We start from the raw sequence: 220,698 nt of genomic DNA, 5'->3' as shown, positions 1-220,698 counted from the left end.
GGAGCGGGAGGGCGACCTCAAGCGCATCAAGGCCGAAGTCGACCCGTACCTCGAGGTCGGGGAGATCGTCGACCGAGTGAACAAGGCGGGAGGTCCCGCCCTCCTCTTCGAGAACGTCAAGGGCTCGGCGATGCCGCTGGCCATGAACGTCTTCGGGACCGACCGGCGCCTCCTGAAGGCCCTCGGCCTCAAGTCGTACGGCGAGATCAGCGAGAAGATCGGCGGCCTGCTCAAGCCGGAGCTGCCGCAGGGCTTCATCGGGGTCCGCGAGGCGTTCGGCAAGCTCGGCTCGATGGTGCACGTGCCGCCGAAGAAGGTGAAGGGCGACGCCGCCCCCGTCCAGGAGGTCGTCCTCACCGGCGACGACGTCGACCTGGACCAGCTCCCGGCGCTCTTCACCTGGCCGAAGGACGGCGGGTCCTTCTTCAACCTCGGCCTGACCCACACCAAGCACCCCGAGACGGGCGTGCGCAACCTCGGCCTCTACCGCCTCCAGCGCCACGACAAGCGCACCATCGGCATGCACTGGCAGATCCACAAGGACAGCCGCAACCACTACGCGGTCGCCGCCAAGCGCGGCGAGCGGCTGCCGGTCGCGATCGCCTTCGGCTGCCCGCCGGCCGTGACGTACGCGTCGACCGCGCCGCTGCCCGGCGACATCGACGAGTACCTCTTCGCGGGGTTCGTCGCGGGCAAGCGGATCGAGATGGTCGACTGCAAGACCGTCCCGCTCCAGGTCCCGGCCAACGCCGAAGTCGTCATCGAGGGCTGGCTGGAGCCGGGGGAGATGCTGCCGGAGGGTCCCTTCGGCGACCACACCGGCTTCTACACCCCGCAGGAGCCGTTCCCGGCGCTGAAGATCGACTGCGTGACGATGCGCAAGCGCCCGTTGCTCCAGTCGATCGTGGTCGGCCGGCCGCCGACGGAGGACGGCCCGCTGGGCCGCGCCACGGAGCGCTTCTTCCTCCCGCTGCTGAAGATCATCGTGCCGGACATCGTGGACTACCACCTGCCCGAGTCGGGCGGCTTCCACAACTGCGCGATCGTCTCGATCGACAAGAAGTACCCGAAGCACGCCCAGAAGGTCATGCACGCCATCTGGGGCGCGCACATGATGTCGCTGACCAAGCTGATCATCGTGGTGGACGCCGACTGCGACGTCCACGACCTGCACGAGGTGTCCTGGCGGGCGCTCGGCAACACGGACTACTCCCGCGACCTCACGGTCGTGGAGGGCCCGGTCGACCACCTCGACCACGCCTCGTACCAGCAGTTCTGGGGCGGCAAGGCGGGCATCGACGCGACGAAGAAGCTCCCCGAGGAGGGCTACACCCGCGACGGCGGCTGGCCCGACATGGTGGAGTCCGACCCGGCGACGGCGGCACTGGTGGACCGCCGCTGGAAGGAGTACGGCCTGTGAGCCCGATCGTGGTCGGAGGTCCCGAGCTCTTCCTCGGCACCGGCAGCGTCTACGTGGCCCTGTTGCGCCCGAAGATCGACCCGGCGGACCCGGGCGTCCGGACGGCCGCCGAGCAGGCGGGCGTCTCACCCGAGGAGTTCGCCGGCCCCGGCGACGTCTGGGCGCTGATGTACGAGGACGGCCCGGGCTACGGCGAATTCGAGCTCCCCGGCGCACGGGACGTCGAGGCGGACGGCTTCGCTGAGCAGCTCGGGGCCGCCTTGGCGGCGGGCGAGCCGTTCACCGTCGAGGCCGGGGACTTCCTGCGCATCGACGCCCACCCGGCGGCCGGTGCCTGGCGGCTGACCGCGCACGTCACTCCGCCGGAGGACGACGGAGCCCCGCACACGCTGGAGCTCGATCCGCTCCCGGCCGCGGAACTGCTGGCCGGCCTCGAAGACTTCCGGAGAGCCCTCGCATGATGACCACCGCCGACGGAGTCATCGGCCCCGGTTCCGCGCCGCAGGCACCCGGCAAGGTGAAGGCGTTCCTCCGGCTCGTCATGATCGAGCACTCGGTCTTCGCGCTGCCGTTCGCGTACATCGCGGCGCTGACGGCCATGTTCCGGCTCGACCGGACCATGCACTGGGCCGAACTGCTGCTCGTCACCGTCTGCATGGTGGGGCTGCGGACCTTCGCGATGGCCGCGAACCGGATCATCGACCGGGAGATCGACGCGCGCAATCCGCGTACCGCCGGGCGCGAGCTCGTCACGGGTGCGGTGTCCGTACGGTCGGCCTGGACCGGGGCCGGGATCGCGCTGGCCGTGTTCCTCGGGTCGGCGGCGCTGCTGAACCCGCTGTGCCTGGCGCTGGCGCCGGTCGCGGTGATCCCGATGGTGGTGTACCCGTACGGCAAGCGGTTCACGAACTTCCCGCACGCCATCCTGGGCCTGGCCCAGGCGATGGGGCCGGTCGGGGCGTGGCTGGCGATCACCGGCGAGTGGTCCTGGGACGCGGTGATCCTGGGCCTGGCGGTGGGTGTGTGGATCGGCGGCTTCGACCTGATCTTCGCCTGCCAGGACGTGGCCGCGGACCGCGCGGACGGCGTCAGGTCCGTCCCGGCGCGGTTCGGTGTCCCGGCGGCCCTGTGGGGCGCGCGAGGCGCGCACGCGGTGACGACGGCCCTGCTGGCGTGGTACGCCGTGGCGACCGATGCCGGCCCGCTGTTCTGGTTCGGCCTGCTGATCGTGGTGGGGGCCTTCCTCTACGAGCACACGATCGTGAAGCCGCACGACCTGTCCCGCCTGAACCGCGCCTTCTTCACGGTGAACGGCTTCATCGGCATGGCGCTCTTCGTCTGCGCCCTGGCGGACCTGGTGGCCCGCGGCCTCACGCTGTAACGCCACTCGGCGCCGCAGGCGGAACCCCTCCGGGGCTAGCCCCGGAGGGGTTCCGCCTGCGGCGGAACAGGAACGCGCAGGCGACGCCCGTCAGGAGGCCGAAGAGGTGGCCCTGCCAGCTGACCGTGGTGTTCGTCGGCAGGATGCCGCTCAGGATCCCCGCCCCCCAGTACGCGGCGATCCCGACGCCGACCAGCACACCCAGCGGCCGCCGCTCCACGAACCCGCGGACCAGCAGGTAGCCGAAGAGTCCGAAGACCAGCCCCGACGCCCCGGCCGTGACGGTGTTCGACGCGGAAACCAGCCACACCCCGAGCCCGTCCACGAGCACGACCACCGCGCACAGCACGAGGAACCGCCGAATCCCGCTCGACGCGGCGACGAACCCGAGCACCAGCAGCGGGACGCTGTTGGACGCCACATGGCCGAAGCCGAAGTGGAGGAACGGGGAAAGGGGAATCCCGGTCAGTCCATCGGCGGTGCGCGGGATGATCCCGTACGCGTCCAGCGGGTGCCCGGTGGCCAGGTCCACCACCTCGATCAGCCACAACAGGGCCACCCAGCCCAGCACCAGCTTCCCGGCGGCCTTGGCCCGTTCGGCCTGGCTCCACTCTTCGAGGTGTACCCCGGCCATGTCCCGATCCCCCTGCCCGCCGACCACCCGTCGACGCTCAGGTCACCTTACTCAGCGTCGTTTTGCAGTGGCCGGATAGTCTCGGAGCTATGACTGACGGCAAGCGCACCCCGTGGGTGGTCGGGGTTTCCGGGGCGTCCGGGACGCCGTACGCGGCCGCGGTGATCCGCGGACTGCTGGCGGCGGGGGAGAGCGTGGATCTGGTGGTCAGCCGGGCCTCGCGGCTGACCCTGCTGGACGAGACCGGGATCGCCTTCCGCGACGCGCACTGGCGCGACGATCTCGCCGCCTGGCTCGAGCACGGGGCGGACGGCAAGCCCGCGACCTTCGCCCGGCCGGAACTGGACGACGTCCGCTACTGGGGCGCCGGCGACCTGGCCGCCGGACCGAGCTCGGGCTCGTACCCCGTGAAGGGGATGCTGATCGTGCCGGCGTCCACGGCCTGTGTGGCGGGGGTGGCGCTCGGACTGTCGAAGGACCTGCTCCAGCGCGTCGCGAGCGTGACGCTCAAGGAGCGGCGCCGGCTGGTGGTCGCGGTGCGGGAGACCCCGCTGAACGGGCAGACGCTGCGGCATCTGGTGGCGCTGGACGAGGCGGGCGCAGTGGTGCTGCCCGCCTCTCCGGCGTTCTATGCGGGTGCGACGCACATCCAGGACCTGGTGGATTTCGTCGCGGGGCGGGTGCTTGACGCGGCAGGGGTGCCGCACAAGCTGTACCGCCGGTGGGAGGGGGAGCTCGGTGGAGCGTCCCGCTCCCGGGAGGCAAGCGGTGGTGAGAAGTGACCGGCGCAGAAGCGACTAGCGCTTCTTCGCGGTGCTCGGCTTGCGGGTCCGGTCGACGCGGTGGGCGGCGGCGGGCTGGTCGGTGCGGGATCGGTTGGCCAGCTCCTGGAGCTGTCGCATGTGCGCATAGGCCATCTCGATCGTGTACACGGTGAACCACTCCTGATGTCGTCAGATCATCGAGATCATCGCTGATCTGTTGAAAGATTCACAGGGTGTTGACCCTGTGCGCCTTTGATTCTATACGTAAACTTGCGGGATCGCCGAATAATGGAAGGCTCCAGGTATATGGACGCGGTGGATAGGCAGCTCATCCAGGCACTCCGGGAGAACGGACGTGCCTCGTACGCGGAGCTGGGCCGGCTCGTGGGCCTCTCCGGCCCCAGCGTCACCGACCGGATCAACCGGCTCGAGTCGGCCGGCGTGATCACCGGCTACCGCGCGACCGTCGACGCGGCCTCGCTCGGCCTCGGCGTCACGGCGCTGATCGGCATCTCCCTCTCCGACGCCGCGGACCACGAGGACGTGGCCCGCCGGCTGCGCGACCTGGCGGAGATCGAGGACTGCTGGTTCATCGCCGGCGACGACTCGTACATGCTCAAGGTGCGCGCCGGCGACGTGGACGGGCTGGAGCGGATCATCCGCAAGCTCTCCAGCACCAAGGGCGTCTCCCGCACCCGTACCACCATCGTGCTCTCCACCAAGTGGGAGAACCGGGTCGGGGACCTGCCCGAGGAGCGCTAAGAGTACGGTGGGTGGCGGTTTGCAGGCAGGACGGGACGCGTAGAGGAGACGACCGGGATGACCGGAATGGACGCTGGGCTCAAGCGCGAGCTGGAGGAGAAGGTCCGCTCCGGCGAGCGGCTGACCCGTGAGGACGGCATCGCCCTCTACGAGTCCGACGACCTGGCCTGGCTGGGCGGCCTCGCCCACGAGGTGCGCATGCGCAAGAACGGCGACGTCGTCCACTTCAACGTGAACCGCCACCTCAACATGACGAACGTGTGCACCGCGTCGTGCGCCTACTGCTCGTTCCAGCGCAAGCCGGGCGAGAAGGACGCGTACACGATGCGCATCGAGGAGGCCGTGCGCCTGGCCAAGGCCATGGAGAACGAGAACCTCACCGAGCTGCACATCGTCAACGGCCTGCACCCGAGCCTGCCGTGGCGGTACTACCCGCGCTCGCTCTCCGCGCTGAAGGAGGCACTGCCGAACGTCTCGCTGAAGGCGTTCACGGCGACCGAGATCCACCACTTCGAGACGATCTCCGGGATGTCGGCCTCCGACATCCTGGACGAGCTGATCGAGGCCGGTCTGGAGTCGCTGACCGGCGGTGGCGCGGAGATCTTCGACTGGGAGGTCCGCCAGCACATCGTCGACCACCGCACCCACTGGGAGGACTGGTCGCGCATCCACCGGCTCGCCCACGAGAAGGGTCTCAAGACCCCGAGCACGATGCTGTACGGGCACATCGAGGAGCCGCGCCACCGCGTGGACCACGTGCTCCGGCTGCGCGAGCTCCAGGACGAGACCGGCGGCTTCCAGGTCTTCATCCCGCTGCGCTACCAGCACGACTTCGTGGACATGCAGGACGGCAAGGTCCGCAACAAGCTCCAGGCGCGGACGACGATGGCGACGGGCGCGGAGGCGCTGAAGACCTTCGCCGTCTCGCGGCTGCTGTTCGACAACGTGCCGCACGTCAAGGTGTTCTGGGTGATGCACGGCGTGCAGACCGCCCAGCTGGCCCTCCAGCACGGCGCGGACGACATGGACGGCTCGGTCGTCGAGTACAAGATCACGCACGACGCGGACAACTACGGCACGCCGAACAAGCTCGGCCGTGACGATCTGCTCGAGCTGATCCGCGAGGCGGGCTTCCGCCCGGTCGAGCGGAACACCCGCTACGAGATCATCCGCGAGTACCCCGGCCCGGACGCGGCCCTGCGCGAGACCCCGCAGGCGATGCGCGTCTGACGCGCTCCGTTGCTCGAAAGGCCCCGGTCCCACGAGGACCGGGGCCTTTCGCGCGTCGGCGTGCCTTTTTCGTTGCCGAGGCTGTCGGTAATAGATAATCTGCCTGCATGACCCTTACTTTCACGGTCGACCCAGTCGTCGACCCCGCACTGCGCGACGGCGTCATCGAACTCTGGACCGAGGTCTCCAACGCCGGCGGGGCGGTCGGGTTCGTGCCGCCCGTCACCGCCGAGGACATCCGGCCCGAGCTGGTGAAGCACCTCGTCGCGATGGCCGAGGGGCGCCACCGGCTGGTCGTCGGTCGTGATCCGGACGGGCGGGTGCTGGCTGCCGCGGTCCTCGCGTTCAACGCGCACCGGTTGCAGACGCACTGGGTCTGGGCGTACACGGTCATGGTCAGCCCGGGCCTCCAGGGGCGGGGCGCCGGCCGGGCGCTGATGGAGGCCGTCGCCGACGCCGCGCGCTCGTTCGACGGCGTCGAGGCGATCCGGCTCAGCTGCCGCGGCGGCATGGGCCTGGAGCACTTCTACGCGGCCTGCGGCTACAAGGAGGTCGGCCGCGTCCCGGACGCCATCCGGGTGGCCCCGGGCGACGACCGCGACGACGTCACGATGCTGCTGCCGCTGCACTGACCCCCGGAGGGTTTGCCCGCGGCTGCGGCGTGCTTCACTGGACGGGCACGTGCTGGACGGGCACGTGACGACGTACCCGACGTACCGACGAGAGAGAAGGGGTCACCGTGTCCCTCAAGCCGAGCGCGACGATCCGCTACACCGCGATGCGCCTGGGCATCTTCGTCGGATGCCTCGTCCTGGTCGCCGTCCTGGTCAACGTGGGCTGGGTGCCCGCCGGCCTCGGCGACGCCAACCCCGCCTGGGTCGTGCTGCTCGCCCTCGTGATCTCCGCGCCGCTGTCCTTCGTGCTCCTGCGCAAGCAGCGCGACGAGATGTCCGCGCAGATCTCCGGACGCGTCGCGGGTGCGAAGGAGCGGCTCGCCGCGAACCGCTCCCAGGAGGACGCGGCCGACGACGCCGCCCGCGCGTAGTTAGCTGCGTCACAGACCAAACCACACCGAACCGCCCCAGCACCGGGAACTTCCCCTGCGTGCCGGGGCGGTTCGGCGTTTCGGGGTACGCGTGTCTCAAAGTGCACCTTTGAGATCCTCAAAGGGAAAGTGTTAGCGTGTTAAACATGTTGACCACAGTTGCGCATGAAATGACCACGGGTGTCCTGCTCGTGGCGCGCCTGCACGTCGACCTCTGCCGCCGCGTGTCCGCGGCCTGTTGTGGCTGTCGCTGAGTCCACGCCGTTCTTCCTTCCCCACTTTCTTTGCGCATCACCCCCGGAGTGTGTCCGTGTCCGCGACCCCTCAGGCCCCCGCCAAGGCCTCTTTCAAGTTCCCGTTCTGGGCCCAGATCGTCACCGGTCTCGTGCTCGGTGTCCTGTTCGGCTGGCTCGCCCGAAGCCAGGACGTCAGCTGGCTGGCCAAGACCCTCGAGCAGATCGGCGACATCTTCGTCCAGCTGCTGAAGCTGGCCGTGGCCCCCCTCGTCTTCTTCGCGATCCTGGTGTCCATCACCAACCTGCGGAAGGTGAACAACGCCGCCCGCCTCGCCTCGCGCACGCTGCTCTGGTTCATGATCACCTCGCTGATCGCGGTCGGCATCGGCCTCGCGATCGGCCTGCTGACCAACCCGGGCGCCGGCACCGGCCTCACCCCGCAGGACGGCAAGCTCCCCAAGCGCACCGGCTCCTGGCTCGACTTCCTGACCGGCATCGTCCCGAAGGACGTCATCACGCCGTTCACCGAGCTGAACGTGCTTCAGATCGTCTTCCTGGCCGCCGTCGCCGGTATCGCCGCCCTCCAGCTGGGCAGCAAGGCGCAGCCCCTGCTGAACGTCGCCGAGTCGGTCCTGGAGCTGCTCCAGAAGGCCCTGTGGTGGGTCATCCGCCTCGCCCCGATCGGCACCGTCGGCCTGATCGGCACCGCGATCGCCTCCTACGGCTGGGAACTCATCGGCAAGTACGCGACCTTCACCGCGGACGTGTACGTCGGCTCGGCGCTCGTGATGTTCGGCGTCTACCCGCTGCTCCTCGCGACGGTCGCCAAGGTCAACCCGATCCAGTTCTTCAAGGGCGCCTGGCCCGCGATCCAGCTGGCCTTCGTCTCCCGCTCGTCGGTCGGCACCATGCCGGTCACCCAGAAGGTCACCGAGCGCCTCGGCGTCCCGAAGGAGTACGCCTCCTTCGCCGTCCCGTTCGGCGCCACCACGAAGATGGACGGCTGCGCCGCGATCTACCCGGCGCTCGCCGCGATCTTCATCGCGCAGATCTTCGACGTCCAGCTGACGATCACCGACTACCTGCTGATCGCCTTCGTCTCGGTCGTCGGCTCGGCCGCCACGGCCGGCCTGACGGGCGCCACGGTCATGCTGACGCTGACCCTCTCCACCCTGGGCCTGCCCCTGGAGGGCGTCGGCCTGCTGATGGCGATCGACCCGATCCTGGACATGATGCGCACCGCCACCAACGTCGCCGGCCAGGCCCTGGTCCCGGTCGTGGTCGCGGCCCGCGAGGGAATCCTGGACAAGAAGGCCTACGAGGCCGCCTCGTCCTCCCCGCTGGACGAGCCCACCGCGGTCCCCGTCCCCGCCTGACCGTCCCACCACCCCGCAGCCCCCGCCCCCGTCCGGGCGGGGGCTGCGTGCGTTCGGGGGTGGATGCATTAACTTGTCTCCAACTCGTCCGCTCTCACGGGAAGTTCACCCGTGAGGGCTCCGCTGAGCTGGAGGAACACGGTGCTGACGGAAACGCTGGAGTTACTGGCCGCCACGGGCGGTACGGCCTTGGTGAGCGCGGCCGCGACCGATGCGTGGCACACCACCCGCTCCGGCTTCACCCGGCTCTTGGGACGCGGGAACCCGCAGGCCGAACAGACCGCCGCCGGCCGCCTCGACCGCCTCGCCGCGGAGGTGGGCCGGGCCGCCTCCCCCCAGGAGCTGGAAGCCGTGCGCCGCGAACTCCAGGCCGAGTGGCGCGTCCGGCTGAAGGACCTCCTGGAGGAGCAGCCCGAGCTCGCGGCGGAGCTCGGCGAGCTGATCGCCCGCGTCCAGGGCGAGCTGCCGGCACCCCAGCAGACGTTCGTACAGAACAACACGGCGTACGGGGGCGGGATCCAGAACATCACCCAGGGCGGCGACATCATCGTCGGCGACCCCGCCCGGCGGCAGCGGTGACCGAGCCCGTCCGCCAGGACAACGCCGCCCATGACGGTGGGACCCAGAACATCACCCACGGCGGCAACGTCATCAACAACAACTTCAACGTGTACCCGTCGGCGCCTGCCGAGCCGGACGCGCCTGCGGCCGGGAGCCGCGCACGGGGGTGGTTGTCGGGCCGCCGTCTCGCCCTCGTGGCAGCCGGCACCGCCGCCGTGATCGCCGTACCGGTCACGATCCTGAACCTCCCGCACGACCCGCTGAAGACCGAGAACGCCGACAGCGCCCGGTCCGCCGCACCCGGTGGCCCGTCCTCGCCCAGCGCCTCGGCCGCAGCCTCGCCGTCCCCGTCGGCCACGCCCCCGCCGCCGGGTCCCGAGATCGCCGCAGCCCCGGCCGCGACACCGACGCCGTCGGCTTCGCCGAGCCGCCGGTCGGCCACGGTGGGCTCCTCCCCGTATCCGTCCAAGGACGTGGGCTGCCCGAGCAGATGGCTTCGGACCAGCGTCATCAACATCGACATGCAGCCCTGCACCCAGGCGGTGAGCGGAACGGGAGCGGCCCAGTTCGGTGTCGCGCTGAGGAACGCGGGCCCCACCCAGTTGGTCGTCACGGTCTCCGTCAAGCCCGTCGTGAGCGGGGCCTACGGAACGTGCCCACTGCATCCGGGGCCATGGCGGCAGGTCGTCATCGACCCGGGCAAGGTCTGGTACAGCTCGTTCTCGGACTGCTCGGTCAGCGGAACCGTCAAGGGGCAGCGGGTGCAGTCCTCGGCCCGGGTCGCCGGCGAATTCGCAAGCGATGCGGAAGTCGGGGACGCCATGCTCGGCCTCGGGTGGTCGTACGAAATCGACGCGAACGGCACGGTCACGAAGGCCCCCTGAGACGGCTCAGCCCAGGGATACCCCCTGGAAATAGGCGATCGCCCCGAGCACGAGCGGGACGGCGTACCACCAGCGGTTCATCGTCCGGCGGTAGACCGGGAGGAGGGACAGGAGCAGGCCGGCGAAGCTGATGCACAGGGCCACGGCGCCCATCGCGTAGGCGTCGTCGCGCGTGTGCTGGTCCGCGGGGGCGATCGGGTCCGCCATCAGCAGGAGGAAGCAGATGTAGACCGCAGGCAGGTAGATGAGGGCCAGCGGGACGCCCAGGACCCACTGGAGGCAGCCCCGGTCCTCGGGCAGGTCGATGCTCTCGCGCCCGCTCCCGTACGTCATTGCATGGCCTTCTTCACGTTGCCGAGGTTGTTCCGGAAATCATCGCCGTAGTCCTGGGCCTTCTTCGACTCCCAGTACGGGCCGCCGTTGTAGCGGGCGGCGATCTCCTGCATCTGGGCCTCGGTCAGCTGGTCCGCCGGGACGTTCGCGTAACCGGTCTCCTCCTTGATCTGCGCCAGGAAGCCCGCCGCTATGAAGGCGTTCTGCTTCGGGTCCTGGAGCGCGGACTTGACCACGTTGCGCTGCTGGTCCGTGAGGTTCTCCGGGTCGTAGCCGAGCACCTCCGCGCCGCGCCGCAGCTGGACCGCGATCGGGCCGAAGGAGGTCTCGTCAGGCTTGCCGCCCGCCCGGTCCGGCAGGTTCTCGGCCGTGACCGGGCTCAGCCCCCACGGGGCGTCCGCCGCCTGGCGGAAGAAGTCCACGCCGTCGTCGAAGATCCCCGGCTGTCCGCCGACCTCCTTCCAGGCGATGCCCGCGACCATCTCCTCCGGCAGCCCCGCCCGCTGCGCGGCCGCCCGCAGGATCTCCTTGTTGTTGCGGATCCACTCCGCCCGGCCCTCGTCCGACTGCGGCGGGTCCCAGTAGTTGTCGTCCGCCTCCGGCAGCCCCGCCACCCGCATCCGGATGTCGCGCAGCTCGGGGGAGACCGGCTCGTTCCCGACCGGGCCGGTCATCTCCTTCTTCGGACCGCTGCCCGGCAGGTGCGTCAGGGGGTTGGCGCGGGCTTCGGCCGCTTCTCGGCGGATGTCGGCCATGGCCGCGTAGACGTCGACCCCGGCGCCGCCGGCACCGCTCTTCACCTTGAACTCGGGCAGCAGCTCGTACGCCTGCTTCAGCGCGTGCACGCACACGCTGCGCGCCTCCTGCTCGGCCGTCTTGGCCTGGTGGAAGCTGCCGCCCGCGTCGTCGTGGAGCCGGTTGGCCTCGTCGCGGATGTCGTCCACGTCCATGGTCAGTTCGGCGAAGAAGTCCATGACGCCGGTCGTCGCCCGCATGTCCTCCCACTGGCACATCGGCTCCGCCTCCTGCGCCGTGCGCGTGATCGCCGTGCCCTTCGTGGCGATGAGCGCCGCGAGCTTGCGCTCGGTGCGCTTGCCGTTCGAGTAGTGCGACTTGGCGGTCGTCAGGGCCGCCGCGTACGCGTGCAGCGCGCTCGCCGCCTTGTCGTACCCCTCGGCCATGTGGAGCACGAGCTGCCGGGCCTCCGACAGGCGGTCGGTGTACGTGTGGCTGCCGTCGCTCTGCCATTGCGTACCGGTCTCGGCGCGCCGGGCGGGCTCCTCGGCCTGCACCAGCAGATCGCGCAGCCGCTTGAACTCGGCGGCGTTGCGCTCCACCAGCGCCGGGTTGCACTCCTCCAGGAACTGGACGTCCTTGCGGTGGCTCAGGCTCACTTCGACTCCGGCTTCACGTACTGGCCCCCGTCGAGGAGGTTGTCGAGGAAGTTGCGGGCGGTCCCGTCGTCCACCTGCGCGAAGCTGGTACCGGTGGTCTTGAGCTTGGTGGCCAGGGCGGCGAACAGGTTGATCGTGTCCTTGAACTGGTCGTCGGCGAAGCGCGCGAAGCGCAGGGCTTCCGCCGAGACGTCCGCGTGGGCCCGCGGGGCGCGGGCCATGGTGCTCGCGTCGCCGTCGGGCCGGCCCTCGTGGAGGAGCGCGGCGATCTCGATCAGCAGGTTGGCGTTGCCGTTGATGGACTGGGCCCCGGCGACGAGGCTCCCGGCCGGGCTGCCCGGGGCGCTCGCCTCGGCGGGCACGTGGTTGAGGCGCATGGCGGGCGACTGCTGCGCGAGTACGGCGGCCTTGTGCTGAGCCCATTCCGCGTCGAACGACATGTGTCCCCTGGGTAGTTGATAACCGGACATGACCAGAATTGATTGATCATGTTCATGAGGGACGCGGAAGGGGGAGGGCATGGTTCCAAGCAGTGGAAGTGACGCCCGTTGCCCCTGCCGTGACGCCCGTTGCCCCTGCCGTGACGGCCGGGGCAACGGCCGCCCCTGCTCAGGCGGGCTGCTCCGGCGCAGTGGCGGTGATCACCGCGAAGGTGCCGCCCTGGGGGTCGGCGAGGACCGCCATCCGCCCGGCCGCCATGTCGAACGCCGGAGCCATGACGTTGCCGCCGGCCCGGACCGCGGCCGCCTGGATGCTGTCGACGTCGTCGACGGCGAAGTACGGCAGCCAGTGCGGCGGAACCCCGTCCGGCAGCGCGGAGAGGTCCATCATCCCGCCGACCGCGCGACTGCCGACCTTGAACTCCGTGTACCCCTCGGCGCCCGGCATCTGCGACGCGATCGTGGTGAGCGGCAGTACGGCCGAGTAGAACGCGGCGGCGGCGCCGGTGTCCCCGGTGTTCAGCTCGTTCCAGATCAGCGCGCCGTGCTCGTTGACGATGCCCGCCCCGGGGAAGGTCCCGTACTGCCAGAGGCCGACTGCGGCACCGGTCGGGTCGGTGATGACGGCCATCCGCCCGAGGTCCATGACGTCCATCGGGCCCATCATCACGCTGCCGCCCGCGTCGGTGACCGTCTTGAGGGTGGCGTCGACGTCGTCGGTGGCCAGGTACGTGGTCCAGACGGTCGGCGGCATCGGGTCCGGCACCGTCCCGTCCGGGTTGGAAGCGCGCATGATCCCGGCCACCGGCTTGCCCTTGAGGGTGCAGACGGAGTACCCGCCGGTCTCCGCCGGGCCGATCTCCCCCTGCCAGCCGAAGAGGTCGCGGTAGAAGTCGAGAGCGGCCTGCTGGTCGGGGACCATCAGGTCGATCCAGCAGGGGGTGCCGGCCTGGTAGGGGCCGTTCATTTCGGGCACGGATGCCTCCGGGGCTACCGATGAGAGTTGGACGGCCCGTGAATACCCCGTCCGTAAGGTCCGAATCGGGCCGTCCGGCTGAATGTGCGAGCGCTCACCTATAGTCGGTCGCCGTTGATCAACCGACTTTGTACGGGGGCCTGATGACGGTACGAGAGATACGCGCTGCGGCACAGGTGATCGGGCGGCGCAACGCGCTGCGCTACCTGGCGATCGGGGTCGGCGCCTCGCTGGTCGCAGCGTGCGGCGGCAAGGGCAAGGCCCCGGCCTCCGGGGGCGCGGCGGCATCGTCCACGGCTCCGGCCGCGGGACAGGCCTCGGCCTCGGCCTCCGCCTCGGGGCCGGCGGGTGGCGGGGCCGCCTCCTCCGCAGCCCCGGCGCCGACGGCCTCCAGCGTGGTGACCAGGGCCTTCGACGCGTTCATCAAGGGCGACTGGCACCTCGAGTCGACCACGCCGAACGGCGAGACCGTGAAGGGGACCGCCACCGTGAACGCGGACGGCGGCGGGAACTCCGGCTGGACCATCACCTGGACCAGCGGCCCCGAGCCGGTCACCTGGCACGGAGGCTGGCTGCACCGCGGCGGCCACCTGGTCCTCGACGTGTACGAGGCCCCCAAGGGCGTGAGCCGGCTGACCGGCGGCCAAGCCCTGACCGTCCCCAAGGAGGTCGGCGACAACGTCTCGCTCACGTTCCCCTGGCAGCCCCCGGGCCACAAGGACACGAGCGACGGCCAGGTGCTGAAGGTGACGTACAAGAACAACGTGCTGCGGATCGTCCACAGCGAGGGCGGAAACAGCGAGTCGGTGCACGTCTGCACCCGCGCCTAGGGTCGTCGTCAGATGTCGGACGCGTGGGCCACGAACCCGGCCCACGCGTCGGGGCCGAAGGCCAGGTGGTCCCGCTGGATGTCCTTGGAGTCCCGTACGAGGACGGCGCCGGGGGTGGTGGCCACCTCGACGCAGTCGTTGATGTCGCCGCTGTCGCTGTAGCTGCTCTTGAACCAGGCGACCTCGACGCAGTCGTTGCCGTCGCTGCTGTCGCTGTAGCTGCTCTTGAACCACTCCAGCTCGGACTCGTGGATCATGTCTCTCCCAGCACTTGCTCGATGAATGCGACGGACTCCCGTGGCGTGAGAGCCTGGGACCGGATCATGGCATGGCATTGGTCAAGGATCCGGACCTGCCTCGGATCTGAGACGGGGCGGCCGTTGAACGCCCCTTCGGAGCGCCCTACCGCCGATCCGTCCGCGAATTTCAGCACTTGGATCAACCCACCCATTCCGGCGTGCTCTTCGAGATGGGTGGGCATGACTTGGATCGTCACGTGCCGCAGCTCGGCAACCTCCAGCAGGCGTTCGAGTTGCCCACGCATCACCATTGTCCCCCCGATGCGGCGCCGCAGGGTCACCTCTTCCTGGACGAAGCACAGAGCGGGCGCGGGGCTGCGTTCGAAGATTGACCGTCGTGCCATCCGAGCGGCCAAACCGCGTTCCACCTCTTCCGTCGTCTGCGGAGGCTGCCACATCTCGAACAGGGCCCGTGCGTAGTCGTCCGTCTGCAATAGGCCATGGATGTTGTGGTTGCCGTACGCCGACAGTTCGACCGCCCGGCCTTCCATCTTCACCAGGTCCCGGACCTTCTTCGGGTAGCGGACCTGCTCAAGGTCGGCCTTCATGGCGGAGATCTTGCCGCCGGCGTTCAGCACCTCATCGGCCCTGTCGAGGTACTCGGGGCGGGGGATCCGCTTGCCCGCCTCGACCTTGCGGACCTGGTCCTCCCCGTACTGGATGGCCGCCCCGAACTCGGCGGCCCGCATGCCGGCCGACTCGCGCCAGGCCTTGAGCTGGCGGCCCAGCGCGGCCACCACCGCCACGCCCTGTTCGTCCTCCGGGTCGACGTCCCAGCCGGGCTCTTCCGTACCGTCACTGCTGTCCACGCTCATGCGCGCCCACCTCCGACGAGCCGATGTCCTCAGCGCCCCGTACCCGTCGCGTCGGTCCGGACAGCCGCGACAGCGCTGGACAAGCGCCGGACAAACGCGGGACGTACAGGCGATGTTGGTTCCCACGGTACGCACGGACGGACACGCTGAGTGACGTGATTCCTCAACTCGTCGACTTTCACGTCCAGCTGTCCGCGACCCCCCGCGGGGCTCGACTCGGGCGCGTGCTCGCCATCGAACAACTCCGGGCCTGGGGGCTGTCCTTGGAGGCGCCGGCGCAGATCATCGCCGAGCTGTCCGCCAATGCGATCACCCATGGCCGGGTTCCCGGGCGGGACTTCAAACTCGCCCTCACCGTCACCCCCGAAACGCTGCTGATCGAGGTGACGGACACCCGGGGTGACCGCATCCCGGAGATTCGCGATTCGGGCCGGGGTCTGGTCCTGGTCGATGCGCTGGCAGACCGTTGGGGCGTAAGGGAAGGGCCGGTTCCGTCCAAGGTGGTGTGGGCGGAGATCTCACTCGATGCCGCGTCGCGATTCGTCGCGATCCGGCGCGCTTAGACGCATAAAGACCTAAAGAACCGGGGGAAAGAACCAACCGACCCAACCCCACCGGCCCCCGTCGCTCGGTCGGGTGAACTGTGCCAACTGAGCTGGATTCAGGGCCGGTTGGCGGGCATATGCTCGCCCCGACAACAGCAGACATGAGACGGCCCCCGGCGGGACTGGCATCCCGGTCGAGGGCCTGACCAATCAGGAAGCAGCAACCTTCCCCATGGCTCTTGAGCACCCTAGCGCGCCCTCGCGCGCCTCGTCCCGAGTTCGTGCCGGGACCCCCCGATCCGGTGTCATCCACGTCAACACGTGGCACGCCAGTCACTACACCGTGATCGGCAACCACCTGCTCCAGCACCGCGAGCTGTCGGCGACGGCGATCGGGGTCGCGTCGTACATCCAGTCGCTCCCCGACGGCGCCCCGGTCGGCATCAGGGCCCTCACCGACCGCTTCACGGAGGGCGAGAGGCGCATCAGCGCCGCCCTCCACGAGCTGGAGCGCCACGGCTACCTGGAACGCCGGACCGAGCGCCTGCCCACCGGCCGGGTGGCAACCCGCACGTACTCGTACAACAAGCCGCTGACCACCCCGGACGGCCCGCCCCCACCACCCCGCAAGCCCGCACCGGACCGGGACCCAGACCCGGACCGGGAGCCAGACCCGGACCGGGACCCAGACCCGGACCGGGAGCCGGAGCCGACACCGGAGGCGGACCCCTCACCGGGGCCGGGGCGGGAGCCGGAGCAGGGGCCTTCGCCCGCGCCGGAGCCGGATCCTGCACCCGAACCACGGCAGCTGCACGCCGGGGCGGCCGATCTGCTCGCCGGCCTCCGCCGCTACGACCCGCGCCTGCTCCTGGCCGAGCGCGACGTACAACGCCTCGCACCCGCCGTGTCGACCTGGCTGGACCGAGGTGCGGACCCGGAGGCGGTCGGGCTGGCCCTGACCGCGAACCTCCCCGAGCCGATGCGCAGCCCCGCCTCCGTACTCGCGTACCGGCTCGAGGCGCTGCTCCCGCCCCGCCTGCCACAAGCCCCGTCGGCGAGGCCGGTCAGACGGCCGGACCCGTTCCAGACCTGCGACGGCTGCGACCGCGCCTTCCGGTCCCCGCACCCCGGCCGCTGCCGCGACTGCCCGCCCGAGGCGTGCGAGGCCGCCTGAGCCGGGCCCTCTCCGGGGTTGTCGTGCTGCGCCGTCCGGCCGCTCCGGCGGGATGTCGCCACGGTTGCGGCCTCGGGGCGTGGTCGGCTGGTCGTCGTCCCCACTGACCGACATCGAAAGGTGGACCGGGCGACATCGTGATCAACCTGTCTGCGCCAAGGTGAATCCTGCTGGTCAGGCCGCCGCGAGAGCTGTTTCGCGGTGTGCGCAGTCCGGTTGCGGGGCATTCGGCGCAGAGTAGCCTGGACTTGATCGACACTGCCTGATATCGGAGGTAGGCGATGTTTGTCCGAAGGCTGCGGCGCCGTATGCCGCATCGGCTTGTTCTTCTCGGCAACGGCCGTTTGATCCGAGGCCTCAGCGGAGGGTTCTACGACGGCCACGGATACCAGTCCTGATACAGCCCACCGCGTCGAACTCGGCCTGCCGCAGAGTCCGTGCGGCAGACCGAGTTTGGAGTGTGCGCGGTGGCGGAAGAGACCGACACCCTGGTGGCCATTACGCGGGTCCTGTCACCGCATTGCCGTGTCACCAGGACGTCCAGCGGTGCCCTGATCGCCGACTGGAGGCGGCGAACCCGTTTTCTCGGCATGACGACGACGGACGTTCAGAAATTCGTAGAGGGAACCTCCGAGGAACGCGCCGAACTCGTCACCGATCTCATCCGCGCCGGTTGTGCGACGGATCACCGGAAGGCGTACTCGGACGTCGAGGTCGGGCTCTGGCTGCGCGGAGTGCACCTGTCCATCCGGACGATGGGATTCGGGCGCGTCCTGCGGCTCCTGTCCTTGGCAGCCCCGGTGTACGCACGCGCAGACCCCCCTTCGGCGGAGGAGGTTGCGCGGCTGAAACGAGCGGTGCGATCAAACAGTCGCAGAAGCTGGTTCGTGAACGACGACTGCAAGGCCGAGGCCGTGACGGCCTTCGTCCTCCTGCGGCGATGCGGTTTGAACGCCGTGCTTCACGTCGGGATGCGCGAGCACCCGTTCGGTTTGCATGCCTGGAGCTCTTCGGCGGGCGTGTGCATCCCTGACGCCGATCCGCGGGGCCACGCGTTCGCGCCGGTTCTCTCGATCAGTTGCGGCGGGCAGTGACGTGCAAGCACTCCGCCTTGATTGGGCCGCGGGTGCACCGAGGCTCCGGGCGGCCGAGGCCATGGCTCGGCAGGGGCTCGTGACGACGGTCTCCTCACAGGCCGGCACTGCCGTGGTCGTCGGCTGGGTCGGCTCGGTCCGTGACCGTGTGGCGGGCGCGCGCCGGCTCCTGGACGACGTCGGCCGGACGGGAGGCACACCACGTCTGCCAATCGGCGACTACGCGGCCGTCCTGGTGTGCCGCGACCGCATCGTGCTGATGCGCGACGACTACGCGCGCATCCCCTTGTTCTTCAGGGAGTCCGGCGGGCGCGTGAGCGCGGTGAGTACGTCGGCGCGCTGTCTGGGCGACTTCGAAGCGCTGGAGCGCAGCTACTTCTGCCGGTACCTGACCGGGAACATGGCGCAACCGCACTCGGAACTCACCCCGTTCTCCGGTGTGCACCGGATCCTCGGCGGCGAGGTCGTGGAACTTTCGCTCACCGGGCAGATGCGCGGGCGGGTGCGAAGACGCATCGGTGAGGCCGACGACCCGTGGGAATCGACGGCAGTCGGGCTCCGGCTGAGCGGGGCCGCGAAGAACCTGCGCCTCGCGCTGGAGCAGGCCGTCGGGCGCCGGGTCGGCCGGATGACGGCGTGCCACGTCTCCGGCGGCACCGACTCCACCAGCATCGCCCTGCTCGCAGCACGCCTGCTGGCCGAGGAACAGCGCCGCCCCGGGGGCCTCGTCCTGCTCGCCGGGCGCTTCGACAGGGGAGAGCTGGCCGGGGAGCGGCCGTACCTCGAAGAGGCGATGAAGGAGATCTGCCGCCATGCACCGGCAGCCCGCCCGGTGATCGCGGATGTCGGCGACGTGGCCGACTTCGACGACTTCGAACACCACGCGGGAGACGCGGACGAGCCCCATACGCACGCCTTTCGCGCCCCGTTCTGGAGCAGGCTCCACGGCCATGCGGCGGAACTCGGCTGCGACACCCTCATGACCGGTTGCGGGGCCGATCCGATTGTCGACGCCAACCCTCTTCACCTGCACCGGCTGGCCCGCACAGGGCAGCTCCGGCAAATGACGAAGCAGGCACGCGCCTGGGCCGCAGGCACCGAACGCGGCGTGCGCGACGTCGTCTACGACTACGTCGTGCGGCCGGCCCTTCCACTCGCAGCCGAACGGTTCGCCGCGCTCGACCGCCGCGGGACCGTGCTGGGTGGCCTCGGCCGCTTCGCCCGCCCCCGCTGGCTGCGATCCGGATTCGCGCGGGCCCACGGCTACCGTGAGGCGAGCACCGCGGAGAGCCGCTTCGTGTTCGGACGCAGGCCGGAAGAGTCGTTCTTCGAGGCGGCGAACTACCTCGCCGCTCCCGACCCGCTGTCCTGGCGCCGAGCCCGGCAGGACGGGTTCTTCCTCTCGCACCCCTTCCTCGACCGCGAGGTCATCGCCGCGATGCGCCGCCTTCCGGCCGAAGCCACGTTCCATCCGGGCCGTCCCAAGGCGGTTCTGCGCGAGGCGATGGCGGATCTGCTCCCCTCCCGGATCCACGGCCGGGCGGTCAAGGTCCCCTTCGACCAGCTCTACGCCCGGGGCCTGCGGGCACACGGCGACGCACTCATCGACCTCTGCCGCTCCGCGAGGCATCCGCTGGTCGCGGAGATGTTCGACATCGAGGTGCTGTGCCGGGCGGTGAGGGAGGCGCGGCTCGGCGTCGGGAACGCGGAATCCTGGGATCGCATGAACAGCTCCCTCGCCCTCGTGGCGTGGCTGGAGCGACTGGACCCGCGACCCCGCGCGCTCGGTGCGGCAACGGCGGTCATTGGCGGATCTTGCTCTTGATGTCCCACAGTGATCGCTGGATCGGGCCCGTCACGACAGTGACGAGGCCGTACCGGCTGTTCACTTCTCGGATTTGCCGGTCCCCCAGCTTGATATCTTCCTCGCCTTTTCGCGCGATGGATGCGGCCACGCTTGCACCGTGTTTGCCGAAATTCCAATAGATGGAGACGAAACGGGGATCCATCGTGAGCTCATTGATCGAATTGTTTTCGTGCACCCTGCCGTAGTAAATGACGGAGTCATAATCCTTCTGCGCCTTCACCCACCGAGGTACATCGCTGCTGCTCCAGGAATAGCCTTTAAAATCCACTTTATCCAGGCTGAGCCGGTCCTTGCGTGCGAGGCTCGCGGTGGTGTAAAAGGCCACTTGGTCGTACGGCGTGTCGATGGGCAGCTCCAAGACCGTTCGCATGGCGAACGAGTCGCTCGCCTCGATCCAGCCCCCAGGGAGCATCCACGGCTGTGCCGCCAGCAACTGGCCGGTCTCGTGTTTCTCCCGGCGGGAGAGCGGGCTTCTCTCCTGGGATTTCTCCCACCGCTCGGCGTCATCACGCCATTGCTGCTGGAGCCGGTCGTATTTGCTCACCGGCACCTTTTGCCCCATGGCGTGGAACTCGGCACCCATGATGTAGAAACCCACATCGCTGTGGTTTTCGAGCGTGATGTCGACCGGAACGGCGAATGATTTCCGGTCCATGCTCAATTCCGGCTCCCCCATCACCAGCTTGATGACGGGCCTGGCCCCGTGCTGGGATGGCTGATAGAGGTTCTGATAGCCGAAATTGGCGATCGCGAATACAGATGAGGCGATGACCGCCGTGGCCACCCGCTTCGGAGCGGGGATCGAGGTCAATGCCCGCCACACCGCGAAGGCGGCCCATGCGGAACCCACCGTGAGCAGGCTCGACAGCGCCATGTAGTACGGAGAGTCGCCGTCCAATACCTCAAGCAGGACCATCAGATTGCTCAACGATGCCGCAACCGTGCCGGCCAGCGCGACCATTCCGGAGTGGGGGAAGCTGCCCCGGAACCAGTAGTCCATGACCGCGGCGCCGCCAAACAGTGCGGCGGCCGAGGCCACGACGAGGCCGGCGCCGGTCATGCGGCCCGTGAAGCTCAGGGCCTCATTGAGGTCCTTGATGCCGAACCGGCCCAGGTAGCCCGCCGTCCCGAGGAGGATCAGCAGGATCAGTACCGGGGTCGTCCACCACCATCGGGTCGTCTTCGGTACCCGTCGTGCCCGCGGGCGCGAGCCGGATCCGGACGTGGGTGGAGTCCTCACGTGATCACCTCCTGGCGCTGCAGGTGATCCGGGGTGCTCCGGATGCGCGGATGACGACCGCGAACGGATACACACCCGGCATCGGCACGCGCGAATAGCAGGCACGGTGTCGCCTTCCCGTGTCGGACAGGGCGGTCCGGCGTTGCGCTGAGGGCTCAAGCGTCATCGTCCGTGCCGATCCGCGGGATCACCATCCGGATACCTCTGGACGGCCTAACCAAGAGGGTCCGGGGTGCCCGGCGCGGGCGACGGCGAGGGATTCGCCGTCACCCGCGCAGGCTTGTCGGGGCTGAGGCTCAGCCGAGCTTGGTCGTGAAGTCGGAGTAGAAGGTCTTGCCCGAGGTGTGGTCGATGACCTTGGCCCGGCAGGTGCCGCGGGCGCCGACGGCGAAGACGTAGCTGCGGGTCTCGCTCGGGTTGATCCAGAAGGCGCCGTTGTCCCCGTAGGTGTAGCCGTTCTGGCACTCGAGGTTGAAGTCGATGTAGTGGGCGCGGCCGTCGTCCCAGTGCTTGATGTACTGGACGTCGTAGCCGTTGCCGACGGTGCGGACGCAGGCGTTGCCCTCGTTGTAGAAGCGGCACTTCCACGAGCCCGCGGCCTCGGCCGACGAGGCGAAGGCGATCGTGCCGGTGACGACGGTGAGGGCGGCGGCAGCGAGTGTGCCGATGCGCTTGGCGATGTTCATGCATTCCCCCTGAATGACATCCGATGTGGCACGCCGGAACCAGGCGAGGGCGGTGCGAACCGGCCCCGTCCTGATCTCGGCGATGATTCGAACTTACCAGCGAGGACTGACAGTTCAGGGTTGGCGTCACGCCGGTGGTTCGTGCGCACGCTCGTCCGGTGCGTCGGCTACGACGACGAGGCCTCTTCGGGTGCGGGGCAGGCCGACACCTGAGGCGAGGGGACATGCCGCCGACACCACGTCGGTCCTGGCAGGCCACCCCCGAATCCTGATGCGCCTCGCCCTGCGCCGACGGACCCGCACCGGGCCCGGGCGGGGCGGCCGCCGTGCGTCGGCCAACGGCAGGCCGACGCACGGGGAGACGCTCCGGCGTTACGTCGTGTAGTAGCCGGCGATGTCGGCGATGAGGTCGACGGAGCCTGCGTTGTTGTAGAAGCTGACCTTTCCGTTCACGACGGGGACGATGACCAGGTTCGGGATCGTCTGACCGGCGGTGAAGTTCAGGTTGGAGGCGCTGGTGCGGGTCGTCCCGTTGGGGTAGACGGAGACGTAACTGCCGGTGGTGGGGTCGGTGGCCGTGACGTTCAGGACGACGGCCGTCACCCCTGCTGCCGGGATCCCCGCGGTGCCCGCGACTTGCAGGGTTGCGGTGCCGCCCTGGCCGACCTTCGCCTTGGGGACGCCGAGTCCGCTGCGGGTGTCCATGAGCCGCGTGGGCGTGATCGGCTTGTAGGTGGAGCCGGTGCCGTCGGTCGTGTAGTAGCCGGCGATGTCGGCGATGAGGTCGACGGAGCCTGCGTTGTTGTAGAAGCTGACCTTTCCGTTGACGACGGGGACGATGACCAGGTTCGGGATCGTCTGGCCCGCGGTGAAGTTGAGGTTGGAGGCGCTGGTGCGGGTCGTCCCGTCGGGGTAGACGGAGACGTAACTGCCGGTGGTGGGGTCGGTGGCCGTGACGTTCAGGACGACCGCCGTCACCCCTGCTGCCGGGATCCCCGCCGTGCCCGTGGCCTGCAGGGTCACTGTCCCGCCCTGGCCCACCTTCGCCTTCGGTACGCCGAGTCCCTCGCGGGTGTCCATGAGCCGCGTGGGCGTGATCGGCTTGTACGTGGAGCCGGTGCCGTCGGTCGTGTAGTAGCCGGCGATGTCGGCGATGAGGTCGACGGAGCCTGCGTTGTTGTAGAAGCTGACCTTTCCGTTGACGACGGGGACGATGACCAGGTTCGGGATGGTCTGGCCCGCGGTGACGTTCAGGTTGGAGGCGCTGGTGCGGGTCGTGCCGTCGGGGTAGACGGAGACGTAGCTGGCGTCGGTGGGGTCGGTCGCCGTGACGTTCAGGACGACGGCCGTCACCCCTGTGGCGGGGAGTCCGGCGGTGCCCGTGACCTGCAGGGTTGCGGTGCCGCCCTGGCCGACCTTGGCCTTGGGGACGCCGAGTCCGCTACGGGTGTCCATGAGCCGCGTGGGCGTGATCGGCTTGTAGGTACCCAGGCCGGAGACCGGGGGCGGCGTCACCGTCAGCGTGCCGCGCGCGTACTCGCTGCCGAGCGCGACGACGCTGATGTTCCAGTTGCCTGCGGGGGCCGTACGCAGGTCCACGCTTGCCTTCAGCGTCCGGCCGTCGTCGGAGACCGAGACGGTCGTCGCCGTCAGCGGCGCCGGGCCGCCGGTCAGCCGGACGGTGGTGCCCATGCCCAGCGCAGTGCCCTGCACGGTGAGGGTGGCGACCGTACCGCTCTGCGCAGTGCCCGGCGTCACCGTCCCGACCGACACGTCCTCGGAACCGCAAGGCGCGTTGGTGCAGACGAGATTCGCGCGGTAGGCCGAATGGTCGGCCCAGTTCTGCAGCGAGAGGACGAACAGGCCCTGGTCGGCGCCCTGGCAGTCGTACGTGGACGAGCTGGACGAGCTGCCCGTGCAGAGGTTGCGCCCCGTGTTGTCGTAGAGCGCGGGCTCCGGGCCGGGGGACCCGTCCGTGGCGGTGGAGGTGATGTCCGCCCTGAACCGGTCGCCCTGGACGCTCGGCAGGACGGCGCACGCGCCGGTGCGCTGCTCGGAGAGCGTGCCGGTCAGCGGGCCGTACCCGTACGCGACCGATCCGACCCGGGGGCATTCGGGGGCGGGCCCGGCGGCCGTGGCGATCCGCCAGGCGTCGAGGCGGTAGGAAGCGGGCAGGTGGAAGTTCTCCGGGACCTGGGTGACCACCTGGTAGCCGGTGGAGCCCGTGGGGGTGCACGCCGAGGTCCGCTGGTGGCAGGCGATGCCGCCGTTGTTGTCCATGACCAGCACGTTCGTGCCGTCGTGGGCATCCCGGGGGTTGATGTACAGCCGGTCCGTGGCGGCGGCCGTGGTGATCCGGTGGCAGCGCAACGTACCGACCTTGCCGGACGTTCCGGTCACGGCCGGGGCGCCGATCGCCGTCGCGGCGGAGACGGTGCAGCCCCGGGCCGTGGCCGTGACGTCCCGGCGGTCCAGGGTGTGGCTGCGCGGGGCGTCCTGGCCCCGCAGGAGCACGGTGTACGCCTTGCCGGTGGTGAAGGAGCAGCTGGTGAGGCCGTCCGTCCGGAGCTGCTGGCCCGGGGCGGGGTGGTCGTAGCACGAGGGCGGCCCGTTGCCGTCGGTGTCGACCACGCTGAGCTCGTAACGCGGGAACAGGTCCGTGTCGTCCGGGACGCCGTAGCGGATACGGAGGAGCTCGGAGGTGGAGTGCGCATCGGCCGGGATGGTCAGGCAGTGCGAGAAGACACCGCTGCCGGTCTCCAGCTGTACGGCCGCCGCGTCGTCGGCGAAGCTCCCGGAGGGCAGGACCTGACAGCCGTTCTGGGCCACGTCCGTACGTACGAAGTGGACGCCGTACGGCCCGGTCGCGGTGGTGTCCTCGGCGTGCACCAGTGCACGGAAAGGTGCCGTTCCGGTGAGGGCGCAGCCACCCCGGCCGAGAACGGCGGGGGTGCACTGTGCCGTGCCGTTCTTGTCGACCACCTCGACCCGGACGGTCACGCCCGCGCCGCCGAGCGAGGTGAGGGCGGCGATCCGGGCGCCCTGCGGGCTCGGCAGCTCCAGGCAGTGGGTCTGTCCGGCGGTGGTGAACTCACCTGCGTACCGCCCTTCGGCGACGCCGACGCAGTCCTGGGCGACCGGCGCGGCATGCGAGGAGCCCGCCGGCAGGAGGAGTGCGGCGAGGACGGCGAGCAGGCACGTCAGTACGGTGGAAACCGGACGTCTTATGGACGCCGATGGCGTTGGCATGAACCCCCCAGGGTGGTGTGCGACGAGTGATCGTCGCATGCCCCGGGCGGAGCCGAGGTGTTGGGGGACCGGCTTCGTGCAACGCCCTTCAGGCCACGCCTCCCAGGTGGCAGAACTCGCCATGGCTCGTCGCCTGGTTGGGCCACCACTGGGAACCGGTTGCCACACGGAAGATCAGCGGCGGGGCGAGCCTCCGCTCGGGCCCGCGTCGCGCAGTTCCGTCCAGGCCGCACGCAGGACGGCGAGCTCGCGGTCCACGTCGTGGTGCAGGTCGTTGAGGTTCATCAGCTGTAGGCGCCGGCGGCCGTCGGTCGGGTACGCGTACATGAGCATGCTCGGCGTCAGAGAGGGCCGGGCGCCGATGGCCGGGGCGCGCAGGGGCTCGGCCCTGATGTCCTCGATCTCCGACCACGCCAGCCGGCGCGTCCGGATCGGCCCCCGGACCGTGAGGCCGGTGCGGTCCGCCATGGTGGCGGTCCGTGGAACGGTGGCGAGCGTCCCCGCCATGGCCAGCGCCAGGACGCTCAACAGCCACCTCAACCAGGCGGGGACGTTCTCCTGGGTCCAGGCCGACACCAGCAACCCGAGCATCGTGACCCCGATGACGGCCGCAGCCGTGGCCAGCTTCCGCCCGTTCACCCGGTACTCGCGCGGCAGTTCCGCTGTTCCCCGTGCCCCCATGGCCTCCGCCCCTCTCGCAGTTCGTCCACCGTACGCGGGCGGTGTGGAGAAGTCGCGTGGGTTCGTCCAATGCGTGCGCAGGGGCTGGTCAGAGGGGTCACCCGTGCATAGATTACCGGCGGTAACCCCTGAGTCGAGCCGAGGAGGGCGCCGTGGAAGGCGAGCCCAAGCTGGTACCACCCGTGCTGACCGTCGTCGACGGGGCGGTGCGGCAGGTGGAGGTGCCCGCGCTGGCCGGGGTGCCGGGGAGCGGGTCGCTCGGGGACATCCCCTTCCAGAACGCCCGTGAGGCCCCCGGCGAGGTGGTGCTCGCCCGCAAGGAGCGGGACGGGAGCTGGCGGGACGTCACCGCCGCCGAGTTCGCGGCCCAGGTGACGGCTGTCGCCAAGGGGCTGATCGCCGAGGGGCTGCGCGAGGGCGACCGGCTCGCGATCATGGCCCGGACCACCTACGAGTGGACCCTGCTGGACTTCGCCGGATGGGCCGCGGGCCTGGTCACCGTGCCCATCTACCCGACCTCCTCCGCGCTCCAGGCCCGCTGGATCATCCAGGACTCCGGCGCCGTGGCCTGCGCCGTCGAGGACACCGCGCAGGCCCGCATCATCAGCGCCGAGCGGGCGCACCTGCCCTGGCTGGCGCACCTGTGGGAGTTCGACACCGGCGCGCTGGCACGGCTGGTCAAGGCCGGTGAGGACCTGCCCGACGCGGTGGTGCACGCGCGCCGGTCCGTCCGTACGCCGGACTCCGCGGCCACCCTCATCTACACGTCCGGCACGACCGGGCAGCCCAAGGGCTGCGTGATCACGCACGCCAACTTCTTCGCCGATGCGGACAACGCGGTCGAGCTGCTGCATCCCGTCTTCAAGTCGGTCAGTAAAGATGCGGCCTCTACGCTCCTCTTTCTGCCGCTCTCCCACGTGTTCGGGCGGATGGTGGCCGTCGGCTGCATGCGGGCGCGGGTGAAGCTCGGGCATGCGCCGAGCATCCGGACCGAGGACCTGCTCGCCGATCTCGCGGGCTTCCAGCCGACGTTCCTGCTGGCCATCCCGTACGTGCTGGAGAAGGTCTACAACACCGCGCGGGCCACGGCCGAACGGATGGGCCGGGCCTCGTCGTTCGACCGGGCGGCGCGGATCGCCCAGCGGTACGGGGAGATCGTCGAGGGCCGGACCCCGGGGGTGAGCCTGCGGGCGGCGCGGGCGCTGTACGACCCGCTCGTCTACCGGCGGATCCGGGCGGCGCTGGGCGGGCGCGTGCGGTACATCCTGAGCGGGGGCTCGCCGCTCGGGCGGCGGCTCGCGGCGTTCTACACCGGAGCCGGGATCGAGGTCTTCGAGGGGTACGGGCTCACGGAGACGACCGGGGCCAGCACCGTCACCCCGCCGCTGAAGCCGAGGCTCGGGACGGTGGGGTGGCCGCTGCCGGGCACGGCCGTGCGGATCGCGGACGACGGTGAGGTGCTGCTGCGCGGGCGGCACGTGTTCGCGGGGTACTGGAACACCGCCGCTCACGGGGGCGTGGGGGCCGGGGGCTGGCTCGCCACCGGGGACATCGGGGAGCTGGACGGGGAGGGGTACCTGACGATCACCGGGCGGAAGAAGGACCTGATCATCACGTCGGGCGGCAAGAACGTGGCCCCGGCCCCGCTCGAGGACTGGCTGCGGGCGCACCCGCTGGTCGGCCAGTGCATGGTGGTCGGTGACAACCGGCCGTACGTGGTGGCGCTGATCACGCTGGAGCCGGAGGGGCTGGCGCACTGGCGGCAGATGCGGAAGAAGACGACGATGCCGATGCGGGAGCTGGTGCAGGACGAGGAACTGCGGGCGGAACTCCAGCGGGCGGTGGACGAGGCGAACCAGCTGGTGTCGCGGGCGGAGTCGATACGCCGCTTCGCGGTGCTGCCGGGGGAGTTCACGGAGGCCCGTGGCCATCTGACGCCGTCGCTGAAGCTGAAGCGGGGCGTGATCGCCCGCGAGTTCGAGCGGGAGATCGAGGTCCTCTACCGCCGCGCATGACCGCAGGGCCGCAGGGCCGCAGGGCCGCAGGGCCGGGGGCTACGGGGCGTGCTGGGCGGGCTCCCCGATCGGCCAGGCGATCTCGAAGCGGTTGTCGGCGTGGTCCGGAGTCCCCGTCCAGCGGCGGTAGACCATCCGGACCGGGCCGGCGAAGGCGAAGCCGTGCGCGCTGATCCAGTCGGCGACGGCATCGTACGCGGTGAGGATCGCGGGGAACTCGGCCGCCGGGCCGGTCACCTCCGTGCAGGCGAAGGTGTTCTCCGGGAGGTCGAGGACGACCGTCCCCTCGGGCAGGCCGGTCGGCTGTGCGCCGTCCGCCCAGAAGGGGATGCAGGCCTCGACCAGCGTCTCGTTCTCCTCGTCACACACCCCGTGGTAGCGGACGAACGCCGGACCGGTGAAGGTCAGCGGGCCGCGGCCCGCGACGGCGTACATGTCCTGGAAGGCGGTTCGGAGGAACCCGTCGAGGCCGGAGTTCTTGAGGGTCGCGCCGCGCACGAGGACGCGTTCGGCGTCGCTCTCGCGGACGGTGACGCGGTGGTTCATCTCTGCTCCTTCGGACAGGCGGGTCAACAGGCTGTGGACGAGGGTGCGCTGGACGGCCAGGCGGCTCTCTGCGGCTTTCAGGTGCGCGGCCAGTGCCGGGGCCAGGTCGGCCCCCGCCTCGGCCCGCGCGAGCATGCCGCGCACCTGCTCGACCGGGATGCCGAGTTGCCGCAGGACCCGGATCAGCTGGGCCGTCCGGACCTGGTCGCGCCGGAAGTAGCGGTAGCCGCTCAACGGGTCGACGTGGGCGGGCGGCAGTACACCGCTGGCGTCGTAGTGCCGCAGGGCGGTGACCGTGAGGCCGCTGGCCTGCGCGAACTGCCCGATCGGCAGCAGGTTCGTCATGTCCACGGAGAAGACTGTGCCGTCTCGGGTAACCCGAGAGTCAACGCCCGGGCGCCATGGTGACGGTCCGGGCGGGCGTACGGGCCAGGTCCGCGGAGGGGGTGTCGTGACCGGCGCGGACGACGGGCCGCGGGCCGCGGGCCGCGAACAGCATCGTGGCCCGGCGGGCAGGGGCGGCTGCGAGCCTGCCCGCGGTGCATGCCGCCGAGCCGACCGGCACCGGGCAGGGCGCCCCTGCCGGGTGTCTTCCCCCGCCCCGCCCCGCCCCTTCTCCCTTTCCCGAGGGCCGGGTTCCGTTACGCCGGGATGCCCTTCAGCCCGGCCTCGGCGATCTTCACGTCGTCCGACCAGTGGCCGCCCGAGACGCCTATGCCGCCGACGAGCTGGCCGTCCACGACGATCGGCAGGCCGCCGCCGAAGGTGACCAGGCGGTCGATACCGGTCCGGGCGCCGACCGACAGCTGCGCGTCGTTCTCGACGAACTCGTGCCAGTCGGTGGTGCTCAGGCCGAAGGCGGCCGCGGTGTAGGCCTTGTCCTGGGCGATCTGGATGGTCATCAGGCCCGACCCGTCCATCCGGGCGAACGCGCTGAGGTGGCCGGACTCGTCGACCACCGCGACGGCGAACCGCAGCTCCGTCTCCCGGGCCGCGGCGAGGGCGGCGTCGACGATGGCGCGTGCGAGGTCGTTGCTGAGGGCGGGGCGGATGCGGACGGCAGTCATGTCGAGCTCCTTGCAGAGGTGGCTGTCAGTTATTCGTATGCATGCAGCTAACAGCATGCGAATAGCCGTACGCAAGCTGCCTGCCATCTCGGCGGGAACTGGTGACCGTCTCCTACACTCGGCGCATGCATTACTCCGAGCGACTGTTGGTCTTCATCAAGCAGGCCGAGCGCGTGACCCAGGCCGCGAAGGAGGCCGCCGTGCGCGAGGCGGGGATCACCGCTGCGCAGCAGGGCGCGCTCGCCGTGCTCAGCGACAACCCCGGGATCAACGCCGCCGAGCTCGCGCGCAAGCTCTCGGTGACTCCGCAGACGATGAACAGCCTGCTCGGCCGGCTGGAGACGCGCGGCCTGGTCGCCCGTACCCCGCACCCGATCCACGGAACGCTGATCGAGATCCGCATGACCGAGCGCGGCGCGGAGGTGTTCGCCCAGGCCGACGCGCTGGTGGCGAAGCTCGACGCCCGGCTCCACGAGGGGCTGTCCGAGGACGAGTCGGCCGCCGTACGGGACCTGCTCACCCGGATCATCCGGAACGCCGAGGCCCCAGGTCTCTGAGTCCTGGGGCCCGGGGTGGGTCGGTCAGCAGTTCGGGTGGGTCGGGCGGCCTGCGAAGCGGTCCGCCAGCCAGTCGCCCGCCGCCAGGGAGTGGGTGATCACGCCGCTGACGTGCTCGCCGACCCAGATCGTGTCCCACTCCACGTTCGCGCCTTTCGCGCACCACTCGGAGCGCAGCTGCCGCCCGACGGCGTACGGGATGAGCTCGTCGCCGAGCGCGTGGTACTGGTGCACCGGCGCGGCCGGAGCCGTCCGCCCGAGCCTGCTCTGGTTCAACCGGGCCTGCCAGTCGGGCTGTTCGAGGGGGTTGCGGGTGGTGAGGTCGGAGATCCGCTTGAAGGAGCCGGCGATGGCGTCGATCGCCACGCAGTTCTCCTTCATCCCGGCCACGAGGGCCTTGCCCGCCGGGTTGAGGTACGAGTCGAGCCGGAGCTCGGGGAAGGCCGCGTCCTGACCGGCCGCCGCCATGAAGATGAGGCCGGAGCCGTACGAGCCGTCGTTGAAGTCGGCCACCTTCATCAGGTCGGCCGGGACCCCGCCGGTCGCCGTGCCCTTCACCTTCAGCTCGGGTGCGTACGAACCCTGCAGCTCGGCGGCCCAGCTGCTGGCCTGGCCGCCCTGGGAGTAGCCCATGATGCCGACCGGGGTGTCGGCGGAGAGGCCCGCCTCCGGGAGGCGCTCGGCGGCGCGCGCCGCATCGAGCACGGCGCGGCCGGCCGAGGGGCCGACCGTGTAGGTGTGCACCCCCGGGGTGCCGAGGCCCTCGTAGTCGGTGACGACCACGGCCCAGCCGCGCAGGGTGAGCTGTTGGATCAGGTTGGCCTCCATGGCGGTGCCGTACGGGAGGTTGTTGCCCGGCGCGCAGGAGTCGCCCATGCCGACGGTGCCGACGGCGTACGTGACGAGCGGGCGCGGGCCGGTCCGGCCGTCCTGCGGGACGATCACGGTGCCGGAGACGGTGTTCGGGGCGCCGTCTGCGGTGGTGGAGCGGTAGTGGATCTTCCAGGCCTTGGTGTCGGTCGGCTGGCCGGGCAGCGGGTGGAAGGCGGAGGGCGCCACACCGACGAGGTCGCCGGGCCGGCCGGCTCCGGCTTCGGACGCGGTGGCCGTGGCGGGGATCCCGGCCGGGACGGCGGCCAGTGCGGCCATGGTGGTCACGGCGGCCACGGCGGTCCTGCGGGTGGGGGTTCGCAAACGCATGGGCGGCTCTCCCAACGGAACGTTTCGTGCGGGGGGTAGGTGAGGAGAAGGTAGTGACCGACCGGTCGGCACGTCGCTGACCGCGCAGCTCACCTTTCCTGGCCCGGGGTTCACACCCGCCCGCCGGCCTCAGCCGGCCTCAGCCGCCCGAGGCGATCCGGTACGCGCCCGGCGTCGTGCCCGTCCAGCGGCGGAACGCGCGGTGGAAGGCGGTGTCCTCCGAGAAGCCGAGGCGGGCCGCCAGGTCCGCTATCGGCTCGCCGCTCTCCGCCAGGCCCGCGATCGCCGCGTCCCGCCGGACGTGGTCCTTCAGCTGCTGGAACGACGTGCCCTCCTGCTGCAGCCGCCGCCGCAGCGTCGCCGGGGACACCGCGAGCCGCGCCGCCACCTCCCCCAGCGCCGGGAGCCGCGGAGAGCTGCGCAACTGCCGTGCGAGGGCCCGGCGGACCTGCTCCGCGACCGTCGTCCCGTACTCCGGCCGCGACAGCAGGTCGAAGGGGGCCCGGCGCAGCATCGCGTCCAGCGCAGCCTCGTCCCGTACGAGCGGTGCGGCCAGCCAGTGCGCGTCGAAGGCGGCGCCCGTCCGGTCCGCCCCGAAGCGGACCGGACAGTCGAAGAGGATCTCGTACTCGGCCTCGTGCGGCGGCGCAGGGTACGCGAACGCGGCGTACGCGAGCGGGATGCGCCGCCCGATCAGCCAGCTGCTCAGCCGGTGCCAGATGGCGAGCACGCACTCGGTCAGGAAGCGCTCCTCGTCCCGCGCGAAATCGTTGTGCACGGCGAACCGCGCCTCGGCGCCGGTCACTTCGAGCGCCAGCTCCGGGCCGCCCGGGAAGAGGCCGTAGAAGGTCGCCGCGCGCTCCACGGCCGCGCCGAGGTCGCGGCAGCCGAGCGAGGCGCAGCACATCATCGCGAACGTACCCGGGCGGCTCGGCACCGCGGACAGTCTCAGGAACTCGTCCTGCGTGGTCCGGTACAGCGCCCGGAACAGCCGGGCGAACTGCGCCGGCGTGACCCGCGCCCGGTCGTCGCCGAGCAGCAACGGAGGGATCTGCGCCTCCTGGAGCAGCGGCACGGTGTCGATGCCGCTGCGCGCCGCCCCCGCGAGCACGGCGCGCACATGGTGCACGGTGATCGTCCGCCTCCCCATGGGTCCGACGGTAGCCCCATTGAGCGCTGGGGTCAGCGGGGGTGACGCTTCCGGTCATGTCGCGGGGCATGCGGGCCTGCCTAGCGTCGTCCGTACGTACGTACCCCGGACGTACCCCCAGGGAGGCGAGGGCGATGGACGCTGTGCGACCGGAGACGCTGGCGGTGTTCACGGAGTGGACGGGGGACCGGTACGGCGGCGAGACCGCCCTGCGGTTCAGAGGGGACGGGGGCTGGACCACCGTCACGTACGCCGAACTGCGCGCCCGCGTACGGCAGACCGGGCGGGCGCTGCTCGGGCTGGGCGTCGCGCCGGGGGAGCGGGTGGCGGTCCTGGCCGAGACCCGGCCGGCGTGGACGTACACCCACTTCGGGATCCTGGCGGCGGGCGCCGTCCTCGTACCGGTGTACCCGACGGCGGGGGACGAGGAGCTGGCCTGGGTCCTGGCGGACTCGGAAGCGGTGGCCGTGGTCTGCGACGACGCGGCGCAGGCGGACCGGGTGGAGGTGCTGCGGGCGGAGCTGCCGGCACTGCGCGCGGTCGTACGGATGGACGCACTGGCGGAGCTGCCGGGGATCGAACCCGCCCCGGAGGCGGAACTCCTGGACCGGGCGCGGCGGGTGGCCCCCGGCGCCGACGCGTCGATCGTCTACACCTCGGGGACGACGGGCCTGCCGAAGGGCTGCCGCCTCACGCACGGCAACCTGGGCGCCATCCAGGACGCGACGCTCCGGCTGACCCCGGGCGGACCGGGCGACTCCACGTACCTGTACCTGCCGCTGGCGCACCTGCTGGCACAGCTGATCCAGTTCACGACCCTGCTGCAGGGCGGTGAGCTGTGCTACTTCGGCGGCCGGATCGAGGACGTGCTGTCCGAGCTCGCCGAGGCACGTCCCACCCATCTCCCGTCCGTGCCGCGCCTGTTCGAGAAGGTCCACTCGGTGGTGCTGTCCCTGGCGGAGTCCGGGGAGGGCGGCGCCGAGCGCTTCCGGGAGGCGGTGCGCCTCGGGGTGCTGGCGGCGGAGGGCAGGCTGCCGGAATCCTCGCGGGCGGCGTACGAGGAGGCGGAGAAGAACCTGTACTCGCTGGTCAGGGGCGCCTTCGGGGGCCGGCTGAACTGGGCGCTGACCGGGGGAGCGCCGATCGCCCCGGCGACCCTGGACTTCCTGCGGGCCTGCGGGATCGCGGTCTACGAGGGCTACGGAATGACCGAGTCCGGCGGGGTGATCAGCCTGAACCACCCGGCGGCCGTCCGCCACGGCACGGTGGGCCGGCCGATCGCGGGCTGCGAGGTCCGCATCGCGGCGGACGGCGAGGTCCTGGCCCGGGGGCCGATGGTCTTCCCCGGATACCACGCGAACCCGGCCGCGACGGCGCAGGCGCTGGACGCGCAGGGCTGGCTGCACACCGGAGACCTGGGGGAGCTGGACGCCGACGGGTTCCTGTCGATCACGGGCCGCAAGAAGGAGCTGATCATCACCTCGTCGGGGAAGAACATCACCCCGACGGAGGTCGAGTTCGCCGTCCAGCGCTCCCGGTACGTGTCGCGGGCGGTCCTGATCGGCGACCACCGGCCCCACCCGGTCGCCCTGATCACCCTGGACTCGGAGGAGATCACGGCGTGGGCGAAGCGGGAGGGCATCGAGGCCATCGAGGGCCGGGGTGGCCTCGGGCCGGACCTGCCCGCCGCGGCCGCCCACCCGGCGGTCCGCGCCCTGGTCGAGGAGGCGGTGACGGCGGCCAACGCCACGGTCTCCCGCCCGGCCCGCATCCGTGCCTTCCACGTCCTGCCCGAGGACTTCACCATCGAGGAGGGCACCCTGACCCCGACCCTGAAGCTCCGCCGCAAGGCGGTGGCGGAGCGGTACGCGACGGAGATCGACGCGCTGTACGGGGAGCCGGCTCGATGACGTGGTCCTCCACGGGCCGGCGCGGTGGGCTTCCCGGCCGTCCGCCGGCCCCGGGGGCGCGCAGCACCCGCAAAGGCGCCTCTTGTGCTCGTCGCGGGAGCGAGGCGACCATGCAGGAGTTGCGTCGCGCATGCGAGGAGCGAGTTCGCCTGCTGGGGGTGGAGCGCATGAAGATGACGATCAGGGTGGCGGTCCCGGAGCTGTCCGTGGAGGCCGAGACCCGCTCTCTGTACAACTGGCTGCAACAGGAGCGTGTGATACGGCGTCATGCGACGGTCTCCACGGCGTCTTCGCGACCGCCGGTGCCCGGGGCGCAGGGCAACCTCATCGACCTCGTGTCGCTCGTCGTGAGCAGCGGTCTGAGCGCCGGGTCGCTCGGCATGTCGATCGCCACATGGCGTCGGGCGCGGCCGCGGCAGCCTGTGGTCGTGGTCGAAGCCGGCGGCACGACCGTGACCATCGAAGGGGCATCACCGGAGGAGGCGCAGCGGTTGCTGGAGCCTCTGTTCCGGGCCGGCGAGGGTGAGGGGAGCGGCGGCGGGAACGGCGGGTGAGCACGCTTCCCGATCCTGCGAGTACCCGGGCCCTGCTCATCGGCGTCGGCACGTTCGCGCATCTGGAGGACCTGCCCACGGTGCGGGCGAACCTCACCGCCCTACGACGCCTGCTGACGGGTGACGTGTGGGGGCTCGAGCCCGCGCACTGCACCGTGCTGGAGGATCCGGCGTCGCCGCATGAAGTCGAGCGCGCGGTCGCGCGGACGCTGAACGAGGCGGAAACTGCGCTGCTGTACTACGTGGGCCACGGTGTGCTGGAGGGCGAGGACGGCAGTCTGTGCCTGGCCCTGCCGCAGAGCGAGGAGGGGTTCTACCAGTCCACCGCTGTGCCCTACCAGTGGATCCGGCGCCGCGTGGCGCAGGCTCACGCCTCCCGGATCATCGTCGTGCTCGACTGCTGCTTCAGCGCGAGGGCGATGCAGGGAGGGAGCTCGTCCTCGGCCGTTGCGGCGCTGGCCACGGCCGAGGGGACGTACCTGATGGCGGCGGCGTCGGAAAATGCAGTGGCTCTTTCTCCGCCCGGCGCCCGCCACACCGCGTTCACCGGAGCCTGGATCGACGTGCTGACGCGCGGGGTGCCGGACGGGCCGCAGCATCTGACCCTCGACATGACGTTCGATGCGGTGAAGACCTCGCTCGCCGAACAAGGCATGCCCGTGCCCGTGCCGCTCGACCGGAACCGGTTGGGCCGGTATCCCTGCTTTCCCAATCGGGCCCATCGGCCCGTCAAGCCCGACCTCCGGGTCCTGCGGGAGGAAGAACGGGAACGGGAGGCGCGACCGACACAGCGCGAGATCCGACGGCTGGTCCGGGAACTGGACCGCCTGCATCGGGCGCGGCGACGCGAGGAGTACGCGCAGCTCATCGGCGAGCTGGCCGGGAGCGGCGTCGGCGCCCTCAAGCAGGCGGTACTCGTCCGAGAACTGGAGGAGCAGCATCCCGACATCGCCCGCGACCTCGCCACGGCGATCGGGGAGCACACGTACTACAAAAGGCTGCCGGAGGTGGTTCTCGCCCTGGACCGGGCGGGTGCCGCCGACGGCTGGCGGGCCGCCCTGCACGCGGCCGGACGGCGCCTTCCCTTGGACCTGCTGCGGTGGGTGGCGGAGCACCTGCCGACCGAAACGTACGCCGGCGCCCGGAACCAACTGTTCACCGGAACGGCGCAGAGCGGGGATCAGGCCCGGTGGTCGTCGGTCGCCCTCTACCTGGCATGGCGTGACAACCGCTCCGGACTGTCGTCCTTCCTGTCCGCGAGCGCACGGCACCAGCCGGTCCCGGTACTGGTCCAGTCCCTCGCGACCCTACGGTCGGACATGCACGACCACACCGCGGCGGCTCACGAACTTCTCCGCGATGTCGCGGCGGACCGGCCGGCAGCCGACGTGGTGGCCCTCCTGCAGGCGGTGGAGGGTGCAGGAAGGCAAGGTGCCCGGGACGCGGATACCGTGCTGCGGCTGGCCGCCGAGGTGCGTCGGGCGTCCGAGGCCCCCGGAATCGTCGCGGCACTGCGCGGCGCGGGCAGGGAGAAGCAGGCGTCCCGGGTCCTGAGGCTCATGGCCGTGGACGAGTACGCCGAACCGCCGCGGGTGGCGGACCTGATCACGGCCTTCGAGGAGGCGGGGCAGCCTGCGGACGCCGAGTCCGTCATCCGGATCCTGGGGCGGAAGGGTCCGCCGTCGTTGTTCGTCGCCACGCTTCAGGACTTCGACCGGAAAGGCCGCCTGCGGGAACGGGACGCGTTGCGCACCGCGGCCGGCGGATGGCTCAGACGCATGCGCGTGGCACGGCCGATGCGCCGCGCGGGATACGACGAGTACCGGGTCGGTGCGGCGGTGGCAGCGGTCGCAGGCGCTCTGCGCCGGAGCGCGGTGCCCGTGCTGATCTCGGGCCTCGTCCTGTGCCTTGCGGCCATGGTGGGGAGCCTGGCGATGGACGACGCCACGCTCGTCGACGACTTCGTCTCCGGCACTGCGCCCACCCCCTGCCTGAACGTGGACTGCAGCATCGAGGCCGGTTTCGGCTACACGCTCTCCAGCGGGGAGACCGTCCGGTCGACGTACGCGTTGCCCGGGTCCCCCCGCCACTTCGCGGCGGACCTCAAGGTGACCGTTCCGGTGACGTGCCCCCCGGGTTCCTCGACCGTGGCGTTCACCTTCTCGGCCGGGCAGTCCCGTACGTCGGGTCGGGCCGGGCAGGGCCGCACGCACGTCGCGTTCTCCACGGGCGGAGCCCGTGAGTTCGTCCTCGACCTGCGGGCCCCGGGCGCCTCGCCGGGCTGTGAGCCGTCGGTGGGAGTCGCCGACCCGGCAGTCCACCGGTTCCCGTGGTCATGGCTGCAGGACTCCAGCGGGCTGCGGTGAGCACGCCTGAAGGGCGAGCGGTGGAGCCTGGTGCGGATGCAGACGGGCCACTGGCCGATGTTCTCGCAGCCGGCGGAACTGGCGGAGGTGCTGGTGGCGGCCGCGGCCCAGGGAGGCTGAGGCCGCCGGGGCGGTCGAGGCGGTAGAGGTGGCCGGGGCGGTCGAGGCCTCAGTCGCGGGCGTACGAACCGAGGCCGACCAGGCAGTACACGTACTGGTTGATGGTGACCCCGCCCCGGCTGTAGCGGTACGAGAACGCGTACTGGGTCTTCGGATTGCTGTTGCAGCGGTCCAGCTCCGACGTCAGCGGGATGCTCTCGATCACCTTGTAGTGCGCGTCGGACGCCGAGCAGGAGACCTCCTCCACGCCGGTGACCTTCTGCGGGGTCGTGGAGTCGGGGAGGGTCCCGTTGAGGCAGGTGCCCCGGTCGAACGGGCTGGGGGCCGGCTCCTCGGAGGGCGAGGCGAGCGGATCGCTCGAGCTGTTCACCGGGGGCGGAGCCGGGGCCGGCGACCAGGAGCTGTACGAGGGCGTGGGCCGCGGGGCGGCGGTGCCGTCCTCGTCGTCCTCCCCGCTGCTCAGCAGGATCGCGCCGATGACCACGGCGACGACGACCCCCAGCGCCACCAGGCATCCCCGCGAGCTCGACGCGGGTGCCGGTGCCGGTGCCGGTCCCGGGGCGACCCGGATGCGCAACAGCACCTCGTCCTCGCCCAGCCGGGCCCGCACGAGATCGCCGTCCCGGGCGGGCGGAATCCTGAGCCGGGCCGCGCCGGTCGCCAGCGTCACGGTCAGAATCACACCGTGGGCGGCCTGCTGCGGAGTGATGGTGATCGGGATCTCCTGAGACTCCACCGGCTGCTCCACGGGGTAGCGGGACGATTGCCTGACGGGCCTTCATGAAGTGTGCAGCACTGGGGTGTTGGGACGCAGTGGTTCCGCCGGGTGCAGTCCGCCCGCCGTCCCTGGTGTGACGATCAGGGGCGGCGGGCGGCAGGGCGGGCCCTACTCGCTCGTGATCAGCCGAACTGGCCCGGCTGGTAGTCGCCGGCCGGCTGCTGGACGATCACGTTCATCCGGTTGTAGGCGTTGATCAGGGCGATGAGGGAGACCAGGGCGGCCAGCTGGTCCTCGTCGTAGTACTTGGCGGCGTCCGCCCAGGCCTCGTCCGTGACGCCGCCGGCGGCGTCGGCGATGCGCGTGCCCTGCTCCGTGAGCTCCAGGGCCGCACGCTCGGCGTCGGTGAACACCGTCGCCTCACGCCAGGCTGCGACCAGGTTGAGCCGCACGGCGGTCTCCCCGGCGTGCACGGCGTCCTTGAAGTGCATGTCGGTGCAGAAACCGCAGCCGTTGATCTGGCTGGCCCGCAGCTTCACCAGCTCCTGCGTCGCGGCCGGCAGGGCCGAGTCCGAGATGACCTTGCCTGCCGAGTTGATGTACCGCGCGAACTTGGCGGCGACGGGGTTGCCGAAGAAGTTGAGTCGAGCTTCCATCGTGATCTCCTTGCCGTATCGACCGTTACACCGCTCTGACGGAACAGCCCGGGCGGATGTGACAGCTCGGCGACGCGGCCGGGTGTGACGCGCGTCTCACCCGGCCGGGGGCGGGGGCCGAGGTGGCGCGCCTACGACGCGGGGCCCGTGAGGGCCTCGTCCTGGCTCGCCAGGACCTCGTGCCAGGCCGACTCGTGGGCGTCGCGGGCGGCCTCGTCGTAGAACCCGGCGTGGGTGAGGTGCAGCCGTGTGCCGATCGGGTGGGGGCTGAGCTCGACGGTGACCACCGTCTCGGCGCCGGCCGTGCCGGCCCGGCCCGTCACCCAGGTCAGCTCCACCAGCCGGTCGGGCACCAGGCGCAGGAAGCGCCCGTAGTGCGGATGCCTGGCCCGCGGAGCCCCCGGCTCCGTGGCGGACTCCGTTTCGAAGAAGAACGGCGCGTCCACCTCGGCCGTCATCACCACCGAGCCCGGCGCGGCGAACCAGCGGTCGAACTCCTCGGTCCACGCCGCGTACAGGGTGTGCTCGGAGGCGATCATCGCGCGCTCGACGGTCAGCCGGTGGGGGCGCTCCGTCAGGTCGGGGACGCGGATCGGATCGGTGTCGGTCATGGCACCTCACCGTAGTGGCGGGTAGCCCGGCGCCGGGGTACGACGCTCAGTACGACTGGAGCTCCCACAGGTTGCCCTCGGGGTCGCGGACATGGGCGCTGCGCAGGGTCGGGCCCCACTCCGGGCGGTCGGCCGGCGGGCCGGCCGGGGCGGCGCCGCGGGCCAGGCAGGCGGCGTAGGCGGTGTCCACGTCCGGGACGCGGCTGACCAGCATGGTGCGGTCATCGGGGCCGGCAGGACCGGGGGATACGGCCGTGGCGGCCATCGCCGCGCGGTCGAGCAGCGCGAGCACGCCTTGGCCGTCCACGTCCCACGAGGCGTACGGACCCTCGGCGCCGCCACGTGTGCGCGTCGCGCCGAACAGGGCGGGGAGCAGGGCCTCGTAGAAACGGAAAGCGTCGCCGAAGCGGGTGACGAGCAGGCGGGTGTGCAGGGCGTCCATGGGGGCTCCGTTCGCGCGCAATCAGTAGGGTGATACCAATGATTGGTGTCACCCTACAATGTGCCCATGGTTGCCCCCTCGACGCCCCGACTGACCGCGCTCACCCCCTACTTGCTCTCGACGGTGGGCAAGGAGGCCCGTGCCCTCGTCGGCGACCAGGTGGCCGCGCGCGGCCTGCGGCTGTGGGACATGGCCGTGCTCGCCGCCCTCGCCGATCACGGGCCGCAGCCGCAGCGCGATCTCGCCGAGCGGCTCGAGGTGCACCCGAGCGACGTGGTCAAGGTGCTCGACGGACTCGCCCGGCTCGGATACGTCGACCGGGAGCGCGACACGGCCGACCGCCGCCGGGTCCTGGCGAGCATCAGCGAGCCGGGCCGGCGGCTCCTGGGCGAGCTGACCGCGGAGGTCGCCGCCGTCCGCGACGACTTGCTGGCCCCTCTCGACGGGGCCGAACAGGCCACCCTGCACGCGCTTCTGCTGCGCGTGCACACGCACGCGGCGAGCCGGTGACTCAGCGCTTGGGCAGGGCCCGGAGTACGGCCAGTTCCTCGGTGTGGCGGCGCATGGCCAGGCTGACGGTGCCCGAGGTGTACTGGAAGACGCCGACGGCCGCGAGCGGGAGGGAGACCATGAGCATGCCGAGCAGGTCGGCCGAGTCCCGTGCGGCCGCGCAGCGGTCCCCCTCGGCATCGGCGTAGCTGCGCTTCCCGGAGTCCCCCTCGTCGTAGAAGACGCGGGAGGCGCACGTCCTGCTGCTGCTCGAGCCGTAGCCGAGGCTGAAGGGGGCGAACAGTTGGTAGGCGAGCCAGAGCCAGATGCCGCCCGTCGCGATGAACAGGAGCACCCCCACGGTCCGCTTGCGCTCCGCCCGCTGGCGGAAGGTTATCTCGTACGCCTCAGCAGTCATGGGCGCCGAATCTAGCCGAATCCGGCAGCGTGTCCGGATCGTTTCCTTCCCGCGCGACGCGGCGCGCTCACGAGCCAAGAACGGTCAAACCATCGGGTATTGGGGTGTTTCCGGCGAGGACTTGGATCCTTTGTTCGTTCGGCCGTGAGGACCCGGTGAAGCCGAGACGAATGGTGTGTCACATCTGCCGCTGCGGCGGCGAGTCGTATCCGAATACCTGATAGACAGTGGATATCCACGGCTCGACCCGCCGTATACCTTGTCGGCCGCCTTGGGGGGATCGCCGCACCGTGAAGCCGCTTCACCGTCACCTCGTCAACACCTCGCGCAAGGTCCTGTGCACGGCCGCGCTCGCGGCCAGCCTGACGACCGCCGCCGTGGTGACCAACACGCCCACCGCCGACGCGGGCGAGTCCGAGCCCACCCCGGACAGCCCCCAGGCGACCGACCGCGGCGACGCCCGCCTCGATCTGCCCGACCCGCTCGCCGACCCGGCGGTGCCGCCCGCCGGCACTGCGGGCGAGGGGGCCAGCGGCATTCCCGCGACCGCCCTCGACGCGTACCGGCGCGCCGAGGTCTCCGTGGCCGCCGCACTCCCGGGCTGCAAGCTGCCCTGGCAACTGCTCGCCGGCATAGGCCGGGTCGAGTCCGTGCACGCCTCCGGCTACGGGCTCAAGGCCGACGGCTACACCGAGAAGCCGATCCGCGGCCCCCGCCTCGACGGCAACGGCTTCGCCGAGGTCAAGGACACCGACAAGGGCGAGTTCGACGGGGACGCGGTGTACGACCGCGCCGTCGGCCCGATGCAGTTCATCCCCTCCACCTGGGCCACCTGGGGCGCCGACGGCAACGGGGACTCCAAGCGCGACCCGAACAACATCTACGACGCGGCGCTGGGCGCGGGCCTCTACCTGTGCGCGGGTGACCGGAACCTCTCGGACCAGGCGCAGCTCGACCGGGCGATCCTCAGTTACAACAACTCCCGCGAGTACGTGAACACCGTGGTCGGGTACATGCACCAGTACCAGAACGGTGCCGCCGGCGTGCCGAACCCGCCCGTCGGGAACTACCCGACGCCGCCCACGACGACGCTGCCCACGCCGTCGCAGACGAAGCCGAGCTCTCCGAGTACGCAGACGCCGAAGCCCACGCCGACCCCGACGCCCACGCCGTCGAAGCCGGCCGAGCCCCAGAAGCCCACGCCTGCCCCGACCCTGGCCAAGCTGGAGCTGCTCGGCAGCCCTGAGCTCAAGGCCGAGGCCGGGTCCGCGTTCACCGCGGTCCCGCGCATCAAGGCGGTGCTCAGCGACGGCAAGCCGGCTACTGCGAAGCCCATCCTGTTCGAGCTCAAGGGCGACACCACGGGCAGCTTCATCGGCGCCGAGGGCAAGACCTTCCTCGTGGTCGAGACCGACGCCGAGGGCATCGCGGCCCTGCCCGGCCTGAAGGCCGGGGCCAAGGCGGGCGGGTTCACCCTGCGGGTGGCGGCCTACAACACCGAGGCCCAGCTCACGGTGAACTTCACCGGCACCGTCACGGCGAAGCCGGCCCCGGTCGCGGACAAGCTGACCCGTACCGACGCCGACGCGGCGAAGCCGCTGGAGGTCGTGGCGGGGAGCAGCTTCACGGGCGTTCAGGTCACGGCCACCGCCCAGGACAAGGCGGTGGAGGGTACGCAGGTCACCGCCGGGCTGGTCGAGAAGAGCCAGGACGGTGCGTGGGTGCCGGTGGACCCGGCGAAGGCCAAGGGCCCGTGGTTCAAGGACAAGGACGGCGCGAAGGTGACCAGCCTGCTGCTGGCCCCGACCGGCGCGGACGGCAAGATCGCGCTGCCGGAGCTGTTCACCACGGACGTCGCCCCGGGCACGTACCACCTCCGCCTGATCACGAAGGACAACGTGGTCCTGATCCTGGACCTGAAGATCACGGCAGCTCCGACGACGCCTCCGACGACGCCTCCGACGACGCCGGCCGCCAAGCAGTAGCGCCACGGGCTCCGGGGCCGCGTCCCGGAGGCCGGGCTCGCGGGCCCGCGCGCAAACGCCGACCGCCCCGGTCACCGTTCCACGGTGACCGGGGCGGTCGGCGTTTGCCCCGTCACCCCACCCGGGAGGGCTGCGGCGTTCGGAAAAAGGCAGGAGCCCCGCGACCTCCGTCGGAACGGAGGAGGCAGGGCTCCTTGGGTACTGCTATCCAACCGCGATTAGGTTGGCCCAGGCGACTAGGCCGGGGTGACGTTCTCCGCCTGCGGGCCCTTCGGACCCTGCGTGACGTCGAAGTTCACCATCTGGTTCTCCTCGAGGGAGCGGAAGCCAGAGGCGTTGATCGCGGAGTAGTGGACGAAGACATCCGGGCCGCCGCCGTCCTGGGCGATGAAGCCGAAGCCCTTTTCAGCGTTGAACCACTTCACGGTTCCGGTAGCCATGAGCCCTCCTATGGGCCAAAGGGTCGCCCTGCTCCAGAACCTGCTAAGAAGTCTGAAAACTACAAAAGCCTGCGGGTCACATTCTCCGCAGGCCTCGTACTGCAAGGGAAACCAAACTGCAACTTGCGTCGAGCCTAGCACGCACCCTGCGGCGGAGACCAGAGGGAAAGATCACGTCACCCGGACGTTTGAGGCCCGCCCGAAGGCTGACGGAGACCCGGGGGCTAGTCTCGCGATGTGGACGTCTATCGCAGCCGGCCCCGCGTCGGCCACATTCAGTTCCTGAACTGCCTTCCCCTCTACTGGGGACTGGCCAGAACCGGCACGCTGCTGGACCTGGAGCTGACCAAGGACACCCCCGAGAAGCTCAGCGAACGGCTCGTCCAGGGGGACCTGGACATGGGTCCGATCACCCTCGTGGAGTTCCTCCGCAACGCCGACCAGCTCGTCGCGTTCCCCGATCTCGCGGTCGGCTGCGACGGCCCGGTCATGTCCTGCGTGATCGTTTCGCAGGTGCCGCTGGAGCAGCTCGACGGGGCCCGGGTCGCCCTCGGCTCGACCTCCCGTACGTCCGTACGCCTCGCCCAGCTGCTGCTTTCCGAGCGGTACGGGGTCCAGCCGGACTACTACACCTGCCCGCCCGACCTGGGCCTGATGATGCAGGAGGCCGACGCGGCCGTGCTGATCGGCGACGCCGCGCTGCGCGCCTCGCTGCACGATGCGCCACGGCTCGGCCTCGACGTGCACGACCTGGGGCTGATGTGGAAGGAGTGGACCGGACTGCCGTTCGTCTTCGCCGTCTGGGCCGCCCGCAAGGACTACCTCGCCCGCGAGCCGGTCGTCGTGCGCAAGGTCCACGAGGCCTTCCTCGACTCCCGAGACCTCTCCCTCGAGGAGGTCGCCAAGGTCGCCGAGCAGGCGGCCCGCTGGGAGGCCTTCGACGCCGATCTGCTGCAGCGGTACTTCACGACGCTCGACTTCCGCTTCGGACCCGAACAGTTGGCCGGTGTAAGGGAATTCGCCCGTCGTACGGGACCGACCACGGGCTATCCCGCGGATGTCGCGGTGGAGCTGCTGAGCGGCGACGGCGCCCGCCTCTGATCACTTCCGGCCCGTTCTGCTGATCGAATTACCGGGCGGTAGCCCGGGTTCCGGTAGGGGGCTATGCCGTTTCCCGGGAATTCCCCCTCTTTTCGCTTTTCTGTCCGTTTCCCATCCGCTCCGCCGGAATGCGCGGACCCCGATGCGCGGACCCCGATGCGCGGACCCGATGCGCGGTGCCCGCGCACGTGCGGGGCCGCGCCGAGCGGGACACCATGGACAGAAGAGGAGGGGCACCACCTCCTCGGGCGGCCGCGTTCGTTCTCATGCAGGGGGCCATGGGAGTGCGCCATGACCAATCGCAAGGTCGCCCCGGACATCACGGTCCTCGCAGACAGCCTCGAAGTGCCGGGGATCGGCTTCCTCCCGGTCAACGCGTACGTTCTGCACGCCCGGGAGCCCGTCGTCGTCGACACCGGGCTCGGTCTGCCCGACCGGAACTTCCTCGAGGTGCTGGGCGCGGCCGTCGACCCCGCCGACGTCCGGTGGATCTGGCTGACCCACCCCGACCGGGACCACACCGGCGGGATCTTCGCCCTGCTGGAAGCCGCCCCGAAGGCGAAGCTCGTGACCACCTTCCTGGCCGCCGGGATCATGTCCTGCGAGCGGCCGCTGCCCATGGACCGGATCTTCCTGCTGAACCCCGGGCAGTCCCTGGACGTCGGGGACCGTTCGCTCGCCGCCTTCCGGCCGCCGCTGTTCGACAACCCGGCGACCGTCGGCTTCTACGACGACCGCTCGCGGGCCTGCTTCAGCTCCGACTGCTTCGGCGCGCCCATGCCGAGCGCGGAAGCCGCCGACAGCGGCGATGCCCGGGCCGTCGCAGCCGAGGACCTGCGGGCGGCGCAGCTCCTGTGGGCCTCGGTGGACAGCCCGTGGGTGCACGTCGTGGACCGCGACCGCTACCTCGCCTCGCTGGAGCCGCTGCGGGAGATGGACCCGGAGATCGTGGTCTCCACGCACCTGCCGCCCGCCGCCGGGATCACCGGGCGGATGGTCGAGACGGTGGGCCTCGCGGCGGGCATCGACCCGTTCGTGGGCCCCGACCAGCAGGCCCTCGAGCAGATGCTCGCCGGGTTCGAGCCCGCAGGATCGGCCCCGGCGGGCCGGTGACCGCTCTAAGGTGCTCTTGGTGATCGGCAACCGGCAGCCGGTGATAGGCAACCGGTGATCGGCAACCGGTGATCGGCGATCAGCCGTCTGGGACCGAACGGGGGAAGGGGGACGCGATGCAGCCGCTCGAAGCCGGCGAACCGCGGACCATCGGCGCGTACCGGCTGCTCGGCCGGCTCGGCTCGGGTGGCATGGGGCGGGTCTACCTGGGGCGCAGTACGGGCGGCCGGACGGTGGCCGTCAAGATCGTGCACCCGCACTTCGCCTCCGACGAGGAGTTCCGCGCCCGGTTCCGCCGCGAGGTCGAGGCCGCCCGGCGGGTCGGCGGCGAGTGGACCGCGCCCGTCCTGGACGCCGACCCGGAGGCGCCGGTCCCGTGGGTGGCCACCGGGTACGTGGCGGGACCTTCCCTGGGCGGCGCGGTGGCCTCGCACGGTCCCCTTCCGGAGACCTCCGTACGGGCCATCGGCGAAGGCCTGGCCCGCGCTCTGGTGGCCGTCCACGGGCTGGGGCTCGTCCACCGGGACGTGAAGCCGTCGAACGTGATGCTGACCCTGGACGGCCCCCGGCTGATCGACTTCGGGATCGCCCGCGCCACGGACGGCACGGCCTCGCTCACCTCCACCGGCGTCTCCATCGGCTCGCCCGGCTACATGTCCCCCGAACAGATCCTCGGCAAGGGGATCACCGGGGCGGCCGACGTGTTCTCGCTCGGCGCCGTGCTGGCCTTCGCGGCGACCGGGCAGCCGCCGTTCACCGGGGACAACTCGGCGACCCTCCTCTACAAGGTGGTCCACGAACCGCCGGACCTCGACGCCGTCCCGGCCGGCGGGCTGCGCGAACTGATCGCCGCCTGCCTGGCCAAGGCCGCCGCCGACCGGCCCGCGCCGGAGGCGATTGCGCAGGCGCTCGCCGGCGCCCTGCGCGCCCCCGGATGGCTTCCCGCGCCCCTGGTGGAGGAGGCCAGCCGCGCGGCGGTGGCCCTGCTGGACCTGGAGGCCGCACCGGCCGGCCCCGCAGCGGCGGACGCCCCGGCGCCCGTCCCCGAATCCGCTTCTGGGCCAGTGCCGTTCACGGCCTCCTCGTACGGGGGACCGGCGGTCGGCTTCGGCGCGCCGGACCCCTCGTACGGGAGCGCGGCCGTTTCCGGCGCAGGCTCGGCGGGCACCTCGTACGGCCCTTACGGTCCGCCCGCGGACGCGGTGCACGGCCCCTACGGGCCGCCGCCGGGCGCCGTCCACGCGAGTCCCACCGAGACCGCCGGCGGCGGTGTGCCGCAGCCGCGGACCGCACCCGACCAGGCGCGCCAGGTCACCTTCAGCGCGGCCGGGCGGCGGTTCAGCTGCTCGCTGGTCCTCGCGGCGACGGCCGTCCTGGCCGTGCTGTCCGGGGGCGGGCTGTACGGGCTGGGGCTGCTGCCGGGCACGGGCGGCGACTCCGACCAGCATGCGTCGGGCGACTCCGCCGCCACGCCCCCGCCGGCGACGGCGGCATCAGGCACCCCCACCCCGACGGGCTCGGCCACGCCGTCGGCCACGCCCTCGGCGGCGACGCCGACCGGCACCCGGGGCGACGTCCCCAAGGAGCTCACCGGCACCTGGAAGGGCACGGTCACCACCGCCCGCGCCGGGGTCTCCAGCGAGTTCGAGATCACGATCAAGGCCGGCAAGGTCGGCGAGGTCGTCGCCCGGGACAAGTCGATCCTCCCGATCTTCGGCACCGACTGCAGCGGTGACTGGAAGCTCGCCTCGGCCACCGACCGCTCCCTCGTCCTGGACACCGCGGGCGGCCCCAACCCGGCCCCCGGCATCTGCTCGAACGGGTCAGCCGACGAGCGCTTCACCCTCAACACCAACGGGACGCTCCATTACAAGTCGGGCGACGGTCCGGCCGGAAACCCCGAAGGCGACCTGACCCGTATCCCCTGAAGTCCGCGGACGGCCCCTGGCGTAGGCTGGATCGGTCCGCAGCTCTTGACACACCGCCTTGACACACCGCCGAAAGGTGACGCACCGGTGACCGACCAGGCCGCTCTCCAGTCTGTCCTCGACCGCGCCGCCGCAGGGGGCCGGATCACCAAGGAAGAGGCGCTCGACCTCTACCGGCACGCCCCGCTGCACGCGCTCGGCCAGGCGGCCGACGCGGTGCGCCGCCGCCGCTACGCCGGCACCGAGCACATCGCGACGTACATCATCGAGCGCAACATCAACTACACCAACGTGTGTGTCACGGCGTGCAAGTTCTGCGCCTTCTACGCGGCCCCGAAGGACACCAAGAAGGGCTGGTCCCGCGACCTCGACGACATCCTGCGCCGCTGCGCGGAGACCGTGGAGCTCGGCGGCACGCAGGTCATGTTCCAGGGCGGCCACCACCCGGACTACGGCGTGGAGTACTACGAGGAGCACTTCTCCGCCATCAAGAAGGCGTTCCCGCAGCTGGTCATCCACTCCCTCGGCGCGTCCGAGGTCGACCACATGGCCCGCATCTCCGGCGTCTCCGCGGAGGAGGCCATCCGCCGCATCCACGCGGCCGGACTGGACTCGTTCGCGGGCGCCGGCGCCGAACTCCTGCCGGAGCGGCCGCGCAAGGCGATCGCCCCGCTGAAGGAGTCCGGCGAGCGCTGGCTGGAGATCATGGAGATCGCCCACAAGCTGGGCGTGGAGTCCACCTCCACCATGCTGATGGGCACCGGCGAGACCAACGCCGAGCGCATCGAGCACATCGCGATGATCCGGGACACGCAGGACCGCACGGGCGGCTTCCGCGCGTTCATCCCGTACACGTACCAGCCCGAGAACAACCACCTCAAGGGCCGGACCCAGGCGACCGTCTTCGAGTACCTGCGCATGATCGCGATCGCGCGGCTCTTCCTCGACAACATCGCCCACATCCAGGGCTCCTGGCTCACCGTGGGCAAGGAGGCGGGCCAGCTCTCGCTGCACTACGGCGCGGACGACCTCGGCTCGATCATGCTCGAGGAGAACGTGGTCTCCTCGGCCGGAGCCAAGCACCGCTCCAACCGCCAGGAGATCATCGACCTGATCCGCAAGGCGGGTCGCGTCCCCGCGCAGCGCGCGACGACGTACGAGCACCTGCTCGTGCACGACGACCCGGCGAACGACCCGGTCGACGACCGCGTGGTCTCGCACATCTCGTCCACCGCGATCGAGGGCGGCACGGCGCACCCCGAGCTGAAGCTCATCTCGACGAACTGACGACGGACTGACGCGCCCGTGCTGACCCTCCACACCGCCGAACTCCTCGTCCCGGGGGCGGGTTCCGCCGCGCTGCCCGGCGGGGCGGTCCTCGTCGACGGCGACCTGATCGCCCGCGTGGGCCCGTACGCGGAGCTCGCCGCGGAGTTCCCGCACGCGCGGGTCCGGCGCTGGCCCGGGGTGCTGACCCCGGGGCTGCTCGTGCGCGGGGCGGACGTGCTGCTGGAGCGCACGTACTACCCGGACGACCCGTACGAGGTCACCGAGCTCGGCGCCGACCCGATCACCGGCGCCGAGGCGCTGGCCGATCTGAAGCTGACCGAGTCCCGCTGGGGCAACAGCGCCCGCCGGGCCACGCAGAAGCTGCTGGCCCGCGGGGTGGTGGCGGTGGCCGGGCGGCTCACGGTCCCGGCGGTGCGGACGGCGGTGGTCCGCTCGGGGCTGATGGTCCTCCCGCCGGCGGCCGAGGTGTCCCCGGACCCGCCGTCGCTGGACCCGTTCGCCGGCCGGGGCACGGCCGAACAGGCCTTCTTCGGCATCCTGGAGCCGGGCGCCCCGGCCCGTTTCGCGGTGTTCGCGGCCCCCGACGCCGAGGCGCTGCTGGAGCAGGGCGCCACCACCTGCGTGGCCACGGTCATCACCGGCCGCCTCCTCCACCGCCGCCGCTAGGCGACGCCAGTCGCGGCGCTACGTTCTGACGCCCTCGCGGGCCAGGGCGGCCAGGAGGCAGGCCTGGAGGCGGCTGATCCCGCCCAGCTTCGCCCGTATGTTGTGGACGTGGAACTTGACCGTGCTGACGGACAGTTGCAGCTCGCCGGCGAGTTCCGCATTGGAGGCGCCGGTCGCCAGGCACAGGAACACGGCCGACTCCTGCTCGGTGAGCTGGACTTCCCGCCGCACCTCCGCCCCGGTCCGGGGCGGAAACCAGGCCGGGACGCTGAAGCTGACGACGCGCACGGTTTCCACTCCTCGCCCCCCGCCGATGCCCCTGTGGTCAGCTCATCGGCTCTCCCTGTTCTCTAAGGGACGCTCGGGCCGGACAGGTAGGTTCCCTTCCGGTCGAACGGCCAGGCATTGGCGTGGCAGCCGAGCAGCCCCTTGATCTGCTGCATCATCGCCGGAGCGGGCTTGCCGGGGCCCGGGCAGGTCTCGTGGTCGCGGCCTATCTCGTGGCCCACCTCGTGGTTGACGATCAGCGCCCGGTACTCCTCCACAGGGCCCTTGAACTGCGGAGATCCCTCCTGCCAGCGCTTGAGGTTCACCACGACCGTGTGGCCGGCCCGGCAGTTGGTCTCGCCGACGAGCTCGGGGGTGACCACCTCGCACAGCCGGTCGGTGGTGGTGGGCGTCGCGATCTTCACCGTGAAGTCCACGGGCTGGCCGGCCCCGACGAGCTGGAAGCCGTACGCCGGGTCCTTGATCCAGCCGCGGGGGTCCCCGAGGATCGCCTCCACCGACTGGGCGGCGGCGTCGGGGTCGACCCCGCTGCCCTCCTCGACCTCGATCCGCCAGCGGCGGGCGGGCCCTTTGCCCTGCGGCTGCCCCGCGCGGGAGGAGGCCGCGAACACCCCGGGCCCGGACTGCGGGACCGGGGCGGTCGAGCTGCTGCCGCCCGGCTTCGACGCCGTGGCGGCCGGGTCGGGCGAGGCGGCGGAGGGCTGCCCGGGGGCGGGCGAGCCGGACGAGGCCGACGGGGACGGAGCGGCGGCGGCGGGATCCTGGTCTGGCGATGCGGCAGCCGGCGCGGCCACGCTGTCGGAGACGGAGGCGGCGTCGTCCAGCGGCACGATCGCGTACGCGGTCGCCGAGACGGCGACCACCGCGGCCGAGCCGAGGACCGTACGGCGCAGCCGCCTGCGCCGCTCGGCCCGGCGCTTGGCGCGGGGGCTGAGAGCGGAGCGTCGACCGGTGGAATGGCCTGCCGGCATCGTGAACCCTTTGTTCGGCAATATCTTCAGGATCTTCACGAACGTGTTCGTGAAAATGCTCGTGAATGTCCTACTTCAGTAGGCCTTGTCAGGCCGTTCCGGCCAGTCAACGCGGATGCGCGGGCTCCGCGTAACTGTCCATCGGGCCAGTTGTGCCCCCGACGGTGGGGCGTGGGGGCGCCTGCGAGAATGGCCCGGTATCCGCCCACCCGCACCGCATCGCACCTGAGGGGCCAACGCCAGTGACCCGCGCTTCCCTGGACAAGCAGCCGCACGAAGTCGCCTCCATGTTCGACGGTGTGGCGGCGAACTACGATCTCACCAACGACGTCCTCTCCCTCGGGCAGGCCCGCCTGTGGCGCAAGGAGGTCGCCAAGGCGGTCGGTGCGCGCCCCGGGCACAAGGTGCTGGACCTGGCCGCCGGAACCGCCACCTCCTCGCTGCCGTTCGCCGCGACCGGCGCGTACGTCGTCCCCTGCGACTTCTCCCTCGGCATGCTCCGCGAGGGCAAGAAGCGCCACGCCTGGCTGCCGCTGACCGCGGGCGACGCGACGAAGCTGCCGTTCGCGGACGACGTCTTCGACACCGTGACGATCTCCTTCGGGCTGCGCAACGTGCAGGACACCGACGCCGCGCTGCGCGAGCTGTACCGGGTGACCAAGCCCGGCGGCCAGGTCGTGATCTGCGAGTTCTCGCAGCCGACGTGGGCTCCGCTGCGCACGGTGTACGTGGAGTACCTGATGCGCGCCCTGCCGCCGGTGGCCCGCGCCGTGTCCTCCAACCCCGACGCGTACGTGTACCTCGCCGAGTCGATCCGCGAGTGGCCGGACCAGCCGGCGCTGGCCGCGCTGCTGCAGAAGGCCGGCTGGTCCAAGGTCGCCTGGCGCAACCTGAGCGGCGGGATCGTCGCGCTGCACCGCGGTTTCAAGGCGTAGGAAGCGTGGACTACCAGGCCCTCCTGGAGCAGATCGCGGCGGACGTCGCCCCGTTGGTGGGCAGCGGCACACCGGCCGAGTACATCCCGGCGCTCGCGTCCGTGGATCCCGGGCAGTTCGGGATGGCCGTCGCCGATCTCGACGGCAACGTCTTCGGGGTGGGGGACTGGGAAGTTCCGTTCTCCGCCCAGTCCATCACCAAGGTCTTCGCCCTGGCCCTGGCGCTGGCCGAGGGCGGCGACAGCCTGTGGGAGCGGGTCGGCCGGGAGCCCTCCGGCAACCCGTTCAACTCCCTCGTGCAGCTGGAGTACGAGAACGGCATCCCGCGCAATCCGTTCATCAACGCCGGAGCGCTCGTGGTCACCGACCGGCTGCAGACCCTGACGGGCGACGCGAGCAGCGAGCTCCTGAAGTTCCTCCAGGAGGAGAGCGGGAACCCGGGCCTCGGCTTCGACGCGGAGGTGGCGGCCTCGGAGCACGAGCACGGGGACCGCAATGCCGCGCTGGCTCATTTCATGGCCTCGTACGGGAACATCGACAACCCCGTGCCGACGCTGCTGGACCACTACTTCTGGCAGTGTTCGATCGAGATGTCCTGCGCGGACCTGGCGCGGGCGGGCCGCTTCCTGGCCCGCCACGGGCTGCGCGCGGACGGCTCCCGCCTCCTTACGCGCAGCGAGGCGAAGCAGGTCAACGCGGTGATGCTGACCTGCGGGACGTACGACGCGGCGGGGGAGTTCGCGTACCGCGTCGGCCTGCCTGGCAAGAGCGGCGTGGGCGGCGGGATCGTGGCGGTCGTACCGGGCCGCTGCACGCTGGCCGCGTGGAGCCCGGGCCTCGACCTCCACGGCAACTCCGTCGCAGCGGCAGCCGCCCTCGACCGCTTCACGACCCTGACGGGCCTTTCCGTCTTCTGACCCCCCTCCCGCGTCCCGGGGCCGGCGGGGGGTTACCCGGGGGTGAGGGACAGTTCGTAGCGGCGGCCGTAGCGGAGCCCGTTGGGGAGGAGGAAGCGTTCTGCCAGCTTCATGCCCAGCCGCTCCGCGACCGCGATCGAGCGCCGGTTCTCGTCGTTGATCATCGCCACCACCTGCGGAACGCCCGCCTCCCGGAGCCGGTCGAGGGTGGACAGCGCCGCGGCGTACGCGTAGCCCCGGCCCCAGGCGGAGCGGGCCAGGCGCCAGCCGATCTCGATCTCGCCCACCGGGCCCCACTCCTTCTCCGCCGGCCACGGCTGCGCGCCCGTGAAGCCGATCACCGCACCCTCCGCGTCCAGCAGCGTCCACAGGCAGTATCCGAGCAGTGCGTCGTGCATCCGCTGCCGCGCGGTGAACTCCTCGTACAAGGACAGCTCGGCGGGACCTCCGAGGAACTCCATGACATCGGGGTCGTCGAAGACCCCGTGCCAGGCCCGCGCGTCCTCATCGGTGGGCACGCGCAGCTGTACGACGGGGAGCGAGGCGGGCGAAGCAGGCGAGGTGGTCATCGGGGGGCAGCCCTTCGGGTTCGTGATCTCTCTCGCTGCATAGACTGCACATGTCCTGTGCCGTTGGGCACCCCTTATCGAGCCTTCGGGAGACCCCGCAGTGACCGAGCCCCTCTCCGAACACTCCGCGGATGTGATCGTCGTCGGAGCCGGGCCCGCCGGCTCGACCACCGCCTACTACCTCGCCAAGGCCGGACTGGACGTCCTGCTGCTGGAGAAGACGGCCTTCCCGCGCGAGAAGGTCTGCGGCGACGGCCTGACCCCGCGCGCCACCAAGCAGCTGGTGGCGATGGGCATCGACATCTCCGAAGAGGCCGGCTGGCTCCGCAACAAGGGCCTGCGGATCATCGGCGGCGGCCAGCGGCTCCAGCTGGACTGGCCGGAACTCGCCTCCTTCCCGGACTACGGACTCGTCCGCAAGCGCGACGACTTCGACGAGACCCTGGCCCGCCAGGCCCAGAAGGCCGGCGCGCGCCTCTACGAGCGCTGCACCGTCGGCGAGCCGGTACGTGACCCCCGTACCGGCCACATCACCGGCGTGCACGCGAAGCTGGGCGAGGAGAAGACCCCGGTCACCTTCAGCGCCCCGCTCGTCGTGGCCGCCGACGGCAACTCCTCCCGCCTCTCCCTGGCGATGGGCCTGCACCGGCGCGAGGACCGCCCGATGGGCGTCGCGGTCCGTACGTACTTCACCTCGCCCCGGCACGACGACGACTACCTCGAGTCCTGGCTGGAGCTGTGGGACCGGCGTGGCCCGCAGGACCGGCTGCTGCCCGGCTACGGCTGGATCTTCGGCATGGGCGACGGCACGTCCAACGTCGGCCTCGGCATCCTCAACTCCTCCTCCGCCTTCAAGGAGCTGGACTGGCGCGAGGTCCTCAAGGCCTGGTGCGCGTCCATGCCGGAGGACTGGGGCTACACCCCCGAGAACATGACGCAGCCGATCCGCGGTGCGGCCCTGCCGATGGCCTTCAACCGGCAGCCGCACTACACCAAGGGCCTGCTGCTGGTCGGTGACGCGGGCGGGCTCGTCAACCCGTTCAACGGCGAGGGCATCGCCTACGCGATGGAGTCGGGCCGGATCGCCGCCGACGTCGTCGTCCAGGCGCACTCCCGGGCCACCCCCGCGTTGCGCGAACTGACGCTGCACAGCTACCCGAAGGTGCTCAAGGAGACCTACGGCGGCTACTACACGCTCGGCCGCGCCTTCGTGAAGCTGATCGGCAACCCGAAGGTCATGAAGGTCGCCACCCAGCGCGGCCTGACCCACCCGGTGCTGATGAAGTTCACGCTGAAGATGCTCGCCAACCTGACCGACCCGGCGGGCGGCGACGCGATGGACCGCATCATCAACGGCCTCTCCAAGGTGGCCCCCAAGGCCTGAGTCGCGCTGCGCTAAGGAGCGGGTCGAGCCGGGGTTCCACTGGTTCGGCCCGCTTCGCCGCTTCCGTCCCCGTATGCCCGCTGCCGCGGGCCGTGGACCGTCCGTACGCAGCGGGCCACCAGCACGGTCCCCCACAGCAGCAGCGCGAACGCAACGGCCCAGCCGAGTCCCAGGATGACGGGATGTCCGGGTTTGTGCCACGGGCGGGTGGTGTTCAGCAGCCAGCCGCCGACGGCGAGCAGGAAGAGCCCGGCGGCGGCAGGTACGGCCGTAGGGTCGGCGGTCTCCCCGCCGGAGCCGTGTTCCTCGTACGCGTCGGTCATCGCGGTCCGACACCTCCTGGCCTGAATCGGGCGCTGCGCACTGCCATCCTCTCAGGGCGCCGGCGAACGCGGAAAGGGCCGGCACTCCGCCCCCGAGCGGGGGAGTGCCGGCCCTCGGGCCGTGCTGAGGCGTGCCGAGAGGCACCGGGACGTGCCTGAGAGGGGCTCAGGAGCCCTTGGGGAACCTCAGGGACGTACGGGAGCTCAGAGGACGCGGCGGGCGCCCGTCGGCGGGTCGTAGCTCAGGGAGCGCTCGACGACGCCCGTGCCGGAGTTCTGGGCGCCCACGAACTTGCCGCCGCCGACGTAGATGGCGACGTGGTAGGCGCTGCCGCTGGGGCCCCAGTACAGGATGTCGCCCGGCTGCAGGGCGCTCAGGGAGACCGAGGAGCCCCTCGTGGACTGGTCCTGCGACACGCGCGGCAGGGAGACGCCGGCCTGACGGTAGGCGGCCTGGACGAGACCGGAGCAGTCGAACGAGGACGGCCCGGTGCCGCCCGAGATGTAGGCCTTGCCGACCTGCGCGCGGGCGAAGTTCACGATGGCGGCGGCGGAGCCGGTCGCCGGGGCGCTGACGGTGCCCGAGCCCTGCTCGTCGGAGGCGGAGGCGGAGGTGCTCTGCAGCGAGCCGCGCGCGGAGCTGCGGGTGGCGCGCTCGGCCGCGGCCTTGCGGTCCGCCTCCTCCTTCGCCTTCTTCTCGGCGTCGGCCTTCTGGGCGTCTTCCTTGGCCTTCTTCGCCTCGGCGGCGGCGCCGGTACGCGCCTGCTCCTCCTGGGAGCGCAGCTCACCGGTGACGGCGGCGGCGGCCGTGTTCTCGGCGGCGGTGGTGACGGCGGAGGAGACGTCGGCGGCCAGGTCCAGGTTCAGGACCGGCATTTCGAGCGTCGTCTCGGTCACGGGCTCGGACGGGGACGCGCTCGCCGTGCCGGCCATCGCCAGGGTGCTGAGGACGCCACCGGCAACTCCGGCGCGGACCGCGAGCTTCGAGGCGCTGCGACGGGGCTTCCGGTGGCTGGGTATGTGAGCGGTGTGGGACATGAGGACAACCGCTATCAGGGCGTCCGGGTTCCCTTCAAGAAACGTGGTCTGCGCCACAGTTGCGCGCGAAGCGGGCTAACCGGGCGCGTCGCACGTCTTATTGACGCCGTAACGGACGTATCGGACACACCTTCACAAGGCTGTGATCAAGGGGTTTCAGTAATAAGTCCGAATTGATCTGCGGCCTACCATCCCTGCGTACAGATGGCCAAGCCCTCTTTCGGAACCAAGAATTCGGCGTGGCGCAGGTCACAGGAACGTCTCACTGTGAGGGCGCTGTGGTCCGTCCGTGACCCAGTCGTGAAGTTGCCGTGCGGCGGGATCCCGGCGTTCGTGAATGTGTGCACGCGTCCACTCCCGTCCCCGGGGGCTCCCCCGACCGGGCGACGCGGTTTCCTTTACCCTGCAAGGCTTGATGGCGCAAATTTGCCTGCACCGGACATCGTTTGATAGTGCCGCCCGCCCTCTACCTGCGGTAACGGGGTCGGATGTCACCTTTGGTGATCATGTGGATGCTTCGCGTATGAAGATCACGGCTCATCGGGCTTCATGATCGTTCGTCGGGTGGTGGAGATCACAAACTCGTTGTTGTTACCCGTGTCGCAGATCACAGACCGGCGGGCATAAGATGCGCAGCAGTCCGGCTTGTGAACTGCCTCACATGCAAGTGCTCGATCACAGCGTGATCTTCGCGAGGCGGCTCGCTCGGCGCCGGCACAGCGGTCCAACGGTCAAGGACGACTGGAAGGAGCGAGGAGCGTGAATGCGTACGCGCCCATCCTCGTGCTCGGCGCCCTCGGCGCAGGGTTTGCGATCTTCTCCGTGGTCATGGCCACGCTGATCGGCCCAAAACGGTACAACCGGGCGAAGCTCGAGGCGTACGAGTGCGGCATCGAGCCGACGCCCACGCCGGCCGGCGGCGGTCGCTTCCCCATCAAGTACTACCTGACGGCGATGCTCTTCATCGTCTTCGACATCGAAGTTGTCTTCCTCTACCCCTGGGCCGTCACCTTCGACTCCCTGGGGATCTTCGGGCTCGTCGAGATGCTGCTCTTCGTGCTCACCGTCTTCGTCGCCTACGCCTACGTGTGGCGCCGCGGCGGCCTGGAATGGGACTGAGGGGCTGAATTTCCCATGGGACTGGAAGAGAAGCTGCCGAGCGGCTTTCTGCTGACCACCGTCGAACAGGCCGCGGGCTGGGTGCGCAAGTCATCCGTCTTCCCCGCGACCTTCGGCCTGGCCTGTTGCGCCATCGAGATGATGACCACCGGAGCGGGCCGCTACGACCTGGCCCGCTTCGGCATGGAGGTCTTCCGCGGCTCCCCGCGCCAGGCCGATCTGATGATCGTGGCCGGCCGGGTCAGCCAGAAGATGGCGCCGGTGCTGCGGCAGGTGTACGACCAGATGCCCGCTCCCAAATGGGTCATCTCCATGGGGGTTTGTGCATCTTCAGGCGGAATGTTCAATAACTACGCGATTGTCCAGGGCGTCGACCACATCGTCCCGGTGGACATCTATCTACCAGGCTGTCCGCCCCGCCCCGAGATGCTGCTGGACGCGATCCTCAAGCTCCACCAGAAGATCCAGGGCGGAAAGCTCGGCGTGAACCGGGAAGAGGCGGCCCGCGAGGCGGAGGCGGCGGCCCTCAAGGCCCTTCCCACGATCGAGATGAAGGGGCTGCTCCGGTGAGCGACACGAGCGACACCACCCCGGGCGCCGACGACAACGGCAACGGGAACAACGTTCCTGCCCCGAGGGGCTCCGCCGGCGGTCCTGAGGTGATCGGCGTCCGCAAGGGCATGTTCGGAGCACGGAACGGCGGCGACACCAGCGGCTACGGCGGCCTCGTCCGCACCGTGGCCATGCCCGGCGCGAGCCACCGCCCGTACGGCTCCTACTTCGACGAGGTCGTCGACGAGCTCGAGGGGGCGCTGGAGGAGCAGGACCTGCTCCCGGAGAACGCGATCGAGAAGGTCGTCGTCGACCGGGGCGAGCTGACGCTCCACATCGCCCGCGAGCACCTCGTCCGCGTCGCGAAGACCCTGCGCGACGACCCGGCCCTGCGCTTCGAACTCTGCACCGGTGTCTGCGGGGTGCACTTCCCCGACGACAAGAGCCGCGAGCTGCACGCCGTCTACCACCTGCGCTCGATCACCCACGGCCGGGTGGTGCGCCTGGAGGTGAGCGCCCCGGACGCCGACCCGCACATCCCGTCGCTCGTCTCCGTCTACCCGACCAACGACTGGCACGAGCGCGAGACGTACGACTTCTTCGGCCTGGTCTTCGACGGGCACCCGGCCCTCACCCGGATCATGATGCCGGACGACTGGCAGGGCTTCCCGCAGCGCAAGGACTACCCGCTCGGCGGCATCCCCATCGAGTACAAGGGCGCCCAGATCCCGGCTCCCGACCAGCGGAGGTCGTACAGCTGATGTCCCCCACCTCGAACCACGCAGAAGACCACGCCTCCTCGAACCACGCGGCCTCCCGGGAGACCACCGAGGGCACCGTCTACACCGTCACCGGCGGCGACTGGGACGAGATCGTCCGGTCGGCGGCGAAGGCCGACGACGAGCGGATCGTCGTCAACATGGGTCCGCAGCACCCGTCCACCCACGGAGTGCTCCGGCTGATCCTGGAGATCGACGGCGAAACGGTCACCGAGGCCCGCTGCGGCATCGGCTACCTGCACACCGGCATCGAGAAGAACCTCGAATTCCGGAACTGGACGCAGGGCACCACCTTCGTGACGCGCATGGACTACCTGACGCCGTTCTTCAACGAGACGGCGTACTGCCTCGGCGTCGAGAAGCTGCTCGGCATCACCGACCAGATCCCGGACCGCGCCACCGTCATCCGCGTCCTGCTGATGGAGCTCAACCGGCTCTCCTCCCACCTGGTGTGCATCGCCACCGGCGGCATGGAGCTGGGCGCGACCACGATCATGATCTACGGCTTCCGCGACCGCGAGCTGATCCTCGACATCTTCGAGCTGATCACCGGCCTGCGCATGAACCACGCGTTCGTCCGCCCCGGCGGCCTCGCGCAGGACCTGCCCCCGGGCGCCGTCGACCAGCTGCGCGACTTCCTCAAGACCATGAAGAAGAACCTGCCGGAGTACGACAAGCTCGCCACCGGCAACCCCATCTTCAAGGCCCGCATGCAGGACGTCGGCTACCTCGACCTCACCGGCTGCATGGCGCTCGGCGCCACCGGCCCGATCCTGCGCTCCGCCGGCCTGCCGCACGACCTGCGCAAGGCGGACCCGTACTGCGGATACGAGACGTACGAGTTCGACGTCCCGACCACCGAGACCTGTGACTCGTACGGGCGGTTCCTGGTCCGCCTGGAGGAGATGCGCCAGTCCCTGCGGATCGTCGAGCAGTGCCTGGAGCGGCTCGAGCCGGGACCGGTCATGGTCGCCGACAAGAAGATCGCCTGGCCGGCGCAGCTCGCGATGGGCCCGGACGGCCTCGGCAACTCGCTCGACCACATCAAGAACATCATGGGCACCTCCATGGAGGCCCTCATCCACCACTTCAAGCTGGTGACCGAGGGCTTCCGGGTGCCGGCCGGGCAGGCGTACGCGGCGGTCGAGTCCCCCAAGGGCGAACTCGGCGTCCACGTCGTCTCCGACGGAGGCACCCGCCCCTACCGGGTCCACTTCCGCGACCCGTCCTTCACCAACCTGCAGGCCATGGCCGCGATGTGCGAGGGCGGCCAGGTCGCCGACGTCATCGTCGCCGTCGCCTCCATCGACCCCGTGATGGGAGGCGTCGACCGATGACCGCCAATGCGCCCGGTCAAGGGGTGGGTCTGGGCATGCCCCAGCTGCCGGCCCCCGATTTCCCGGCGGACGTACGCGCCCGGCTCGAAGCGGACGCGAAGGAGATCATCGCCCGCTACCCCGACAGCCGGTCCGCGCTGCTGCCGCTGCTGCACCTGACCCAGGCGGAGGAGGGCTTCGTCTCGCGCACCGGCATCCGGTTCTGCGCCGAGCTGCTGGGCCTGACCACCGCCGAGGTCACCGCCGTGGCCACCTTCTACACGATGTACCGGCGCAAGGCCTCGGGCGACTACCAGGTCGGCGTCTGTACGAACACCCTGTGCGCGGTCATGGGCGGCGACGCGATCTTCGACGAGCTCAAGCAGCACCTCGGGGTCGGCAACAACGAGACCACCCCCGACGGCAAGGTGACCCTCGAGCACATCGAGTGCAACGCGGCCTGCGACTACGCCCCCGTGGTGATGGTCAACTGGGAGTTCTTCGACAACCAGACCCCCGAGTCCGCCAAGGCCATGGTCGATGACCTGATCGCCGGCCGTCCCGTCGCGCCGACCCGGGGCGCGCCGCTGTGCACGTACAAGGAGACCGCCCGGATCCTGGCCGGCTTCCCGGACGAGCGCGAGGGCGCGGTCGAGGCGAGCGGCGGGGCCGGCCCCGCCTCCCTGATCGGCCTGCGCATCGCGCGCGGCGAGAGCACGCAGCTCGGCAAGGTCGTGCACCCGCGTGGTGAGGCTCCGGCTGCCACCGAGGAGGGGGAGTGATGACGGTGACTGCCGAAATGCATGAGAACGGCGCCCCGGAGAAGCTGCTGGCGCCCGTGCTGTCGGCGTTCTGGGACGAGCCGCAGTCGTGGACGCTGGACACCTACCGGCGGCACGAGGGGTACGAGGGCCTGCGCAAGGCGCTCGCGATGACCCCGGACGACCTCATCGCATACGTGAAGGACTCCGGTCTGCGCGGCCGCGGCGGCGCGGGCTTCCCCACCGGAATGAAGTGGCAGTTCATCCCGCAGGGCGACGGAAAGCCGCACTACCTCGTCGTGAACGCGGACGAGTCGGAGCCGGGAACCTGCAAGGACATCCCCCTTCTCTTCGCCAACCCGCACTCCCTCATCGAGGGAATGATCATTGCCTGCTACGCGATCCGGTCGGAGCACGCCTTCATCTACCTGCGCGGCGAGGTCGTGCCGGTGCTGCGGCGCCTGCACGAGGCGGTGCGCGAGGCGTACGAGGCCGGCTACCTCGGCAAGGACATCCTGGGGAGCGGGCTCGACCTCGACATCACGGTGCACGCGGGGGCGGGCGCGTACATCTGCGGTGAGGAGACGGCACTCCTCGACTCCCTCGAAGGCCGGCGCGGTCAGCCCCGGCTGCGTCCCCCCTTCCCTGCCGTCGAGGGGCTCTACGCGTGCCCCACTGTCGTCAACAACGTGGAGTCGATCGCGTCGGTTCCCGCGATCCTGAACAAGGGCAAGGACTGGTTCAAGTCGATGGGGACCGAGAAGTCCCCCGGCTTCACCCTGTACTCGCTCTCCGGGCACGTCGCCGGACCCGGCCAGTACGAGGCCCCGCTCGGCATCACCCTGCGCCAGCTGCTCGACATGAGCGGCGGGATGCGCCCCGGGCACCGGCTGAAGTTCTGGACCCCGGGCGGCTCGTCCACCCCGATGTTCACGGACGAGCACCTGGACGTCCCGCTGGACTACGAGGGCGTCGGCGCGGCCGGCTCCATGCTCGGCACCAAGGCGCTCCAGTGCTTCGACGAGACGACCTGCGTGGTGCGGGCCGTCACCCGCTGGACCGAGTTCTACGCCCATGAGTCCTGCGGCAAGTGCACCCCCTGCCGCGAAGGCACCTACTGGCTCGTCCAGTTGCTGCGCGACATCGAGGCCGGCAAGGGCGTCATGTCCGACCTCGACAAGCTGAACGACATCGCCGACAACATCAACGGCAAGTCGTTCTGCGCGCTCGGCGACGGCGCCGCCAGCCCGATCTTCTCCTCGCTCAAGTACTTCCGCGAGGAGTACGAGCAGCACATCACGGGCAAGGGCTGCCCCTTCGACCCCAAGAAGTCGACCCTCTGGGCTGACACGGAGGTGAACGCATGACCGTCACCACGAATGCTCCGACCGGTGGCGGAGAGGCCGCCGTGCCGCCCGAAGACCTGATCTCCCTGACCATCGACGGCGTCGAACTGTCGGTGCCCAAGGGGACCCTGGTCATCCGGGCCGCCGAGCAGATCGGCATCGAGATCCCCCGGTTCTGCGACCACCCGCTCCTCGACCCGGTCGGCGCCTGCCGCCAGTGCATCGTCGAGGTCGAGGGCCAGCGCAAGCCGATGGCCTCCTGCACCATCACCTGCACCGACGGCATGGTCGTCAAGACGCAGCTGACCTCCCCGGTCGCCGAGAAGTCGCAGCGCGGGGTGATGGAGCTGCTGCTCATCAACCACCCGCTGGACTGCCCGGTCTGCGACAAGGGCGGCGAGTGCCCGCTGCAGAACCAGGCGATGTCCCACGGGCAGAGCGACTCGCGTTTCGAGGGCAAGAAGCGCACGTACGAGAAGCCGGTCCCGATCTCCACCCAGGTGCTGCTGGACCGCGAGCGGTGCGTCCTGTGCGCGCGCTGCACCCGGTTCTCCAACCAGGTCGCGGGCGACCCGATGATCGAGCTCCTGGAGCGCGGCGCGCTGCAGCAGGTCGGCATCGGCGAGGGCGACCCCTTCGAGTCGTACTTCTCCGGCAACACCATCCAGATCTGTCCCGTCGGCGCCCTCACCTCGGCCGCCTACCGGTTCCGCTCCCGCCCGTTCGACCTCGTCTCCTCCCCGAGCGTGTGCGAGCACTGCGCGGGCGGCTGCGCGACCCGGACCGACCACCGCCGCGGCAAGGTGCTGCGCCGGATGGCCGCCGAGGACCCCGAGGTCAACGAGGAGTGGATCTGCGACAAGGGCCGCTTCGGGTTCCGCTACGCGCAGCGCCCGGACCGCCTCACCACACCGCTGGTACGCGGCACGGACGGGATCCTCGCCCCGGCCAGCTGGCCCGAGGCCCTGGAGGCCGCGGCCGCCGGGCTCGCCGCCGCGCGCGGCCGGGCCGGGGTGCTGACCGGCGGGCGGCTCACCGTCGAGGACGCGTACGCGTACGCCAAGTTCGCCCGCGTCGTCCTCGACACCAACGACATCGACTTCCGGGCCCGGATCCACAGCGCGGAGGAGGCCGAGTTCCTGGCCGCCACCGTGGCCGGCACCGGCAAGGACCTCGACGGCCGCGGTGTGACGTACGCGAAGCTGGAGGCGGCGCCCGCCGTCCTGCTCGCCGGCATCGAGTCCGAGGAGGAGGCCCCCGGCGTCTTCCTGCGGCTGCGCAAGGCCCACCGCAAGCACAAGCAGCGGACCTTCGCCCTCGCCCCGTTCGCCACCCGCGGCCTGGAGAAGGCGGGCGGCACCCTGCTGGCCGCCGCCCCCGGCACCGAGCCCGAGTGGCTGGACGCACTGGCCACCCGGACCGGCCTGGAGGCCGGCGGGGCCGGGGCCGCCGACGCGCTGCGCCGGCCCGGCGCGGTCATCGTCGTCGGGGAGCGCCTCGCCGGGGTGCCCGGCGCGCTGACCGCCGCCGTACGGGCCGCCGCCGCGACCGGCGCGCAGCTCGTATGGATCCCGCGCCGGGCCGGGGAGCGGGCCGCCGTCGAGGCGGGCGCGCTGCCGTCCCTGCTGCCGGGGGGCCGTCCGGCCACCGATCCGCGGGCCCGCGACGAGGTCGCCACCGCCTGGGGGCTGGACGAACTCCCGCACCGCTACGGCCGCGACACCGGCCAGATCGTCGAGGCCGCCGCCGGGCGCGAGCTCTCCGCCCTGCTGGTCGCCGGAGTCGAGATCGCCGACCTGCCGGACCCGGCCCGGGCGCTGGTCGCCCTCCAGGAGGCCTTCGTGGTCTCGCTGGAACTGCGGCCCGGGCAGGTCACCGACCACGCGGACGTGGTCTTCCCGGTCGCCGCCGTCGCCGAGAAGGCCGGCGCGTTCATCAACTGGGAGGGCAGGGTCCGGCCGTTCGAGGCCGCGCTCAAGCCCGACCAGATGGCCCGCCCGCTCGCCCCCGCCGACGCCCGCGTGCTGCACATGCTGGCCGACGCGGCCGACCGGCCGATCGCGCTGCCCGACGTACACGCCGTACGCCGCGAGCTCGACGCGCTCGGCCCGTGGGCCGGGGAGCGGGCCGCCGGGCAGTCCGCGGACACCGTGCCACTGCCCCGCCCCGGGGCGGGCGAGGCGGTCCTCGCGGGCCACCGGCTCCTGCTCGACCTGGGCCGGCTCCAGGAGGGCGAAGACGCCCTGGCCGGCACCCGGCACGAGGCGAGCGCCCGGCTCTCGGCCGGCACGGCCGCCGAGACCGGCGTCAAGGACGGCGACGTCCTCGCCGTGACCGGCCCGGCCGGCTCCGTGGAACTCCCGCTGCGGATCACCGAGATGCCCGACCGGGTGGTCTGGCTCCCGCTGAACTCCACCGGGCACGGCGTCCTCGCCGACACCGGGGCCCACCCGGGCACCCTCGTACGGATCGGCCCGGCGACGCCGGCCGACAGCAGCGGCACCGATGCGGAGGTGGGCGCGTGAACGCGGTACAGCTCGCTGCCGAGGACCTCTCCCTGTTCGGCAGGGACGTCTGGTGGCTGGTCGTCGTCAAGGCGGTGTTCTGCTTCGCCTTCCTGATGGTGACCGTGCTCTTCTCCATCGTCTGGGAGCGCAAGGTCGTCGCCTGGATGCAGCTGCGCATCGGCCCCAACCGGCACGGCCCCTGGGGCATGCTCCAGTCGCTCGCCGACGGCGTGAAGCTGATGCTCAAGGAAGACATCATCGTCAAGCGGGCCGACAAGGTGGTGTACGTCCTGGCCCCGATCATCGCGGCGATCCCGGCCTTCATGGCCATTGCGGTGATCCCGTTCGGCCCGGCCGACGACGAGGTCTCGATCTTCGGCCAGCGCACCACGATGCAGCTGACCGACCTGCCGATCGCGATGCTCTACATCCTCGCGGTCGCCTCGGTCGGCATCTACGGCATCGTCCTGGCCGGCTGGTCCTCGGGGTCGACGTACCCGCTGCTCGGCGGACTGCGCTCCTGCGCGCAGATGATCTCGTACGAGATCGCGATGGGCGCGGCCTTCGCCTCGGTCTTCCTCTACTCCGGGTCGATGTCGACCTCGGCGATCGTGGAGGCGCAGGCGGACCGCTGGTACATCATCCTGCTGCCGGTCTCGTTCATCATCTACGTCATCACGATGGTCGGCGAGACGAACCGCGCCCCCTTCGACATGCCGGAGTCCGAGGGCGACCTCGTCGGCGGCTTCAACACCGAGTACTCCTCCATCAAGTTCGCGCTGTTCATGCTGGCCGAGTACGTCAACATGGTCACCGTCTCGGCGGTCTCGGTCACCCTCTTCCTCGGCGGCTGGCGGGCCCCGTACCCGATCAGCCACTTCTGGGAGGGCGCGAACCACGGCTGGTGGCCGATGCTCTGGTTCGTCATCAAGGTCCAGCTGCTGCTGTTCTTCTTCATCTGGCTGCGCGGCACGCTGCCCCGCGTGCGCTACGACCAGCTGATGAAGCTCGGCTGGAAGGTCCTGATCCCGGTCTCCGTGGTCTGGCTGATGCTGGTGGCGACCGTCCGGGCGCTGCGCAACGAGAGTTACGACTTCTCGGAGATCGTCCTGTACGTCGGCGGCGCCGTCGTCGCGATCCTGCTGCTGTCCTTCGTCGCGGACCTCTTCCGCGACCGGAAGGAGAAGGCGGCCGCCGAGCAGGCCGACGAGGCCTCCGCGGCCGAGCCGTTCGACCCGCTGGCGGGCGGGTTCCCCGTACCGCCCAAGCCCGGCCAGCGACTGGCACCCGTACCTCGCAGGCGGCCCCGCAGTGAGCGGGAGCTGATTGTCAGTGGCGGGACGAATACTGACAGTGACCGAGAGGAGGGTGCTGAGAATGCCTGACGCGGACCGGAACGAGAAGAACGACAAGTGGCAGAACCCGGTGGCCGGCTTCGGCGTGACCTTCAAGGCCATGTTCAAGAAGCGCCTCACCGAGCAGTACCCGGAACAGCAGAAGACGACCGCTCCGCGCTTCCACGGACGGCACCAGCTGAACCGGCACCCGGACGGTCTGGAGAAGTGCATCGGGTGCGAGCTCTGCGCCTGGGCCTGTCCCGCCGACGCCATCTACGTGGAGGGCGCGGACAACACCGAGGAGGAGCGGTACTCCCCGGGTGAGCGGTACGGCCGGGTCTACCAGATCAACTACGCCCGATGCATCCTGTGCGGGCTGTGCATCGAGGCCTGCCCGACGCGGGCGCTGACGATGACGAACGAGTTCGAACTGGCCGACGACAGCCGCGAATCGCTCATCTACACCAAGGAGCAGCTGCTCGCCGGCCTGACCGAGGGCATGGTGGAGTCGCCGCACTCGATCTTCCCGGGCATGGACGAGCAGGACTACTACCGCGGACTGGTGACCGGGGCGGCTCCCGGTACGCAGCGGCAGGTGGCGGTCTCCAAGGGCGAGCAGGCGGCGCCCTCCGAGGGGGTGGGGGCGTGAGCACCATCGCCGCGGCCACCCTGACCTCCACGGGCGAGGCGGTCCAGTTCTGGGTCCTCGCCGCCGTCGCCGTCATCGGCGCGCTGTCCACGGTCCTGATGAAGAAGGCCGTGCACAGCGCACTGAGCCTGGCCGGCACGATGATCATCCTGGCGGTCTTCTACCTCGCCAACGGGGCGTACTTCCTGGGCGTCGTCCAGGTCATCGTCTACACCGGCGCGATCATGATGCTCTTCCTCTTCGTGGTCATGCTCGTCGGCGTCACCGCCGCCGACTCGCTGAAGGAGACGCTCAAGGGGCAGCGCTGGCTGGCCGCCCTGTGCGGGCTCGGCTTCGGCGTCCTGCTGATCGCCGGCATCGCCAACGCCGGGCTCAGCCACTTCAACGGGCTCGGCCGGGTCAACTCCGCCGGGCACGTGGAGGGGCTGGCCACGCTGATCTTCACCAAGTACGTGTTCGCCTTCGAGATCACCGGCGCGCTGCTGATCACTGCCGCCGTCGGAGCGATGGTCCTCACCCACCGCGAGCGCACCGAGCGGGCCGCCACGCAGCGCGAGCTCGCCGAGCGCCGCGTCCGCGAAGGCGTGCAGCTCCCGCCGCTGCCCGCGCCCGGTGTCTACGCCCGGCACAACGCGGTGGACGTCGCCGGTCTGCTGCCGGACGGCACCCCGTCCGAGCTGACCGTCAACAAGACGCTGCGCGCCCGCGGTCAGATCCGGGACGTCTCCAGCGAGGCGCTGAACGACCTGAAGGCGCTGGAGCAGGCGTCGGCCGAGCGGCTCGGCCGTGAGGAGGCCTCGAAGTGAACCCGGTCAACTACCTGTACCTGTCGGCGCTGCTGTTCACCATCGGCGCCGCCGGAGTGCTGATCCGGAAGAACGCGATCGTGCTGTTCATGTGCATCGAGCTGATGCTCAACGCCTGCAACCTCGCCTTCGTCGTCTTCTCCCGGATGCACGGCAACCTCGACGGCCAGATCATCGCCTTCTTCACGATGGTCGTCGCCGCCGCGGAGGTCGTGGTGGGCCTCGCGATCATCGTGTCGCTGTTCCGTACCCGCCACTCGGCCTCGGTCGACGACGCCAGCCTGATGAAGCTGTAAGGGGCGCTCACAGTGGAGAATCTGATTGGGCTGCTGATCGCGGCGCCCCTGCTCGGAGCGGCGGTGCTGCTCTGCGGCGGCCGCCGCCTCGACAAGGCCGGCCACTGGCTCGGCACCCTGCTCGCCGCCGTCTCCTTCGGCGTCGGCGTGGCCCTGTTCGCCGACCTGCTCGGGCGCAGCGCCGACGACCGGACCCTGTACCAGAAGCTGTACACCTGGATCCCGGTCGAGAGCTTCCAGGCGGACGTCGCCTTCCAGCTCGACCAGCTGTCGATGACCTTCGTCCTGCTGATCACCGGGGTGGGCACGCTCATCCACGTGTACTCGATCGGGTACATGGAGCACGACGAGCGCCGCCGCCGCTTCTTCGGCTACCTCAACCTGTTCCTCGCGGCGATGCTGCTGCTGGTCCTCGCCGACAACTACCTGCTGCTGTACGTCGGGTGGGAGGGCGTCGGCCTCGCCTCGTACCTGCTCATCGGCTTCTGGCAGCACAAGCCCAGCGCGGCGACCGCCGCGAAGAAGGCCTTCCTGGTCAACCGGGTCGGCGACATGGGCCTGTCGATCGCGATCATGCTGCTGTTCACCACCTTCGGGACCTTCGCCTTCGGGCCGGTGTTCGCCTCCGTGGGCAACGCCACCGAGGGCAAGCTGACGGCGATCGCCCTGATGCTGCTGCTCGCCGCGTGCGGCAAGTCGGCCCAGGTCCCGCTGCAGTCCTGGCTCGGCGACGCGATGGAGGGCCCGACCCCGGTCTCGGCCCTGATCCACGCGGCGACGATGGTGACGGCGGGCGTGTACCTCATCACCCGATCCGGGGCGATCTTCAACGCCGCGCCGGACGCGCAGACCGCGGTCGTCGTGGTCGGCGGGGTCACGCTCCTCTTCGGTGCGATCGTCGGTTGCGCGAAGGACGACATCAAGAAGGCCCTCGCCGGCTCGACGATGTCGCAGATCGGATACATGATCCTGGCCGCGGGCCTCGGCCCCATCGGCTACGCCTTCGCGATCATGCACTTGGTGACGCACGGCTTCTTCAAGGCCGGCCTCTTCCTCGGCGCGGGTTCCGTGATGCACGGGATGAACGACGAGGTGGACATGCGGCGCTACGGCGGCCTGCGCAAGTTCATGCCGATCACCTTCGTCACCTTCGGCCTCGGCTACCTCGCCATCATCGGCTTCCCGGGCCTGTCGGGCTTCTGGTCCAAGGACAAGATCATCGAGGCGGCCTTCGCGAAGGGCGGCACCGAGGGCTGGATCCTCGGCGCGGTCACCCTGCTGGGCGCGGCCGTCACCGCGTTCTACATGACCCGGGTGATGCTGCTGACCTTCTTCGGCGAGAAGCGCTGGCAGCCGGACGCCGACGGCCACGAGCCGCACCCGCACGAGTCCCCGAAGTCCATGACCCTCCCGATGGTCGTCCTGGCCTTCGGATCGGTCTTCGCCGGCGCCCTCTTCAGCTTCAACGAGTCCTTCGTGAAGTGGCTGGAGCCCGTCACCTCCTTCGAGCACGGGAACCCGCCGATCGGAGCCGCCGCCATCACCGCCTCGACGGTCGTGGTCCTGCTCATCGGCGTGGGCCTCGCCTACGTCCAGTACGGCAGGAAGCCCGTCCCGGTCGTCGCCCCGCGCGGCAGCTGGGTCACCCGCGCGGCCCGCAAGGACCTGTACCAGGACGACTTCAACCACGTCGTGCTGGTGCGCGGCGGGGAGCACCTGACCCGCTCGCTCGTGTACGTCGACCACAGCCTGGTCGACGGGGTGGTCAACGGGACGGCCGCCTCGGTCGGCGGACTGTCGGGCCGGCTGCGCAAGCTGCAGAACGGCTACGCCCGCAGCTACGCGGTCTCGATGTTCGGGGGCACGGCGATCCTCATCGCCGCGACCCTGCTGATGAGGGCGGTGTGAGATGAGTTTCCCGCTTCTGACGGTGACGGCCGCGGTCCCCGCGGTCGGCGCCGTCCTGACGGCGGCCGTCCCGGCCGCCCGCAGGACCGCCGCCAAGTGGCTCGCGCTGCTGTTCTCGCTGGCGACGCTGGCCCTGGCCGTGCTCGTCGCGGTCCGCTTCGAGCCCGGTGGCGCCCGCTACCAGCTCACCGAATCACATGCCTGGATCCCCGACTTCGGCGTCCGCTACGAACTGGGCGTCGACGGCATCGGGGTGGTGCTGATCGCGCTCACCGCGCTGCTGATCCCCTTCGTCATCGCCGCCGGCTGGCACGACGCCGACCCGCTGGAGACCTCGTCCTCCCGCTGGCGGCCGACGCAGGGCTTCTTCGCCCTGATCCTGCTGGTCGAGGCGATGGTGGTCATCTCCTTCGAGGCCACCGACGTCTTCCTCTTCTACATCTTCTTCGAAGCCATGCTCATCCCGATGTACTTCCTCATCGGCGGCTTCGGGGACCGGGCGCACGCGGGCACCGACGAGAACGCGGCAGCGCAGCGCTCGTACGCGGCGGTCAAGTTCCTCCTCTACAACCTGGCCGGCGGCCTGATCATGCTGGCCGCGGTCATCGGGCTGTACGTGGTCGCCGGGAACTTCTCGCTCCAGGAGATCGCCGCCGCCCGCGCCGCGGGCACGCTCGACATGTCGACCAACACCGAGCGGCTGCTGTTCCTCGGGTTCTTCTTCGCCTTCGCGGTGAAGGCCCCGCTGTGGCCGCTGCACACCTGGCTGCCGAACGCGATGGGCGAGTCCACCGCCCCCGTCGCCGTACTGATCACCGCGGTCGTCGACAAGGTCGGCACCTTCGCGATGCTCCGCTTCTGCCTCGGGCTGTTCCCCGACGCCAGCAAGTGGGCCACGCCGGTGATCCTCGTCCTGGCCCTGATCAGCATCGTCTACGGCGCGCTGGTCGCGGTCGGGCAGCGGGACATCAAGCGGCTGGTCGCGTACGCCTCCATCTCGCACTTCGGGTTCATCATCATGGGCATCTTCGCCATGACCTCCCAGGGGCAGTCGGGCGCGACGCTGTACATGGTCAACCACGGGCTCTCGACGGCCGCGCTGATGCTGGTGGCCGGATTCCTGATCTCGCGGCGCGGCTCCCGGCTCATCGCCGACTACGGCGGTGTGCAGAAGGTGGCCCCGGTACTGGCCGGCACCTTCCTGATCGGCGGCCTCGCCACGCTGTCGCTGCCGGGCCTCGCGCCCTTCGTCAGTGAATTCCTGGTCCTGGTCGGCACGTTCGCCCGGTACCCCGTCATCGGCATCATCGCCACCATCGGCATCGTGCTGGCCGCGCTCTACACCCTGGTGCTCTACCAGCGCACGATGACCGGCCCCGTGAAGGAGGAGGTCCGCACCATGCCGGACCTGCGCCTGCGGGAGGTGCTGGTGGTCGCCCCGCTGATCGCGCTGCTGATCGCGCTGGGCGTGTACCCGAAGCCGCTCACCGAGATCGTCAACCCGGCGGTGGAGCACACCATGTCCGACGTACACCAGAAGGACCCGAAGCCAGAAGTGGCTGTCGAGGCCAAGAACGGGGAGGCGGCGAAGTGAGCACCATGGCTGCTGCCCAAGGGCTGCTGACGCTGGCGGCCGCGGGACCGGTCGACCGGATCCCGGCCCCGCACATCGAGTACGCGCAGCTCGCGCCCACGCTGATCGTGGTGGGCGCGGCGGTCATCGGAGTCCTCGTCGAGGCCTTCGTACCGCGCAAGTCCCGCTACTACGTCCAGGTGTTCCTCGCCGTCGCCGCGCTGGCCTCGGCCTTCGCGGCGGTCGTCGGCCTCGCCGCCGGCGGGTACGGGAGCGACAAGGCGCACATCGCGGCGATGGGCGCCGTGGCCGTGGACGGCCCGGCGCTGTTCCTGCAGGGCACCATCCTGCTGGCCTCGATCGTCGCGGTCTTCACCTTCGCCGAGCGGCGCCTGGACCCGGCCGCACACGGCAACCGGGTGGACTCGTTCGCCGCGCAGGCGGCGTCCGTACCGGGCAGCGACAGCGAGAAGGCCGCCGTCAAGGCGGGCTTCACCACCACCGAGGTCTTCCCGCTGGTCCTGTTCGCGATCTCCGGCATGCTGATCTTCCCGGCGGCCAACGACCTGCTGACGCTGTTCGTGGCCCTGGAGGTCTTCTCCCTCCCGCTGTACCTGCTCTGCGCCGTCGCCCGCCGCCAGCGGCTGATGTCGCAGGAGGCGGCGGTCAAGTACTTCCTGCTCGGGGCCTTCTCCTCGGCCTTCCTCCTCTTCGGCATCGCGCTGGTCTACGGGTACGCGGGCTCGGTCTCGTACGCGGCCATCGCCGACGTGGTCGACGGCACCGTCACGAAGATCGACCCGGCGCTCGCCGACACCATGGGCAACGACGCGCTGCTGCTGATCGGCGGGGCGCTGATCGTGACGGGCCTGCTCTTCAAGGTCGGCGCGGTCCCGTTCCACATGTGGACGCCGGACGTCTACCAGGGCGCCCCGACCCCGGTCACGGGCTTCATGGCGGCGGCGACGAAGGTGGCCGCCTTCGGCGCGCTGCTGCGCCTGCTGTACGTGGTCCTCCCGGGCCTGCGGTGGGACTGGCGGCCGGTCATGTGGGGCGTGGCCATCGTGACGATGCTGGCCGGCGCGGTGATCGCGGTGACCCAGACCGACGTCAAGCGCCTGCTGGCCTACTCCTCGATCGCACACGCGGGCTTCATCCTGGCCGGTGTGATCGCGACCTCGGCGGAGGGCGTCCAGTCCGTCCTCTTCTACCTGCTCGCGTACTCCTTCGTGACGATCGGCGCCTTCGCGGTGGTCACGCTGGTGCGCGATGCGGGCGGCGAGGCGACGCACCTGTCCAAGTGGGCGGGCCTGGGCCGCCGTTCCCCGATGACGGCGGCGGTCTTCGCGGTGTTCCTGCTGGCCTTCGCCGGCATCCCGCTGACGTCCGGCTTCGCCGGCAAGTTCGCCGTGTTCAAGGCGGCGGCGGAGGGCGGCGCGGGCGTGCTGGTCGTGGTCGGTGTCATCTCGTCCGCGATCGCCGCGTTCTTCTACATCCGGGTGATCGTCCTGATGTTCTTCAGCGAGCCGAAGCCGGACGGCCCGACGGTGGCCGTCCCGTCGCCGCTGACGATGACGACGATCGCGGTGGGCGTGGCGGTGACCCTGGTCCTGGGCCTGGCGCCGCAGTACTTCCTGGACCTGGCGGGGCAGGCGAGCACGTTCGTGCGGTAGCCGTACGGCGTACGTGTCGGGGCCCGGCTCCCATCGGGGAGCCGGGCCCTTTGCCGTGTGCCGGCTACTCCGGCCCCCGCCGTTTCGGCCAGATCTCGGTGAGGTCCAGGTCGATGAGGAAGGGGACAGAGACCTTCAGCCGGTCATGGAAGATCCCGGTGCTCGTGTAGGAGCCGGTGGCTGGTTCGCGCTCGAAGACGTAGACCACTGCCCGGCCATCCTGGTTCTCGACCCGCCAGAAGTGGGGGATCTTGGCGCGGGCGTACTTCACGGGTTTGGTCTCACGGTCGCGGCTGACCGATTCCGGGGACACCACTTCGATCGCGAGCCGGACGGACTCGGCCGGAAGCCGGGTCTGGTTGGGATCCTCGTCGTCTTCCGCGGGTACCACGATGACATCCGGCTCAGGACGGTTCCGACGGTCGATGTCGATGGTGAACTCCCGAAGCACATCCAGCTCGTCCGGTGCCAAGGCGCTCAGCTGCCGTTCGAAGAAACTCACCGCACGCACGTGGAAACGGGTCTGCGGACTCACGAAAATCAGGCTCCCGTCGATCAGCTCCGTGTGAGGAGGCAGATTCGGAAGCGTGTCCAGGTCGTCCGCGGTCCAGCCGCCCTCAGGTGGCTCCGGCCAGCTGTATTCCGGGTTCATCAGTGCTCCCATGAACTGGAGTCTCGCGAGTCGGTCCAGCGTATCGCCGGGGATCGTGCAGGACCGTCCCCACGTGTGAACGGTGTCGCGGTGTTGACGGAGTCAGTGGCGACTGGCATATGCGCGGACATCCGCGTCGGGGTCGGAGGCGGCGCCAGCCAGGGCCGTGCGGGCCTCCGGGACGGTGCGGTGGGCGCGGAGGGAGAGGACCGCGGCCTTGCGGACGTCCGCGTTGTCGTCCTTCAGGGCCGAGGCCAGGGGGGCGACGGCGGTGGCGGGGTCGGCCGCCGCGAGGGCGGTGGCGGCGCCGGTGCGGACCTGCCACGCCGGGTCGGTGAGGGCTGCGGCGGCTGTGGCGGCGTACGGGGCCGGGCAGCCCGTGGCGGCCAGCGCCGCCAGGGCCGCGGCGCGGACCAGCGGGTCCGGGTCCGCGAGGAGGGGGGCCAGCGGGGCGGGGGCCGGGGCGTGGACCGCCGCGAGCCCCTTGGCCACCGCGACCCGGACCTCCCGGGCCGGGTCCGCCGCGGCGCGCGCCAAGGCCTCGACGGCATCCACCGAGACCAGCGCCCGTACGGCGTGGATACGGACCTCCGGGTCGGGATCCGCCAGGGACTCGGCGTACAGGGCGGCCCCGCCGAGCCGCAGCGCGCGCAGGGCCTCCAGGGCCGCGGCGCGCACCACCGGGTCCGGTACGGCGAGTGCCGCGCGCAGCGCGGCCCCGAGCTCCGGGTCCCCGGGCAGCACCTCCAGCAGCTCCCGCAGCGAGCCTGCGGCGGCCGCCCGTACCGCAGGGGCCGGGTCGGCCAGGGCGGCGGCCAGCGCCGGGCCGGCGCCGGCCGGGACGGTCTCGGTGACGACGCCGACGGCAGCGGTGCGCACGCCCGGGTCGGGGTCGCTCAGGTAGGGCCGCAGCCCGTCGAGGGCGGGCGCCTCCTCGGCGAGCGCGAGCAGGGCCAGCAGCCGCGGGGAGGCGGCGGCCGGGCCGGTACCGGGCGCGGTCCCCGCACCGGCGGCGGCCGCGGCACCGGAGGGGCTGGCCTCGGCGGGCGCCCCGGGCTGCGGGTCCGCCCCGGGTCGGGCGCCGGAGCCGGGGGCCGCGCCGGCCGCGAGCCCCGCTCCGGCCGAAGGCTCGGCCACGCCCGCTCCGGCCGCTGCGCCCGCTCCGGCTGAAGGCTCGGCTCCGGCCGCTGCGCCCGCTCCGGCTGCTCCGCCCGCTCCGGCCGAAGGCTCGGCTGCGCCCGCTCCGGCCGCTGCGCCCGCTCCGCCTGCTGCGCCTGCTGCGTCCGCTCCGGCTGAAGGCTCGGCTGCGCCCGCTCCGGCCGCTGCGCCCGCTCCGGCCGAAGGCTCGGCTGTGCCCGCAGCGCCCGCTCCGGCGGAAGGCTCGGCTGTGCCCGCTGCGGCGGAGGGCTCGGCTCCGGCCGGCCGGGGCGCGGCCCCGTGCGGGCCCGCCGTCGCCACGCCGACCAGTTCGACCTCGCCCAGGTGGCGGGAGGGGCCGCCCATCGGGAGGAATTCGGGGACGGGGACCACGTACGGCTCCACCGGCCGGGCCGTGAACTCCATCGCCCCCGAAGCCGACTTGCGCAGGTCCAGGTGGTGCAGCCAGCCCGCGTCGTCGCGCCCCGGATGGTCGAGCCGCTCGTGGTACAGGCCCCAGCGGGACTCCGTCCGCGCCAGCGACGCCCGGGCCGCCATCTCGGCGCAGTCCCGGATGAAGGACACCTCCGCGCACCGCATCAGCTCGTGCGGGGTCTGCGCCCCCATCTCCTCGATCTCGCCGCTCATCCGGGTGAAGGCCTCCACGGCGAGGGAGAGCTTCGCGCCCGTCTTCGGCGGGGCCACGTAGTCGTTGACGAAGCGCCGCAGCTTGTACTCCACCTGTGGCTGCGGCGGCCCGTCCGGCCGGCGCAGCGGACGGTAGACCAGCTCGTGCGCCGCCGCCACCTGGTCCGCCGGGAGCGGCCCCTCGTACGCCGTGTACTGCGCCGCGTCACCGCCCGCCAGGTCGCCGAAGACGAACGCCCCGATCATGTAGTTGTGCGGTACGGAGGCCAGGTCCCCGGCCGCGTACAGCCGCGGAACGGTGGTGCGTGCGTGGTCGTCGACGCGCACGCCCGACGCCGAGTGGCCCCCGCACAGTCCGATCTCCGAGATGTGCATCTCGATGTCGTGCGTGCGGTAGTCGTGGCCGCGGCCCGCGTGGAAGGTGCCGCGGGTCGGCCGCTCCGTGGTGTGCAGGATCGATTCGAGGGAGGAGACGGTCTCCTCCGGGAGGTGGCTGAGCTTCAGGTACACCGGCCCCCGGTCGGAGGCGAGTTCGGCCGCGAACTCGGACATCATCTGCCCCGACCAGTAGTCGGAGTCGACGAACCGCTCCCCGTGCCGGTTGACCTGGTAGCCGCCGAACGGGTTGGCGACGTACGCGCACGCCGGCCCGTTGTAGTCCTTGATCAGCGGGTTGATCTGGAAGCACTCGATCCCGGTGAGGGCCGCGCCCGCGTGGTAGGCCATGGCGTAGCCGTCGCCCGCGTTGGTCGGGTTCTCGTACGTCCCGTAGAGGTATCCGGAGGCGGGGAGTCCGAGCCGGCCGCAAGGGCCGGTCGCGAGGATGACAGCGCCCGCGCGGACCGTCACGAAGGCGCCGGTACGGGTGTTGAAAGCGGCCGCGCCGATGGCCCGGCCGTCCTCGGGCGAGGTGAGGACCCGGACCGGCATCACCCGGTTCTCGATCCGGATCCGCTCGCGCATCTCGCGGCGGCGCAGCTGCCGGTAGAGGACCTTCTTGACGTCCTTGCCCTCGGGCATGGGCAGTACGTACGAGCCGGAGCGGTGGACGCGGCGGACCGCGTACTCGCCGTGCTCGTCCTTCTCGAACTTCACGCCGTACGACTCCAGGCGCTGCACCATCGCGAAGCCGCGGGTGGCGGTCTGGTGGACGGTGGACTGGTCGACGACGCCGTCGTTGGCGCGGGTGATCTCGGCGACGTAGTCGTCGGGCTCGGCGCGGCCGGGGACGACCGCGTTGTTGACCCCGTCCATGCCCATGGCGAGGGCGCCGGAGTGGCGTACGTGCGCCTTCTCCAGCAGCAGGACCCGCGCGCCGCGGCCGGCGGCGGTCAGGGCCGCCATGGTGCCGGCGGTGCCGCCGCCGATGACGAGGACGTCGCAGGAGAGTTCCTCGGCGTCGGCGATCGCGGGGATGTCCATGGTGGGGGCTGCCCTTCGGGGGTCGGGGGGTCAGGGGCCGAGGCCCGGGGGCCGGCGGTCAGAGGGAGGAGAGGATCCGGCGGCGGAGGGCCGAATGATCGGCGGTCCGGTCGCGCGGAAGCGGTACGTCGACCACGGTGTCGGCGTGGAGCAGCGCGATGCGGTCGCCCACGAAGAGGGCCTCGTCCACGTCGTGGGTGACGAAGACGACCGTCGCCCCGGTGCCGGCGAGGACGTCGACCAGGAGGTCCTGCATCCCGGCGCGGGTCTGGGCGTCGAGCGCTCCGAAGGGCTCGTCCATGAGGACGGCACGGGGGCGCGCGGCGAGGGCGCGGGCCAGCTGGACGCGCTGGCGCTGGCCGCCGGAGAGCTGGTGCGGGAGCTTGTGCGCGTGCTCCGCGAGGCCGACGCGGGCCAGCCAGTCCTCGGCGGTCCGCCGCCGCTCGGAGCGGGGCACGCGCCGGATGGCGAGGGGCAGTTCGACGTTGCCCCGTACGGTGCGCCAGGGCAGCAGGGCGTCGTCCTGGAAGATGAGCGCCCGGTCGGCGGCGGGCCGGTCGACCGGGGTTCCGTCCTGCGTGACGGTGCCGGCGAGCGGAGGCAGCAGCCCGGCCAGGGTGCGCAGCAGCGTGGACTTGCCGCATCCGGAGGGCCCTACGACGGCCAGCACCTCCCCGGCCCGGATGTCGAGGTCGAGCCCGTCGAGGACGGCCTGGCCGCCGCTCCGGCCGAGCCGCACCCGGTCCAGCCGGAGGGCGGAGCCGGGCGACGCTGCGGCCGCGGTGGCGGGGACGCGGCTGGTGGGTGGGGCCGCATGTGCGGACATCGGGGGACCTCCTGTGAGTAGTCGAATGCCGGTCGGCGGCGCGGGTCCCGCTGCGCGGGGCCTTCTCCCCGCCCCGCCCCTTTCTCCTCCCCCGGCTACCGCTGGGAGGTGCCACCGGGGCACAGCCCCGGACCCCGCACGGGTACGGCGCCGTTGCGGGGGCCGGCCCGCGCGCCCCCGCGCCTCAAACGCCGGCGGGGCCGAAATGGCGCTGCGCGCCAACCGGCCGCCGGGCACGTCCAGCGGCGGGTGGCCCTGCGGAGGGGCGCTCGACGCGGGTCGGGAGCCAGTGCGTGAGGCGGCGGCCCAGGCGTTCCACCGCCGTCGAGGTCAACCAGCCCAGTGCGCCGATCGTGGCCATGCCGACGAAGACCCCCGGGTAGTCCACCACCGTGTAGTCCTGCCACGTGCGGTAGCCCACCCCGTACTCGCCCGAGATCATCTCCGCCGAGATCACGCAGATCCACCCGACCCCGATCCCGACCGACAGGCCCCCGAAGATCCCGGGGAGCGCCCCGGGCAGGACCACCGACAGCAGGATCCGCCCCCGGCCCCCGCCCATCGTCAGGACCGCCTCCTCCCAGACCGGGGACAACGCCGCCACCGCGTGGCGCGTCGACACCAGGACCGGGAAGAACGCCGCCGTGCACGTGATGAACACGATCCCCTGCTCGTTCGAGGGGAAGAGGAGGATCGCGACCGGGACGAGCGCGATCGCCGGGATCGGGCGCAGCACCTCCAGCACCGGGCCCAGCACGTCCGCCGCCACCCGCGAGCGGGCGATCGCCGTGCCCACCGCCACGCCCAGCACCGCCGCCAGCGCGAAGCCCGACACGATCCGGCTCAGGCTGGAGACGAGGTCCTGCCAGTACGGACCGGTCGACGCCCGCTCGGCGAGCTTCGCCGCGACCTCCCCCACCGTCGGGAACTGCCCGAACCGGAGCCAGAGTTCCACGTCCAGCGAAGTCAGCAGCTGCCACACCACCAGGGCCGCCCCCAGCGAAGCCACGCGCAGCAGCCGGCGCCCCGGGGTCATGAGGCGATGCCTCCGGCTTCGGCGAAGCTCACGATCCGCGCCCCGGATCCCCTGTGCTGGCCGACGTACGACGTGGCGCCCGCCGGCGTGACGAACGCCCGCAGTTCGGAGCCTTCCGCCACCCACACCGCCTTGTCGGCGAACCAGAGGGTCCCGGTCACCGCGTCCGGCACGTACGCCGCCCGGACGTCCGCGCCCTTCAGGGCCTTCAGGAGGGCCGCCGGGGTGTCGAAGGTCCGGGTGGCGGGCTCGTTCTTCAGCCACAGCTCGGGGCGGGCGGGGGCCGCCGCCGGGTAGTCCGCGTCCGGCACGGCGCGCTTCAGCGGTGCCGGGTCCACGAACGCGTCCACGTCCACGTCGCCGACCAGCTTCGCGTCCTTGAGGACCGGCACGTCCTCCTTGAGCGCCGCCAGCAGCTCCGGCCGCAGCGCCGGGTCGAAGGTCGCGATCCCGTTCGCGCCGTTGTACAGGTACACGACCTCCGCCGGTAGCCCGGTCTCCTTCGCCACCGACTCGGCCGCCGCGACCGGCTGCGTCCGCAGGTACTCGGTCGCCTTGCGCTGCGCCCGCAGGAAGTCGTCCAGGACGCCGGCCCGTTCGGCCGCGAACTTCTGCCGCACCGTGACCCCGTGGAAGGTCGGCAGGTTCAGCTCGGCACCGTCGTAGAGCGCCTTGGCCTTCCCCTCGTACGCGAGCTGCCCCGGCCAGGCCACGAACTGCGACAGGGCGTCCGCGCTGCCCGCCTGGAGGGCCGAAGCGCCCACGCTGGGCTGCTGGTTGAGCTTCTGGATGCCGCTCGACGGATCGATCCCGGCGCGCTGCAGGGCCCGTACGAGGGTCCCGTCCGCGGCGGAGCCGACCGAGGTCGACACCTTCTTGCCGCGCAGGTCGGCCAGCGACCCGAACTTCGCGTTCGGCGCGGTGACGACCGTGTTGAGGCCGCCGCGCAGGTTGTAGCCGGTCACGGACACGAGGCGGGTCGGCTGCTTCAGCTCCTTGCCGCGGGCCGCGTTGATCAGGAGCGGGAAGTCGCCCATCGAGCCGATGTCGATCTTCCCGGCGGTCATCTGGGCGGTGATGGGCGCGCCCGTGGCGTAGTCCTGCCAGTCGACCTCGTACGTGACGCCGTCCCTCTTGCCGCGCGCCGTGAGCTCCTGCTCGAAGTAGCCGAGGGAGCGCAGCAGGGTGCCGGCGGTGACGGTGTTGATGGTCTTGGACTGGTAGCCGACGGTCACGGTCACGGTCTTGGGGCCGTCCGCCCCGGAGGCGTCCCCGCCGCACGCGGTGGCCAGCGGAGCGAGGAGCAGGAGGGCGAGGGCGGTGGGTGCGAGAGCTCTCGTACGGAACATCGGATGGGGGCCTTTCACCGGAGTTGCCAGGGTCGCCGGAGTCACCGGAGTCACCGGAGCAGGTACGGCATGTTGACGGTCACCGCGCCCGTGGGGCAGCGGGCGGCGCACGGGCCGCAGTACCAGCACTCGTCGACGTGCATGTACGCCTTGCCGCTGTCCTGGTGGATCGCGAGGGAGTCGAGCGGGCACATGTCGACGCAGAGGGTGCAGCCGTCGATGCACAGGGACTCGTCGATGGTCACGGGCACGTCGCCGCGCTGGGGGACCAGGGGCATGGCTGTCTCCAGGAAGGAAGGTGGGGGAAGGCGGGGCTCAGGGAAGGCGGGGCTCAGGGAGGCGGGGCTCAGAGGGAGCGGCGGAGCAGGCCGCTCATGGTGATCCGGTCGCCGCGGAAGCGGATGAACTCCAGGTCCACGGGCCGGCCGTCACCCAGATGGGTGAGGCGCTCCAGCATCAGCACCGCGGCCCCGCGCGGGGCCTGCAGGACGGCGGCGGAGTGCGCGTCGGCGTTGACGGCCTCGAGGGTGATCTCGGCGTGGCCGAGGGGCTGTCCCGTCAGGGACTCCAGCAGCCGGAAGACGTCGGTGTTCTCCAGGTCGCAGCCGAGCAGTCCGGCGCCGATCTCCAGGGGGACGTACGTGAGGTCGAGGGAGAGCGGGAGCCCGTTCAGGCGCCGCAGCCGCTCGATGTAGAGCACGTCGGCGTGCTCGGGAAGCCGCAGCCGGCCGGCGACCGGGGCGGGGGCGCGCACCGGGCCGACGGTGCGGACCTCGTTCGTCACCCGGCCGTGCTCGTGCAGGGTCTCGGCCAGGCCCTGGAGGCGGTCGAGGCCGTGGGGGTACTTCTCGCAGACGACGACGGTCCCGACCCCGGGCCGGCGTTCGACGAGCCGCTCGCCGCGCAGCAGGTCGAGGGCCTGGCGGACGGTGTTGCGGCCGGCTCCGTAGTCGGCGGCCAGGACGTCCTCCAGGGGGAGGACCCCGCCGGGGTAGCCGCCGGCCAGGATCTGGTGGCGCAGCAGGTCGGCGAGCTGCCGCGCCCGGTCCGCGCGCAGTCGCCGCCGGCGCGCGGCGGCGACCGGGACGGTGTGCTCACGGGTGCGTTCGGCTGGCATGGCACGGAACATACCGACGGCCCCCGGCCGGTGGTGTTGCCGCAGTGTTGCGCCACTGCGAGGCCTCAGGCGCAGGGCTGTGACCTGCCATGACGCCGGGGTGGCGGAAAGATCCGCCACCCCGGTGGGGCCGTTCGTCCCGAGGGGCGGACTAGCGGGATCCCACAATGCGGCCGGTGACCTCGCCGAGGCCCACACGGGTGCCCTCGGGGCCCGGGGCCCATGCGGTCATGGTGACGGTGTCGCCGTCCTCGAGGAAGGTGCGCTTGCCGTCGGCGAGCTCGATGGCGTCGCGCCCGTTCCACGTCAGCTCCAGCAGCGAGCCGCGCTGTCCGACCTCGGGGCCGCTGACCGTGCCCGAGCCGAAGACGTCTCCGGTGCGCAGGGAGGCGCCGTTGACGGTCATGTGCGCGAGCTGCTGGGCGGCGGTCCAGTACATCGTCGCGAACGGCGGCTGCGCGACCTCCTGTCCGTTGATGGACACGGTGATGTGCAGGTCGAAGCCGCCGGGCCGGTCGGCGTCGGCGTCGTCGAGGTAGGGCAGGAGGGGGAACTCGCGGGCCGGCGGGGCGACCCGGGCCGCCTCCAGGGCCTCCAGCGGGGTCACCCAGGCGGAGACGGAGGTGGCGAAGGACTTGCCGAGGAAGGGGCCCAGCGGCACGTACTCCCAGGCCTGGATGTCGCGCGCCGACCAGTCGTTGAGCAGGAACAGCCCGAAGACGTGGTCCTCGAAGGCGCCCAGCGGCACCGGGCTGCCCAGCTCGGACGGAGTGCCGACGACGAAGCCGACCTCGGCCTCGATGTCGAGTTTGACGGACGGGCCGAAGACGGGCGCCGGGTCGGCCGGGGCCTTGCGCTGCCCGGAGGGGCGGACGACATCGGTGCCGGAGACGACGATCGTGCCGGAGCGGCCGTGGTAACCGATCGGCAGGTGCTTCCAGTTGGGGGTGAGCGCGTCCCCGTCCGGGCGGAACATCCTGCCGACGTTGGTGGCGTGGTGCTCGCTCGCGTAGAAGTCGACGTAGTCGGCGACCTCGTACGGCAGGTGCAGGGTGACGGCGTCCAGCGGGACGAGGTGCGGCTCGACCGTCACGCGGTGGCCGGGGTCGGTCACCCAGGCGGTCAGCGCGCGGCGCACATCGCGCCAGGCGGTGCGGCCGGCGGCCAGCAGCGGGTTGAGCGAGGACTGCCCGAGCAGCGCGGCGTACGGGGAACCGAGCGCGACCGCGGCCGCCCCCGCGTCGAGCACGTGTCCGCCGATGCGCACGCCGATGCGACGGCGGCCGGGCTCCGCGGAGGTGGAGAAGACGCCGTACGGGAGGTTGTGCGGCCCGAACGGGTCGCCCTCGGGCACATCGAGGGGGCTCTGCTGGGGCATGGGGTACTGCCTCGCTTTCGACGCGGTCCGGGGGTGTCCCGGTGGGCTGGTTGATACGTTACGTGGCCAGTGGGGCCTGCGGGAGGCCGGATTCGGGCTCTATTTGTAGGACTTGTCCACAGGGGTCCGTATCCTTGCGCCGTGACTTCCGCCCCGCTTTCGGCCCTCCCCTATGCCTTGATCGCCACTGACCTGGACGGGACCCTGCTGCGCGCCGGAGACACCGTCTCCGCGCGGTCGTACGCGGCGCTCGCGACGGCGCGCGCCGCCGGCGCCCAACACATCATCGTCACCGGGCGGCCCGTCCCGCAGGTCCGCCACGTCCTGGACGACCTCGGCTACACAGGGCTCGCGGTGTGCGGGCAGGGCGCGCAGGTGTACGACACGGCGCGCGCGCGCCTGTTGCACTCCATTCCGTTGGACCGGGACCTGGCGGAGGTGGCGCTCGGGAAGATCGAGGCGGAGATCGGCGAGGTGTACGCGGCGGTCAACCAGGAGGCGGTGGACGCCGAAATGCTGATAGGGCCGGGCTACCGGATGTGGCACCCGCACCTCCCGACGGTCCGGGTGCACAGGCGCGGAGACCTGTGGGCCGCGCCGATCAACAAGGTGCTGCTCCAGCACCCGGAGCTGGACGACGACGAGCTGACGCGGGTCGCCCGTTCGGTGGTCGGGGACCTGGTGAACGTGACGATGGCGGGGGAGCACACGGTGGAGCTCCAGCCGCCGGGCGTCAGCAAGGGGAGCGGGCTGGCCCTGGCGGCGGAGGTGCTGGGAGTCGGCCCGTCGTCGACCATCGCCTTCGGCGACATGCCGAACGACATCCCGATGTTCGCGTGGGCGGCGCACGGCGTGGCGATGGCCAACGCCCACCGCGAACTGATGGCCGTGGCCGACGAACTGACCCTCTCGAACGAACAGGACGGCATCGCGGTGGTCCTGGAACGCCTCTTCGCCGGCGAATCCGGCCCCATCAGGCCGATTCCGGCGCAGCCGGGCCGATCCAGCCCCGCCGGCGTTTGAGGCGCGGGGGCCCGGGGGCGGAGCACCGGATCCTTCCCGGGTCTGGGGCGGAGCCCCCGGGGGCACCTCCCGGCGGCAGCCGGGGGAGGAATGGTGGAAAGGCGGATAGCGGATAGGGGACGGGCCCCGCAGGGCCGTCAGCCCGCCGCCCGCGGCAGCCGACGCTCCCACGTCCGGTGGAAGACGATCTCCTCCCCCTCCCGGCACACCAGCTCGTTCGAGGTCAGGAAGCCGCCCTCGTCGCACGAGACCTCCGACCGGGTCTCCACCCCTACGTCCCAGCCCAGTTCCGGCCGGTGCAACCGGATCCGCCAGTCCGAGCGGGTCCGGGCCGACAACGGGTCCGCCGAGTCGATCTCGTACACCTCCAGCGCGTCCTCCCCGTACTCCAGCCCGTCCGGATACACCCGCGTGCCCCCGTACCGCGGGTCCACCTCCAGCCGCCACCGCCCGCGCGCGACGTCCCGGACGACCAGCCGCTGCGGCCGCGGCTCGTCCAGCGTGGCCGGGACGACCACCCCCAGCGGCTCCGCCTGCTCCGGCGGCTCGAAGCCGACCTCCGGCTCCGGCCCCGCGGACCGGACCGGCAGGACCAGCGCACTCCCGGCCGGGTCCAGCGTCCACCCCGCCTCCGACCCGGCCCGCGGCCAGATCCACGGCCAGTACGCCGAGGACAGCGCGAGCCGGATCCGGTGGCCCGCCGCGAAGCGGTGCCCGATGCCGTTCAGCTCGAACACCACGTCCTCGTACGCGCCCACCGGCCACGGCACCGCCTTGTCCCGGCCCAGCCGGGCCGAGAGGTTCAGCGCGCCCCGGGTGACCAGCGTCGAGGAGCCGTCGGGCGCCACGTCGCACAGCCGGGCCACCACCTGCCCGTACGGGACGTCCATCCGCAGCCGGGCCGTCACCTGGGCCCGGCCCAGGATCTCCGCCGGCTCGCGCCCCACCGGGAACTCGAAGCAGGCCGACTTCGCGTCCTCCTCGCGCTGGTCCGGCGGCAGGTCCGCGTCGTTGCCGGACGGGAAGAACCGCCCCGCGTCCAGCCCCGTGTGCTGCGGGGACGCCACGGCCACCGGCGCGCCCTGGAGCGCGTACGTGACGGGGGTGACGGCGGGGGAGGGCCACTCGGCGTCCCCGACCCAGCGGCCCGGCAGCACCTCGTACGTGGTCGCCGGCGGATGGGACTCCGAGATCCAGGAGCGCAGCAGGGGCTCGTCCATCACCCCGTTGTCAGCGCCCTTCAGCCAGTGGTCCCACCACCGCAGGGTCTCCTGGAGGAACCCGATCGCCGGCCCGGGCGGCAGCCCCCGGTCCGGGTACTGGTGCGACCACGGGCCGATCAGCCCCCGTACCCGGTCGGCGGGCAGATGGGAGACCAGCCGCAGCACCGCGTCCCGGTACGGGTCGTGCCAGCCGCCCACCGCGAGGACGGCCGCGCCGATCGCCGGGTAGTCCTCGCAGACGCTGCCGTGGCGCCAGTAGTCGTCCCGCGTCTGGTGGGCCAGCCAGGTGTGGATCAGGGGTTCGACGGATTCCAGCCGCGCCAGCCACTGCTCGCGCCAGCCGTCGCCGGCGAACAGCGGGTCCGGCGGCCGCGCCGCGAAGGCCAGCATGGTCGCCGCCCACGCGTGCATGTCCACGGCCAGCACCGAGCCGCCCATGTAGTGGACGTCGTTGTCGTACCGGTCGTCCGTCGAGCAGACGGTGACGACCGCCTTGAGAGCCTCCGGCGCCAGCGCCGCGATCTGGAGGGAGTTGAACCCGCCCCACGAGATCCCGAACATCCCGACCGACCCCGTGCACCAAGGCTGCGCCGCCAGCCACTCCACCACCGCGACCCCGTCGGCCAGTTCCCGCGCGTCGTACTCGTCGCCCGGGTTCCCGCCGCTGCAGCCGTGGCCGCGTACGTCCACCCGTACGGAGGCGTAGCCGTGGCCGGCGTACCAGGGGTGGCGCTGCCGGTCCCGCGGGGCGGTCCAGTCCGTCAGCCGGTACGGCAGGTACTCCAGCAGGGCCGGAACCGGCTCGTCCGTCACCGGGCGCCAGATCCGGGCGTACAGCTCCACCCCGTCGGCCATCGGGATACGGACGTCCTCGTGCGTGGCCTCGTACGGGAACTCGGTACGGATGATCATGCGGGAACCACCTCGTTCGCCTCAGTGGACGGGGTGCATCGTGCGCCGAAGCGGCCCGTGGTCAGCCGGCCGGCGGCGGCCAGAAGGGTGGCGGGCGCGCCCGCGGCGAGGAGTCCGGCGACGATGCGGCGCACGGCGCGGCGCATCGCGTCGGGAGCGAGGGCGTACTCGGCCGAGTGCTTTCGTCCGGCCAGATGGCGGCGGCCGAGTACGTACTGGACCAGGCCCGCGGTCATGCCGACGGCGGCGGCGGAGAAGCCCCGGTGCCGGCCCTGGTGCTCGCCGGGCCGGCCGGTGATCAGGGGGCCGGCCCAGAGCACGGCCCGGTACGAACCGGGGATCCGGTCGGCGAGCCATCCGCCCGCGACGGAGAGGAGGTAGACCATGGTCCCGTAGGCAGCCGAGACGGAGGCCGCGGTGCCCGGGTCCATCCCCGGGCCGCCGTTCGCCACCGTGTCCGCGAAGTAGAGGACGAGGATGGCCTGCATGCCGAGGAACGAGAAGCGCGCCTCCGGGTGGACCGGTTCCGCCGGTTCCCCTATTTCGGTTGCAGTTCTGGACAAAACGCATTCTCCGGTTGTTTCGGCTCCTGACGAACATACCGGTGCGCATAGGGCGCTGCGCGGGTGGCGACATGGCGGGCGCTCTCGGTGATCGAAAACAGACCGGATACGCTGGCTTGAGTGATGGCAGCGACACATCGACAATCCAGGTGATCGTCAGCGTGATCGTCAGCAGACAGGAGTACCCCTCGTGACCGTCGTCGGGCCGTTCGGACTGAGCGTGCGGGACCAGGCTCTTGAGACCGATGTCCAGGCGGGACTGGCCGCCGTCGAGGCGGGTCTGCTGGAGGCCACCAAGAGCGAAGTCCCCTTCATCACCGAGGCCGCACAGCATCTGGTCCGGGCCGGAGGCAAGCGGTTCCGGCCGCTGCTGGTGATGCTCGCCTCGCGCTTCGGCGATCCCTACGCGCCCGGCATCGTGCCCTCCGCGGTGGTCGTCGAACTCACCCATCTGGCGACGCTCTACCACGACGACGTCATGGACGAGGCGGACGTGCGCCGCGGTGTGGCCAGCGCCAACGCCCGCTGGGGCAACTCGGTGGCCGTCCTGACGGGTGACTTCCTGTTCGCCCGCGCCTCGCACATACTGGCCGACCTCGGGCCGGAGGCCGTACGCATCCAGGCCGAGGCCTTCGAGCGGCTGGTGACGGGCCAGATCCTGGAGACGGCCGGCCCGCGCGACGGCCGCGACCCGGTCGCCCACTACCTCGACGTCATCGCCGGCAAGACCGGCTCGCTGATCGCGGTCTCCGGCCGGTTCGGCGCGCTGATGTCCGGCGCCGACGAGTCGGTCGTCGACATCCTGACCCAGTACGGCGAGCGCCTCGGTACCGCCTTCCAGCTCGCCGACGACGTTCTGGACATCGCCTCCGACTCGCACGAGTCCGGCAAGACCCCGGGGACGGACCTGCGCGAGGGCATCCCGACCCTGCCCGTGCTGCGGCTGCGCGAGATGGCGGCCCAGGGCGGCGACCCCGGCGACCTGGAGCTCGTAGGCCTCCTGGACGGCGATCTGGCCGACGACGCGCTGCACGCCGAGGTCCTCGCCCGGCTGCGGGTGCACCCCGCGCTGGAGCAGGCCCGCCGCGACACCATCCGGTACGCGCAGGACGCGCGGGCCACGCTCGCCCCGCTGCAGGAGTGCTTCGCGAAGTCGGCGCTCGAGGAGCTGTGCGACGCGGTGGTGCACCGCGCCGGCTAGGAGCTGTTCGGCAGAGGTGAGGGCCCGGCATCCCCTACGGGTGGGGGATGCCGGGCCCTCGCCGTGTCATCCCTGGGGCGTACGCGGAGTTGGCCCCGGGGAGTGACGCCCCGACCCCCACCCCTTTGGTCAGATGGAGACACACCAGAACGGGTGACAAAGAGGTAGGGCAGACATGGCAACGAACGCAAAGACCCGCAAGGCCGCCCGGTACGCCGTACCGGTCGCGGTGGCGGGTGTGGCCGCCGCGACCGTGGCGATGGTCCCGGCCTTCGCGAACTCCGGCAGCCCGGACCTGCCGAAGGTGACGGCACAGCAGCTCATCGAGAAGGTCGCCGCCTCGGACGTGCAGCAGCTGTCCGGCAGCGCGAAGATCAGCACCGACCTGGGCCTGCCGACCCTGGCGAGCGGCCTGCTCGGCGGCGGGGGCGTCACGGGCGGCTCGGCCAACCCCGAGGACAAGATCGCGCAGCTGGCGAGCGGCACGCACACCGTGCGCGTCGCGGCAGACGGCCCGGACCGCCAGAAGCTCACGTTCGTGGACGGCAAGGACGAGTACAGCCTCATCCACAACGGCGCCGACGTCTGGGGGTACGACAGCAAGGCCAACGAGGTCTGGCACGAGAAGGACACCGAGGGCGCGGCGCACGGCAAGGACCAGCAGGGCAAGGACCACAAGAAGACGGCCGACCGGATGGGCGGCGCCTCGCCCCAGCAGCTGGCCCAGGACATCCTGACGGCCGCCGGCCCGACCACGGACGTCAGCGTGGGCGACACCGCGCAGGTGGCCGGCCGGGACGCGTACCAGCTGGTGCTGAAGCCCAAGCACGGCGGGTCCACGGTCGGCTCGGTCAAGATCGCGGTGGATGCCAAGAACGGCGTGCCGCTGCGGGTGCAGCTGCTGGCGGCCGAGGGCGGCAAGCCGATCGTCGACGCCGGGTTCACCAAGGTGGACTTCGCCAAGCCGTCCGCCGACACCTTCGCGTTCACCGCCCCCAAGGGCGCCAAGGTGACCGAGGGCGCGGCCGGGGCGGGCAAGGACGGCGCCGGCCACGGCAAGGAGTTCAAGGGCCTGGAGTCCTTCCCCGGCCTCGACGCCCTGACCGGCGGCGCGGGCCTCGCGGGCGGCAAGGGCGGCGAGACGAAGGTGCTCGGCGAGGGCTGGTCGACCATCGCCCGGATCGACACCGGCGCCGGCAAGGGCCTCCAGGACCTCGAGAAGTCGGCGAACGACAAGAACGCGCCCAAGGAGGCCAAGCAGTTCCTCGACTCCCTCGGGGGCAAGGTCACCGGCAAGTTCGGCGAGGGCCGGGTCTTCAAGACCCGCCTGGTCAACGCCCTGATCACCGACGACGGCAAGGTCTACGTCGGCGCGGTCACCAAGGACGCGCTGGTGAAGGCGGCCGACGCCAACAAGTAGCCGCAGCAGGGCGGGTGCACGCGTAGGACTGTCCGAAGGGTGGGCGGGGACTGTGTCCCTGCCCACCCTTCGGCCGTTCCGGCCCTGTGTACAGCAGGCCCGCTGTACCGTGAAAAGCATGTCGAGACACGTCACCATCCGCCTGAACGAAGAGTTCCACGAGCGCCTCAAGGCGCGCGCGGCGGCGCTGGGGACGACGGTCACCGCGCTGATCACCGAGGTGACGGAACGCGAACTCGACGAGGACCGGAAGAACTTCCTGTCCGGCATCGAGGAGTTCGCCGACCACTGGGGCTACTTCCAGGAGCGGTTCGGCAATTGAAGATCACCATGGAGTGGGCCTGGACCGCTCTGGCCCACCATCTCCCGTCGGATCCCGCCGTGTGGGACCCCTCCGGGGTGGCCGCCGCGGTCGCCCGGCACCAGAACGACCTCGTCCTGGTGCCCGAACAGCCCGCCCCGGACACCGCGTGGCGGGCCGCCGCGTTTCTGCACACCCTCGCGGTGTGCCCCGCGCTGGAATCGCCGATGAACGAGTTCTACGCGGCCGCCGCCACCCGCTCGTACCTGCGGGTGGCGGGAGCCAAGCAGCTGCCCTCGCCGGAGGAACTCGGCGATCTGGTGGAGGCGGCGAAGCTGGGCCGCGCGGACATCGGCGCGGTGGCCGAGGAGCTCCGCGCGCTGATACAGGAGCCGTTGACGGTCCCGCCGCAGGCCCGCACGGAGGACGCGCCCTGAGTCGGCGCGCCCCCGGGGCGAGCGCTAGAAGGTGATCTTCCAGCTGTTGATGTAGCCGACGTCCTGCGCCGCCCCGTCCTTGGCCTGGAGCTTCCAGACGCCGTTGGCCACCTCGCTCGACGCATTGACCGTGTACGTCTGGACGAGGTTGTCGGCGCTGCCTCCGCTGCGGTTGTGGAGGTTGTAGACGGTGCCGTCGGGGGCGATCAGGTCGACCACCAGGTCACCGCGGTAGGTGTGGACGATGTTCACGTCGACCTTGGTGGTGGCCGGGGCGTTGCCCGTGACGCCGGAGACCGTGATCGGCGAGGTCACCGCGGCGCCGGGGGAGTCCGGGATGTTCACGTCCGCCGTGTTCTCGAAGGACGGGCCCGGCGGGACCGGGGTGGCCGCCCCGAGGTTCCAGATCGCGTACGCGATGGCGTCGGAGTTGCGGTCCAGGGCGGTGTCGTTGATGTTCGCCGACGTGTCGCAGGAGGAGTGGTAGCAGCGGTCGAAGGCCTGCCCGGAGGTGCCGCCCCACTTCTGCGCCTGGGCCGCCGTCTTCGTGTAGTCGGCGCCGGAGAACAGGCCGCCGACCGGGATGCCCGCGCTCTTGAACGGGGCGTGGTCGGAGCGGCCGTCGCCCTCGGTCTCGATCTCCGTCGGGATGCCGATCCCCGCGTAGTAGTTCTTGAAGGTCTGCTCGATGGTCGGGTCGTCGTCGTAGACGAAGTAGCCCGGGTTCGGCGAGCCGATCATGTCGAAGTTCAGGTAGCCGGAGATCTTCGCCTTCTCGGCGCTCGGCAGGTTGTTCACGTAGTACTTCGACCCGACCATGCCGAGCTCCTCCGCGCCCCACCAGCCGAACCGCAGGTGCTTGGTGGGCTGGAGCTGTGCGCGCGAGACGGCCAGGGCCGTCTCCAGGATGGCGGCCGAGCCGGATCCGTTGTCGTTGATGCCGGGACCGGCGGTCACCGAGTCCAGGTGCGAGCCGGACATCAGCACCGAGTTCGGGTCGCCGCCCGGCCAGTCGGCGATCAGGTTGTAGCCGGTCGCGCCGCTGCTGGTGAAGGTCTGCAGGGTGGTCGTGAAGCCGGCCGCGTCCAGCTTGGCCTTCACGTAGTCGATCGAGGCCTTGTAGCCCGCCCTGCCGTGGGCGCGGTTGCCGCCGTTGGCGGTGGCTATGGACTGGAGCTGCGCCAGGTGTGCCTTGACGTTGGCCACCGGGATGTCGGGCGGTGTCGGCGCCGCGGCCGCCGCCGTGGGGGCGGCGAGTGCGGCGGGGGCGGTGGGGGCGAACAGGCCGGCGACCGCGATCGCGGTCACGGCGGCGAGACGCCGGGAGACGGACAGGCTCATGTGGGGGACTCCGGGATTCCGTTGGGGATTGAACGGAACGTGCGGGGTGGCGCAAGTGAGCGATAGTGCGTCAGTGCGAGCCTGATGTTCAGTGGAAGCGTGACTGTCCGTCAAGACCGAGATTCGGTCAGGGTGGTTCGGAAAACGGACGATCCCCGCTACGAGAGTTCCGTAGCGGGGATCGTGGGGGTATGGGGCCGGCGCCCGGTGCTGCGCGGTGCTGCCCGGTACTACGCGGGCTCGGGCTCCGGGGCCGTCGCCGGCCGGGCGGCCCGGGCCGCTTCGAGCCGGGCCCGGGTCTTGCCCGCCGTACGCAGTGCATCCCAGGTCAGCAGCGCGAGCGCGGCCCAGACCAGGGAGAACCCGGCCCAGCGCTCGGGCGGCATCGCCTCGTGGAAGTACACGACGCCGAGCCCGAACTGGAACACCGGGGCCAGGTACTGGAGCAGCCCGAGCGTGGACAGCGGGACCCGGATCGCGGCCGCCCCGAAGCAGACCAGCGGGATCGCGGTGACCAGCCCGGTCGCGGCCAGCAGCGCCCCGTGCCCGAGGCCCTCTGTGGCGAAGCTCGACCGGCCCTGCGCGCCCAGCCACAGCAGATAACCGAGGGCGGGCAGGAACAGCAGTGCGGTCTCGGCGGCGAGCGACTCGACCCCGCCCATGTTGAGCTTCTTCTTGATCAGCCCGTAGGCCGCGAACGAGAAGGCCAGCACCAGCGAGATCCACGGCGGCCGCCCGTACCCGACGGCGAGCACCACCACCGCGGCGACGCCGATGCCGACCGCCGCCCACTGCGCCCGGCGCAGCCGCTCACCGAGGACCAGCACGCCGATTGCGATGGTGACGAGCGGGTTGATGAAGTAGCCCAGGCTGGCCTCGACGACCGCGCCGTTGTTCACGGCCCAGATGTACAGGCCCCAGTTCACGGAGATCACCGAGGCGGCGAGCGCGGTCAGGGCGAGCTTGCGGGGCTGGCGGAGCAGCTCCCGTATCCAGCCCCAGCGGCGCATGGCCAGCAGCAGGATCCCCACCACGCCCAGCGACCACACCATGCGGTGGGCGAGGATCTCGACGGCCCCTGAGGGCTTGAGCAGCGGCCAGAAGAGGGGTACCAGCCCCCACATTCCGTATGCGCCGAATCCGTAGAGCAAACCCGTGCGCTGCTCGTTTTCCGCCTTCACGGGGCCTCCAGTCACAATCCAGCCAACTTCACGAAGGTAGCGTCGGACGAGCCGGATGTCATGCCCGTAGGCGGGAGATACTCATGACACCTCCGAGACCTTGTGCGGCCGGGGCGGCGCGGGCTCGGGCCGCGGGCGGTGCGGCTCGGGCGTGGCCGGTGCGGCTCGGGCGTGGCCGGTCCGGCTCAGGCCAGGGCGGAGGCGATCGCGTCGGCCACCGGGGTCGTCGGGCGGCCGATGAGCCGGGACAGGTCCCCGCCGGTGTGGGCCAGCCGGCCGCGGGAGATCGCCGCGTCCACGTCGACGAGGATCGCCGCGAAGCCCTCGGGGACCCCGGCGCCGGTCAGGATCGACAGGTGCGCGTCGGCCGGGACCTCGGTGTACGCGACCTCCTTGCCGGACTGCACCGCGATCTCGGCCGCGTACTCCGCCAGGCTCCACGCGGTGTCGCCGGAGAGCTCGTACACCTGGTTCAGGTGGCCCTCGCCGGTCAGTACGGCGGCCGCCGCGGCCGCGTAGTCCGCCCGTGCGGCGGAGGCGATCCGGCCCCCGCCCGCGCTGCCCACGACCGCACCGTGCTCCAGGACGGTGGCGAGGTGGTGCGTGTAGTTCTCGTGGTACCAGCCGTTGCGCAGGAAGGTGTGGGGGAGGCCGGAGTCGAGGATGGCCTGCTCGGTGACCTTGTGCTCGGCGGCCAGGTCGAAGTCGGCCTCGGGGCCGCCGAGGATCCCGGTGTACGCGAGCTGGGCGACGCCGGCGGCCTGCGCGGCCTCGATCACCGCGGTGTGCTGCGGCACCCGGCGGCCGACCTCGTTGCCGGAGATCAGCAGGACGCGGTCGCCGGACCGGAAGGCGGCGGCCAGGGTCTCGGGGGCGTCGTAGTCCGCGATGCGGACCTCGACGCCGCGCTCGGCCAGGTCGGCGGCCTTCTCCTTGCTGCGGACGACGACGGCGACGCGCTCGGCGGGGACCCGGTTCAGCAGCTCCTCGACGACGAGGCGGCCGAGGGCTCCGGTGGCTCCGGTGACGACGATGCTCATGGGGTGCGCTCCTTGCGTTGAGGGCCGTGCCTTGCTTCGCGGCACGGCTCCGCGGTAAGCACCACACTAAAAGGGAGCGCTAACCTTTCGTAAGTACCCACTTCAGAGTAAGGTACTGGCATGAAGGTAAGTGTGAAGGCCCCGATGTGCCCGTCCCGCGGAGTGCTGGAGCACGTCACCAGCCGCTGGGGCGTACTGGTCCTGGCCGCCCTCGTCGAGCGCTCGTACCGGTTCAGCGAACTGCGCCGGGAGGTGGGCGGCGTGAGCGAGAAGATGCTGGCCCAGACCCTGCAGACGCTGGAGCGCGACGGATTCCTGCTGCGCGACGCCAAGCCCGTGATCCCGCCGCGCGTGGACTACTCGCTCACCGAGCTGGGGCGCGAGGCCGCCGAGCAGGTGTGGGCCCTCGCCCGCTGGACCGAGCGGCGCACCGCCGACGTCCAGGCGGCCCGCACCGCGTACGACGAAGCCCGGAGCTCCTGAGTCTGGAACTCCGGGCCTGGCCTGGCCGGGCCGTCGCCGGTACGGGCGTACGGCGCACCTGCGTACCGCGGGGTACGGGTCGTCGCAGGGGTCAGCCGACGACCGTCCACGTGTCGTTGCCGGCGAGCAGGGTGCTGAGGTCGCCCTTGCCCTTGTTGTCGATGGCCGTGTCGAGCTGCTCGGCCATCAGCGTGTCGTAGACCGGCCGCTCCACGCTGCGGAACACCCCGATGGGCGTCTGGTGCAGGGTGTCGGGGTCGGCCAGCCGGGACAGCGCGAACGCGGTGGTCGGGCCGGCGGTGTGCGCGTCGTGGACCAGGATCCGGGACTCGTTCTCCGGGGTCACCGCGACGACCTCCAGCTCCCCGGTCGCCTGGTTGCGTACGACGCCCTTGTGCCCGTCGACGCCGAAGCGGATCGGCTGCCCGTGCTCCAGCCGGATCACCGCCTCCTGCGCCTGCGTGCTGTCCTTCAGGACCTCGAAGGCGCCGTCGTTGAAGATGTTGCAGTTCTGGTAGATCTCCACCAGCGCCGTGCCCTGGTGGTCCGCGGCGGCCCGGAGCACCTCGGTGAGGTGCTTGCGGTCGGAGTCGACGGTCCGGGCCACGAAGGAGGCCTCGGCGCCGAGCGCCAGGGACACCGGGTTGAAGGGGGCGTCCAGCGAGCCCATCGGCGTGGACTTGGTGATCTTGCCGACCTCGGAGGTCGGCGAGTACTGGCCCTTGGTCAGCCCGTAGATCCGGTTGTTGAAGAGCAGGATCTTGAGGTTGACGTTGCGGCGCAGCGCATGGATCAGGTGGTTTCCGCCGATGGAGAGCGCGTCGCCGTCACCGGTGACCACCCACACCGACAGGTCGCGGCGCGAGGTGGCCAGGCCGGTGGCGATCGCCGGGGCGCGGCCGTGGATGGAGTGCATTCCGTACGTGTTCATGTAGTACGGGAAGCGGGAGGAGCAGCCGATGCCGGAGACGAAGACGATGTTCTCCTTCGCCAGTCCGAGCTCGGGCATGAAGCCCTGGACGGCCGCGAGCACCGCGTAGTCGCCGCAGCCGGGGCACCAGCGGACCTCCTGGTCCGACTTGAAGTCCTTCATGGACTGCTTGGCGTCGGCCTTGGGGACGAGCGAGAGCAGGTGGGGGGCGTCGGTCACCTCAGTCATTGATGGCCTCCTCGAGAACCTTCGCGAGCTGCTCAGCCTTGAACGGCATTCCGTTGACCTGGGTGTACGACTGGGCGTCGACCAGGTACTTCGCCCGGATCAGGGTGGCGAGCTGCCCGAGGTTCATCTCCGGCACCACTACCTTGTCGTAACGCTTCAGGACCTCCCCGAGATTCCTCGGGAAGGGGTTGACGTGGCGCAGATGCGCCTGTGCGACCGGGATCCCGGCGTTCCGCAGCCGGCGGACGGCGGCGGTGATCGGGCCGTACGTGGAGCCCCAGCCGATGACGAGGGTGCGGGCCTGGTCGGGGTCGTCGACCTCCAGCTCGGGGACCTCGATGCCGTCGATCTTGGCCTGGCGGGTGCGGACCATGAAGTCGTGGTTGGCCGGGTCGTACGAGATGTTGCCCGTGCCGTCCTGCTTCTCGATGCCGCCGATCCGGTGCTCCAGCCCGGGTGTCCCGGGGACCGCCCACGGGCGGGCCAGCGTCTGCGGGTCGCGCTTGTACGGCCAGAAGACCTCGGTGCCGTCCGCGAGCTCCTGGTTGGGGCTCGTCGCGAAGGGCGTCTTCAGGTCCGGAAGATCCGCGATGTCCGGGATCCGCCAGGGCTCGGAGCCGTTCGCGAGGTATCCGTCGGAGAGCAGGAACACCGGTGTCCGGTACGTCAGCGCGATCCGCGCCGCGTCCAGGGCCGCGTCGAAGCAGTCCGCCGGAGTCTTCGGGGCCACGATCGGCACCGGGGCCTCGCCGTTGCGCCCGTACATCGCCTGGAGCAGGTCCGCCTGCTCGGTCTTGGTCGGCAGGCCCGTGGAGGGGCCGCCGCGCTGGATGTCCACGATCAGCAGCGGCAGCTCGAGCGAGACCGCGAGCCCGATCGTCTCGGACTTGAGCGCGACTCCGGGGCCGGAGGTGGTGGTCACGCCGAGCGCGCCGCCGAAGGCCGCGCCGAGCGCCGCGCCGATGCCGGCGATCTCGTCCTCGGCCTGGAACGTGCGCACGCCGAAGTTCTTGTGCTTGCTCAGCTCGTGCAGGATGTCCGAGGCCGGGGTGATCGGGTACGAGCCCAGGTAGAGCGGCAGGTCGGCCTGCCGGCCCGCTGCGATCAGCCCGTAGGCGAGGGCCAGGTTCCCGGAGATGTTGCGGTACGTGCCGGTCGGGAAGGCACGGGTCGCCGGGGCCACCTCGTAGGAGACCGCGAAGTCCTCCGTCGTCTCGCCGAAGTTCCAGCCCGCCCGGAAGGCGGCCACGTTCGCCTCGGCGATGTCGGGCTTCTTCGCGAACTTCTGCCGCAGGAAGTTCTCCGTGCCCTCGGTGGGTCGGTGGTACATCCAGGACAGCAGGCCCAGCGCGAACATGTTCTTGCTGCGCTCGGCCTCCTTGCGGGAGAGCCCGAAGTCCTTCAGCGCCTCGACCGTGAGGGTCGTCAGGGGCACCGGGTGGATGTTGTAGGCGCCCAGCGAGCCGTCTTCCAGCGGTGAGGTCTCGTAGCCCACCTTGGCCATCGGGCGCTTCGTGAATTCATCGGTATTGATGATGATCTCGGCACCGCGCGGGACGTCCCCGATGTTCGCCTTCAGCGCCGCCGGATTCATCGCCACCAGCACGTTCGGGGCGTCGCCCGGCGTCAGGATGTCGTGATCGGCGAAATGCAGCTGGAACGAGGAGACGCCCGGCAGGGTGCCGGCAGGGGCGCGGATCTCGGCCGGGAAGTTCGGCAGCGTGGAGAGGTCGTTCCCGAAGGAAGCCGTCTCCGAGGTGAACCGGTCACCGGTGAGCTGCATACCGTCACCCGAGTCACCTGCGAACCGGATGATCACCCGGTCGAGGCGGCGTACTTCCTTGCCGCTCGGGCCCGGGGGCGTCCGTTGTTCGCCGACTACAGCCCCCTCGGCCCCGTCGGCCTGTTCTGCTGGGCTACTGACCTGGCTGGTCACTGAACTGGACCTCCTTCGAGGCTTGGCGTTCCCGCTCCCAAGGTCAACCCTACGTCGGTAGGAGTGGCCTCCTCGGGGGACGCTCGTATTCTGGACCGTCGTCTGCGGCGGTCTGTCGAGAGAAATCCGCGGGATTCCGCGGAATTCCGAGAGATTCCGAGATTGCGTGCCGTGCAGAAATAGTTCGAGCTCCCTGCGGCCAGGTGCGGTATCGCCGTACCTGACAGAGTGTCAGTTGATCAAGGTTTTGATCAATGCCCCCGTGTTTCGGTCAGGGGATGTGCCGATCAGGACCGCAGGTAGGTGAGGACGGCCAGGACTCGCCTGTGGTCCCCGTCGCTCGGGGACAGCCCGAGCTTCATGAAGATGTTGCTGACGTGCTTCTCCACCGCTCCGTCGCTGACCACGAGCTGCTTGGCCACCGCCGAATTGGTCCGGCCCTCGGCCATCAGGCCCAGCACCTCGCGCTCGCGCGGGGTCAGCCCCGCCAGCACGTCCTGCTTCCGGCTGCGCCCGAGCAGCTGGGCGACCACCTCGGGGTCCAGGGCGGTCCCGCCCCGGGCCACGCGCACGACGGCGTCCAGGAATTCCCGTACGTCGGCCACGCGGTCCTTGAGCAGGTACCCCACTCCGGTACTGGAACCGGCCAGCAGTTCTGTGGCGTACTGCTCCTCCACGTACTGGGACAGCACGAGCACGCCTATCCCGGGATGCTCCCTGCGCAGCCGTACGGCGGCCCGTACGCCTTCGTCGGTGTGCGTCGGCGGCATCCGTACGTCGGCCACCACCACATCCGGCAACGCGTCCTCGGCCGCCAGCTCCGCCACCGTCTTGATCAGGGCTTCCGCGTCCCCGACGCCCGCTACGACGTCATGCCCCCGGTCGGTCAGCAGCCGGGTCAGGCCCTCACGCAGCAGCACTGAATCCTCGGCGATGACCACCCGCACCCTGTCTTCCACGATCCAGCAGCTCCCGCGTTCACACGTTCCCCGATGTCCCTGACTCAGCCAAGCATCCCAGCCTCGAGGACGGATGTAGGCGAGACCGGATCAACGCGTGGCCGCGGGAGCCGGAGCGGATCGTCCGGGATCTACCTGGTACGCCAGGGGAGCTCGGCGGTGACGGTGGTGCCGCTGCCGGCCGGCGAGTCCACGACCAGCACCCCGTCCACGGCGCCCAGGCGCTCGGCGAGTCCCGGCAGCCCGGTGCCCGCGCCGTCGGTGCTCGCACCGCCGCGCCCGTCGTCCGCGACCCGGATCAGCAGCCGGTCCCCGGACTTCCACACGTCCACACCCGCGGTACGGGCCCCGGAGTGCTTGCTGATGTTCTGCAGCAGCTCCGAGACGGTGAAGTACGCGATCCCCTCGACGGCGGAGGCCGGCCGGTCCGGAAGGTCCACGGACACCCGCACCGGCACCGCGCACCGGGAGGCCACGGAGGACAGCGCCGCGTCCAGACCGCGGTCCGTCAGCACGGCCGGGTGGATCCCGCGGGCCAGGTCCCGCAGCTCCTGGAGCGCGATCTTCACCTCCCCGTGTGCCTCGTCCACCATCCGGGCGGCGGCGCGGGGGTCCTCGGCGAGCTTCTCCCTCGCCAGTCCCAGGTCCATGGCCAGTGCCACGAGGCGGGCCTGCGCGCCGTCGTGCAGGTCCCGCTCGATGCGCCGCAGGTCGGCGGCGGCGGTGTCGACCACGACCCCGCGGTCGGACTCCAGCTCCGTGACGCGGTGGTCGAGGCGCGACGGACCGAGCAGCCCGCCGACCAGGACGCGGTCGACGGTGGTGAGGGCCCGCACCACCCAGGGCGTGACCAGGGTGAGCCCGAGCCCGACCAGGCAGGTGAGGGCGATGTCGAGCGGCGTATCCAGGTACATGGTGTAGTCGTCGTTCTGGAACAGCTGCAGCCCCGGCCAGTCGGTGTAGGCCGGGAAGACCCAGAACCACACCGGGTACAGCAGGAAGGCCCATCCGTAGGCCCAGAACACCAGTGCCACGGTGAAGGCGAAGACCGCCCACGGGAGGTGGATCACCGAGTACAGCGCGTGCCGCCAGGCGCTGCCGCTCTTGAGCATCGCGCCCATGGCGGCGAGCGGACCCCGCTTCTCGGCCCGGACGGGCGCGGGCTCGGCGATCTCGACCCCGAGCAGGCCGCGCACCCGGGCCCGCTCGACCCGCCCGAACCCGCGGCACATGGCGAGCACCCCGGCCAGGACCGGGACCCCGAGGAAGGTGACCAGCAGCCCGGCGCCGAGGCTGACGCCGGTGATCGCGAGCGAGAAGTACAGCACGCTCAGCGGCAGCCCGAGCATCAGGTACCCGAACTCCCGCCAGGTCCGCCCCTCGAGGGGAGCCCGCAACGCACGCCCGAAACCCATGTCCAACCCGCCCTCTCGACACTTTGCGCAACCACCCCAACCCTCCCGCCCGGGAGCCCCCCGAACCATCGGGCGGGTAGGCGTCCCCATGGTGGGGATAACCCCACCACCGCGCAGCGAGGGGGAGGGTCCGGGGGCGGAGCCCCCGGGGGCCGGGGCGAAGCGCCGGGGCTTCCGGGTCCGGGGCGGAGCCCCCGGGGAACGGGGGAAGGGCGGGTAGGGGGCCGGCCCCGCAGGGCCCACCCCCGACGGCGGGGGCAACGTGAACGATCGGGACCCCCGCCCACACCCTGGACGGGGGTCCCGATCAAAAGGCCGCGGCCGGCGCAATCAGCCGCGCCCGCGCCACGGCAACTCGGCCGTCACCACCGTCCCCTCCCCCTCGGGGGAGTCGACGACGAACACCCCGTCCACGGCCCGCAGCCGCTCCGCCAGCCCCGCCAGCCCCGAGCCCCCCACCGCATCGGCCCCGCCCCGACCGTCATCCGACACCCGGATCAAAAGCCGCGCCCCGACCCCGACCCCGACCGCGACCCCGACCCCGACCCCGACCCCGGATCCGGCCCCCGCCCCGGGTCGGCCGTCCGCGGCCGTCGTCCGCCACACCTCCACGCTCGCGCCCCGCGCCCCCGCGTGCTTGCTCACGTTCTGCAGCAGCTCCGACACCGTGAAGTAGGCGATCCCCTCAATGGCGGCCGCAGGCCGCTCCGGCAGATCCACCGCCACCTTCACCGGCACCACGCACCGCGACGCCACCGACGACAGCGCCGCATCCAGCCCCCGGTCCGTCAGCACCGCCGGGTGGATCCCCCGCGCCAGGTCCCGCAGCTCCTGCAGCGCCAGCTTCACTTCCCCGTGCGCCTCGTCCACCATCGCCGCCGCCCCCTCGGGATCCTCCAGCAGCTTCTCCTTGGCCAGGCCCAGCCCCATCGCCAGCGCCACCAGCCGCGCCTGCGCTCCGTCGTGCAGGTCCCGCTCGATGCGCCGCAGGTCGGCCGCCGCCGTGTCGACGACCACCCCCCGGTCGGACTCCAGCTCCGCGATCCGCCGCTCCAGCTCGTCCGAGGGGGACAGCAGCCCTCGTACCATCAGCCGGTCGACGTTCGACAGCCAGCGCACCACGTACGGCAGCACCGGCCACAGCACCAGCAGCCCGACCAGCGCCACCGCGAAGGTCAGCACCCCCCACGGCAGCCGCACCAGCTCGTACAGCACGGTCCGCCAGGCCACCGGGTCCTTCACGCCCGCCCACAGCCAGGGGAAGAACCCGCCGGCCCGCCGCGGTCCCGGCAGCGGAGTCGGCTCCTCCACCCGTACGCCGAGCAGTGCGCGCGCCCTCGCCCGCTCCAGCCGTCCCAGCTGGCGGGACGCGAGCAGACCGGCTGCGAGCAGCGGAAGACCGATCGCGGTCACGGACAGGCCGCCCGCGGTCGCCACCATGGTCACGGTGTAGACGAACCCGACGAGTGCGAGCGGAAGATTGCTCAACAGATGGACGGTCTCTTTCCACGCCACGGACCCCAGGGCCGGGCGTACGGGGGGAGGCCGGTCGTTGTCGGGACCCTGGTGGGAGACTTGAATGCGCGCGGTCATGCGCCCCAGCCTGCCAATATCGCCCCGCGGGTGCCATGGGGTAGCCGGGCCGCTGTAAACGGGGGATAACCCCACCCTGTGTGAGCCAGGCCCTAGACTCCCGTCCGTACCAGATCGTCGACAGTGGCCAAGGAGCGAGGAACGGACGTGCCCGACCCAACGGTATCGACCGTAACCGTGCTCGCAGCAGACTATTTCCGGAGTTATTCGGTCGTCGGCCTGCTGGCCGTCCTCGGTGTGCTCTTCGTGGCCGTCGCGTTCGGCGCGGGCCGCCTGCTGAGACCGGTCGTCCCGACCCCTGAGAAGCTGCTGACGTACGAGTGCGGTGTGGACCCCGTCGGCGAGGGCTGGGCGCACACCCAGGTCCGCTACTACGTCTACGCGTTCCTCTACGTCATCTTCGCCGTCGACTCGATCTTCCTCTTCCCGTGGGCGACGGTGTTCGCCGCCGCCGGTTACGGCGCCACGACGCTCGTGGAGATGTTCATCTTCCTGGGCTTCCTGGCCGTCGGCCTGCTCTACGCGTACAAGAAGGGCGTCCTCGAATGGACGTGACACCGGCCGTGACGTCGGCCGAGCCCCAGCTGCTCCCGGAGCCCAAGAGACTGGGAGTCCTCTCCCGCCTCGCCCCGGAGCCCATGAAGGTGGTCCTGAACTGGGGCCGCCGCTACAGCCTGTGGGTCTTCAACTTCGGCCTCGCCTGCTGCGCGATCGAGTTCATCGCCGCGTCGATGGCCCGGCACGACTTCATCCGGCTCGGCGTCATCCCGTTCGCGCCCGGCCCGCGCCAGGCGGACCTGATGATCGTCTCGGGCACGGTGACGGACAAGATGGCCCCGGCCGTGAAGCGGCTCTACGAGCAGATGCCGGAGCCGAAGTACGTCATCTCCTTCGGCGCCTGCTCCAACTGCGGCGGGCCTTACTGGGACTCGTACTCGGTGACGAAGGGCGTCGACCAGATCATCCCCGTCGACGTCTACGTCCCCGGCTGCCCGCCGCGCCCGGAGGCGCTGCTGCAGGGCATCCTCAAGCTCCAGGAGAAGATCGCTCGGGAATCGCTGGCGGACCGCTATGCGGCGGGGCCGTCGGTCGCGCAGCTCACCAGCGGCCTGATCACGCCGCCGCCCGCACCGGGGGCCGGCGCATGAACCTCTACGACTCCCTCCCCGACGCCGCCGCGACCGTCTTCGGCGCGGAGGCGGTGGCCGAGTACGCGTACGACGTCCTGACGGTCGACGTGCCGGTCGGCAGCTGGATCCCGTCGCTCGAGATCGCCCGGGACAAGCTGGGCTGCACGTACTTCGACTGGCTGAGCGCGGTGGACGAGCCGGGCACCGGCTTCCGGATCTGCGCCCACGTCGTGTCCCTCGAGAACCACCGCGTACGCCGCCTGCTCCTGCGTACGACGGTCCCGCACGCGGCGCCCTCCCTCCCCTCCGCGGTCGCGATCTACGCGGGTGCGGAATGGCACGAACGCGAGACGTACGAGATGTTCGGGGTGGTCTTCACCGACCACCCGCACCTCGTCCCCCTCCTCCTCCCGGAGAACTTCGAGGGCCACCCGCTGCGCAAGGACTTCGTCCTGGCTGCGCGCGTCGCGAAGGCCTGGCCGGGCGCCAAGGAACCGGGCGAGGCGCACGACCCCGACGCCCCGAAGCGTCGCCAGATGCTCCCGCCGGGCGTCCCGGACCCCAACGACTGGGGCCCCCTCAAGGGCCAGCTCCCGCCGGCCCCCGCCCGCCCGGCCCGCACCGCCCGCGCCCCCCGCGAGGGCGCCCCGACCCGCCGCCCCCGCCCGGCGACGGACGCCCCGGCCGGCCAGGCGACCCCGCCGGCGCAGCCGGAGGCCGAGACCCCGCGCCCGGCGCGCCGTACCCGCACGGCATCGGACGGCTCGGCCAGCCAGGCCGTCCCGCCCGCGGAGGCAGCGGTGACGCCGGCCGTCGAGGAGGCCGCCGCCCCGGCCGAGTCCCAGCCCGAGCGCCCGCGCCCCGCGCGCCGTACCCGCACGGCATCGGACGGCTCGGCCAGCCAGGCCGTCCCGCCCGCGGAGGCAGCAGCGACGCCGGCCGCCCCGGAAGCCGCCGCCCCGGCCGAGGACGCGCCGCAGGCCGACGTCCCTCCGCGTCCGGCGCGTCGTGCCCGTTCGACAGCCGACGGCTCGGCGAGCCAGGCAGCCACGGGGCGCACGGTGGCGCCGGGCAGGCGCCCGGCTCCCCGCAGCGCGGATGCCCCCTGGCACAATCCCCAGCCCGCCTTCGCGGACCAGGACTCGGAGCCGGAACCGGAGCCGGAGCCGGAGCCCAAGCCCGGCTCCGCACCCGCGGCCGGCCCGCGCCCGAAGGCGGACCCCCGCCCGAAGGCCGAGCCGAAGGCACCCGCCCCCGGCGCGGCCGACCCCGGCCCGGAGCCCGAGGCCGGGACCGGCCACACCCCTGAATCCGAATCCGACAACGGAGGCGACGCGTGAACGACGTCCTCGACGTCGCCCTGCGACTCATCGTCGTCTTCGCCGTCTTCCTCGTGCTCCCGCTCGTCGTCGGGCAGACCGAGCACAAGGTGATGGCGCACATGCAGGGCCGCCTCGGCCCCATGTACGCCGGCGGTTTCCACGGCTGGGCCCAGCTCGTCGCCGACGGCGTGAAGTTCGCGCAGAAGGAAGACGTCGTCCCGGCCAACGCCGACCGCCGCATCTTCCAGCTCGCCCCCGCCGTCGCCCTGCTCCCGTACCTCCTCGTCCTCATCGCCATCCCCATCGGCCCGGGCGAAGGCGCGGTCGGCCAGGCCATCGACGCCGGGCTGTTCTTCGTGCTCGCCGTCATGGGCGTCGGCGTCCTCGGCAGCCTGATGGCCGGCTGGGCCTCCGCCAACAAGTTCTCCCTGCTCGGAGGCCTGCGCACCGCCGCACAGCTCCTCGCGTACGAGCTCCCCATGCTGCTCGCCGCCGCCTCCGTCGCGATGGCCGCCGGGACCGTGTCCCTGCCCGGCATCGTCGACGCCTTCCAGTGGTGGTGGCTGCCCTGGCAGATCACCGGCGCGCTCGTCTTCTTCACCGCCGGCCTCGCCGAACTCCAGCGTCCCCCCTTCGACATGCCCGTCGCCGACTCCGAGATCATCTTCGGCGCGTACACCGAGTACACCGGCCTGCGCTTCGCGCTGTTCCTGCTCGCCGAGTACGCCGGCATCGTCGTCCTCTGCGCCCTCACCACCGTCCTGTTCCTCGGCGGCTGGCACGGCCCGATCGCCGACGGCTGGGTCTGGACCCTCCTCAAGACCGCGGTCCTCGCCTTCGTCGTGATCTGGCTCCGCGTCACCTACCCGCGGCTGCGCGAGGACCAGCTCCAGAAACTCGCCTGGACCACACTCATCCCGCTCGCGCTCGCCCAGATCGCGCTCACCGGCATCGTGAAGGTGGCGATCCAGTAATGCCCATCCCCGGATCCGGCCTCGCCAAGGGTCTCGCCGTCACCCTGCGCACGATGACGAAGCGCGCGCACACCGCCCAGTACCCCGAGGTACAGCCCGAGCTCCCGCCCCGCACCCGCGGGGTCATCGGCCTGTTCGAGGAGAACTGCACGGTCTGCATGCTGTGCGCCCGCGAGTGCCCCGACTGGTGCATCTACATCGACTCCCACAAGGAGACGGTCCCGGCCGCCGCCCCCGGCGGCCGCGAGCGCAGCCGCAACGTCCTCGACCGCTTCGCCATCGACTTCTCCCTCTGCATGTACTGCGGTATCTGCATCGAGGTGTGCCCCTTCGACGCCCTCTTCTGGTCGCCGGAGTTCGAGTACGCGGAGACGGACATCCTCGAACTCACCCACGAGCGCGACAAGCTGCGCGAATGGATGTGGACCGTCCCGGCCCCGCCTGCCCTGGACCCGGCCGCCGAGGAGCCCAAGGAGATCGCCGCCGCCCGCAAGGCGGTGGAGAAGGCCGAGGCCGCCGCCGCGGCAGCCGCGGCAGCCGCCGAGCCTGCCGAGCCCGCCGCGCCTGCCGCGCCCGAGACCGATGCCCCGAACACCCCGGAGGGAGACGCGTGACCCCCGCAGCCACCGCCCTGGCCGCCGCGGCAACGGGCAACGGGTTCCTCTCCCCGACCGGCGTCGAGATCGCCTTCGTCCTCGTCGGCCTCGCCACCCTCGGCGCGGCCGCGATCACGGTCACCACCAAGCAGCTCGTGCACGCCGCCCTCTGGCTGGTCGTCGCGCTCGGCGGGATCGCCGTCGAGTACCTGCTGCTGACCGCCGAGTTCATCGCCTGGGTCCAGGTCCTGATCTATCTCGGTTCCGTGGTCGTCCTCCTCCTCTTCGGGCTGATGCTCACGAAGGCCCCCATCGGCCGCTCCCCGGACGCCGACTCGAACAACCGCTGGGTCGCCCTCGGCGTCGCCCTCGTCGCGGCCGCCGCGCTCGTCTGGGTCGTCGTCGACGCGTTCCGCACCACCTGGATCGATCTCGACGGCCCCGCCCAGGGCTCCACCCAGGTGACCGGCGAGATCCTCTTCCAGCACTGGGTGCTGCCCTTCGAAGCTCTCTCCGTCCTCCTCCTCGCGGCCCTGATCGGTGCCATCGTGCTCTCCCGCAGGGACGCCGCCGCCGGTGAGCCCGACGACCAGAAGGGGCAGCAGCGCTGATGCACCTCGCCTATCCCGCCGTGCTCGCGGCGCTCCTCTTCTGCACGGGCCTGTACGGAGTGCTCGCCCGCCGCAACGCCATCCTGGTCCTGATGTCCGTCGAGCTGATGCTCAACGCCGTCAACCTCAACCTGGTGGCCTTCGACGTCTGGCTGCGCGACACCCTTCACGCCGGCCAGGCCCTCACCCTGTTCACGATCGCCATCGCCGCCGCCGAGATCGGCATCGGCCTCGCGATCGTGCTGATGGTCTACCGCAACCGCGGCACCTCGGACGTCGACCGGCTGCGCGACACCGCCGAGGGCCACGAGCCCGCCCCGAACAACCAGAGCGAGGTCACCGCGTGAGCACCACGACCCTCGCGGTCCTCGTCCCGCTCCTGCCCTTCCTGGGCGCGGTGGCGGGACTGCTGCTCGGCCGCAGCGCACCCGGGTTCGTCCGGCCCCTCGCGGTACTGCCGGCGCTGGCCGCGGCCGTGCTGGCCGTGCTCGTCGCCGTCCGCCAGGGCGGCGGCAAGCCGATCGTCGCCTCGACGGAGCTGACCCCGACCGGCTCGGTGCCGATCGACCTCTCGCTCTACCTGGACGGCTTCGCCGTCCTGGTCGCCGTGCTGGTCGGCGTCGTCGCCACCTGCGTACAGCTCTACTCGACGGCGTACCTCCGTGAGGACCCGCGCTACCCGTCGTACGCCGCTCTGGTGTCACTGTTCACCTCCGCCATGCTGGTCGTCGTCTACTCCGGCGACCTGATGGTGCTGCTGGTCGGCTGGGAGATCATGGGCATCTGCTCGTACTTCCTCGTCGGCCACTACTGGGAGACCGAGGCGGCCCGCTCCGCCTCCCTCAAGGCCTTCCTCGTCACCAAGCTCGGCGACGTCCCCTTCCTGATCGGCCTGTTCGCGCTCGCCGCCGACGCCGGCTCGTTCGAGATCCCCAAGATCCTGGGCACCGTCGCCGCGGGCGGGCTCGACCACCCGACGCTGATCGCGCTCCTCCTGCTCGCCGGCGTCGCCGGCAAGTCCGCGCAGTTCCCGCTGCACACCTGGCTTCCGGACGCCATGGCGGGCCCCACCCCGGTCTCCGCGCTGATCCACGCCGCGACGATGGTCGCCGCCGGTATCTACTTCGTCGCCCGCCTCCTCCCGGTCTTCGCGGACTCCCGGGCCGCACTGGTGGTCATGGCCGTCATGGCGGCCGTCACGATGCTCGGTTCCGGCCTCGCCGCCCTGGCCCAGGACGACATCAAGCGGGTGCTCGCCTACTCCACGATCGGCCAGCTCGGCTACATGCTCGGGGCCCTGGCCGTCGGTGACCGCGGCGCCGCCATCTTCCACCTCCTCTCCCACGGCGCCTTCAAGGCGCTCCTGTTCCTCGGTGCGGGCGTGATCATCCACGCCGCCGGGACGAACTCCCTGGCCGCCATGTCCCGGATGGACGGCCTGGCCAAGCGCATTCCCGACGCCTTCTGGACCATGACGATCGCGCTGCTCGCGCTCGCCGCGATCCCGCCCTTCGCCGGCTTCTTCTCCAAGGAAGCCGTCCTCGTCGCCGCCGAGCACGCCGCCGGCGGGCACTCGGAGTCCGCCCCCAGCGCCGCCGGCTGGGTCGTGCTCGTCGCCGGCGTGCTGACCGCCCTGCTCACCGCCGCCTACGCCACCCGGCTGTGGCTGATGGCCTTCCGCGGCCGGGGCGCCGCCGCCCCCGACCACGGCAAGGAGCCCGTCGCCATGACCGGCGTGCTGTGGGTACTCGCGATCCCGACGGTCGGCTTCGGCCTCGCCGCCGGCCCGATCGCCGACTGGTTCGACGGCAACGAACTCACCCCGTCCCTGACCACCTCGGTCCTCGGCACGGGAGCCGCTGCCGTCGGCGCGGTGCTGACCTACGCCCTGTGGCAGCGGGCCACGGCCAAGGCCGCCGCCGTTGGCTACGGAGCCGGCGCGTCCGCGTCCGCCGCCGCCGCGGAGTCCGCCGCCGAGACCCCCGAGGTCGCCGAGGTCACCCACGACCACCCCGCCGTCCCGGCCGGAGCAGCCCCCGACCCCGGCCGGGCGCTGCTCGGCCCGCTGCACCGCCACGCGGCCGACGGCTTCCACCTCGACGCCGTCTACGACCGGCTGTTCGTCCGCCCCGTCCGCGCCGCCGCGAGCCTCGTCCGCTTCCTCGACCGCGAGGTCGTGGACACGTACGTCCGCGGCGCGGGCGCCGGCCCCCGGCTGCTCGGCGGTCTCGTACGCCGGGCCCAGACCGGCAACGTGCAGAGCTACCTGAGCGCCCTGCTCGCCGGCGCCGTGGTCCTGGCGATCGCCACCGCCGTCCTCGCCAACGTCAACGCCGGATCGTGAGCCGTGAGTCAGCCGTGATTGATATCAGCCCGTCCGTGATGCAGTTCCTTCTGGCGTTCGTCGTGGCCGCACCGCTCCTCGGCGCCGCCGCGGCCCTCCTGCCGGCCCCGCCCGGCCTCAAGGGCAAGAGCCCCGAACAGGCCGTGCTGCGCCACGGCGTGACCGTGACCGGCGTGATCCTCGCCGCGGCGATCGCCCTCGCTCTGGGCTTCGACCACGACGCCCCGGCCCGCTTCCAGGCGACCACCGACATCAGCTGGATCCCGGCGCTGGACGTCCGGATCCACCTCGGCATCGACGGCATCTCGCTCCCCCTCCTCCTGATGACCGCGCTGCTGTTCTTCCTCTGCGCGCTCTACAGCTACTTCAAGTTCCCCGACGGCCCGTCCCCGAAGGCCTTCGTCGCACTGCTCCTCGTCCTCGAGTCCGGCACCCTCGCGACCTTCGCCGTCCTCGACCTGCTGCTGTTCTTCCTCGCCTTCGAGATGGTCCTCATCCCGATGTACTTCCTCATCGCCCGCTGGGGCGGTGCTCAGCGGCAGGCCGCCGCCTGGAAGTTCATCCTCTACACCCTCCTCGGCTCCGTGGTCATGCTGCTCGGACTGCTGCTGATCGGGCTGAACAGCGGCACTTTCGACATGGTGGCCCTCGCCTCCGAAAACGGCCGCGAACTGAGCCACACCACCCAGCTCCTGGCCGTCCTCGCCATCGGCATCGGCCTCGCCGTGAAGACCCCGATGTGGCCGTTGCACAGCTGGCTGCCCGACGCCCACACCGCCGCGCCCACCGTGGGCTCCGTCCTGCTGGCCGGCGTGCTGCTCAAGATGGGCACGTACGGGTTCGTGCGCATCCTGCTCCCCATCACGCCCGACGGCATGGCCACCTTCGCCCCCTACCTGGGCGCCTTCGCCGCCATCGGCATCATCTACGGGTCCCTCGCCTGTCTCTCGCTCGCCCGCAAGGGCAACAAGGGCGACCTCAAGCGCCTCATCGCGTACTCCTCCGTCGGCCACATGGGCTTCGTCCTCCTCGGCATCGCCTCGATGACTCCCACCGGCGTGAACGGCGCGCTGTTCGCCAACATCGCGCACGGTCTGATCACCGGCCTTCTCTTCTTTCTTGTCGGTGCGCTCAAGGACCGTTACAAGACCGCCGATCTGGACACCCTCGCCGGAGCCACCGGGGCCGCCCTCTACGGCCGCGCCCCCCGGCTCGGCGCCCTCCTCGCCTTCGCCGCCGTCGCCTCCCTCGGCCTGCCCGGCCTCGCCGGCTTCTGGGGCGAGATGCTGGCCCTGTTCGGCGCGTTCGACCCGGCCGAGGGCCTGTCCCGGCCCGCGTTCCTCACCTACATGGCCTTCGGCGCGTTCGGCACCCTGCTCACCGCCGCCTACCTGCTGATCGTCGTACGGCGCATCTGCATGGGCGACCCCGCGGCCCGGCCCGAGTCCGAGCCCGCGCTCGAACTCGCGGACATCCAGCGCTACGAGTTCGCCGCCTGGACCCCGCTCGCGGCCCTCACCGTCCTCGCCGGCCTGTGGCCCGCTGTCCTCCTCGGCCTCACCGACCCGGCCGTCCAGAAGCTCCTCGCAGGAGGCAACGCATGACGGCCCTGTCCGCCCTGTCCGCGGCCGCGGCCCCGGCCGCCGAGACCGCGAGCCTCGTCCAGAGCGTCGACTGGCTCGCGATCACCCCCGTGGTGCTCCCCGCCGCCGTCGCCCTGGTCGTCCTCGTCGCCGACCTCTTCGTACCCGAACGGCTCAAGCCGCTGCTCGGCTGGCTCTCCGTCGCCGGCCTCGCCGCCGCGACCGTCACCCTGCTGCCGCTGCGCGCCGGCGACCGCGCCACCTTCTGCCTCACCACCGACCCCGGTGCGTGCAGCTACACCGCCGACCACTTCACGCTCGTCATCCAGTTCCTGGTGCTGGCCGGCGCCCTGGTCACCGCCCTGCTGTCGGTCACCACCGTCCGCGACGCGCGCATGCCGGCCGGCGAATACTGGTTCCTGCTGCTGTCCTCCGCCGCCGGCGCCGCCCTGCTGCCCGCCTCCCGCGACCTCGCCACCCTGATCGTCGCCCTCGAAGTCGCCTCGCTGCCCGCCTTCGCCCTCGTCGGCATGCGCCGCGGCGACCGGCTCTCCTCCGAAGCCGCCCTCAAGTTCTTCCTCTCCTCCGTCACCGCCACCGCCGTGTCGCTGATGGGCATCAGCTTCGTCTACGCCGCCACCGGCTCCCTGTACCTCACCCAGGTCGCCGACCGCCTCGAGGACGTCCCCGGGCAGCTCGACACCCTCGCCATGGCCGGCGTCGCGCTCACCCTCGTCGGCTTCGCCTTCAAGACCGCCGCCGTCCCCTTCCACTTCTGGGTTCCGGACACCTACATCGGTGCCCCGCTGCCCATCGCGGGCTACCTCTCCGTGATCGGCAAGGCCGTCGGCTTCACCGGCCTCATCCTCGTCACGGTGATCGCCTTCCCGGCGTACTCCGACATCTGGGGCCCGGCCCTCGCCGTCCTCGCCGCGCTCACCATGACGCTCGGCAACGCCGCCGCCCTGCGCCAGCGCGCGGACCGGCCGGGCAGCGCCGTCCGGCTGCTCGCCTGGTCCTCGGTCGGCCAGGCCGGCTACCTGCTGGTCCCGATCGCGGCCGCCGCGTACTCCGATCGCGATCAGATCGGCTCCACCGTCGCGTACGCCCTCATGTACGCCGCCGTGAACCTCGGCGCCTTCTCGGTGGCCGCCCTCGTCGCCCGTACGAAGCCGCAGAACCGGATCAGCGACTACCGCGGCCTCTACGCGGAGCGCCCCGCCGCCGCCCTCGCGCTGGCCTTCTTCCTGCTCTGCCTGGCCGGCCTGCCGCCGGGCCTCATCGGCCTCTTCGCCAAGGTCACCGTCTTCCGTTCCGCGGTCGACGCGGGCCTGGGCTGGCTCGCCGTGGTCATGGCGGTCAACGTCGTCATCGCCCTGTACTACTACCTGCGCTGGACGGCGCTGCTCTTCCGCGCCCCGGAGGGCCCCGCCGAGGCCGCCCGTACGAAGGCCCCGTGGCCGGTCACCGTCGCGATCGCGATCACGGCCGTCACCGCCGTGGTGCTCTCAGGGGCCCCGCAGCTGGTCCTGCGCTTCGCCGCCGGCAGCCTGTTCCCGCAGTAGCCCGCTCCGGCAGACCCGTACGCCGGTCCGGACGTACGCCGGTCCGGACGTACGCCGCGCCCCGTACGGAGCAACGCCCGCCGCCGCACCGCCGCCCCGGACACCGGGGCGGCGGCCCGGCACGCCCTGGGAACCAGATGCCCTCACCTCGCGTTGACCGAGAAGGGAGGGTCCACTGGACCGTAGGCCCTCAGATCCGCAGATCCTGGACGGGGGTCCCCTGCCGCACCATTTGGAGGGCGTACCGTGCACCGCCGGCACAACGGGCTGAAGACCGCCGTACTCCTCGGCGGGCTGTCCGCACTCATCATCCTCATCGGAAGCTTCTTCGGGCGGGGCGGCCTGATCATCGCCGTCCTCGTCGCCCTCGGGACGAACGCGTACGCGTACTGGAACAGCGACAAGCTGGCTCTACGCGCGATGCGCGCCCGCCCCGTCAGCGAGTTCGAGGCCCCCCAGCTCTACCGCATGGTGCGCGAGCTCTCCACCTCCGCGCGCCAGCCCATGCCACGGCTCTACATCTCGCCGACCGACGCGCCGAACGCCTTCGCCACCGGCCGCAATCCGCGCAACGCCGCGGTCTGCTGCACCGAGGGCATCCTGCGCATACTCGACGAGCGCGAGCTGCGCGGGGTGATCGGCCACGAGCTGAGCCACGTCTACAACCGCGACATCCTGATCTCCTCCGTCGCCGGAGCCCTCGCCTCCGTCATCATGTTCCTGGTGAACTTCGCGTGGCTGATCCCGATCGGCCGGTCGGACGACGACGAGGGGCCCGGCATCCTCGGCATGCTGCTGATCATGATCCTGGGCCCGCTGGCCGCGTCGGTGATCCAGCTGGCCATCAGCCGTTCGCGCGAGTACGAGGCCGACGCGTCCGGCGCCCAGCTCACCGGCGACCCGCTCGCCCTGGCCAGCGCCCTGCGCAAGCTGGACGCCGGCGTCAAGCAGCTCCCGCTGCCCCCCGAGCCCAGGCTGGAGACCGCGAGCCACATGATGATCGCCAATCCGTTCCGCCCGGGCCAGGGCCTTTCTAAGATGTTCTCCACGCACCCACCGATGGCCGAGCGCATCGCCCGGCTCGAACAGATGGCAGGCCGTAGTCAGTGAAGACCATCCTCAACATCATTTGGCTCGTCCTCAGCGGCATCTGGCTGTTCCTGGGCTACTGCCTGGCGGGCGTGCTCCTGTGCATCACCATCATCGGAATCCCGTTCGGCATCGCGGCCTTCCGTATCGCCGTGTACGCCCTCTGGCCCTTCGGCTACACCACGGTCGAGCGCCGGGACGCGGGCGCGGCATCCTGCATCGGCAACGTCCTGTGGCTGGTCCTGGCGGGCTGGTGGCTGGCCCTCAGCCACATCGTCACCGGCATCGCCCTGTGCGTCACGATCATCGGCATCCCGTTCGGCATCGCCAACTTCAAGATGGTCCCGCTCGCCCTGCTCCCGCTGGGCCGCGAGATCGTCCCGACCGACGCGCCGTTCGCCTCCCGGTAGACGGCAGGGCGGCGAGCGAACTCACGGGCAGGGAGAACCAGTGTCGGCTGCGAGCACGGCCACGACCCTGTCGGTCATCGTGCCGATGTACAACGAGGAGGAGGCCCTCCCCGCCCTGGTGAGCCGCCTGCGGCCGGTGCTCGACGACACCGGGGTCCCGTACGAGGTCCTCGCGGTCGACGACGGCAGCACCGACCGGACCGCCGAACTCCTCGAGAAGTTCCGTACGGACTGGCCCGAGCTCCGCATCGTCCGGCTGCGCGGCAACTCCGGCCACCAGGCCGCCCTGCGCGCCGGGCTGCACAGCTCGGTCGGGGCGTACGTGGCCAGCATCGACGCAGACCTCCAGGATCCGCCGGAGAAAGTACCGGAGATGCTGGACCTGGCCCGGTCCGAGAACCTCGACATCGTCTACGGCGTCCGCTCCGACCGCAGCACCGACACCGGCTTCAAGCGCCGCACCGCCGCCGCCTACTACTGGCTGATGCGCCGCATGGTCGGCAAGCAGGTGCCCGCGCAGGCCGGGGACTTCCGGCTGCTCAGCCGCGAGGCCGTGGAGGCCCTCAAGACCCTGCCCGACCAGCAGCAGGTCTACCGGCTGCTGGTGCCCTGGCTCGGTTTCCCGAGCGGGCAGGTCACGTACCGCCGGGGCGAGCGGGTGGCGGGCGAGACCAAGTACCCGCTGAGCAAGATGATCCGCCTCGCCGTGGACGGCATCACCAACTTCTCGGCCGCCCCGCTGAGGCTCGCGACCTGGCTCGGCGTCATCAGCTTCGTCACCTGCCTCTTCATGATTGCCTGGACGCTGGTGGTGTTTCTGCTCGGCAAGACCGTGCCCGGCTGGACCTCGCTGTTCGTCGGCATGCTGTTCCTCGGCGGTGTGCAGCTGATCTGCGTCGGGCTGCTCGGCGAGTACATCGGCCGGATCTACACCGCCGTACAGCGCCGGCCCACGTACTTCATCGGGTACGACTCGGCGCGCGACGACTCCGGCAAGGGGCCGGGGGAGACGCGGAACTGACGGCCGGTCCGAGGCCCTGCGCGCGATCTTCCGGGGGCGCCGGTGCAGGTCAGGGCGATTGTCAGTGGCATGGGTCACTATGAACGCATGAACGAGACCGAACAGTTGCTGGAGCAAGTCGCCCGACACGTCCGGAGCTTCGGGCCCGAGGGCGGCACCTTGGTGCCGGGGCGCCTGCCCGATCCGGTGGACCCGCGGGCGCTGCATCGGGCCGAGGGCATACTCGGCTTCGCCCTGCCCCCGCTCCTGGCCGGTCTCTACACCCGGATCGCGGACGGCGGGTTCGGCCCGGAGTACGGACTGCTCCCGCTGGAGGCCGCCGTCACGCAGTACACCGCGATGCGCGCCGCGGACTGGGGCTGGCCCGAGGGCGTCCTGCCGATAACCGACTACGGCTGCGCCATGCTGGGGTGCGTGGACTGCCGCTCCGAGACCTCCCAAGTCCTGCTGTTCGAGCCGAATCCGGGCGATCCCGACCTCGCCTGGTACGCGGACTCGCCCGCCCTCGCCGACTGGCTGCGCGGCTGGCTCGACGGCACCGCCTGGTTCTGCGACGACTCGGAGCAGGCGGGTCTGGAGATGACCCTCTGGGCGGAGTTCAGATCCCGGGTCTGAGCCGGCCGCGCACCACGTAGGCGGCGACGCCCACGGCCAGCACCGCAGCCCCCGAGACCGCCGCCACGGGGGGCAGCGCGCAGGCCAGTACGACACAGCCGGACAGCCCGACCGCTGCCACGGCCCGGCCCTTGACACCTGAATCCAGAGTCCACGCAGAAGCGTTCGCGATCGCGTAGTAGGCCAGCACTCCGAACGAGGAGAAACCGATTGCACCCCGCAGATCGGTGGTCGCCGCGAGCACGGCGACCACCGCACCCACGGCGAGCTCCGCATGGTGCGGCACCTGATGCCGGGGATGTACGGCGGCCAGCGCGCGGGGGAGATGGCCGTCCCGGGCCATCGCAAGGGTGGTCCGCGACACCCCGAGCACCAGGGCCAGCAGCGAGCCCAGCGCCGCCAGGGCCGCACCGGCCCGGACCACGGGGGTCAGTCCGGGCCGTCCGGCCGCCCGTACCGCGTCGGCCAGCGGAGCCGTCGAAGCCGCCAAGGCGTCGGCGCCCAGCACCGCCAGCGCCGCCACCGCCACCGCGGCGTACACGAGCAGGGCGATCCCCAGGGCGAGGGGCACCGCCCGCGGGATCGTGCGCTCCGGATCACGCACCTCCTCGCCCAGGGTCGTGATCCGGGCGTACCCCGCGAAGGCGAAGAACAGCAGGCCGGCCGCCTGGAGCAGGCCGCCGGCGCCGCCCCCGGCGAGGCCGCCGAGCCGTCCCGCGTCGGCCGCGCCCGAGGTCAGGCACACCACCACGACCCCGGCCAGCACGGCCAGTACCGCCGCCACGATCACCCGCGCGATCCGGGCGGACTTCTGCAGGCCTCCGTAGCTCGCAGCGGTCAGCGCCACCACCGCCGCGACGGCCACGGCATGCTGCTGCCCCGGCCACACGTACGCCCCCACGGTGAGCGCCATCGCGGCACACGATGCGGTCTTGCCGATGACGAAGCCCCAGCCGGCCAGGTATCCCCAGAACGGGCCGAGCCGTTCCCGCCCGTACACGTAGGTCCCGCCGGAGGCCGGATACCGGGCGGCCAGCCGCGCCGAGGAGTGCGCGTTGCAGTAGGCGATCAGGGCCGCCACCGCGAGGGCGGTGAGCAGCGCGCCGCCCGCGGGACCCGCCGCGCCTGCCGCCGGGGCGAGGGCGGCGAAGATACCGGCCCCGACCATGGCCCCGAGCCCGACGACCACGGCGTCGAAGACTCCCAGAGTGCGCTTCAACTCGTTGTCCACGGGCGGAGGGTAGCGCCCCTAAACGACGCCCTCGCGGCCGGTCAGCGGCGTCCGGTTCTGCTCCCACCCGTGGAGGGCGGTCAGACAGGCGTGGTCCAGGTGGCGGAGCCCGCTGAGGTCGAGGCGTACGGGCTGTCCGGCCGGCAGTGCGTCCAGCGCGTCGAGCAGCTTCGGCAGCCGCAGGAAGCTGGCGCTCCCCATGACCTGGACGCGGAGCTCCCCGCCCTCCCACACCCCCTCGATGTGCACGTGGGAGGTCTCCCAGGCCGCCTTGACCACGGCCAGCCCCAGCCCGACCAGCACCCCCTCGAAGAGGTTGGTGGCCACGATCGCGCCGGCCGTCGCAACCAACACCACCGCCTCGCCCCGGTGCGTCTGCCACAGGCCGGCGACGGCCCGGGCCGGCAGCAGCTTCCATCCGGCGTGCAGCAGCACCCCGGCCAGTGCGGCGAGCGGCACCACTTCGAGCAGTTGCGGGAGCGCGACGGCGAACAGGAGCAGCCAGCCGCCGTGCAGGACCCGGGACGCCCGGGTGCGGGCCCCTGCCTCCACATTGGCGGCGCTGCGCACGATAACGGCGGTCATCGGCAGCGCCCCGAGCAGTCCGCAGACGGTGTTGCCGACGCCCTGGGCCATGAGCTCGCGGTCGTAGTGGGTCCGGGTCCCGTCGTGCATCCGGTCCACGGCGGCCGCGCTGAACAGGGTCTCGGCGGAGGCGATCAGCGCCAGGGCGATCACGGTTCCGAGGGCCCCGGCGGAGGCCAGCAGCCCGAAGTCCCCCCAGCCGGGCGGGGCCACGGCGTCCAGGACACCGGTCACGGTCACCTTCTCGACGGGGAGCTGCAGCAGCATCGACACGGTGGTGGCGGCCGCCACGCCGACGAGCGCGCCCGGTACGAGCCGCAGCCGGGCAGGCATCCGGCGCCAGGCCACCAGGAGGGCGATGGTCCCGGCCCCGAGCGCCACGGCGGACCAGTCGGCCTGCCCGGCGAGCCCCGGCACCGCGGCCAGTTTCTCCAGGGTCGCGCCCGGGGCCTGCACGCCGGCCAGGGCGTACAGCTGCCCGACGATCAGCACGAGCCCGATCCCGGCCAGCATCCCGTGCACGACGGCGACCGAGATCGCCCGGAACCACCGCCCGAGCCGCAGCGCCCCCATGCCCAGCTGTAGCAACCCGGCGGCCAGCACCAGGACCCCGAGCGCGCGGGCACCGTGCGTGTGCACCGCCTCGTAGACGAGCACGGTGAGCCCGGCGGCCGGCCCGCTCACCTGGAGCGAACTCCCCGGGAACCACCCGGTGACCAGCCCGCCCACCACTCCGGTGACGATCCCCAGCTCGGCCGGCACACCGGAGGCGACGGCCACGCCCACACAGAGAGGCAGCGCGACGAGTGCCACGACGACGGACGCCCCGAAGTCTTCGCGAATCGTGTCGACCCCAGGCATCCGAGAACCTCCCCTGTACCGCGGTGATGATTGCCACCAGAGTGGTGGGCGCGCGCAGGGCTCCCCAAGTGCTCATCGGGGGCCATTGAGGCGCACGCGCCGCGCGCGCCGGGCTCATGATCCGTACGCCCCCGGAAACAGCCGCGGCCCGGCGGTCCTGGAAGGACCGCCGGGCCGCCGGACGGCAGGTGGGGAACCGCGATCAGCGGTAGTTCACGAACTGGATCGCGAAGTCCAGGTCCTTGCCCTTGAGCAGCGCCTGGATGGCCTGCAGGTCGTCACGGCTCTTGGAGCTGACACGCAGCTCCTCGCCCTGCACCTGGGCCTTGACGCCCTTGGGACCCTCGTCCCGGATGATCTTCGCGACCTTCTTGGCGTTCTCCTGGGAGATGCCCTCCTCGATGGAGGCGAAGATCTTGTACTCCTTGCCGGACAGCTGCGGCTCGCCGGCGTCGAGCGCCTTCAGCGAGATCCCACGCTTGACCAGCTTGGTCTCGAACACGTCGAGGACGGCCTTGACGCGCTCCTCGGAGTTCGCCTCCATCAGGATCTTCTCGCCGGACCAGGCGATGGTGGCGCCGGTGCCCTTGAAGTCGTAGCGCTGCGAGAGTTCCTTGGCGGCCTGGTTGAGGGCGTTGTCGACCTCCTGCCGCTCGACCTTCGAGACGATGTCGAAACTGGAGTCGGCCATGTGCTGTGGCTCCTTGAAGTCGGCTGTCATTGCCCCGGAGGGCGCGGCCGGACATCCCCGGCCCGCTCCGCAAAGCCTAGCCACCGCGCCCACCCGCAGCGCTGATCAATCCGGTGGCGAAGCACCCTCGCACATCGGGTATTGTTTACGTCGTTGCCACGGAGCGCCGCCGAAAGGCGGAAAGACGGCAACGACTCTTGGCGGTGTGCCCGAGTGGCCAAAGGGAGCAGACTGTAAATCTGCCGGCTCAGCCTACCCAGGTTCGAACCCTGGCGCCGCCACGCGAGTGAGACCCCCGTTACTGCGGAAACGCAGTGACGGGGGTCTTCTCGTATGCCCGGTGATCCGAACGCGGGGCTTCCGCGTCCGGATCCGGTCAGGGCCTGGGGGAAACACGCCAGGACCAGGTGGTGCGGCGGGGGCGGGCCGGGAGGGCCAGGCGGCCGGCCGACCAGAGGAGGACCTCCGGGGCCGGGCCGGACGGGGAGTCCGGGAAGAGGCGGGCCAGGACCGGGGCCGAGAGGCCGGCCGGCGGGAGCCAGGGGAGGGCGAGGCCCTGGGTGATGTCGTACGTGTGGAGCAGGATCTCCGCCACGCCCATCGCCGCGAAGCCGCCCGGATCGCAGGGGCCCCAGTGCCAGGCCCGCGCGGACTCCGGCGTCGCGTCCACGGCCGTGCCCAGCAGGCGGGCCGCCGCCGAGATCACCTGGAGGACCGCCTCGGGTGGGGTGGCCTCCCGCACGCGCAGGTCCAGCGGCAGATAGGAGTCCGAGGGCAGTGCGGCCACCTGGGCGGCGTACGCCAGCAGGTCGTGGGCGACGTGCGCCGCCGTCGTCCAGCAGGTCCAGTCGAGCGAACCGGCCTTCACCTGCCAGTCCCGTCCGGTGTGCGGGGCCAGGGCCGACGCCATTTCGGCTGCTGCCCGTTCGACGTCGGAGCCGGTCATCGGCCGCATCGTCCTGATCTCCTGTTCGTTCTCCGGTCGTGAACTTCATTTCTGACACGCGCGGGAAGGTCGGCGGCGGCGTGCTCCTCGCCCTCCTCGGGGCCGGGATCCCGGCCCTGGTCGGGGCGGCCCTGCACACCCATGTGGGCGAGTCCTACCAGGAAACCAGGCTCTACTTCGGGACCGAACGCCCCGGCGGCCGGGACCCGGTCGCGGAAGAGGAGTTCATGCGCTTCCTGGACCGCGAGATCACCCCCGCCTTCCCCGAGGGCCTCACCCTCCAGGACGGGCACGGCCAGTGGCAGCGGGACGGCAAGGTCATCCGCGAGACCTCGTACGAGGTGGTGCTGCTGTACCCGGAGAAGGAGGCCGACGAGCGCAGCGCGCGCATCGAACGGATCCGGCAGGCCTACGAGGACCAGTACCAGCAGGACTCCGTCGGGCGCTCCGACGACAAGGTGACCGCCGAGTTCTGAGGGTGCCTCAGGCGCTCCGGCTCTCCGGCGCTGAGGCGTTCAGGGCGCTCCGGGCGGTGAGTACCCCTCAGTTGCCCGCGACGTCCTTGACGGCCACCGCCACCGGAGTCGAACCCTGGACCAGCTCCAGGGTCAGGCCGGCCGTCGCCGGGGTCTCGATCAGCTCCGCCAGCACGGCCGCCACGTCGTCGCGCGTCACCGACCCGCCGCCCGTCCGCACCTCGAGCCGCACCTGCCCCGCCCCCGGGTCGTCGGTCAGCGACCCGGGCCGCAGGACCGTCCACTCCAGGCCCAGCCGCGTCCGCACGTGGTCGTCCGCCTCCCCCTTCGCCCGCAGGTAGACGTCGAAGACGTCGTCACCTTCGCGGTACGCGTCCGCACCCATCGAAGAGACCATCAGGAAGCGCCGTACCCCCGCCCGTTCGGCCGCATCCGAGAACAGCACCGCCGCGCCCCGGTCGACGGTGTCCTTGCGCCCGACACCGCTGCCGGGCCCCGCGCCGGCCGCGAACACCGCCACGTCCGCGCCCTGCAGGATGCCCGCCACATGCTCGACCGAAGCCGACTCCAGGTCGCAGAGCACCGGTTCGGCGCCCGCCTCCCGCAGGTCGTCGCCCTGAGCCCGGTCGCGGATGATGCCCGCGACCTCGTACCCGCGCGCGGCGAGCAGTCGCTCCAGCCGCAGCGCGATCTGACCGTGTCCACCCGCGATGACGATGCGCATGCCCCGACCGTACGACGAGCCGGGCGCCCCCGCCCGCGAACGCGTCCACCGGCGGGCCGGCGAACGTTCAGGGACCGGGCTCCACACGGCCCTGCCGGGGCAGGTCCAGGGCCACCGCGACCGCCGAGTCGCAGTACTCCCGGACGGCACTCGTCCGGGCTACCACCCGGCCGCGGTGGATTACGATCCGGCTGTAGGCCAGGGACAGTACGCCCGAGATCCGGTCCCCCCGTACGGCGAGCAGCTCCGCCGGGAACCCGGCCTCCACCCGGACCTCCGGCAGCCCCATGGCCTCCCGGGCGGCGCCGCTGACCGACGCGTAGGCCTCCGCTGCCCGCAGCCCGCCCTGGGAGGCCAGCAGGAACGCGGCCTCCAGCGGGTCGCCGCGGCCGACCGGGTTCCCGGCGTCCCGCAGCGCCCCGCTGCCGGCCGCGACCCGGACTCCGGCGGCGCGCAGCAGCCGTACGGGCGCGGTGCGCAGGCCGCGCCGTTCCAGGGCCGCGCAGTCGCCCTGGGGCAGGCAGGTCACCCGTACGCCGGCCGCGGCCAGCTGGTCGGCGGCCCGGTGCGCCACGTCCAGCGGGAGCCGCGACAGCCCGCCGCAGGGGCCGATCGTCACCCCCGGGCGCAGCCCGCCGGCCATCGCCGCGAGCCGGGCCAGTCGGCCGGGGTCGTCACCGTCCGTGTGCAGGTCCACGGGGCAGCCGTGCTCGGCGGCGAGTTCCAGGACGGCTTCGAGGAAGCCCGTCGGGTCGGGGTCCAGGTCCGGGCAGCCGCCGATGACGGAGGCGCCCATCTTCACGGCGTCCCGCAGCATGGCGAACCCGTCGGCGCCGGCGACCCCGGTGAGGAGGCGGGGCACGGCGACGGTGGTCAGGTCGGTGAGCCCGCGCAGCGAGCGGCGGGCCTGGAGCACGGCCTCCATGGGGCCGAGGCCGTGCACGTCGCCGATCCGGACGTGGGAGCGCACGGCCGTGGCGCCGTGCCCGAGCTGGAGCAGGGCGGCCTCGGTGGCCCGGCGCTGCACCTCGTCGGGGGTGTACGAGACGGGCCCCTCGCCGTCGGCGGTCAGGGCGGTGTCCCCGTGGGCGTGCGGCTCGGCGGGGGCGGGGAGCAGCAGATAGCCGCCGAGGTCCACCCGGGAGAGGGCGGGAGCGGGGAGGCTGCCCGCGGTGCCGACGGCCTGGATCCGGCCGCCGCCGAGCCGGACGTCGACCGTACGGCCGTCCGTGAGGCGGGCCCCGGTGAGCAGGAGGGTGGTGGACTCGGCGGCGGCCGCGTTCCCATGGCCCGCCGGGCGCTGCGACCCGTGGCCGTCGTCCTCGCCGCGGCCCTTGCGCGGGGAGGAGGACGGCTGCTGCGGCTGGCTGTCGGACATCGCGCTCCTGCGGTGGCTCGGGCGGTTCCTGGGCCGGGTGGCCGCGGCCTGCGGCCCAAGATCACGCAGCGTGCTCAGAGCCTAGGGCGCAGGGCTCTCCGCTTCACGGAGGAGCGCAATAGTCGTACCGGTGTGGTGCCCACGCGCCGTGGCGCCCGCCTGCGCGTCCCGGCGGCCGCGGGCGGCCCGTCGGGCTTCGTGTGCTTCAGGTGCCCCGGGTGGTGGGTGACTTCTGCCCCACGCGCCCCGGGTGCGTGGCCGCGTGGGGGCTGCTTCGGGCGTGACTCTCCGGGCGTGACTCCCCGAGCGTGCCGAGCCGAGCGGGGCTCCCCGGGCGTGACTCCCCGGGCGTGCCGAGCCGAGCGGGCCTCCCCGCGCGGGCCTCCCCGGGCGTGCCGAGCCGGAGCGCGCCTCCCCGCGCGGGCCTCCCCGGGCGTGCCGAGCCGGAGCGCGCCTCCCCGAGCGGGCCGAGCCGAGCGCGCCTCCCCGAACTGGCCGCGTCCAACGGGCCGCTTCGTGTGCGCTCGACGTGCCGCCGAGGGCGACGGGTTTGTGAGCCCGGACACAATCTGCCCCGAAAAGGGCTCCGGGACTGCCTGGGGGCTGATCGGGAAAGCCTGGCCCGCCGCCTCGGAGGCCAGTCCCCGCAAAGGATTTGGGCGATGGGCAGGCAACCGTGTAATGTCTTCATCGCTCGCCCCAATAGCTCAGTCGGTAGAGCGTCTCCATGGTAAGGAGAAGGTCTGCGGTTCGATTCCGCATTGGGGCTCTGGTGAGAGAGGTTCCCCACCCTCGGGTGGGGAGCTGATCACATCAAAGCGGCGTAGCTCAGTCGGTAGAGCAAGCGGCTCATAATCGCTGTGTCACCGGTTCAAGTCCGGTCGCCGCTACCCACAGTAGCCGATTGCGGGGTCGGTCTCCCGATCGGCTACTCTTTTATGCGTTCATCCGTCCCATAGTCCGTCAAGGAGCACTCACGTGGCTGCCACCGACGTCCGCCCGAAGATCACGCTGGCCTGCGTGGAGTGCAAGGAGCGGAACTACATCACCAAGAAGAACCGGCGTAACAACCCGGACCGTCTTGAGATGAAGAAGCACTGCCCGCGCTGCAACTCGCACACCGCGCACCGCGAGACCCGCTGACCCTAGCGAAGTCTCGAATAACAGGCACCGTCATGAGGTCGTCCCCTTCATCGGGGGGCGGCCTCGTGTCGTTTCCGTGATCATTTCCGTGACCGTCTTTTTCAACAGGAGGTAGGGAGCCATGGCGCTCGACCAGTCCTTCGTGGGGCGTAGCTACCCGCCCACCGATCCGTACGAGGTCGGCCGGGAGAAGATCCGCGAATTCGCGGTTGCGGTGGGTGACGCGAATCCCGTCTACACCGACCCCGAAGCGGCCAAGGCGTTCGGCCACCAGGACGTGATCGCTCCGCCGACTTTTGTGTTTGCGATCACGTTCGCGGCGGCCGGCCAGGTCGTGGAGGACCCGCAGCTGGGTCTGGACTACAGCCGCGTCGTGCACGGCGACCAGAAGTTCGCGTACGCGCGCCCCGTGCGTGCGGGTGACCGGCTCACGGTGACCTCCACGATCGAGGCGGTGAAGTCGATGGCGGGCAACGACATCATCGACATCCGCGGCGAGGTCCACGACGAGACCGGCGAGCACGTGGTGACGGCGTGGACGAAGCTCGTCTCCCGCGCCCCCGAGGAGGCCTGAGATGACTGCGCAGATCAAGTACGCCGACGTCGAGGTCGGCACCGAGCTGCCGGCGGCGTCCTTCCCCGTGACGCGGGCCACGCTCGTGAAGTACGCGGGTGCCTCGGGCGACTTCAACCCGATCCACTGGAACGAGAAGTTCGCCAAGGAGGTCGGACTGCCGGACGTGATCGCGCACGGCATGTTCACGATGGCCGAGGCGATCCGCGTGGTCACCGACTGGGTCGGCGACCCGGGGGCGGTCGTCGAGTACGGCGTGCGGTTCACGAAGCCGGTGGTGGTCCCGAACGATGACGCGGGTGCCGTGATCGAGGTCACGGCCAAGGTTGCGGCGAAGCTGGACGACAACCGCGTACGGGTCGACCTGACGGCGATGAGCGCGGGCCAGAAGGTCCTGGGCATGTCCCGAGCCCTGGTCACCCTGGCCTGACCCCCGAGCCCTGGTCACCCTGGCCTGACCCCCGGCCCGGCCCCGCCCGGACCCGGTGCCGCCGCCTGCGCCTTTGCGGCTGCGGCACCGTTGCCGGGGGCTCTGCCCCCGGTCCCTCCCCCTCGCTGCGCTGGGGGGCCCCAGCACAGCGAACGCCGCCGGGGCCGGATCCGGCGGCCGTCTCGGGGTTGACTAAGTTAGTGATTGAGTACTAACTTCGAATCATGGCAAGGATGAGTGCGGACGAGCGGCGCGAGAGCGTCATCCGGGCGGCGATGCACGAGTTCGCCCGGGGCGGCTACTACGGAACCTCCACCGAGGCGATCGCCAAGCGCGTCGGCGTCTCGCAGCCGTACCTCTTCCGGCTCTTCCCCAACAAGCCGGCCATTTTCCTCGCCGCCGCCGAGCGGTGCCTGCGGGACACCCGTGAGGTGTTCGCGGCCGCCGCCGAGGGGCTCGAGGGTGAAGAGGCCACGCAGGCCATGGCCGGCGCGTACGTCCGGCTCATCGCCGAGGATCCGGACAAGCTCCAGATGCAGCTCCAGATGTACGTCACCGTCGCCGCCGCAGAGGCGGCCGGCGACCACCAGCTCGGTGAGCTCGTCCGTAAGGGCTGGATGGACCTCTGGGACACCGTCCACGTGCCGCTCGGCGGCGACGTGAACGAGACCACGACCTTCATGGCCTACGGGATGCTGATCAACACCCTGGCCGCGATGGGCTTCCCGCCCGGGCACCGGGTCTGGGAGGCGCTGTATCCCTCCGCCCGCGTGAAGGGCCCGGACCAGCCGGGGGAGTGAGCCCCGGTCCGGCCCGCCCACCCCGCGCGTCAACACGGCACGTACTCATGCGCGTGAAAGTTAGTCAGCAATAACTAACGGTTCGGTCCTCACCCTCAGGGGGAAATCGTGAACGGCACGCAAGGCACCCACGACACGGCCCTCCGCGGCCCCGCCGTCTGGGCCCTCGTCCTCACCTCCGTGGCCGGCTTCATGGCCGCCCTCGACAACCTCGTCGTCACCACCGCCCTCCCCGCCATCCGCAAGGACCTCGGCGGTGCGCTGGAAGACCTGGAGTGGACGGTGAACGCGTACACGCTCACCTTCGCCGTCCTCCTCATGTTCGGCGCGGCCCTCGGTGACCGCTTCGGCCGGCGCCGGCTCTTCATGTCCGGCCTCGCGATATTCACCGGCGCCTCGGCCGTCGCCGCCCTCTCGCCCGGCATCGACGAGCTCATCGCCGCCCGCGCCGTCCAGGGCGTCGGCGCCGCGATCATGATGCCGCTCACCCTCACCCTGCTCACCGCCGCCGTTCCGCCCGCCCGCCGCGGCATGGCCCTCGGCATCTTCGGCGCCGTCGGCGGCCTCGCCGTCGCCAGCGGCCCGCTCATCGGCGGCACCCTCACCGAGCACATCTCCTGGCAGTGGATCTTCTGGCTGAACGTCCCGATCGGACTGGCCCTCATCCCGCTCGCCCGCCTCAAGCTGGCCGAGTCCACCGCCCCGAACGCCCGTCTCGACGTCCCGGGCACGCTCCTCATCAGCGGTGGCCTCTTCGGCATCGTCTACGGCCTCGTCAACGCCAACGCCCACGGCTGGACCAGCGCCCCCGTGCTCACCGGCCTGATCGCCGGCACCGCGCTCGTCGGCGGATTCGTCGTCCACGGCTTCCGCCACGCGAACCCGATGCTGCCCATGCGCCTCTTCCTGGGCCGCGGCTTCCTCGGGATCAACGCGGCCAGCCTGCTGATGTACCTGGGCATGTTCGGCTCGATCTTCCTGCTCAGCCAGTTCCTGCAGGGCGTCGCCGGCTACTCGCCCACCCAGGCCGGAGTGCGCATGCTCCCGTGGACCGCCATGCCGATGATCGCCGCCCCGATCGCGGGCATCCTCTCCGACCGGATCGGCGGCCGCCCCGTCGTCGCCACCGGGCTCGCCCTGCAGGCCCTCGGCCTCGGCTGGTTCGCGACGATCCTGAGCACCGACGTCTCGTACGCCGCCCAGCTCCCGGCGCTGATCCTCAGCGGCATCGGCATGGGCCTGTTCTTCGCCCCCGCCTCCAACATCCTGATGTCCACGGTGGCCCCCGCCGACCAGGGCAAGGCCTCCGGTGCCAACAACGCCCTGCGCGAGGTCGGTGGCGCCCTCGGTGTCGCGGTCCTGGCCTCGGTCTTCTCCGCCCAGGGCGGCTACGAGTCCCCGCAGGCCTTCACCGACGGGACGGTGCCCGCGCTGTGGATCGGCGCCGTCGCGGTGGCCGTGGCAGCCGCCTTCGCCCTCCTGGTCCCGGGCAAGCGCGCCGCCCAGAGCTCCACGCCCGCCCCCGCAGCCCCCGCCCCCGTCCTCGCCGACAAGGTCCCCGCCACGCGCTGACCGGCACCGGACGGCAACGGAAGGAGTGCACGTCATGCCCGACATCCCCTGGTCCACGCCCACCCCACCCGCTCCCGACACCGAGGTCTACGTCATGGCCTCCCGCTTCGAGACCGAGACCCTCGCCGGCGCCTTCCGGTTCTTCCTCAAGTCGCCGGGCATCATCCGCCAGATCCGTTCCGCCCCCGGCGCCCACGGCGTCGCCCTCCGGGCCCGGGTCTTCAGCCGGACCTTCCTGACCCTCTCCGCCTGGGAGGACCGCGACGCGCTCTACCGCTTCGCCCGCAGCGAGCCGCACCGGTCCAGCTCCCGCGCCGCCGCCGCGTTCATGCGGGAGTCGGCCTTCACCTTCTGGACCGCACCGTCCTCCGCGCTCCCGGTCACCTGGGCCGAGGCCGAGCACCGGCTGGCCGAAGGCGGACAGGAGGCCCGCTCGTGACGTACGGTCCGTGGCCCCGCAGGGATGCGAGGGGTACGGACCGTACTCTTGTCCACGTGCAGGAACTCCACGACGCCCCCCTCGCCCCCCTGACCACCTTCCGCCTCGGTGGCCCCGCCACCCGTCTGGTCACCGCGACCACCGACGCCGAGGTGGTCGACGCCGTCCGCGCCGCGGACGAGAGCGGCACCCCGCTCCTCGTCATCGGCGGTGGCAGCAACCTGGTCATCGGCGACCGCGGTTTCGAGGGCACCGCCCTGCGCATCGCGACCACCGGCTTCCATCTGGGGTCCACGACGCCGGAGGCCGCGGGAGAGACCACCACCCTGGAGCTCGCCGCCGGCGAGAACTGGAGCGACGCCGTCGCCCGTACCGTCGAGGCGGGCCTGGCCGGCATCGAGTGCCTCGCCGGAATCCCCGGCTCCGCCGGCGCCACCCCGATCCAGAACGTCGGGGCGTACGGCCAGGAGGTCTGCGACACCATCACCGAGGTCGTCGCCTACGACCGCAACCGGCGCGAGACGGTCACGCTGACCGCCGCCGAGTGCGCCTTCTCGTACCGCGACAGCCTCTTCAAGCACCAGCCCGACCGGTACGTCGTCCTCCGCGTCCGCTTCGCCCTGGAGGACGCGGGCGGCCTGTCCGCGCCGATCAAGTACCCCGAGACCGCCCGCGCCCTCGGCGTCCAGGCCGGCGACCGGGTCCCGGCCACGCAGGCCCGCGAGACCGTGCTGCGCCTGCGCGCCGGCAAGGGCATGGTCCTCGATCCCGCCGACCACGACACGTGGTCCGCCGGCTCCTTCTTCCACAACCCGATCCTGAGCGACGAGGCGTACGCCGCCTTCCTCGCCCGAGTCCAGGACCGGCTCGGCGCCGAGACCACCCCGCCCGCGTACCCCGCCGGCGACGGCCGTACGAAGACCAGCGCGGCCTGGCTGATCGACAAGGCCGGTTTCACCAAGGGCTACGGCACCGGCCCCGCCCGGATCTCCACCAAGCACACCCTGGCGCTGACCAACCGCGGCGAGGCCACCACCGAGGACCTCCTCGCCCTGGCCCGCGAGGTCGTCGCGGGTGTCCACGCGGCCTTCGGCGTCACCCTGGTCAACGAGCCGGTGACGGTCGGCGTCAGCATCTGAGGAGTCCCGGCCGCCATGCTCTGTCCACTGCACGGGGCCGGTACGGACCCCACCCGCCTGGTGGGACGCACGATCAGCAGGATCGTCGCGTCCTGGCACGTCTACGAGGGCGAACGCTCCGAGGCGCCGCTCGACGTCTGGCTGATCGACAGCGAGGGCGAGTCCACCAGGATCAGCACCGGGTCCGACCGCTGCCTCATCGTCGAGTCCGCGACGCCCCACGAGCCGTACGACATGGGGGAATGGGGCCGGATCGAGGTCGGCGAGGACCTCGGCGACCACCCCTTCCTGCGGCACCTCGGGGACACGGTGGCGACCGTGGCCGAGTTCGCGGCGCCGGAGACCGGGCGCACGCAGCTGGAGATCGGCTTCCCCGACGGCGACCGGGTACGGGCCGACTGCTGGGAGGGCGACCTGCGGCTCACGCGGTGAGCTTCAGGTGGCCAGCCAGTGGTCGATCCCGGCCAGCAGCTTGTCCTGTACGTCCTCCGGCGCCGCCGAACCGCGCACCGACTGCCGGGCCAGCTCGGCGAGCTCCGCGTCCGTGAAGGCGTGGTGGCGGCGGGCGATCTCGTACTGCGCCGCCAGCCGGGATCCGAACAGCAGCGGGTCGTCCGCGCCCAGCGCCATCGGTACCCCGGCCTCGAAGAGGGTGCGCAGCGGGACGTCCTCGGGCCGCTCGTAGACCCCGAGGGCGACGTTCGACGCCGGGCAGACCTCGCAGGTGATCTGCCGGTCCGCGAGCCGCTTCAGCAGGCGCGGGTCCTCGGCCGCCCGTACGCCGTGGCCGATGCGGGAGGCGTGCAGATCGTCCAGGCAGTCCCGGACGGAGGCGGGTCCGGTGAGCTCGCCGCCGTGCGGGGCCGCGAGCAGGCCGCCCTCGCGGGCGATGGCGAAGGCCCGGTCGAAGTCGCGGGCCATGCCGCGGCGCTCGTCGTTGGAGAGCCCGAAGCCGACGATGCCGCGGTCGGCGTAGCGGACGGCGAGGCGGGCGAGGGTACGGGCGTCGAGGGGGTGCTTCATCCGGTTGGCCGCGATGAGGACCCGCATGCCGAGCCCGGTCTCGCGGGACGCCGTGTCGACGGCGTCCAGGATGATCTCGACGGCCGGGATCATGCCGCCGAGCAGGGGGGCGTAGGAGGTGGGATCCACCTGGATCTCCAGCCAGCCGCTGCCGTCCCGTACGTCCTCCTCGGCGGCCTCGCGGACGAGGCGCCGGATGTCCTCGGGCTCGCGCAGGCAGGAGCGGGCGGCGTCGTAGAGGCGCTGGAAGCGGAACCAGCCGCGCTCGTCGGTGGCGCGGAGCTTTGGCGGCTCGCCGCCGGTGAGGGCGTCGGGGAGGCGGACGCCGTACTTGTCGGCGAGCTCCAGGAGGGTCGACGGGCGCATCGACCCCGTGAAGTGCAGGTGGAGGTGGGCTTTCGGCAGAAGCGTGAGATCGCGTACGTGCTCCATCCGGTGATCCTGCCGTACCGCTGCGCTCGGCGGGAGGGGGATTTACCGATCGGGGGCTTGCTCGAACATCTGCACGAGGCTGGAGCCGCGAGACGAGAGGCGGTGGCGGGGCCGCTGCGCGGGGCCTGCCCGGGCGCCGCCCCGACCCGCGCCTCAAACGCCGGCGGGGCTGGAAGGCCGGGCTCGGTCCGCACCGGTGCCGCGAACGGCGGTGCGGCTCCACGGCTCGGCCCCGATGTGCCTGAGCGGCGGCTCCCCGTGGGGGAACCGCCGCTCGGACCGGGCCGCGTACCGCCGGAGGCCTAGGCCTAGGCCTTGGCCTCGGCGAGGAGCTTCTGGATGCGGGACACGCCCTCGACCAGGTCCGCGTCGCCCAGGGCGTACGACAGGCGCAGGTAGCCCGGGGTGCCGAAGGCTTCGCCCGGGACGACCGCGACCTCGGCCTCGTCCAGGATCAGGGCCGCCAGCTCGACGGAGGTCTGCGGGCGCTTGCCGCGGATCTCCTTGCCGAGGAGCGCCTTGACCGACGGGTACGCGTAGAACGCGCCCTCGGGGGTCGGGCAGAGGACGCCGTCGATCTCGTTCAGCATCTTGACCATCGTCTGGCGGCGGCGGTCGAAGGCCTTGCGCATCTCGGCGACCGCTTCCAGGTCACCCGAGACGGCGGCCAGCGCGGCGACCTGGGCCACGTTGGAGACGTTGGACGTGGCGTGCGACTGCAGGTTGGTCGCGGCCTTGATGACGTCCTGCGGGGCGATGACCCAGCCCACGCGCCAGCCGGTCATCGCGTACGTCTTGGCGACGCCGTTGACGACGATGCACTTGTCGCGCAGGGCCGGGACCAGCACGGGCAGCGAGGTGAACTTCGCGTCGCCGTAGACGAGGTGCTCGTAGATCTCGTCCGTGAGGACCCACAGGCCGTGCTCGGCGGCCCACTCGCCGATAGCGCGGGCGTCGGCCTCGCTGTAGACCGCGCCGGTCGGGTTCGACGGGGAGACGAACAGGACGACCTTGGTGCGCTCGGTGCGGGCGGCCTCGAGCTGCTCGACGGACACGCGGTAGCCGGTGGTCTCGTCGGCGACGACCTCGACCGGGACACCGCCGGCGAGGCGGATCGACTCGGGGTAGGTGGTCCAGTACGGAGCCGGGACGATGACCTCGTCACCCGGGTCCAGGACGGCGGCGAACGCCTCGTAGATCGCCTGCTTGCCGCCGTTGGTCACCAGGACCTGCGACGCGTCGACCTCGTAGCCGGAGTCGCGCAGCGTCTTCGCGGCGATCGCGGTCTTCAGCTCGGGCAGGCCCCCGGCCGGCGTGTAGCGGTGGTACTTCGGGTTGCGGCAGGCCTCGACCGCCGCCTCGACGATGTAGTCCGGGGTCGGGAAGTCGGGCTCGCCCGCACCGAAGCCGATGACCGGGCGCCCGGCGGCCTTGAGGGCCTTGGCCTTGGCGTCCACGGCGAGGGTGGCGGACTCGGAAATGGCGCCGATACGGGCGGACACCCGGCGCTCGGAGGAAGGCGTTGCAGAGGTCATGCGGCCAATCGTCCCAGACGCCCCAGAGGCGCCGCACACCGTTTCAGTCATCGGACGGAGCAGCCGGAAATGTGCTCTGTTCGACGTCAGGGCCCGGACCACGTACACTCACCTGTCGTTGGACCCCGCCGATCACTCCAGAGCGCGAGCACTCCGTGCACTCGTCTGGATGCGGTAGGTTGGGGGACGCAAAGGGTCGTAGCTCAATTGGTAGAGCACTGGTCTCCAAAACCAGCGGTTGGGGGTTCGAGTCCCTCCGGCCCTGCTCCACACTCCTTCTCGGATGTGTGCGCAGGTACGTACTTCGATGCAACGCCGTGCGGCGCAACCGGGCGCGGCTACGGCCACGACCCGGATTCAGGTGAGAGACGTGACGGACGCCCTGGGCTCCATCGACATGCCTGACGCCGAGGACGACACCCGCGAGAAGAAGGCCCGAAAGGGCGGCAAGCGCGGGAAGAAGGGTCCTCTGGGCCGGCTTGCACTGTTCTACCGCCAGATCGTCGCGGAGCTCCGCAAGGTCGTCTGGCCGACGCGCAATCAGCTCACGACGTACACCACCGTGGTGATTGTCTTCGTCGTCATCATGATCGGTCTGGTGACCGTGATTGACTATGGGTTCCAGGAAGCCATCAAGTTCGTCTTCGGCTGATCCCCGCGGAGGGCGGCGCCTTGATGGGTGCCGCCCGTTTTCGCATGTTCGACCACCTTTTGTATCCAGGAAGAAGCAGCCACCGTGTCTGACCCGAACCTGAACGCGAGCCCCGACTCCGTCGAGTCCGTCGAGGACGCGCTCGACATCGTCGAGGCGGCAGACGCTGTGGACCCCGACGAGGTAGAGCTCGCCGACGCCGAGGCCGGTGTCGCCGCCGAAGAGGCCGCGCTGCACATCGAGGACGAGGTCGACGCCGAGTCCGAGGACGACGCCGAGGTCGAAGAGGCTGCCGACGAGGGCGAAGAGGCTGCCGAGGAGACCGAGGCGGTCGACGAGACCGAGGCAGTCGACGAGGTCGAGGCCGCAGACGAGGCCGAGGCCGAGCCCGCCGAGCCCGTCGACCCCATCCAGGCCCTGCGCGAGGAGCTGCGCCTCCTGCCCGGCGAGTGGTACGTGATCCACACCTACGCCGGCTACGAGAAGCGCGTGAAGGCCAACCTGGAGCAGCGTGCCGTCTCGCTGAACGTCGAGGAGTTCATCTACCAGGCCGAGGTGCCCGAGGAAGAGATCGTCCAGATCAAGAACGGCGAGCGCAAGAACGTCCGGCAGAACAAGCTGCCCGGCTACGTTCTCGTCCGCATGGATCTGACGAACGAGTCCTGGGGCGTCGTCCGCAACACCCCCGGTGTCACCGGCTTCGTCGGCAATGCGTACGACCCGTACCCGCTGACGCTGGACGAGATCGTCAAGATGCTCGCCCCGGAGGCGCAGGAGAAGGCCGCCAAGGCCGCTGCGGAAGAGGCCGGCCTGCCCGCGCCCGCCGTCAAGCGCACCATCGAGGTCCTGGACTTCGAGGTCGGCGACTCGGTCACCGTCACCGACGGCCCGTTCGCGACGCTGCAGGCGACCATCAACGAGATCAACCCCGACTCGAAGAAGGTCAAGGGCCTCGTCGAGATCTTCGGTCGCGAGACTCCGGTCGAGCTCAGCTTCGACCAGATCCAGAAGAACTGAACTGATCTTCTGAAGCAAGCTTCCGGACAGGTCAGATCGCCCCGCAAAGGGCGGTCTGACCTGCTCGGTTTTTAGCCCCGCTCCGATACCCGTTATCGTGGTGCGGTATGCCTCCATCCGGATGACCGGATCGGCGGCGAAAAACTCTCACTAGGACCCGGAGAGAGCAATGCCTCCCAAGAAGAAGAAGGTCACGGGGCTTATCAAGCTCCAGATCAAGGCCGGTGCGGCCAACCCGGCTCCGCCGGTCGGCCCCGCGCTCGGTCAGCACGGCGTCAACATCATGGAGTTCTGCAAGGCCTACAACGCCGCGACCGAGTCGCAGCGTGGCATGGTCGTGCCGGTGGAGATCACGGTCTACGAGGACCGCACCTTCACCTTCATCACCAAGACTCCGCCGGCCGCGCGCCTGATCCTGAAGGCCGCGGGCATCGAGAAGGGCTCCGGCGAGCCGCACAAGACCAAGGTCGCCAAGCTCACCGGCGCCCAGGTCCGCGAGATCGCCGAGCTGAAGATGCCCGACCTGAACGCCAACGACGTCGATGCCGCGATGAAGATCATCGCCGGCACCGCGCGCTCGATGGGCGTCACGGTCGAAGGCTGATCCAGCCACCCCAGCACCACCAGTGGTAGGACCAAGCGCTGGTCCGCACCACGACTCCATGCCTGAAGCCGAAATACAGGAGCAGAAGTGAAGCGCAGCAAGACTCTCCGCGCTGCGGACGCCAAGGTCGACCGGGAGAAGCTGTACGCCCCGCTCGAGGCCGTCCGTCTCGCCAAGGAGACCTCCACGACCAAGTTCGACGCCACCGTCGAGGTCGCCTTCCGCCTGGGTGTCGACCCGCGCAAGGCCGACCAGATGGTCCGTGGCACCGTGAACCTCCCGCACGGCACCGGTAAGACCGCCCGGGTCCTGGTCTTCGCGACCGGTGACCGTGCTGCGGCCGCGGAAGCCGCCGGCGCCGACATCGTCGGCGACGACGAGCTGATCAACGAGATCGCCAAGGGCAACCGCCTGAACGAGTTCGACGCGGTTGTCGCCACCCCGGACCTCATGGGCAAGGTCGGCCGCCTCGGCCGCGTGCTCGGTCCGCGTGGCCTGATGCCGAACCCGAAGACCGGCACCGTCACCATGGACGTTGCCAAGGCTGTCACCGAGATCAAGGGTGGCAAGATCGAGTTCCGTGTCGACAAGCACTCGAACCTGCACTTCATCATCGGCAAGGTCTCCTTCACCGATGAGCAGCTGGTCGAGAACTACGGCGCGGCCCTGGACGAGATCCTTCGTCTGAAGCCGTCCGCCGCCAAGGGCCGCTACGTCAAGAAGGCCGCCCTGAGCACCACGATGGGCCCCGGCATCCAGCTGGACTCGAACCGCACCCGGAACCTCCTCGTCGAGGAAGACCCGGCCGCTGTCTGAGCCCCACGCTGAGCCTCCGGCTCACCTGAGTGGCTGAAACGGGCCCCTCGCCCCCTCACAGGGCGGCGAGGGGCCCGTTTTCTTGCTTCCGGACGCCCCTCGGCGGCCTCGGGCGGCGCGGGACCGCTTGTGGCCCCCGGAACGGCCCGTCGAGGGCCTGGCGGTGCTGCCGGGCCGGGACCGCAGGCCTCGGGCGCTGACCGATTTGCCTGACCGGCGCAGGGTCACGTACTCTTCACGAGAAGCCAAAGACCGCTGGTCGTTGCCGTGCCCGCAAGGGTTCGGTGGCCGAAGGATCCGCTGACTGCGGACGACCCGCGTAGGTGACTGTGGAAGGTTCCCGGAATTCGTTCCGGTTGAGCCACGCCCTGGCGCCTGCGCCGGGGCGTTTCTTATTTCAGCCCCTTCTGAGCGGTCCTCATCACCCGGAAGGAGGCGAACGCACCATGCCGACGCCCAACAAGGCTGCATCGGTAGCCGAGCTCAAGGACGCGTTCCAGAGCTCGAACGCCGCCGTGCTGACCGAGTACCGGGGTCTCACCGTCGCGCAGCTCAAGACGCTGCGTCGCTCCCTTGGTGAGAACGCCCAGTACGCCGTGGTGAAGAACACGCTGACCAAGATTGCGGCCAACCAGGCCGGGATCACCGCGCTGGACGAGCACTTCGCTGGTCCGACCGCGGTCGCCTTCATCACCGGTGACCCGGTGGAGTCGGCGAAGAGCCTGCGTGACTTCGCCAAGGACAACCCGAACCTCATCATCAAGGCGGGTGTCCTTGATGGTAAGGCGCTCACCGCCGATGAGATCAAGAAGCTTGCGGACCTCGAGTCCCGCGAGGTTCTGCTCAGCAAGCTGGCCGGCGCGTTCAAGGGCAAGCAGTCTCAGGCTGCCTCGCTCTTCCAGGCGCTGCCGTCGAAGTTCGTCCGCACTGCGGAAGCGCTTCGCGTCAAGCTCGCCGAGCAGGGCGGTGCCGAGTAATTCGGCTCGCGCACTGATCCACGCCGCCTAGTGCGTGGGTCGTAGCGGGCCGTTACGCCCGCCTCTATATACATCCGGCACCTGCCGATTTAGTGGAAGGATCGCCCATCATGGCGAAGCTCTCTCAGGACGACCTCCTCGCCCAGTTCGAGGAGATGACCCTCATCGAGCTCTCCGAGTTCGTGAAGGCCTTCGAGGAGAAGTTCGACGTCACCGCCGCCGCGGCCGTCGCCGTTGCCGGCCCCGCCGGTGTCGGCCCCGCCGCCGAGGCCGAGGAGGAGAAGGACGAGTTCGACGTCATCCTCACCGGTGCGGGCGACAAGAAGATCCAGGTCATCAAGGTCGTGCGTGAGCTGACCTCCCTGGGCCTGAAGGAGGCCAAGGACCTCGTCGACGGCACCCCGAAGCCGGTCCTCGAGAAGGTCAACAAGGAGGCCGCCGAGAAGGCTGCCGAGTCCCTCAAGGCTGCCGGTGCGGCCGTCGAGGTCAAGTAACACCTCTGGGGCCTCCTGAGGCCCCAGCCAAGGGCGATCACCCGTAAGGGTGGTCGCCCTTCGGCGTATCCGCAGTGCCTGACTTGCCCTGGTCTCGTTGGGGAGTAGGGTGATCATCGTTGCCCCGCGGTCGGGTCCCGAGATGATCCGCACGGAGCAGGGGGCCTTGACGAACGGCACGCGGCGCGCAATTCTCAGACCCGTTGCGGGATCGGTCCACCCGATCCGGGATCCGGGACACGGATCCGAGATCCGAGGCATGGATCGGCTACGAAGAGGGCAGTACTGATACGCGCTCTGTAGTACGAGCCGCAATGTTGGACGCAGGGTTGCAGGGTTGCAGGGTTGGTTTAGACGACATGGGGAAGGCCTGTTGCCGGTTTCCGGAAACCTGGTCTGGACATCAGTGAGCCAAGTGGCTACACTGACCCTTTGCGCTGCCTGTTAGCTGCCCCCTGCCCGTCGCCAGGGGCATGCCCACGCTCGAGCACACTTGATTGATACGCCCTGACCAGGCCTTATCGGCCAGATCAGGCGGGCCGTCTTCTGTGTCAGCTGGGACCGGTACGCGCGTAGTGAGTCCGAGCCCTCGGAAGGACCCCCTCTTGGCCGCCTCGCGCAACGCCTCGACCAATACGAACACCGGTGCCAGCACCGCCCCGCTGCGCATCTCCTTTGCAAAGATCAAGGAGCCCCTCGAGGTTCCGAACCTCCTGGCGCTGCAAACCGAGAGCTTTGACTGGCTGCTCGGCAATGCAGCCTGGAAGTCTCGCGTCGAGTCGGCGCTCGAGAGTGGACAGGACGTCCCCACCAAGTCCGGTCTGGAAGAGATCTTCGAGGAGATCTCGCCGATCGAGGACTTCTCCGGTTCGATGTCGCTGACGTTCCGCGACCACCGGTTCGAGCCGGCGAAGAACTCCGTCGACGAGTGCAAGGAGCGCGACTTCACGTACGCGGCGCCGCTCTTCGTCACGGCCGAGTTCACGAACAACGAGACCGGTGAGATCAAGTCTCAGACGGTCTTCATGGGCGATTTCCCGCTCATGACCAACAAGGGCACCTTCGTCATCAACGGCACCGAGCGTGTCGTGGTGTCGCAGCTCGTCCGTTCCCCCGGTGTCTACTTCGACTCCTCCATCGACAAGACGTCCGACAAGGACATCTTCTCCGCCAAGATCATTCCGTCCCGGGGTGCCTGGCTGGAGATGGAGGTCGACAAGCGCGACATGGTCGGTGTCCGCATCGACCGCAAGCGCAAGCAGTCCGTCACCGTCCTCCTGAAGGCTCTCGGCTGGACCACCGAGCAGATCCTCGAGGAGTTCGGCGAGTACGAGTCCATGCGCGCCACCCTGGAGAAGGACCACACCCAGGGCCAGGACGACGCGCTGCTCGACATCTACCGCAAGCTGCGCCCGGGCGAGCCGCCGACCCGCGAGGCCGCTCAGACGCTGCTCGAGAACCTCTACTTCAACCCGAAGCGCTACGACCTCGCGAAGGTCGGCCGCTACAAGGTGAACAAGAAGCTCGGCGCCGACGAGCCGCTCGACGCCGGTGTGCTGACCACCGACGACGTCATCGCGACGATCAAGTACCTGGTCAAGCTGCACGCGGGCGAGACCGAGACGGTCGGCGAGTCGGGCCGGGAGATCGTCGTCGAGACCGACGACATCGACCACTTCGGCAACCGTCGTATCCGCAACGTCGGCGAGCTCATCCAGAACCAGGTCCGCACGGGTCTGGCTCGTATGGAGCGCGTCGTCCGCGAGCGCATGACGACTCAGGACGTCGAGGCGATCACGCCGCAGACCCTGATCAACATTCGGCCGGTCGTCGCCTCCATCAAGGAGTTCTTCGGCACCAGCCAGCTGTCGCAGTTCATGGACCAGAACAACCCGCTGTCGGGTCTGACGCACAAGCGTCGTCTCAACGCGCTCGGCCCGGGTGGTCTGTCCCGCGAGCGGGCCGGCTTCGAGGTCCGTGACGTGCACCCGTCGCACTACGGCCGCATGTGCCCGATCGAGACGCCTGAAGGCCCGAACATCGGTCTGATCGGCTCGCTGGCCTCCTACGGCCGGATCAACCCGTTCGGTTTCATCGAGACCCCGTACCGCAAGGTCGTCGACGGTGTCGTCACCGACGAGGTCGACTACCTCACGGCCGACGAGGAAGACCGCTTCGTCATCGCCCAGGCGAACGCCGCCCTGAACGATGAGATGCGCTTCACCGAGAACCGCGTCCTGGTCCGCCGTCGTGGTGGCGAGATCGACTACATCGCCGGCGGCGACGTCGACTACATGGACGTCTCGCCGCGCCAGATGGTGTCCGTCGCGACCGCGATGATCCCCTTCCTCGAGCACGACGACGCCAACCGTGCCCTCATGGGCGCGAACATGATGCGCCAGGCCGTTCCGCTCATCAAGGCGGAGGCGCCGCTCGTCGGCACCGGCATGGAGTACCGCTGTGCGGTCGACGCCGGTGACTCGATCAAGGCGGAGAAGGACGGTGTCGTCCAGGAGGTCTCGGCCGACTACATCACCGTCGCCAACGACGACGGCACGTACACCACGTACCGCGTCGCCAAGTTCTCCCGCTCGAACCAGGGCACCTCGGTCAACCAGAAGGTCATCGTCAACGAGGGCGACCGGATCGTCGAGGCCCAGGTCCTCGCCGACGGCCCGGCCACCGAAGAGGGCGAAATGGCCCTCGGCAAGAACCTGCTCGTCGCGTTCATGCCGTGGGAAGGCCACAACTACGAGGACGCGATCATCCTGTCGCAGCGCCTCGTGCAGGACGACGTCCTCTCCTCGATCCACATCGAGGAGCACGAGGTCGACGCCCGTGACACCAAGCTGGGCCCCGAGGAGATCACCCGGGACATCCCGAACGTCTCCGAGGAGGTCCTCGCCGACCTCGACGAGCGCGGCATCATCCGCATCGGTGCGGACGTCGTCGCCGGCGACATCCTGGTCGGCAAGGTCACGCCCAAGGGTGAGACCGAGCTGACCCCGGAGGAGCGACTGCTCCGCGCGATCTTCGGTGAGAAGGCCCGCGAGGTGCGCGACACCTCGCTCAAGGTGCCTCACGGTGAGATCGGCAAGGTCATCGGTGTCCGCGTCTTCGACCGCGAGGAGGGCGACGAGCTTCCTCCGGGCGTGAACCAGCTGGTCCGCGTCTACGTCGCCCAGAAGCGCAAGATCACCGACGGTGACAAGCTCGCCGGCCGCCACGGCAACAAGGGTGTCATCTCCAAGATCCTTCCGATCGAGGACATGCCCTTCCTCGAGGACGGCACCCCGGTCGACATCATCCTGAACCCGCTGGGTGTCCCGTCCCGAATGAACCCGGGACAGGTCCTGGAGATCCACCTCGGCTGGCTCGCCAGCCGCGGCTGGGACGTCTCCGGCCTCGCGGAGGACTGGGCCGAGCGTCTGAAGGTCATCGGCGCCGACCGTGTCGAGCCCGGTACCAACGTCGCCACCCCGGTGTTCGACGGTGCCCGCGAGGACGAGCTCGCCGGCCTGTTCGAGCACACCATCCCGAACCGCGACGGTGACCGCCTGGTCCTCCCGTCCGGCAAGGCGCGCCTGTTCGACGGCCGCTCCGGCGAGCCGTTCCCGGACCCGATCTCCATCGGGTACATGTACATCCTCAAGCTCCACCACCTGGTCGACGACAAGCTCCACGCCCGGTCGACCGGTCCGTACTCGATGATCACGCAGCAGCCGCTGGGTGGTAAGGCGCAGTTCGGTGGCCAGCGCTTCGGTGAGATGGAGGTGTGGGCGCTCGAGGCTTATGGCGCCGCTTACGCCCTCCAGGAGCTGCTGACCATCAAGTCCGACGACGTCACCGGCCGCGTGAAGGTCTACGAGGCCATCGTCAAGGGCGAGAACATCCCCGAGCCGGGCATTCCCGAGTCCTTCAAGGTGCTCATCAAGGAAATGCAGTCGCTCTGCCTCAACGTGGAGGTGCTGTCCTCGGACGGCATGTCCATCGAGATGCGCGACACCGACGAGGACGTCTTCCGCGCGGCGGAGGAGCTCGGTATCGACCTGTCCCGGCGCGAGCCGAGCAGCGTCGAAGAGGTCTGACGGGCCTGACGGGGGGCTCGCTCAAGAGCCCCCCGTCATCCCCGGGACCGTTCAGACCATGATTGAGACTCGACCCCGAAAGAGGGATTGACGCACAGTGCTCGACGTCAACTTCTTCGACGAGCTGCGGATCGGCCTTGCCACCGCGGACGACATCCGAACCTGGTCGCACGGCGAGGTCAAGAAGCCGGAGACCATCAACTACCGCACCCTCAAGCCCGAGAAGGACGGACTCTTCTGCGAGAAGATCTTCGGTCCTACCCGGGACTGGGAGTGCTACTGCGGCAAGTACAAGCGTGTCCGCTTCAAGGGCATCATCTGTGAGCGCTGTGGCGTCGAGGTCACGCGCGCCAAGGTGCGTCGTGAGCGGATGGGCCACATCGAGCTTGCCGCTCCCGTCACCCACATCTGGTACTTCAAGGGCGTCCCGTCGCGCCTTGGCTACCTGCTGGACCTCGCGCCGAAGGACCTCGAGAAGGTCATCTACTTCGCCGCGTACATGATCACGTTCGTCGACGACGAGCGCCGTCAGCGCGACCTGCCGTCGCTGGAGGCCCACGTCTCCGTCGAGCGCCAGCAGATCGAGAACCGCCGTGACGCGGACCTCGAAGGCCGTGCCAAGAAGCTCGAGACCGACCTGGCCGAGCTCGAGGCCGAGGGCGCCAAGGCCGACGTGCGCCGCAAGGTGCGCGAAGGCGCCGAGCGCGAGATGAAGCAGCTCCGTGACCGCGCCCAGCGCGAGATCGACCGCCTCGACGAGGTGTGGAACCGCTTCAAGAACCTCAAGGTCCAGGACCTCGAGGGCGACGAGCTGCTCTACCGCGAGCTGCGCGACCGCTTCGGTACGTACTTCGACGGTTCGATGGGTGCCGCGGCGCTGCAGAAGCGCCTGGAGTCCTTCGACCTCGAGGAGGAGGCCGAGCGCCTCCGCGAGATCATCCGTACCGGCAAGGGCCAGAAGAAGACCCGTGCGCTCAAGCGCCTCAAGGTCGTCTCCGCGTTCCTGCAGACCAGCAACAGCCCCAAGGGCATGGTGCTCGACTGCGTGCCGGTCATCCCGCCGGACCTGCGTCCGATGGTGCAGCTGGACGGTGGCCGCTTCGCGACCTCCGACCTGAACGACCTGTACCGCCGCGTGATCAACCGCAACAACCGTCTGAAGCGTCTCCTCGACCTCGGTGCCCCCGAGATCATCGTGAACAACGAGAAGCGCATGCTTCAGGAGGCCGTGGACGCCCTCTTCGACAACGGTCGTCGTGGTCGTCCGGTGACCGGTCCCGGTAACCGTCCGCTGAAGTCCCTGAGCGACATGCTCAAGGGCAAGCAGGGTCGATTCCGTCAGAACCTCCTCGGCAAGCGCGTGGACTACTCCGCGCGTTCCGTGATCGTCGTCGGTCCGCAGCTGAAGCTGCACCAGTGTGGTCTGCCCAAGGCCATGGCGCTGGAGCTCTTCAAGCCGTTCGTGATGAAGCGCCTGGTCGACCTGAACCACGCGCAGAACATCAAGTCGGCGAAGCGCATGGTCGAGCGCGGCCGCACGGTCGTGTACGACGTGCTCGAAGAGGTCATCGCCGAGCACCCGGTGCTGCTGAACCGTGCACCCACGCTGCACCGCCTCGGCATCCAGGCCTTCGAGCCGCAGCTGGTCGAAGGCAAGGCCATCCAGATCCACCCGCTCGTCTGCACCGCGTTCAACGCGGACTTCGACGGTGACCAGATGGCCGTGCACCTGCCGCTCTCCGCGGAGGCGCAGGCCGAGGCCCGCATCCTGATGCTGTCCTCGAACAACATCCTGAAGCCGGCCGACGGCCGTCCGGTCACGATGCCGACCCAGGACATGGTCCTCGGTCTGTTCTTCCTGACCACCGACGGTGAGCTCCGTGACACCAAGGGCGAGGGCCGCGCGTTCGGCTCCACGGCCGAGGCGATCATGGCGTTCGACGCCGGCGAGCTCGCGCTGCAGTCGTCCGTCGACATCCGCTTCCCGGTGGGCACCATCCCGCCGCGTGGCTGGGTGCCGCCGGTCGCCGAAGAGGGCGAGCAGGAGTTCCAGCCGGGCGACAGCTTCCGTCTGCGCACCTCCCTGGGCCGCGCGCTCTTCAACGAGCTGCTGCCCGAGGACTACCCGTTCGTCGACTACTCGGTGGGCAAGAAGCAGCTCTCCGAGATCGTCAACGACCTGGCGGAGCGCTACCCCAAGGTCATCGTGGCGGCGACGCTCGACAACCTGAAGGCGGCCGGCTTCCACTGGGCGACCCGTTCGGGCGTCACCGTGGCCATCTCCGACGTCGTCGTGCCCGAGGCCAAGAAGGCCATCGTCGCGGGCTACGAGGCGATGGACGAGAAGGTCCAGAAGCAGTACGAGCGCGGTCTGATCACCAAGGACGAGCGCACGCAGGAGCTCATCGCGATCTGGACCAAGGCGACCAACGAGGTTGCCGAGGCGATGAACGCGAACTTCCCCAAGACGAACCCCATCTTCATGATGGTTGACTCGGGTGCCCGAGGAAACATGATGCAGATGCGACAGATCGCCGGTATGCGTGGTCTGGTGTCGAACGCGAAGAACGAGACCATCCCGCGTCCGATCAAGGCGTCCTTCCGTGAGGGCCTCACCGTTCTGGAGTACTTCATCTCCACGCACGGTGCCCGTAAGGGTCTGGCGGACACCGCCCTGCGTACCGCCGACTCGGGTTACCTGACCCGTCGTCTGGTGGACGTCTCGCAGGACGTGATCATCCGCGAGGAGGACTGCGGCACCGAGCGCGGCCTGAAGCTGAAGATCGCCGTTCGCGGCGAGGACGGCGTGCTGCGCAAGGCCGACGACGTCGAGACCTCGATCTACGCCCGCATGCTGGCCGAGGACGTCGTCATCGACGGCAAGGTCATCGCGCCGGCCAACGTCGACCTCGGTGACGTCCTGATCGACGCCCTGGTCGCCAACGGCGTCGAGGAGGTCAAGACCCGCTCGGTCCTGACCTGTGAGTCCGCGGTCGGCACCTGTGCCTTCTGCTACGGACGCTCGCTCGCCACCGGCAAGCTGGTCGACATCGGTGAGGCGGTCGGCATCATCGCCGCCCAGTCCATCGGTGAGCCCGGTACCCAGCTGACGATGCGTACCTTCCACACCGGTGGTGTGGCCGGTGACGACATCACGCAGGGTCTGCCGCGTGTCGTCGAGCTCTTCGAGGCCCGTACCCCGAAGGGTGTCGCCCCGATCTCCGAGGCCGCCGGCCGCGTGCGGATCGAGGAGACCGAGAAGACGAAGAAGATCGTCATCACGCCGGACGACGGCAGCGACGAGACGGCCTTCCCGATCTCGAAGCGCGCCAAGGTCATCGTGCACGAGGGTGACCACGTCGAGGTGGGCCAGAAGCTCACCGCGGGTGCCACCAACCCGCACGACGTGCTGCGCATCCTCGGCCAGCGTGCGGTCCAGGTCCACCTGGTCGGCGAAGTCCAGAAGGTCTACAACTCGCAGGGCGTGTCGATCCACGACAAGCACATCGAGATCATCATCCGGCAGATGCTCCGCCGCGTGACGATCATCGAGTCCGGCGATGCGGAGCTCCTGCCGGGCGAGCTCGTCGAGCGCTCGCGCTTCGAGACCGAGAACCGTCGTGTGGTCACCGAGGGCGGTCACCCCGCCTCCGGCCGTCCGCAGCTGATGGGTATCACCAAGGCCTCGCTGGCGACGGAATCCTGGCTGTCGGCCGCCTCCTTCCAGGAGACGACCCGAGTCCTGACGGATGCGGCGATCAACGCCAAGTCCGACAGCCTCATCGGCCTCAAGGAGAACGTCATCATCGGTAAGCTCATCCCGGCCGGTACGGGCCTCGCCCGCTACCGCAACATCCGGGTCGAGCCCACCGAGGAGGCGAAGGCCGCGATGTACTCGGCCGTCGGCTACGACGACATCGACTACTCGCCCTTCGGCACCGGCTCCGGCCAGGCTGTCCCGCTGGAGGACTACGACTACGGCCCGTACAACGGCTAAGAGCTCGTAAGAAGAAGCCCCCCGCTGCTCCGAGAGGAGCGGCGGGGGGCTTCTTCTTGTCCGGGGAGCCCCCGGGGGCAGGGCCTCCGGGAGCCCGGGGGTTCCCCGGGCCCCGGGACGCCGTCAGGCGCGGCGGCGGCGGAGGCCGGTGACCGTGACCGACGTGAGGGCCAGGAGGGCCAGGGCGGCGGCTGCCAGGCCCGGGGTGAGGCCCTTCGGGGTGAAGGTGCAGGAGACCTTGTCCGTGCCCGGGGGCAGGGGAAGGGAGACCAGGCCGTGGAAGGGGGTCGGGGCGGTCGTGCGCGAGCCGGCCGTGCACTGCCAGCCGGGGACGTCGGTCATCGCGAAGACCGCCGTGCCCGTGGCGCCCTTCGGGAGGGTGGCCTCGATGGTGTGGCCGCCCGCCGTGACCTTCGTGGCGCCGGTGGACGTGAGGGAGCCGATCGCCGCGTCCAGGCCGGCGCGGTTCAGGCAGCCGACGGGGTGCTCGCCCGCCGTCGCGTCCTTCGTGCGGGTGTTCACCGCCACCACGACCCTGCCGTCCGCGGGGACCTTGCCCAGCTCGACCACCCCGGTCATCCGGTCCTCCAGGGGGCGGGACGTGCCGGCGAAGGCGAGGGTGCCGTAGAGCTCCGGGGAGAACCAGTACGCCTCGGAGCCGGGGGTGCACTGGGCGGCGTACGTCTGCTCCGTGGCACTGCCGCCCCGGGTGACCTGCGGGACCTGGTAGACGGTGGCGCCCAGGACGTTCTCCTGACGGGCGTAGACGCTGTCGGCCGGGTTCGGGGAGGCGTAGGCGTCGCTGCGGACCGTCACCAGCGGAGGGGCGGGGAAGCGGGTGGCCGCCCAGGTGTCCTTCGCCGGGCCGGGGTGGACCCGGGCGCCGATCGCGAAGATGGCGTCGAGCACCGGGTTGTCGGCGCCGAAGAAGGTGCGGCCGTCGTTCTTGAAGCCGTATCCGAGGGGCTCCAGGGCCTGGTACGTGGCCTCCGGGAGGTAGCTGCTGTAGTACTGCGGGCCCTCGGCCCGCAGGGCGAGGGCGTCGTTGTACGAGGTCTGCGGCGCGCCCGAATCCGTCCGGTATGCGGGCCAGCCGTCCACCTGCCGGACGGCGTCGAAGTGGGCGCTGATCGAGCGGTTCGAAGTGGCGACCGGCTTCGCCCAGCGCTCGCGGGCCCGGCGGGCGTCCGCGCCCGCGGCCGCCACCGTGGACTCCGCGAAGACCACGCCGACCATGAGGACCGCGGCCACGGGGATCAGCACCCGGTGCTTCGCGCCCAGTGCCAGCAGGGTCAGGGCGAGCAGCGAGACGCCCCCGCCGACCAGCACCGCGTGCCAGGTCCAGCCGCCGAAGTCGTCGGTGCGGCGCAGTACGAAGGTGGCCGCGACCAGCAGGGCGGCCGCCAGGGCCAGGTGGAGCGGGCGCGGGCGGTGGGCCAGCGCCAGCCAGGCCAGGATCACGACCATGCCGCTGAAGACGAAGGCCTCGCGGTACGGATTGCCGTTCGGCACCGCCAGCCCGTGCCACAGGTACTGCGTCGGAGGGAACTGGAACGAGGCGACGACGAGCAGCGTCGCCGCGGCCCACACCAGGCGGGTCTTCTTCGCGATGGCGGCGTTGAAGAGGAACGATCCGGCGAGGATCAGGCCCAGCGAGGCCACGTACAGCCGCGGCCGGCCGCCCCACAGGTGGGTGGCCGGGAGCATCCCGGCGAGGAAGACCTCGATCCGCACCGGCTCGAAGGCCCCGGCCTGGGTGGGCTGCGCGGAGCCGCTGGACAGGAACGACGGCAGCAGCAGCGGGAGGGTGAGCAGGATGCCGGTCGCGGCGGCGCTCGAGGCCCGCCACAGGGCGCGGAGCCGCTGCCGGCCGGTCATGTCCCGGGTGACCAGGCGGATGCCGAGCAGGACGCAGGCGGCCATCGTCGCCATCATCGCGGTGTAGAAGTTGCCGAACCAGGCGAGCGCGACGAACAGTGCCGCCCCCGGCCAGCGGCGCTCCTCCAGGCACCACTCGACGGCGATGCCGAGGAGGGGGAGGGCGACCAGGCCCCACAGCCACATGGGGATGTACGAGGCGTCGCTGAGCGCCCAGCCGCACAGGCCGTAGCAGGCGCCGAGGACCCCGCGCTGCCACCACGGGCCGGGGTGCAGTTTGCCGAGGTAGACCGTCATGACGGCGGCGGCGGCGCCCATCGTGACCGGGGTGACCGCGAAGACGGCGAGGTCGACGTGGGCGCGCGGGACGAGGACGGCCAGCCAGGAGAACGGGTTGCCGAGGTACGTGTAGTAGTCGGACAGGAACTGCTGGCCGAAGCCGCCGCGCCAGGTGAAGAGCACGTCACCGGCGGCCTGCCCGTGGACCAGGTCCCACAGCGCCCGGTGGAAGGGCACGTACTGGTTGGCCTGGTCGTTGAGGGCCCGGCCGGTGTTGCCGAAGGGGAAGGTGCCGCGGGCCGCCCAGGCCGCGCAGAACGCGGCCGAGGTGACGAGGAACGCCAGCAGGGGCCCGTACAGGGGGGCGGGTCGCGGGGACCGGCGGCGGGGCGACGGGTGGACCGGGCTGTCGGCGGCCGTCGGCTCCGTGGTGACCGTCCGCAATGTCCCGCTCCCTGGTGGTTGGTCGTGCCGTTTGGGGTGAATCGCTGAATTCGCTGCATCGCTGAATGCCGAGGCAGTTTAGTTCGCGGGGGAGGTTGCTCGGTCCGGCACCGCTTAGCACGCCTTTACCACAGGCGCGAGTCGGAGCGGCCACACGAGGGCCTCGCCCAAGTGGCACATGACCGGCGGCGATGTCCGGGTCGTCCCGCGCGGGCCTTTGTTTTGACCGGATGGGATGCGGTAGGTACGCTCAGACCTTGTGCCTGGGGTGTGCCTGGGCTCCTGTGCGTGTCCATCAACCGCATGAGAGCCGGATCAGCCACCGCGATCCATGCGTTTCCGTGCTTGCGCGGAGCTCCGCCGGATCCGACACACCCGACCGCGTGGGTCGGCAAAGTTCCAGGTTAGCTTCACTACACGGCACACAGAAACCGGAGAAGTAGTGCCTACGATCCAGCAGCTGGTCCGTAAGGGCCGGCAGGACAAGGTCGAGAAGACGAAGACGCCCGCGCTTGAGGCTTCGCCCCAGCGCCGCGGCGTCTGCACGCGTGTGTTCACGACCACCCCGAAGAAGCCGAACTCGGCGCTCCGTAAGGTCGCGCGTGTGCGTCTGACCTCCGGCATCGAGGTCACCGCTTACATTCCGGGTGAGGGACACAACCTGCAGGAGCACTCGATCGTGCTCGTGCGTGGTGGCCGTGTGAAGGACCTGCCGGGTGTTCGTTACAAGATCATCCGCGGTGCGCTTGACACCCAGGCTGTCAAGAACCGCAAGCAGGCCCGCAGCCGCTACGGCGCCAAGAAGGAGAAGTAAGAATGCCTCGTAAGGGCCCCGCCCCGAAGCGCCCGGTCATCATCGACCCGGTCTACGCATCTCCTCTGGTGACGTCGCTCATCAACAAGATCCTCCTGAACGGCAAGCGCTCCACCGCCGAGCGCATCGTTTACGGCGCCATGGAAGGCCTCCGCGAGAAGACCGGCAACGACCCGGTCATCACGCTGAAGCGCGCGCTGGAGAACGTCAAGCCGTCCCTCGAGGTCAAGTCCCGCCGTGTCGGTGGCGCGACCTACCAGGTCCCCGTCGAGGTCAAGCCGGGTCGCCAGTCGACCCTGGCCCTCCGCTGGCTCGTGGGCTACTCCCGCGCCCGTCGTGAGAAGACCATGACCGAGCGCCTCATGAACGAGCTGCTCGACGCCTCCAACGGTCTTGGCGCTGCCGTCAAGAAGCGCGAGGACACGCACAAGATGGCCGAGTCCAACAAGGCCTTCGCGCACTACCGCTGGTAGTCCCAACCCACATCGAGACCGAGAGAAGACTGAGCCGATATGGCTACCACTTCGCTTGACCTGGCCAAGGTGCGCAACATCGGCATCATGGCTCACATCGACGCGGGCAAGACGACCACCACCGAGCGCATCCTGTTCTACACCGGTGTGTCTTACAAGATCGGTGAAGTCCACGACGGCGCTGCCACGATGGACTGGATGGAGCAGGAGCAGGAGCGCGGCATCACGATCACGTCCGCCGCGACGACCTGCCACTGGCCGCTCGAGGACGTCGACCACACCATCAACATCATCGACACCCCGGGTCACGTTGACTTCACCGTCGAGGTGGAGCGTTCGCTCCGCGTCCTCGACGGCGCCGTCACCGTGTTCGACGGTGTCGCCGGTGTGGAGCCGCAGTCCGAGACCGTTTGGCGTCAGGCGGACCGCTACGGCGTGCCGCGCATCTGCTTCGTCAACAAGCTCGACCGTACCGGCGCCGAGTTCCACCGCTGCGTCGACATGATCAAGGACCGCCTCGGTGCGGTTCCGATCGTCATGCAGCTCCCCATCGGTGCCGAGGCCGACTTCCAGGGTGTCGTCGACCTCGTCACGATGAAGGCGTTCGTCTGGTCCGCCGAGGCGACCAAGGGCGAGATGTACGACATCGTCGACATCCCGGCCACGCACACCGAGGCTGCTGAAGAGTGGCGCGGCAAGCTGGTCGAGACCGTCGCCGAGAACGACGACGAGATCATGGAGCTCTTCCTGAACGGCGACGAGCCGTCCGTGGAGCAGCTGCACGCCGCCGTCCGTCGCATCATCCTCGGCTCCGGCAAGGGCAAGGGCGAGCCCACGATCACTGCGGTGTTCTGTGGCACGGCGTTCAAGAACAAGGGCGTTCAGCCCCTGCTCGACGCTGTCGTCCGCTACCTGCCTTCGCCCCTGGACATCGAGGCCATCGAGGGCCACGACGTCAAGGACGCCGAGGTCGTCGTGAAGCGCAAGCCGTCCGACGAGGAGCCCCTCGCGGCGTTGGCGTTCAAGATCATGAGCGACCCGCACCTCGGTAAGCTCACCTTCGTCCGGGTTTACTCGGGCCGCCTGGAGGCCGGCACCTCGGTGCTGAACTCCGTCAAGGGCAAGAAGGAGCGCATCGGCAAGATCTACCGCATGCACGCGAACAAGCGTGAGGAGATCGACGCGGTGGGCGCCGGCGACATCGTCGCCGTCATGGGCCTGAAGCAGACCACCACCGGTGAGACGCTGTGTGACGACAAGCAGCCCGTGATCCTGGAGTCCATGGACTTCCCGGCTCCGGTCATCCAGGTCGCCATCGAGCCCAAGTCCAAGGGTGACCAGGAGAAGCTGGGTGTCGCCATCCAGCGTCTCGCGGAGGAGGACCCCTCCTTCCACGTTCACTCGGACGAGGAGACCGGCCAGACCATCCTCGGCGGTATGGGCGAGCTGCACCTCGAGGTGCTGGTCGACCGTATGAAGCGCGAGTTCAAGGTCGAGGCCAACGTCGGCAAGCCGCAGGTCGCGTACCGCGAGACGATCCGTGGGACCGTCGAGCGTCACGACTACACCCACAAGAAGCAGACCGGTGGTACCGGTCAGTTCGCCAAGGTGCAGATCGCGATCGAGCCGATCACCGAGGCCGACGGCCCGGCGTACGAGTTCGTGAACAAGGTCACCGGTGGCCGCGTGCCGAAGGAGTACATCCCTTCGGTCGACGCCGGTGCGCAGGAGGCCATGCAGTTCGGCATCCTGGCCGGCTACGAGATGACGGGCGTTCGCGTCACGCTTCTCGACGGTGGCTACCACGAGGTCGACTCCTCCGAGCTCGCGTTCAAGATCGCCGGTTCGCAGGCCTTCAAGGAGGCCGCGCGCAAGGCGTCCCCCGTGCTCATGGAGCCGATGATGGCCGTAGAGGTCACCACGCCCGAGGACTACATGGGTGACGTCATCGGCGACATCAACTCCCGCCGTGGCCAGATCCAGGCCATGGAGGAGCGTCACGGCGCTCGCGTCGTGAAGGGCCTCGTGCCGCTTTCGGAGATGTTCGGCTACGTCGGCGACCTCCGCAGCAAGACCTCGGGTCGCGCCAGCTACTCGATGCAGTTCGACTCCTACGCCGAGGTTCCCCGGAACGTCGCTGAGGAGATCATCGCGAAGGCCAAGGGCGAGTAACTCTTCCGAGTACACGCTTTAGGCTTGTCACCGGCAGCCTCTGGGGCAACAGGAGCCACTCCCGTTGCCCCGGGGACCGGCCGGCTTTCCAGCAAAGATCACCTGGCGCCGATCTGTAAGGCGTACAGAACCACTCTCCAGGAGGACCCCCGTGGCGAAGGCGAAGTTCGAGCGGACTAAGCCGCACGTCAACATCGGCACCATCGGTCACATTGACCACGGTAAGACGACCCTCACGGCCGCCATTACCAAGGTGCTGCACGACGCGTACCCGGACCTGAACGAGGCCTCGGCCTTCGACCAGATCGACAAGGCTCCTGAGGAGCGCCAGCGCGGTATCACCATCTCCATCGCGCACGTCGAGTACCAGACCGAGGCGCGTCACTACGCCCACGTCGACTGCCCGGGTCACGCGGACTACATCAAGAACATGATCACCGGTGCCGCGCAGATGGACGGCGCGATCCTCGTGGTCGCCGCCACCGACGGCCCGATGCCGCAGACCAAGGAGCACGTGCTCCTGGCCCGCCAGGTCGGCGTCCCCTACATCGTCGTCGCCCTGAACAAGGCCGACATGGTGGACGACGAGGAGATCCTGGAGCTCGTCGAGCTCGAGGTCCGTGAGCTGCTCTCCGAGTACGAGTTCCCGGGCGACGACCTGCCGGTCGTCCGCGTCTCCGCGCTGAAGGCCCTCGAGGGCGACAAGGAGTGGGGCGAGAAGCTTCTCGGCCTCATGTCCGCCGTCGACGAGGCCATCCCGACCCCGCCGCGTGACACCGAGAAGCCGTTCCTCATGCCCGTCGAGGACGTCTTCACGATCACCGGTCGCGGTACCGTCGTCACCGGCCGTATCGAGCGTGGTGTCCTGAAGGTCAACGAGACCGTCGACATCATCGGTATCAAGGAGACCAAGACCACCACCACGGTCACCGGTATCGAGATGTTCCGCAAGCTCCTCGACGAGGGCCAGGCCGGTGAGAACGTCGGTCTGCTCCTCCGTGGCATCAAGCGCGAGGACGTCGAGCGCGGCCAGGTCATCATCAAGCCCGGTTCGGTCACGCCGCACACCGAGTTCGAGGCCCAGGCCTACATCCTGTCGAAGGACGAGGGTGGCCGTCACACCCCGTTCTTCAACAACTACCGCCCGCAGTTCTACTTCCGTACCACGGACGTCACGGGTGTCGTCACCCTGCCGGCCGGCACGGAGATGGTCATGCCGGGCGACAACACCGAGATGACGGTCGCGCTGATCCAGCCGGTCGCCATGGAGGAGGGCCTGAAGTTCGCCATCCGTGAGGGTGGTCGTACGGTCGGCGCCGGCCAGGTCACCAAGATCACGAAGTAATTCGTGCTCTGACCTGGTAGCTCGCGCGAGCGGGCACCATGTTTGACAGAAGGGCCCCTTCCCTTCCGCCTCGGCGGCGGGGGAGGGGCCCTTCGTCGTACGGGCGTGCCGGATTACGGCATACGAGAGAGGGCCGCACCCCTGATCGCGGGGTGCGGCCCTCTTCCGTGTGCTGCGGGGGTGCGGTCAGCCGGTCACGCGCAGGGACTCGGTGAACTCGTTGCAGACGGCGTAGTCGGGCAGCAGGCCCGACTCGATGGCCTCGGCCAGCGACGGCGCGGCCTCGTCACGGGCGGACAGCAGCGGGACGTCCGCCGGCCAGTCGATGCCCAGATCCGCATCGAGCGGGTGGACCGAGTGCTCGCCGGTCGGGTTGTACGTCTCCGAGCAGAGGTACGAAAGCGTGGCGTCGTCGCTCAGCGCGCAGAACCCGTGGCCCAGACCCTCCGGGATGTAGACCGCGCGGCGGTCCACGTCGTCCAGCCGGACACCCTCCCAGCGGCCGAAGGTCGGGGAGCCGACCCGCAGGTCCACGATGACGTCGAGCACGGCACCCCGCACGCAGGTCACGTACTTGGCCTGGCCTCGCGGTACGTCGGCGAAGTGGATGCCGCGGACCACGCCGCGCGAGGACACCGAGAGGTTCGCCTGCGCCAGGTTCAGCGGGTGGCCGACGACCTCGGACAGCTTGTCGAAGCGGTACCACTCGGTGAACATGCCGCGCGGGTCGCCGTGCAGCTGCGGGGTGATCTCGTAGGCGCCCTCTATCGAGAGCTGACGGAACTTCACCGGGAGGACTCCTCGTCGAGCAGGCTGATCAGGTAGTCGCCGTAACCGCTCTTGAGCAGCGGCTGGGCCAGCTCGCGCAGCTGCGCGGAGTCGATCAGGCCGGCCCGCCAGGCCGCCTCCTCGATGCAGCCGATCTTGAAGCCCTGGCGCTCCTCGATCACGCGGACGAACTCCGAGGCCTGGACCATGGAGACGAAGGTGCCCGTGTCCAGCCAGGCGGTGCCGCGGTCGAGGATGGTGACATTCAGCTCACCGGCCTGGAGGTACGCGTCGTTGACCGCGGTGATCTCCAGTTCGCCGCGCGCGCTGGGCTTGAGGTTGCGGGCGATCTCGACGACGCGGTTGTCGTAGAAGTACAGACCGGGCACCGCGTAGCGGGACTTGGGCTTGACCGGCTTCTCCTCGATGGAGATGGCCTGGCCGTTCTCGTCGAACTCGACCACGCCGTACGCCGTCGGGTCCGCCACCGGGTACGCGAAGACCCGGCCGCCCTTGGAATCGGTGTGCTCCGCCAGGCGGGTGCCGAGACCGCTGCCGTGGAAGATGTTGTCGCCGAGGATCAGGGCGACGGAGTCGTCGCCGATGAAGTCGGCGCCGAGCACGAAGGCCTGGGCGATGCCCTCGGGGCGCTCCTGGACCGCGTACTCCAGCCGGATGCCGAACTGGGAGCCGTCGCCGAGCAGTCGCTCGAACTGGGCACGGTCCTCCGGCGTGGTGATGACGAGAATCTCGCTGATTCCGGCCATGACCAGGGTGGAGAGCGGGTAGTAGATCATCGGCTTGTCGAAGACGGGGAGCAGCTGCTTCGAGACTGCCCGGGTCAGCGGCCAGAGTCGGGATCCGGTGCCACCGGCCAAGAGAATTCCACGCATGGGCACAACCCTATGCGAGAGCGCGGGGGCGGCGCGGTCCGGGCCCGAGCGGTGGTGTACGAGCGGCTAGACTCTTCGTATTATGCGCATCCTCGTGACCGGCGGCGCCGGCTTCATCGGTTCAGAATTCGTTCGCCAGCAGCTCGGTGCAGACGCATCGGCTCAGATCACGGTCTTCGACAAGCTGACCTACTCCGGTGTCGAAGCCAATCTCGCCCCGGTCGCGGACCACCCCGGTTACACCTTCGTCAAGGGCGACATCTGCGACGCCGAGGCCGTCGACCAGGTCATGCCCGGACACGACGTCGTGGTGCACTTCGCGGCGGAGTCCCACGTGGACCGCTCGATCGCCGGTGCCGGCCCGTTCGTGATGACCAACGTCGTGGGCACGCAGGTCCTGCTGGACGCCGCCCGCAAGCACGGCGTCGGCCGCTTCGTCCACATCTCCACCGACGAGGTGTACGGCTCGATCACCGAGGGCTCCTGGACCGAGGAGTGGCCGCTGGTCCCGAACTCCCCGTACTCCGCCTCCAAGGCCTCGTCCGACCTGCTGGCCCTCGCCTACGCCCGCACGCACGGCATGGACGTCGTCGTCACGCGCTGCTCCAACAACTACGGGCACTACCAGTTCCCGGAGAAGGTCATCCCGCTGTTCGTCTCGAACCTGATGGACGGCAAGAAGGTCCCGCTGTACGGCAACGGCGGCAACGTCCGCGACTGGCTGCACGTCTCCGACCACTGCCGGGGCATCGACCTGGCGATGCGCAAGGGCCGCGCCGGCGAGGTCTACAACATCGGCGGCGGCACCGAGCTCACCAACAAGGAGCTCACCGGCGTCCTGCTCGAGGCGGCCGGCCTCGGCTGGGACATGGTCGAGCAGGTCGAGGACCGCAAGGGCCACGACCTCCGCTACTCCATCGACATCAGCAAGATCGGTGCCGAGCTGGGCTACGCCCCGCAGGTCACCTTCGAGGACGGCATCGCCGCCACGATCGAGTGGTACCGCGAGAACCGCGCCTGGTGGGAGCCGCTGAAGACGAAGGCGGCCCTGCAGAAGTGAGGACCAACCCGCGAGCCGGGCGCTGGCTCGTCACCGGCGCCGCCGGGATGCTCGGCCAGGACGTCCTGGCCGTCCTCAAGGACGCCGGGATCGAGGCCGTGGGCCTGCGCCGCGCCGACCTCGACATCACCGACCCGGCCGCCGTCCGCGCGGCGGTCGAGGGCGTCACCGTGGTCGTGAACTGCGCGGCCTGGACCGACGTGGACGGCGCCGAGACCGCCGAGGACGCCGCCACCGCCGTCAACGGCACCGGCGTGCGCGTCCTCGCCGAGGCCTGCGCCGCCGCCCATGTGCGCCTGCTGCACGTCTCCACCGACTACGTGCTCCCCGGCGACGCCACGGAGCCGTACCGCGAGGACGCCGAGACCGGCCCGCTCAACGCGTACGGGCGCTCCAAGCTGATCGGCGAGCAGGCCGTCGCCGAACTGCTGCCGCAGGACGGCTACATCGTCCGGACCGCCTGGCTGTACGGCGAGCACGGGCCGAACTTCGTCGCCACCATGCTCAAGCTGGCCGCCCAGCGCGACACCCTCGACGTCGTCGACGACCAGCACGGCCAGCCCACCTGGTCCTACGCGCTGGCCCGCCACCTGGTCGAGCTCGGCCTGGCCGCGCTGAAGGGCTGGGCCATGGGCGGGATCTACCACGGCACCGCGAGCGGCCGCACCACCTGGATGGGGCTGGCCCGCGAGACGTACCGGCTGAGCGGGCTCGACCCGGAGCGGATCCGGCCGACCACCTCCGCCGCGTTCGTCCGCCCGGCCGCCCGCCCGGCGTTCAGCGTGCTCGCGCACGAGCGCTGGGCCGACGCGGGCCTGGCCCCGCTCGCCGACTGGCGCGAGCAGCTCGCCGAGGCGCTCGCCGCCCCCGCGTTCACCGTCCTGGCCGAGTCGGCCAGGAACGGCAGTACGGGATGAAGTCCCTGCTGAGCAGGCTCACCGCGGCGCTGCCGCCGGGCACCGTCGCGGTGGCCGGCGGCACCGTCGTGCTCGGTGCGGCCTCGTACGTCCACCTGGGCGTGGCCGGCTACAGCCTGTCCACGGACGCCGTGGCGAACGTCTCGGTGCTGTGGACGATCGTCATGGCGCTCGGGCTCGGCATCTTCTTCCCGATCGAGCAGGAGCTCACCCGGATCGTCGCCGCACGCGTGGTGCTCGGCCAGGGCGCGGCCCCCGTGCTGCGCCGGGCCACCCTGCTGACCTCGGGGATCCTCGGCACGACCCTGCTCCTCCTCGCGGTGGGCGCGGGCCCGATCGCGGACCTGCTGTTCCACGGCGACCGCGGCCTGGTGGCGGCCCTCGGCGGTGCCTTCACCGGCATGGCCGTCTGCTACCTGACCCGCGGTGTCCTGGCCGGTCTCGGCCGGTTCGGCGCGTACGGCACCCAGTTGGCCGTCGACGGCGGGCTGCGCATCGCCCTCGCCTTCGGCTGCGCGGTGTCCGGGCTGCACTCGGCGCTCGCCTTCAGCCTGGTCCTGGCCGTGGCGCCCGTCGCCGCGACGCTGATCACCCTGCCTGCGCTGCTGCGCGCGGTGGAGCCCGGCGAGGAGATCGCCTGGCGGGAGCTGACCGGCGGGCTGGGCCTGCTGATCTGCTCGACCCTGCTGTCCCAGGTCGTCGTCAACGCGGCGGTGATGAGCACCAAGCTGCTCGCCCCCACCGACAGCGTGCTGATCGCGGCACTGCTGAACGCACTGGTCCTGGCCCGGGTGCCGCTGTTCGTCTTCGGCTCGCTCCAGGCCTCTCTGCTGGGCGGGCTCACTGCCGCCTACACGGCCGGCGACCGGGCGGCGTTCTCCGCGATGCTGCGCCGGATCGCCGTGGTGGTCGGGCTGTTGGGGCTGCTCGGCGGCGTGCCCGCGACCGCCCTCGGCCCCTGGCTGATCGAGGTCCTCTTCCACGCCAAACCGGCGCTGGGATGCCTCGACTTCTTCCTTTTGTCCGCAGGCACCGTGGCGTACATGTTCGCGATGGTGCTCGGACAGGCGCTGATGGTATTCAAGCGGCACAACCTGCAACTGCTCTGCTGGGCCATCGGCACGGTCGTCCTGATCGGCATCACTTTCGCTCCGGGCGACGTTGCCGTGCGCGTCACCCTGGCCTACGCTCTCGGATCCCTCGCCACCGTGCTCGGTATGCTGGCCGTGCTGAGGCTGAGGTTCCCCGGAGCTGCTCCGGGCGTGACCGAAGGACCCGGGCACAAGGTCGCCGCAAGCCCACTGGGCGCCGGAGCGGTCGGGGAGTGACCATGCCGGCTTCCGACGTCCCACCGATCACCGAGCACGCGCACGTGCCACATTCCGCTGGAGCTACCGTGTCCCAATACGACGATGTCTGGCTGGTCATCCCGGCCTATAACGAGGGCCAGGTGATCGCCGATGTGGTCGAGGGGGCTCGTGCGACCTTCCCGAACATAGTCGTCGTCGACGACGGCAGCTCCGACAACTCGGCCGAGCACATCGCGACGACCGGTGCCCACCTGGTGCGGCACCCGGTCAACCTCGGTCAGGGCGCTGCCCTGCAGACGGGCCTCAAGTACGCCCTCGCCCAGCCCGGCGCCCGCTACTTCGCGACCTTCGACGCGGACGGCCAGCACCAGACGCACGACGTCGAGAAGATGGTCCGGGTGCTGCGCGACGACGAGGCCGACGTGGTCCTCGGCTCGCGCTTCATCGAGCAGAACGGCCAGGTGCCGTGGATCAAGCGCGTCGTGCTGCGTACGGCTGCATCGGTCAGCCCGACCGCCCGCAAGCTGAAGCTCACCGACTCGCACAACGGCCTGCGCGTGCTCAGCCGCAAGGCCGCCGAGCAGCTGAACATCACCATGAACGGCATGGCGCACGCGTCGGAGATCGTCGGTTTCCTGGCCGGGTCCGGTCTGCGCGTCACCGAGGTCCCCGTGGACATCCTCTACACCGAGTACTCGCGCGCCAAGGGCCAGTCCCTGATCAACGGCGTCAACATCATCTTTGACATCACGATGCGGGAGCGAAGCCGCTGATGAAGTACTTCTGGATCCAGCTGCTGCTCATCGCGGGCTCGGTGTCGATGGCACTGATGTTCATACGTACGTGGGGCCAGGCGAAGAACCGCGCCTGGAAGCGCATCGCGTTCTCGCTGTTCGTCATCGTCAACGTGTACGCCGTGCTCCGCCCCACGGACGTCACGTGGGTGGCCCACCAGCTCGGCGTCGGCCGCGGCACCGACCTCGTGCTGTACGTGATGGTGCTGGCGATGGGCTTCCTGACCCTCAACACCTTCCTGCGCTTCCGCTCGTTGGAGAAGAAGCTCACCGACCTGGCCCGGACGGTGGCCCTGAGCGAGGGTGCACGGCACAACGACGCGCGCCTCGGCTCGACCGCCACCGCTGCGGCCGACCCGGAGCCGGTGCCGGCCGCCGTCGCGTCCGGCGCCGGTCCGAACGCCGACTCGCCCGCCGACTCCGACACCGTGAAGGCCTGACTTCCCGTGGTGACCTTCGACTTCATGCTCCCCTACTACGGGGACGTGCAGCTGATGCAGGACGCTGTGCGCAGCGTCCTGGCCCAGACGGACCCGGACTTCCGCCTCGTCGTCGTCGACGACGGCAAGGAGCCGGACGTCCCGGGCTGGTTCGAGGCACTCGGCGACGAGCGGGTGCACTACACCCGCAACGAGCAGAACCTCGGCATCACCAAGAACTTCCAGAAGTGCGTACGGCTCTCCGAGGCCGACTACGTCGTCATCATGGGCTGCGACGACCTGCTGCACCCGCACTACCTGGAGACCGTCCGCGGCCTCATAGCGGCCAACCCGGGCATCGGCATGGTCCAGCCCGGCGTCGAGGTGATCGACGGTGACGGGCAGCTGACGTCCGGGCTCGCCGACCAGACCAAGCGGCGGCTGTACGCCCCGCAGGTCAAGGGCCGGCGCCTGATGGGCGGCGAAGAACTGGCCACCAGCGTGCTGCGCGGGAACTGGCTGTACTTCCCGTCGATCAGCTGGCGCGGCGAAGCCCTGCGCGGGGTCAACTTCCGCGACGAGTACTCGGTGATCCAGGACCTGGCCCTGGTGGTCGACCTCCTCGAGCTCGGCGAGCAGATGCTGATCGACGAGACCACCACGGTCTTCCAGTACCGCCGCCACGCGGTCAGCGAGTCTTCGGTGCAGGCGTTCTCCGGCACCCGGTTCACCGAGGCCGAGCGGTACTTCTCCGCGGTGGCCGCCCGGATGGACGCCCGGGGCTGGCCCAAGGCCGCCCGCGCGGCCCGCTTCCACAGCGCCTCCCGGTTCCACGCCATCACCATGCTCCCCGGCGCCCTGCTCCGCGGACACCGCGAGGGCGTCCGCACGCTGGCGAAGCACGCCTTCACCGCCGGTCAGCGCGCCGACTGAACCCGGAGCACAAGAAGCAGCGGCCGTCGGGCCCCACCCCGCGGTGACACCCGCGACGGAATTGGACTGAGATGACACACCTGGCCCCCGAGGTCGTCGGAGCATCCGGCACGGCGCCCAGCCGGACCGGTACCGGGACCGCGGACCCCGGGCCGGCCCCGTCCAGATCGGCGGCCCGCCGCCCGTGGACCTCGCGGCGCTGGGTGCTCGGCCTCGCCGAGGCCGTCGTCAGCCTGACGGCGGCCCTCGGCTACATGCTGCTGAGCCGGAACATCAGCGTGAACCCGATCGTCCGCCTCGGCCAGGTCAGCGGCCTCGCCACGCTCCAGCAGTACGCCGCGGTCATCGGCCTGCCGCTGCTCGCGCTGCTCCTGTACACCGCCCACCGGGGCGCCGCCCGGCGCCACCAGCTCGTCAAGCGCCTGGTCTGCGCCGCCCTCGCGGGCCTGGCCACCGGCGTGATCGCCGGCGGTGTCGTCGTCGCCCTGCGCGGTACGCCGCACCCGCTCGGCGGCCAGGAGGCCGACCCGGGCGTCCTCATCGACATGGCCAACTCGTTCCTGCACCACGAGGGGATGTCGGGCATCTACCCGCCCGCCTTCCCGGCCCTCATGGCCCTCTGGGCGAAGATCCGCTACAACGGCCGCGGCGAGACCGGCTTCGCCCTGCACGACCTGCAGATCTTCTTCACCGCCGTGGCCGGCCCGATGGCCTACCTAGCCTGGCGGATACTGCTGAGGCCCTTCTGGGCGCTGCTGATCGCGGTTCCGGCCGCCGTGCTCTTCCTCGACCCGATCCGCCCGTACAGCCACATCGTCATGATCGTGCTGCTGCCGCTGCTCGGCTACTGGCTGCGCGAGATGGGCCGGGCCGGGCGGTGCACCACGCGGCACCTGCTGTTGCGCGCCGCCGTCCTCGGCCTGATCTTCGGCGCGCTGTTCCTCTGGTACTCCGGCTGGTACATCTGGGCCGCGCCCGGCGCGGTCGTCGCCGCGCTGTTCTTCTTCCCGTGGCGCCAGGGCGCCAGGACGGCCAAGAAGGCGGGCCTGTACCTCGCGGTCACGCTGCTGTCGGCAGGCGTCGTCGGCGCCCCGCTGCTCTACCAGATGGTCCGGCTGGGCGCGGACAACCCCGACCGTTACGCCTTCCTCGCCGTCTACGCAGACCCCGCATACGTCCTCGGCTGGGTCTCGGACCGGTCCTCGACCTTGACGTACCAGACCTGGCCCGTGGCCGGCGAGATGGCCGGCCAGAGCGGGTTCGCCCTGTTGCTGCTGTTCGGGGTGGGCCTCGGCATCGGCCTCGGCCTGCGCAACGTCATGGTCCGCACCGCGGCGGCGATCCTGGCGGGCGCCTGGCTCGCCCGCTTCTGGTTCGCCGGGCACATGGCCCACGACAAGGCAATCCAGCTCTACCCGCGCACCACGTGGATCATCATGTACTGCCTGATGATCCTGGCCGTGCTCGGCATGATGGCGGTGGTCAACCGGGGCTCCGGGTGGATCGAGCGCACGCTGCGCCCGACCGGGGCGGGGGCCGGTTCCGGGGCCGGGCCGGCCCGGGTCGTTCCGCCGCGGGTGATCCGCCAGCTCGCCGCCGGCATGGTGTGCGTGGTCGCCCTGTTCGCGGCCATGGGCGCGTCCTGGTCGGTCAACCGCTACATGCCCTCCTCCGACGTCGACTCGATGGGCATCGACGCGTACCGCGCACACGTCATCAAGACGCGGGACGGCAGCTGCCCGCGCTTCTCGCCCCGCAAGGACTGCTGGGACATCGAGAAGGACGACTGGAAGCCGGGCCCGATCCAGGACTACATCTGGTGCGCCGGCATCGTGGCCGACGACTGGCCCAGCGTCTGTGGGATGAAGGCGCCCAAGCGCGTGCGGTCGAGGGCGGACATCGAGCGGGACGCCGAGGCCGAAAAGCAGGCCCGGAAGGACGCAGGCGACTCCGTGAAGGACGCAGGGAAGAAGTAGAGCCCGCGCGGTCCGGCCACCCGGGGCGCTCCCCGGGCGACCCCCTGCCCCACCCGTGAAACCGGCCAGTAACATCCGCCCAGTGGTGTCGTACGGCGCCATCGCCGAAGGGGTGCGGGAACCGACTTGAGAGGGACACGCGTGCGCGGTAGCGCGCTGGCGGCGGCGCTCGGTGCCGCAGCGGTCCTGGGCCTTCAGGGACTGGCCGGGGGAGCCGAACCGGACTCGTCGGGCGGCAGGGGAGCGGCGGGCGCGCACGGCGCCGGCGCCGAGGAGACCGGTCCGGTCGAGGCCGCGCTGCACCGGCTCGCGATCACGCCCGGGGGCAGCGGCCAAGCCGTGCTCTCGCAGCAGGACACCGGGCCCTTCGGCCTGCTGGGCGTCTCCTGGACGGACCCCGCCGCAGAGGTGAAGGGGACCGTCGAGGCCCGCGCCCGTGACGCGAAGACCGGCAAGTGGTCGCACTGGATCGCCCTCGAGCCGGTCAAGCCCGGTCTCGACGGCGTACGCTCCGGCGCGCACGGCTCCACGGAGCCCGTCTGGGTCGGCGCGTCGGACGGTGCCGAGGTACGGATCAGCGGCGGCGGTGCACTGCCCGCCGGCCTGGAACTGAACCTGGTCGACCCGGGCGGCTCCGGCAGCTCGGCGAAGAAGGACGGCGCCCGGAAGAGCGGCTCCCCGAACGCCGGCCTGGCCGCGTTCGCCGCGCCGGCGGCTGACCCCGTCCCGACGGACCCGCCCACCACTGCGCCGTCCGTCCCCGGACCCGTCTCCACGGCCCCGCAGCCGGACGTGGTCTCGCGCCTCGCCTGGGGCGCCGACGAGACGCTGAACGACGAGGGCCCGGTCTACCTGCCCGGCGGGAAGGTCAAGGCGGTCTTCGTCCACCACACCGCCGACACCCAGCCGTACGACTGCTCGCAGTCCGCAGCGATCGTCCGCGGCATCCACGTCTACCACGTGAAGACCAACGGGTGGCGGGACCTCGGCTACAACTTCCTCGTCGACAAGTGCGGCACGATCTTCGAGGGCCGGCGGGGCGGTACCGACCAGCCCGTCCTCGGTGCGCACACGTACGGCTGGAACAACGAGTCGGCGGGCATCGCCGTCCTCGGCGACTACAACACCGGGGGCGCCCCGGCCGCCGCCCGGGACGCCGTCTCCAGGATCGCGGCCTACAAGCTCGGCCAGTACGACGGAGACCTGAACGGCACGACGACGCTGACCGCAAGTGCCACGGGGAGCAACTTCTTCGGGACGGCGTTCGAGGCCGGCAAGCCGTACACGTTCAGGTCGCTCTCGGGACACCGGGACGGCTTCAACACCGAGTGCCCGGGCGACCGGCTCTACCGGCAGCTCGGCGCGCTCCGCACCTCCGGCCCCGCGGCGCAGGGGCTACTTCGGCAAGTGAACTGAGCGGTGACGGCGGGGCCCCCAGGACCTCGTCCCGGGGGCCCCGGACATTTCAGGGGTGGGACATGGGAACGAACAGCGAAAACGACAGACCGGCGGTCTCCGACGAGGAGTGGGCCCGCTTCATGGAGCAGGCCCAGGCGGGTGCGGGCCAGGCCCCCCGGGAGCCGTCCGCCCGGGCGCGCATGGTCACCGCGCGGCTGCAGGGCGAGTCCGCCGAGCCGCCCGGCTGGCGCACCGGTCCGGCCTGGCAGGAGCGGGAAGGGCGGGGGAGGGGCAAGCGACGGCTCAAGGCCGCCGGGGCGATCGTCTTCATCGCCGCCCTCGCGCTGATAGCCATCCGCCCGGAGCTGGTCATCGACCGGGTCACCGGCAAGGCCGCACAGAACGGCAAGGCCGCCGAGCCGCTGCCCGCCGAGACCGCCCGGCCCAGCGCCCCGCCCTCCGCCCTGTACCCGGACCGGCCCACCCTCAAGGAGCCCTTCAAGGGGTCCCCGGCCGTGCAGTGGGCCGACGGGGCGGCCGGGATCGAGGTCCCGGTGGCCGAGGCCGTCGGCGGGATGAGCAAGGAACAGGTCGCCGACGCGCTGGAGAAGGCCAAGCAGTTCCTGGTCACGGCCAACCTGGACCCGGCGACCCTGCGCGGGGAGCGGCCCGCGGCGGCGCTGGCTCTGCTCGACCCGAAGCTCGAGAAGGAACTGAGCCGGGTGGAGGAGTCGCTGACGGCTCCGACGAAGGAGAACGACCCGCTGCACCTGTTCAGCCGGGTCAAGCCGGCCGAGCTGAAGCCCGCGGGCGACGTGGTCAAGGTCCGCGGCCGGATGTGGGTGGAGCCCGGCAAGGAGGCGGGCCAGGCCAACGTGCTGGCCGACTACACCTTCGTCTACCCGTTCGTGAAGGCGAAGCCGGGCTCCGAGCAGGTGGAGCGCACCGTCGTGCGGCGCGAGATCACCTTCTCGATCGCCGACCCGCGCAAGTGGCAGGCCACCGCCGGCAAGATCTGGCTCGAGAAGGCCGACGTCGACACGGCCAACAGCGCCTGCAACGTCTACGACGGATTCCTGCACCCCGTCTTCGACGAGGACACACCGACCGGGCCCACGCCCTCCGGGACGCCCGTGGACCCGTACGACCGCAGCAAGAGCATGGAGACCGGCGGACAGGAGGGCTGCGGCACCGTCTCGCGTACCTGAGCGCAGGCCCCGGCGGGGCGGCGCGGCAGGGCAGCGGAAAGACGCTCCGAGGCCGGTGGGCGGGCCCGGGCGGACCCCAAGGGGCGCCCGGGCAACCCCACTGCGTGGCGCGGTTTGACCGATCACCGTGGAGGGGTATTCTCTTCGGCCCGATTGGCGCAGTACGTGTCTTGTATGGCAGACTACTCAAGTTGCTCGGCTGAGTGCCGATGCTGCGCGCCTCCCGCCGGGAGGACCGGAAGCGAGTCCCACAGTACTCGTCGCCTTTATCTGCCTCTCGGGGCAGCAATGGGGCGGACGTACGGGAATCTTCTGGGAAGCGTCAGCACGGTGCCGGCCAGGCGCTCGGTGGGTGTTTCTCCCCCGAACCGCGGTCCTGGGACCGCACCCCCTTGGACGAGGGAATTTCCGTATGGGAATTTTCTGTGGAGGGAGTGCGACACGCCCGACCGCGTGGGTCGGAGAGAAGCGGTGGAGAGATCCACAGCCGACCGAGAGCCAGAGCGTTTCCACAACAGACAGGACTACGGAGTAGCCATGGCGGGACAGAAGATCCGCATCCGGCTCAAGGCCTACGACCACGAGGTCATCGACTCCTCGGCGAAGAAGATCGTCGAGACGGTGACCCGCACTGGTGCGTCGGTCGCAGGCCCGGTGCCGCTGCCCACTGAGAAGAACGTGTACTGCGTCATCAAGTCGCCGCACAAGTACAAGGACTCGCGCGAGCACTTCGAGATGCGCACGCACAAGCGCCTGATCGACATCCTCGACCCGACGCCCAAGACCGTTGACTCGCTGATGCGCCTGGACCTTCCGGCCGGCGTTGACATCGAGATCAAGCTCTGAGAGGCGTCGAGAAGATGGCAAAGCAGATCAAGGGCGTCCTGGGCGAGAAGCTCGGCATGACCCAGGTCTGGGACGAGAACAACCGTGTCGTCCCGGTGACCGTCGTCAAGGCCGGGCCCTGCGTCGTTACCCAGGTCCGTACGAACGACATCGACGGCTACGAGTCGGTCCAGATCGCCTTCGGCGAGATCGACCCGCGCAAGGTGAACAAGCCCCTCAAGGGCCACTTCGCCAAGGCCGACGTGACCCCCCGCCGCCACCTGGTGGAGCTCCGCACCTCCGACGCCAGCGAGTACACGCTCGGCCAGGAGATCACTGCTGAGGTGTTCGAGTCCGGCGTCAAGGTTGACGTCACGGGCAACAGCAAGGGCAAGGGCTTCGCCGGTGTCATGAAGCGGCACAACTTCCGGGGCCTCGGCGCCGGTCACGGTGTGCAGCGCAAGCACCGCTCCCCCGGTTCGATCGGTGGCTGCGCCACCCCTGGGCGTGTCTTCAAGGGCATGCGCATGGCTGGTCGTATGGGCAACGAGCGCGTCACCACCCAGAACCTGACCATCCACGCGGTAGACGCGGAGAAGGGTCTGCTCCTCATCAAGGGTGCAGTCCCCGGTCCGAACGGCGGCCTCGTCCTGGTCCGTACCGCGGCCAAGGGGGCTTGAGGTTAATGAGCACCATTGACATCCTTTCGCCGGCAGGCGACAAGGCCGGTACCGTCGAGCTCCCCGCGGAGATCTTCGACGCGAAGACCAGCGTTCCGCTGATCCACCAGGTCGTCGTCGCACAGCTGGCTGCTGCCCGTCAGGGCACGCACAAGACGAAGACCCGTGGCGAAGTCCGTGGTGGTGGCCGCAAGCCGTACCGCCAGAAGGGCACCGGCCGCGCCCGTCAGGGTTCGACCCGCGCTCCGCAGTTCGCCGGCGGTGGCGTCGTCCACGGCCCGCAGCCGCGTGACTACTCGCAGCGGACCCCCAAGAAGATGAAGGTCGCCGCCCTCCGCGGTGCCCTCTCGGACCGTGCGCGTCACTCCCGCATCCACGTCGTCACCGGCGTGGTCGAGGGTGCCGTCTCCACGAAGGCCGCCAAGACGCTGTTCGGCAAGATCTCGGAGCGCAAGAACCTGCTCCTGGTCGTCGAGCGTGCCGACGAGGCCGCGTGGCTGTCCGCCCGCAACCTGCCCCAGGTTCACATCCTGGAGCCGGGCCAGCTGAACACGTACGACGTGATCGTCTCTGACGACGTGGTCTTCACCCAGGCCGCGCTCGAGTCCTTCGTGTCTGGCCCCAAGGCCGATGAGACCGAAGGGAGCGACGCCTGATGTCCGAGGCGACCGTTACCAGCAAGACCTTCACTGACCCGCGCGACCTGCTGATCAAGCCGGTTGTCTCGGAGAAGAGCTACGCGCTGCTGGACGAGAACAAGTACACGTTCATCGTCGCGCCCGGCTCCAACAAGACCCAGATCAAGCAGGCCGTCGAGGCGGTCTTCGGGGTCAAGGTCACCGGGGTCAACACGATCAACCGTCAGGGTAAGCGCAAGCGCACCAAGACCGGTTTCGGCAAGCGCGCTGACACCAAGCGCGCCATCGTGACCCTCGCTGAGGGCGACCGAATCGACATCTTCGGCGGCCAGGCCTCCTAACGGAGGTCTAGTCGTCCGGAATCGGACGAGGACTGAGAAATGGGTATCCGCAAGTACAAGCCGACGACCCCGGGCCGTCGTGGCTCCAGCGTCGCCGACTTTGTCGAGATCACGCGGTCCACGCCGGAGAAGTCGCTGGTTCGCCCGCTGCACAGCAAGGGCGGCCGTAACAACACCGGTCGGATCACCGTTCGCCACCAGGGTGGTGGACACAAGCGCGCCTACCGCGTGATCGACTTCCGTCGTCACGACAAGGACGGCGTGCCGGCCAAGGTCGCGCACATCGAGTACGACCCCAACCGCACTGCGCGCATCGCGCTCCTGCACTACGCGGACGGCGAGAAGCGCTACATCATCGCTCCCCGCGGTCTGAACCAGGGCGACCGGATTGAGAACGGCCCCACGGCCGACATCAAGCCGGGCAACAACCTGGCCCTCCGCAACATCCCGGTCGGTACCACGATCCACGCGATCGAGCTCCGTCCCGGTGGTGGCGCCAAGTTCGCCCGTTCCGCGGGTGCCTCCGTGCAGCTGCTGGCGAAGGAGGGCACGATGGCCCACCTTCGTATGCCGTCCGGTGAGATCCGTCTGGTCGACGCGCGCTGCCGCGCGACGGTCGGCGAGGTCGGCAACGCCGAGCAGTCGAACATCAACTGGGGCAAGGCCGGCCGCATGCGCTGGAAGGGCGTTCGCCCCTCCGTCCGCGGTGTCGCGATGAACCCGGTTGACCACCCGCACGGTGGTGGTGAGGGCAAGACCAGCGGTGGTCGTCACCCGGTCTCCCCGTGGGGTCAGAAGGAGGGTCGTACTCGCTCGCCGAAGAAGGCTTCGAGCAAGTACATCGTCCGCCGCCGCAAGACGAACAAGAAGCGCTAGGAGCGGGTTTAGATGCCGCGCAGTCTCAAGAAGGGACCCTTCGTCGACGGACACCTCGTGAAGAAGGTGGACGCTCAGAACGAAGCTGGTACCAAGAACGTCATCAAGACCTGGTCCCGTCGCTCGATGATCATCCCGGCCATGCTGGGTCACACCATCGCGGTGCACAACGGCAAGACCCACGTCCCGGTGTTCGTCACCGAGTCGATGGTCGGCCACAAGCTCGGCGAGTTCTCGCCGACTCGCACCTTCCGCGGCCACGTCAAGGACGACCGGAAGTCGAAGCGCCGCTAAAGGCGGGGTGGTAACGACTATGACTTACACCGAAGGGACAACCATGGAAGCCAGGGCCCAGGCGCGGTACATCCGCGTCACGCCCATGAAGGCCCGCCGCGTGGTGGACCTTATCCGTGGCATGGATGCCACGGAGGCTCAGGCGGTCCTGCGTTTCGCCCCGCAGGCCGCGAGCGTGCCGGTCGGCAAGGTGCTGGACAGCGCCATTGCCAACGCCGCACACAACTACAACCACCCGGACGCCTCCACGCTGGTCATCAGCGAGGCGTACGTGGACGAGGGCCCGACCCTGAAGCGGTTCCGTCCGCGTGCCCAGGGCCGTGCCTACCGGATCCGCAAGCGGACCAGCCACATCACCGTGGTCGTCAGCAGCAAGGAAGGTTCCCGGTAATGGGCCAGAAGGTAAACCCGCACGGGTTCCGGCTCGGCATCACCACCGACTTCAAGTCGCGTTGGTACGCCGACAAGCTGTACAAGGACTACGTCAAGGAAGACGTCGCCATCCGTCGGATGATGACGTCCGGCATGGAGCGCGCCGGCATCTCGAAGGTTGAGATCGAGCGCACCCGTGACCGCGTGCGTGTGGACATCCACACCGCTCGTCCGGGCATCGTCATCGGCCGCCGTGGCGCCGAGGCCGACCGCATCCGCGGTGACCTCGAGAAGCTCACGGGCAAGCAGGTCCAGCTGAACATCCTCGAGGTCAAGAACCCCGAGCTCGATGCCCAGCTGGTTGCCCAGGCCGTTGCCGAGCAGCTCTCCTCCCGCGTCTCCTTCCGTCGCGCCATGCGTAAGAGCATGCAGGGCACGATGAAGGCCGGCGCCAAGGGCATCAAGATCCAGTGTGGCGGCCGTCTCGGCGGCGCCGAGATGTCCCGCTCCGAGTTCTACCGCGAGGGTCGTGTGCCGCTGCACACGCTGCGCGCGAACGTGGACTACGGCTTCTTCGAGGCCAAGACCACCTTCGGCCGTATCGGTGTGAAGGTCTGGATCTACAAGGGCGACGTCAAGAACATCGCCGAGGTTCGCGCCGAGAACGCTGCGGCCCGTGCGGGTAACCGCCCGGCCCGTGGCGCCGGCGCTGGCGACCGTCCCGCCGGCCGTGGTGGCCGTGGTGGCGAGCGCGGCGGCCGTGGTGGCCGCAAGCCGCAGCAGGCTGCTGGTGCCGAGGCCCCCAAGGCCGACGCTCCCGCCGCCGCTCCGGCCGAGAGCACCGGAACGGAGGCCTGACCGACATGCTGATCCCTCGTAGGGTCAAGCACCGCAAGCAGCACCACCCGAAGCGCCGCGGTATGGCCAAGGGCGGTACTGAGGTCTCGTTCGGCGAGTACGGCATCCAGGCGCTGACCCCGGCGTACGTGACGAACCGCCAGATCGAGGCGGCTCGTATCGCGATGACCCGCCACATCAAGCGTGGCGGCAAGGTCTGGATCAACATCTACCCGGACCGTCCGCTGACGAAGAAGCCGGCCGAGACCCGCATGGGTTCCGGTAAGGGTTCTCCCGAGTGGTGGATCGCGAACGTGCACCCGGGCCGGGTCATGTTCGAGCTGTCCTACCCGAACGAGAAGATTGCTCGTGAGGCGCTCACCCGCGCTGCTCACAAGCTTCCGATGAAGTGCCGGATTGTTCGGCGCGAGGCAGGTGAGTCGTGATGGCGACGGGAACCAAGGCGTCCGAGCTGCGTGAGCTCGGCAACGAGGAGCTCGTTGGCAAGCTGCGCGAGGCCAAGGAGGAGCTGTTCAAGCTCCGCTTCCAGGCGGCCACGGGTCAGCTGGAGAACAACGGCCGGCTCAAGTCCGTCCGTAAGGACATCGCTCGCATCTACACCCTGATGCACGAGCGTGAGCTCGGTATCGAGACGGTGGAGAGCGCCTGATGAGCGAGAAGAACGTGACTGAGACGAACGAGCGCGGCTTCCGCAAGACCCGTGAGGGTCTCGTCGTCAGCGACAAGATGGACAAGACCGTCGTCGTCGCCGTCGAGGACCGCGTCAAGCACGCGCTGTACGGCAAGGTCATCCGCCGTACGAACAAGCTCAAGGCTCACGACGAGCAGAACGCTGCCGGCGTCGGCGACCGCGTCCTCATCATGGAGACGCGTCCGCTGTCGGCGAGCAAGCGCTGGCGCATCGTCGAGATCCTCGAGAAGGCCAAGTAATCACCTGAGGGGTTTCCCTCAGGTCAGTTCCGCCAGGCTCGGCGAGGGGTTCCGGTAACGGACCCCTCGCCGGGAACCGGCAGACAAATCAGGAGATAGACGTGATCCAGCAGGAGTCGCGACTGCGTGTCGCCGACAACACTGGTGCCAAGGAGATCCTTTGCATCCGTGTTCTCGGTGGTTCGGGTCGCCGCTACGCGGGCATCGGTGACGTCATCGTCGCCACCGTCAAGGACGCGATCCCCGGTGGCAACGTGAAGAAGGGTGACGTCGTCAAGGCGGTCATCGTTCGCACCGTCAAGGAGCGCCGCCGCCAGGACGGCTCGTACATCCGCTTCGACGAGAACGCCGCTGTCATTCTCAAGAACGACGGCGACCCTCGTGGCACCCGTATCTTCGGCCCCGTGGGCCGTGAGCTGCGCGAGAAGAAGTTCATGAAGATCATCTCGCTCGCGCCGGAGGTGCTGTAAGCATGAAGATCAAGAAGGGCGACCTGGTCCAGGTCATCACCGGTAAGGACAAGGGCAAGCAGGGCAAGGTCATCGCGGCCATGCCCAGCGAGAACCGCGTCCTCGTCGAGGGTGTCAACCGGGTCAAGAAGCACACCAAGGCCGGTCAGACCGCTGGTGGTTCGCAGGCCGGTGGCATCGTGATCACCGAGGCCCCGATCCACGTCAGCAACGTTCAGCTGGTTGTGGAGAAGGACGGCCAGAAGGTCGTTACCCGCGTCGGTTTCCGCTTCGACGACGAGGGCAACAAGATCCGCGTTGCCAAGCGGACGGGTGAGGACATCTGATGGCTACCACTCCGCGTCTCAAGACGAAGTACCGCGAGGACATCGCGGGCAAGCTGCGTGAGGAGTTCTCGTACGAGAACGTCATGCAGATCCCCGGCCTCGTGAAGATCGTGGTCAACATGGGTGTGGGCGACGCCGCCCGCGACTCCAAGCTGATCGACGGCGCCATCCGCGACCTGACGACGATCACCGGTCAGAAGCCGGCCGTCACGAAGGCCCGCAAGTCCATCGCGCAGTTCAAGCTGCGTGAGGGTCAGCCGATCGGCTGCCACGTCACCCTCCGTGGTGACCGCATGTGGGAGTTCCTGGACCGTACGCTGTCGCTCGCGCTGCCGCGTATCCGTGACTTCCGTGGTCTGTCGCCGAAGCAGTTCGACGGCCGTGGTAACTACACCTTCGGTCTCACGGAGCAGGTCATGTTCCACGAGATCGACCAGGACAAGATCGACCGTACCCGGGGTATGGACATCACCGTGGTCACCACGGCGACCAACGACGCTGAGGGCCGCGCGCTCCTTCGTCACCTCGGCTTCCCCTTCAAGGAGGCGTAAGCGAGATGGCGAAGAAGGCTCTCATCGCGAAGGCTGCCCGCAAGCCCAAGTTCGGTGTGCGTGCGTACACCCGCTGCCAGCGCTGCGGTCGTCCCCACTCCGTGTACCGCAAGTTCGGCCTGTGCCGCGTCTGCCTTCGTGAGATGGCTCACCGTGGCGAGCTGCCGGGCGTGACCAAGAGCTCCTGGTAATTCCCTCCCGTCCGCAAGGACTTGGGAAGTTCCAGAGACTCTCGGTAAGCATCTGGTCGGTGGGTGCCCTGCTCCGCATGCCGTAGGCTTGTGGGGTTGGGCGTCCGCCGTCCATAACGACTTACTACGCCGTAGGTCCCCGCACCGCACCCGTCCCGCCACTGAGTGGGGAGAGGGATGGCGCATACAGGAAACCCCGGCGAGAGAGGCCGAAGGCCACTTCATGACCATGACTGACCCGATCGCAGACATGCTCACGCGTCTGCGTAACGCTAACTCGGCGTACCACGACACCGTCGTGATGCCGCACAGCAAGATCAAGTCGCACATCGCAGAGATCCTCAAGCAGGAGGGTTTCATCACCGGCTGGAAGGTCGAGGACGCCGAGGTCGGCAAGAACCTCGTCCTCGAGCTGAAGTTCGGGCCGAACCGTGAGCGCTCCATCGCGGGCATCAAGCGGATCTCGAAGCCCGGTCTGCGCGTGTACGCGAAGTCCACCAACCTGCCGAAGGTGCTCGGCGGCCTGGGCGTGGCGATCATCTCCACGTCCCACGGTCTCCTCACCGGCCAGCAGGCAGGCAAGAAGGGCGTAGGTGGGGAAGTCCTCGCCTACGTCTGGTAGTCGGGAACGGAGGAAAAGCAATGTCGCGAATCGGCAAGCTCCCCATCCAGGTTCCCGCCGGTGTGGACGTCACCATCGATGGCCGCACGGTCGCGGTGAAGGGCCCCAAGGGTCTCCTCTCGCACACCGTCGCCGCGCCGATCGAGATCGTCAAGGGTGAGGACGGCGTTCTGAACGTCACCCGCCCCAACGACGAGCGTCAGAACAAGGCCCTGCACGGCCTGTCCCGCACGCTGGTGGCGAACATGATCACCGGCGTGACCACGGGATACGTCAAGGCTCTCGAGATCAGCGGTGTCGGTTACCGCGTCGCCGCGAAGGGCTCCGCTCTGGAGTTCCAGCTTGGTTACAGCCACCCGATCCTGATCGAGGCGCCCGAGGGCATCTCCTTCAAGGTCGAGTCGCCCACCAAGTTCACGGTCGAGGGCATCGACAAGCAGAAGGTCGGCGAGGTCGCCGCCAACATCCGCAAGCTGCGGAAGCCCGACCCGTACAAGGCCAAGGGTGTCAAGTACGCCGGCGAAGTCATCCGCCGCAAGGTCGGAAAGGCTGGTAAGTAGCCATGGCATACGGTGTGAAGATCGCCAAGGGCGACGCGTACAAGCGCGCTGCCAAGGCTCGCCGCCACATCCGCATCCGCAAGAACGTCTCGGGTACGGCGGAGCGTCCGCGCCTCGTCGTGACGCGTTCCAACCGCAACATCGTTGCTCAGGTCATCGACGACCTCCAGGGTCACACCCTGGCGTCGGCGTCGACCCTGGACGCTTCGATCCGCGGTGGCGAAGGCGACAAGAGCTCGCAGGCCCAGGCTGTCGGCGCGCTCGTCGCCGAGCGTGCCAAGGCTGCGGGTGTCGAGACCGTCGTGTTCGACCGCGGTGGCAACCGATACGCCGGGCGCATTGCCGCTCTGGCTGACGCCGCCCGCGAAGCCGGGCTGAAGTTCTAAGCCCCGGTTCCGGGACTCACGGACGTAACAGAGAGAGGTAATCCAATGGCTGGACCCCAGCGCCGCGGAAGCGGTGCCGGTGGCGGCGAGCGGCGGGACCGGAAGGGTCGCGACGGTGGCCCTGCCGCCGAGAAGACCGCTTACGTTGAGCGCGTTGTCGCGATCAACCGCGTCGCCAAGGTTGTCAAGGGTGGTCGCCGCTTCAGCTTCACCGCGCTGGTCGTGGTGGGCGACGGTGACGGCACTGTAGGTGTCGGTTACGGCAAGGCCAAGGAAGTTCCCGCGGCCATCGCCAAGGGTGTCGAGGAAGCCAAGAAGAACTTCTTCAAGGTTCCCCGTATCCAGGGCACCATCCCGCACCCGATCCAGGGCGAGAAGGCGGCCGGCGTTGTCCTGCTGAAGCCTGCTTCCCCCGGTACCGGTGTTATCGCCGGTGGCCCGGTGCGCGCCGTTCTGGAGTGCGCCGGCGTTCACGACATCCTGTCGAAGTCGCTCGGCTCCGACAACGCGATCAACATCGTGCACGCGACCGTGGCGGCCCTCAAGGGCCTGCAGCGTCCCGAGGAGATCGCGGCTCGCCGTGGTCTGCCCCTCGAGGACGTCGCCCCCGCGGCCCTGCTCCGTGCGCGTGCTGGGGCGGGTGCGTAATGGCTCGCCTCAAGATCACGCAGACGAAGTCGTACATCGGCAGCAAGCAGAACCACCGCGACACGCTGCGTTCGCTCGGGCTCAAGCGCCTGAACGACGTCGTCGTCAAGGAGGACCGCCCCGAGTTCCGCGGAATGGTTCACACCGTCCGCCACCTCGTGACGGTTGAGGAGGTTGACTAATCATGGCTGAGAACAGCCCGCTGAAGGCCCACAACCTCCGTCCCGCCCCCGGCGCCAAGACCGCGAAGACCCGTGTCGGTCGTGGTGAGGCGTCGAAGGGTAAGACGGCCGGTCGTGGTACGAAGGGCCAGAAGGCCCGTTACCAGATCCCGCAGCGCTTCGAGGGTGGGCAGATGCCCCTCCACATGCGCCTGCCGAAGCTCAAGGGCTTCAAGAACCCGTTCCGCACCGAGTTCCAGGTCGTGAACCTGGACAAGCTCGGCGCTCTCTACCCCGAGGGTGGAGAGGTCACGGTGGCCGACCTGGTCGCCAAGGGCGCGGTTCGCAAGAACAGCCTCGTCAAGGTCCTGGGCCAGGGCGAGATCTCCGTGGCGCTGACGGTTTCGGTTGACGCCGTTTCCGCCTCCGCCAAGGAGAAGATTGCCGCTGCCGGCGGCACCGTCACCGAGCTCGTCTAAGACGAACTCTTGTGACAAATAGCTAGAAACCCGACCGGGGATGCCTCACATATGGGGCATCCCCGGTTGGTCGTTCCACGGGGGGCGCAGTCGCCGGTAAGGTGGCCTGCACCTTTGCTTGTACGTATTCACCGATCCCTCAGACCGTCACCTCTGACGCAGTAGCGCGGGGGTCGCAGGAGGCACCGTGCTCACCGCGTTCGCCCGGGCGTTCAAGACGCCCGACCTGCGCAAGAAGCTGCTCTTCACGCTCGGCATCATCGTGCTGTTCCGGCTCGGGTCCCATATCCCGGTACCCGGCGTGAGCTACAAGAACGTTCAGATCTGTGTCGACCAGGCCGGAAGCAGCAACAGCCTCTTCGGTCTCGTCAACATGTTCAGCGGCGGTGCGCTGCTGCAGATCACGATCTTCGCGCTCGGCATCATGCCGTACATCACGGCGAGCATCATCCTGCAGCTGCTGACCGTGGTCATCCCGAAGCTGGAGAACCTCAAAAAAGAGGGTCAGTCCGGCACCGCGAAGATCACTCAGTACACGCGCTATCTGACGGTCGCACTCGCGATCCTGCAGGGCACCGGCCTCGTCGCCACTGCCCGCACTGGCGCCCTGTTCCAGGGCTGCCAGGTCGCCAGCCAGATCGTCCCGAACCGGTCGATCTTCACCACCATCGTCATGGTCGTCACCATGACCGCGGGTACCTGCGTCGTCATGTGGCTCGGTGAGCTCGTGACCGACCGCGGCATCGGCAACGGCATGTCGATCCTGATGTTCATCTCCATCGCCGCCGGCTTCATCGGCGCCCTGTGGCAGATCAAGCTCCAGGGCAAGATCGCCGACGGCTGGGTCGAATTCGGCGTGGTCATCCTCGTCGGTCTGGCCATGGTCGCCCTGGTGGTCTTCGTCGAGCAGGCGCAGCGACGGATTCCGGTCCAGTACGCGAAGCGCATGATCGGCCGCCGTGCGTACGGGGGCACCTCGACGTACATCCCGCTCAAGGTGAACCAGGCCGGTGTCATCCCGGTCATCTTCGCCTCGTCGCTGCTGTACATCCCGGCGCTGATCGTGCAGTTCAGCGGTTCGACCGCCGGCTGGGCCGTCTGGATCCAGAAGCACTTCGTCAAGGGCGACCACCCGTACTACATCGCCGCCTACTTCCTCCTGATCGTCTTCTTCGCGTTCTTCTACGTGGCGATTTCGTTCAACCCCGAGGAAGTTGCAGACAACATGAAGAAGTATGGTGGGTTCATCCCGGGTATCCGTGCCGGCCGACCCACCGCCGAGTACCTGAGCTACGTGCTCAACCGGATCACCTGGCCGGGGTCGCTGTACCTGGGTCTCATCGCTCTTGTGCCGACGATGGCGTTGGCCGGCTTCGGAGCGAACCAGAACTTCCCGTTCGGCGGGACGAGCATCCTCATCATCGTGGGTGTGGGTCTGGAAACCGTGAAGCAGATCGAGAGCCAGCTCCAGCAGCGCAATTACGAAGGGTTCCTCCGCTGATGCGAATCGTCCTCGTCGGACCGCCCGGTGCGGGCAAGGGAACGCAGGCTGCGTTCCTTGCGAAGAACCTGTCGATCCCGCACATCTCCACGGGCGACCTCTTCCGCGCCAACATCAGCCAGAACACCGAGCTGGGCCAGCGTGCGAAGGCGTTCATGGACGCCGGTGACCTCGTCCCCGACGAGATCACCATCGGCATGGCCAAGGACCGGATGGAGCAGCCGGACGCCGTGAACGGCTTCCTGCTGGACGGCTTCCCGCGCAACGTCTCGCAGGCCGAGGCGCTGGACGAGATGCTGCAGGCGGCCCGCATGAAGCTCGACGCCGTCCTCGACCTCGAGGTCGAGGAGGACGAGGTGGTCAAGCGCATCGCCGGCCGCCGGATCTGCCGCAACGACTCTGCGCACGTCTTCCACGTCGTGTACGCGGCGCCGAAGGCCGAGGGCGTCTGCGACGCCTGTGGTGGCGAGCTGTACCAGCGTGACGACGACTCCGAGGCCACGGTCCGCAACCGGCTCGAGGTCTACCACACGCAGACCGAGCCGATCATCGACTACTACAAGGCCCAGGGCCTGCTGGTGACCATCCCGGCCCTCGGTGAGGTCGCGGACGTCACGCAGCGCGCGATGGACGCCCTGAAGAAGTAGTACCCCCTGCTCGAGCAGTACGGCCGCGGTGTCCCCAGGGGCGCCGCGGCCGTCCGCATGAGGCGGGTTCGTGAGACGTCAGCCAATAATTGAGGAACCACAGCGGAGAGTAACCACCTCCGCGAGAGCGGCGGCGGTTTAGCCGCACAAAGACGCGGAAGGCACTTCCCATGGTCCAGATCAAGACCCCCGAGCAGATCGCGAAAATGCGCGAGGCGGGGCTGGTCGTCGCCGCGATCCACGCGGCGACCCGCGAGGCGGCCGTGCCGGGCGCCACGACGCGGGATCTGGACATGGTGGCCCGCAAGGTCATCGCGGATGCCGGGGCCAAGTCGAACTTCCTCGGCTACGGCGGCTTCCCCGCGACGATCTGCACCTCGGTGAACGAGGTCGTCGTCCACGGCATCCCGGACGACAAGACGGTCCTCAAGGACGGCGACATCATCTCGATCGACGCCGGCGCGATCATCGACGGCTGGCACGGCGACGCCGCGTACACGGCCTTCGTGGGCACCGGTCACGCTCCGGAGCTCGTCGAGCTCTCCCGGGTGACCGAGGAGTCGATGTGGGCCGGCATCGCCGCCATGAAGCTCGGCAACCGCCTCGTGGACATCTCCAAGGCGATCGAGACGTACATCAAGCGGCAGCCCCGCCCCGCCACCGGTGACCACAGCCTCGGCAAGTTCGGGATCATCGAGGACTACGGCGGCCACGGCATCGGGTCCGAGATGCACATGGACCCCCACCTGCTGAACTACGTCTCGCGCAAGCGGGGCAAGGGCATCAAGCTGGTCCCGGGCGTCTGCCTGGCGATCGAGCCCATGGTCTCCCTGGGCACGCCCCAGACGGAGGTCCTGGCGGACGACTGGACGGTCATCACGACGGACGGCACCTGGTCCTCGCACTGGGAGCACTCCATCGCCCTGACGGAGGCCGGGCCCATCGTCCTGACCAGCCCGGACTGCGGCAAGGCGAAGCTGGCGGAGTACGGCGTCACGACGGCTCCCGACCCGCTCGCTTAATGATCTACGCTGTGGGGCAAACTTTCCGGATTCGTCTTTCTGGGTGCCCTGACGTAGACTGACTCGTCGGCTCCTTTGCACCCGCATGTCCTCATGTGAAGCAGGGAGCTGATCAAGGTAGCCGATTCGAAGGGCGAAGCGTGGCCAAGAAGCAAGGTGCCATCGAAATCGAGGGCACCGTGATCGAGTCCCTCCCGAACGCGATGTTCAAGGTGGAACTGCAGAACGGTCACAAGGTCCTCGCGCACATCAGCGGCAAGATGCGTATGCACTACATCCGCATCCTCCCGGATGACCGGGTCGTTGTGGAGCTGTCTCCGTACGACCTGACGCGTGGCCGGATCGTCTACCGATACAAGTAGATCTTGTCCTCACTCCTGCCTGGGCGCACGTCCCGGTGCGGGTGGTGGCACTGACCCGGAGAACCTCACCAACATGAAGGTCAAGCCGAGCGTCAAGAAGATCTGCGACAAGTGCAAGGTGATCCGCCGTCACGGTCGGGTCATGGTCATCTGCGACAACCTGCGCCACAAGCAGCGCCAGGGCTGACGCACGCCGACCGACCTGCACTACGCAGTTCTTCGCGCGACGTAAGAAAACGTAAATACGCAGAACCCGCCCAGCCCTGAGAAGGGCCGGCGGCACCTCCGGCGGGGGCCGGGGACCCGGACGTACCACCACCCATCAGGTGTGGTCGGCGGTCGGGAGTGGTTCTGCGGAAGACCCCCGAACACACAGGAGCCATTGAATGGCACGCGTTTCCGGTGTTGACATCCCGCGCGAAAAGCGTGTGGAGATCGCACTCACCTACGTCTTCGGTATCGGGCGCACCCGGTCCAAGGAGATCCTCGCCTCCACCGGCGTGAACCCGAACACCCGCGTTCGTGACCTGGCCGAAGAGGACCTCGTCAAGATCCGCGAGTACGTGGACGCCAACCTCCGTACCGAGGGTGACCTCCGCCGCGAGATCCAGGGCGACATCCGCCGCAAGATCGAGATCCAGTGCTACCAGGGCATCCGCCACCGTCGTGGCCTGCCGGTGCACGGTCAGCGCACCAGCACGAACGCGCGTACCCGCAAGGGCCCGCGTCGCGCGATCGCCGGTAAGAAGAAGCCGGGCAAGAAGTAGTCCTGTTCAGCGGTCTTGCGCTGTAGGACCGACCACCTCCCGTAGGAGATTTAGATGCCCCCCAAGGGTCGTCAGGGCGCTGCCAAGAAGGTGCGCCGCAAGGAAAAGAAGAACGTCGCTCACGGGCACGCCCACATCAAGAGCACGTTCAACAACACGATCGTCTCGATCACGGACCCCTCGGGCAACGTGATCTCCTGGGCCTCCGCCGGCCACGTCGGCTTCAAGGGCTCGCGCAAGTCCACCCCCTTCGCCGCGCAGATGGCCGCCGAGTCGGCCGCCCGCCGCGCGCAGGAGCACGGCATGCGCAAGGTTGACGTCTTCGTCAAGGGTCCCGGCTCCGGCCGCGAGACCGCGATCCGCTCCCTCCAGGCCACCGGCCTCGAGGTCGGCTCGATCCAGGACGTCACCCCCACCCCGCACAACGGCTGCCGCCCGCCGAAGCGCCGCCGCGTCTGACGCAGCGACGCCTGTGCGTCTTTGAGTGTCCGGGCGGTACGACCCCTTCGGGGGCCGTGCCGCCCGTACCCTTGCAGTACCCAGCAGTACATGTCGGGCGTCAAATAGTGGGCGTCCACGACTGAAGGAACACAGACATGCTTATCGCTCAGCGTCCTTCGCTGACCGAAGAGGTCGTCGACGAGTACCGCTCGCGGTTCGTGATCGAGCCGCTCGAGCCGGGCTTCGGCTACACCCTCGGCAACTCGCTGCGCCGCACGCTCCTGTCCTCGATCCCGGGTGCCGCTGTCACCAGCATCCGCGTGGACGGCGTCCTGCACGAGTTCACCACCGTGCCCGGTGTCAAGGAAGACGTCACCGACATCATCCTCAACATCAAGCAGCTGGTCGTCTCCTCGGAGCACGACGAGCCGGTCGTGATGTACCTGCGCAAGCAGGGTCCCGGCCTGGTCACCGCTGCCGACATCGCGCCCCCGGCCGGTGTCGAGGTGCACAACCCGGACCTGGTCCTCGCCACGCTCAACGGCAAGGGCAAGCTGGAGATGGAGCTGACCGTCGAGCGCGGTCGCGGCTACGTCTCCGCCGTCCAGAACAAGCAGCTGGGCCAGGAGATCGGTCGCATCCCGATCGACTCCATCTACAGCCCGGTCCTCAAGGTCACCTACAAGGTCGAGGCGACCCGAGTCGAGCAGCGCACCGACTTCGACAAGCTGATCGTCGACGTCGAGACCAAGCAGGCCATGCGCCCGCGCGACGCCATGGCGTCCGCCGGCAAGACCCTGGTCGAGCTGTTCGGTCTGGCCCGCGAGCTCAACATCGACGCCGAGGGCATCGACATGGGCCCGTCCCCGACGGACGCCGCCCTGGCCGCCGACCTGGCGCTGCCGATCGAGGAGCTCGAGCTCACCGTTCGGTCGTACAACTGCCTCAAGCGCGAGGGCATCCACTCCGTGGGTGAGCTCGTCGCCCGCTCCGAGGCCGACCTGCTCGACATCCGCAACTTCGGTGCGAAGTCGATCGACGAGGTCAAGGCGAAGCTGGCCGGCATGGGCCTGGCCCTCAAGGACAGCCCGCCCGGATTCGACCCGACCGCCGCCGCCGACGCCTTCGGCGCCGACGACGACGCGGACGCCGGTTTCGTCGAGACCGAGCAGTACTGAGACTTTCCCGGGGCAGCCGCCCCGGGGGAACTGACACCGGTACCTGACACGGCCGGTGCAGATATGAAGGAGTAACACCATGCCGCGTCCCGCAAAGGGTGCCCGTCTGGGCGGCTCCGCCGCGCACGAGAAGCACCTTCTCGCGAACCTCGCGAAGGCGCTCTTCGAGCACGGCCGCATCACCACCACCGAGGCCAAGGCCCGTCGCCTGCGTCCCTACGCCGAGCGTCTGGTCACCAAGGCCAAGAAGGGCGACATCCACAACCGTCGCCTGGTGCTGCAGACGATCACGGACAAGAGCATCGTGCACACGCTGTTCACCGAGATCGCCCCGCGCTACGAGAACCGCCCCGGTGGTTACACGCGCATCACCAAGATCGGCAACCGTCGTGGCGACAACGCCCCGATGGCCGTGATCGAGCTGGTCGAGGCCCTTACGGTCGCCCAGCAGGCCACCGGTGAGGCCGAGGCCGCCACCAAGCGTGCGGTCAAGGAGGCGGAGGCTGTCGAGACCCCCGCCGAGGAGACCAAGGAGGCCTGATCCCCCGGGATCACGCTTGCTTGATCGGCTCTGAACGGGCCCGCCCCTTCCCGGGGCGGGCCCGTTCTGCGTTTTCTGACGTTCTGCAGCTTCTGAGAGGATCTGTCACGTGAGTGACGAGGTGGAGCCCGGGCACGTCCGGGTGCGGCTGGACCTGTCGTACGACGGCAAGGACTTCTCCGGCTGGGCGAAGCAGCGCGTGCTGCGGACCGTGCAGGGCGAGCTGGAGTCGGCCCTGCAGACCGTGATGCGGCTGCCGGACCCGGTCGAGCTGACCGTGGCCGGGCGGACCGACGCCGGCGTGCACGCGCGCGGGCAGGTCGCCCAGTTCGACCTGGCCGAGGAGGTGTGGGCCGAGCACCACGACAAGCTGCTGCGCCGTCTCGCGGGCCGGCTGCCGCACGACGTACGGGTGTGGAAGGCCGCCGAGGCCCCGGTGGGCTTCAACGCCCGGTTCTCCGCCATCTGGCGCCGCTACGCCTACCGCGTCGGCGACCACCAGGGCGGCGTCGACCCGCTGCGCCGCGGGCACGTGCTGTGGCACCAGTGGCCGCTCGACGTGGACGCCATGAACGAGGCCGCCGCCCCGCTGCTCGGCGAGCACGACTTCGCCGCGTACTGCAAGAAGCGCGAGGGCGCCACGACCATCCGCACCCTCCAGCAGCTCAGCTGGGAGCGGGCCGAGGACGGGATCATCACGGCGACCGTCCGCGCCGACGCCTTCTGCCACAACATGGTCCGCTCGCTGGTCGGCGCCCTGCTGCACGTCGGGGACGGGCACCGGCCGGCCGACTGGCCCGGCAAGGTCCTGCGGGCCGCCGTACGGGACTCCTCGGTGCACGTCGTGAAGCCGCACGGGCTCACCCTGGAGGAGGTCGGCTACCCGGCGGACGAGCTGCTGGCCGCCCGCAGCAAGGAAGCGCGCAACATGCGCATCCTCCCGGGCGCCGGCTGCTGCTGACCGGCTCCGGCCCCTCCGCCCCCGACCGGTCCCAATCCGTTTGGGCGGATCGGCGCCGGGCCTGGACAATGCCCGGCATGGGACATCTCGAAGCCAGCCACCTGGAGTACTACCTTCCCGACGGGCGGGTGCTGCTCCCCGACGTCTCCTTCCGCGTGGGGGAGGGGTCGGTCGTCGCCCTCGTAGGGGCGAACGGGGCCGGCAAGACCACCCTGCTGAAGCTGATCTCCGGTGACCTCCAGCCGCACGGCGGCGGGGTCACCGTCAGCGGCGGCCTCGGCGTGATGTCGCAGTTCGTGGGCTCCGTACGGGACGAGACGACCGTACGGGACCTGCTGGTCTCGGTGGCCCAGCCCCGGATCCGGGCCGCCGCGAAGGCCGTCGACCACGCCGAGCACCTGATCATGACGGTGGACGACGAAGCCGCCCAGATGGCGTACGCGCAGGCGCTCAGCGACTGGGCCGACGTACAGGGCTACGAGGCGGAGACCCTGTGGGACGTCTGCACCATGGCCGCGCTGGCCATCCCGTACGACACGGCGCAGTTCCGCGAGGTGCGCACGCTCTCGGGCGGTGAGCAGAAGCGGCTGGTCCTGGAGGCCCTGCTGCGCGGGCCGGACGAGGTGCTGCTGCTCGACGAGCCGGACAACTACCTGGACGTCCCGGGCAAGCGGTGGCTGGAGGAGCAGCTGAAGGCCACCCGCAAGACCGTGCTCTTCGTGTCGCACGACCGGGAGCTGCTGTCCACCGCCGCCGAGAAGATCATCAGCCTGGAGCCGAGCCCGATGGGCACGGACGTCTGGGTGCACGGCTCGGGCTTCGGCACGTACCACGAGGCCCGCAAGGAGCGCTTCGCGCGCTTCGAGGAGCTCAAGCGCCGCTGGGACGAGGAGCACGCCCGCCTGAAGGCGCTGGTGCTGCGGCTGCGCAACCAGGCGGCGAGCAGCCCCGACATGGCCTCGCGCTACCGGGCGATGCAGACGCGCTTCCAGAAGTTCGAGGAGGCGGGCCCGCCGCCCGAGCCGCCGCGCGAGCAGGACATCCGGATGCGCCTGAAGGGCGGCCGGACCGGCGTGCGCGCGCTGACCGTGGAGAACCTCGAGCTCACGGGCCTGATGAAGCCGTTCTCGCTGGAGGTCTTCTACGGGGAGCGGGTCGCGGTGCTCGGCTCGAACGGCTCCGGGAAGTCGCACTTCCTGCGGATGCTGGCGGGCGAGGACGTCAAGCACACGGGCGACTGGAAGCTGGGCGCCCGGGTGGTTCCCGGACACTTCGCGCAGACCCACGCGCACCCCGAGCTGTTCGGCCGCACGCTGGTCGACATCCTGTGGACGGAGGCCGCGAAGCCGCTCGGCGCCGCGATGGGCGTCCTGCGCCGGTACGAGCTCGAGCGCCAGGGGGAGCAGCCGTTCGAGAAGCTGTCGGGCGGCCAGCAGGCACGTTTCCAGATCCTGCTGCTGGAGCTGGCGGGCACCACGGCGCTGCTGCTGGACGAGCCGACGGACAACCTGGACCTGGAGTCCGCGGAGGCGCTGCAGGACGGCCTGGAGTCGTACGAGGGCACTGTGCTGTGCGTCACGCACGACCGCTGGTTCGCGCGCACATTTGACCGTTTCCTGGTCTTCGGCTCGGACGGTGTTGTACGAGAGACTCAGGAACCCGTTTGGGACGAACGTAGGGTCGAGCGGAAGCGCTGAACGGGCTTCGGCCCTCGTTCGACGGACGGAGTCCGGCGCAGCCGTGCGAAGCCCTTGAGGCCCCCTGGGGCCGAGGGGTGCGAGGGCGGCGGTGGGAACGGGTCTCAGGAACCCGTTTGGGACGAACGTAGGGTCGAGCGGAAGCGCTAGGGGGAGCCCCCCCGGCGGGTCGATCGGGAGGCGTTGTGCGGCTGCGGCCTGGCACCTGGCTCAGGGGATGGGACACCGTAAGGGATCCGGCGTTCGGGCACCGGCTGGTGGTCTGGCTGCTGCGGCCGGCGTCGGGGCCCTGGCAGGCCGTGGCCCTGGCCGTGGTGCTCGGCATCGCGGTCTCCACCAGCCTGCGGGAGAACTGGGGCTCGGACAACGCCTTCGTGGTCAAGGCCGCGCGGACGCTGCTGGACGGCGGCTCCCCGTACGAGGACAAGCGATTCCTGTACCTGCCGAGCGCCGTGCTGATGGCGGTGCCGGAGGCGCTGCTGCCGCAGACGGCGCTGCGCTGGCTGCTTCCGGTGGGGATGTCCGCCCTGCTGGCCATCGGGTGGTGGGCCGCGCTGCGGCTGTTCTCGGTGCCGGCGCGCTCCCGCTTCGCGGTCGGCGGGTTCGCGGCGCTGGCCCTGGCCTACAAGCCGTACGTGAACCTCGTGCTGATCGGCAACTGGACCGCCATCTCGGCGGCTGCGCTGCCCGTGGCGCTGCTGCTGGCGCAGCGGCGGTCCTGGGCGGCCGCCGGGCTGGTGGTGGGGCTGGCCATCGCCTGCAAGCCCATGCTGGTGCCGGTCGGACTGCTCTTCGTACTGGCCCGGCAGTGGCGGGGACTGGCCGTGGCCGTGCTGGTGCCGCTCGGGGTGTCGCTGCTCGGGGCGCTGATGATGCCGAGCCCGACGCTGTTCTTCACCAAGACGCTGCCGTTCCTGCTCCGGGGGCAGGATGCGTACGCGTTGCCCTGGGACGCCTCGCCGATCGCGGTGCTGCCGCGGCTGGGGCTGCCGGAGCCGGTGGCGGTGCTGCTCGCGGGGGCGGGGGCGCTGGGCGGGCTGGCCGCGGCGTGGCGGAGGTGGCGTCGTACGGACGGTCCGGGGGATGCGGACGGCGGTGAGCTGCGCCTCGCGGAGACGGCCTGCTTGGTGATGCTCGCCGCATTCCTGGTCTCCCGTCCCTCCTTCGACCACTACCTCCTGGTGGTGCTGCCGCTGCTGCTGGCCTCGGGGGTGCGGCCCGGCTCGATGCCCCGCTCGCCCTGGTTCTGGCTGGCCCTGACGCCCCAGGTGGCCCTGGTCCCGTGGCCTTCGGAGCTGGCCCACAAGCGGCGCGCCTTCAAGGACTGCGCCACCCTGTGCGGGCTCGCGATTCTGCTGGTGCGTCGTGCGCTGCGCTCCGGTCGGGTTACTCTGGAGCCTGTAACAACTGCGGGGTCCCCACCCAGGACCGAACCGGAGTGCGCCGCGACGCCAGCAGAATCGGCATCGCGGACCGCGTTTTGACCCGTACGGGTCTGCTTGGGTATCCTGCTGGTTTGTTATGCGTATTGGCTTGCTCATTCTCACGTGAAAGGGCCTTACGCCGGTCCACCGGACCGATGACCAGCGGTTCACACGGGTTGCGTCCCTGATGTGAACGAGGGCTGTCGTGATCGTCCGTGGTGACCCTGTCAGGACCTTCCCGTGGGGCTTGCGCCCGTGGGATACCACCACTGAAGAAGCGAAGGCATACGCGTGCGTACGTTCAGCCCCAAGCCCGGCGACATCTCGCGCCAGTGGCTCGTCATCGACGCCCAGGACGTTGTCCTCGGCCGTCTGGCGACCCAGGCCGCTGCCCTCCTGCGGGGCAAGCACAAGCCGACCTATGCGCCTCACATGGACATGGGTGACTTCGTCGTCATCATCAACGCCGACAAGGTTCACCTGTCCGGCAACAAGGCGACCCAGAAGATGGCGTACCGCCACTCCGGTTTCCCGGGCGGTCTGCGTTCCGTGCGCTACGACGACCTCCTGGCGAACAACCCGGAGAAGGCCGTCGAGAAGGCCGTCAAGGGCATGCTCCCCAAGAACACCCTGGGCCGTCAGATGCTCTCGAAGCTGAAGGTCTACTCGGGCGACCAGCACCCCCACGCTGCCCAGCAGCCGGTGCCGTTCGAGATCACCCAGGTCGCGCAGTAGTTCCGGCCACCCCCTAAGACGTAGAAAATTCTGAGGAGCATCGTGGCCGAGACCACCGCCGAGACCCCCGTCGAAGAGTTCGAGGGCGTCGAGGAGTACACCACCGAGTCTGAGGTCGTCGTCGAGGGCGACTACACCTCCGAGTCCCTTGCCGGCCGCTTCGGCGACCCGCAGCCGGCCGCCGGCCTGGGCCGTCGCAAGAACGCCATCGCCCGCGTCAGGATCGTTCCGGGCACCGGCAAGTGGAAGATCAACGGTCGCACCCTTGAGGACTACTTCCCCAACAAGGTGCACCAGCAGGAAGTCAACGAGCCGTTCAAGCTGCTCGAGCTCGACGGTCGCTACGACGTCATCGCCCGCATCGCGGGTGGCGGCGTCTCCGGTCAGGCCGGCGCCCTGCGCCTCGGTGTGGCCCGCGCCCTGAACGAGGCCGACGTCGACAACAACCGCCCGGCGCTGAAGAAGGCCGGCTTCCTCTCCCGCGACGACCGTGCGGTCGAGCGCAAGAAGGCCGGTCTCAAGAAGGCCCGTAAGGCCCCGCAGTACAGCAAGCGTTAATCTGCGCCTGCTGTTCAGCAACAACCGCCCCGGCAGCACTCTCCGTGCTGCCGGGGCGGTTCGTTTACCGCCACAAGCGGCAAATACATGTCACAAGCGGTCACAAACGAAGCGTGAACTCGGGAGGACAACAGTGGGACAACTCTTCGGGACGGACGGTGTACGCGGCGTCGCCAACGCGGATCTGACGGCTGAGCTCGCGCTCGGTCTCTCCGTGGCAGCTGCCCACGTACTCGCCGAGGCGGGCACCTTCGCGGGCCACCGGGCGACCGCGGTCGTCGGCCGCGACCCCCGCGCCTCCGGCGAATTCCTGGAGGCCGCGGTCGTCGCGGGCCTCGCGAGCGCGGGCGTGGACGTCCTGCGCGTCGGTGTGCTGCCCACCCCGGCGGTGGCGTATCTCACCGGTGCGCTGGGTGCCGACCTCGGCGTGATGCTCTCCGCCAGCCACAATGCGATGCCGGACAACGGCATCAAGTTCTTCGCCCGCGGCGGCCACAAGCTCGCCGACGAGCTCGAGGACCGCATCGAGGCCGTGTACGACGAGCACCGCACCGGTGCTCCCTGGGACCGGCCCACCGGCTCCGGCGTCGGCCGCGTCTCCGACTACGACGAGGGCTTCGACAAGTACGTCGCGCACCTCATCGCAGTCCTCCCCAACCGCCTGGACGGGCTCAAGATCGTCCTGGACGAGGCGCACGGCGCCGCCGCCCGCGTCTCGCCCGAGGCCTTCACCCGGGCGGGTGCCGAGGTCGTCACCATCGGCGCCGAGCCGGACGGCCTCAACATCAACGACGGCTGCGGCTCCACCCACCTGGGTCTCCTCAAGCAGGCCGTGGTCGAGCACGGCGCCGCCTTCGGCATCGCGCACGACGGCGACGCGGACCGCTGCCTCGCGGTCGACGGCTCCGGCGCGGAGATCGACGGCGACCAGATCCTCGCGGTGCTGGCGCTGGCCATGCGCGAGGCCGGCCAGCTGCGCGGCAACACCGTCGTCGGCACCGTGATGTCCAACCTCGGCTTCAAGCTGGCCATGGAGGGCGAGGGCATCCAGGTCGTGCAGACCGGCGTAGGCGACCGGTACGTGCTCGAGTCGATGAAGGAGCACGGCTACGCCCTCGGCGGCGAGCAGTCCGGCCACGTGATCATCCTCGACCACGCCACGACCGGCGACGGCACGCTGACCGGCCTGATGCTGGCGGCGCGCGTCGCGGCCACCGGCCGGTCGCTGGCCGACCTGGCGGGCGTCATGCAGCGGCTGCCGCAGGTGCTGATCAACGTCCCCGACGTGGACAAGTCCCGGGTCGGGACCTCCGCCGAGCTGGCCGCGGCCGTCGCCGACGCCGAGCGCGAGCTGGGCACCACCGGCCGGGTGCTGCTCCGTCCGTCGGGCACCGAACCGCTCGTCCGGGTGATGGTCGAGGCCGCCGACATCGAGCAGGCCCGCGCGGTCGCCGGGCGGCTCGCGGACGTCGTGAAGTCGGCGCTCGGCTAGGAAGTCCGGCTCGTACGTCGGCCCCGTCCTCCCGTGGATCGCGGAGGGCGGGGCCGACGGCGTCAGAGCTTGCGGAGGCTGAGCTTCTGCACCTTGTGGTCCGGGCCCTTGCGCACGACGAGGGTCGCGCGGCCGCGGGTGGGGGCCACGTTCTCCAGGAGGTTGGGCTTGTTGATGGTGCGCCACATGGTCTGCGCGTACTCCATGGCCTCCTCCTCGGAGACCTGGGTGTACTTGCGGAAGTAGGAGAAAGGATTCTGGAAGGCGGTCTCGCGCAGCTTCCGGAACCGGTTGAGGTACCAGCGCTCGATGTCCTCGGGGCGGGCGTCCACGTACACGCTGAAGTCGAAGTAGTCGGCGAGGCCGACGCGCGTGCGGCCGTCCTTGCCGGGCAGGGCCGGCTGGAGGACGTTGAGCCCCTCGACGATCAGGATGTCCGGGCGGCGTACGACGAGCTGCTCGCCCGGGACGATGTCGTAGATCAGGTGCGAGTAGACGGGGGCCGTCACCTCGTCCTTGCCCGCCTTGATGTCCGCGACGAAGCGGGTGAGCGCGCGGCGGTCGTACGACTCCGGAAAGCCCTTGCGGGAGGTGAGCCCGCGGCGCTGGAGCTCCTTCATGGGGTACAGGAAGCCGTCGGTGGTGACCAGCTCGACGCGGGGGTGCTCGGGCCAGCGGGCCAGCAGGGCCTGGAGCAGACGGGCCACGGTGGACTTGCCGACGGCGACGGAGCCGGCGACCCCTATGACGAACGGGGTGCCCTGCTGTGCGCCGTGGCCGTTGCCGGCGTCGCCGAGGAAGGTGTTGAGGGTGCCGCGGAGGTTGCTCGTGGCGCCGACGTAGAGGTTGAGGAGGCGGGAGAGCGGGAGGTAGACGTCCCGGACCTCGTCGAGGTCGATGACGTCGCCGAGACCGCGCAGTCGCTCGACCTCGTCGGCGGTGAGGGGGAGCGGGGTGCGCTCGCGCAGCGCGCTCCACTCGTCCCGGGTGAGGTCGACGTACGGAGAGACCTCGGCCCGGCGGTGAGGTCGCTCGGGACGGTCGGGGCGCTCCATCGCGCTGTCCGGCGTGCTTCGTGGCGGCGAAGTGATCACAGGGCCATTGTCGTGGTTCGGGGGCGGTTGTGGGTGGTGTGGTCGGTCACGTGCCGGGTGCCCGGGGCCGTCGCAGCGGTGTCTGCGGGGTGTCGTGCAGTGGTTCCCGTGCCGGTCTCGAGCCGGCTGCGAGCCGGGCTGGGCCGGGGCTAGGGCTGGAGCGGGGCCGGCGCCGGGGTACTGGATCTCGGCCCGGTCACGATTGGCCGCATACGGCGGAAAATGGACTGGCCATGATCGGACCGCCCCGTAGATTTGCTGATCACCGCGGCTCTCTTTCTGCTGCCGCTGTTGTCGTTGTTGTGTGTTCTGGGGGAGATCCTTCGTGCGTAGCACCCTTGTCCGTCGTACCGTCCTGACCGCCTCCGCGGTGTCCCTGGCCCTGCTGTCCACCGCCTGCGGTTCCGACAAGGCGGACGACAAGAAGCCGGACGCCAAGCCGTCCGCCGCCGCGTCGTCCGCGGCTCCGGCGGCGAAGGGCAAGACGGACACCGAGCTGGCCGCCGTGATCGTCGCTCAGGCCGATCTGCCCGACCACCAGTTCAAGGCGGCCACGCCGGCCGAGGCTGCGGCGGGGGCCTCGGCCACCAGTGACAAGCCCCAGTGCGTGCCGCTGGTCAAGGCTCAGGCCATGGGGGCCGTCGGCACGTCCACCGGCACCGCGCGGACCAAGGTCGTCGCGAAGCCGAAGGAGCAGGCGGCGAGCCAGAGCCCCGAGGACAAGCTGAAGGGCTTGATGGACGCCCTCGGTACCACCGCCACCGCCGTCACCCTCGCCTCGTACGACGGCAAGGGCGCCGAGGAGGCCTTCGCCAGCCTGAAGACCGCGGGCACCGCGTGCGCCGCCGGCTACACGGCGAGCGGGGAGGGCCAGGCCGGCAAGGTCACCAAGGTCGGCGCCGGCGCTCCCGTCACCGCGGGCGACGAGGCGCTCGCCTACACGGTGGAGGGCGACGCGGAGGGCGAGAAGTTCACGACGCAGCTCGTCGTCGTGCGCAAGGGCAACACGCTCGCGACCTTCTCGGCCCTGAGCCTGAGCGGTGCGGCTGAACAGCCGAAGGCCGTCGTCGACGCGCAGGCGAAGAAGCTCGGCTGACAGCCCGGCCGACCCCGGGCCCGCAGGGCCTTCGAACAACGTGACTCCCGCCCCGGCGCATTCGCCGGGGCGGGTTTTTCGTCTTGTTCAGGTACGGGGCAGGCGGCCGGGTTCCGCGTACGCTGCGCCGTATGTGCGGAATTGTGGGTTACGTGGGAGCGCAGTCGGCGCTCGATGTGGTCATTGCCGGACTCAAGCGGCTCGAGTACCGCGGCTACGACTCGGCGGGCGTCGCCGTGCTCGCGGACGGGGGGCTCGTCGCGGCCAAGAAGGCCGGGAAGCTGGTCAATCTGGAGAAGGAGCTGGTCGGGCACCCGCTGCCGACCGGTTCCACGGGACTCGGGCACACCCGCTGGGCCACCCACGGCGGGCCCACCGACGCCAACGCCCACCCGCACCTGGACAACGCGGGCCGGGTGGCCGTCGTGCACAACGGCATCATCGAGAACTTCGCCGCGCTGCGCGCCGAACTGGCCGAGCGAGGGCACCGGCTGGAGTCCGAGACGGACACCGAGGTCGTCGCGCACCTCCTGGCGGAGCGGTTCGGCGCCTGCGGGGATCTCGCGGAGGCCATGCGGCAGGTGTGCCGGCGGCTGGAGGGCGCGTTCACGCTGGTCGCGGTGCACGCCGATGCGCCGGACGTGGTGGTCGGGGCGCGCCGGAACTCCCCTCTGGTGGTGGGCGTTGGGGAAGGTGAGAACTTCCTCGCCTCGGACGTGGCCGCGTTCATCGCCCACACCCGGTCCGCGATCGAGCTGGGGCAGGACCAGGTCGTCGAGCTCCGCCGCGACGGGGTCACGGTGACCGACTTCGCCGGTGCGCCCGCGTCCGTGCGGGCGTACCACGTCGACTGGGACGCCTCGGCGGCCGAGAAGGGGGGGTACGACTACTTCATGCTCAAGGAGATCGCCGAGCAGCCGAAGGCCGTCGCCGACACCCTCCTGGGCAGGATCGACGCGAGCGGCTCGCTGACCCTGGACGAGGTACGCATCCCCGTCTCGGTGCTCAGGGAGGTCGACAAGGTCGTGATCGTGGCGTGCGGTACGGCGTACCACGCGGGCATGATCGCGAAGCTGGCCATCGAGCACTGGACCCGCATCCCGTGCGAGACGGAGCTGGCGAGCGAGTTCCGCTACCGCGACCCGATCCTGGACCAGCGGACGCTGGTGGTCGCGATCTCGCAGAGCGGCGAGACCATGGACACCCTGATGGCGCTGCGCCACGCGCGCGAGCAGGGGGCCAGGGTGCTGGCCATCTGCAATACGAACGGGTCGACGATCCCGCGCGAATCGGATGCGGTGCTGTACACGCACGCCGGTCCCGAGGTGGCCGTCGCCTCGACCAAGGCGTTCCTGACGCAGCTGGTGGCCTGCTATCTGGTCGCGCTGTACCTCGGGCAGGTCCGGGGTACGAAGTGGGGCGACGAGATCGAGGTGGTGATCCGCGAGCTGTCCGACATCGCCGCGGCTGTCGACACCGTACTGGAGACCATGGAGCCGGTCCGGGCGCTGGCGCGGTCCCTCGCCGACAAGAACACCGTGCTGTTCCTCGGGAGGCACGTCGGGTACCCGGTGGCCCTGGAGGGCGCGCTCAAGCTCAAGGAGCTGGCGTACATGCACGCCGAGGGCTTCGCGGCGGGCGAGCTCAAGCACGGCCCGATCGCACTGATCGAGAACGACCTGCCGGTGGTGGTGGTCGTGCCGTCGCCGCGCGGGCGCTCCGTACTGCACGACAAGATCGTGTCGAACATCCAGGAGATCCGGGCGCGCGGGGCGCGGACCATCGTGATCGCGGAGGAGGGCGACGAGGCGGTCGTCCCGTACGCCGACCACCTGATCCGGATCCCGGCGACGCCGACGCTGCTGCAGCCGCTGGTGGCGACGGTGCCGCTGCAGGTCTTCGCGTGCGAGCTCGCGACGGCGCGGGGGAACGAGGTGGACCAGCCGCGTAATCTCGCGAAGTCGGTGACGGTGGAGTGAGCGCAGCGAGCGGAGCCGGTCGCCGACGATGAGGCGCAGTGGTGACGGTGGAGTGAGCGCAGCGAGCGGAGCCGGTCGCCGACAATCAGGCGCAGTGGTGACGGTGGAGTGAGCGAAGCGAGTTGGCGTTGTGATTATCGGTGTGGGGATCGACGTTGCCGAGATCGAACGGTTTGGTGAGGCGCTGGAGCGGACGCCGAACATGGCCGGGCGGCTGTTCGTCGAGTCCGAGTTGACGCTGCCGAGCGGCGAGCGGCGCGGGATCGCCTCGCTCGCCGCCCGGTTCGCGGCCAAGGAGGCCCTCGCCAAGGCGCTCGGCGCGCCCGGCGGGATGCTGTGGACCGACGCCGAGGTGTACGTCGAGGAGACCGGGCAGCCGCGGCTGCGGGTGTCGGGGACGGTCGAGGCCAGGGCGCTGGCGCTGGGCGTGAAGTCCTGGCACATCTCCCTGAGCCACGACGCGGGTGTCGCCTCCGCCGTGGTGATCGCCGAAGGATAGGGCCGGCCCTTCGGGGTTTCGGGCACGCTGGTGCCATGCGTACTGCTTACAGCGTGGAGACCGTACGGGCCGCCGAGCGGGAGTCGATGGCCAGGCTGCCGGAGGGCGCCCTGATGCAGCGTGCGGCGGCCGGGCTGGCCGCCGTGTGCGCGGGCCTGCTGCGCCGGGTGTACGGGGCGCGTGTCGTCCTGCTCGTCGGGCCCGGGGACAACGGCGGCGACGCCCTGTACGCGGGCACCCGGCTGGCCCGGCGCGGCGCCGCGGTGACGGCGGTGCCGATGGATCCGGAGCGGGTGCACGCGGGCGGGCTGCGGGCGCTGCTGGCCGCGGGGGGCCGGGTCGCACCGGGCGTTCCCGGCCGGGCGGACCTCGTACTGGACGGGCTCGTCGGCATCGGCGGGCGCGGCGGGCTGCGGCCGGCCGCGGCCGAGCTGGTGGAGCAGATCCCGGCCGGTGCGGTCGTGGTCGCGGTGGACCTGCCGAGCGGGGTCGACGCGGACACCGGGGAGGTGGCCGGGCCGGCCGTCCGGGCCGATGTCACGGTGACCTTCGGGGCGTACAAGCCGGGGCTGCTCATCGACCCGGGGGCTTCGCGCACGGGCGCGCTGCGCCTGGTGGACATCGGGCTCTCGCTGCCGGAGCCGGACGCGGAGGCGTTGCAGCACGCCGATGTCGCGGCGCTGCTGCCGGCTCCGACGGCGTCGAGCGACAAGTACCGGCGGGGCGTGGTCGGCATCGTCGCCGGGTCGGTCCAGTACCCGGGCGCGGCGGTGCTCGCCGTCGCCGGGGCGCTGCGGGGCGGCGCGGGCGCCGTGCGGTACGTCGGGCCGGCGGCGGACGCGGTGCTGGCGCGGTACCCCGAGACGCTGATCGGGCGGGGCCGGGTGCAGGCGTGGGTGGTCGGTCCGGGGCTGGGGGAGGGCCGGGCGGCGGAGGTCGCGGAGGTCCTGGCCGACCCGGTCCCGGTGCTGGTGGACGCGGACGGGCTGCGCGGGCTGGACCCGGAGGTGCTGCGGGCCCGGCCGGCCGAGACGCTGCTGACCCCGCACGCGGGGGAGGCGGCGGCGCTGCTGGGGGTGCCCCGGGAGGCGGTGGAGTCGGCCAGGCTGTCGTCCGTACGGTCGCTGGCGGCGCGGTACGGGGCGACGGCCTTGCTGAAGGGCTCGACGACGCTGGTGTCCCGCGGCGGCGGCCCGGTCCGGGTCAACCCGACGGGAACCGCTTGGCTGGCGACGGCCGGCAGCGGTGACGTCCTGTCGGGCCTGGCCGGTTCTCTGCTGGCCTCGGGCCTCCCGGCGGTCGACGCCGCTTCCGTCGCGGCGTACCTCCACGGGCTGGCGGGGCGCCGGGCCGCCTCCGGAGCCCCGCTCCTCGCCCAGCAGATCGCGGAATCGCTCCCGGAGGCCTGGCGTGGCATCCGGAACCCGTGACTGCCCCCGAGTGGTCCCAACGGGGGTGAAATATCCCGGTATGCAGGGTCGGGACGGCGGTCGCGCAGGCCAGGGCCGGGCTCTGAGAGACTGGGGGCGATGAACGAGACACCGACGCGCGTGTACGCCGAGATCGATCTGGACGCCGTACGGGCGAACGTGCGCGCACTGCGCGAGCGGGCGCCCGGGGCCGAGTTGATGGCCGTCGTCAAGGCGGACGCCTACGGCCACGGCGCGATCCCCTGCGCCCGCGCGGCTCAGGAGGCCGGTGCCACCTGGCTCGGAACCGCCACCCCCGAGGAGGCGCTCGCCCTGCGCGCCGCCGGGATCAGCGGGCCGGTCATGTGCTGGCTGTGGACCCCCGGCGGGCCCTGGCAGGCGGCCGTCGAGGCCGACCTGGACATCTCCGTCAGCGGGATGTGGGCCCTCGACGAGGTACGCAAGGCCGCGCACGCCGCCGGCCGCCGGGCCAGGATCCAGCTCAAGGCCGACACCGGCCTCGGCCGCAACGGCTGCCAGCCCGCCGACTGGGCGGAGCTCGTCGGCGCGGCCGTCGCCGCCCAGGCCGAGGGCACCGTCAAGATCACCGGCGTCTGGTCCCACTTCGCCTGCGCCGACGAACCCGGCCACCCCTCCATCGCGCTCCAGCTGACGGCGTTCCGCGACATGCTGGCGTACGCCGAGAAGGAGGGCGTGGAGCCTGAGGTCCGGCACATCGCCAACTCGCCCGCGACGCTGACGCTGCCCGAGAGCCACTACGACCTCGTGCGCTGCGGCATCGCCGTCTACGGCGTGTCCCCGGCCCCCGAGCTCGGCACCTCCCAGGAGCTGGGCCTGCGGCCCGCCATGACCCTCAAGGCCTCCGTGGCGCTGGTCAAGGCCGTGCCCCCGGGCCACGGGGTGAGCTACGGGCACCACTACGTCACCGAGGCCGAGACGAACCTCGCCCTCATCCCCGCCGGATACGCCGACGGCATCCCCCGGCACGCCTCCGGCCGCGGGCCGGTCTCCGTCGGCGGGAAGGTCCGCCGCGTCGCCGGGCGCGTCGCCATGGACCAGTTCGTCGTCGACCTGGGCAGTGACCTGGTACGGGCCGGGGACGAGGCCGTCATCTTCGGCAGCGGCGAGCACGGCGGGCCCACCGCCGAGGACTGGGCTCGAGCGGCAGACACCATCGCCTATGAGATCGTCACCCGTATCGGGGTGCGCGTTCCCCGGGTCTACCTGGGCGGCTGAGGGCTGAGTGAGGACGGCGTGAGCGAGAACTGGCGCAAAGCCGGCTGGGCCGGCGCCGCGATCGGCGTGATAGCCGCAGGCGCGGCCGCCGGCGTCGCGGTCGAACGGATCACGGTCGGGCGCGGCATGCGCCGCAAGGCGCGCCTCGCGCTCGACGCCACCGGGGACTACGGCTCCCTGCGCGGCACCGCCGGAGCCTGCTACGCGGAGGACGGCACCGAGATCTACTACGAGGTCGACGAGCTGCCCGAGGGCCCGAAGAAGCGGCCCCGGCTGCGCCGCAAGGGCCCGGCCGCCCCGACCGTCGTGTTCTGTCACGGCTACTGCCTCGGCCAGGACTCCTGGCACTTCCAGCGCTCCGCCCTGCGCGGACTGGTCCGCGCCGTCTACTGGGACCAGCGCAGCCACGGCCGCAGCGCGCGCGGGTTCTCCCAGGCCGACGGCGAGCGCGTGACCATCGACCAGCTCGGCCGCGACCTGAAGGCCGTCATCGACGCCGCCGCGCCCGAGGGCCCGCTGATCCTCGTGGGCCACTCGATGGGCGGCATGACGATCATGGCGCTGGCCGAGCAGTTCCCCGAGCTGATCCGCGACCGGGTGATCGGCGTGGGCCTCGTCGGCACCTCCAGCGGGCACCTCGACCAGGTGACGTACGGGCTGCCCTCGGTGGGCATGGGCGCCGTGCGCCGCATCCTGCCGCCCGTGCTCAGGGCGCTCGGCTCGCAGGTGGAGCTGGTGGAGAAGGGACGCCGGGCCACCGCCGACCTCTTCGCGGGCATGATCAAGATGTACTCGTTCGGCGCCCCCCGAGAGGTGGACCCGGGCGTCGCGCGCTTCGCCGAGCGGCTCATCGAGGCCACCCCGATCGACGTGGTCGCCGAGTTCTACCCGGCCTTCCAGATCCACGACAAGAGCGCCGCCCTCCAGCGGTTCGCCGACATCCCGGTCACCGTCATCGCCGGCGACCGCGACATGGTCACCCCGGCCGCGCACAGCCAGGCCATCAAGGACGCGCTGCCGGCCGCGGAGCTCGTGGTCCTGGAGTCCGCGGGGCACCTGATGATGCTGGAGTACCCCGAGACGGTGACCGGGCTGCTCACCGACCTGCTGGCGCGCACCGGTGCGGTGCCCGCAGCGGCTAACGTTGGCGGGCATGGAAGAAGTACCGCTGGAAGCGCGAGCGCCGCGCAGTCAGACACCGCAGCGTCAGGCACCGCAGCAGGCAGCTGAGGCGGCCGGCGCCGAGGCGCGCATCACCGTCGACTCGCCCGAGGCCATGCAGGAGCTGGGCCGCACCCTCGCCGGCCTGCTCCGCCCCGGCGACCTCGTCCTGCTGACCGGGGAGCTCGGCGCGGGCAAGACAACGCTGACCCGGGGCCTGGGCGAGGGGCTGGGCGTACGGGGCGCCGTGACCTCGCCGACCTTCGTGATCGCCCGGGTGCACCCCTCGCTGCGCGGCGGGCCGGCGCTGGTGCACGTGGACGCGTACCGGCTCGGCGGCGGGCTGGACGAGATGGAGGACCTGGACCTCGACGTCTCGCTGCCCGAGTCCGTGGTCGTCGTGGAGTGGGGCGACGGCAAGGTCGAGGAGCTCTCCGAGGACCGGCTGCACGTGGTGATCGCCCGGGCGGTCGGCCACGAGGAGGTCCTGGACGACGTACGGCAGGTCTCGGTGCGCGGGATCGGGTCGCGCTGGTCCGGGCCGGGGGCACTGGCGGCGCTGGCCCCGGTGCGCTAGGGCCCAGGGGCGCCGCGGGGGCGACCGTGGTGGGCACCGCGGGAAAACGTACCGACAACTCGTCGGCAAGATATTGCGCCGATGGAGTCGCGCGTGGTGACATGGTACGGAGGGCTGGTTAGGCCTGCCTAAGTACGGGCCGGCCCGGGCCAGGAGGCAGCCATGTCCGCAGCAGGAGTGCAGCGCGACCCCCGCTCGTCCGTCGTGTCCATGGGGGCGTTGCTCGCCGCGGGCGCGGCCGCCACCGCGGTCTCGACGCCACCCGCGCGGGAGCACGCCCCGGACGCGCCCGAAGGCACCGGGGCCGACGTACGCGAACAGGCCGCCCCGGAGTCCGAGGCGGCCTGAGAGGCCCGCAATACGCGGTGGCCCGCACGTCCGGTAGCCCGTTTGTAGCCCGTTCGGGTGAATCCGCAGCGGGCCCGCCGGTCAGGCGCGGGGCGTCAGGGGAGGACGACGACCTTCGAGTTGATCGTCGCGAAGGCCCACATCGCGTCGCCGTCGGTCCGCGTCATGCGGATGCCGCCGGTCTTCTTGTTCGGGTCGGGCTCCGGCATCTGGCCGTCCACCCGGGAGCTGAACCCGACCACGACGCCGTCCGCCGTGGCGAACCGTACGACGTGCTCGATCGGCACCCCGTCCGAGCCGGTGACCGCGCCGGAGCGCGAGTTCACCAGGTACGTGCCCGGCTTCGGGTGCGCCGTGCTCGGCTTGACCGGGAACGACTTCGGCTCCTGCCCGCTCTCGCCGACCAGCCACACCCGCTTCAGGCTCACCGAATACACGACGCGCGAGCCCGTACCCGATTCGGCCGGCACGGCCACCGGCTTCGCCGCGTCGGCCGCGTGGGCGGACGGGACGGGGGAGGGCGCCGCCGAGGCCGGCGGGGCAGCCTGCGGGGGGTGCGCGGGCGCGGTCGCAGAGGCCTGGTAGCCGAGGAAGCCGACGGCGGCCAGTGCCGCCACGGTGAGCCCGGCCACGATTCCCGAGCTGCTGCGTGCCACCTTGCTCCACCTCTCCCGTGCTTCCCCTTGCCGCAGCGCCGGCCGGGCACACCGTGCCCCGGCTCGGACCTCGGCCGATACCTGGGTCGAAGGTAGCAGCCGGGGTGCCCCGCGACCGGCCGCGAGGGCCCGGGGCCCGGGAGTCGTAGGCTGTTCGCGTGCTCTTGCTCGCTGTAGATACCGCCACGCCCGCCGTCACCGTCGCCCTGCACGACGGCGAGTCCGTCCTCGCCGAGTCGAACCAGGTCGACGCCCGCCGCCACGGGGAGCTCCTGCTGCCCTCCGTCGACAAGGTCCTTGCCGAGGCCGGGCTGAAGCTCGACGCCCTCACGGGCATCGTCGTCGGCGTCGGACCCGGCCCCTACACCGGGCTGCGCGTCGGTCTCGTCACCGCCTCCACCTTCGCCACCGTGCTCGGCATCCCCGTGCACGGCCTGTGCACCCTCGACGGCCTCGCGTACGCCGCGGGCGCCGCCGGGATCGAAGGCCCCTTCACCGTGGCCACCGACGCGCGGCGCAAGGAGGTCTACTGGGCCCGGTACGAGGACCCGCGCACGCGCGTCGGCGAACCCGCGGTGGACCGCCCGGCCGACATCGCCGAGCAGGTCGCCGGCCTGCCCGCGGTGGGCCAGGGCGCGCTGCTGTACCCGGACGTCTTCACCGACGCCCGCGCCCCCGAGCACCAGAGCGCCGCCGCCCTCGCCGCCCTGGCGGTGGAACGGCTCGCGGCCGGCGAGCCCTTCGAGAACGGCGAGGGCCTGCCTCCGACGCCGCTCTACCTGCGCCGGCCCGACGCACAGGTGCCCAAGAACTACAAGGTGGTCACCCCGCAGTGACGGCAGTGACCGCAGTACTGCGCGAGATGCGCTGGTGGGACATCGAGCCGGTGCTGGAACTGGAGCACGAGCTGTTCCCCGAGGACGCCTGGTCCGCGGGGATGTTCTGGTCCGAGCTCGCCCACGCCCGAGGCCCGCACGCCACCCGCCGCTACGTGGTCGCCGAAGTCCCTTCCGACAGCGGCTCCGCCGCGGGGCGGACCGGCCGCATCGTCGGCTACGCCGGGCTGGCCGCCGCCGGTGACCTGGCCGACGTACAGACCATCGCGGCCGCACGCGACCAGTGGGGGACCGGGCTCGGCGCCCGGCTCCTCACCGACCTGCTGCGCGCCGCCACCGCGTTCGAGTGCGCCGAGGTGCTGCTGGAGGTACGGGTGGACAACACCCGGGCCCAGAAGCTCTACGAGCGCTTCGGCTTCGAGCCGATCGGCTTCCGCCGGGGCTACTACCAGCCCGGCAACGTGGACGCGCTCGTGATGCGCCTGACCGACCCCGCACAAGCAACGACTGAGAGCACTGAGAGCAGTGAGAGCAATGGCTGACGAACCGCTCGTCCTCGGCATCGAGACCTCCTGCGACGAGACCGGCGTCGGCGTCGTCCGCGGCACCACCCTGCTGGCGGACGCGATCGCGTCCAGCGTCGACGAGCACGCGCGCTTCGGCGGCGTCGTGCCCGAGGTCGCCTCCCGGGCGCACCTGGAGGCGATGGTCCCCACCATCGAGCGCGCCCTGAAGGAAGCCGGGGTCAGCGCCCGCGACCTCGACGGCATCGCCGTCACCGCGGGCCCCGGCCTCGCGGGGGCGCTGCTGGTGGGCGTCTCGGCGGCCAAGGCGTACGCGTACGCGCTCGGCAAGCCGCTGTACGGGGTGAACCACCTGGCCTCGCACATCTGCGTCGACCAGCTGGAGCACGGGCCGCTGCCGGAGCCGACGATGGCGCTGCTGGTGTCCGGCGGGCACTCCTCGCTGCTGCTCGCCCCGGACATCACCTCCGACGTACGGCCGCTGGGCGCGACCATCGACGACGCGGCGGGCGAGGCCTTCGACAAGATCGCGCGCGTGCTGCAGCTGGGCTTCCCCGGCGGTCCGGTCATCGACCGGCTCGCGCGGGAGGGCGACCCGAAGGCGATCAACTTCCCGCGCGGGCTGACGGGGCCGCGCGACGCGGCGTACGACTTCTCCTTCTCCGGGCTCAAGACGGCGGTCGCCCGCTGGATCGAGGCGAAGCGGAACGCGGGCGAGGAGGTGCCGGTGCGCGATGTGGCGGCGTCCTTCCAGGAGGCGGTGGTGGACGTGCTGACCCGCAAGGCGATCCGCGCGTGCAAGGACGAGGGCGTCGACCACCTGATGATCGGCGGCGGCGTGGCGGCCAATTCCCGGCTGCGGTCGCTGGCGCAGGAGCGGTGCGACGACGCGGGGATCATCCTGCGCGTGCCGCGGCCGAAGCTGTGCACGGACAACGGTGCGATGGTGGCGGCGCTGGGCGCGGAGATGGTCAAGCGCAACCGGCCGGCCTCGGACTGGGACCTGTCGGCGGACTCCTCGCTGCCGGTGACGGACCCGCACGTCCCGGGCGCCGCTCACACGCACTCCCACTCCCACGCCCACGACCACGACCACGTGCACGAGTTGAGCAAGGACAACCTGTACTGATGGGCACCGTCGCGCTGATGTGGGAGGCCCGGGCCGCCGCCGGGCGGGGCAACGAGCTGCTGGAGTGGGCCCGTTCGCAGGTGCTGGCGCGCGAGCCGGTGCGCCGCGAGCTCCTGCGGGCCCCGCAGGACCGGGTGCTGGTCGTCACGTGGTGGGAGGCCGCCGAGGGCCTGTCGGAGGAGCTCCCCGAACTCCCTGAGCCCGCCGCCGATCTGATCACCCGTCCGGTGCACCGCTGGCGGTTCGAGTCGGTGGAGACCACCGGCGGCTGACACGCAGGGGGCTCCGGCGGATCATGGCCGGGCCCGCCCGCCGGCCCGCCCGGCCCTCTCGAGCGGCTCCGGACCGGACTTGTGGCCCGATGCCGATATCGTCATGTGCATGCCTCGTCGTGACCTGCCGCCCCCGCCGCCTCCCGCCCACCTGCGCGCCTGGCTGGACGAGGGCACCGTACGGGCGGACCGGGCGCGGTTCCTGCAGGACCTGCGCCGGCGCAGCCTGGGCCTGGGGCGGTTGCTGCTGCTCTGGACCGTCGCCGCGGTCTTCGCGCTCGGCTGGTCCTTCGTCGGCATGGCCCTGATGTCCTTCGAGGTGCCCGGCGACCCGTTCGCGTACGTTTTCGGCCTCATCTTCGCCCTGCTCGGTGCGGGCGTGCTGATCCCCGCCGGGTTCTGGTTCGCCTGGGGCGCCAAGCGGGACCGCCGGGTGCGCCAACTGCTGTGCGCATGGGCGGAGTCGGACCGGGATCCGGCCGCCGACGCCCGGCTCCGCGCCCCCGGGCTGAGCCTGACCTGGCTGCTGGCCTCCTTCGCGCTGGGCGCGTTCGGGCTGTACGTGACCTTCGGGTCCGCGGCATCGGCCCGCCCGGGCGAGGCGACGTACGGCGAGGTCACGTACTTCATGGGCCTCGGCATGATCCTGTGGATCACGGGCCTGCTGGGTCTCGGCAAGGCGGGCGCGCACTACCGGTGGGCGGTGCGCGCCTTCCGCGGCGGCGCTACTGCGGCGCGCTGACGGGCGAGCCGATCAGCATCGAGGGGGCGCCCGCGACCCGGGTCAGGAAGACGGTCGCGGAGTGCGGCCCCTGCGGCTTGACCTTCCTGCGCAGCTCCTCGGGCTCGATGGCCGAACCGCGCTTCTTCACGGTCAGGATGCCCACCTCGCGCTCGCGCAGCAGCGCCTTGAGCTTCTTGAGGCCGAAGGGCAGCACGTCGGTGATCTCGTACGCGGTGGCGTACGGCGTCGCGCGCAGCTCGTCGGCGGTGACGTACGCGATGGTCGGGTCGATGAGCCGGCCGGCCAGCTGCTCGGCGACCTCGGCGACGAGGTGGGCGCGGATCACGGCGCCGTCGGGCTCGTAGAGGTAGCGGCCGACCGGCCCGGCCTCGGGATCGGGCAGCGGGTCGGCGGTGTGCAGGGTGCGCGGGCCGGGCAGCAGGGTGGCGCGGACGGTGCCGGGCGCGGTCCCGAACCACAGCACGGCCTCCTTCACGTCGCCCTGGTCCGAGATCCACTCGGCCTCGGCCTCCTGCGGCACGGCCTCGTGCGGGATCCCGGGGGCGATCTTGACGGCGGCGTACTTGGCCGTACGGGCGGCCTCGACGGCCCACGACAGCGGCGGCGAGTAGCTCTCGGGGTCGAACGTCCGGCCGCGGCCGGATCGCCGGGCGGGGTCGAGGAAGACGGCGTCGTACCCGGAGGTGTCGATGCCGGTCACGTCCGCCTCGCGGACCTCGATCAGCTCCGCCAGCCCCAGGGCCCCGGCGTTGGCGCGGGCGACGGCGACGGTCAGCGGGTCGCGGTCCACGGCCAGCACGCGGATGCCGAGCCGGGCCAGGGCGAGGGCGTCCCCGCCGATGCCGCAGCACAGGTCGGCGACGCTGCGTACGCCGAGTTCCGCGAGCCGCCCGGCGCGGTACGAGGCCACCGAGGCGCGGGTGGCCATCTCGCCGCCGCCGGGCGTGAAGTACATCCGGAACGCGTCCTCGGCGCCGAACTTCGCCACCGCGCGCTGCCGCAGCCGGGCCTGTCCGAGCGCGGCGGAGACCAGTGCGGCGGGGTGATCGCGGCGCAGCCGGGTGGCGACGGCGAGCTCCTGGGACGGGTCGTAGTCGCGCAGCGAGTCGAGGAGGGCGCGGCCCTCGGGGGTGAGGAGCGCGGCGAAGTCTTCGGGGGTCACCGGTTCATTGTCGGTCAGTGTGGGCCACTCGATGGAAGGTCGTCTTCCGTTCGCGGTGTCGGCGGGGCGGCGTGCGTGTCGGATGCCAGGATGCGCTGCTATGCAGCTAGTCAGACAAAAGGAACATAAGACGCTCCATGGTCACCGGTCCGCGGCGGGTCCGCGCGGCCGAGTCGGGGTGGCACTGGCCGCACTGCTGGTCGCCGCCCTCGGAACCGGCTGCGGCTCCTCCGCGGACTCCGGAGCACCCGCCAAGACCAAGGCCGGCAAGGGCGCCGAGGCGGCGGGCGCTGCGGGCGCGGTCGCGGGCTCGGCCGAGCAGCTGAAGGCCGCCCAGCAGGCCCGGATCGTCGCGGCGAAGAAGTGGAAGCTGGCCAAGCCGCCGCTGACCGCGCCGGCCGCCCCGAAGACGAAGCCGGAGATCAGTACCCGCGAGGGCTTCGAGGTCGAGGGCGGCGACGAACTCCCGCCGGTCTTCACCACCGTCCCCACGGAGGACAAGGTCGTCTTCCTGACGATCGACGACGGCGCGGAGAAGGACCCCGAGTTCCTGAAGATGATGCAGGAGCTGAAGATCCCGTACACGGCGTTCCTCAGCGACTACCTCGTCCGCGACAACTACCCCTACTTCAAGGAGATGCAGGCCGCCGGCGTCACCCTGAACAACCACACGCTCAACCACCGGTACATGCCGGCCCTCTCGTACGAGGAACAGCACGAGGAGATCTGCGGCCAGCAGGACACGATCCAGAAGCAGTTCGGCAAACGGCCGACGCTCTTCCGGCCGCCGTACGGCAACTACAACGAGGACACGCTGCGCGCGGCGAAGTCCTGCGGCATCAAGGCGGTCCCGCTGTGGAACGCCGAGGCCTTCCCGAACCGCATGGACTGGCGGGAATGGGACCGCGACCTCCACCCCGGGGACATCATCCTGACTCATTTCCGAGGGCGGGAGGACTGGAAGGGGTCGATGCCTGACATGATCCGTCATGTCATGAAGACCGTCACGGACAAGGGGTACGCCGTGGCTCGCCTGGAGGACTACTTGTGAGGTACGCGCGCCGGTTGACAGCCGGAACGCTGGCGGCCGGCGCGCTCGCGCTGTCCCTGACGGGGTGCGGGAACAGCGTGGACCCGATCGAAAGACTGGGCCGCAGGACGACGGAGGCGCAGCAGTCGCCGACGGCGACTCCGTCGCAGTCGGCGACTGCTGTCGTGCCCGGGGACGAGGCGTACAGGAAATGGGGCTTGAAGTCCCCCCTGGAGTTCGCCCCGAAGCCGGCCCAGAAGCCCGTCCTCACGCCGGCGGCCCCGGGCAAGGCCCAGGTGGTGGACCGAATACCCGTGCCGCCCACGGACAAGGTCGTCTTCCTGACCTTCGACGACGGCGCGGAGAAGGACCCCGAGTTCCTGAAGATGGCGGCCGACCTCAAGCTGCCGATCAGCATGTTCCTGACGGACAACATCGCCTCGTCGGACTACGGGCACTTCGAGAAGCTCCGCGACAACGGCTCCGGCAGCACGATCAACAACCACACCCTGACGCACCCGAACCTCCGGACCCTGCCCTTCGCGGCGCAGAAGAAGGAGATCTGCGGCCAGCAGGAACGCCTGGAGAAACGATTCGGCACGAAGCCGGTCCGCTTCCGCCCGCCGTACGGCAACTACAACGACGACACCCTCAAGGCCGCCGCCGAATGCGGTATCTCGCAGGTGGTCCTGTGGCGCGTGTCGATGCAGATCAACAACTTCCAGTACGCCGAGGGCTCCGCCCTCAAACCGGGCGACATCATCCTGGCCCACTTCCGCGGCCCGTCGGAACTCAAGGGCGCGACGGAGGTCCAGATGACGACCCGCATGCTCCAGCGCATCCAGGAACAGGGCTACAAGGTGGGGCGGCTGGAGGACTACCTGTAGGGGCGGCCGCTGCGCCCTGACGCCTGCTCGGACGCCTGCCCGGACGCCTACTTGGTGTGCTCGGCGTGGTGCCGCTGGAGCTCCAGCGCGAGGTCGCCGCGCTCCCTGCGGGCGGCGTCCGCCTCCTCGCGCACCTTGTCGAGACGCTCCTCGAGCTGGCCGACCCGCTCGCGGTAGCGCTCGAGCTCGGCACGCACGAACTCCACGTCCGACACCTGCTGCGCGGCCTCCGTGCGGATCTTCTCCGCCTCCTCCTCGAAGCGCTGCGTGGCCCCGTCCAGCTCGGCGATGGCCATCTCCGCGGCCTCCTCCGCCAGCGCGGTGCGCTGCTCGGCCGCCAGGGTCCGCTGCGCAGCAGCCTTGGTCACGGTCTCGATGCGCGCCTCGGCGGCGACCGAGTCCGTGATGATGGCCAGCTCTTCGATGTAGGCGGGCAGGTCCGTGGCCAGTCGGGACACGAGCCCGATGAGATCGTCACGAGCCGCGGCCCCGTCCTGTACGGCAACGGCTTCCATCGCCTCCTCGGCCTGGGGAAGGGCCGAGTCGGGCGCGTGGGCGACGGGCATCTGGACGCCGCCCGCCGCCTTGGCCGCCTTCTTGGCCTCGGCCGCCTGACGCTTCTCTTCCTTGCGCTGCTGCCGCGAGGCGCGGAACTTCCGGAAGGCGCCCAGCGCGTTGTGGTCGGGGTGAGCGCAGTAACGAGGCGCCGGGGTGCCGGGCGTCGGCGCTTCGACGTGGTTGGTGCACTCGGGGTAGGTGCAGATCGTCGGAAGCGTCTCAACAGTCATTTCTTCTCCGCCTTCTGGCCGGTCGCATACGGGGGACGTGCTGATCACGCTAGATGCGCAACGGCCCCTGCGGACGCCCCGGAGGCTCCACGTCACCAATCGGTAAGATCGCCCGCCCGGAGGGTTCCCGCCTCGGCGGACCAGCCGGGATCCCGCCCCCGAGGCCCCCTCAGCGGGTCGCGGCCACCACCGGCGTGATCGTCGTCTCCGCCGGTCCGCGGGCGTCCGCCTCGCGTTGGCGTTCCGCGCTGTCGCTGATGCGGAGGAGGAGGGCGATCATGATCCAGTTGGCCAGGAGGGAGGAGCCGCCCTTCGCCAGGAACGGCAGCGCCTTGCCGGTCAGCGGGATCAGGCCCGTCACGCCGCCCGCCACCACGAAGACCTGGAGCGCCAGCGCCGCCGACAGGCCCACCGCCAGCAGCTTCCCGAACGGGTCGCGGGCGCCCAGCGCCATCCGCAGCCCCCGCTGGACCAGCAGTGCGTACAGGATCAGCACCGCCATGACCCCGGCCAGCCCGAGCTCCTCGCCCACCGTGGTCAGGATGAAGTCGCTGCGCCCTGCGAAGCCGATCAGCTCGGGATGGCCCTTCCCCAGCCCCGTGCCCGACATGCCGCCGGTGCCGAAGCTGAACAGCGCCTGCGCGGACTGGTCCGAGATGACCCCCGGCGGCCGCTCCTTCCAGTAGTACGACAGCGGCTCCAGCCAGGCGGCCACACGCCCCTTGACGTGCGGTTCCGTCGAGCCCACCACGAAGGCGCCCGCCGCCGCCATGAGCAGCCCGGTCACGATCCAGCTGGTGCGCTCGGTGGCGACGTACAGCATCACCACGAACACGCCGAAGAAGATCAGCGACGTACCCAGGTCGCGCTCGAAGACCAGCACCAGCAGCGACACGATCCACACCGTGATGATCGGCCCGAGCTGCCGCATCGGCGGCAGCCGCATGCCCAGGAACTTCCGCCCCGTCAGGGCCAGCGAGTCACGGTGGATGACCAGGTACCCCGCGAAGAAGACCGAGATCATGATCTTCACGAACTCGCCCGGCTGCAGCGAGAATCCGAACAGGATGATCCAGCGCTTCGCCCCGTACGTGTCCGCGCCGAAGAACGCCGGCGCGATCAGCAGCACCAGCGCGACGGCCATCGTGATGTAGATGAACCGCTGCAGCAGGCGGTGGTCGCGCAGCAGCGCCACCACCGCCAGGCACGCGGCCACGCCGATGACCGTCCACTGCAGCTGCCCCGGCGCGTTCGCCTCGCCGCCGTACCGGGCGATGTACGACTGGTCGAGCCGGTGCAGCAGCACCAGCCCCAGCCCGGACAGCAGCATGGCGAGCGGGAAGATCAGCGGATCCGCGTACGCCGCGAACCGGCGCACGCCCAGGTGCCCCACCAGGGCCAGCAGCGTCATGCTGATCGTGAAACCCGTGAGGCTGCCGGGCAGCTCGCCGTTCATCGCCAGGCCGGCGCTCGCATGCCCGAAGACGGTGAGGGCGACGACGAAGACGAGGAGCAGCGCCTCGGTACGGCGGCGCGCGCCCGCCGTCGTGAGGGGCCTCAGTCCACGCACGGGATGCCGCCACCGTCGATGGCGGGGCTGCCGCTCGCGGCCGGAGCCGGGGCGGCGGAAGCCGGTCCCGGAGGCGCCCCCGGTGCGTCGCTCGGGCTCGGAGCGGCCGCAGAGGCGGAAGCCTCCGGTCCGATCTGCTCGGCAATGAGGCGCTTTATCTTCATATCGTCTACGACGTTTATGTCCTCGCCATGGTTCCTTCCGAACCGCTCGACGGGCAGTGTCGTGAACGCCACCTTCCCGCCGGACAGGTTCTTCGCCTGCTTCACGAACGACAGCAGGTCCCAGCCCTCGTCCGTCACCACGTCCTGTTTCGCGGCGTCGATCAGCTTCATCAGCCTGACCGGATCGGTGAAGGTCCCGGCCGAGTTCAGCTTCTGCGTGGCGCCCGCCAGAAAGGCCTGCTGCCGCTTCGTCCGGTCCAGATCGCCCATGTCCAGGCCGTGCCGCTGGCGTACGAAGGCCAGGGACTGCTGACCGTTCAGGGTCTGGCGGCCCGCCGGGAAGTCGGCGCCCGAGTACTTGTCCTGCACCGGCTTCTTCAGGCACACCGGTACGCCGCCCAGCGCGTCCGCCAGGTGATGGAAACCGGCCAGGTTCAGTTCGGCGAAGTGATCGACCGGGACGCCCAGGAAGTTGCGTACCGTCTCGATCTGGGCCTTGCGCCCGGCCTCCCGCCCCTCGCGCTCCAGTTGGCGCCGGTCCTTGACCCCCTGGCCCGAGAGCCGCTCCTCCTCCTTCGCCTTCGCCAGCCCGTACGCCTTCTTGATCTTGTCCTTGCCCTGGCCCGGTATGCCGACGAAGTCGTCGCGCGGGACCGAGAAGGCCTTCGCCCGGCTGCCGTCGCCGGGGACGTGGAGCAGGATCAGGGTGTTCGCGTTGTAGCCGCCGATGTCGGAGCTGCCGGCGTGCAGTTTGCCGAGGACCTCCTCCGGCAGCTCCTCGCCGTTCTGGTCGCGGCGGCTGTCCAGGCCGATCAGCAGGATGTTGGTGTCCCCGTACTGCGACTTCTCGGCGCCCTCCAGGGCCTTGGAGCTGCCGATGCTGCCGGCGAGGTCCCGGTACGCGTACCAGGCGCCGGCGGCGGCCATGACGGCCAGGGCGCAGGCGGTGACGAGCAGGGTGCGGGCGATGCGGCGGGGGCGGCGTCGTGCCGGTTGCCGACGGGGCCGGCGGGCGGGGTGGCTGGTCTTCCTCCGGTGCGCGCTCATGCCAGTCGATGGTGGGGGAGGGGCGCTGAAGGATTCCTGAGAGTCCTGAAATGACGTTCAGGACGTTCAGGACTCTGAGGACCCGGACCCGGACCGCGTCGCCGGTCCGGGCCCGCCCGCCGGCAGGCGCAGGACCACGCGGATGCCGGGGCCGCCCGCGCGCGCGGGCAGGGCGCGCGCCTCGCCGCCGTGGGCGCGGGCGATCTCGCGGACGATGGACAGGCCGAGGCCCGTACCGCCGCCGGCCCGGCCGCGGTCCGCGTCGAGCCGGACGAACCGCTCGAAGACCCGGTCCCGGTCCGCCTCCGGGATGCCCGGGCCGTCGTCCTCGACCTCCAGCACCGTCCAGCCGGCGCCGTCCGGGGACCGTGCGGACTCGGCGGCCGCCCGTACGACGACCTCCGTACGGGCGTGCCGCAGCGCGTTGTCCACGAGGTTGGCCAGCGCCCGCTCGAGGCGCGCCGGGTCCCCGGCCGCCGGTACGGGCGCCGGCGCGTCCAGCCGGAGCGGAACCCGCGGGGAGGGGCGCCGGGCCAGGTCCTCCGCGGCCAGCAGCGCCAGGTCCACGGGCTCGGTCCGAGGTGCCGGCACCGGGCCGCCGTCCAGGCGGGCCAGCAGCAAGAGGTCGGCGGCGATGCGCTGGAGCCGCTCGGTATCGGCCAGCGCGGCCGCGACCGACTCCCGGTCGGGGCGGTCCAGGGCCACCTCCAGCCGGGACCGGACCGCGGCCAGCGGATTGCGCAGCTCGTGCGAGGCGTCGGCGGTGAACTGCCGCTGCCGGGCGTCGGACCGCTCCAGCCGGTCGAGCGTGTCGTTGACGGTCCGGGCCAGCTCGGCGATCTCGTCCGCCCCGCCCGGATCCGGAACCCGCCGGTCCAGCTCGCTGGCGGTGACCGCCGCCAGCCCGGTCCGGATCGCGGTGACCGGCCGCAGCGCGTGGCCTGTCACCCACCGGGCCAGGGCCGCCGCGAAGCCGATCAGCGGGGGCGCGCCGGCCAGCAGGCCGAGGGCGATGGCCCGGGTCGCGTCGTCCACGTCGCCGAGCACGGTGACGGCGTACACCTGGTGCGCGCCCGGCGCATCCACCACGACCACGGCGCGCCGTTCCGCGCCGGGGCGCGCGGGCGGCAGCACAGCCGACCGCGAGTCCTCGCCGGATGCGCCCGGTGCACCGGAAGCCCCCGGTGCCGGCGGGCCCAGGCCGCCGAGGTCGGGGGCGTCCCCGAGGTCCCCGGTGGAAGCGACGGTCCGCCCCTGCGCGTCCCGTACGAGGACCAGGTCCACCCCGCTCTCCGGCGCGGGCAGCCGGCCGCCGGGCGGGAGGGCGCGGCCGTCGAGCTGGGCGGCGACCTTGCGGGCGGCCAGCTCGGTGCGGTTGGTGGTGTTGTCGAGGAGGTTGGTCCGCAGCAGCGCGTACAGCCACAGCCCGCCGACGCCCAGGACCGCGGTCATCGCGAGGGCGGCGGCCACGGCGGCGCGGCGCCGGAGCGGCCCGGCGCCGGTCCTGCGGACCGGGCCGGACCCATCGCCACGGCACGGGCCCTCTCCTCGGCCTTGCGACCGGTCCGATCCGGCCGTTTTCGACCGGCCGGTCCTAGCCACCGTCCGGGGCCATCCGGTAGCCGGTGCCGTGGACGGTGCGGATCGAGCGGCGGCCGAAAGGGGCGTCGACCTTCTTGCGCAGCGAGGAGACGTACACCTCGACGATGTTGGGGTCGATGCCGTGGGGGACGTCCCAGACCTCGTCGAGGATGTCCTGTTTGGCGACGGCCCGGCCGGGGCGCTCCATCAGGCAGGCGAGCACGCCGAGCTCGCGCGCGGTGAGCTCGATGTCGTGGGTGCCGCGGCGGCAGCGGCGGTCCTGCGGGTCCAGGACCAGGTCGCCGGCCCGCAGCACGGCGGGCTCGGGGGCGGCGGCGCGGCGGGCGAGGGCGCGCAGCCGGGCGCCGAGCACGACGAAGGAGAAGGGCTTGGTGAGGTAGTCGTCGGCGCCCGCGTCCAGGCCCTCGGCCTCGTCGTGCTCGCCGTCCTTGGCGGTCAGGATCAGGACGGGCGTGGGGTCGCCGTGGGCGCGCATCCGGGCGCAGATCCCGGCGCCGCCGAGGCCGGGGAGCATCAGGTCCAGCAGGACGGCGTCGTACGGGCCGCCGGTGAGGGCCAGTTCGAGGCCGCGGTGGCCGTCGTGGGCGACCTCGACGCGGTGGCCGTCGGCGGACAGGCCCTGGCGGAGGGACTCGGCCAGGTTCTCTTCGTCTTCCACCACGAGGATGCGCACGGCTCAACTGTCACATACCGGCCACATCACCCGGCCGGGCACTCGTGGTTGTCGCCGCCGCTGAAGCACTGCCCGTACGTGCCGTTGTACGGGGACGAGGGCGCGGGCGGATCCGGCCGCAGCTCGGCGCGGCCCTGGTAGGCCAGGGCGGCGGCGCCCACGAGCACGGCCGCGCACACCAGTGCCTGGACGCATCCGGTGACGGGCGCGCTGCGGCGGAAGGCGCGGCCCGAGACGACCCCGATGGCCAGCGCGGCCAGGATGAGTCCGCCCAGCAGCAGGGTCAGGACCGTACGGCCGTCGCCGCCGGTGCCCTCGGCGTCCCAGGCGGCCATCATCGCCACGTAGAGGCCGACGGTGAGGACGAAGGCCTCCAGTACGGTCAGCAGCAGGGCCGTGGCGATGTCCGCGCCCCAGTCGGATCCGGTGCGCCTGCCGTGTGCGGGTGTCGTCATGGCCGCAGTGTCGCCCCGGGGGCGCCGCCCGCACCTGAGTACGGGTACTCATGCCCGGGCCCTGCGTCTCGCGGCGCGCCGCCGCGGCCCGGCCGGACGGTGACGCCGCGCGGAGGCTGAATTGGCACTCCGCTTGACCGAGTGCTAATCGCCGGAATAGTCTCGCACCTGGCACTCGCCACCGGTGAGTGCCAACACAGCGACGGGCAGGTCCGGCACCCGCGACGACGGATCCACCTGGTCGCCACCTAGACAGTTAGCCCCGTGAGATCTCCGAAGGGGGAGGTCGGATCGTGACGACCACCAGCTCCAAGGTTGCCATCAAGCCGCTCGAGGACCGCATCGTGGTCCAGCCGCTCGACGCCGAGCAGACCACGGCTTCCGGCCTGGTCATCCCGGACACCGCGAAGGAGAAGCCCCAGGAGGGCGTCGTCCTCGCCGTGGGCCCGGGTCGCTTCGAGGACGGCCAGCGTCTCCCGCTGGACGTCAGCGTCGGCGACATCGTGCTGTACAGCAAGTACGGCGGCACCGAAGTGAAGTACAGCGGCGAGGAGTACCTCGTCCTCTCGGCTCGCGACGTGCTCGCGATCATCGAGAAGTAAGACGCACCGGTATTTCGCTTCACCTGTATTGCTGAGCTGCGCCCCTGGTCACCCCGCTGATTGCCGGGCGGCAAGGGGCGCAGTTCGTTAAACCCGAGTTTTCGAGAGGGCTGAACCGCTCCCATGGCGAAGATCCTGAAGTTCGACGAGGACGCCCGTCGCGCCCTCGAGCGCGGCGTCAACAAGCTTGCCGACACGGTCAAGGTGACGATCGGCCCCAAGGGCCGCAACGTCGTCATCGACAAGAAGTTCGGCGCCCCCACCATCACCAACGACGGTGTCACCATCGCCCGCGAGGTCGAGCTGGACGACCCGTACGAGAACCTGGGCGCGCAGCTCGTGAAGGAGGTGGCGACCAAGACCAACGACATCGCGGGTGACGGCACCACCACCGCCACCGTGCTGGCCCAGGCGCTGGTCCGCGAGGGTCTGCGCAACGTCGCCGCGGGTGCCTCCCCGGCCGCCCTGAAGAAGGGCATCGACGCCGCGGTCAAGGCCGTGTCCGAGGAGCTCCTCGCGACCGCCCGCCCGATCGAGGACAAGTCCGACATCGCCGCCGTGGCCGCGCTCTCCGCGCAGGACCAGCAGGTCGGCGAGCTCATCGCCGAGGCGATGGACAAGGTCGGCAAGGACGGTGTCATCACCGTCGAGGAGTCCAACGCCTTCGGCCTGGAGCTGGAGTTCACCGAGGGCATGGCCTTCGACAAGGGCTACCTCTCGCCGTACATGGTCACCGACCAGGAGCGTATGGAGGCCGTCCTCGACGACCCGTACATCCTGATCAACCAGGGCAAGATCTCCTCCATCCAGGACCTCCTGCCGCTGCTCGAGAAGGTCATCCAGGCCGGCGCCTCGAAGCCGCTGCTGATCATCGCCGAGGACGTCGAGGGCGAGGCGCTCTCCACCCTCGTCGTCAACAAGATCCGCGGCACCTTCAACGCGGTCGCCGTCAAGGCCCCCGGCTTCGGCGACCGCCGCAAGGCGATGCTCCAGGACATGGCCACCCTCACCGGTGCCACCGTCATCGCCGAGGAGGTCGGCCTCAAGCTCGACCAGGCCGGTCTGGACGTACTGGGCTCCGCCCGCCGCGTGACCATCTCCAAGGACGACACCACCATCGTCGACGGTGGCGGCAGCCACGACGAGGTCCTCGGCCGCGTCAACCAGATCAAGGCCGAGATCGAGTCGACCGACTCGGACTGGGACCGCGAGAAGCTGCAGGAGCGCCTGGCGAAGCTCGCCGGCGGCGTCTGCGTCATCAAGGTCGGCGCCGCCACCGAGGTGGAGCTCAAGGAGAAGAAGCACCGCCTCGAGGACGCCATCTCGGCGACCCGCGCCGCGGTCGAGGAGGGCATCGTCTCCGGCGGTGGCTCCGCGCTCGTCCACGCCGTGAAGGTGCTGGAAGGCAACCTGGGCCTGTCCGGCGACGAGGCCACCGGTGTCGCGGTCGTGCGCCGCGCCGCCGTCGAGCCGCTGCGCTGGATCGCCGAGAACGCCGGCCTCGAGGGCTACGTCATCACCTCGAAGGTCGCCGAGCTCGACAAGGGCCAGGGCTTCAACGCCGCCACCGGCGAGTACGGCGACCTGGTCAAGGCCGGTGTCATCGACCCGGTCAAGGTCACCCGCTCCGCGCTGGAGAACGCCGCTTCCATCGCCTCCCTGCTGCTCACGACCGAAACCCTGGTCGTCGAGAAGCCGGCCGAGGAAGAGGGCGACGCCCACGGTCACGGCCACGGTCACGGCCACAGCCACTGACCCGCCGAGTAGCTGAACAGGCCCCGGCCGCCATCGTCAACGCGGTGGTGACCGGGGCCTTTTCCCTGCTCAGGGCCTTCCCTTGAGCAGGGTCTTCCCCGTGCCGGGGAGCACTACATCGCGCCGAGTTCCTTCATCAGGCGCATGGCGTCGTAGTGCCACCAGCCTTCCTTGATCTTCCCGTCCTCGCAGCGGAAGACCGTCGTGCCGGTCATCGTGCAGGTCTTGCCGGTCGGGGCGATCCCCATGAACTCGCCCTTGTGCTTGCCGGTCCAGGTCCACAGGGTGGTGATGTAGTCGTCCTGCGCCATCTGGGCGTCCCGCGTGAAGGTGAAGTCGAAGGCGCTGCGCCACATCTGCACGTCCTCGCGCATGCCTTCGGGGCCCATCTTGTCCGTGGGGTTGGAGATGTCGTGGTCGCGGTAGTCCGACGCGAAGATCTCGTCGGCGGCGGACATGTCGCCCTTCATCGCCAGCTCGTCGAACATGCGGTTCGCGAGCAGCGTGTTGAGGTGCTCGTCGCGGATGACGTCCAGGTTGGTGAACCGGGGCATCCCGTCGCAGAGGGCCACCATCTCCTGGAACATCTTGTCCGTCTCCGGGAGATGAGAGTTCTTCATGGCGTCTTCGTACGACGGGAATTCGACGACGTCGACGAAGTGCCGTTCGGATTCGCGGTCCCTGCCCACCATGGTGTGGGACACGGTGCGCTTGCCCTGCGTCTGTGCCAGGTACCGGTCGAAGACCTCGTTGACGGCCTCGGGCCTACTGGTCTCATAATCGACTATTTGTACGAATGTCATGGCGTCTCCCGGGCTGGATCGGACACGTCCAGTTTAGGGAGATTTCACCCGGTCGGCCGGTTTTCGGGACCGGCCTACCCGTAGGTCACTTCGCGGTCACCCGGGCTACTGGGGGCCGTACTTGCGGCCCGTACGCGAGGACACCCCGCCCAGCAGCCCGCGCGGCGTCAGCTTCACCACGCCCATCAGCGCCTTGTACCGCGGATCCGGGATCGAGACCGTCTTGCCCCGCGCCAGGTCGTCCAGGGCTGCGGCCACCAGCTTGTCCGCGTCCAGCCACATCCAGTTGGGGATGTTGTCCGTGCCCATGCCGGCGCGCTGGTGGAACTCCGTCCGCACGAAGCCGGGGCACAGCGCCATCAGCCGTACGCCGGATCCCGCCAGGTCCTTCGCCGCGCCCTGGGTGAACTGCACGACCCAGGCCTTGCTCGCCCCGTACGTGCCGCGCGGCACGAAGGCCGCCACCGAGGCCACGTTGACGACGCCGCCGCGGCCGCGCGAGCGCATCGATCCGGTGGCTGCCGAGGTCAGCCGCAGGACCGCCTCGATGTGCACCTTCAGCATGGTGAGCTCGTCGGCCATGGAGACCTCGAGGTAGCGGCCCTTGTTGCCGAAGCCCGCGTTGTTGACCAGCAGGTCCACCGGGTGCGTACGGTCGCCGAGGCGCTGCTCGACCGCCGCGATGCCCTCGTCGGTGGACAGGTCGGCGGCCAGCACCTCGGCCTCGATGCCGTGCCGGTCGTGCAGCTCGGTGGCCTGCTCGCCGAGCCGCTTGGTGTCGCGGGCCACCAGTACGAGGTTGTGGCCCTGGGCGGCGAGTCGCCGGGCGAATGCGGCGCCGATGCCCGCCGTGGATCCCGTAATCAACGCAGTCGTCATAGGCGCAACCTAGCCGTCCTGGGTGACAGCTCAAGGGGAGCCCGCCGGGCGGTACCCCTTCGTGACGCTTCCTGCCGTCCGTCGTCGCTTGCCGCTGCGGAACCGCTACTTCCGGCTACATTCGCCCTGTTCGAGGGCCCCTTGCCGGGTTGCTCGCCGGGCTACTTCCCGTACTGCGTCCCGTACTTCTCCATGTACGCGCGGGCCGTCTCGTGGGCCTGCGGCTCCATCGCCGCGCCCGCCGCCAGCGTGCGCGGGAGCAGCGACCGGTCCGTGGTGAAGGCCCGGAACCAGAGTTCCACCGTCACGTCGTGGTCCGGGCGGTGGATGACCTCGATGCCGTCGCCGGGGGAGACCGTGCCCTCCTGGACCACGCGCAGGTACGCACCCGGCCGCGCGGCCTGCGTGTACCGCTTGACCCAGGCCGGCTCGCCGAGGGCGCCCTGGAAGGTCCGGCACGGAATGCGGGCCGAGGCCACCTCGAGGACGAGGCCCGCGCCGATCCGCCAGCGCTCCCCGAGCAGCGCCCCGGTCACGTCGAGGCCGGAGGTGGTGAGGTTCTCGCCGAAGAGCCCGGCGGGCAGTTCGCGGTCCAGCTCGCCCTCCCACCAGTCCAGGTCCTCGCGCGCGTAGGCGTAGACGGCCTGGTGGTCCCCGCCGTGGTGGCGCAGGTCGCAGACGGCGTCGCCCTCGAGGCCGCTGCCGCCGGTGCCCTTGGGCCCCGGGGCGGACACCCGGACCGGGCCGGGGGAGGGGCGCTTGCCGATGCCGGTGACTCCGACCGCCGCGTCGGTGTAGTCGACGGCCGTCGCGCGGCCGAGGTTCACGGAGAGGACGTGCAGGGGGGCGAGGGGGGCGATGAAGGCCATGGAGACCACGGTAGTCCAGCTTCCTCAAAGGGGCACGGGAGTATTCGCGCTGTGCTCAAAGCTGGGCTTATGCTCGGAGAATGATCGAGGCACGTCATCTCCGGGTGCTGCGCGCCGTGGCCGGCACCGGGTCCTTCTCCGCCGCCGCCCGCGAGCTCGGGTGCACCCAGCCCGCCGTCTCCCAGCAGATGAAGGCGCTGGAACAGTCGGCCGGCACCCCGCTGCTCATCCGGGCCGGCCGCGAGATGCGGCTGACCCAGGCCGGTACGGCCCTGGTGCGGCACGCCGCCGGGATCCTCGCCGGGCTGACCGCCGCCGAGGAGGAGGTCGCTGCGATCGCCGGGCTGCGCGCGGGCCGGGTCCGGCTGGTGTCCTTCCCCAGCGGGAGCTCCACGCTGGTGCCGACCGCGCTGGCCGCGATGCGCGCCGAGCACCCCGGTACGCGGATCTCGCTGGTCGAGGCGGAGCCGCCGCGGTCGGTGGAGATGCTGCGCGAGGGCGACTGCGACCTGGCGCTGGCCTTCCGGTACGGCGGGGCCGCCGGATCGGCCGCCGAGTGGGAGGACCTCGTGGTGCGGCCGCTGCTGACGGACCGGCTCGTCGGGCTGGTGCCGGACGGGCACCGGCTGGCCGGGGCCGAGCGGGTGGGCATGGCGGAACTCGCCGACGAGCCCTGGATCGCGGGCTGTCCGCGCTGCCGCCGCCACCTGGTGGAGGTGTGCGAGGAGGTGGGCTTCACCCCGCGCATCGACTTCGCGACCGACGACTACCCGGCCGTGGTCGGCCTGGTCGGCGCCGGGCTGGGCGTCGCGGTGCTGCCGGAGCTCGCGGTGGAGTCCGTACGGGCCAAGGGCGTGAGCACGGTGGCCGTGGAACCGGCCGTGGAGCGGGAGGTCGTGGCGCTGACGCTGCCCGACCTGGCGCGGGTGCCGGCCGTGGCGGCCACCCTGGCCGAACTGGAGCGGGCCGCCACGCGCTGACCGTTGACCGTACGGCGGTACGGCGATACGGCCGAACGCGTGGCGTTCCGGTCCGCGTACGGGGTGAGGAAACGTTCCTTCGTACGTTTCCGCGAACCCGTGGATCAGTGCGGGGGGACGGGGCCGATCGTGCTCGATGCGGGGATCAGGCGATGGCGTGCGCGCCCCATGAGCTCTTCGCGTTCGTCTTCGGTGAGCCCGCCCCACACCCCGTAGGGCTCGCGGACGGCCAGTGCGTGCGCGGCGCATTCCGAGCGCACCGGGCATCTCATGCAGACCTCTTTAGCCGAGGCCTCGCGCGCACTCCTCGCCGCGCCCCGCTCGCCTTCCGGGTGGAAGAAGAGGGAGCTGTCGACCCCTCGGCAGGCGGCCAGCAGCTGCCAGTCCCAGAGGTCGGCGTTCGGTCCGGGGAGGCGGGAGAAATCTGCCATGGGTAGTCCTCTTGGTGCCGGTACTGAGACGGATACGGTCCAAGTCTCCACACCTACTGTCGGAGTAGATGTAAATATGACTCATTGGGAATCTAGCCTCAGACACGTGCCAAACGGAAGGAAAGCCGCCAAATAGGGCATAGCTCCAGATGGAGGACATGCAGCGAGTGGCACCCACGTCGTGATCGCTTCCTCACGTAGAGTGCCGAAGGTGTCCGTCCGACCCGTAACTCTTTCGAGTGACCATCGTTGAGAGTGCGAAGGCGGTTGAACCAAGAAGTTCCCGGACAGGTGTCCGAGGGCATCGACCGCACAGGTGACGATACGTACCAGCCTGGAGGCTCAAGGTGACGCGCATCAGCAGCTGCGGAGGGCGGTCATGACTTCCGTCCTCGTCTGCGACGACTCCCCGCTTGCCCGAGAGGCGCTCCGTCGCGCGGTTGCCACCGTGCCCGGCGTCGAGCGTGTGACGACGGCTGCCAACGGCGAGGAAGTCCTCCGCCGCTGGGGTGCCGACCGCTCCGACCTGATTCTGATGGATGTACGGATGCCCGGGCTCGGCGGTGTGGAGACGGTACGCCGGCTGCTCTCGGCCGATCCGGGCGCCCGCATCATCATGCTGACGGTGGCCGAGGACCTGGACGGCGTGGCCCTCGCGGTCGCCGCCGGCGCCCGGGGCTATCTGCACAAGGACGCCTCGCGCGCCGAACTGCGGGCCACGGTCACCCAGGCGCTCGCCGACCCGACCTGGCGGCTGGCCCCGCGCCGGCTCCGCTCGGCCGAGATGGGCGCCGCGCCCACGCTCACCGCGCGCGAGATCCAGGTCCTGGAGGGCATGAGCCACGGCCGGTCCAACGCGGAGATCGGGCGCGAGCTCTTCCTCTCCGAGGACACGGTCAAGACGCACGCCCGCCGGCTGTTCAAGAAGCTGGGCGCCTCGGACCGGGCGCACGCCGTGGCGCTCGGGTTCCGCTGGGGCCTGGTCCGCTGACCGCGAGCCCGCAGGCCGGACGCTGAGAGCGGTCCCGTCCGCCACCGGCGGGCGGGGCGGCACGCCGCGTGCCGCCGATCGGGCCCGACCACGTCCGGTCCGGTCCTGTCCGGTCCCGTGTCCCGTACGGTCCGTCCGGAGGACCGTCCCGCCTGTTTCCGTCCCGTCGCACCCGGTGCGTACCCGGGGATCGGCGGGGCACAATCCGGGGGACGTGTCGCTTCGCGCGCGATGCCGCATGCTTGAGGTGTGGCGCATTTTCTGGGATGGGGCCTCGGGGAGTACTCGGTCGAGCGGGAGGGGAGGGCGCAGTGATGGGTTCAGGCGCACCCGCTCATAACGCTTCGACGCACAACACGGGCCGTGGCGGCGCGAATGCTCCGGCGCCAAGGCACCATGGATTGATGCGCGACGACGAGGCCCTGGGGTCACCCGCGGCCACAGGCTCCACCGGCGCCGCCAAGAGCGGCAGCGCCGGGGCCGTCAGCGCGCTCGTACGCCGTGCGGTGGAGGGTGACGAGCAGGCGACGCACGACCTGCTCGCCTTCGTGCACCCGCTGGCCATCCGCTACTGCCGCGCCCGGCTCTCGCGCCTTCCGGGCGACGCCCGCCACTTCGTGGAGGACCTGGCGCAGGAGGTGTGCGTCGCCGTCCTGATGGCGCTCCCGCGGTACCGGGACACCGGGCGTCCCTTCGAGGCCTTCGTCTTCGCCATCGCCGCGCACAAAGTCGCCGACCTGCAGCGGGCCGCCATGCGGCACCCGGGCAGCACGGCCGTGCCCTCCGACGAGATGCCCGAGCGGCCGGACGACTCCCTGGGCCCGGAGGAGCGGGCGCTGCTGAGCAGCGACGCCGCCTGGGCCAAGAAGCTGCTGGCCAACCTTCCGGAGAACCAGCGCGAGCTCCTCGTACTGCGGGTGGCGGTCGGGCTGACGGCCGAGGAGACCGGGCAGATGCTCGGGATGTCCCCCGGTGCGGTGCGGGTGGCCCAGCACCGTGCGCTCAGCCGGCTGCGTGCGCTCGCCGAGCAATAGCCGGGCAACCGCCGGGCTCCGGCCGAATCCTGTGGACGGTCGATAGGTCGGCGATCAATAGGAGGAAGCCACGAAACTTGGGCTTGACCCGGCTCGTGGAATGAGACGCGTCGCGATCCCGTTAGCATGGAGATCCGCGCTGAGCAAGACCATTGGGAAGGTGTCATGACTGTGAACGCCGACGGAGTGCCCGACAAATTCGCCACACTCGGCCTCACCTATGACGACGTCCTGCTGCTGCCGGGCGCGTCCGACATGGCCCCGGACGAGATCGACACCTCCTCCCTCATCTCCCGGAACGTGCGCGTCAACGTTCCGCTGCTGTCCGCCGCCATGGACAAGGTCACCGAGGCCCGCATGGCCATCGCGATGGCCCGCCAGGGCGGCGTCGGCGTACTGCACCGCAACCTGTCGATCGCCGACCAGGCGAACCAGGTGGACCTGGTCAAGCGCTCCGAGTCCGGCATGGTCACCGACCCGATCACGGTGCACCCCGACGCGACGCTGCGCGAGGCCGACGAGCTCTGCGCGAAGTTCCGCATCTCCGGCGTCCCGGTCACCGACCCGGCGGGCAAGCTGCTCGGTATCGTCACCAACCGCGACATGGCCTTCGAGTCGGACCGCAGCCGCCAGGTGCGCGAGGTCATGACCCCGATGCCGCTGGTCACGGGCAAGGTCGGCATCTCGGGCGTCGACGCCATGGAGCTGCTGCGCCGCCACAAGATCGAGAAGCTCCCGCTGGTCGACGACGCGGGCATCCTCAAGGGCCTCATCACGGTCAAGGACTTCGTCAAGGCCGAGAAGTACCCGAACGCAGCCAAGGACAAGGACGGCCGCCTCCTGGTCGGCGCCGCGGTCGGCGTCGCCGGCGACGCGTACGACCGCGCCCAGGCCCTGATCGAGGCGGGCGCCGACTTCATCGTCGTCGACACCGCCCACGGCCACTCCCGCCTGGTCGGCGACATGGTCGCCAAGATCAAGTCGAACTCCTCCGTCGACGTCATCGGCGGCAACGTCGCCACCCGCGACGGCGCCCAGGCGCTGATCGACGCCGGCTGCGACGGCATCAAGGTCGGCGTCGGCCCCGGCTCCATCTGCACCACCCGCGTCGTCGCCGGCATCGGCGTCCCGCAGGTCACCGCCATCTACGAGGCCTCGCTCGCCGCGAAGGCGGCCGGCGTCCCGGTCATCGGCGACGGCGGCCTGCAGTACTCCGGCGACATCGCGAAGGCGCTCGTCGCGGGCGCCGACACGGTGATGCTCGGCTCGCTGCTCGCGGGCTGCGAGGAGTCCCCGGGCGAGCTGCTCTTCATCAACGGCAAGCAGTTCAAGTCGTACCGCGGTATGGGCTCGCTCGGCGCGATGCAGTCCCGCGGCGACCAGCGCTCCTTCTCCAAGGACCGCTACTTCCAGGAGGGCGTGGGCGGCGACGACAAGCTCATCCCCGAGGGCATCGAGGGGCAGGTCCCGTACCGCGGCCCGCTCTCCGCGGTCGTGCACCAGCTCGTCGGCGGCCTGCGCCAGTCGATGTTCTACGTCGGCGGCCGTACGGTGCCGGAGCTGCAGGACCGCGGCCGCTTCGTCCGCATCACCTCGGCGGGCCTCAAGGAGAGCCACCCGCACGACATCCAGATGACGGTCGAGGCGCCGAACTACTCCCGTAAGGGGTAACAGGGGTCAGCGCAGGAGGCGGGTCCGGGTTTCCGGGCCCGCCTCTCGCCGTTGCCGGGGGCTCTGCCCCCAGACCCTCCCCCCAGACTCCGCCCAGGGGACCCCCAACGCCTCGAACGCCGGCGGGGCCGGGTGGTGGCGGGGCTGAACACGGCGTCCGTACAGCGGTCACCGGAACGCGGGGCGCCGGGGTTCGGGGATACTGGACGGGCAGACCCAGAGGAAAGGCCACCACACGTGACTGAGATCGAGATCGGGCGCGGCAAGCGCGGCCGCAGGGCGTACGCGTTCGACGACATCGCCATCGTCCCGAGCCGGCGGACGCGGGACCCGAAGGAGGTCTCGATCGCCTGGCAGATCGACGCCTACCGCTTCGAGCTCCCGTTCCTGGCCGCCCCCATGGACTCGGTCGTCTCCCCGCAGACCGCCATCCGCATCGGCGAGCTCGGCGGCCTCGGCGTGCTGAACCTCGAAGGCCTGTGGACCCGGTACGAGGACCCGCAGCCCCTGCTCGACGAGATCACGGAGCTGGACGAGGAGTCCGCCACCCGTCGTCTCCAGGAGATCTACTCCGCCCCGATCCAGGCGGACCTGATCCGGCAGCGCATCAAGGAGGTCCGCGACTCCGGTGTCGTCACCGCCGCCGCGCTCTCCCCGCAGCGCACCGCCGAGTTCTCCAAGGCCGTCGTCGAAGCCGGCGTGGACATCTTCGTGATCCGCGGCACCACCGTGTCGGCGGAGCACGTCTCCGGCGCCGCCGAGCCGCTGAACCTGAAGCAGTTCATCTACGAGCTCGACGTCCCGGTCATCGTCGGCGGCTGCGCCACGTACACCGCGGCCCTGCACCTGATGCGCACCGGCGCCGCGGGCGTCCTGGTCGGCTTCGGCGGCGGCGCCGCGCACACCACGCGCAACGTGCTCGGCATCCAGGTCCCGATGGCCACCGCCGTCGCGGACGTGGCCGCGGCCCGCCGCGACTACATGGACGAGTCGGGCGGCCGCTACGTGCACGTCATCGCCGACGGCGGCGTGGGCTGGTCCGGCGACATCCCGAAGGCCGTCGCCTGCGGCGCCGACGCCGTGATGATGGGCTCCCCGCTGGCCCGGGCCACCGACGCGCCCGGCAAGGGCCACCACTGGGGCATGGAGGCCGTCCACGAGGACGTGCCGCGCGGCAAGAAGGTCGACCTGGGCACGGTCGGCACCACCGAGGAGATCCTCACCGGCCCGTCGCACATCTCGGACGGCTCGATGAACATCTTCGGCGCGCTGCGCCGCTCGATGGCCACCACCGGCTACAGCGAACTCAAGGAGTTCCAGCGGGTCGAGGTCACGGTCGCTGACTCGCAGCACCGCCGCTGACCCGTACGCACCGAGGGCCGGCTCTCCGCAGGGAGAGCCGGCCCTCCGGCGTCAGGGGGTGCCCGGCCGTGAACCGCCGGACACCCCCTGAGCCGGTCAGTTCTTGCCCTTGAACCGGCGATCCAGACAGACGCCCCACGGGATCAGGAAGACGCCCGCGAGGATCAGCCACTTGAGCAGGTCCTGCGCGGTGTCCTGGGGTATGTGGTCGTGATCGTCGCCCAGGGCGAGGGCCAGCAGGAGCGCCGACCCGCCGATGAGCAGGCCGGGCACACCGAGCACCCACAGCAGCGCGGTGAACCAGACGGCGCGCACGGGGGGCGCGGCCGCCGGTCCGGGCCCGGCCGGCTGCGGGATCCGTGACGGGTGGCGGGGCGGCATCGCGACCACCACCGAGGGCGGGACGGCCGCGTCGATCACCGCCAGTTCGGCGGGGGTGATCCGGTCGTAGAGGGTCGGCTCGACGGTGACGGTGAAGCCGTCGTGGCCGACCAGGTGGCGGGCGCCGTCCGGGTAGACCTGCATCAGGGAGCATTCGGCATACCGGACGCTGACCCGCTGGCCCGGCGAGACCCGGCTGACGCCGTCTTCCGCCAGGCGCAGGAAGACGCCCCGGTCCGCCACCGCCGGGTGGCGCCGGCCGCTGACGATCTCCGGGGAATCGGTGGGCGCGGCCGCCAGGCCCGCCCAGTCCACGCCCCGGCCGGGCACCTGCATCAGGGCGTCGTCCCACACGGCGCGGGCGACCCGGTGGAGGTCGGCGACGGTGACCGCCTCGATCTCGGCCCTGGCCTCGGCGACGGTGAGGTTGCGGTGGCCCAGCAGCAGGTTCACGGCATGCCCGGGGAGCATGCAGCCGGCGAGCTCCGGCGTGTCGAACTGCGCCAGCGCGGATCCTCGTACGGAGTCCAGGTCGGCCTGTTCGATCCGGCCGGCCCGGAGCTTCGCGAAGACGTCGACGAAGGCGCCGACCACGGCGTCCTGCTTCTGCGGGAGGGTGTCGGCGTACGCGGTGACGGTCGCGGAGCCGGCGTCGCGCGGGGAGTAGTCGCCGATCGCGGTGTAGGAGTAGCCGCCCTTCTGGCGCAGCTCGCGGAACAGCTCCTTGCCCAGGACCTCGGCGAACAGGCCCGCTTCGGTGGAACGGGGCACGACGGCGGTCAGGACGACGCCGCGCTCGTCGCCCCGGAAGTAGGCGGGGGTGGCGGGCAGCGCGGAGGTGGCCGCCGGGGCCGGGTGCCACTCGCCGCTCGGGAGCGCGAGGTCGAGGCCTTCGGGGACGGTGTCGCCGGTGATCCACAGGACGGCGTTCTCGGCGGTGAACCGGGTCTGCGCCCACGCGCGGACGTCGTCCGCGGTCAGGCGGTACAGGCCCGTCTCGGCGTAGCCGGTGAGTCCGTACGAGCGGGAGCCGTAGCGCCACAGGGTGGCGGCGTGGGCCGGGCCGTGGCCCTTGCGTGCCGCCTCGGTGCGCAGGATCTCCTTCTCGGTCTCCAGCCGGTCCATCGGGAGGTCGCGCAGCGCCGCGCACACGCCGTTGAGGTACTCGACCACGTCGGCAGGAGAGCCGGTGACGTGGAAGTGGGTGTACGCGGCGGCGGTGGCGCCGTTGTAGTGCAGGTCGCCGAGGCCGTGCCGGTGCAGGGCGAGGTGCTCGACCAGATGGGTGATGCCGCTGGTGGCGAGGGTCTCGTCGGCGCGTCCGACGCGGAAGAGGAGCCCGGCGGTGAGGAGACCCGAGCGGGGGGCGAGGACGGTGCGGATGCCGTCCACGGTGGTGGTGGTGATGCCGTCCGCGCCGGTCG

Annotated in this window: 223 protein-coding genes, 4 tRNA genes and 2 pseudogenes (2 of these 229 running past the window's edge); 158 read left to right on the top strand and 71 right to left on the bottom strand. The window is 70.6% G+C overall.

Annotated features, from left to right (window positions below; translation table 11 throughout):
* The 3 genes in view from ACZ5WG_RS26135 to mqnP are tightly spaced (each overlapping or abutting the next) and all read left to right on the top strand, a layout consistent with a single transcriptional unit that may run on beyond the window.
* On the top strand, positions 1–1,420 hold the 3' portion of the coding sequence (locus tag ACZ5WG_RS26135; RefSeq protein ID WP_352216598.1) for a menaquinone biosynthesis decarboxylase. 38 nt of this gene lie to the left of the window's left edge; only the last 1,420 of its 1,458 coding nucleotides appear in the window; its start codon lies off the left edge, out of view; the stop codon is at positions 1,418–1,420.
* The gene (locus tag ACZ5WG_RS26130; protein ID WP_468726302.1) at positions 1,417–1,881 is read left to right on the top strand and encodes a hypothetical protein; all 465 of its coding nucleotides are present in this window, start codon (positions 1,417–1,419) and stop codon (positions 1,879–1,881) included. The genes ACZ5WG_RS26135 and ACZ5WG_RS26130 overlap by 4 nt, the downstream gene beginning before the upstream one ends.
* A complete protein-coding gene (mqnP, locus tag ACZ5WG_RS26125) occupies positions 1,878–2,801 on the top strand; it encodes a menaquinone biosynthesis prenyltransferase MqnP (protein WP_468726301.1) in 924 nt (307 codons plus the stop codon). Before ACZ5WG_RS26130 ends, mqnP begins: the two co-directional genes overlap by 4 nt.
* Here mqnP and ACZ5WG_RS26120 read toward each other — a convergent pair.
* Entirely contained in the window at positions 2,791–3,435 is a 645-nt protein-coding gene (locus ACZ5WG_RS26120; protein ID WP_468726299.1) for a rhomboid family intramembrane serine protease, read from the bottom strand. The genes mqnP and ACZ5WG_RS26120 overlap by 11 nt on opposite strands.
* A gap of 89 nt (positions 3,436–3,524) precedes the next feature.
* Here ACZ5WG_RS26120 and ACZ5WG_RS26115 point away from each other — a divergent pair, with 89 nt between their 5' ends.
* On the top strand, positions 3,525–4,217 hold the full coding sequence (locus ACZ5WG_RS26115) for a UbiX family flavin prenyltransferase (protein ID WP_468726298.1): 693 nt from the start codon (positions 3,525–3,527) through the stop codon (positions 4,215–4,217).
* A 15-nt stretch (positions 4,218–4,232) separates the two neighbouring features.
* Here ACZ5WG_RS26115 and ACZ5WG_RS26110 read toward each other — a convergent pair whose 3' ends face one another.
* The gene (locus tag ACZ5WG_RS26110; protein WP_266626677.1) at positions 4,233–4,367 is read right to left on the bottom strand and encodes a hypothetical protein; all 135 of its coding nucleotides are present in this window, start codon (positions 4,365–4,367) and stop codon (positions 4,233–4,235) included.
* Between the two features lie 138 nt (positions 4,368–4,505).
* On the opposite strand from ACZ5WG_RS26110, the gene ACZ5WG_RS26105 reads away from it, so the two are divergent.
* The 7 genes from ACZ5WG_RS26105 (at position 4,506) to ACZ5WG_RS26075 (ending at position 10,293) form a co-directional block, all read left to right on the top strand.
* Positions 4,506–4,961, top strand: coding sequence for an Lrp/AsnC family transcriptional regulator (locus ACZ5WG_RS26105; protein ID WP_030302184.1), 456 nt, complete (start codon positions 4,506–4,508; stop codon positions 4,959–4,961).
* Positions 4,962–5,027: 66 nt separating this feature from the next.
* The gene (gene mqnE / locus ACZ5WG_RS26100; RefSeq protein WP_030302185.1) at positions 5,028–6,191 is read left to right on the top strand and encodes an aminofutalosine synthase MqnE; all 1,164 of its coding nucleotides are present in this window, start codon (positions 5,028–5,030) and stop codon (positions 6,189–6,191) included.
* A gap of 107 nt (positions 6,192–6,298) precedes the next feature.
* Entirely contained in the window at positions 6,299–6,823 is a 525-nt protein-coding gene (locus tag ACZ5WG_RS26095) for a GNAT family N-acetyltransferase (RefSeq protein ID WP_468726296.1), read from the top strand.
* Between the two features lie 146 nt (positions 6,824–6,969).
* On the top strand, positions 6,970–7,236 hold the full coding sequence (locus ACZ5WG_RS26090; protein WP_468726362.1) for a DUF4229 domain-containing protein: 267 nt from the start codon (positions 6,970–6,972) through the stop codon (positions 7,234–7,236).
* A 304-nt stretch (positions 7,237–7,540) separates the two neighbouring features.
* Positions 7,541–8,848, top strand: a complete 1,308-nt coding sequence (locus ACZ5WG_RS26085; RefSeq protein ID WP_468726295.1) for a dicarboxylate/amino acid:cation symporter — start codon at positions 7,541–7,543, stop codon at positions 8,846–8,848.
* A gap of 141 nt (positions 8,849–8,989) precedes the next feature.
* Positions 8,990–9,427, top strand: coding sequence for a hypothetical protein (locus ACZ5WG_RS26080; RefSeq protein WP_468726294.1), 438 nt, complete (start codon positions 8,990–8,992; stop codon positions 9,425–9,427).
* On the top strand, positions 9,424–10,293 hold the full coding sequence (locus ACZ5WG_RS26075; RefSeq protein ID WP_468726292.1) for a hypothetical protein: 870 nt from the start codon (positions 9,424–9,426) through the stop codon (positions 10,291–10,293). Before ACZ5WG_RS26080 ends, ACZ5WG_RS26075 begins: the two co-directional genes overlap by 4 nt.
* Positions 10,294–10,299: 6 nt before the next feature.
* Here ACZ5WG_RS26075 and ACZ5WG_RS26070 read toward each other — a convergent pair whose 3' ends face one another.
* The 4 genes from ACZ5WG_RS26070 to ACZ5WG_RS26055 all read right to left on the bottom strand — a co-directional run bounded on the left by ACZ5WG_RS26070 (position 10,300) and on the right by ACZ5WG_RS26055 (position 13,427).
* Positions 10,300–10,626: a hypothetical protein gene (locus ACZ5WG_RS26070; protein ID WP_468726291.1), complete on the bottom strand. Its 327-nt coding sequence runs from the start codon at positions 10,624–10,626 to the stop codon at positions 10,300–10,302.
* Positions 10,623–12,020, bottom strand: a complete 1,398-nt coding sequence (locus ACZ5WG_RS26065; RefSeq protein ID WP_468726289.1) for a hypothetical protein — start codon at positions 12,018–12,020, stop codon at positions 10,623–10,625. Before ACZ5WG_RS26065 ends, ACZ5WG_RS26070 begins: the two co-directional genes overlap by 4 nt.
* A complete protein-coding gene (locus ACZ5WG_RS26060; RefSeq protein ID WP_266664972.1) occupies positions 12,017–12,460 on the bottom strand; it encodes a hypothetical protein in 444 nt (147 codons plus the stop codon). Before ACZ5WG_RS26060 ends, ACZ5WG_RS26065 begins: the two co-directional genes overlap by 4 nt.
* 169 nt (positions 12,461–12,629) lie before the next feature.
* The gene (locus ACZ5WG_RS26055) at positions 12,630–13,427 is read right to left on the bottom strand and encodes a VOC family protein (RefSeq protein WP_468726361.1); all 798 of its coding nucleotides are present in this window, start codon (positions 13,425–13,427) and stop codon (positions 12,630–12,632) included.
* 152 nt (positions 13,428–13,579) lie between these two features.
* On the opposite strand from ACZ5WG_RS26055, the gene ACZ5WG_RS26050 reads away from it, so the two are divergent.
* A complete protein-coding gene (locus tag ACZ5WG_RS26050) occupies positions 13,580–14,266 on the top strand; it encodes a hypothetical protein (RefSeq protein ID WP_468726288.1) in 687 nt (228 codons plus the stop codon).
* An 8-nt stretch (positions 14,267–14,274) separates the two neighbouring features.
* On the opposite strand, the gene ACZ5WG_RS26045 is transcribed toward ACZ5WG_RS26050, so the two are convergent.
* Together ACZ5WG_RS26045 and ACZ5WG_RS26040 are read right to left on the bottom strand one after the other, a co-directional pair.
* On the bottom strand, positions 14,275–14,523 hold the full coding sequence (locus ACZ5WG_RS26045; protein ID WP_468726287.1) for a DUF397 domain-containing protein: 249 nt from the start codon (positions 14,521–14,523) through the stop codon (positions 14,275–14,277).
* Positions 14,520–15,380: a helix-turn-helix domain-containing protein gene (locus ACZ5WG_RS26040; RefSeq protein WP_468726285.1), complete on the bottom strand. Its 861-nt coding sequence runs from the start codon at positions 15,378–15,380 to the stop codon at positions 14,520–14,522. Before ACZ5WG_RS26040 ends, ACZ5WG_RS26045 begins: the two co-directional genes overlap by 4 nt.
* Before the next feature lie 224 nt (positions 15,381–15,604).
* Here ACZ5WG_RS26040 and ACZ5WG_RS26035 point away from each other — a divergent pair, with 224 nt between their 5' ends.
* The 4 genes from ACZ5WG_RS26035 to ACZ5WG_RS26020 all read left to right on the top strand — a co-directional run bounded on the left by ACZ5WG_RS26035 (position 15,605) and on the right by ACZ5WG_RS26020 (position 20,018).
* Positions 15,605–15,943, top strand: a complete 339-nt coding sequence (locus tag ACZ5WG_RS26035) for an ATP-binding protein (RefSeq protein ID WP_468726284.1) — start codon at positions 15,605–15,607, stop codon at positions 15,941–15,943.
* A 325-nt stretch (positions 15,944–16,268) separates the two neighbouring features.
* Complete coding sequence (locus ACZ5WG_RS26030) at positions 16,269–17,099, top strand: helix-turn-helix domain-containing protein (protein ID WP_468726282.1); 831 nt, start codon at positions 16,269–16,271, stop codon at positions 17,097–17,099.
* Between the two features lie 467 nt (positions 17,100–17,566).
* Entirely contained in the window at positions 17,567–18,193 is a 627-nt protein-coding gene (locus ACZ5WG_RS26025) for a lasso peptide biosynthesis B2 protein (protein ID WP_468726280.1), read from the top strand.
* A gap of 61 nt (positions 18,194–18,254) precedes the next feature.
* On the top strand, positions 18,255–20,018 hold the full coding sequence (locus ACZ5WG_RS26020; protein WP_468726279.1) for an asparagine synthase-related protein: 1,764 nt from the start codon (positions 18,255–18,257) through the stop codon (positions 20,016–20,018).
* On the opposite strand, the gene ACZ5WG_RS26015 is transcribed toward ACZ5WG_RS26020, so the two are convergent.
* Both ACZ5WG_RS26015 and ACZ5WG_RS26010 read right to left on the bottom strand, forming a co-directional pair.
* Complete coding sequence (locus tag ACZ5WG_RS26015) at positions 19,996–21,300, bottom strand: Yip1 family protein (protein WP_468726277.1); 1,305 nt, start codon at positions 21,298–21,300, stop codon at positions 19,996–19,998. The genes ACZ5WG_RS26020 and ACZ5WG_RS26015 overlap by 23 nt on opposite strands.
* A gap of 296 nt (positions 21,301–21,596) precedes the next feature.
* Positions 21,597–21,986 carry a hypothetical protein gene (locus tag ACZ5WG_RS26010; protein WP_468726276.1) on the bottom strand — a complete coding sequence of 130 codons (390 nt, stop codon included), beginning with the start codon at positions 21,984–21,986 and terminating at the stop codon, positions 21,597–21,599.
* 223 nt (positions 21,987–22,209) lie between these two features.
* Here ACZ5WG_RS26010 and ACZ5WG_RS26005 point away from each other — a divergent pair.
* A pseudogene (locus ACZ5WG_RS26005) lies at positions 22,210–22,275 on the top strand (GNAT family N-acetyltransferase); the annotation flags it as partial.
* An 83-nt stretch (positions 22,276–22,358) separates the two neighbouring features.
* Here the strand turns inward: ACZ5WG_RS26005 and ACZ5WG_RS26000 are convergent.
* Positions 22,359–25,235, bottom strand: coding sequence for a hypothetical protein (locus ACZ5WG_RS26000; RefSeq protein ID WP_468726274.1), 2,877 nt, complete (start codon positions 25,233–25,235; stop codon positions 22,359–22,361).
* 174 nt (positions 25,236–25,409) lie between these two features.
* Positions 25,410–25,916, bottom strand: coding sequence for a PH domain-containing protein (locus ACZ5WG_RS25995; RefSeq protein WP_468726272.1), 507 nt, complete (start codon positions 25,914–25,916; stop codon positions 25,410–25,412).
* A gap of 152 nt (positions 25,917–26,068) precedes the next feature.
* Between ACZ5WG_RS25995 and ACZ5WG_RS25990 the strand changes: the two genes are divergently transcribed.
* Entirely contained in the window at positions 26,069–27,931 is a 1,863-nt protein-coding gene (locus ACZ5WG_RS25990; RefSeq protein ID WP_468726270.1) for an AMP-dependent synthetase/ligase, read from the top strand.
* A gap of 39 nt (positions 27,932–27,970) precedes the next feature.
* On the opposite strand, the gene ACZ5WG_RS25985 is transcribed toward ACZ5WG_RS25990, so the two are convergent.
* The 3 genes from ACZ5WG_RS25985 to ACZ5WG_RS25975 form a co-directional block, all read right to left on the bottom strand.
* Positions 27,971–28,822: a MerR family transcriptional regulator gene (locus ACZ5WG_RS25985; protein ID WP_468726360.1), complete on the bottom strand. Its 852-nt coding sequence runs from the start codon at positions 28,820–28,822 to the stop codon at positions 27,971–27,973.
* A 40-nt stretch (positions 28,823–28,862) separates the two neighbouring features.
* Positions 28,863–29,042, bottom strand: a complete 180-nt coding sequence (locus ACZ5WG_RS25980; protein WP_468726268.1) for a hypothetical protein — start codon at positions 29,040–29,042, stop codon at positions 28,863–28,865.
* Between the two features lie 76 nt (positions 29,043–29,118).
* Positions 29,119–29,544 carry a GlcG/HbpS family heme-binding protein gene (locus ACZ5WG_RS25975; protein WP_468726266.1) on the bottom strand — a complete coding sequence of 142 codons (426 nt, stop codon included), beginning with the start codon at positions 29,542–29,544 and terminating at the stop codon, positions 29,119–29,121.
* A gap of 125 nt (positions 29,545–29,669) precedes the next feature.
* On the opposite strand from ACZ5WG_RS25975, the gene ACZ5WG_RS25970 reads away from it, so the two are divergent.
* Positions 29,670–30,101 carry a MarR family winged helix-turn-helix transcriptional regulator gene (locus tag ACZ5WG_RS25970; protein WP_468726264.1) on the top strand — a complete coding sequence of 144 codons (432 nt, stop codon included), beginning with the start codon at positions 29,670–29,672 and terminating at the stop codon, positions 30,099–30,101.
* Positions 30,102–30,125: 24 nt separating this feature from the next.
* Here the strand turns inward: ACZ5WG_RS25970 and ACZ5WG_RS25965 are convergent, their stop codons facing one another.
* Complete coding sequence (locus ACZ5WG_RS25965) at positions 30,126–31,301, bottom strand: lipase family protein (protein ID WP_468726262.1); 1,176 nt, start codon at positions 31,299–31,301, stop codon at positions 30,126–30,128.
* Between the two features lie 139 nt (positions 31,302–31,440).
* Positions 31,441–32,451, bottom strand: coding sequence for an AraC family transcriptional regulator (locus tag ACZ5WG_RS25960; RefSeq protein WP_468726260.1), 1,011 nt, complete (start codon positions 32,449–32,451; stop codon positions 31,441–31,443).
* A 134-nt stretch (positions 32,452–32,585) separates the two neighbouring features.
* On the opposite strand from ACZ5WG_RS25960, the gene ACZ5WG_RS25955 reads away from it, so the two are divergent.
* From ACZ5WG_RS25955 to ACZ5WG_RS25945, 3 genes are all read left to right on the top strand, one after another.
* Positions 32,586–34,361 carry an AMP-dependent synthetase/ligase gene (locus ACZ5WG_RS25955; RefSeq protein WP_468726258.1) on the top strand — a complete coding sequence of 592 codons (1,776 nt, stop codon included), beginning with the start codon at positions 32,586–32,588 and terminating at the stop codon, positions 34,359–34,361.
* Positions 34,362–34,471: 110 nt separating this feature from the next.
* Positions 34,472–34,915 (top strand): effector-associated constant component EACC1, encoded by a 444-nt coding sequence (locus ACZ5WG_RS25950; RefSeq protein ID WP_468726256.1) that lies wholly within the window; start codon positions 34,472–34,474, stop codon positions 34,913–34,915.
* Positions 34,912–37,281, top strand: a complete 2,370-nt coding sequence (locus ACZ5WG_RS25945; protein ID WP_468726254.1) for a caspase, EACC1-associated type — start codon at positions 34,912–34,914, stop codon at positions 37,279–37,281. The genes ACZ5WG_RS25950 and ACZ5WG_RS25945 overlap by 4 nt, the downstream gene beginning before the upstream one ends.
* A gap of 169 nt (positions 37,282–37,450) precedes the next feature.
* Here ACZ5WG_RS25945 and ACZ5WG_RS25940 read toward each other — a convergent pair whose 3' ends face one another.
* From ACZ5WG_RS25940 to ACZ5WG_RS25925, 4 genes are all read right to left on the bottom strand, one after another.
* Positions 37,451–38,137 (bottom strand): LppU/SCO3897 family protein, encoded by a 687-nt coding sequence (locus tag ACZ5WG_RS25940; protein ID WP_468726252.1) that lies wholly within the window; start codon positions 38,135–38,137, stop codon positions 37,451–37,453.
* Between the two features lie 164 nt (positions 38,138–38,301).
* Positions 38,302–38,775: a carboxymuconolactone decarboxylase family protein gene (locus ACZ5WG_RS25935; protein WP_468726250.1), complete on the bottom strand. Its 474-nt coding sequence runs from the start codon at positions 38,773–38,775 to the stop codon at positions 38,302–38,304.
* Positions 38,776–38,906: 131 nt separating this feature from the next.
* Positions 38,907–39,386 (bottom strand): SRPBCC family protein, encoded by a 480-nt coding sequence (locus tag ACZ5WG_RS25930; protein WP_468726248.1) that lies wholly within the window; start codon positions 39,384–39,386, stop codon positions 38,907–38,909.
* Between the two features lie 46 nt (positions 39,387–39,432).
* Positions 39,433–39,828, bottom strand: coding sequence for a VOC family protein (locus tag ACZ5WG_RS25925; protein WP_468726247.1), 396 nt, complete (start codon positions 39,826–39,828; stop codon positions 39,433–39,435).
* Positions 39,829–39,894: 66 nt separating this feature from the next.
* Between ACZ5WG_RS25925 and ACZ5WG_RS25920 the strand changes: the two genes are divergently transcribed.
* The gene (locus ACZ5WG_RS25920) at positions 39,895–40,338 is read left to right on the top strand and encodes a MarR family winged helix-turn-helix transcriptional regulator (RefSeq protein ID WP_468726245.1); all 444 of its coding nucleotides are present in this window, start codon (positions 39,895–39,897) and stop codon (positions 40,336–40,338) included.
* 1 nt (position 40,339) lies between these two features.
* Here ACZ5WG_RS25920 and ACZ5WG_RS25915 read toward each other — a convergent pair whose 3' ends face one another.
* Entirely contained in the window at positions 40,340–40,735 is a 396-nt protein-coding gene (locus tag ACZ5WG_RS25915) for a hypothetical protein (protein ID WP_468726243.1), read from the bottom strand.
* A gap of 290 nt (positions 40,736–41,025) precedes the next feature.
* Between ACZ5WG_RS25915 and ACZ5WG_RS25910 the strand changes: the two genes are divergently transcribed.
* Positions 41,026–42,720: a lytic transglycosylase domain-containing protein gene (locus ACZ5WG_RS25910; protein ID WP_468726241.1), complete on the top strand. Its 1,695-nt coding sequence runs from the start codon at positions 41,026–41,028 to the stop codon at positions 42,718–42,720.
* Positions 42,721–42,956: 236 nt separating this feature from the next.
* On the opposite strand, the gene ACZ5WG_RS25905 is transcribed toward ACZ5WG_RS25910, so the two are convergent.
* A complete protein-coding gene (locus ACZ5WG_RS25905; RefSeq protein ID WP_030162033.1) occupies positions 42,957–43,160 on the bottom strand; it encodes a cold-shock protein in 204 nt (67 codons plus the stop codon).
* A 237-nt stretch (positions 43,161–43,397) separates the two neighbouring features.
* Here ACZ5WG_RS25905 and ACZ5WG_RS25900 point away from each other — a divergent pair, with 237 nt between their 5' ends.
* The 5 genes from ACZ5WG_RS25900 to ACZ5WG_RS25880 all read left to right on the top strand — a co-directional run bounded on the left by ACZ5WG_RS25900 (position 43,398) and on the right by ACZ5WG_RS25880 (position 49,258).
* Entirely contained in the window at positions 43,398–44,261 is an 864-nt protein-coding gene (locus ACZ5WG_RS25900) for a menaquinone biosynthetic enzyme MqnA/MqnD family protein (RefSeq protein ID WP_468726239.1), read from the top strand.
* A 291-nt stretch (positions 44,262–44,552) separates the two neighbouring features.
* Positions 44,553–45,374 carry an MBL fold metallo-hydrolase gene (locus ACZ5WG_RS25895; RefSeq protein WP_468726238.1) on the top strand — a complete coding sequence of 274 codons (822 nt, stop codon included), beginning with the start codon at positions 44,553–44,555 and terminating at the stop codon, positions 45,372–45,374.
* Between the two features lie 116 nt (positions 45,375–45,490).
* Positions 45,491–47,302 (top strand): serine/threonine-protein kinase, encoded by a 1,812-nt coding sequence (locus ACZ5WG_RS25890; RefSeq protein ID WP_468726236.1) that lies wholly within the window; start codon positions 45,491–45,493, stop codon positions 47,300–47,302.
* A gap of 87 nt (positions 47,303–47,389) precedes the next feature.
* Complete coding sequence (mqnC, locus tag ACZ5WG_RS25885) at positions 47,390–48,589, top strand: cyclic dehypoxanthinyl futalosine synthase (protein ID WP_266664913.1); 1,200 nt, start codon at positions 47,390–47,392, stop codon at positions 48,587–48,589.
* Positions 48,590–48,607: 18 nt separating this feature from the next.
* The gene (locus ACZ5WG_RS25880; protein WP_468726235.1) at positions 48,608–49,258 is read left to right on the top strand and encodes an imidazolonepropionase-like domain-containing protein; all 651 of its coding nucleotides are present in this window, start codon (positions 48,608–48,610) and stop codon (positions 49,256–49,258) included.
* 18 nt (positions 49,259–49,276) lie between these two features.
* Here ACZ5WG_RS25880 and ACZ5WG_RS25875 read toward each other — a convergent pair whose 3' ends face one another.
* Both ACZ5WG_RS25875 and ACZ5WG_RS25870 read right to left on the bottom strand, forming a co-directional pair.
* On the bottom strand, positions 49,277–49,546 hold the full coding sequence (locus ACZ5WG_RS25875; RefSeq protein WP_468726234.1) for a response regulator transcription factor: 270 nt from the start codon (positions 49,544–49,546) through the stop codon (positions 49,277–49,279).
* 62 nt (positions 49,547–49,608) lie between these two features.
* On the bottom strand, positions 49,609–50,517 hold the full coding sequence (locus ACZ5WG_RS25870) for a DUF3152 domain-containing protein (RefSeq protein ID WP_468726232.1): 909 nt from the start codon (positions 50,515–50,517) through the stop codon (positions 49,609–49,611).
* A 242-nt stretch (positions 50,518–50,759) separates the two neighbouring features.
* Here ACZ5WG_RS25870 and ACZ5WG_RS25865 point away from each other — a divergent pair, with 242 nt between their 5' ends.
* Together ACZ5WG_RS25865 and ACZ5WG_RS25860 are read left to right on the top strand one after the other, a co-directional pair.
* Positions 50,760–51,452: a demethylmenaquinone methyltransferase gene (locus tag ACZ5WG_RS25865; protein WP_468726231.1), complete on the top strand. Its 693-nt coding sequence runs from the start codon at positions 50,760–50,762 to the stop codon at positions 51,450–51,452.
* A gap of 5 nt (positions 51,453–51,457) precedes the next feature.
* Entirely contained in the window at positions 51,458–52,369 is a 912-nt protein-coding gene (locus ACZ5WG_RS25860) for a glutaminase (protein ID WP_468726229.1), read from the top strand.
* 32 nt (positions 52,370–52,401) lie between these two features.
* Here the strand turns inward: ACZ5WG_RS25860 and ACZ5WG_RS25855 are convergent, their stop codons facing one another.
* Positions 52,402–52,938 (bottom strand): GNAT family N-acetyltransferase, encoded by a 537-nt coding sequence (locus ACZ5WG_RS25855; protein WP_468726228.1) that lies wholly within the window; start codon positions 52,936–52,938, stop codon positions 52,402–52,404.
* 100 nt (positions 52,939–53,038) lie between these two features.
* Between ACZ5WG_RS25855 and ACZ5WG_RS25850 the strand changes: the two genes are divergently transcribed.
* Positions 53,039–54,322: a geranylgeranyl reductase family protein gene (locus tag ACZ5WG_RS25850; protein ID WP_468726226.1), complete on the top strand. Its 1,284-nt coding sequence runs from the start codon at positions 53,039–53,041 to the stop codon at positions 54,320–54,322.
* An 11-nt stretch (positions 54,323–54,333) separates the two neighbouring features.
* Here the strand turns inward: ACZ5WG_RS25850 and ACZ5WG_RS25845 are convergent, their stop codons facing one another.
* Both ACZ5WG_RS25845 and ACZ5WG_RS25840 read right to left on the bottom strand, forming a co-directional pair.
* On the bottom strand, positions 54,334–54,645 hold the full coding sequence (locus ACZ5WG_RS25845; protein WP_468726225.1) for a hypothetical protein: 312 nt from the start codon (positions 54,643–54,645) through the stop codon (positions 54,334–54,336).
* Between the two features lie 204 nt (positions 54,646–54,849).
* Positions 54,850–55,683 carry a C40 family peptidase gene (locus ACZ5WG_RS25840; protein ID WP_468726223.1) on the bottom strand — a complete coding sequence of 278 codons (834 nt, stop codon included), beginning with the start codon at positions 55,681–55,683 and terminating at the stop codon, positions 54,850–54,852.
* A gap of 759 nt (positions 55,684–56,442) precedes the next feature.
* On the opposite strand from ACZ5WG_RS25840, the gene ACZ5WG_RS25835 reads away from it, so the two are divergent.
* Genes ACZ5WG_RS25835 through nuoN form a run of 14 tightly spaced genes read left to right on the top strand, consistent with a single transcriptional unit; the run spans position 56,443 to position 72,305 of the window.
* Positions 56,443–56,802: an NADH-quinone oxidoreductase subunit A gene (locus ACZ5WG_RS25835; RefSeq protein ID WP_030028256.1), complete on the top strand. Its 360-nt coding sequence runs from the start codon at positions 56,443–56,445 to the stop codon at positions 56,800–56,802.
* Positions 56,803–56,817: 15 nt separating this feature from the next.
* Positions 56,818–57,372 carry a NuoB/complex I 20 kDa subunit family protein gene (locus ACZ5WG_RS25830; RefSeq protein WP_468726222.1) on the top strand — a complete coding sequence of 185 codons (555 nt, stop codon included), beginning with the start codon at positions 56,818–56,820 and terminating at the stop codon, positions 57,370–57,372.
* Complete coding sequence (locus tag ACZ5WG_RS25825; RefSeq protein ID WP_468726220.1) at positions 57,369–58,115, top strand: NADH-quinone oxidoreductase subunit C; 747 nt, start codon at positions 57,369–57,371, stop codon at positions 58,113–58,115. Before ACZ5WG_RS25830 ends, ACZ5WG_RS25825 begins: the two co-directional genes overlap by 4 nt.
* Entirely contained in the window at positions 58,115–59,470 is a 1,356-nt protein-coding gene (locus ACZ5WG_RS25820; protein ID WP_468726219.1) for an NADH-quinone oxidoreductase subunit D, read from the top strand. Before ACZ5WG_RS25825 ends, ACZ5WG_RS25820 begins: the two co-directional genes overlap by 1 nt.
* Positions 59,467–60,231, top strand: a complete 765-nt coding sequence (nuoE, locus tag ACZ5WG_RS25815; RefSeq protein ID WP_468726217.1) for an NADH-quinone oxidoreductase subunit NuoE — start codon at positions 59,467–59,469, stop codon at positions 60,229–60,231. Before ACZ5WG_RS25820 ends, nuoE begins: the two co-directional genes overlap by 4 nt.
* On the top strand, positions 60,231–61,577 hold the full coding sequence (gene nuoF / locus ACZ5WG_RS25810) for an NADH-quinone oxidoreductase subunit NuoF (protein WP_468726216.1): 1,347 nt from the start codon (positions 60,231–60,233) through the stop codon (positions 61,575–61,577). The genes nuoE and nuoF overlap by 1 nt, the downstream gene beginning before the upstream one ends.
* A complete protein-coding gene (locus ACZ5WG_RS25805; protein ID WP_468726214.1) occupies positions 61,574–64,081 on the top strand; it encodes an NADH-quinone oxidoreductase subunit G in 2,508 nt (835 codons plus the stop codon). The genes nuoF and ACZ5WG_RS25805 overlap by 4 nt, the downstream gene beginning before the upstream one ends.
* The gene (gene nuoH, locus ACZ5WG_RS25800) at positions 64,078–65,448 is read left to right on the top strand and encodes an NADH-quinone oxidoreductase subunit NuoH (RefSeq protein ID WP_468726213.1); all 1,371 of its coding nucleotides are present in this window, start codon (positions 64,078–64,080) and stop codon (positions 65,446–65,448) included. Before ACZ5WG_RS25805 ends, nuoH begins: the two co-directional genes overlap by 4 nt.
* A complete protein-coding gene (gene nuoI, locus ACZ5WG_RS25795) occupies positions 65,441–66,049 on the top strand; it encodes an NADH-quinone oxidoreductase subunit NuoI (RefSeq protein ID WP_468726211.1) in 609 nt (202 codons plus the stop codon). The genes nuoH and nuoI overlap by 8 nt, the downstream gene beginning before the upstream one ends.
* Positions 66,046–66,855, top strand: a complete 810-nt coding sequence (locus ACZ5WG_RS25790; RefSeq protein WP_468726210.1) for an NADH-quinone oxidoreductase subunit J — start codon at positions 66,046–66,048, stop codon at positions 66,853–66,855. The genes nuoI and ACZ5WG_RS25790 overlap by 4 nt, the downstream gene beginning before the upstream one ends.
* A complete protein-coding gene (gene nuoK / locus ACZ5WG_RS25785) occupies positions 66,852–67,151 on the top strand; it encodes an NADH-quinone oxidoreductase subunit NuoK (protein WP_266664876.1) in 300 nt (99 codons plus the stop codon). The genes ACZ5WG_RS25790 and nuoK (ACZ5WG_RS25785) overlap by 4 nt, the downstream gene beginning before the upstream one ends.
* Before the next feature lie 12 nt (positions 67,152–67,163).
* On the top strand, positions 67,164–69,059 hold the full coding sequence (gene nuoL / locus ACZ5WG_RS25780) for an NADH-quinone oxidoreductase subunit L (protein WP_468726209.1): 1,896 nt from the start codon (positions 67,164–67,166) through the stop codon (positions 69,057–69,059).
* Between the two features lies 1 nt (position 69,060).
* Positions 69,061–70,653, top strand: a complete 1,593-nt coding sequence (locus ACZ5WG_RS25775) for an NADH-quinone oxidoreductase subunit M (RefSeq protein WP_468726207.1) — start codon at positions 69,061–69,063, stop codon at positions 70,651–70,653.
* 5 nt (positions 70,654–70,658) lie between these two features.
* A complete protein-coding gene (gene nuoN / locus ACZ5WG_RS25770) occupies positions 70,659–72,305 on the top strand; it encodes an NADH-quinone oxidoreductase subunit NuoN (RefSeq protein WP_468726205.1) in 1,647 nt (548 codons plus the stop codon).
* Between the two features lie 64 nt (positions 72,306–72,369).
* Here the strand turns inward: nuoN and ACZ5WG_RS25765 are convergent, their stop codons facing one another.
* The 8 genes from ACZ5WG_RS25765 to fahA all read right to left on the bottom strand — a co-directional run bounded on the left by ACZ5WG_RS25765 (position 72,370) and on the right by fahA (position 81,870).
* Complete coding sequence (locus ACZ5WG_RS25765) at positions 72,370–72,969, bottom strand: Uma2 family endonuclease (RefSeq protein ID WP_468726203.1); 600 nt, start codon at positions 72,967–72,969, stop codon at positions 72,370–72,372.
* Between the two features lie 90 nt (positions 72,970–73,059).
* Positions 73,060–76,164 (bottom strand): fumarate reductase/succinate dehydrogenase flavoprotein subunit, encoded by a 3,105-nt coding sequence (locus ACZ5WG_RS25760; protein WP_468726201.1) that lies wholly within the window; start codon positions 76,162–76,164, stop codon positions 73,060–73,062.
* Positions 76,165–76,222: 58 nt separating this feature from the next.
* Entirely contained in the window at positions 76,223–76,990 is a 768-nt protein-coding gene (locus tag ACZ5WG_RS25755) for an ABC transporter ATP-binding protein (protein ID WP_468726200.1), read from the bottom strand.
* A gap of 184 nt (positions 76,991–77,174) precedes the next feature.
* A complete protein-coding gene (locus tag ACZ5WG_RS25750) occupies positions 77,175–78,026 on the bottom strand; it encodes an ABC transporter permease (RefSeq protein WP_468726199.1) in 852 nt (283 codons plus the stop codon).
* The gene (locus ACZ5WG_RS25745; protein WP_468726198.1) at positions 78,023–79,375 is read right to left on the bottom strand and encodes an ABC transporter substrate-binding protein; all 1,353 of its coding nucleotides are present in this window, start codon (positions 79,373–79,375) and stop codon (positions 78,023–78,025) included. Before ACZ5WG_RS25745 ends, ACZ5WG_RS25750 begins: the two co-directional genes overlap by 4 nt.
* Before the next feature lie 50 nt (positions 79,376–79,425).
* Positions 79,426–79,653: a 4Fe-4S dicluster domain-containing protein gene (locus ACZ5WG_RS25740; protein ID WP_030298062.1), complete on the bottom strand. Its 228-nt coding sequence runs from the start codon at positions 79,651–79,653 to the stop codon at positions 79,426–79,428.
* Positions 79,654–79,721: 68 nt separating this feature from the next.
* Entirely contained in the window at positions 79,722–80,492 is a 771-nt protein-coding gene (locus ACZ5WG_RS25735; protein ID WP_468726196.1) for a GntR family transcriptional regulator, read from the bottom strand.
* 151 nt (positions 80,493–80,643) lie between these two features.
* Positions 80,644–81,870 carry a fumarylacetoacetase gene (gene fahA / locus ACZ5WG_RS25730; RefSeq protein ID WP_468726194.1) on the bottom strand — a complete coding sequence of 409 codons (1,227 nt, stop codon included), beginning with the start codon at positions 81,868–81,870 and terminating at the stop codon, positions 80,644–80,646.
* 141 nt (positions 81,871–82,011) lie between these two features.
* On the opposite strand from fahA, the gene ACZ5WG_RS25725 reads away from it, so the two are divergent.
* Positions 82,012–82,893, top strand: coding sequence for a Cof-type HAD-IIB family hydrolase (locus ACZ5WG_RS25725; RefSeq protein WP_468726193.1), 882 nt, complete (start codon positions 82,012–82,014; stop codon positions 82,891–82,893).
* A gap of 137 nt (positions 82,894–83,030) precedes the next feature.
* Here ACZ5WG_RS25725 and ACZ5WG_RS25720 read toward each other — a convergent pair whose 3' ends face one another.
* Positions 83,031–85,028: a CocE/NonD family hydrolase gene (locus tag ACZ5WG_RS25720; RefSeq protein WP_468726191.1), complete on the bottom strand. Its 1,998-nt coding sequence runs from the start codon at positions 85,026–85,028 to the stop codon at positions 83,031–83,033.
* A gap of 47 nt (positions 85,029–85,075) precedes the next feature.
* Positions 85,076–85,534, bottom strand: a pseudogene (locus ACZ5WG_RS25715) (peptide MFS transporter); the annotation flags it as partial.
* Positions 85,535–85,781: 247 nt separating this feature from the next.
* On the opposite strand from ACZ5WG_RS25715, the gene ACZ5WG_RS25710 reads away from it, so the two are divergent.
* The 4 genes from ACZ5WG_RS25710 to ACZ5WG_RS25695 all read left to right on the top strand — a co-directional run bounded on the left by ACZ5WG_RS25710 (position 85,782) and on the right by ACZ5WG_RS25695 (position 88,950).
* Positions 85,782–86,792, top strand: coding sequence for a polyprenyl synthetase family protein (locus ACZ5WG_RS25710; RefSeq protein ID WP_468726190.1), 1,011 nt, complete (start codon positions 85,782–85,784; stop codon positions 86,790–86,792).
* A gap of 175 nt (positions 86,793–86,967) precedes the next feature.
* Positions 86,968–88,212, top strand: a complete 1,245-nt coding sequence (locus ACZ5WG_RS25705; protein WP_468726188.1) for a LolA family protein — start codon at positions 86,968–86,970, stop codon at positions 88,210–88,212.
* 118 nt (positions 88,213–88,330) lie between these two features.
* Positions 88,331–88,534, top strand: a complete 204-nt coding sequence (locus tag ACZ5WG_RS25700; protein ID WP_236647540.1) for a hypothetical protein — start codon at positions 88,331–88,333, stop codon at positions 88,532–88,534.
* Positions 88,531–88,950, top strand: a complete 420-nt coding sequence (locus ACZ5WG_RS25695) for a hypothetical protein (protein ID WP_468726186.1) — start codon at positions 88,531–88,533, stop codon at positions 88,948–88,950. Before ACZ5WG_RS25700 ends, ACZ5WG_RS25695 begins: the two co-directional genes overlap by 4 nt.
* A 24-nt stretch (positions 88,951–88,974) precedes the next feature.
* Here ACZ5WG_RS25695 and ACZ5WG_RS25690 read toward each other — a convergent pair whose 3' ends face one another.
* From ACZ5WG_RS25690 to ACZ5WG_RS25680, 3 genes are all read right to left on the bottom strand, one after another.
* Complete coding sequence (locus tag ACZ5WG_RS25690) at positions 88,975–90,291, bottom strand: M28 family metallopeptidase (RefSeq protein ID WP_468726185.1); 1,317 nt, start codon at positions 90,289–90,291, stop codon at positions 88,975–88,977.
* Between the two features lie 230 nt (positions 90,292–90,521).
* Complete coding sequence (rarD, locus tag ACZ5WG_RS25685) at positions 90,522–91,472, bottom strand: EamA family transporter RarD (protein ID WP_468726183.1); 951 nt, start codon at positions 91,470–91,472, stop codon at positions 90,522–90,524.
* 185 nt (positions 91,473–91,657) lie between these two features.
* Complete coding sequence (locus ACZ5WG_RS25680; protein WP_468726181.1) at positions 91,658–92,512, bottom strand: SDR family oxidoreductase; 855 nt, start codon at positions 92,510–92,512, stop codon at positions 91,658–91,660.
* A 120-nt stretch (positions 92,513–92,632) separates the two neighbouring features.
* Here ACZ5WG_RS25680 and ACZ5WG_RS25675 point away from each other — a divergent pair, with 120 nt between their 5' ends.
* Positions 92,633–92,995, top strand: coding sequence for a winged helix-turn-helix transcriptional regulator (locus tag ACZ5WG_RS25675; RefSeq protein WP_468726179.1), 363 nt, complete (start codon positions 92,633–92,635; stop codon positions 92,993–92,995).
* Between the two features lie 91 nt (positions 92,996–93,086).
* Here ACZ5WG_RS25675 and ACZ5WG_RS25670 read toward each other — a convergent pair whose 3' ends face one another.
* The 5 genes from ACZ5WG_RS25670 to ACZ5WG_RS25650 all read right to left on the bottom strand — a co-directional run bounded on the left by ACZ5WG_RS25670 (position 93,087) and on the right by ACZ5WG_RS25650 (position 100,057).
* Positions 93,087–94,154: a 2-oxoacid:ferredoxin oxidoreductase subunit beta gene (locus ACZ5WG_RS25670; RefSeq protein ID WP_468726178.1), complete on the bottom strand. Its 1,068-nt coding sequence runs from the start codon at positions 94,152–94,154 to the stop codon at positions 93,087–93,089.
* Positions 94,147–96,090, bottom strand: a complete 1,944-nt coding sequence (locus ACZ5WG_RS25665; RefSeq protein ID WP_468726176.1) for a 2-oxoacid:acceptor oxidoreductase subunit alpha — start codon at positions 96,088–96,090, stop codon at positions 94,147–94,149. The genes ACZ5WG_RS25670 and ACZ5WG_RS25665 overlap by 8 nt, the downstream gene beginning before the upstream one ends.
* Positions 96,091–96,377: 287 nt before the next feature.
* Positions 96,378–97,037, bottom strand: coding sequence for a response regulator transcription factor (locus ACZ5WG_RS25660; protein ID WP_030161942.1), 660 nt, complete (start codon positions 97,035–97,037; stop codon positions 96,378–96,380).
* Between the two features lie 143 nt (positions 97,038–97,180).
* Positions 97,181–98,464 (bottom strand): sensor histidine kinase, encoded by a 1,284-nt coding sequence (locus tag ACZ5WG_RS25655; RefSeq protein ID WP_468726174.1) that lies wholly within the window; start codon positions 98,462–98,464, stop codon positions 97,181–97,183.
* A 330-nt stretch (positions 98,465–98,794) separates the two neighbouring features.
* Positions 98,795–100,057: a sensor histidine kinase gene (locus ACZ5WG_RS25650; RefSeq protein ID WP_468726172.1), complete on the bottom strand. Its 1,263-nt coding sequence runs from the start codon at positions 100,055–100,057 to the stop codon at positions 98,795–98,797.
* A gap of 147 nt (positions 100,058–100,204) precedes the next feature.
* Between ACZ5WG_RS25650 and ACZ5WG_RS25645 the strand changes: the two genes are divergently transcribed.
* The 14 genes from ACZ5WG_RS25645 (at position 100,205) to ACZ5WG_RS25580 (ending at position 113,317) form a co-directional block, all read left to right on the top strand.
* Entirely contained in the window at positions 100,205–100,612 is a 408-nt protein-coding gene (locus tag ACZ5WG_RS25645) for an NADH-quinone oxidoreductase subunit A (RefSeq protein ID WP_030163040.1), read from the top strand.
* Positions 100,603–101,205, top strand: coding sequence for an NADH-quinone oxidoreductase subunit B (locus tag ACZ5WG_RS25640; protein ID WP_468726170.1), 603 nt, complete (start codon positions 100,603–100,605; stop codon positions 101,203–101,205). Before ACZ5WG_RS25645 ends, ACZ5WG_RS25640 begins: the two co-directional genes overlap by 10 nt.
* Positions 101,202–102,527 (top strand): NADH-quinone oxidoreductase subunit C, encoded by a 1,326-nt coding sequence (locus ACZ5WG_RS25635; protein WP_468726168.1) that lies wholly within the window; start codon positions 101,202–101,204, stop codon positions 102,525–102,527. Before ACZ5WG_RS25640 ends, ACZ5WG_RS25635 begins: the two co-directional genes overlap by 4 nt.
* Entirely contained in the window at positions 102,524–103,483 is a 960-nt protein-coding gene (locus tag ACZ5WG_RS25630; RefSeq protein WP_468726166.1) for a complex I subunit 1/NuoH family protein, read from the top strand. Before ACZ5WG_RS25635 ends, ACZ5WG_RS25630 begins: the two co-directional genes overlap by 4 nt.
* A complete protein-coding gene (locus ACZ5WG_RS25625; protein WP_468726165.1) occupies positions 103,483–104,097 on the top strand; it encodes a NuoI/complex I 23 kDa subunit family protein in 615 nt (204 codons plus the stop codon). The genes ACZ5WG_RS25630 and ACZ5WG_RS25625 overlap by 1 nt, the downstream gene beginning before the upstream one ends.
* A complete protein-coding gene (locus tag ACZ5WG_RS25620; RefSeq protein WP_468726163.1) occupies positions 104,094–104,690 on the top strand; it encodes an NADH-quinone oxidoreductase subunit J family protein in 597 nt (198 codons plus the stop codon). Before ACZ5WG_RS25625 ends, ACZ5WG_RS25620 begins: the two co-directional genes overlap by 4 nt.
* A complete protein-coding gene (nuoK, locus tag ACZ5WG_RS25615) occupies positions 104,690–105,037 on the top strand; it encodes an NADH-quinone oxidoreductase subunit NuoK (protein ID WP_030298116.1) in 348 nt (115 codons plus the stop codon). Before ACZ5WG_RS25620 ends, nuoK (ACZ5WG_RS25615) begins: the two co-directional genes overlap by 1 nt.
* Entirely contained in the window at positions 105,034–107,034 is a 2,001-nt protein-coding gene (locus tag ACZ5WG_RS25610) for an NADH-quinone oxidoreductase subunit 5 family protein (protein WP_468726161.1), read from the top strand. The genes nuoK (ACZ5WG_RS25615) and ACZ5WG_RS25610 overlap by 4 nt, the downstream gene beginning before the upstream one ends.
* A 38-nt stretch (positions 107,035–107,072) precedes the next feature.
* Positions 107,073–108,638, top strand: coding sequence for a complex I subunit 4 family protein (locus tag ACZ5WG_RS25605; protein WP_468726358.1), 1,566 nt, complete (start codon positions 107,073–107,075; stop codon positions 108,636–108,638).
* Positions 108,635–110,182, top strand: coding sequence for an NADH-quinone oxidoreductase subunit N (locus ACZ5WG_RS25600; protein WP_468726160.1), 1,548 nt, complete (start codon positions 108,635–108,637; stop codon positions 110,180–110,182). The genes ACZ5WG_RS25605 and ACZ5WG_RS25600 overlap by 4 nt, the downstream gene beginning before the upstream one ends.
* Before the next feature lie 246 nt (positions 110,183–110,428).
* Positions 110,429–111,292 (top strand): zinc metalloprotease HtpX, encoded by an 864-nt coding sequence (gene htpX / locus ACZ5WG_RS25595; RefSeq protein ID WP_468726158.1) that lies wholly within the window; start codon positions 110,429–110,431, stop codon positions 111,290–111,292.
* Positions 111,289–111,681, top strand: coding sequence for a YccF domain-containing protein (locus ACZ5WG_RS25590; protein WP_053788704.1), 393 nt, complete (start codon positions 111,289–111,291; stop codon positions 111,679–111,681). Before htpX ends, ACZ5WG_RS25590 begins: the two co-directional genes overlap by 4 nt.
* Before the next feature lie 85 nt (positions 111,682–111,766).
* A complete protein-coding gene (locus tag ACZ5WG_RS25585; RefSeq protein ID WP_468726357.1) occupies positions 111,767–112,702 on the top strand; it encodes a glycosyltransferase family 2 protein in 936 nt (311 codons plus the stop codon).
* Between the two features lie 87 nt (positions 112,703–112,789).
* Positions 112,790–113,317 (top strand): SMI1/KNR4 family protein, encoded by a 528-nt coding sequence (locus ACZ5WG_RS25580; RefSeq protein ID WP_468726157.1) that lies wholly within the window; start codon positions 112,790–112,792, stop codon positions 113,315–113,317.
* Here the strand turns inward: ACZ5WG_RS25580 and ACZ5WG_RS25575 are convergent.
* The 3 genes from ACZ5WG_RS25575 to ACZ5WG_RS25565 form a co-directional block, all read right to left on the bottom strand.
* The gene (locus ACZ5WG_RS25575; RefSeq protein ID WP_468726155.1) at positions 113,301–114,548 is read right to left on the bottom strand and encodes an APC family permease; all 1,248 of its coding nucleotides are present in this window, start codon (positions 114,546–114,548) and stop codon (positions 113,301–113,303) included. The genes ACZ5WG_RS25580 and ACZ5WG_RS25575 overlap by 17 nt on opposite strands.
* Positions 114,549–114,566: 18 nt before the next feature.
* The gene (locus ACZ5WG_RS25570) at positions 114,567–115,994 is read right to left on the bottom strand and encodes a SulP family inorganic anion transporter (RefSeq protein WP_468726154.1); all 1,428 of its coding nucleotides are present in this window, start codon (positions 115,992–115,994) and stop codon (positions 114,567–114,569) included.
* Between the two features lie 202 nt (positions 115,995–116,196).
* Positions 116,197–116,685, bottom strand: a complete 489-nt coding sequence (locus tag ACZ5WG_RS25565) for a YajQ family cyclic di-GMP-binding protein (RefSeq protein WP_030163016.1) — start codon at positions 116,683–116,685, stop codon at positions 116,197–116,199.
* A gap of 199 nt (positions 116,686–116,884) precedes the next feature.
* On the opposite strand from ACZ5WG_RS25565, the gene ACZ5WG_RS25560 reads away from it, so the two are divergent.
* A tRNA-Tyr gene (locus ACZ5WG_RS25560) sits at positions 116,885–116,966 on the top strand.
* 95 nt (positions 116,967–117,061) lie between these two features.
* On the opposite strand, the gene ACZ5WG_RS25555 is transcribed toward ACZ5WG_RS25560, so the two are convergent.
* Entirely contained in the window at positions 117,062–117,631 is a 570-nt protein-coding gene (locus tag ACZ5WG_RS25555) for a maleylpyruvate isomerase N-terminal domain-containing protein (protein ID WP_468726152.1), read from the bottom strand.
* 38 nt (positions 117,632–117,669) lie between these two features.
* Between ACZ5WG_RS25555 and ACZ5WG_RS25550 the strand changes: the two genes are divergently transcribed.
* Positions 117,670–118,107, top strand: a complete 438-nt coding sequence (locus ACZ5WG_RS25550) for a DUF3574 domain-containing protein (RefSeq protein WP_468726150.1) — start codon at positions 117,670–117,672, stop codon at positions 118,105–118,107.
* Between the two features lie 67 nt (positions 118,108–118,174).
* Here ACZ5WG_RS25550 and ACZ5WG_RS25545 read toward each other — a convergent pair whose 3' ends face one another.
* Positions 118,175–118,831: an SDR family oxidoreductase gene (locus ACZ5WG_RS25545; protein WP_468726148.1), complete on the bottom strand. Its 657-nt coding sequence runs from the start codon at positions 118,829–118,831 to the stop codon at positions 118,175–118,177.
* 67 nt (positions 118,832–118,898) lie between these two features.
* A complete protein-coding gene (locus tag ACZ5WG_RS25540) occupies positions 118,899–120,209 on the bottom strand; it encodes an amidohydrolase family protein (RefSeq protein ID WP_468726146.1) in 1,311 nt (436 codons plus the stop codon).
* A 696-nt stretch (positions 120,210–120,905) separates the two neighbouring features.
* On the opposite strand from ACZ5WG_RS25540, the gene ACZ5WG_RS25535 reads away from it, so the two are divergent.
* The 10 genes from ACZ5WG_RS25535 to ACZ5WG_RS25490 all read left to right on the top strand — a co-directional run bounded on the left by ACZ5WG_RS25535 (position 120,906) and on the right by ACZ5WG_RS25490 (position 126,738).
* Positions 120,906–120,978 (top strand) — tRNA-Thr (locus tag ACZ5WG_RS25535).
* A gap of 48 nt (positions 120,979–121,026) precedes the next feature.
* A tRNA-Met gene (locus ACZ5WG_RS25530) sits at positions 121,027–121,099 on the top strand.
* An 88-nt stretch (positions 121,100–121,187) separates the two neighbouring features.
* A complete protein-coding gene (rpmG, locus tag ACZ5WG_RS25525; protein WP_003956487.1) occupies positions 121,188–121,352 on the top strand; it encodes a 50S ribosomal protein L33 in 165 nt (54 codons plus the stop codon).
* A 121-nt stretch (positions 121,353–121,473) separates the two neighbouring features.
* Positions 121,474–121,926, top strand: a complete 453-nt coding sequence (locus ACZ5WG_RS25520; RefSeq protein ID WP_468726145.1) for an FAS1-like dehydratase domain-containing protein — start codon at positions 121,474–121,476, stop codon at positions 121,924–121,926.
* A gap of 1 nt (position 121,927) precedes the next feature.
* Complete coding sequence (locus tag ACZ5WG_RS25515; protein ID WP_468726143.1) at positions 121,928–122,356, top strand: MaoC family dehydratase; 429 nt, start codon at positions 121,928–121,930, stop codon at positions 122,354–122,356.
* Between the two features lie 224 nt (positions 122,357–122,580).
* Positions 122,581–123,156, top strand: a complete 576-nt coding sequence (locus ACZ5WG_RS25510; RefSeq protein WP_468726141.1) for a TetR/AcrR family transcriptional regulator — start codon at positions 122,581–122,583, stop codon at positions 123,154–123,156.
* A 108-nt stretch (positions 123,157–123,264) separates the two neighbouring features.
* Positions 123,265–124,728 carry a DHA2 family efflux MFS transporter permease subunit gene (locus tag ACZ5WG_RS25505; protein WP_468726140.1) on the top strand — a complete coding sequence of 488 codons (1,464 nt, stop codon included), beginning with the start codon at positions 123,265–123,267 and terminating at the stop codon, positions 124,726–124,728.
* A 34-nt stretch (positions 124,729–124,762) separates the two neighbouring features.
* Entirely contained in the window at positions 124,763–125,167 is a 405-nt protein-coding gene (locus ACZ5WG_RS25500; protein WP_468726138.1) for a DUF3291 domain-containing protein, read from the top strand.
* Complete coding sequence (locus ACZ5WG_RS25495) at positions 125,164–126,306, top strand: UDP-N-acetylmuramate dehydrogenase (RefSeq protein ID WP_468726136.1); 1,143 nt, start codon at positions 125,164–125,166, stop codon at positions 126,304–126,306. Before ACZ5WG_RS25500 ends, ACZ5WG_RS25495 begins: the two co-directional genes overlap by 4 nt.
* A 15-nt stretch (positions 126,307–126,321) precedes the next feature.
* The gene (locus ACZ5WG_RS25490; RefSeq protein ID WP_468726134.1) at positions 126,322–126,738 is read left to right on the top strand and encodes a hypothetical protein; all 417 of its coding nucleotides are present in this window, start codon (positions 126,322–126,324) and stop codon (positions 126,736–126,738) included.
* Positions 126,739–126,741: 3 nt separating this feature from the next.
* Here ACZ5WG_RS25490 and ACZ5WG_RS25485 read toward each other — a convergent pair whose 3' ends face one another.
* A complete protein-coding gene (locus ACZ5WG_RS25485) occupies positions 126,742–127,761 on the bottom strand; it encodes an adenosine deaminase (RefSeq protein WP_468726132.1) in 1,020 nt (339 codons plus the stop codon).
* A 308-nt stretch (positions 127,762–128,069) separates the two neighbouring features.
* Complete coding sequence (locus ACZ5WG_RS25480) at positions 128,070–129,296, bottom strand: pyridoxal phosphate-dependent aminotransferase (protein ID WP_468726131.1); 1,227 nt, start codon at positions 129,294–129,296, stop codon at positions 128,070–128,072.
* Positions 129,297–129,488: 192 nt separating this feature from the next.
* Here ACZ5WG_RS25480 and ACZ5WG_RS25475 point away from each other — a divergent pair.
* The 9 genes from ACZ5WG_RS25475 (at position 129,489) to ACZ5WG_RS25435 (ending at position 141,941) form a co-directional block, all read left to right on the top strand.
* Positions 129,489–129,561: transfer RNA gene (locus ACZ5WG_RS25475), tRNA-Trp, on the top strand.
* A gap of 105 nt (positions 129,562–129,666) precedes the next feature.
* Positions 129,667–129,948, top strand: coding sequence for a preprotein translocase subunit SecE (gene secE, locus ACZ5WG_RS25470; RefSeq protein ID WP_030298162.1), 282 nt, complete (start codon positions 129,667–129,669; stop codon positions 129,946–129,948).
* A gap of 84 nt (positions 129,949–130,032) precedes the next feature.
* Entirely contained in the window at positions 130,033–130,965 is a 933-nt protein-coding gene (nusG, locus tag ACZ5WG_RS25465) for a transcription termination/antitermination protein NusG (RefSeq protein WP_468726129.1), read from the top strand.
* 169 nt (positions 130,966–131,134) lie between these two features.
* On the top strand, positions 131,135–131,569 hold the full coding sequence (rplK, locus tag ACZ5WG_RS25460; RefSeq protein ID WP_030154660.1) for a 50S ribosomal protein L11: 435 nt from the start codon (positions 131,135–131,137) through the stop codon (positions 131,567–131,569).
* Positions 131,570–131,656: 87 nt separating this feature from the next.
* Complete coding sequence (rplA, locus tag ACZ5WG_RS25455) at positions 131,657–132,385, top strand: 50S ribosomal protein L1 (protein WP_030154662.1); 729 nt, start codon at positions 131,657–131,659, stop codon at positions 132,383–132,385.
* A gap of 446 nt (positions 132,386–132,831) precedes the next feature.
* Positions 132,832–133,362 (top strand): 50S ribosomal protein L10, encoded by a 531-nt coding sequence (rplJ, locus tag ACZ5WG_RS25450; protein WP_030008449.1) that lies wholly within the window; start codon positions 132,832–132,834, stop codon positions 133,360–133,362.
* A gap of 110 nt (positions 133,363–133,472) precedes the next feature.
* Complete coding sequence (rplL, locus tag ACZ5WG_RS25445; RefSeq protein ID WP_067163133.1) at positions 133,473–133,856, top strand: 50S ribosomal protein L7/L12; 384 nt, start codon at positions 133,473–133,475, stop codon at positions 133,854–133,856.
* Between the two features lie 605 nt (positions 133,857–134,461).
* Complete coding sequence (gene rpoB / locus ACZ5WG_RS25440; protein WP_468726127.1) at positions 134,462–137,944, top strand: DNA-directed RNA polymerase subunit beta; 3,483 nt, start codon at positions 134,462–134,464, stop codon at positions 137,942–137,944.
* A 97-nt stretch (positions 137,945–138,041) separates the two neighbouring features.
* The gene (locus ACZ5WG_RS25435) at positions 138,042–141,941 is read left to right on the top strand and encodes a DNA-directed RNA polymerase subunit beta' (RefSeq protein WP_468726125.1); all 3,900 of its coding nucleotides are present in this window, start codon (positions 138,042–138,044) and stop codon (positions 141,939–141,941) included.
* A gap of 123 nt (positions 141,942–142,064) precedes the next feature.
* Here ACZ5WG_RS25435 and ACZ5WG_RS25430 read toward each other — a convergent pair whose 3' ends face one another.
* On the bottom strand, positions 142,065–144,542 hold the full coding sequence (locus ACZ5WG_RS25430) for a YfhO family protein (RefSeq protein ID WP_468726124.1): 2,478 nt from the start codon (positions 144,540–144,542) through the stop codon (positions 142,065–142,067).
* Between the two features lie 442 nt (positions 144,543–144,984).
* Here ACZ5WG_RS25430 and rpsL point away from each other — a divergent pair, with 442 nt between their 5' ends.
* The 4 genes from rpsL (at position 144,985) to tuf (ending at position 149,346) form a co-directional block, all read left to right on the top strand.
* Positions 144,985–145,356 carry a 30S ribosomal protein S12 gene (rpsL, locus tag ACZ5WG_RS25425; protein ID WP_007265893.1) on the top strand — a complete coding sequence of 124 codons (372 nt, stop codon included), beginning with the start codon at positions 144,985–144,987 and terminating at the stop codon, positions 145,354–145,356.
* 2 nt (positions 145,357–145,358) lie between these two features.
* Complete coding sequence (gene rpsG, locus ACZ5WG_RS25420; protein WP_007265894.1) at positions 145,359–145,829, top strand: 30S ribosomal protein S7; 471 nt, start codon at positions 145,359–145,361, stop codon at positions 145,827–145,829.
* 39 nt (positions 145,830–145,868) lie between these two features.
* Positions 145,869–148,001, top strand: a complete 2,133-nt coding sequence (gene fusA / locus ACZ5WG_RS25415; protein ID WP_468726122.1) for an elongation factor G — start codon at positions 145,869–145,871, stop codon at positions 147,999–148,001.
* Between the two features lie 151 nt (positions 148,002–148,152).
* The gene (gene tuf / locus ACZ5WG_RS25410; protein WP_030008455.1) at positions 148,153–149,346 is read left to right on the top strand and encodes an elongation factor Tu; all 1,194 of its coding nucleotides are present in this window, start codon (positions 148,153–148,155) and stop codon (positions 149,344–149,346) included.
* Positions 149,347–149,532: 186 nt separating this feature from the next.
* Here the strand turns inward: tuf and rfbC are convergent, their stop codons facing one another.
* Together rfbC and rfbA are read right to left on the bottom strand one after the other, a co-directional pair.
* Positions 149,533–150,135: a dTDP-4-dehydrorhamnose 3,5-epimerase gene (gene rfbC / locus ACZ5WG_RS25405; RefSeq protein WP_468726120.1), complete on the bottom strand. Its 603-nt coding sequence runs from the start codon at positions 150,133–150,135 to the stop codon at positions 149,533–149,535.
* Entirely contained in the window at positions 150,132–151,007 is an 876-nt protein-coding gene (rfbA, locus tag ACZ5WG_RS25400) for a glucose-1-phosphate thymidylyltransferase RfbA (RefSeq protein ID WP_468726119.1), read from the bottom strand. The genes rfbC and rfbA overlap by 4 nt, the downstream gene beginning before the upstream one ends.
* Positions 151,008–151,089: 82 nt before the next feature.
* Here rfbA and rfbB point away from each other — a divergent pair, with 82 nt between their 5' ends.
* The 45 genes from rfbB to glmM all read left to right on the top strand — a co-directional run bounded on the left by rfbB (position 151,090) and on the right by glmM (position 184,556).
* On the top strand, positions 151,090–152,067 hold the full coding sequence (gene rfbB / locus ACZ5WG_RS25395) for a dTDP-glucose 4,6-dehydratase (RefSeq protein ID WP_468726118.1): 978 nt from the start codon (positions 151,090–151,092) through the stop codon (positions 152,065–152,067).
* The gene (gene rfbD / locus ACZ5WG_RS25390) at positions 152,064–152,984 is read left to right on the top strand and encodes a dTDP-4-dehydrorhamnose reductase (protein ID WP_468726117.1); all 921 of its coding nucleotides are present in this window, start codon (positions 152,064–152,066) and stop codon (positions 152,982–152,984) included. The genes rfbB and rfbD overlap by 4 nt, the downstream gene beginning before the upstream one ends.
* Entirely contained in the window at positions 152,981–154,312 is a 1,332-nt protein-coding gene (locus tag ACZ5WG_RS25385; protein ID WP_468726116.1) for a polysaccharide biosynthesis protein, read from the top strand. The genes rfbD and ACZ5WG_RS25385 overlap by 4 nt, the downstream gene beginning before the upstream one ends.
* Positions 154,313–154,380: 68 nt before the next feature.
* Positions 154,381–155,067, top strand: coding sequence for a glycosyltransferase family 2 protein (locus tag ACZ5WG_RS25380; RefSeq protein ID WP_030298195.1), 687 nt, complete (start codon positions 154,381–154,383; stop codon positions 155,065–155,067).
* Positions 155,067–155,528 carry a DUF2304 family protein gene (locus ACZ5WG_RS25375; RefSeq protein WP_468726115.1) on the top strand — a complete coding sequence of 154 codons (462 nt, stop codon included), beginning with the start codon at positions 155,067–155,069 and terminating at the stop codon, positions 155,526–155,528. Before ACZ5WG_RS25380 ends, ACZ5WG_RS25375 begins: the two co-directional genes overlap by 1 nt.
* Positions 155,529–155,537: 9 nt before the next feature.
* Positions 155,538–156,440 carry a glycosyltransferase family 2 protein gene (locus tag ACZ5WG_RS25370; protein ID WP_468726113.1) on the top strand — a complete coding sequence of 301 codons (903 nt, stop codon included), beginning with the start codon at positions 155,538–155,540 and terminating at the stop codon, positions 156,438–156,440.
* 71 nt (positions 156,441–156,511) lie between these two features.
* Positions 156,512–158,416 carry a hypothetical protein gene (locus ACZ5WG_RS25365; protein ID WP_468726112.1) on the top strand — a complete coding sequence of 635 codons (1,905 nt, stop codon included), beginning with the start codon at positions 156,512–156,514 and terminating at the stop codon, positions 158,414–158,416.
* 141 nt (positions 158,417–158,557) lie between these two features.
* Positions 158,558–159,832, top strand: a complete 1,275-nt coding sequence (locus ACZ5WG_RS25360) for a peptidoglycan recognition protein family protein (RefSeq protein WP_468726110.1) — start codon at positions 158,558–158,560, stop codon at positions 159,830–159,832.
* Between the two features lie 62 nt (positions 159,833–159,894).
* Entirely contained in the window at positions 159,895–161,022 is a 1,128-nt protein-coding gene (locus ACZ5WG_RS25355) for a hypothetical protein (RefSeq protein ID WP_468726109.1), read from the top strand.
* A gap of 537 nt (positions 161,023–161,559) precedes the next feature.
* Positions 161,560–161,868, top strand: coding sequence for a 30S ribosomal protein S10 (gene rpsJ, locus ACZ5WG_RS25350; RefSeq protein WP_003948644.1), 309 nt, complete (start codon positions 161,560–161,562; stop codon positions 161,866–161,868).
* A 14-nt stretch (positions 161,869–161,882) separates the two neighbouring features.
* Positions 161,883–162,527, top strand: a complete 645-nt coding sequence (gene rplC / locus ACZ5WG_RS25345) for a 50S ribosomal protein L3 (protein WP_007265899.1) — start codon at positions 161,883–161,885, stop codon at positions 162,525–162,527.
* A gap of 5 nt (positions 162,528–162,532) precedes the next feature.
* The gene (gene rplD, locus ACZ5WG_RS25340) at positions 162,533–163,183 is read left to right on the top strand and encodes a 50S ribosomal protein L4 (RefSeq protein WP_030298210.1); all 651 of its coding nucleotides are present in this window, start codon (positions 162,533–162,535) and stop codon (positions 163,181–163,183) included.
* Positions 163,183–163,506, top strand: a complete 324-nt coding sequence (gene rplW / locus ACZ5WG_RS25335) for a 50S ribosomal protein L23 (RefSeq protein WP_030154694.1) — start codon at positions 163,183–163,185, stop codon at positions 163,504–163,506. The genes rplD and rplW overlap by 1 nt, the downstream gene beginning before the upstream one ends.
* 39 nt (positions 163,507–163,545) lie before the next feature.
* The gene (gene rplB / locus ACZ5WG_RS25330; protein WP_030154695.1) at positions 163,546–164,382 is read left to right on the top strand and encodes a 50S ribosomal protein L2; all 837 of its coding nucleotides are present in this window, start codon (positions 163,546–163,548) and stop codon (positions 164,380–164,382) included.
* A 12-nt stretch (positions 164,383–164,394) separates the two neighbouring features.
* Entirely contained in the window at positions 164,395–164,676 is a 282-nt protein-coding gene (rpsS, locus tag ACZ5WG_RS25325; protein WP_030154697.1) for a 30S ribosomal protein S19, read from the top strand.
* A 43-nt stretch (positions 164,677–164,719) separates the two neighbouring features.
* Positions 164,720–165,067 (top strand): 50S ribosomal protein L22, encoded by a 348-nt coding sequence (rplV, locus tag ACZ5WG_RS25320; RefSeq protein WP_007265904.1) that lies wholly within the window; start codon positions 164,720–164,722, stop codon positions 165,065–165,067.
* On the top strand, positions 165,067–165,906 hold the full coding sequence (gene rpsC / locus ACZ5WG_RS25315) for a 30S ribosomal protein S3 (protein ID WP_007265905.1): 840 nt from the start codon (positions 165,067–165,069) through the stop codon (positions 165,904–165,906). Before rplV ends, rpsC begins: the two co-directional genes overlap by 1 nt.
* A 5-nt stretch (positions 165,907–165,911) precedes the next feature.
* Positions 165,912–166,331 carry a 50S ribosomal protein L16 gene (rplP, locus tag ACZ5WG_RS25310; protein WP_030026326.1) on the top strand — a complete coding sequence of 140 codons (420 nt, stop codon included), beginning with the start codon at positions 165,912–165,914 and terminating at the stop codon, positions 166,329–166,331.
* Positions 166,331–166,555: a 50S ribosomal protein L29 gene (rpmC, locus tag ACZ5WG_RS25305; RefSeq protein ID WP_008739703.1), complete on the top strand. Its 225-nt coding sequence runs from the start codon at positions 166,331–166,333 to the stop codon at positions 166,553–166,555. Before rplP ends, rpmC begins: the two co-directional genes overlap by 1 nt.
* Positions 166,555–166,836: a 30S ribosomal protein S17 gene (rpsQ, locus tag ACZ5WG_RS25300; RefSeq protein ID WP_030026328.1), complete on the top strand. Its 282-nt coding sequence runs from the start codon at positions 166,555–166,557 to the stop codon at positions 166,834–166,836. Before rpmC ends, rpsQ begins: the two co-directional genes overlap by 1 nt.
* A gap of 101 nt (positions 166,837–166,937) precedes the next feature.
* A complete protein-coding gene (gene rplN, locus ACZ5WG_RS25295; protein WP_003956455.1) occupies positions 166,938–167,306 on the top strand; it encodes a 50S ribosomal protein L14 in 369 nt (122 codons plus the stop codon).
* A gap of 2 nt (positions 167,307–167,308) precedes the next feature.
* Positions 167,309–167,632, top strand: a complete 324-nt coding sequence (gene rplX / locus ACZ5WG_RS25290; protein ID WP_030154701.1) for a 50S ribosomal protein L24 — start codon at positions 167,309–167,311, stop codon at positions 167,630–167,632.
* Positions 167,632–168,183, top strand: coding sequence for a 50S ribosomal protein L5 (rplE, locus tag ACZ5WG_RS25285; RefSeq protein WP_030154702.1), 552 nt, complete (start codon positions 167,632–167,634; stop codon positions 168,181–168,183). The genes rplX and rplE overlap by 1 nt, the downstream gene beginning before the upstream one ends.
* Positions 168,184–168,188: 5 nt before the next feature.
* On the top strand, positions 168,189–168,374 hold the full coding sequence (locus ACZ5WG_RS25280; RefSeq protein ID WP_003956452.1) for a type Z 30S ribosomal protein S14: 186 nt from the start codon (positions 168,189–168,191) through the stop codon (positions 168,372–168,374).
* Positions 168,375–168,597: 223 nt separating this feature from the next.
* The gene (gene rpsH, locus ACZ5WG_RS25275) at positions 168,598–168,996 is read left to right on the top strand and encodes a 30S ribosomal protein S8 (RefSeq protein WP_007265911.1); all 399 of its coding nucleotides are present in this window, start codon (positions 168,598–168,600) and stop codon (positions 168,994–168,996) included.
* Positions 168,997–169,016: 20 nt separating this feature from the next.
* Positions 169,017–169,556 carry a 50S ribosomal protein L6 gene (gene rplF / locus ACZ5WG_RS25270; RefSeq protein WP_030298217.1) on the top strand — a complete coding sequence of 180 codons (540 nt, stop codon included), beginning with the start codon at positions 169,017–169,019 and terminating at the stop codon, positions 169,554–169,556.
* Between the two features lie 2 nt (positions 169,557–169,558).
* Positions 169,559–169,942, top strand: a complete 384-nt coding sequence (gene rplR / locus ACZ5WG_RS25265; protein WP_030008471.1) for a 50S ribosomal protein L18 — start codon at positions 169,559–169,561, stop codon at positions 169,940–169,942.
* Between the two features lie 45 nt (positions 169,943–169,987).
* Positions 169,988–170,590 (top strand): 30S ribosomal protein S5, encoded by a 603-nt coding sequence (gene rpsE, locus ACZ5WG_RS25260; protein ID WP_254372698.1) that lies wholly within the window; start codon positions 169,988–169,990, stop codon positions 170,588–170,590.
* The gene (rpmD, locus tag ACZ5WG_RS25255) at positions 170,590–170,772 is read left to right on the top strand and encodes a 50S ribosomal protein L30 (protein ID WP_005313525.1); all 183 of its coding nucleotides are present in this window, start codon (positions 170,590–170,592) and stop codon (positions 170,770–170,772) included. The genes rpsE and rpmD overlap by 1 nt, the downstream gene beginning before the upstream one ends.
* A gap of 2 nt (positions 170,773–170,774) precedes the next feature.
* A complete protein-coding gene (gene rplO, locus ACZ5WG_RS25250; protein WP_030154704.1) occupies positions 170,775–171,230 on the top strand; it encodes a 50S ribosomal protein L15 in 456 nt (151 codons plus the stop codon).
* Positions 171,231–171,417: 187 nt separating this feature from the next.
* Positions 171,418–172,731, top strand: a complete 1,314-nt coding sequence (gene secY / locus ACZ5WG_RS25245; protein ID WP_468726107.1) for a preprotein translocase subunit SecY — start codon at positions 171,418–171,420, stop codon at positions 172,729–172,731.
* Positions 172,731–173,378, top strand: a complete 648-nt coding sequence (locus ACZ5WG_RS25240; RefSeq protein WP_468726106.1) for an adenylate kinase — start codon at positions 172,731–172,733, stop codon at positions 173,376–173,378. The genes secY and ACZ5WG_RS25240 overlap by 1 nt, the downstream gene beginning before the upstream one ends.
* Positions 173,379–173,548: 170 nt before the next feature.
* Positions 173,549–174,400, top strand: coding sequence for a type I methionyl aminopeptidase (gene map / locus ACZ5WG_RS25235; protein ID WP_468726105.1), 852 nt, complete (start codon positions 173,549–173,551; stop codon positions 174,398–174,400).
* A gap of 140 nt (positions 174,401–174,540) precedes the next feature.
* Positions 174,541–174,762, top strand: a complete 222-nt coding sequence (gene infA, locus ACZ5WG_RS25230) for a translation initiation factor IF-1 (protein WP_003956442.1) — start codon at positions 174,541–174,543, stop codon at positions 174,760–174,762.
* Between the two features lie 73 nt (positions 174,763–174,835).
* A complete protein-coding gene (rpmJ, locus tag ACZ5WG_RS25225; protein ID WP_003956441.1) occupies positions 174,836–174,949 on the top strand; it encodes a 50S ribosomal protein L36 in 114 nt (37 codons plus the stop codon).
* 199 nt (positions 174,950–175,148) lie between these two features.
* The gene (gene rpsM / locus ACZ5WG_RS25220) at positions 175,149–175,529 is read left to right on the top strand and encodes a 30S ribosomal protein S13 (protein WP_007265919.1); all 381 of its coding nucleotides are present in this window, start codon (positions 175,149–175,151) and stop codon (positions 175,527–175,529) included.
* 54 nt (positions 175,530–175,583) lie between these two features.
* A complete protein-coding gene (gene rpsK, locus ACZ5WG_RS25215; RefSeq protein ID WP_003956432.1) occupies positions 175,584–175,988 on the top strand; it encodes a 30S ribosomal protein S11 in 405 nt (134 codons plus the stop codon).
* Positions 175,989–176,125: 137 nt separating this feature from the next.
* Complete coding sequence (locus ACZ5WG_RS25210; RefSeq protein ID WP_008739666.1) at positions 176,126–177,148, top strand: DNA-directed RNA polymerase subunit alpha; 1,023 nt, start codon at positions 176,126–176,128, stop codon at positions 177,146–177,148.
* 79 nt (positions 177,149–177,227) lie between these two features.
* A complete protein-coding gene (rplQ, locus tag ACZ5WG_RS25205) occupies positions 177,228–177,689 on the top strand; it encodes a 50S ribosomal protein L17 (protein WP_030154710.1) in 462 nt (153 codons plus the stop codon).
* Positions 177,690–177,798: 109 nt separating this feature from the next.
* Complete coding sequence (gene truA, locus ACZ5WG_RS25200) at positions 177,799–178,650, top strand: tRNA pseudouridine(38-40) synthase TruA (RefSeq protein WP_468726104.1); 852 nt, start codon at positions 177,799–177,801, stop codon at positions 178,648–178,650.
* A gap of 77 nt (positions 178,651–178,727) precedes the next feature.
* On the top strand, positions 178,728–180,347 hold the full coding sequence (locus tag ACZ5WG_RS25195; RefSeq protein WP_468726103.1) for an ABC-F family ATP-binding cassette domain-containing protein: 1,620 nt from the start codon (positions 178,728–178,730) through the stop codon (positions 180,345–180,347).
* Positions 180,348–180,532: 185 nt separating this feature from the next.
* A complete protein-coding gene (locus ACZ5WG_RS25190; RefSeq protein WP_468726102.1) occupies positions 180,533–181,831 on the top strand; it encodes a glycosyltransferase family 87 protein in 1,299 nt (432 codons plus the stop codon).
* A 231-nt stretch (positions 181,832–182,062) separates the two neighbouring features.
* Positions 182,063–182,506: a 50S ribosomal protein L13 gene (gene rplM, locus ACZ5WG_RS25185; RefSeq protein WP_266664718.1), complete on the top strand. Its 444-nt coding sequence runs from the start codon at positions 182,063–182,065 to the stop codon at positions 182,504–182,506.
* Positions 182,507–182,548: 42 nt separating this feature from the next.
* Positions 182,549–183,064 (top strand): 30S ribosomal protein S9, encoded by a 516-nt coding sequence (gene rpsI, locus ACZ5WG_RS25180; protein WP_030230680.1) that lies wholly within the window; start codon positions 182,549–182,551, stop codon positions 183,062–183,064.
* Positions 183,065–183,197: 133 nt separating this feature from the next.
* A complete protein-coding gene (gene glmM / locus ACZ5WG_RS25175) occupies positions 183,198–184,556 on the top strand; it encodes a phosphoglucosamine mutase (protein ID WP_468726101.1) in 1,359 nt (452 codons plus the stop codon).
* A 62-nt stretch (positions 184,557–184,618) separates the two neighbouring features.
* On the opposite strand, the gene coaA is transcribed toward glmM, so the two are convergent.
* Positions 184,619–185,611, bottom strand: a complete 993-nt coding sequence (gene coaA / locus ACZ5WG_RS25170; RefSeq protein ID WP_030298237.1) for a type I pantothenate kinase — start codon at positions 185,609–185,611, stop codon at positions 184,619–184,621.
* 364 nt (positions 185,612–185,975) lie between these two features.
* Here coaA and ACZ5WG_RS25165 point away from each other — a divergent pair, with 364 nt between their 5' ends.
* From ACZ5WG_RS25165 to ACZ5WG_RS25130, 8 genes are all read left to right on the top strand, one after another.
* A complete protein-coding gene (locus ACZ5WG_RS25165) occupies positions 185,976–186,746 on the top strand; it encodes a hypothetical protein (RefSeq protein WP_468726100.1) in 771 nt (256 codons plus the stop codon).
* Between the two features lie 131 nt (positions 186,747–186,877).
* Positions 186,878–188,725 (top strand): glutamine--fructose-6-phosphate transaminase (isomerizing), encoded by a 1,848-nt coding sequence (gene glmS / locus ACZ5WG_RS25160; protein WP_468726099.1) that lies wholly within the window; start codon positions 186,878–186,880, stop codon positions 188,723–188,725.
* A gap of 130 nt (positions 188,726–188,855) precedes the next feature.
* Positions 188,856–189,224: a holo-ACP synthase gene (locus ACZ5WG_RS25155; RefSeq protein ID WP_468726098.1), complete on the top strand. Its 369-nt coding sequence runs from the start codon at positions 188,856–188,858 to the stop codon at positions 189,222–189,224.
* A 35-nt stretch (positions 189,225–189,259) separates the two neighbouring features.
* A complete protein-coding gene (locus ACZ5WG_RS25150) occupies positions 189,260–190,654 on the top strand; it encodes an NAD(P)H-hydrate dehydratase (RefSeq protein ID WP_468726097.1) in 1,395 nt (464 codons plus the stop codon).
* A 99-nt stretch (positions 190,655–190,753) separates the two neighbouring features.
* Entirely contained in the window at positions 190,754–191,890 is a 1,137-nt protein-coding gene (gene alr / locus ACZ5WG_RS25145) for an alanine racemase (protein ID WP_468726096.1), read from the top strand.
* Between the two features lie 18 nt (positions 191,891–191,908).
* Positions 191,909–193,120 carry an alpha/beta fold hydrolase gene (locus tag ACZ5WG_RS25140; RefSeq protein ID WP_468726094.1) on the top strand — a complete coding sequence of 404 codons (1,212 nt, stop codon included), beginning with the start codon at positions 191,909–191,911 and terminating at the stop codon, positions 193,118–193,120.
* Positions 193,044–193,628, top strand: a complete 585-nt coding sequence (gene tsaE, locus ACZ5WG_RS25135; protein ID WP_468726093.1) for a tRNA (adenosine(37)-N6)-threonylcarbamoyltransferase complex ATPase subunit type 1 TsaE — start codon at positions 193,044–193,046, stop codon at positions 193,626–193,628. Before ACZ5WG_RS25140 ends, tsaE begins: the two co-directional genes overlap by 77 nt.
* 162 nt (positions 193,629–193,790) lie before the next feature.
* Positions 193,791–193,976, top strand: a complete 186-nt coding sequence (locus ACZ5WG_RS25130; protein WP_468726092.1) for a hypothetical protein — start codon at positions 193,791–193,793, stop codon at positions 193,974–193,976.
* Between the two features lie 95 nt (positions 193,977–194,071).
* On the opposite strand, the gene ACZ5WG_RS25125 is transcribed toward ACZ5WG_RS25130, so the two are convergent.
* Positions 194,072–194,632 (bottom strand): hypothetical protein, encoded by a 561-nt coding sequence (locus ACZ5WG_RS25125; RefSeq protein ID WP_468726091.1) that lies wholly within the window; start codon positions 194,630–194,632, stop codon positions 194,072–194,074.
* Positions 194,633–194,790: 158 nt separating this feature from the next.
* On the opposite strand from ACZ5WG_RS25125, the gene tsaB reads away from it, so the two are divergent.
* From tsaB to ACZ5WG_RS25100, 5 genes are all read left to right on the top strand, one after another.
* The gene (tsaB, locus tag ACZ5WG_RS25120) at positions 194,791–195,468 is read left to right on the top strand and encodes a tRNA (adenosine(37)-N6)-threonylcarbamoyltransferase complex dimerization subunit type 1 TsaB (RefSeq protein ID WP_468726090.1); all 678 of its coding nucleotides are present in this window, start codon (positions 194,791–194,793) and stop codon (positions 195,466–195,468) included.
* A complete protein-coding gene (gene rimI / locus ACZ5WG_RS25115; RefSeq protein ID WP_468726089.1) occupies positions 195,465–196,010 on the top strand; it encodes a ribosomal protein S18-alanine N-acetyltransferase in 546 nt (181 codons plus the stop codon). The genes tsaB and rimI overlap by 4 nt, the downstream gene beginning before the upstream one ends.
* Complete coding sequence (gene tsaD / locus ACZ5WG_RS25110; protein WP_468726088.1) at positions 196,003–197,121, top strand: tRNA (adenosine(37)-N6)-threonylcarbamoyltransferase complex transferase subunit TsaD; 1,119 nt, start codon at positions 196,003–196,005, stop codon at positions 197,119–197,121. Before rimI ends, tsaD begins: the two co-directional genes overlap by 8 nt.
* Positions 197,121–197,393 carry a hypothetical protein gene (locus ACZ5WG_RS25105; protein WP_468726086.1) on the top strand — a complete coding sequence of 91 codons (273 nt, stop codon included), beginning with the start codon at positions 197,121–197,123 and terminating at the stop codon, positions 197,391–197,393. Before tsaD ends, ACZ5WG_RS25105 begins: the two co-directional genes overlap by 1 nt.
* 109 nt (positions 197,394–197,502) lie before the next feature.
* Positions 197,503–198,135, top strand: a complete 633-nt coding sequence (locus ACZ5WG_RS25100; protein ID WP_468726085.1) for a hypothetical protein — start codon at positions 197,503–197,505, stop codon at positions 198,133–198,135.
* On the opposite strand, the gene ACZ5WG_RS25095 is transcribed toward ACZ5WG_RS25100, so the two are convergent.
* The gene (locus ACZ5WG_RS25095) at positions 198,119–199,300 is read right to left on the bottom strand and encodes a class I SAM-dependent methyltransferase (protein WP_468726084.1); all 1,182 of its coding nucleotides are present in this window, start codon (positions 199,298–199,300) and stop codon (positions 198,119–198,121) included. The two genes, ACZ5WG_RS25100 and ACZ5WG_RS25095, sit on opposite strands and share 17 nt — an antisense overlap.
* Positions 199,301–199,400: 100 nt before the next feature.
* Between ACZ5WG_RS25095 and ACZ5WG_RS25090 the strand changes: the two genes are divergently transcribed.
* Entirely contained in the window at positions 199,401–200,351 is a 951-nt protein-coding gene (locus tag ACZ5WG_RS25090) for a polysaccharide deacetylase family protein (RefSeq protein WP_468726083.1), read from the top strand.
* Between the two features lie 14 nt (positions 200,352–200,365).
* Complete coding sequence (locus ACZ5WG_RS25085; RefSeq protein ID WP_468726081.1) at positions 200,366–201,217, top strand: polysaccharide deacetylase family protein; 852 nt, start codon at positions 200,366–200,368, stop codon at positions 201,215–201,217.
* 47 nt (positions 201,218–201,264) lie between these two features.
* Here the strand turns inward: ACZ5WG_RS25085 and ACZ5WG_RS25080 are convergent, their stop codons facing one another.
* The 6 genes from ACZ5WG_RS25080 to ACZ5WG_RS25055 all read right to left on the bottom strand — a co-directional run bounded on the left by ACZ5WG_RS25080 (position 201,265) and on the right by ACZ5WG_RS25055 (position 207,516).
* Positions 201,265–202,005: a hypothetical protein gene (locus ACZ5WG_RS25080; protein ID WP_468726080.1), complete on the bottom strand. Its 741-nt coding sequence runs from the start codon at positions 202,003–202,005 to the stop codon at positions 201,265–201,267.
* Between the two features lie 169 nt (positions 202,006–202,174).
* A complete protein-coding gene (locus ACZ5WG_RS25075; RefSeq protein ID WP_468726078.1) occupies positions 202,175–203,575 on the bottom strand; it encodes an FtsW/RodA/SpoVE family cell cycle protein in 1,401 nt (466 codons plus the stop codon).
* A complete protein-coding gene (locus ACZ5WG_RS25070) occupies positions 203,563–204,786 on the bottom strand; it encodes an LCP family protein (protein WP_468726076.1) in 1,224 nt (407 codons plus the stop codon). The genes ACZ5WG_RS25075 and ACZ5WG_RS25070 overlap by 13 nt, the downstream gene beginning before the upstream one ends.
* A gap of 66 nt (positions 204,787–204,852) precedes the next feature.
* Complete coding sequence (locus ACZ5WG_RS25065; RefSeq protein WP_468726075.1) at positions 204,853–206,256, bottom strand: sensor histidine kinase; 1,404 nt, start codon at positions 206,254–206,256, stop codon at positions 204,853–204,855.
* Between the two features lie 124 nt (positions 206,257–206,380).
* Positions 206,381–207,061, bottom strand: a complete 681-nt coding sequence (locus ACZ5WG_RS25060) for a response regulator transcription factor (RefSeq protein WP_468726073.1) — start codon at positions 207,059–207,061, stop codon at positions 206,381–206,383.
* A 26-nt stretch (positions 207,062–207,087) separates the two neighbouring features.
* The gene (locus ACZ5WG_RS25055) at positions 207,088–207,516 is read right to left on the bottom strand and encodes a DUF6234 family protein (protein ID WP_468726072.1); all 429 of its coding nucleotides are present in this window, start codon (positions 207,514–207,516) and stop codon (positions 207,088–207,090) included.
* Positions 207,517–207,809: 293 nt separating this feature from the next.
* On the opposite strand from ACZ5WG_RS25055, the gene groES reads away from it, so the two are divergent.
* Both groES and groL read left to right on the top strand, forming a co-directional pair.
* Positions 207,810–208,118, top strand: a complete 309-nt coding sequence (gene groES, locus ACZ5WG_RS25050; protein WP_030154760.1) for a co-chaperone GroES — start codon at positions 207,810–207,812, stop codon at positions 208,116–208,118.
* Positions 208,119–208,241: 123 nt separating this feature from the next.
* Positions 208,242–209,873 (top strand): chaperonin GroEL, encoded by a 1,632-nt coding sequence (gene groL / locus ACZ5WG_RS25045; RefSeq protein WP_468726071.1) that lies wholly within the window; start codon positions 208,242–208,244, stop codon positions 209,871–209,873.
* A gap of 113 nt (positions 209,874–209,986) precedes the next feature.
* On the opposite strand, the gene ACZ5WG_RS25040 is transcribed toward groL, so the two are convergent.
* The 3 genes from ACZ5WG_RS25040 to ACZ5WG_RS25030 all read right to left on the bottom strand — a co-directional run bounded on the left by ACZ5WG_RS25040 (position 209,987) and on the right by ACZ5WG_RS25030 (position 212,424).
* Positions 209,987–210,676, bottom strand: a complete 690-nt coding sequence (locus tag ACZ5WG_RS25040) for an ester cyclase (protein WP_468726069.1) — start codon at positions 210,674–210,676, stop codon at positions 209,987–209,989.
* 105 nt (positions 210,677–210,781) lie between these two features.
* Positions 210,782–211,555, bottom strand: a complete 774-nt coding sequence (locus ACZ5WG_RS25035; RefSeq protein WP_468726067.1) for an SDR family NAD(P)-dependent oxidoreductase — start codon at positions 211,553–211,555, stop codon at positions 210,782–210,784.
* 161 nt (positions 211,556–211,716) lie between these two features.
* Positions 211,717–212,424, bottom strand: a complete 708-nt coding sequence (locus ACZ5WG_RS25030; protein WP_468726065.1) for an MOSC domain-containing protein — start codon at positions 212,422–212,424, stop codon at positions 211,717–211,719.
* An 80-nt stretch (positions 212,425–212,504) separates the two neighbouring features.
* Between ACZ5WG_RS25030 and ACZ5WG_RS25025 the strand changes: the two genes are divergently transcribed.
* On the top strand, positions 212,505–213,404 hold the full coding sequence (locus ACZ5WG_RS25025) for a LysR family transcriptional regulator (protein WP_053786418.1): 900 nt from the start codon (positions 212,505–212,507) through the stop codon (positions 213,402–213,404).
* Between the two features lie 104 nt (positions 213,405–213,508).
* Here the strand turns inward: ACZ5WG_RS25025 and ACZ5WG_RS25020 are convergent, their stop codons facing one another.
* Entirely contained in the window at positions 213,509–213,835 is a 327-nt protein-coding gene (locus ACZ5WG_RS25020) for a WhiB family transcriptional regulator (RefSeq protein WP_030298281.1), read from the bottom strand.
* 379 nt (positions 213,836–214,214) lie between these two features.
* Between ACZ5WG_RS25020 and ACZ5WG_RS25015 the strand changes: the two genes are divergently transcribed.
* The 4 genes from ACZ5WG_RS25015 to ACZ5WG_RS25000 all read left to right on the top strand — a co-directional run bounded on the left by ACZ5WG_RS25015 (position 214,215) and on the right by ACZ5WG_RS25000 (position 218,893).
* Positions 214,215–214,826, top strand: coding sequence for a response regulator transcription factor (locus tag ACZ5WG_RS25015; RefSeq protein ID WP_003948568.1), 612 nt, complete (start codon positions 214,215–214,217; stop codon positions 214,824–214,826).
* Between the two features lie 404 nt (positions 214,827–215,230).
* Positions 215,231–215,860, top strand: coding sequence for a sigma-70 family RNA polymerase sigma factor (locus ACZ5WG_RS25010; RefSeq protein WP_468726064.1), 630 nt, complete (start codon positions 215,231–215,233; stop codon positions 215,858–215,860).
* Between the two features lie 165 nt (positions 215,861–216,025).
* Positions 216,026–217,531 carry an IMP dehydrogenase gene (gene guaB / locus ACZ5WG_RS25005; protein ID WP_468726063.1) on the top strand — a complete coding sequence of 502 codons (1,506 nt, stop codon included), beginning with the start codon at positions 216,026–216,028 and terminating at the stop codon, positions 217,529–217,531.
* A gap of 237 nt (positions 217,532–217,768) precedes the next feature.
* Positions 217,769–218,893: a GuaB3 family IMP dehydrogenase-related protein gene (locus ACZ5WG_RS25000; protein ID WP_468726061.1), complete on the top strand. Its 1,125-nt coding sequence runs from the start codon at positions 217,769–217,771 to the stop codon at positions 218,891–218,893.
* 96 nt (positions 218,894–218,989) lie between these two features.
* Here ACZ5WG_RS25000 and ACZ5WG_RS24995 read toward each other — a convergent pair whose 3' ends face one another.
* On the bottom strand, positions 218,990–220,698 hold the 3' portion of the coding sequence (locus ACZ5WG_RS24995) for a M16 family metallopeptidase (RefSeq protein ID WP_468726059.1). It continues 85 nt past the right edge of the window; the window shows 1,709 of its 1,794 coding nt (coding positions 86–1,794); its start codon lies beyond the right edge, outside the window; its stop codon occupies positions 218,990–218,992.

The organism is Streptomyces sp. NPDC032745, from assembly GCF_055579465.1.
The sequence above is the reverse complement of the archived record's forward strand: the minus strand, read 5'-3'. Positions and strand labels throughout refer to the sequence as shown.

What these genes read in the sequence shown, in the direction of transcription:
- ACZ5WG_RS26010 (WP_468726276.1), bottom strand. Translation starts at nt 21,986, where the DNA reads ATGAACATCGCCAAGCGCATCGGCACACTCGCTGCCGCCGCCCTCACC.
- ACZ5WG_RS25890 (WP_468726236.1), top strand. Translation starts at nt 45,491, where the DNA reads ATGCAGCCGCTCGAAGCCGGCGAACCGCGGACCATCGGCGCGTACCGG.
- ACZ5WG_RS25920 (WP_468726245.1), top strand. Translation starts at nt 39,895, where the DNA reads ATGGTTGCCCCCTCGACGCCCCGACTGACCGCGCTCACCCCCTACTTG.
- ACZ5WG_RS25680 (WP_468726181.1), bottom strand. Translation starts at nt 92,512, where the DNA reads ATGAGCATCGTCGTCACCGGAGCCACCGGAGCCCTCGGCCGCCTCGTC.
- ACZ5WG_RS25755 (WP_468726200.1), bottom strand. Translation starts at nt 76,990, where the DNA reads ATGTCCGCACATGCGGCCCCACCCACCAGCCGCGTCCCCGCCACCGCG.
- ACZ5WG_RS25855 (WP_468726228.1), bottom strand. Translation starts at nt 52,938, where the DNA reads ATGACCACCTCGCCTGCTTCGCCCGCCTCGCTCCCCGTCGTACAGCTG.
- ACZ5WG_RS25605 (WP_468726358.1), top strand. Translation starts at nt 107,073, where the DNA reads ATGCAGTTCCTTCTGGCGTTCGTCGTGGCCGCACCGCTCCTCGGCGCC.
- rpsK (WP_003956432.1), top strand. Translation starts at nt 175,584, where the DNA reads ATGCCCCCCAAGGGTCGTCAGGGCGCTGCCAAGAAGGTGCGCCGCAAG.
- ACZ5WG_RS26055 (WP_468726361.1), bottom strand. Translation starts at nt 13,427, where the DNA reads ATGAACGGCCCCTACCAGGCCGGCACCCCCTGCTGGATCGACCTGATG.
- ACZ5WG_RS25720 (WP_468726191.1), bottom strand. Translation starts at nt 85,028, where the DNA reads ATGATCATCCGTACCGAGTTCCCGTACGAGGCCACGCACGAGGACGTC.
- ACZ5WG_RS25970 (WP_468726264.1), top strand. Translation starts at nt 29,670, where the DNA reads ATGCATTACTCCGAGCGACTGTTGGTCTTCATCAAGCAGGCCGAGCGC.
- tsaE (WP_468726093.1), top strand. Translation starts at nt 193,044, where the DNA reads ATGGAAGAAGTACCGCTGGAAGCGCGAGCGCCGCGCAGTCAGACACCG.
- nuoK (WP_030298116.1), top strand. Translation starts at nt 104,690, where the DNA reads ATGCACCTCGCCTATCCCGCCGTGCTCGCGGCGCTCCTCTTCTGCACG.
- ACZ5WG_RS25210 (WP_008739666.1), top strand. Translation starts at nt 176,126, where the DNA reads ATGCTTATCGCTCAGCGTCCTTCGCTGACCGAAGAGGTCGTCGACGAG.
- ACZ5WG_RS25760 (WP_468726201.1), bottom strand. Translation starts at nt 76,164, where the DNA reads ATGGACATCCCCGCGATCGCCGACGCCGAGGAACTCTCCTGCGACGTC.
- ACZ5WG_RS25830 (WP_468726222.1), top strand. Translation starts at nt 56,818, where the DNA reads ATGGGACTGGAAGAGAAGCTGCCGAGCGGCTTTCTGCTGACCACCGTC.
- ACZ5WG_RS26115 (WP_468726298.1), top strand. Translation starts at nt 3,525, where the DNA reads ATGACTGACGGCAAGCGCACCCCGTGGGTGGTCGGGGTTTCCGGGGCG.
- ACZ5WG_RS25280 (WP_003956452.1), top strand. Translation starts at nt 168,189, where the DNA reads ATGGCGAAGAAGGCTCTCATCGCGAAGGCTGCCCGCAAGCCCAAGTTC.
- rpsJ (WP_003948644.1), top strand. Translation starts at nt 161,560, where the DNA reads ATGGCGGGACAGAAGATCCGCATCCGGCTCAAGGCCTACGACCACGAG.
- ACZ5WG_RS25915 (WP_468726243.1), bottom strand. Translation starts at nt 40,735, where the DNA reads ATGACTGCTGAGGCGTACGAGATAACCTTCCGCCAGCGGGCGGAGCGC.
- ACZ5WG_RS25845 (WP_468726225.1), bottom strand. Translation starts at nt 54,645, where the DNA reads ATGACCGACGCGTACGAGGAACACGGCTCCGGCGGGGAGACCGCCGAC.
- ACZ5WG_RS25240 (WP_468726106.1), top strand. Translation starts at nt 172,731, where the DNA reads ATGCGAATCGTCCTCGTCGGACCGCCCGGTGCGGGCAAGGGAACGCAG.
- ACZ5WG_RS25565 (WP_030163016.1), bottom strand. Translation starts at nt 116,685, where the DNA reads ATGGCCGACTCCAGTTTCGACATCGTCTCGAAGGTCGAGCGGCAGGAG.
- ACZ5WG_RS25555 (WP_468726152.1), bottom strand. Translation starts at nt 117,631, where the DNA reads ATGACCGGCTCCGACGTCGAACGGGCAGCAGCCGAAATGGCGTCGGCC.
- rplD (WP_030298210.1), top strand. Translation starts at nt 162,533, where the DNA reads ATGAGCACCATTGACATCCTTTCGCCGGCAGGCGACAAGGCCGGTACC.
- ACZ5WG_RS25955 (WP_468726258.1), top strand. Translation starts at nt 32,586, where the DNA reads ATGGACGCTGTGCGACCGGAGACGCTGGCGGTGTTCACGGAGTGGACG.
- ACZ5WG_RS25510 (WP_468726141.1), top strand. Translation starts at nt 122,581, where the DNA reads ATGGCAAGGATGAGTGCGGACGAGCGGCGCGAGAGCGTCATCCGGGCG.
- ACZ5WG_RS25375 (WP_468726115.1), top strand. Translation starts at nt 155,067, where the DNA reads ATGAAGTACTTCTGGATCCAGCTGCTGCTCATCGCGGGCTCGGTGTCG.
- ACZ5WG_RS25195 (WP_468726103.1), top strand. Translation starts at nt 178,728, where the DNA reads ATGGGACATCTCGAAGCCAGCCACCTGGAGTACTACCTTCCCGACGGG.
- ACZ5WG_RS25905 (WP_030162033.1), bottom strand. Translation starts at nt 43,160, where the DNA reads ATGGCTACCGGAACCGTGAAGTGGTTCAACGCTGAAAAGGGCTTCGGC.
- rplE (WP_030154702.1), top strand. Translation starts at nt 167,632, where the DNA reads ATGGCTACCACTCCGCGTCTCAAGACGAAGTACCGCGAGGACATCGCG.
- ACZ5WG_RS25675 (WP_468726179.1), top strand. Translation starts at nt 92,633, where the DNA reads ATGAAGGTAAGTGTGAAGGCCCCGATGTGCCCGTCCCGCGGAGTGCTG.
- rpsM (WP_007265919.1), top strand. Translation starts at nt 175,149, where the DNA reads ATGGCACGCGTTTCCGGTGTTGACATCCCGCGCGAAAAGCGTGTGGAG.
- map (WP_468726105.1), top strand. Translation starts at nt 173,549, where the DNA reads ATGGTCCAGATCAAGACCCCCGAGCAGATCGCGAAAATGCGCGAGGCG.
- rfbB (WP_468726118.1), top strand. Translation starts at nt 151,090, where the DNA reads ATGCGCATCCTCGTGACCGGCGGCGCCGGCTTCATCGGTTCAGAATTC.
- ACZ5WG_RS25025 (WP_053786418.1), top strand. Translation starts at nt 212,505, where the DNA reads ATGATCGAGGCACGTCATCTCCGGGTGCTGCGCGCCGTGGCCGGCACC.
- ACZ5WG_RS26045 (WP_468726287.1), bottom strand. Translation starts at nt 14,523, where the DNA reads ATGATCCACGAGTCCGAGCTGGAGTGGTTCAAGAGCAGCTACAGCGAC.
- ACZ5WG_RS26020 (WP_468726279.1), top strand. Translation starts at nt 18,255, where the DNA reads ATGGCTCGGCAGGGGCTCGTGACGACGGTCTCCTCACAGGCCGGCACT.
- ACZ5WG_RS25745 (WP_468726198.1), bottom strand. Translation starts at nt 79,375, where the DNA reads ATGTTCCGTACGAGAGCTCTCGCACCCACCGCCCTCGCCCTCCTGCTC.
- ACZ5WG_RS25840 (WP_468726223.1), bottom strand. Translation starts at nt 55,683, where the DNA reads ATGTCCCACACCGCTCACATACCCAGCCACCGGAAGCCCCGTCGCAGC.
- nuoE (WP_468726217.1), top strand. Translation starts at nt 59,467, where the DNA reads ATGACCGCCAATGCGCCCGGTCAAGGGGTGGGTCTGGGCATGCCCCAG.
- ACZ5WG_RS25740 (WP_030298062.1), bottom strand. Translation starts at nt 79,653, where the DNA reads ATGCCCCTGGTCCCCCAGCGCGGCGACGTGCCCGTGACCATCGACGAG.
- nuoN (WP_468726205.1), top strand. Translation starts at nt 70,659, where the DNA reads ATGGCTGCTGCCCAAGGGCTGCTGACGCTGGCGGCCGCGGGACCGGTC.
- ACZ5WG_RS25105 (WP_468726086.1), top strand. Translation starts at nt 197,121, where the DNA reads ATGGGCACCGTCGCGCTGATGTGGGAGGCCCGGGCCGCCGCCGGGCGG.
- ACZ5WG_RS26095 (WP_468726296.1), top strand. Translation starts at nt 6,299, where the DNA reads ATGACCCTTACTTTCACGGTCGACCCAGTCGTCGACCCCGCACTGCGC.
- ACZ5WG_RS25775 (WP_468726207.1), top strand. Translation starts at nt 69,061, where the DNA reads ATGAGTTTCCCGCTTCTGACGGTGACGGCCGCGGTCCCCGCGGTCGGC.
- ACZ5WG_RS25090 (WP_468726083.1), top strand. Translation starts at nt 199,401, where the DNA reads ATGCAGCTAGTCAGACAAAAGGAACATAAGACGCTCCATGGTCACCGG.
- ACZ5WG_RS25035 (WP_468726067.1), bottom strand. Translation starts at nt 211,555, where the DNA reads ATGACGACTGCGTTGATTACGGGATCCACGGCGGGCATCGGCGCCGCA.
- ACZ5WG_RS25585 (WP_468726357.1), top strand. Translation starts at nt 111,767, where the DNA reads ATGTACAACGAGGAGGAGGCCCTCCCCGCCCTGGTGAGCCGCCTGCGG.
- ACZ5WG_RS26090 (WP_468726362.1), top strand. Translation starts at nt 6,970, where the DNA reads ATGCGCCTGGGCATCTTCGTCGGATGCCTCGTCCTGGTCGCCGTCCTG.
- ACZ5WG_RS25365 (WP_468726112.1), top strand. Translation starts at nt 156,512, where the DNA reads ATGACACACCTGGCCCCCGAGGTCGTCGGAGCATCCGGCACGGCGCCC.
- rplF (WP_030298217.1), top strand. Translation starts at nt 169,017, where the DNA reads ATGTCGCGAATCGGCAAGCTCCCCATCCAGGTTCCCGCCGGTGTGGAC.
- rplJ (WP_030008449.1), top strand. Translation starts at nt 132,832, where the DNA reads ATGCCGACGCCCAACAAGGCTGCATCGGTAGCCGAGCTCAAGGACGCG.
- ACZ5WG_RS25750 (WP_468726199.1), bottom strand. Translation starts at nt 78,026, where the DNA reads ATGACCCCGGGGCGCCGGCTGCTGCGCGTGGCTTCGCTGGGGGCGGCC.
- ACZ5WG_RS25540 (WP_468726146.1), bottom strand. Translation starts at nt 120,209, where the DNA reads ATGTCCGACAGCCAGCCGCAGCAGCCGTCCTCCTCCCCGCGCAAGGGC.
- ACZ5WG_RS25580 (WP_468726157.1), top strand. Translation starts at nt 112,790, where the DNA reads ATGAACGAGACCGAACAGTTGCTGGAGCAAGTCGCCCGACACGTCCGG.
- ACZ5WG_RS25385 (WP_468726116.1), top strand. Translation starts at nt 152,981, where the DNA reads ATGAAGTCCCTGCTGAGCAGGCTCACCGCGGCGCTGCCGCCGGGCACC.
- fahA (WP_468726194.1), bottom strand. Translation starts at nt 81,870, where the DNA reads ATGCCCCAGCAGAGCCCCCTCGATGTGCCCGAGGGCGACCCGTTCGGG.
- rpsS (WP_030154697.1), top strand. Translation starts at nt 164,395, where the DNA reads ATGCCGCGCAGTCTCAAGAAGGGACCCTTCGTCGACGGACACCTCGTG.
- nuoF (WP_468726216.1), top strand. Translation starts at nt 60,231, where the DNA reads ATGACGGTGACTGCCGAAATGCATGAGAACGGCGCCCCGGAGAAGCTG.
- ACZ5WG_RS25490 (WP_468726134.1), top strand. Translation starts at nt 126,322, where the DNA reads ATGCTCTGTCCACTGCACGGGGCCGGTACGGACCCCACCCGCCTGGTG.
- ACZ5WG_RS25480 (WP_468726131.1), bottom strand. Translation starts at nt 129,296, where the DNA reads ATGACCTCTGCAACGCCTTCCTCCGAGCGCCGGGTGTCCGCCCGTATC.
- ACZ5WG_RS26060 (WP_266664972.1), bottom strand. Translation starts at nt 12,460, where the DNA reads ATGTCGTTCGACGCGGAATGGGCTCAGCACAAGGCCGCCGTACTCGCG.
- rpsH (WP_007265911.1), top strand. Translation starts at nt 168,598, where the DNA reads ATGACCATGACTGACCCGATCGCAGACATGCTCACGCGTCTGCGTAAC.
- ACZ5WG_RS25570 (WP_468726154.1), bottom strand. Translation starts at nt 115,994, where the DNA reads ATGCCTGGGGTCGACACGATTCGCGAAGACTTCGGGGCGTCCGTCGTC.
- ACZ5WG_RS25655 (WP_468726174.1), bottom strand. Translation starts at nt 98,464, where the DNA reads ATGGGTTTCGGGCGTGCGTTGCGGGCTCCCCTCGAGGGGCGGACCTGG.
- ACZ5WG_RS25765 (WP_468726203.1), bottom strand. Translation starts at nt 72,969, where the DNA reads ATGGGAGCACTGATGAACCCGGAATACAGCTGGCCGGAGCCACCTGAG.
- ACZ5WG_RS25870 (WP_468726232.1), bottom strand. Translation starts at nt 50,517, where the DNA reads ATGCCGGCAGGCCATTCCACCGGTCGACGCTCCGCTCTCAGCCCCCGC.
- rplV (WP_007265904.1), top strand. Translation starts at nt 164,720, where the DNA reads ATGGAAGCCAGGGCCCAGGCGCGGTACATCCGCGTCACGCCCATGAAG.
- ACZ5WG_RS26105 (WP_030302184.1), top strand. Translation starts at nt 4,506, where the DNA reads ATGGACGCGGTGGATAGGCAGCTCATCCAGGCACTCCGGGAGAACGGA.
- ACZ5WG_RS25670 (WP_468726178.1), bottom strand. Translation starts at nt 94,154, where the DNA reads ATGACTGAGGTGACCGACGCCCCCCACCTGCTCTCGCTCGTCCCCAAG.
- ACZ5WG_RS26000 (WP_468726274.1), bottom strand. Translation starts at nt 25,235, where the DNA reads ATGCCAACGCCATCGGCGTCCATAAGACGTCCGGTTTCCACCGTACTG.
- alr (WP_468726096.1), top strand. Translation starts at nt 190,754, where the DNA reads ATGAACGAGACACCGACGCGCGTGTACGCCGAGATCGATCTGGACGCC.
- ACZ5WG_RS25015 (WP_003948568.1), top strand. Translation starts at nt 214,215, where the DNA reads ATGACTTCCGTCCTCGTCTGCGACGACTCCCCGCTTGCCCGAGAGGCG.
- ACZ5WG_RS25080 (WP_468726080.1), bottom strand. Translation starts at nt 202,005, where the DNA reads ATGACTGTTGAGACGCTTCCGACGATCTGCACCTACCCCGAGTGCACC.
- ACZ5WG_RS25070 (WP_468726076.1), bottom strand. Translation starts at nt 204,786, where the DNA reads ATGAGCGCGCACCGGAGGAAGACCAGCCACCCCGCCCGCCGGCCCCGT.
- ACZ5WG_RS25020 (WP_030298281.1), bottom strand. Translation starts at nt 213,835, where the DNA reads ATGGCAGATTTCTCCCGCCTCCCCGGACCGAACGCCGACCTCTGGGAC.
- ACZ5WG_RS26040 (WP_468726285.1), bottom strand. Translation starts at nt 15,380, where the DNA reads ATGAGCGTGGACAGCAGTGACGGTACGGAAGAGCCCGGCTGGGACGTC.
- ACZ5WG_RS25010 (WP_468726064.1), top strand. Translation starts at nt 215,231, where the DNA reads ATGCGCGACGACGAGGCCCTGGGGTCACCCGCGGCCACAGGCTCCACC.
- ACZ5WG_RS25820 (WP_468726219.1), top strand. Translation starts at nt 58,115, where the DNA reads ATGTCCCCCACCTCGAACCACGCAGAAGACCACGCCTCCTCGAACCAC.
- rpsQ (WP_030026328.1), top strand. Translation starts at nt 166,555, where the DNA reads ATGAGCGAGAAGAACGTGACTGAGACGAACGAGCGCGGCTTCCGCAAG.
- rpsG (WP_007265894.1), top strand. Translation starts at nt 145,359, where the DNA reads ATGCCTCGTAAGGGCCCCGCCCCGAAGCGCCCGGTCATCATCGACCCG.
- nuoI (WP_468726211.1), top strand. Translation starts at nt 65,441, where the DNA reads ATGCCTGACGCGGACCGGAACGAGAAGAACGACAAGTGGCAGAACCCG.
- ACZ5WG_RS26050 (WP_468726288.1), top strand. Translation starts at nt 13,580, where the DNA reads ATGACGGTACGAGAGATACGCGCTGCGGCACAGGTGATCGGGCGGCGC.
- ACZ5WG_RS25635 (WP_468726168.1), top strand. Translation starts at nt 101,202, where the DNA reads ATGAACCTCTACGACTCCCTCCCCGACGCCGCCGCGACCGTCTTCGGC.
- coaA (WP_030298237.1), bottom strand. Translation starts at nt 185,611, where the DNA reads ATGGAGCGCCCCGACCGTCCCGAGCGACCTCACCGCCGGGCCGAGGTC.
- ACZ5WG_RS25960 (WP_468726260.1), bottom strand. Translation starts at nt 32,451, where the DNA reads ATGGGGAGGCGGACGATCACCGTGCACCATGTGCGCGCCGTGCTCGCG.
- ACZ5WG_RS25930 (WP_468726248.1), bottom strand. Translation starts at nt 39,386, where the DNA reads ATGACCGACACCGATCCGATCCGCGTCCCCGACCTGACGGAGCGCCCC.
- ACZ5WG_RS25600 (WP_468726160.1), top strand. Translation starts at nt 108,635, where the DNA reads ATGACGGCCCTGTCCGCCCTGTCCGCGGCCGCGGCCCCGGCCGCCGAG.
- ACZ5WG_RS25995 (WP_468726272.1), bottom strand. Translation starts at nt 25,916, where the DNA reads ATGGGGGCACGGGGAACAGCGGAACTGCCGCGCGAGTACCGGGTGAAC.
- ACZ5WG_RS25690 (WP_468726185.1), bottom strand. Translation starts at nt 90,291, where the DNA reads ATGAGCCTGTCCGTCTCCCGGCGTCTCGCCGCCGTGACCGCGATCGCG.
- ACZ5WG_RS25545 (WP_468726148.1), bottom strand. Translation starts at nt 118,831, where the DNA reads ATGCGCATCGTCATCGCGGGTGGACACGGTCAGATCGCGCTGCGGCTG.
- ACZ5WG_RS25040 (WP_468726069.1), bottom strand. Translation starts at nt 210,676, where the DNA reads ATGACATTCGTACAAATAGTCGATTATGAGACCAGTAGGCCCGAGGCC.
- ACZ5WG_RS25520 (WP_468726145.1), top strand. Translation starts at nt 121,474, where the DNA reads ATGGCGCTCGACCAGTCCTTCGTGGGGCGTAGCTACCCGCCCACCGAT.
- ACZ5WG_RS25925 (WP_468726247.1), bottom strand. Translation starts at nt 39,828, where the DNA reads ATGGACGCCCTGCACACCCGCCTGCTCGTCACCCGCTTCGGCGACGCT.
- mqnP (WP_468726301.1), top strand. Translation starts at nt 1,878, where the DNA reads ATGATGACCACCGCCGACGGAGTCATCGGCCCCGGTTCCGCGCCGCAG.
- glmS (WP_468726099.1), top strand. Translation starts at nt 186,878, where the DNA reads ATGTGCGGAATTGTGGGTTACGTGGGAGCGCAGTCGGCGCTCGATGTG.
- rplC (WP_007265899.1), top strand. Translation starts at nt 161,883, where the DNA reads ATGGCAAAGCAGATCAAGGGCGTCCTGGGCGAGAAGCTCGGCATGACC.
- rpmC (WP_008739703.1), top strand. Translation starts at nt 166,331, where the DNA reads ATGGCGACGGGAACCAAGGCGTCCGAGCTGCGTGAGCTCGGCAACGAG.
- rplQ (WP_030154710.1), top strand. Translation starts at nt 177,228, where the DNA reads ATGCCGCGTCCCGCAAAGGGTGCCCGTCTGGGCGGCTCCGCCGCGCAC.
- rpmJ (WP_003956441.1), top strand. Translation starts at nt 174,836, where the DNA reads ATGAAGGTCAAGCCGAGCGTCAAGAAGATCTGCGACAAGTGCAAGGTG.
- rplX (WP_030154701.1), top strand. Translation starts at nt 167,309, where the DNA reads ATGAAGATCAAGAAGGGCGACCTGGTCCAGGTCATCACCGGTAAGGAC.
- ACZ5WG_RS25515 (WP_468726143.1), top strand. Translation starts at nt 121,928, where the DNA reads ATGACTGCGCAGATCAAGTACGCCGACGTCGAGGTCGGCACCGAGCTG.
- ACZ5WG_RS26120 (WP_468726299.1), bottom strand. Translation starts at nt 3,435, where the DNA reads ATGGCCGGGGTACACCTCGAAGAGTGGAGCCAGGCCGAACGGGCCAAG.
- ACZ5WG_RS25985 (WP_468726360.1), bottom strand. Translation starts at nt 28,822, where the DNA reads ATGACGAACCTGCTGCCGATCGGGCAGTTCGCGCAGGCCAGCGGCCTC.
- ACZ5WG_RS25805 (WP_468726214.1), top strand. Translation starts at nt 61,574, where the DNA reads ATGACCGTCACCACGAATGCTCCGACCGGTGGCGGAGAGGCCGCCGTG.
- rplW (WP_030154694.1), top strand. Translation starts at nt 163,183, where the DNA reads ATGTCCGAGGCGACCGTTACCAGCAAGACCTTCACTGACCCGCGCGAC.
- ACZ5WG_RS25640 (WP_468726170.1), top strand. Translation starts at nt 100,603, where the DNA reads ATGGACGTGACACCGGCCGTGACGTCGGCCGAGCCCCAGCTGCTCCCG.
- ACZ5WG_RS25895 (WP_468726238.1), top strand. Translation starts at nt 44,553, where the DNA reads ATGACCAATCGCAAGGTCGCCCCGGACATCACGGTCCTCGCAGACAGC.
- ACZ5WG_RS25130 (WP_468726092.1), top strand. Translation starts at nt 193,791, where the DNA reads ATGTCCGCAGCAGGAGTGCAGCGCGACCCCCGCTCGTCCGTCGTGTCC.
- rpsC (WP_007265905.1), top strand. Translation starts at nt 165,067, where the DNA reads ATGGGCCAGAAGGTAAACCCGCACGGGTTCCGGCTCGGCATCACCACC.
- ACZ5WG_RS25055 (WP_468726072.1), bottom strand. Translation starts at nt 207,516, where the DNA reads ATGACGACACCCGCACACGGCAGGCGCACCGGATCCGACTGGGGCGCG.
- ACZ5WG_RS25965 (WP_468726262.1), bottom strand. Translation starts at nt 31,301, where the DNA reads ATGCGTTTGCGAACCCCCACCCGCAGGACCGCCGTGGCCGCCGTGACC.
- rplK (WP_030154660.1), top strand. Translation starts at nt 131,135, where the DNA reads ATGCCTCCCAAGAAGAAGAAGGTCACGGGGCTTATCAAGCTCCAGATC.
- rplR (WP_030008471.1), top strand. Translation starts at nt 169,559, where the DNA reads ATGGCATACGGTGTGAAGATCGCCAAGGGCGACGCGTACAAGCGCGCT.
- ACZ5WG_RS25500 (WP_468726138.1), top strand. Translation starts at nt 124,763, where the DNA reads ATGCCCGACATCCCCTGGTCCACGCCCACCCCACCCGCTCCCGACACC.
- ACZ5WG_RS25625 (WP_468726165.1), top strand. Translation starts at nt 103,483, where the DNA reads ATGCCCATCCCCGGATCCGGCCTCGCCAAGGGTCTCGCCGTCACCCTG.
- ACZ5WG_RS25700 (WP_236647540.1), top strand. Translation starts at nt 88,331, where the DNA reads ATGTCGAGACACGTCACCATCCGCCTGAACGAAGAGTTCCACGAGCGC.
- rplO (WP_030154704.1), top strand. Translation starts at nt 170,775, where the DNA reads ATGGCTGAGAACAGCCCGCTGAAGGCCCACAACCTCCGTCCCGCCCCC.
- rplB (WP_030154695.1), top strand. Translation starts at nt 163,546, where the DNA reads ATGGGTATCCGCAAGTACAAGCCGACGACCCCGGGCCGTCGTGGCTCC.
- ACZ5WG_RS26070 (WP_468726291.1), bottom strand. Translation starts at nt 10,626, where the DNA reads ATGACGTACGGGAGCGGGCGCGAGAGCATCGACCTGCCCGAGGACCGG.
- ACZ5WG_RS25100 (WP_468726085.1), top strand. Translation starts at nt 197,503, where the DNA reads ATGCCTCGTCGTGACCTGCCGCCCCCGCCGCCTCCCGCCCACCTGCGC.
- ACZ5WG_RS25935 (WP_468726250.1), bottom strand. Translation starts at nt 38,775, where the DNA reads ATGGAAGCTCGACTCAACTTCTTCGGCAACCCCGTCGCCGCCAAGTTC.
- ACZ5WG_RS25650 (WP_468726172.1), bottom strand. Translation starts at nt 100,057, where the DNA reads ATGACCGCGCGCATTCAAGTCTCCCACCAGGGTCCCGACAACGACCGG.
- rplP (WP_030026326.1), top strand. Translation starts at nt 165,912, where the DNA reads ATGCTGATCCCTCGTAGGGTCAAGCACCGCAAGCAGCACCACCCGAAG.
- rplL (WP_067163133.1), top strand. Translation starts at nt 133,473, where the DNA reads ATGGCGAAGCTCTCTCAGGACGACCTCCTCGCCCAGTTCGAGGAGATG.
- ACZ5WG_RS25735 (WP_468726196.1), bottom strand. Translation starts at nt 80,492, where the DNA reads ATGCCAGCCGAACGCACCCGTGAGCACACCGTCCCGGTCGCCGCCGCG.
- mqnE (WP_030302185.1), top strand. Translation starts at nt 5,028, where the DNA reads ATGGACGCTGGGCTCAAGCGCGAGCTGGAGGAGAAGGTCCGCTCCGGC.
- tsaD (WP_468726088.1), top strand. Translation starts at nt 196,003, where the DNA reads ATGGCTGACGAACCGCTCGTCCTCGGCATCGAGACCTCCTGCGACGAG.
- groL (WP_468726071.1), top strand. Translation starts at nt 208,242, where the DNA reads ATGGCGAAGATCCTGAAGTTCGACGAGGACGCCCGTCGCGCCCTCGAG.
- ACZ5WG_RS25975 (WP_468726266.1), bottom strand. Translation starts at nt 29,544, where the DNA reads ATGACTGCCGTCCGCATCCGCCCCGCCCTCAGCAACGACCTCGCACGC.
- rpsE (WP_254372698.1), top strand. Translation starts at nt 169,988, where the DNA reads ATGGCTGGACCCCAGCGCCGCGGAAGCGGTGCCGGTGGCGGCGAGCGG.
- rfbA (WP_468726119.1), bottom strand. Translation starts at nt 151,007, where the DNA reads ATGCGTGGAATTCTCTTGGCCGGTGGCACCGGATCCCGACTCTGGCCG.
- ACZ5WG_RS25485 (WP_468726132.1), bottom strand. Translation starts at nt 127,761, where the DNA reads ATGGAGCACGTACGCGATCTCACGCTTCTGCCGAAAGCCCACCTCCAC.
- ACZ5WG_RS25150 (WP_468726097.1), top strand. Translation starts at nt 189,260, where the DNA reads ATGCGTACTGCTTACAGCGTGGAGACCGTACGGGCCGCCGAGCGGGAG.
- ACZ5WG_RS25950 (WP_468726256.1), top strand. Translation starts at nt 34,472, where the DNA reads ATGCAGGAGTTGCGTCGCGCATGCGAGGAGCGAGTTCGCCTGCTGGGG.
- guaB (WP_468726063.1), top strand. Translation starts at nt 216,026, where the DNA reads ATGACTGTGAACGCCGACGGAGTGCCCGACAAATTCGCCACACTCGGC.
- ACZ5WG_RS25705 (WP_468726188.1), top strand. Translation starts at nt 86,968, where the DNA reads ATGGCAACGAACGCAAAGACCCGCAAGGCCGCCCGGTACGCCGTACCG.
- ACZ5WG_RS25030 (WP_468726065.1), bottom strand. Translation starts at nt 212,424, where the DNA reads ATGGCCTTCATCGCCCCCCTCGCCCCCCTGCACGTCCTCTCCGTGAAC.
- rpmD (WP_005313525.1), top strand. Translation starts at nt 170,590, where the DNA reads ATGGCTCGCCTCAAGATCACGCAGACGAAGTCGTACATCGGCAGCAAG.
- ACZ5WG_RS25355 (WP_468726109.1), top strand. Translation starts at nt 159,895, where the DNA reads ATGGGAACGAACAGCGAAAACGACAGACCGGCGGTCTCCGACGAGGAG.
- fusA (WP_468726122.1), top strand. Translation starts at nt 145,869, where the DNA reads ATGGCTACCACTTCGCTTGACCTGGCCAAGGTGCGCAACATCGGCATC.